Source organism: Exiguobacterium sp. ERU653, from assembly GCF_018617775.1.
GTDB lineage: Bacteria > Bacillota > Bacilli > Exiguobacteriales > Exiguobacteriaceae > Exiguobacterium > Exiguobacterium marinum.
Map to the genome: position 1 here is coordinate 1 of NZ_JACSKV010000001.1, position 230,686 is coordinate 230,686.

Genomic DNA, 230,686 nt, shown 5'->3' on the forward strand with positions numbered 1-230,686 from the left:
ATGAGATTTCCCTTTGAGCAATCAAGAAAGACCCCTCAGAGACGATGAGGTAGATAGGTCATGGGTGGAAGCGTGGTGACACGTGGAGCTGAATGATACTAATCGGTCGAGGCTTTGATCTAGTCTATGGTTTGTGTTGATGAATCCTCAGTTTTCAGGGAACAAGCCCTAAAACAATATTGACATGCGTATGACGCGGTGTTAATATTCATTTTGTCTGGTGGCGATAGCGAGACGGCCACACCCGTTCCCATGCCGAACACGGAAGTTAAGCGTCTCAGCGCCGAAAGTAGTTGGGGGATCTCCCCCTGTGAGGATAGGACGTTGCCAGGCAAGATCGTTCCGCAATAGCTCAGTGGTAGAGCAACCGGCTGTTAACCGGTAGGTCGTAGGTTCAAATCCTACTTGCGGAGCCACTTTCTCTTTTGGAGAGCTGTCCGAGTGGCCGAAGGAGCACGATTGGAATTCGTGTAGGCGGCAAAACCGTCTCAAGGGTTCGAATCCCTTGCTCTCCGCCAGTTTTTCAAATATGTAATGGCCCGTTGGTCAAGCGGTTAAGACACCGCCCTTTCACGGCGGTAACACGGGTTCGAATCCCGTACGGGTCACCATCTAATTTTATATCGTCGCGGGGTGGAGCAGTCTGGTAGCTCGTCGGGCTCATAACCCGAAGGTCGTTGGTTCAAATCCAGCCCCCGCAATTATTGTCCGGTCTCGTGGTGTAGGGGTTAACATGTCTGCCTGTCACGCAGAAGATCGCGGGTTCGAATCCCGTCGAGACCGCCATTTTTATTTTTAAATCAATCATACTACATATGGCTTTGTAGCTCAGTTGGTAGAGCAAAGGACTGAAAATCCTTGTGTCGGCGGTTCGATTCCGTCCAAAGCCACCATATATGTGGGGGGGTAGCGAAGTGGCTAAACGCGGCGGACTGTAAATCCGCTCCCTCGGGTTCGGCGGTTCGAATCCGCCCCCCCCCACCACTTAGGGGCATAGTTTAGCGGTAGAACTACGGTCTCCAAAACCGTCAGCGCGGGTTCGATTCCTGCTGCCCCTGTTTTAATTTCATCATGGCGATTGTGGCGAAGTGGTTAACGCACCGGATTGTGATTCCGGCATTCGAGGGTTCAATTCCCTTCAGTCGCCCCATTATTATTGGGCTGTAGCCAAGTGGTAAGGCATCGGATTTTGATTCCGACATGCGTAGGTTCGATCCCTTCCAGCCCAGCCATTTTGCGGAAGTAGTTCAGTGGTAGAATACGACCTTGCCAAGGTCGGGGTCGCGGGTTCGAATCCCGTCTTCCGCTCCAATGACTTTTGGCGCCATAGCCAAGTGGTAAGGCAGAGGACTGCAACTCCTCTATCGTCGGTTCGATTCCGACTGGCGCCTCCAACATAATATGCCGGTGTGGCGGAATTGGTAGACGCGCACGACTCAAAATCGTGTTCCTCTGGAGTGTCGGTTCGACTCCGACCACCGGTACTTTCTGCGGGTGTAGTTTAATGGTAAAACCTCAGCCTTCCAAGCTGATGACGAGAGTTCGATTCTCTTCACCCGCTTCATATCTCTCTGCCGAGTGGCGGAGAGATTTTTTGTATGCGAAAATATATAAAGGAGGTGAACGGAATGGACCCGTACACATTAAAACAACAAATCCTCGAGTACGCCGAGACTATCGGCATTGACGAGTTGAAAGTGACGACAGCTGATCCGTTCATCGTCATGAAACAACGACTTATTCGGCAACAAGAGAAAGGATTTGCCTCAGGATTCGAAGAACCGGATTTAGAGAAACGCACAAATCCTGAACTCCTGCTTGAAGAAGCTCAATCAATCATTGCGATCGCCATCGCCTATCCAAGTAAATTAAAGGATGCGCCCCGTAGTGTCGCCGGCGAGAGACGAGGATTGTTTGCTCGTGCTTCGTGGGGACTCGATTACCATCGGGCGGTCGGCGATCGGTTGGCAAAACTCCAAGCGTATATCGAAGAATTGGTTCCAGGCGTGCGGACGCGTTCGATGGTCGATACGGGTGAACTCGTAGACCGAGCTGTCGCAGAACGTGCGGGAATCGGGTTTAGTGGAAAAAACTGTTCCATCATCTCTCCTGAGAAGGGATCCTATCTTTATTTAGGTGAAATGATTTTAGATGCATACTTGCCGCCGGATGAAGCGATTGAAGACGGATGCGGAGATTGCGATAAATGCATGACGGCCTGCCCGACGACGGCCCTTGTGGAGCCGGGTGTCCTCGATGCAAAGCGCTGCATCGCCTATCTCACACAGATGAAGACGTTGATGCCGAGGGAGTTTCGGTCGAAACTTGGCGGTCGCCTATATGGATGTGACACGTGCCAGCAAGTCTGTCCGTACAATCGTAAAAAAGACTGGCGCCACCATGAAGAATTGTTACCGGAAGCTGAGATTGTCAAACCGCTCTTAGAGCCGCTTTTGGCATTAAGTAACCGGGAGTTCAAACAAAAGTTCGGACATTTGTCGGGCGCTTGGCGTGGGAAGAAACCGATTCAACGAAATGCGATTTTAGCACTCGCGCATTACCGGGAACCTTCTGCGATTCTAATCTTACGGGAATTCATCAAACAGGATGAACGAGAAGATATGCGCGCGACGGCGGTGTGGGCGATCGGTGCGATTCTCGGACCGGATGCCGATTCGATGTTTGAAGAGATTGAACAGAATGAAGCGTCTGACATGGTACATGAAGAGATTCGCATATATCGAGAGGAGTGGGCACATGAAGATCGTGTCGTCTAAATGGGGACCGTTAGCGTATGAATTAAACGCAGCAGGCAAGCTGACGGCTCTTGAGTTCACGACGCATGAACCGAAAGAAGAAGCACCTGAATGGTTGCGAGATCTCATGTTGCGAGTCGAGCAGACAGGGTTTCAAGAAGCAGATCGTGCCTACGTTGAAATGAACGGTACACCATTTCAACAGGACGTATGGGATGCTTTATTGACCATTCCGTATGGCGAGACACGAACATATAAACAAATTGCCGAGCAAATTGGGCGACCGAAAGCCGTTCGCGCCGTCGGTCAAGCACTCAATCGGAATCCATTGCCGATTCTCTTTCCATGTCACCGCGTTATCGGAAGCAGTGGAAAGCTTGTCGGTTTTGCGGGAGGGTTGTCCGAGAAACAACGTCTTCTAGAATTTGAAATGAAAAAGTGAGGGAAATCAATCATGGCGATTCATGTCGTAATGTTTCAACCAGAAATACCAGCAAATACTGGGAACGTCTCACGTACGTGTGCGGCGACGAACTCGGTCCTTCATCTGATTCGTCCGCTCGGCTTCTCGACGGACGATAAGATGCTAAAGCGCGCCGGTCTCGACTATTGGCAATTTGTCGATGTCCGTTATCACGACTCGTTAGAAGAACTGTGGGAGAAGCATCCGGATGGACAGTTCTTTTATATCACGAAGTACGGGGAACAATATCCGAGTGATTTAGACGTCTCTGATGTAGAAGGTGACTACTTCTTCGTCTTTGGTCGTGAAACGAAAGGCTTGCCGATGGAAGTCATCGAGAACAATTTAGATCGTTGCATCCGCCTGCCGCAATCGAATCTCGTCCGTTCATTGAATGTATCGAATACGGCGGCCATCATTGTATATGAAGCCCTTCGCCAACAAGGATACGCAGGGTTGAAATAAAAAAGAGCCGGATTCGTAAGAATCCCGGCTCTTATTCGTTACCCTCAGGTTTACGGTTATATCCAGCTGTCAAAATTGCTGAGAGGAAGACGACGCTGATTCCAACCATCAATAATAGGCCCATCCAAAAATCCCCCTTTTATTCTCCATAACTATGAATAGTATAATATACTTGTTAGTAGAATTGCACTGAATATAAGAAATTACTGTGAAATTGGAGAAGGAACATGAAAACGAATGTGTACTTACTGAGCTATGCCCCACTCATCGGAATTATTTTGTTTTCCACGTCACTTGCGATCGCGACATCCGAGTATGTGATCCAATGGCTGAATCAAATTGGCGTATATAGTGAAATCATCGAACTGTTATCCGTGCAAGAGACAAAAGTGCTTGTGCTCGTCGTATTCTTCACGATTTTCTTTATGTTGTTTAGCGCATTCAAGTTGGTTGCCGATACGTTCAATCAACTCGGTTTCGCCTTTTTTGCGCGGGAGACGAATGGGACGTCACTTCATCGGCTCAAACCTGGGGCCATCATCTTCCTCATCGGGTCTGGAATCAGCTTTCTCTTTTTGAACACGTTACTCGCCGTCATCGCCGTCCTCGTAGGAACGCTCTTGATGTATCTCTTTTACTATGTCTGGCAAGTAAGCCAATCGATGTCTGTCCCACGTGCCATCGGCTTATTGCTCATGCAGGCCGTTATGTGGGCGACGTTGATCAGTGGGTTAGGTTGGTCGGTCCTTCGCTTGTTTAATTCTGTCGGAGATATCATCTTATGAAAGAATGCTTTGAACCGACCTTTGATGTGATGGAAGCATGGTGTCATTCATTCGTACCTGAGGAAACATTGTATTGGATTGATTCCTCGTTCCTCGATGACTTACCGGTTTCCTGTCTTATTATCCCGAGACAAGAATTTGTCACTCATCCTATTTACCGAAGACCTGGAATTACGAATCCGTATGTGACATGGCAGATGGGTCAGGAGGTGACCCATATCATCCATGCGTTCTCTGGTTTTTTGGCGGAGTTGCAGGGTCATGTCAAAACACGTCTATTGGAATATCAAGTGATGACAAATCGCGGTCTCGTTTTGCCGATATCGGACGAGCAGATGAAACGTCTATCGAATGAGGCGATTGTAGAGAAGGACGGCACGCATGTAATCGTCTTGCATTCGCAAAATTGGAATGCTCTCGACATCGAGATGCGTCATTCTCTTCTGCTCGACTATGCGAAGGAGTGGGATCGTTGGGAAGGGGAACCCTGTGATGACTCGATTGCCTCGTATCTTGCGGACTATGCAAATCGGTTTCCAATCCAGGAGGGAAGTAACTGTCTCGCAGCGACGTTGTTTGCGGTCACAGGAAACGAACAAATCGTTCACCAATGGGTTCATCCGGAGACATTCCTTCAGACACTAAAGCGAAGTGGGTACGAAACCGTGAAGGATGATGCGCCAAGGTCGAATGACGTCCTGACGTTTTGGAACGACCAAGGGCAACTGATTCATGCGAGTTACTGTGTGAGAGATGGACTCTATTTCAACAAACATGGTCAAGTTCGTTTCAACCCTTGGAAACTGATCGATCACGACGAGTTGAAGGAACATTGGGGAGCATATCGACTTCAGATTGAACGTCGGAAATAGAACAAAAGGAGTCAGCCCACTTTTCAGCGGCTGACTCCTTTTTAATGCGACTCCGTCCAAACAATCGCTGGATACGCACGGTTGGCGAGTTCTGGGAACGGACGAGGTGTGTCGGCACCAAGCCAAATGGCGGTGATGGTGCGATCGGTCAGTCCGACGTACCACATGTCTTTATTGTCGTTTGTCGTTCCCGTCTTGCCTCCGAGATAATCGTAGTCGCCTTTCACTCGATTCGCATAGCGTCCCGTCCCGTACGTGGTGACGGTCGATAATGCTTTCTTCATCACGTCCATGGTATCCGTAGACCAAATGGCCTCTTTGGTCAAAATTGGCGTCAATGTCGGCTCCCCGGACTTGAATTTGATTTGTTTGATCGTATGTCCTGATGTATAGACACCTTTGTTTAAGAACGGTGTGTAGGCGGCTGCCAGTTCTCTCGGAGAGACTCCTTGTGTGAGTCCACCAAGAGCGCTAGCTAAGTTCTCATCCTGTTCATCCCATTGACTGAACATCATGTCTGCCGTCTTATACGCCCTCTCTTGATCAATCGCTGAGAAGGCGGCGAGAGCAGGTGTGTTATACGAGTAGGCGACCGCGTCCTTTAACAAGACATCACCTAACACGCGGTCGTGGCTATTCCCGGGACAATACGAACCGTAACAGGTCGGTCGTCCATCGAGTACTGTGTCAAGCGTCGCACCAGTGTCTTCGATAAATGGTGCGAACACGAGAATTGGTTTGATGGCTGATCCTGGTTGGCGATACGCCTGTGTCGCCCGGTTGAACTCACCGACTTGTGTCATTTCTGAATCGACCATTGCCACGATTCGTCCTTGAGGTGTCAGTTCCGTATAGCCTCCGTTCAGCCCGGGAGGAAGTTGACTCATCACCCGTTTTGCTTGTTTCTGTTTCCCTGTCGATAAGTAAGTCTCAATCGTTGCTTCATGGGTAGATAAATAATCTCTTGCTTCGGTATCGTCCAAGTCATAGCGCGTACGTACCAATTGAATCGCCTCGCGGACGGCTGTATCCATATAGTCCGGGTATTGGATTGTTTGACTGCGATATGATGCTTCTAGCTTCACGCCGTGATACTGATCGTAGGCACTCTTTGAGAGGATACTTGCTTCAAACAATTGTGTCAAAATCCGGTCCTTCCGTTCAAAATAAGCTTCTGTAGGATTGAGCGGGTCGTAAAGGGACGGATTATTCGGTACCGTCAACAGATAGGCCAGTTGATTCCAATTCAAATCAGCGAGCGGCCTTGAAAAGTATGTATCAGCCGCAGATTGAATCCCATATACGTTATGTCCAAAGAATATGACATTGCTATAAGCTGTTAAAATTTCTTTTTTGCTATAGTTTTTTTCAAGCGCTTGCGCGATTAACAATTCCTTCACTTTTCGTTCATATGTTCGCTCATGTGTGAGGTAGACGTTTCGTGCGAGCTGTTGTGTGATCGTGCTCCCACCTTGAACGGATGTCTCGTTCGCGTTATTGATAAACGCACGGGCGATTCCGCTCAAATCATAACCGGGATGAGCATTGAATTTACGGTCTTCAATAGTCATGATGGCTTCTTGAATGTGTTTAGGCAACGCCTTTGGAGTTACATCATTTCTACGGCCAGCCAAATAAATTTGTTGTTCCCCACCATTGTATGCGAGTGTGATGGCATGTTTCGACGAGAGTGGTTGCGCCGACACCAGTTCTTCTCCCCACGATAAAATCTCTTCAGTTTTATCAATCTCTTCTTTCAATGCGTTTGTGAGTGTTAAGGAAGTCGCTAAAAGTCCAGCGAAAAATAAAGTTCCAATCCAAGCTCTCATCCAATCACCTCTTTCTATTCATTATATCGTCAAATTTATAAAAAAATAAAAAATGTAAACGTTATCATATAATAATTCGAGAAGGAATACTTTAGGAAAGAGCGAAAAAGGGTAAAAGAGGTTGTATATTACGATTTTGAGGAGGCTTATTATTTATGAAGCAAGAAATGGTTGCGATGCTCCTTGCGGGAGGAGAAGGAAAACGATTAGGGCCTCTCACGCGAAAAACGGCGAAACCAGCCGTGAATTTCGGCGGAAAGTACCGAATTATCGATTTCCCATTGTCAAACTGCACGAACTCAGGAATCACAACAGTCGGGGTATTGACGCAATACGAGCCACTTGAATTGAATCGTTACTTAGGAATCGGGACAGCATGGGACTTAGATCGTCGCAATGGAGGATTGGCGATTCTTCCACCTTATCAAGCACAGTCGGGGAAAAATTGGTATGAAGGAACAGCTAATGCGATCTATCGTAACTTGAGCTACATCGACGCTTACGATCCGGATTACGTCTTGATCTTATCAGGAGATCACATTTACAAAATGGACTACGAGAAGATGCTCGAGGCCCACAAAGAAAAACAAGCCGATGTGACCATCTCTGTCATGGAAGTACCATGGGACGAAGCATCACGATTCGGTATTTTAAACACAGCGGATGACCTTCGAATCAATGAGTTTGATGAAAAGCCTGAAGACCCAAAGAGTAACTTGGCATCGATGGGCATCTACATCTTCAACTGGAAAGTCTTACGAGAGCATTTAATTAAAGATGCTGAAGATGAGACGTCGAGCTTTGACTTCGGGAAGAACATCATTCCAAATACGCTTCTCCAAGGGCTTGACGTCTTCGCCTACAAGTTCAAAGGATACTGGAAAGATGTTGGGACGATTCAATCACTTTGGGAAGCGAACATGGACCTCTTAGAGGAAGACCCTCCATTTGATTTGTATGACCCAGATTTTAAAATCTATTCGGTCAACCCGAATCAGACACCTCAGTATATTGGAAAAGATGCATGTGTCGAACAGTCTGTGATCAATGAAGGGTGTCATATCGAAGGAGAAGTGCAACACTCGGTTCTATTTTATGACGTCCGTGTCGAAGAGGGCTCACTCGTCAAAGACTCCGTGATTATGCCGGGGGCTAGAATTGGGAAGGATGTAACAATTCACAGAGCCATTGTCGCGAGCTGTGCAGTCATTGAAGATGGTGCGACAGTCGGTGAGCCAGGTGGTGAAATCGTTGTTATTGAACCACATGAAAACATCGAAAGCGGAACCGTCTTCAAACAACGGGTTTGAAACAAGTAAAGAGATACGCAAGGAGGCGTTACTGTTGACGAACGATTTATTAGGGGTCATTAACTTAGGAACGGAACAAGGATTGTTTCCAGAATTTACAGGACATCGCAATTTAGCAGCAGTCCCTTTTTCAGGACGATATCGCCTGATTGATTTCACGTTGACGAATATGATTACGCAAAATATTAGTCAAGTCGGGATTTTTACATTAGATAAGTATCGCTCCTTGATGGACCACCTCGGATCAGGAAAAGAGTGGGACTTAGATCGCTCTCAAGGTGGGCTTCACATCTTCCCTCCGGCATTAAAACCAGACGGTGAAGCGTATCTTGGGGATTTGGCAAACTTTTCGATACACCGTGAACATTTCATTCGCAGCAAGCAACCGTATGTAGTTATTACAGGGTCGAACGTGCTGACGACGATTGACTATAACGACATGCTCGAACATCACAAATCGATTGGTGCGGATATCACACTTGCTTATACAACACATGAGCAGAAATGTGGTTACTGTCGCCCGATTCGTCTCGGTGAGAACGATCGTGTCGTCGGCGTGTCAGAACGAGGATTTTCACCAGATGATGAGTATTCATATACAGAGACAATTATTATGTCAAAGAATCTCTTCATGCGGCTCGTTGACGAAGCGACGTCTAAAGGTGAATATGATTTATTAGATGGCGTCATTCGTCCACAACTCCACCGTTTACACGTTCACGGTTATCATTATGTCGGGAAAATGCAAGTCATTCATTCTGTACTTTCTTATTATAATGAAAGTATGCGATTGCTCCGTGGAGAAGGGATTATTTACGATTTCCCGCACATTTATACGAAAATCAAGCACGAACCACCTACTCGTTACTTGAAAGGTTCGAAAGTGAATGAAGCACTCGTGGCGAACGGATGTAAAATTCATGGGGAAGTTCAAAACAGTATTCTCTTCCGTGGTGTTCAAGTAAGTAAGCATGCTCGCGTCAAGAATTCTATCATTTCGTCGAAGTCGATCATTGAAGAAGGGGCTGTTGTCGAAAATGCGATCCTTGATAAAGAAGTGGTCGTAAAACGAGGACAGGTCATTCGGGGTACAATCGACGAACCGATTGTCATCGCAAAACGAACAGTGGTGTGAGGAGGATTTTATGAAAATTTGGTATGTTGCTTCAGAAGCGGCACCGTTCATGAAGACGGGGGGGCTAGCCGACGTCGTCGGTTCCCTCCCTCAAGCGGTGGCGGATTTAGGAGAAGAGGTTAGCGTCGTCATGCCGAAGTATGGATCGATTGCTGAAGAGTATGTGGACGAGATGGAGTATTTATTCGACCTAATCGTTCCGGTCGGTTGGCGCAAGCAGTTTGGTGCGGTCTTAAAATTAGAGCGGGATGGCATCAACTATTATTTCATTGATAGCGAGTATTACTTTAAACGTGATGGTGTTTTATATGGACACTTTGACGATGCAGAGCGATTCGCGTTCTTCTCGCGAGCTGTACTCGAGATGATTGGAAAGATAGAAGATGTGCCCGATGTCCTTCATTGCCATGATTGGCAGACAGGGATTTTACCAGCCTTTTTACGAATCCATTATCAACATATTGAAGCGTATCAACATATTCGCACCGTCTACACAATCCATAACTTGCAATATCAAGGAGTCTTCCCTGAAGAGATTTTGGGAGAGCTACTACAGTTCGGTCCTGAACATTTTACGGCTGAAGGTATTCAGCATAACGGTCTCGTCAATTACATGAAAGCAGGAATCGTCCACTCAGATCAAATCACAACCGTCAGTCCATCTTATCGCGATGAAATCATGGAGCCATATTACGGTGAAGGATTAGATGGAGCTCTGCGTCATCGCGCTGTCGATGTACGAGGAATTTTAAACGGCATTGATTTGTCGACGAATGACCCGAGTACGGATGCTCGTATTGCACAGACGTATGATTTGGATACGTATAAAAAAGGAAAAATCGCCAACAAACGAGCGTTACAAGAGCGTCTCGGTCTTGAGGTACGAGACGATGTCATGCTAATCGGTTTTGTCAGCCGACTCGTTGACCAAAAAGGACTAGATTTAATAAACGCTGTCCGTGAAGAACTCGGTCAATTGCCTTGTCAATTCGCATTTCTCGGTTCGGGACAACCGGAATATGAGGGAATCATTCACGAGATGACGGCAGCACATCCGGGAACGGTCGGTTCATATATCGGTTTTGATATCGAACTCGCGCACTTGATTTATGCTGGGGCGGATGCTTTTTTAATGCCGTCACGTTTCGAACCTTGTGGACTCAGTCAACTGATTTCCATGCGATACGGCACATTGCCCATCGTACGTGAGACGGGCGGACTGCGGGATACGGTGAAGCCGTATAACGAGTTCACGCAAGAAGGGACCGGATTTGGGTTCATGAACTATAATGCCCATGAGATGTTGGCGACAATCGAATACTCGATTCGTGTCTATTCCGAGAAAGAAAATTGGGATGCCCTCGTCCATCAGGCGATGACCGCGGACTATAGCTGGAAACAATCCGCCAAGCAATATCGTGAGTTATATCATTTATTCGCATGATTGGAAGGAGCTAATTTGATTTATGTTCACAGATAAACAGAGCTTTGTCGGCGCGTTTAAGGAACGATTTATCGCATTGAATGGAAAGTCGATTGAGGATGGGACAGAGCAGGAAGTGTATCAAACATTGGCAACGATGGTACGCGAACAGGCCATGCCGAAATGGATCCATACGCGAGACCGTCAAGAAGAAAAGCATAGTAAGCAAGTCATCTACTTCTCACTTGAATTTTTATTAGGCCGTTTCCTGTACAATAACTTGTTAAGCCTAGACGTATTAGAACTCGTCAAAGAAGGGCTTGAGGATCTCGGATACGATTTTACCGATATCTCAGAGTTGGAACCGGAACCTGGTCTCGGGAACGGGGGGCTCGGTCGTTTAGCAGCTTGCTTCCTTGATTCGTTGGCCGCACTCAGTTTACCCGGACACGGGAACGGGATTCGATATCGCTATGGTCTCTTCAAACAGAAGATTGTGGATGGATATCAGGTCGAGCTACCGGACAATTGGCTCCGTGATGGAAACATGTGGGAAACGAGACGTCAGGATAAGGCGGTCGACATTAACTTCGGTGGATGGATCGAGATGAAGCAAATCGGAGACCGATTGCGTGTCGTCCACCATCCGGATGAAGTTGTCAAAGCGGTCCCCTACGATATGCCAGTCATCGGTTATCAGAATGACGTTGTGAATACGTTGCGTCTTTGGAACGCTGAATCGCCCCTTGACGATGAGGCTTATTTAGAAAAAACGAAAGGGACGTATAAAGACTTGTTAAAACATAAACAGTCGATTGCGACCATTTCGGAATTCTTATATCCGGATGATACGACTTATGAAGGAAAAGTACTTCGTTTGAAACAACAGTATTTCTTCGTGTCGGCAGGAATCCAGTCGATGCTTGCTTCTTACTTAAAAGGTAATAAATCTCTCAAACAATTGGGCGATCATTATGCGATTCACATCAATGATACGCACCCGGTTGTTGCAATCCCTGAATTAATGCGAATTTTGATGGATGAGCATGGATACGGATGGGATGAAGCGTGGCGAATCACGAAGAGCGTCATGTCGTTTACGAACCACACGTTACTCGCAGAAGCACTTGAAAAATGGCCGGTTGAGATGTACCAGCGGCTATTGCCACGTGTCTATCAGATCATCGAAGAAATCAATCGACGTTTCTGTCGTGACGTCCTGGTCAACTATCCCCATCTCGAATCACATATGGGTGAAATCGCCATCGTATCGAATGAGCATATCAATATGGCCAACTTGGCCGTCGTCGGCTCTCATTCGACGAACGGGGTTGCACAAATCCATACCGATATTTTGAAACAGCGTGAGATGCGTTACTTATATGAGATTTTCCCACTGCGATTTAACAACAAGACGAACGGGATTACCCATCGTCGCTGGCTCTTAAAATCGAATCCACGGTTATCTGAGGTCATCACAGAAGCAATCGGTCCTTCGTGGATTGAGCATCCAAATGATTTGGAAAAGCTGATGGATTTCTCAAAAGATAAGAGTTTTCAAGAAAAAGTGATGGATGTGAAGCAACAAAATAAATTCGATTTGGCAGCTTACATTCAATCGGAGACCGGAGAAACGGTTGATCCGCATTCGATTTTTGATGTGCAAGTCAAGCGTCTACACGCCTATAAGCGACAGTTGCTAAACGCGCTTCATATCCACGCGCTCTACTTGAAGATTCAAGCAGATCCGACGTTCACGATGGTTCCACGAACGTTTATCTTTGGCGCAAAGGCGGCACCAGGATATCATTATGCGAAAGAAATTATTCGTTACATCAATGCGCTTGCGACATTAATCAACAAGGATAAGCGAGCAAGTCAATTCATCAAAGTCATCTTCCTTGAAAACTATCGTGTTTCAATGGCTGAACGGATTTTCCCGGGATCTGATTTGAGTGAACAAATTTCGACTGCAAGCTATGAGGCATCGGGTACCGGCAACATGAAGTTCATGATGAATGGTGCTTTAACGATTGGAACGTTAGACGGAGCCAATATTGAGATTCGTGATGCCGTCAGCGATGATCACATCTTCATTTTCGGATTATCTCCACAAGAAGTCATGAACTATAAAAAGTTCGGAGGGTATCATGCAGCGGAGATGTATCACGCACATCAAGAAATCAAGGATGTCGTCGATGGTCTCGTCAGTGGGACATTCGATAAGGTAGGCGAATATCAATTCCAGTCCATCTTCGATTCACTTCTCGTCTACAACGATGATTTCTTAGTCTTAAAAGACTTTATCTCTTACATGCGAGCACAGCGACGTGTCGACGAGATGTTCGGTGATCGTGCGCGTTGGGCAGAGAGCTCAATTGTCAATACGGCGAAATCGGGCATCTTCTCAAGTGACCGAACCATCACGGAGTATGCAAACGCAGTTTGGAATATCAAACCGACGAGTGTGAAATAAAAAATGATCCACCCGTTACGGGTGGACCTCGTTTTCTGGATAGCTGACCCAATCGGAATATGACCCTGGATAGAGCCGGACATCGTCCTTACCGAGAGCGTGTAGCGCTAAAATATTGACGCAGGCGGTCACACCGCTCCCACAATAAAAGATGGGGTTCTCGACAGGAAGAACATCTTTGTAAAGTTCTTTCAAATCGTGAAAGTCTTCTAATGTGCCGAGCTCTGTAATAGCTTCTGCATATGAGCAAAGCAATGCGTTCGGAATGTGTCCTGCTTTTTGGTCTATCGGTTCGTGTACGCCGTTATAGCGATCTTCTGATCTAGAATCGTAAAGTTTACCGTTTGTGGCGGCTCTTACTTCTTCGAGTGTGGCAATCATGTCATCTTGGAAGTCCGGCGTATAGTCACTCGACTTATAGTGTGGAATCTCCGTCGTGGTATCACCGCAATAGGTGATTCCCGACTGGATTCCGCCTTCTAGGACGACGACCCGCTCGTGACCGGCCCATTTAAAGAGCCACCATGCACGGGCTGCATACGGAAAACCGTCATCATAAATAACGACAAGATCATCTTTTTTCAAGCCGATGCGACGAAGCGTTGACGTCCATGCCTCTTTTGAAGGGAGCGGATGACGTCCACCATGTTCACCGAGTGGACCAGACAAGTCTTCCATCAAGTCGAGAAAGACTGCGTTCGGAAGATGTCCCTGTCCATAAACGTATTTACCGTAGGACGCGTCGTTTAACGAATATCGGCAATCGATGAAACGAATCGAGTTCGTATGCACGATTTGTTTTAATTCTTGGGCACGCATTGTTGGAAACATTAATATCACCTCGAGGTTTCATTACTCTCATCGTATACAAGATGGAAGCAATTGGCGAGTACTTCGATTGATTTTTTTAAGGTGAAAGGGGAATAAACCATGACATGGCAACAAACATATGAACGTTGGAGTCAATTTGATGGACTTGAACCGCATTTGCGTGCGGAACTTGAAGAACTCGCAAAAGATGAGTCAACGTTAGAAGACGCATTTTATAAGACGCTGGAGTTCGGGACAGGCGGGATGCGGGGAGAAATTGGACCGGGCGCAAATCGAATGAACATGTATACCATTCGAAAAGCGTCTCAAGGGTTTGCTGACTTTATCTCATCCTCAGGAGAAGAGGCGAAGCGTCACGGCGTCGTCATCGCCCATGACTCGCGTCATTTTTCTCCGGAGTTCGCGTTAGAGGCGGCGCGGACGCTCGCGTCAAACGGCATCAAAACGTACTTGTTCCCAAGTTTGCGCGCCACACCTGAGCTCTCATTTGCGGTACGTCATCTTGATGCATTCGGCGGGATCGTCATCACAGCTAGCCACAATCCCCCTGAGTATAACGGGTTCAAAGTATATGGGGCAGACGGTGGACAGCTTCCACCGGCGGAAGCGGATGAACTTGTCAGTTACGTCAATGCGATTGAAGATGAGCTGACGATTGAAATCAAAGATGAGGCAACGCTTCGTCAGACGGGTTTGCTCGTCACAGTCGACCGATCAGTCGATGAAGCGTATATGGAGGCGCTCCAGTCAATCCGTATTCATCGTGACGTACAGGACAGTTCCCTTCAAATCGTCTATTCGCCGCTTCACGGGACAGGGCGCCGTCCAGTCATGGAAGGGTTGAAGGCGTATGGATTTGACCATGTGACGATTGTAGAAGAACAAGCAGAGCCAGATGGCGCGTTCCCAACAGTCAGTTATCCGAACCCGGAAGAAAAGGCGGCGTTTAAATTAGCAATGGAATACGGGGATCGTGTCAGTGCTGATTTACTGATGGCGACCGATCCTGATGCCGACCGTGTCGGCTTGACCGTGCGCGGACAAGATGGTGATTGGTTCGTCTTGACGGGAAACCAGACAGGTGCGCTATTGATGGAATATATCCTCTCACAGAAGAGTGAAACGGGGACGCTTCCATCGAACGGGTTCGTCGCGAAGACGATTGTCACGTCCGAACTTGGTGCCGCCATTGCGAAAGCATACGGCGTGCATCTTGAAAACACGCTGACCGGATTCAAATTCATCGGTGAGAAAATTAAACAGTATGAAGAGTCTGGAGAATATGAGTTCCTGTTCGGCTATGAAGAAAGCTATGGCTACTTGATTGGGGATTTCTGCCGTGATAAGGATGCCGTTCAGGCTTGTTTACTCGCAGCGGAGATGGCGGCTTATCATAAACAACATGGTCGCACGCTTTATGATGCGTTGCAGTCGATTTACGAGAAGTATGGGTTCTATGAAGAATCGTTACAGTCGATGACGTTGAAAGGAAAGGCTGGTCTCGAACAAATCGGACGGATGATGGAAGCGTTCCGTGCCAATCCGCCAAAAGAAGTAGGGGGATACGAGGTCGTTCGCTTCGAAGACTATAAGAAGCAAGTGGCGACTGACTTGCAGACCGGTAAGTCTGAAGCCATCGAATTGCCATCATCGAACGTCTTAAAATTCATCTTTGCGGACGGGTCATGGTTCTGCCTTCGTCCGTCTGGAACAGAGCCGAAAATCAAGTTCTACTTCAGTGTACATGCGGATCGTGCCGACAAAACGACTGCAAAACGTGAAGCGATTGAAGCGGACGTCATGCAACAGGCGAAAGCGATTGATTGATACCGAACATCACTCTAGAAATAGGGTGATGTTTTTTGTTTGACATGAAGACACTCCGCCAGTATGATGAAGTTATTGTTTAAAACCGTGTAATCATATAAGGATTATAAGAAAGGCGGAATCATCATGAGAAAAACGTTAACTACAGTATTGACACTTGGAGCTTCAGTAGGGCTTCTCGCAGCTTGTGGCAATGAAACAGGAAGTGGAGCGGACGAAGCGGTCATTACTGTCGGGACAGAGGCGACTTATCCACCCTTCACATATAAAGACAAAGGTGAATTGATGGGATATGATATCGATGTCTTGAATGAGGCGGCAGAACGTGCCGGTTATAAAGTTGAATACGAGGCAATGGACTTTAAGGGACTCGTCCCGGCTCTCGATGCAGAACGCATTGATATGATTGCCAACCAAATGAGCATCACACCTGAGCGTGAAGAGAAATATGCATTTACTGATCCGTATGCCGTGTCGGGTGCACAAGTCATCGTCGCTTCGGACAACAATGATATTCAAGGAATTGACGACCTTGATGGCAAACTAGTCGGCTCGACACAAGGTTCTGCTTATGCCCAAATGGCTGAAGAAGCAGGTGCTGAAGTGAAATACTACAAAGGGGCAAACCAAGTACTTCAAGATCTCGAAGTCGGTCGCTTGGAAGCGGCACTTAATGACCGTCTCTTTATTTTGACAGAACTTGAAAAGACAGGTTATGACGTCAAAGCAGTCGGTGACATCTTCAATACAAGTGAAGCTGGATTCATGGCACGTCAGGATAGCGATGTTCTTAAGAAGTTGAACGATGCACTCGCGGAAATGAAAGAAGATGGCACAATGAAAGAAATCGGTGAGAAATACTTCGGTGAGGATATCAGTCAATGAATGAACTGATCACGACCGTCATAGATAACCGCTCGGTCTATCTTGAAGCCATCCAGCTCACGTTGATCGCCAGTGTCCTGTCGATTCTTCTCGCCTTGGCGCTCGGTCTGATCATCGCTTTACTTCATAGTAGTCCAATTAAAATTGTACGATTGTTAACACGGACATATATCTCGTTCTTCCGTGGAACACCGCTGTTGCTCCAGTTGTTGATTTTGTATGTCGGTCTCACTGGGTTCGTGCAACTCAGTGGGATGCAGGCGCTCATCTTCGGATTAGGGTTTCACTTTGCGGCCTATATCTCAGAAGCATTTCGGGCGGCAATTAACTCTGTCGACAAAGGACAAGTGGAAGCGAGTGTCGCGCTCGGCATTCCGAAAATGAAGCGTTTCAAAGACATCATTTTCCCGCAAGCGCTCTCTCGTGCCATCCCGCCTGTCTCGAACTCGGTCATCGACATTATCAAGTCGACATCGCTTGGTACGGTCATTGCGGTTCAGGAGTTGACGTACGTGTCTGACCAGATTGCGGCCACAACCTATCTGGTCATGCCGTTACTCTTGTTCTCGGCTTCAATCTATTGGATTTTGTCGACCATGATTCAAGCTGGGCAACATAAACTCGAACAGCGTTACGCGATTCGATGATAAAAAACCCTCGATTCAAACGAATCGAGGGTTTTTGTATGGCTTAACGGATGACTTGTTCTGTTTCTCCGTCGAAGAAGTGTGCTTTTGTCATATCGAGGGCGAGTTCAACATCGTCACCCATGTGGATGTTTGAGCGACCGTCGACACGTGCTGTGAACTGGTGTCCACCGAGTTCCGCATAGAGGTATGACTCTGATCCCATGAGCTCAGCGACATCGATGTGTGCTTTGAACGTATGCGTTGTTGGCGAGTCGATGTAGATTGGCTCATCATGGATTGATTCTGGACGAATCCCGAGGACAAGCTCTTTACCAACATAACCACGGTCACGAAGGGTCTTCATTTTTCCTTCTGGTACGTTGACTTCTTCCCCGTTCGTGATGAATTTGCCTTCTGCGAGTGTACCGCGGAAGAAGTTCATTGAAGGGGAACCGATGAAACCGGCGACGAAGATGTTGTCCGGGTAATCGTAAACTTCTTTTGGTGAGCCGACTTGTTGGATAAGGCCGTCTTTCAAGATGACAATACGTGTTGCGAGTGTCATCGCTTCAGTTTGGTCATGGGTAACATAAATCGTAGTTGTGTCCAAACGGTTGTGAAGTTGAATGATCTCTTTACGCATTTGTACACGAAGTTTTGCATCCAAGTTCGAGAGTGGTTCGTCCATTAAGAAGACTTTCGCATCACGAACGATGGCACGTCCGATGGCCACACGTTGACGTTGTCCACCTGAGAGTGCTTTTGGTTTACGCTCGAGGTATTCCTCCAAGCCGAGAATACGTGCAGCGTCTTTGACGCGACGATCAATCTCATCTTTCGGGAACTTACGGAGTTTCAACCCGAATGCCATGTTGTCAAAGACACTCATGTGTGGATAGAGTGCATAGTTTTGGAAGACCATGGCGATATCACGATCTTTAGGAGCGACATCGTTCATTCGTTTCCCATCAATGGTAAAGTCACCGTTTGAAATTTCTTCAAGGCCTGCGATCATACGAAGTGTCGTCGATTTTCCGCAACCAGACGGTCCGACAAATACAATGAATTCACGGTCTTTAATGTGTAAGTTAAAATCGCTGACGGCTTTGACGCCACCATCGTAAATTTTTTCAATATGTTCTAAACGAATTTCTGCCATGTCGTTAGCCTCCTAAAGGATCTGTTTGTTTATAATAGCGCTTACAAGAATGATTATATGATGAAACCGCTTGCATTGAATATAGACAAGTTGCACAAAAACCGTCAGTCGGATTTGTGCAACGTGACCATTAGTTGAAGGAGACTAGCGTCATAGAACTTTCGAGCGTCATAACCGGTCGTCTCGAACAAGCGATCGAGTCGATAGTTCAGCGTGTTTCGATGCATGAACAGCGCTTTGGCCGTATGTGAGACATTCAACGAGTGGCTGAACAATGATTCGAGCAATTCAATCGTTGACAGGTCGATCGGTTCAAGCAATGGTGCAATTCGGCGAATCCGTTCTTTTGAATCCTGCTCTTGTAGTAAATAATGGTATAATAATTGACTAGCAGGGTAAGTTTTAGTAGAGAGACGCGCGTATGGTATGAGTAGTTGATGTTGACGATACACGTGGGCTAGGTTGCCTTGTGGGCGTTCGCTATACACGGCATAAGCTTCTATAAAGCAATCGCTCGCAATGGCACGCAATACGTCCTCAAATTCTTGGAGATCGGCAAACGTGTCTTGCTCGATGAGTTCGAGATGTTTTTGGGTCATCATTATCATTTCAGCATGCGGCATGAAGTCGTGTACAATGCTGATGAATGAATCGAGTGATTCCTCTTCTGTTTCTTGAAGCGAAAGGGTAATCAGCCGAAACGGTTGTTCAAAGCGAAACGTATCATCCTGCAAACGCTCTTGCCACTTTCGCTGATGAGGGTCTGACTGAAGAATGGGAGTCGCCCACATGCGTAGAAGTTGCTGTTCACGTTCGGTTAATTCGAACGTTGGTAATCCAAATACGGTACCGTTTTGCGTCTCGAACCAGTCATGGTCACCAGATGCATCTTCCGACCGATGGACAGCGGCCGGAAATATCGATTTAATACGATCAAACGTATTCAATACTATCACCTCAACAACAATGTATCATATTTCAGATTGGAGGCTTGCAGTTTGGACGGGATATTGAAGATTTTACTCATGATTGTGATTGGAGCAACGATTGGGGGTGTGACGAACTTCCTCGCCATTAAAATGTTATTCCGACCACATGAACCGAAATATATTGGTTCGTTCCGGATTCCATTTACTCCGGGACTGATTCCGAAGCGACGGGATGAATTAGCATCCAGTTTAGGAAAGACCGTCGTCAAACACTTGTTGACACCAGAAGGTATGCGAAAGCGATTGCTAGATGATCAAGTGACGACACACATCACCCAATTTGCTCAGCAAGAAGTTCAAGCGATGTTGCGCTCGGATAAAACGGTTCGAGAACTCGTAGAACCCCTCTACCCGAACGCGGAGGCACGCATCCTCACGTTAGCGGATGACAAGTTACGTGACGAGTTAACGAGCGTCATGGCTGAAGTAAAAGAAAGAAAGTTGTTCGAGTTACTTGGGGAAGAAGGTATGGACCGCGTACGGGCGGTCATTCCTGAAATTGTTGATGCGCTTCTTGTTAAATCGGAAGAATATTTCTATTCTCCGGAAGGTGAGGCACAGCTTCGACATATGGTTGATTCGTTTGTTCAACGTCGACTCGGATTTATCGCAGGATTCATTCAAAACATGAACTTTGTCGAAATGGTTCGACCTGAAATCGTCAATATTTTAAGAGGTCAGTCAACGCGTGACGGAATGACGACGATGATTACGCGCGAATTTGAGCGTTTTAGTGAAAAATCAGTCGATACGCTAATGGACGAACGATTAGAAAAACGACTCATCGATGGCATTGTGCAACAGGTAGTCTCACGCTTACCAATAGCGCAATTGTTGGATCGCCCTGTATCGACATATACGGAGTCTGTTGAATCCCGTGTCGTCGACGAAATCGTCCCACAAGGCGTGACGCTTGTCATTGAGCGCTTCACGAATCAATTGGAGACGATTATGGATCGATTAAAGATTGATAAAATTGTTCAGGAACAAGTTCAATCTCTCGATACGTCTTACCTAGAAGAAATTGTATTATCCATTTCCAAACGGGAGTTTCGGGCAATAACATGGCTTGGCGCGCTATTAGGTGGTATGATTGGGTTGATTCAAGGGTTGATTGCCATCTTGTGATGGCGAAACCCTAATAGTATTTAGGAGGACGTTACATGTCACAAACAAACTTGTACGACCAAGCTTACCAATTGGAGAAAGCACTTCGCGATTCTGAAGAGTTCACAACACTCTCTTCTTTATACGATCGTGTCAATGCGGATGCGGAAGCGAACCAGTTGTTCGCTGACTTCCGTAACATCCAAATGACGCTTCAACAAAAGCAAATGCAAGGAGAGGAAATCTCTGAGCAGGAAATGATGGATGCGCAAACGAAAATGATGAGCGTTCAACAGAACGAATTGATCATGGAGCTCATGCAAGAAGAGCAACGCATGCACCAGCTCGTTACAGAAGTAACGAAAGTCATCATGAAACCACTTGAAGAGCTTTACGCTCCGATGGTGAATGAAAATGAAGTTCAATAAGACAATGATGAACGGGTAGCTTTCGGGCTATCCGTTTTTTTGTTGATGAGATTGTCACACCTGTTAAGTAAGCGCTTTCATAAACTGAATTATAATGAAGATGTGATAATGGGGAAAGGGTGAACTGTCATGGTTACTGTCCTTATACTTTTAGGGATGATTCTCTTTTTCATAATGGGATGGCTACGGGCAGATTTGGTTGCTGTGATTGGACTTCTCTGTCTCGTCTTAACAAATCAATTGACTCCGAGTGAGGCGGTATCCGGATTCTCAAATTCGGTTGTGTTGATGATTGCCGGACTATTCGTGGTCGGTGCGGGATTGTTTCATTCTGGCTTGGCAGAACGACTGGCTTCCTTATTGATTCCATACGCCAACGGGAGCGAGACGAGGTTATTCTATTTATTCATGTTGACCGTCACGTTCCTTTCAAGCGTCATGTCAAACACAGGCACGGTCGCATTACTCATTCCAGTCGTCATGGCGATGGCGCGCCAAATTAAAAGGTCTGCCAAAACATATCTCATGCCGCTCGCCTTCTTCTCAAGTATTGGTGGAACGATGACATTGATTGGGACACCACCAAATCTAGTTGCAGCAGAATCGTTACGTGGTCTTGCGGAAGTCCCGATCGGTTTCTTTTCGCTGCTTCCGATTGGCTTGGTCGTCATGGTCGTGGGATTGGTTTATTTCCGTCTGTTCGGAAATCGTTTACTCGATCAAGGTAGCTCGAATGAGTGGGCTAAAGAAGAAACAAAAGAACCACCAAGTCCGAGCGTGTATGTCATATCGATTGAGAAATCCCACCCTTTAATTGGGAAGCGGTTGAGTGACCTGAAGTGGTCACATAATGGGATTCTTGTTCTAAAAGAACGTATTCAAGGGATACGTCAACACTATGAAACAGCACGCGCCGACACCGTGATACGCGCAGGAAGTTTACTCGTTAGTGGGGACGAACAGCAAGTTCGTTCCCTCTCACATCAGGAACAAATCCCTTATAAAAAGGTTGAAGCAAGAGCTGTAAATGATAAAGCAGGGGGCATCGTGCTGTTCACGATTCCAGCATCGAGTCAACTCGTGGGGAAATGCATCGGCGAGAGTCGATTACGGAGTGAGTTCCATGTCAACGTCTTACAACTGATCCGTCCACAAGAAGAAATTGCGCAAGTGCGATTGAAAGATACCCCGCTAAAACAAGGTGACTTATTGATGGTGCAAGGAGAGTGGGATGACCTTGAACGAATTGAACAAGACACACATCTATTGCTCTCGAATGAACGGGTGACCGATGTGGCCAATCGAACCGTATCCAGTCATCATCAGCTTGCAGCAGGCATCATCTTGCTTATGATGGTGGTACTGTTTGTATTCGAGTGGGTCGACCCGACCGTTGCGGTTTGGTTAGCGGCACTTGCAATCATTTTGAGTGGGGCTGTGCGTCATATGGATGTCGCATATCAATCGATTCAATGGTCATCACTCGTCTTGATTGCAGCTATGATACCGGTAGGGACTGCGCTTGAGCACGCGGGAGTCATGGCATGGTTAGTTGAATGGATAGAGAGTTCTTTTGCCGGATATGGACCTGCCTGGGTGCTCGTTGTTCTTTTTATTGCGACAATCCTACTTAGTCAAATCATCTCGAACACAGCGACCGCTATCTTGTTTATACCACTTGCTATCGCACTTGCGGAATCGATGGCGGTTAGTCCGGTCCCGTTCGTCATCGCCGTCGCCATTTCGGCGTCACTTGCTTTTATGACCCCGTTCGGGTCTCCGACAAATGCGATGGTGTTTAGTGTGGGGGGGTATCGATTCGTAGATTTCATAAAAGTCGGTGTGCCACTGCAACTACTGACTGCATTCTTCGGTATACTCATGATTCTGTTCTTATTTCCATTTTGAGCAGGAGTTGAGAAGGGACGAAAAGAATAATCAGAGAATGGCTGAAGGAAGGGAATGATGATCATGAAAAAATGGACGATGCTCATCCTCTGTCTATTTCTCGTTGCATGCGGGGAAGAAGTGGAACCTGAACCCGAGATGACGGAGAACGGACGGGTGGCCGAACAGTATCTCGAGGAACAACAGTATCCAATCGTCTCTTTCGAAGGAGAGCATACGAGCACCTTAACCTTAGATGAGTTGAAAGAAGATCGTGCACGTAACACGTGGGGACTACAATCCGTGTCACCGGATGAATACGTAGGCAAGATCATATACTATGAAAACTTTACGGTGAAAGATCATCCGATAAGTAAGCAATCTCCCGCCGACCTGACTGGAGTGTCGGTGATGGTCGTGGATGGGAAGGTGATTGGAGGGACATCTTTCCCTGTAACCGACGGATCAGGCTTGGGGAACGGATATAGCCTGAGCGGAGAAACGCTAGAGGACATTCATCCTGATATTCAAGAATGGCAGGAAGCATGGGACGAGAAATACAGCGAATAAAAAAGTAGACCGAGAAAAATAACCTCGGTCTACTTTTATTAGGATGCCGTGCCTTTCAATTTCCCCGGTAATTTGCACCGTTCAAAATAGATGAGCTGCCCCTGGTGCACGATGCGTGCCCCTTTATGCTCGTGCCCGGCAGCGCGAAGCATGTCGAGTCCTTTTATTTTTGCGGACTGATCGTCACTCGCTTCAAACATTTCATTCAATACGAGCGTGCCGTCATTTTCGAAACCTGTCACCGTGTATGTTTCCATTCACATGACCCCCTTTTCTTTATTTTAATGAATGGTTATTCATTCTTCAAGAGAAGGTTTTGTCAATTCATCGAATGTCAGTTGCCGTGTCGATTCAGTTCGGGGAATCAAGTCGGATACGGTCAGTCCGATCAAACGGACGGGCTCGATGACGTTCATCTCATCGAAGAGACGTCGGGCCAATCGTCGAATCTCGTTGTGGTCATGAGTCGGATGGTTTAATTTGATTTGATGACTCCGAGCCTGAAACTCGCTCGTCTTTAATTTAATGGTGACCGTTTGACAGCTCAGCTCGCGGCGATCGAGCTGACGCAATACGTCCTCCATTTCAGGAATGACCCGTTCGAACACTTCTTCCGGGTCATCAATATCAATGGCGAACGTCGTCTCCGACCCGATCGACTTACGTTCCCGTGTGGCGACGACGGGGCGTGTGTCTCGTCCGTGTGCCAGTTCATATAATTGTTGTCCACGATCATGTCCGAAAATGGCTTTCAATTGTTCCGGGCGAGTTGTTTGCAAATCACCAATTGTATGATATCCGCTCTTATAAAGCGTTTGTGCGGTCACTTTTCCGACCCCGTGCATCGCTTCAATAGAAAGGGGAGCGAGAAAATCTGCCACTTCATGTGCCAGGACGACAGTGAGACCGTTGGGCTTCTCAAATCCCGAAGCGATTTTAGCGACGAATTTTGAAGGCGCGACCCCGGCGGATGCAGTTAGGCCGGTACGCCGTTTGATTTCACCTAAAATATACCGGGCGATAAAGGGTCCGGATGAGCTCAATAACGCATTCTCTGTCACGTCGAGATAAGCCTCATCGAGCGAGAGCGGTTCGACGAGCGGTGTAACTGACTTAAAAATCTCCATTACTTGCGCGCTGACTTCGCGATATGCTTGAAACCTTGGTTTGACAAACGTCGCATGCGGGCACAAGGCAAAAGCGCGACGTGATGACATCGCGCTGTGTACGCCATATTTCCTCGCCTCATAGGAACATGTCGCAACGACCCCACGGCTGTGAGGTGGGCCTCCGACGATGACGGGCTTCCCTCGTAAGTTAGGACGGTCTCGCTGTTCGACAGAGGCGTAAAATGCGTCCATGTCCACGTGAATGATGAGTCGTTCCATAACATCACCTTTCCTGGGCAAATCACTTTCCTTTCATTATAACGAACTTTTGTTCGTTTTTTTAGCATTTTGTTTTGTTCGGTGTTTCGTCGAAGTCGTCTGATTCGGAAACTGTAACAACGACCCAATCCAATTCTTCCGTTTCAACCACATTTGGATGATGAGCGTGAAGAGAAGAATCATGATCCAGGCGAATCCATACCCGAGCGGCCATTCCAGTTCAGGCATATGTTTAAAGTTCATCCCCCAAACGGCACCGAACGCAACGACTGGGGTCGTCAGCGCTGTGAAGACGGTGAGGGCCTTCATGATCTCGTTTCCTCGGAAGTTCGAGAGTGTGGAGGCGAGGTCTGTCATCGCTATCACGTCTTCTTGATAATGATTGATCAACGTCAGCAAGCGACTGACTCGATAATCAGCAAGTTGGTATGATTTCAACTGCTGTAAATCTTTATTTAAAAATGCCTCACGTCCTGCCATGACGAGTTCTTTGTAAGGGGTGACGGTGTCCGACCACCGTTCGATCTCACTGCGAAGACCAAAAATCTCATTCATGAACGTAGCAGGGACCTGTCCCGTCATTTCACGTTGAGCGGTCAACAACCGTTCTTCAAATTCATCGATGCCGTGAAAATAGTTGTTCATCCGCTCGGCAAGTAACTCGTAAAAAGCCTCAATCGGAGAGTCACATTGTTTAGCGAGAATCGACTCGTGATGAAGATCATCAAAACCGATCGTCCATAAAAAATCGGGTCCGATGAAGTAATGTCCAATTTTTTGCGGTTCTCGTTCTAACTGTTCATAGTCGAGCGTGAGTGAACCATACATAAAACCGTCCTCGACCAAAATTTTGGTGACGTTTGCGGTCGTCAGTTGTTCGAGCCAATACGTATAAGCTTGAACATATCGTTGATCTACATAAATATAGTCCTCAGGTCGTGTATACCAATCCCATTCCATCATCCATTCCCCCAATTCGCTACATTGATAGTATTCCCAAATTGTCAGGAATGTTGGCATCTGTCGCAAACTTTCGATAAGATGAAGGTACTGAACAAGAGAGAGGTGCTTTCATTGACGACAAAAATCGGTCAGCTCAAAGTGGGCGACACGCTAGACCAATATGTCATGATCAAACAATCCTATAAGGGACTTGCCGGGAACGGAAAACCTTATTTAACATTAATCCTTTGCGACGAGAGTGGCGAAATCGAGACGAAACTATGGGATAGTGCCGATACTGAGAAGTACGCGACGAAAAAAATCGTCCATGCGGCCGGTGAAGTGATGGACTATCGCGGGCGGACACAGTTGAAATTGAAGCAGATTTCAATCATCGAGCAGGAAGTGGATATCGCACCTTACGTACGATCGGCACCGATTCCGAAGTCGGAGCTTGAGACAACGATTCGTGGATTCATCACCTCACTTCAACACGATGAGATTCGCCGTCTTGTCGAGGAAGTCGTCAATCGTCACGAAGAGGCATATTTCACATATCCGGCTGCCGTTCGACATCATCATGCGGTCTATTCGGGACTGGCATTTCATGTGATGTCGATGTTGAAGCTCGCGGATACGATGTGTGAATTGTATCCATCCTTGAACCGGGACCTTTTGATTGCGGGTGTGATTCTACACGATTTGGCGAAAGTCATTGAGTTGTCCGATGCGATTACACCGGAGTATACGCTTGAAGGGAAGTTGCTCGGTCACTTGTCACTCATGGCATCGGAGCTTGAAGTCGTGTCACGTGAACTTGGGACAGACCGTGAAGTGACAACGTTGTTGCAACATCTCGTCTTAAGTCATCACGGTAAACCGGAGTGGGGTTCTGCGAATACGCCTCAACTTCCTGAGGCGGAGATGTTGTTCTTCATCGACAACATCGATGCGCGCATGAACATGTTCGAAAAAGCATATGAAGGCGTCGAACCGGGTGCGTTCACGGAACGTGTCATGGCTCTCGATAATCGAGCATTTTATCGTCCGAAATTATAATACGGCATCTGTTCACAAATAAGGGCACTCCAACGTTGGAGTGCCCTTTAAACTTATTGTTCAGTCGATTCTTCAGAAGATTCGTCTGCGTTTTTAATCGCTTCTTTGACAGCGTCAAATTGTTGCTCTGCTTTTGCATCTTTTACGTCAACGTTATATTTTTCAATCAACTCTGCGTAAATTTTGTTCGCGTCGACCGAAGCTGATTTTTCAGCTGCTAATTCTTCACGAATGCGGTCTTTCTCGTCTTCGAGTTTCAAGTCTTTCTCTTTACGGTCTGTCACTTTGATGACGTGGAAACCGAATTGCGATTGGACTGGTTCAGAAACTTTTCCGACCACATCTTCTTTAAACGCGTATTCTTCGAATTCAGGTACCATCGCACCGGCAGAGAAGTAACCGAGCTCTCCACCTTTTTCGCCAGAACCTGTATCCGTTGATTTCTCTTTCGCGAGTTCTGCGAAGTCCGCACCGTCGTTCAACTCTTTGATGATGTCTTGTGCTTCTTCTTCTGATTCAACGAGAATGTGACTAGCTTCCACTTCTACGTTCTCTTTTGCGAACTGTGCTTCGATGTCTTCATCGGTCACGTCGACAAGCTCAGATTTTGCTGCGTCAACAAGCATCTGCCCGCGAAGCGCTTCTTTGAACTCTTCCGTACCACTCATGCCGGCTTGTTGAATCGCTTGTTCAAATTCTTCTTCTGAGTTGAATTGTTCTTCTGTCTTGCTGAATTCTTCGTCTACTTTTTCTTGGTCGACTTGGTCACCGTATTCTTTTTCAAGAAGTGCATTCATCGTCTCTTGGAATGCGAGTTGTGGCACCATCCGGTCATAGCTCATATCCGCGATTTCACCGCGAGTGACCTCGCCGCCTTTATATGTGACGACTGCTGAATTATCTGATTCTCCGCCGCCCGCGTTCGTTGCCGCGTACGTACCGCCAGCACCGATGATGAGTGCGATTGCAGATGCACCAACGAGAGCGCCAGTTGAGAATTTTTTATCTTGCTTTTTTGGTTCATTCGTCATTCCGTTTGACATGTATTCCACCCCTAATAATTCTTAAAGTTTCTAAGTCCGACTATATCACATTTTCCTAATCATGACAGCTGTTCTCTTGTCTGTACAGTATCATAGCACACAATCCTGTCGTATAATGATGTAATAGAATGTGAAATGATGGGGTGAGGGCAGTGTCACTAGAAGAGAAGGTCGAGCATTTAGCGTATCAGATGAAGATCTTACTCGAGATTGTCGATTGGACGAACCGTCCGTTTGAATATGAAGTGATTCGAGCAAACTTGACGAAACAGGAAGTGGAGTCATTTTATCAATTGCTTGATGAAATTCGAGCGCGACAAAACGAGCAAGTGCGCTATGGATTTACGTCCATAGAGCCGTTGCTCGTTCATTTTGCAGGTATGTTAGATGCGAGGCTCGATGTGAAAACGATTCTTGAGGCATGCGTCCGTCAAGGAATCGAATTAGACGTCACAGAGCCACTCTATCGGCAGGTTAGGCTTCTTGAGTGAGATGATCATCCTCATCATCAGGGCGTCTGCCTGCCTCTTCTGTAATCATTTTTGATGTTTCTGCAAAGATATCCATGAAGTTGTCCCCATACAAGCGACGAACGATGGCCGTCATGTCTGTTAAATCGGGGAACTTGCCATAAAGTTCTTGCAAGGGAAGGGAAGCGCGGAAGACACCGTTACCTTCTGGGTCAAACGCATGAATCGTCTCGAGTAACAATGCTTCGCCTTTAGGTGTCAACTGGACATACGTATTTCGTTTGTCCGTCTCTTTTTTAGAAAACGTAAGTAATCCACGGTCCTCTAACTTCTTCGAGAAGTTGAAAGCAGTCGAGACGTGCATGACGCCATATTTTGCAATTTCAGAGATCGATGCACCGCCTAAAGCATGGGCAATCCATAAGATATGATGTTCGTTAATGTTCAAGTCGAACGGTTTAATCCAATTTTGCCAGTCTTTTTCGACGGTTTTCCATAAAGCCTTACTCAATTGAATAATTTTGTGGCTATAGAGCATGGCCTCAGGGCCAGTGAATTCTTTTTCGTGTTCCATCTCGATCCATCCTTTCCGGATAAAAAAATCAATTATAATCGACGGACGATGTCCCCAAACACTCACTGTGTCTGATCGACAGTTTTTTCAGTCATAGCAGACTGTAAGTTCGAGAGCTCCTGAAGGTTCTCTTGGATGCGATCGACTGAAGGCTGAATGTCTTGTTGATAGCGTTCGACTTCGACTTTCACTTGATCAGTCAATTCTTTTCCTTGTAGCTTACTTGCAGCGGCAACATGTGATGCATGTTGCGCAACATTTCCAAATTGTTCTTTTAGCGTAGTGATTGTGGATGCTCGATGTTGTTGCGCAGCGGCGTCATTTGCGGTTCCTCGCGCTAGTTTCTTAAACGTGGCGACCCCTAAAAATGCTAAAACAAAGCCGAAAGCAATCCAATCTCGACGTTGGCGACTCGACAATTCATTCCCCTCCTCAAGCACGGTTCATCAGAATTACATTCTTTTCATATTATTTTACCAAAAAAGAGTGATTAAAAACCTATATCGCAAATAAAATTTTTCAGAACATTCATTTTTGACCGAAAAATCATTTTATTTTAAAATACAGGTAAAGGAAGGTGATCCTCAGTGGAGAAAGCGAAGCGTTGGGTAGATGATATGCTTGACCTATATCTCGCCGCTAAGCGACTGGGAGATGACACTTGGGCCGAATCGATTATGAACACACTAGAGGCGGGATATGAAGCATCGAAACAATCAGAACAGGATCGTGAAGAATCCATTCGAGAAAAGCGTATCCTTGAAATAGATACCCGTCTAACTGAATTACGAAAAGAATTTGAACAAGCGACATCTGTCAAAAAGCGTCAACAACTTTATGAAGTGGCGATTAAGCTTCAGGTCGAGCGAGCGCAATTGGAAGAAGAGCAGAAGCGCCGTCGTGATTCTATCAATCAATCATAAAGGAGACCCGTCATCGACGGGTCTCTGTCTGTCTTATACGTGGGCATGGATATTCGATGCAAGGGTGGAGAGTTCTTCAGATGTGAAGGCGTCGTTTTGCGTAATCCATTTCGCACCAAACCCGTCCTCATGTCCAAAACGCGGAATTAAATGAATATGGAAGTGATACACCGTTTGCCCGGCTATTTCTTCTGCGTTCGATAAGACGTTCATTCCGATTGCACCCGTCTCGCGCTGAATCGCATTAGCGATTGTTGGGATTCGTTTAAATACATCCGCCGCGACATCTTCAGGCAATTCGTAAATGTTTCTCGTATGATGTTTCGGGATGACGAGCGTGTGACCTTTTGTCACTTGTGAGAGGTCGAGAAAAGCGACGACAGCCTCATCTTCATACACCCGATACGACGGGATTTCTTGCTGAGCGATTTTACAAAAGATACAGGTTGGATCGGTATGCATCTTCATTCCTCCATTCTAAAAGTCATTTCTGCTTCATCATACCATGGAATTTCGGGCGCAAGAATGATTGGATGGGGAATCGATTCCTTCTATAATAGAAGTATATGAAAGGAGACGAGTGAATGTCGTATACGAGAAGCAAAAAGAAAGAGAGCAACCCGAGAGTTCTTCTTTTATTATTTAGTTTGATCATTATAGTTGGAGCTATTGTTTTCTATTTATACGCATACAAGCCGGCGGCGGAACAAGATAAAATTCACGTTGCTTTCAAAGAGGCCTTATTAGAACAAGACCGTGCTTTTTTTGAAGAAAAGATGGAATATCAAGGAGAACCACTAACACGAGCGGAAGCGTTGCGATTTATGCGTTGGTTAAATGATGAAAAATCAATTCGAGGCGATGCCATCGCAGAGGTTGCGAAAGATCGCTCGGATCGAACGTCTAGTACGGAATCGGAAGGTTTGTTTCGTTTAATCGACACGGGTGAAGGACGATACGGCTTTTCTGACTATCGAATCGAGCTTCTCCCGCAACGAATCGATGTGACTTCGGACTTACAGTTGACGAATATTTGGATTGACGGTCAGCGCGTGGGACGAATCGATGAAGCAGGCGGGTTGCTAACGTTTGAAAAGATGCCAGGAAGTTATGATGTGAAGGCGGTCGCCGTCGCGAACGGTGAGACGGTATCCGAAACTGAGACAATTCAATTGACTTCGTCTGCATCCATTGATTATGCACTTATGCCGGAATCGAACGAATCGATTGCGGGACAGTTCGATTTAAAACGGGCTGAGCTGATTGAAATCGAAGTGGAAGCACAAACGGGACATGCGTTAGAAACGATTGATTCCTTGATTGGACAATCGGAGAAGAAGGTCTTAGAAACACTTGGCGAACCAACTGGAAAGCGTGAGGAGAAATGGGATTATGAACAGTTGACGGTCACATATGATGACGGGGACGTACAGTCGATTGTGGTCGATCTCGATAAGCGGCCGGATGATTTGATTGCCTTACTTGGTGAACCGAAAGAGAAACTAGAGCACCAACTCGGTACAGAGTGGGATTACGGTCAATCGTTCTTCGAATCGTTCTTTACATTCTTTGGCCTTGAGACCGAGAAGCAGTTTGTCGAAAAGAATGACGCGATGTATTTACTGATTGAATAAAAAAAGAGGGGCATTCCATAATGGAAGCCCCTCCGATACATAATCTTATTTTTTACGCATTGATTTCATAACGAATGATACGATTAAGATTAAGATAATCGCACCAATAAGCGCTGGGATAATTGCGATATCCGCAACTGTTGGTCCGAAGTCACCAAAGATAAGTCCACCTAACCATGCACCGATGATCCCCGCGATGATGTTACCAATGATTCCACCTGGTACGTCCTTACCTAAAATCAATCCTGCTAACCAACCGATGATACCCCCGATAATTAAATAAAGAATAAACCCCATAAACCATTCTCCTTCCTCTTTTTGCCCATTGTTCTTTACAACGATTTTGTGGAACAATGGAAGTATTGATGTTTTATTTTAAAATGCCTTACAGTTGTGATTATTCCCATGTGACAACATTTAAAACATATAGCACAAAAAAAAGTTGAAAATGAAAGGTGTGGTTTTCATGCTGCACGTCGATCGGTTGAACGGCGGATATCTCGGTAAACAAGTATTGCATGACGTTTCGTTTGAAGTGAAAAAAGGAGAGCTCGTTGGTTTGATAGGGCTAAATGGCGCTGGGAAATCAACAACAATCAAACACATTTTGGGGCTCTTGTCACCACTATCCGGACAAATAGAAATTGATGGTGAGACATTACAGTCTTCAGAAAAAAAGTATCGTAAAAAAGTAAGTTACATACCGGAGACGCCGATTTTATATGAGACATTGACATTACAAGAACATATCGAGTTAATGGGAAAAGCGTATGATGTCGATTCTAAGGATTTGACTATGCGTACAAACCGTTTGGCGAAAGAGATGCGAATGGAAAAGCAACTCGCATGGTTCCCATCGGTCTTTTCGAAAGGGATGCGTCAAAAAGCAATGATTTTATGTGCTCTCGTGACAAAGACTCCGCTCTTGATCGTTGATGAACCGTTTGTTGGTCTTGATCCATTGGCGATTCGACAGTTGCTCCAATTATTTGATGAGTATAAAGAAGACTGCGCGATTTTGATGTCGACCCACATCCTTGAAACGGCAGAACGGCATTGTGATCGATTCATCTTCCTTCATCAAGGTGTCGTCATCGCAACCGGCACGGCCGCGGAATTACGTGAAGTGTACCGATTATCACCGGATGCGACGCTTGATGACATATATGTCGAGGCGATTGCTTCGGAGGAACAGTCGTCATGAATCGATTTACTTCAAGACTCGGAAATTGGATGGAAGAGGTCGTCAAGTATAGTCGCTATGTCGCGAACGGGGGGCTACTGTTCACGCTCTACTTCACCTTGATTTACGGGGCGTTCGTCTATAACAATTTTTTAGAACGAATCGATGGGACGTTCCCGGGTGCATGGATTGCTGCGGCGATCCTGTTGATTATCCCGCTCGGTCATCGTCCACGAACATTCATCCAAGATGCAGATCAAGTGTTCTTACTACCGGAGCTGGGTGATATTCGATCCTATATGATTGGCGTTCGTCTGTTTAATGTCGCATTCGCCGTGCTGCGTGCATTGCTCGTCTTGCTCATTTTGTTACCACTTCTCGTGCGAACGGAAAATTATTCGAGTATGGAAGTGCTATCATTCGTCGTGACGATGGTTTTGCTGTCAGCTGCGGGACGTTTGGCTAGAGTAGAGGGGATTCGCGAATGGACGATCTTGCTGTTTGCGCTCGTGAGCGGTGTCTGTCTTCTTGTCGATTGGACACAGTGGGCGTGGATTCCGGCTTTTGCTCCGTTCATTCTATTACACGTTAAGCGACATGAGCGGATTCCTCTTCTCCATTGGTTGACTCTTGAAGAGAAGAGTCGGGCCCAATTTGAACGGGTGATCAGTTGGTTCGTCGACTTACCGACCTTGAGAGAAGAAGTCCGGGAGCGTAGACTGTTGACGAAATTGTTAGAACGGCGAGTACTCCAGCACGTGGACGCATCACGTTATGTGTACGGCCTTCGTATTATTCGGTCAAACGATTCGCTCGATTTGATTCTTCGTTTGACAGCAGTAGCGCTCATTGTCATGTGGATGTCAGGAGGGTGGTATGTGGGCTTTGTCACGCCACTCTTTGTGGGACTAACGGCATTACAGCTCGTTCCTTTATTTAAGCGGTTAGAGGCGGTTTCAATAGTCTCCTGGCTACCAATTACTCGTGACGAGCGGATCGAAGGGTATTCATGGTGGGCGATGCGGTTGCTTATCGTCCAGGCAATCGTTCTCGTACTTGTGTCCATCGCTTTTGGTGCGACATGGGACGCGGCGATTGGGTTTATCTTATCGATTGTGGTCATTCGCTATTACTTGAGCCGTTTGACATAAAAAAAGAAGGACATCCTTTTCGGGTGTCCTTCTCGCATGATTAGATTATTTTTTAGGAGACATGACCGATACGCTTGAACCGAGAATTTTCGGAAGGCGTCCTGGTTTCTCTGTCGACTCTTCGACTTCACCGTATGCTGACACACCATGTTCTGCGATATCGAGACCGACATCTTCTTGTTCTTCCGTGACACGGAGACCGATTGTGACGTCGAGTAGTTTTAAGAAAGCATAACTGCCGCCACCGGCGATGACCATGGCGATCAACACACCGAGTGTCTGTACGCCGAGTTGTGTCAATCCGCCACCATAGAACAGTCCGGCAGAACCGATACCCGTAATTTCGACAAGTCGGGGAGAAGCGAAGAAGCCAAGTGCGAGTGTTCCGATGATCCCAGCCACTCCGTGTACAGAGAAGGCGCAGAGTGGGTCATCCACATATTTCGCCATCAAGATGCTCGTTCCGTATGTCGCGATGGATGCGAGTGCACCAATGACGACGGCCGCCCACGGTTCGACGAACGCACATGCCGCCGTGATGGCGACGAGTGCACCGAGAACCCCGTTGACGATTGACGGGATATCTGCCGTTTTCCGATGGAGCATGACGATGGCAAGGGCACCGAGCGCACCAGCTGCTGTGGCGAGCATCGTCGTCAATGCAACGTATCCGAAGAATCCGTCAGCGACCGACATCGTCGAGCCGGCGTTGAATCCGAACCAGCAAAGCCAAAGGACGAGACCGCCAACAACGGTTAAGACGTGGTTATGACCAGCGAGTGATTCCGTCTTACGACGTGGTTTTAAGATGATGGTAGCCATGAGCGCCGCCATCCCACCTTGAAGGTGAACGACCGCTGAACCCGCGAAGTCTTGCATACCCATTGATCCAAGCATACCGCCAGCCCATACTGAGCGTGCGACGATTGGATAGAGGATAGCAACGAAGAAGATACCGAAGAGAACGTAGGCAGACAGCTTAGCCCGTTCCGCAAATCCACCCCAAGCGATGGCGAGTGAGACTGCAACAAATGATAACTGGAATAAGAATTTGATGTCGATTGAAACGTTCGCCCAATCGAGGCTTGAGAACGATCCACTCAAGAAGAAACCTTCTGTCCCGAACCAAGTCGTTCCATCTCCGAACGAGAGGCCGAACCCGACCGCCCAAAAAGCGAGTGCCGCCACAGAGAGGCTGATTATTTGTTTGACCGCGACGTGACCGGCGTTCTTGGCTCGGAGCGTCCCGGTCTCGAGTAATCCGAAACCTAATTGCATCGTCAATACGAGCAATGCAGCGATGAGTACATACAGCGTGTCCATATAATAGAGAATGTCTTCCATGTTCATGCCCTCCTTTTTCTTAGGTGCTTTCCAAAAGTTGACTTCAGTGTAAAATGAAAAAACGACGTTGGATTGCATTTTGTCAGATTATCTGACATAGTTTTTTAAATAGGGAGGGCGGGAGAGAATGGACTACAAATCGAAGAAGGTCATCGGAATGGGCGTCGTGACAGATTTGACGGGGCTTTCGGAGCGTCAAGTCCGCTACTATGAAGAAAAAGGTCTCGTCTTGCCTGAACGGACGAAAGGTGGGTCACGTAAATATTCTTTCCATGACGTGGAGCGTTTGATTGAAGTGGCGACCAAATTGGAGGATGGGTGGCGAATTCAGGATATTAAAGAGCGCGAACGTCGATTGTCGACGAAACAGCGCGATGATATGATTCGAGGTCAATTGAATTCAGCCTTCCGAACATTTCCGACAAAAAAATGACACAAAGAAAACACAATGAAAATGCTTCACATTAGCATAATTCTAATTAATTTCTGTATAATGTTTTTGAGTTCACAAACAAGAGAATAAATAGTGTAGGAGAAATTTAGAGGGGAATGACGCGACGTATGAACGATACAATTTTAAAAGCGTTTAAAGGAGAGGCGACGGACTATGTACCTGTATGGTATATGCGCCAAGCTGGACGCTATCAACCGGAATATCGAGAGATTAAAAAGACGAGGTCACTATTCGAGATCACACATGATCCTGAACTTTGTGCATATGTCACGGAACTTCCGGTGAAACAACTCGGAGTCGACGCGGCCATCCTATATAAAGACATCATGACACCACTTCCATCGATGGGAGTTGATGTCGAAATTAAGAGCGGAATCGGACCGGTCATCGATAATCCATATCGTACGATGGAGGATGTGGAACGACTTAAACCGTTAAACCCAGATGATATCTCATACGTCTTTGATACAATCCGTTTATTGCGGGAACGTCTAGAAGTCCCACTAATCGGCTTTTCAGGTGCACCGTTCACATTGGCGAGCTACATGATCGAAGGGGGCCCATCCCGTAACTATCATCGCACGAAAGCGCTCATGTATGCAGAACCGGATGTATGGAATGCGTTGATGGAGAAACTCGGTGATATGGTCATCACGTATGCGAAGGCGCAAGCGGATGCTGGCATTCAGGCGTTTCAATTGTTTGATTCGTGGGTCGGCACGCTTAGTCGTAAAGATTATGCGCGTTACATCAAACCGACGACGGAGCGAATTTTCAAGGAATTGCGTTCACTCGATATTCCGCTCATCATGCACGGTGTCGGAGCGAGCCATCAAATCGAAGAATGGCATGACCTTCCACTAGATGTGGTCGGTCTTGACTGGCGTTTGTCGGTAAAGGAAGCACGGGAACGTGGGATTACGAAAGCCGTTCAAGGAAACTTAGACCCGTCGTTCTTGTTAGCTCCATGGCCGGTCATCGAAGAGAAGGTTAAGGAGATTTTAGATGAAGGAATGAAACAACCTGGTTACGTCTTCAACCTGGGACATGGGGTGTTCCCTGAAGTCGATCCGGCTGTTCTCGTCAAATTGACGGCATTCATTCACGACTACTCACGCGAAAAAATGGGAGGCAACGAATCATGAAAACAGTAGGACTACTTGTCATGGCGTACGGCACACCGTACAAACCGGAAGATATTGAACGTTATTACACGCATATTCGTTATGGACGCAAGCCGTCACCGGAGGCACTCCAAGATTTGACGGAACGCTACGAGGCGATTGGTGGCGTATCTCCACTCGCGAAAATCACAATCGATCAAGCGGAGACGCTTCGTGACATCTTGAATGAGCGTCATGTAGGTGAAATCGAGTTCAAACTGTATATCGGATTGAAGCATATCGAACCGTTCGTAGAAGACGCGGTCGCGCAAATGGCGAACGATGGCATCAAAGAGGCGGTATCGGTCGTCTTAGCACCTCATTACTCGTCATATAGCGTCAAATCATACAACGGACGTGCTCATGAAGAAGCGGCGAAGTATGGCATCGACATTCGTTCGGTAGAGTCGTGGTATGATGAGCCGAAGTTTATCAAATGGTGGGCGAGTGCGATTAACGATACGTATGCGTCATTGCCTGTACCGGCTGAAAAGACATGTCTCATCGTTTCAGCGCATAGTCTCCCTGAGAAGATTTTGGCTGGAGGCGACCCGTATCCGGATCAATTGAAAGAAACGGCTGATAAAATTGCCATTGAAACGGGCGTCCCGCATTATGAGATTGGTTGGCAGTCAGAAGGGAACACGCCGGATCCATGGATTGGACCTGACGTACAGGATCTGACGGCTGAACTTTATGAAAAATATGGCTATGAGGCGTTCGTCTATACGCCGGTTGGTTTTGTTGCAGACCATCTCGAAGTATTATTCGATAACGACGTCGAGTGTAAAGTTGTCTGTGACCGCCTCGGTGTTCACTACGCACGTCCAGCTATGCCAAATGCAGAGCGAAGCTTCATCGAAGCCATCGCGGATCGAATGGAAAGCGTGATCGTGCATCATGCGTAAATTCACGATTGTCGGTGGTGGGATCACAGGTCTCACCGCCGCTTTTTATGCGGAGCGTTATTTGCCGGAAGACGTGACCATCACGTTGCTCGAGGCGACAGATCGCCTCGGTGGAAAGATTGATACGTATGAAACAGGAGAATTTGCGGTGGAACGTGGTCCGGATTCGTACGTCTTTCGAAAGACTGCGATGACGGAATTAATTGAAGACGTCGGCTTAGGGGATGAACTCGTTCGAAACGGTGTCGGACAGGCTTACGTCCTTCATCATGACGGACTCCATCCAATCCCGAAACAGACGGTAATGGGGATTCCGCTAGACGTCAACGCGTTTCGTGAGACGACGTTGCTCTCGGAGGAAGAGCACGAGGACTTGAAGCGGATGTTGCTGTCACCACCAAAAGTAGAGACGCCAGACTCGGACGTCTCACTCGGCCTCTACCTTCGTGAACGTGTCGGAGACCCGATCGTCGACCGATTGATTGAACCGTTACTCTCTGGTATCTATGCTGGAGATATCGATCAAATGAGTGCGATGTCGACGTTCCCGCAGTTCATCGAAGGAGAACAGAAATACGGGAACTTATACGAAGGGATGCGGCATTTACGTCCTGAACAGCGGGTAGCTGAAGTTGGTGCGAAGAAAGTCGGTCAGTTCGCCTCATTGCAGCGGGGGCTAAAATCGCTCACAGATCGACTCGCTGAACGATTGGAGCGGACCGAGGTCATTTTTAATTGCTCCGTCGAACAAGTGTCCGAGCGTGAAGAAGGATATCGATTGTTTACAACGCGTGGTGATATCGATACGGACCATCTCGTGTTGACGGTGCCGCCCCGTCTCATTCGTCAATTCCTCCCGAAAGTCGATAGTGACTTTTTGGCAGATATGAAGCCACATGCGACAGCGACCTGTTCTTTAGTCTTCAAAGAAGAAGACATCGAGCTTCCGTTTGTCGGAACCGGATTCGTCGCGAGTCAGGAAGCGGATGTAACGATTACAGCGTGTACGTTCATCGACCAGAAATGGCCACACGCTGTACCAGAAGGATATCACGTCCTCCGCGTCTTTTTAGGTCGCCCCGGAGCAGATGAAATCGTTGAAGCGTCTGATGAGGACATTATCGAGACGGCACTACACGACCTTCAAGGTCTCATGCGCATTCATCGTGAACCGGTTCAGACGGTTGTCAGTCGACTCCGTGATGGTTTGCCCCCGTATGCGGTCTTTCACGCTGACCGTGTCAAGGCGCTGCGTGCCGAGATAGGCCGTGTGTATCCAGGGGTCATTCTCGCTGGAATCGCCTATGACGGAATCGGAATGCCGGACTGTGTGAAGAGTGTAAGAGAACAAGTGAAGGCATTGGGCGAAAAGGTTGAGATTTGATGAAGGGAGGGTTCGGATTGTTCCGAATCCCTCTCTTTTTGTTATAGTTAGAAGCGAAAGAGAAAAAGGAGTGATGGAAGATGGCAACGTATAAACTTTTTGTATCAGACATGGACGGTACGATTTTGCACAACCACACCACTATCGCGAAGGAAACGGCTGAAATCGTTCGTGAGGCAGAAGCAGCGGGGATTCGGTTTGCGATTGCGACGGGGCGCAATTATGTGAATGCGAAACAAATCTTGGATGAGGTCGGACTTTCTTGCCCGATTGTCTCGTCGAATGGGGGACGTGTGCTCGACACGTCGGGAGAAATCCTTCATGAAATCGATTTAACGATTGAAGAGGCACTTCAAGTCATTGATGTTCTTCATCAAGATGACAAATATGCGGACGTTTTTTACGAGATCTACACGGAAGCTGGGCTTGTTGCGAGCCGTGGTGACTTGATTGAGGCGTCGATGAAGAACTTGAAAGCGAATGGTGACGACCGCTCGCTTGAGAGGTACGAATTCTTCAAAAACCGTTATTACGTCAATGAAGATGTGAAGATTGTTGATGATATCGAGAACTTTATTCGTAAAGAAGCGGGACGTGTCTATAAGTTCATTGCGTTCTCGAGTCATTTTGAGAAAATGTCAACTCTGTGGAAAGAAATCGAAGCTCAAGTCGGAGGTGTGTATGTCACGTCTTCGGGCAATGACAACATCGAAGTGATGGCACATGGTGCGGATAAAGGTAACGGTGTATCGAAGCTCGCTGAACATTACGGCATCGATCTATCTGAAGTCGTCGTCATCGGTGATAACTTGAACGATGTACCGATGTTTAAAGTTGCCGGCAAAGCGATTGCGATGGGTAACAGCCATGAAGAACTGATTGCCATCAGTGATCACGTCACAGAACGGCACAATGAATACGGGGTGGCCAACGCCTTGAAACGAGTCATGACAGGTGAGTGGAGCTAAAAGATTTGGCGAGGCGTCGTCTTGTTTCGTATAATACGAGTAGCGAACACCTGACTAGGAGGAAATAGACTGTGAAATTTATTTTTAATCCAGATATCCGCGATCCGAAGCTTAACTTGGCGGTTGAAGAGTATATCTTAAAACACTTGAACGTAGATCATGAAGATTATTTCCTGTTCTACATCAATGGACCCTCGATTATCATTGGGAAAAACCAAAACACATCGGAAGAAATCAACTTGAAGTATATCGAAGAGAACGGTATCGATGTCGTTCGACGTCTCTCTGGTGGGGGTGCCGTCTATCACGATGAAGGAAACTTGAACTTCAGCTTCATCACAAAAGACGATGGCAACTCGTTCAATAACTATAAGAAGTTTACACAACCCATCGTTGATGCGTTACGTAACCTAGGTGTCGAGGCAGAGCTGACGGGTCGTAACGATATTCAGGTCGGCGAGCGTAAAATCAGCGGAAACGCCCAATTTACGACGCGTGGACGCATGTTCAGTCATGGGACGCTCATGTTCAATTCGAACATTGAAGAAGTCGTCAACTCACTTAACGTCTCTGAAGAAAAGATGCGCTCAAAAGGAATCAAGTCTGTTCGCAGTCGTGTCGCGAACATCACTGAATTTTTAGAGCGCGAGATGGAGATGCAACACTTCGTCGAGGCGTTACTCCATTCGATTTATGATGGAGAGCAGCCGGAGCGTTACGTTCTACGTGATGAGGACTGGGAAATCGTTCATGATATCTCGAAAGAGCGCTATGCGAACTGGGACTGGAACTTTGGGAAATCTCCGAAGTTCGACGTCGAGTCAAAACGCCGTTTCCCAATCGGGACGATCGACGTCCGCTTGAACGTGAACAAAGGGACGATCACAGAAGCGAAGATTTATGGTGACTTCTTCGGTGTCGGTGACATCCAAGACGTCGAGCAAGCGCTCGTTGGGACTCGTTTCGAACGTGCTGCCATCCGTGAACAGTTAATGACGCTCGATTTAAAACATTACTTTGGAAATGTCGAGCTCGAGGAATTGGTTGATTTGATTAGTTAAGATGATCAGGGCGATCTCTACGGAGCTCGTCCTTTTTTGGCAGTTTCGTGAACGTTGGTCGAACGGATTGCGCCTCGACGGGAGAAGGCGTATCATAATTTGTGCAAGCGTTTTCGTAAAGGCTAATCGAAATAGGAGGAGTATGCATGTATCGGATGCTTAGTGAATGGATGGATGCGAGTCGTATGTGGGTGACGGAGCAAGCGACATTTGAACGAGCTGTCAAGGCGGTAGGTCTAGAGTTAGAACGAAAAGATATGGTCGATTCTTCATTTACACGGGTGATTCTCGATCAGGAGACGATTATTCCTTCCGGGGTGAGCGATGTCGCGATTCCGGTAGCTGTCATTGACGTGCCTCTCTCCATTTCAAAACGAGACGGCATTTCACTCCTTCACCTAATGAACCCGTGCGAAGTAAAGACGATCACCGGAGAAAAGATTCATGCAAAGGCCATTCTTTTGATTACGGCTACGAGTGAACCCCAAAAGCAGATGTATCATAAGTTGATTGATGATTTACTGATGGACGATGAGGCACTACAAGCGCTCGTTCATATCCAAAGTCGTGCCGGTATGTTTCATTTGCAGACGAACTTTTTGGAAGCGTTTTCTTATTGAAACATTTCATGTACAATAGAAGTAATTGAAAAGAGCGCGGACAACGTGCTCTTTTTTATGGCTCAAAAGTGAATCATCATTCATTTAAAGGGGGATTACCATGGCAAACTTAGTCAAGTCACTACAGGAAGTAGTGGACGCTCACCCGCAGAAAGCGGCGTATGTGTTTGGGGAAGACACGGTGAGTTACGGACAGTTTTATGGGCAAGTCAAGGCGATGGCGTCGACACTTGAACAAAAAGGAATCGGACAAGGGGATCATGTCGCTCTCGTCCTCGGCAATAGCCCTGCGTTCTTGATTACGTACTTCGCCGTGTTGTCACGTGGAGGGGTCGTCATTCCGATCAACCCTACATACACGCCGGATGAGATGGCTTACATTTTGCTCGATGGGGACGTAAAAGGGATTGTTGGGTTGTCGCCGCTCGTCGCACAGGCAGAAGCGACACTCTCGAAGTTGCCTGAATTGAAGATTGTCATCTCGGTGCCATATGCCGACGTTCCGGCATTGAAACGTGAAGGTGAGATTGAATTTATCCCATTTGCGGAATCGTTTGCTGCATCGGAAGGAACATTCGTCGAAGTGGATGAAGAGGAGGTCGCTGTCATTCTCTATACGAGTGGAACGACCGGAAAGCCGAAAGGGGCTCTTTTGACTCATCGAAATTTGTTCTCGAATGCGCATTCCATTGGAGAGTACTTGGACATCACGCCTGAAGATAAAGCGTTAGCGGCATTGCCGATGTTCCATGTCTTCTGTTTGACAGTTATCGTCAACGCGCCGCTTCTTCGTGGTGCGACGATTGTCATCTTACCGAAGTTCTCGCCACAAGACGTATTCGACTTAGTACCAAAGCACCGTGTGACATTATTTGCTGGCGTACCAACAATGTATAATTTCTTGCTGCAGACAGCGATGAAGGTACCAGCTTACACCTCTGCTCTAAAACATGTCCGCGTTTTCGTTTCAGGTGGAGCGAGTTTACCGGTTCAATTGCTCGAATCATTTGAGCAGATGTTCGAGTGTAAGATTCTAGAAGGGTATGGTCTGTCAGAGGCGTCACCGGTCACATGCTTCAATCCGCTCCACGGTGAACGAAAAGCTGGATCGATTGGACCTTCCATCGTTCATGTGGAAAACAAAGTCGTCGACGAGCTTGGGGAAGAAGTCGGCGTCGGTGAAGTCGGAGAATTGGTTGTACGAGGACCAAACGTCATGAAAGGATATTATAAGCTGCCGGAAGAGACGATGATGACGCTCCGAGATGGCTGGCTCTATACGGGAGACTTAGCGCGACGTGATGAGGATGGTTACTTCTATATCGTCGACCGTAAAAAGGATATGGTCATCGTCGGAGGCTATAACGTATACCCTCGAGAGGTAGAAGAAGTGTTGTATCAACATCCTGACATCGTTGAAGCGGCAGTGATTGGTGTGCCGGATGCCGAGCAAGGGGAAGCGGTGAAGGCGTTTGTCGTCACGAAACATGAAGGAGTGACGAAAGAAGATATTCGTGCTTACACCCAAACAAAATTGGCGAAATACAAACAACCGACTTACCTCGAAATCATTGAAGAACTTCCGCGAAATACGACCGGCAAGATTTTACGTACCGTCTTAAAGAGCGAAGCGTTTCAAAATAGTTGAGTAGAGAAGAGCGACCTAGTTCGCTCTTTTCTTATCTTCTCATTTGACACTATTACGGGGTAGGGGTATATTGGTGGTGAGGTGATCAACATGGATGAATTTTTGCATGACCAACCACTCGTTCCGCGTGATGACGCTGAACGTGAGGCACTCGGGAAACGTCTAAAACGAATTGAAGGACAAGTCCGGGGAATTCAAAAAATGGTGGAGAGCGATCGTTACTGTGTCGACATTTTGACACAGACATCCGCTATTCAAGCCGCTCTCAAGCAAGTCGAGATGCAACTGTTAGAGCGTCACATGCGCAAGTGTTTGGTTCACGCAAGCGAGACGGAAAACATGGAACCTTACATTGATGAATTGATGACGATTGTCAGCCGCATCAAAAAATAAGGAGGGATTTCATGAAAACCGTTGAGTTATCCATACAAGGTATGACTTGTGCGGCGTGTTCGGCTCGAATTGAAAAAGTGTTGAATAAGATGGACGGAGTCGAAGCGACGGTCAACCTTCCGCTTGAAACAGCCACGATTCGTGTCGATGAAGGGATTACGGAAGAAGAGCTGATTGCTCGAATCGAGAAGATTGGATACGGTGCTGAACCGAAAGTCGAGATGGCGCCCTCGCATGATTTACGTCCTTTACAACGTAAGGTCATCATCTCTGCGCTGTTGTCGGCACCACTTCTATTGGTGATGTTGACTCATATCCCGGGTCTCGGGTTCCAAGCCGACTGGTTGATGAGTCCCTGGTGGCAATTCGCCCTTGCGACACCTGTCCAGTTTTGGATTGGCGCACAGTTTTATCAAGGTGCGTATAAGAGTTTGAAGAGCGGATCGGCGAACATGGACGTGCTCGTCGCGACGGGGACGTCTGCCGCATACTTTTATTCCATCTTTGAAATGATTGTACACCCGATGAATCCACATCTTTATTTTGAAACAAGTGCAGTCCTCATCACGCTTGTCTTACTTGGGAAGTGGTTAGAAGGACGGGCGAAAGAGAAGACGACCGATGCGTTGAAATCACTCTTATCGCTTCAGGCGAAAGAGGCGATCCTCTTTGTCGATGGTGAAGAACGGTCTGTTGCCGTTGAACTCGTCAAAGTAGGAGACGTTCTCGTCGTGCGTCCGGGAGAGAAAATTCCGGTCGATGGACGAATCATTGATGGAGAGACAGTTATTGATGAATCGATGTTGACAGGAGAATCGATTCCAGCGGAGAAGACGGTCGACGCCGAAGTCGTCGGCGGGACGATCAATCAGTCCCATCGCATTCTCATGCGGGCGGAACGTGTCGGTAAAGAAACGATGCTCGCTCAAATTGTACGCGTCGTCGAGCAGGCGCAAACCGACAAGGCACCGATTCAACGGCAGGCCGACCGCATCTCCGGTGTGTTTGTGCCAGTCGTCGTAGCAATCAGTGTCGTCACGTTCGTAGTATGGGCGTTTCTCTTGAACGATATCGATACGGCGATTCGGGCGTCGATTGCTGTACTCGTCATTGCGTGTCCGTGTGCGCTCGGTTTGGCGACGCCGACATCCATCATGGTCGGGACGGGACGAGCGGCGGAACAAGGTGTCTTGTTTAAAGGTGGAGGGCAACTTGAATCGCTAAATGAAGCGAATATCGTTGTATTTGATAAGACTGGGACATTGACGAACGGAACGCCGGAAGTGGTCGAAACATTCGGAGACGAAGCGGTCCTCAAACGGGCTGTGATGGCAGAACGGCAATCGACGCATCCTTTGGCAGCTGCGATTGGTCGTGAAGCAGGCGATGGTGTCGTGACGAAAGTGGAAGAGTTAGCCGGACGAGGTGTCAAAGCGGTCGTTGATGGGATAGAACTCACCATCGGGTCTGTCCGAATGATGGAGGAACTCGGATACAAATTGCCGGATTGGTCGATGCGGGCGATGACCCCGGTCTATGTCGCGGATGAGAGCGGAATTGTCGCGGCGTTCGGACTACAAGATCAATTGAAGCCGAAAAGTCGTGATGTTGTGCAGGCACTCAGTCAAACCCGCAAGGTGTATGTTTTGACCGGAGACCGGAAAGAAGTCGCATATGCGATTGCCGACGAACTCGGCATACCGAATCGTCAAGTCATCGCCGAAGTACTTCCTGTCGAGAAGGCAGATCAGATCGAACAATTGAAGCAATCCGGTCGTGTGGCTATGGTAGGGGATGGCATGAACGATGCCCCTGCCCTTGCGGTGGCAGACGTCGGCATCGCATTCGGAAGTGGCACAGATGTCGCTCTCGAGGCGGCGGATGTTACAATTGTAGGGCAAGACATTGAAGGCGTGAGTCGGGCGATGAATATGAGCCGCTTGACGATGAAAAACATTCGTCAAAATCTGTTTTGGGCCCTCGCCTATAATAGTCTTGGCATACCGGTTGCGGCAGCTGGATTACTTGCCCCATGGATTGCCGGTGCAGCGATGGCGTTCAGTTCGGTATCTGTCGTCTTGAACGCATTAAGATTAAAAACTCAAGGAGGATCATCATGAAAGAAACAACTTTAACAGTAGAAGGAATGACATGTAATCACTGCAAAGCGGCAGTGGAGGGAGCATTGAATGAATTGAACGGTGTCGAATCAGCGACGGTATCGCTCCAAGAGCATCGGGTCGATGTGATTCACCAAGACTCTGTTTCACTTGAAGCGATGGTGGAAGCAGTCGAAGAACAAGGATATGACGTAAAAGCATAATCATGGTAAGTCCCGAGTGAAATCGGGACTTTTTTTGTGGTATTCAACGGATAAGATGTATGCTATATTTAAGTTGATAATGAGAATCGGTATCAACGGGAGGCGGATATCATGGAAATGATCATGATCAGTGGAGTATTGGCGTTGATTAGTGGGGGCGCAGCATTTTTGACGCAACAATTACGAACGAATTCAGTACGGTGAAGAAGGTGCGATTCCGTTGCCTTCTTTTTTCTTTGACTTCATTTCTTTCCCATCATTTCACGACAATTGTTTGATATGATGAGAAAAAACGTGTTGAGGTGACTTGAATGTATACAATCTACTTAGTCGACGATGAAGCAAACTTAAATAAAATGCTCGTCACGTATTTAGAACAGGAAGGATACAACGTGCGCTCGTTTGCGGACGGGATATCTGCACAAGAAGCGATTCCGGACCAACCGGATTTGTGGGTGCTTGATATCATGTTGCCGGACTTGGACGGGTTCCAATTGTTGAAACAAATCAAAGCTGTCAATGCGAATACGCCGACGATTTTCATCTCGGCGCGCGACGAGGATATCGACAAAATCATCGGACTCGAGATGGGTTCGGATGACTACATCGCCAAACCGTTCCTCCCGAGGGAGCTCGTCATTCGTGTCAAAAAATTGATTGACCGTGTCTACGGTTCGAAATCGAACGAGCATATCGAATACGGAGAATATACAATCTATCCGGATAAACGCCTTATCAAGCACGGAGACGAAGAGATTGATTTGACGTCAAAAGAGTTTGACTTACTTCTTTTATTCTTAGAATATCCCGGTTCGGCCTTGTCACGGGAACAGATTTTAGAAGGGGTTTGGGGGAATGACTATTTCGGGTCGGACCGCGTCGTCGATGACTTGGTGCGCCGTGTCCGGAAGAAATTACATCGTCTCGAGCTCGAAACACTTTACGGTATCGGTTACCGTCTCGTTAGACCATGATGGACGCGCTCAAGCCGAAGCGACTCATGTGGAAGATTTGGGTGCTCATCTTACTCATTATCGTGACGCTCGCGCTCATGATTTTGATTACGATCCGCTCATCTATCACTCAGTTTATCGATGAACAGGTATATGAGACGTTACGAGACGTGGACTACTATTTAGGCAATACGAACGAGTTAGAGAACTATCCCCAAAACCCGATCGAGTACGACCGGCGGCAACAGGAATCCCGTTCGGTCAACCAATTGATCTTTCTCCCGAACGGACGAATCATCTATGGGTCGGCGCCGCTTGAATTGACGAACCGCATGTACCAGGAAGCGTTGAATCAAAGTGGACAAGTCGAGCGGTATCAGACGACGATTGATGGGGAAGACGTCTATTACATCATTCGTCAAAATGAATATGATGGAACGATTGTGTATCAGGCCTCCTACGCCTGGGATGCCTATCGTCGGGAGCTGGTGTCGACGTTATATTGGCGAATATCGATTCTGATTGGCATCATCAGCCTGTTATCACTTATTCCGGCATTATGGATGTCACGTCAATTGACGAAACCGATTGTGGAGATGGAACGGGCCGTTGAGAAGATTTCAAATCGACAGTGGGAGACGGCTCTCCCGTTAGATCGTCAAGATGAGCTTGGCCAATTGGCCCATTCGATTGATGCCATGCGGAAAGAATTGAAAGAGCAAGACCTGGCACAACAGGCGTTGCTTCAAAACATATCACATGATTTAAAAACGCCAATTATGGTCATTCGTGGTTATGCCCAGTCAATTGGGGACGGCATCTATCCGACGGGGGACTTGAAAGGCTCTGCCGAGGTTATAGATGAGGAAGCATCTCGACTCGAAAAGAAAGTCGTCGATTTGTTATACGTCACGAAACTTGAATATTTCAAAGGGCAGGAGACAAAACTCGAACCAATCAATCTCGATAAGTTGATGGAACTACTTGTCGCGCGCTTTAAGCTAAGAGGTCAGCTCGACTGGGAAATCAATGGTGAAGGCGGCGAGATGCTTGGCGATGGTGAACAGATTCGGGTTGCGTTCGAGAACGTGCTCGACAATGCACTCCGCTATGCGGAATCATGCATCCGGATTGACCTACATCAAGATGATGTCGGTGTGGAAATCACCATCTTTAACGACGGACCACCGGTTGATGAGAGCTTGGATTTGTTCCATCAATTTTCTCGTGGGAAACAAGGGAAGTTCGGGCTAGGTTTGTTCATCGTGCAACGAATTGTGACACTTCACACAGGGGAGGTCTCCCTACGAAATACAGGAGACGGAACAGCAGTACGATTTTACTTTCCAAGACTCAAACCGAACCATCTTTTAAAATCTGACGTTTGATTTTCAAAACCAGCCAAGAAACGGCTGGTTTTTTCATGGGAAATAGACGAAAGCCGATTTGCGGGACGGACAAAATCCTGGTATGAATGACATGTAAGTCATTACATACGTTATGGGGGATGAAAAGATGAGTAGATTGACCAATGAAACGAGAGCTTTAATTCCTGTATTTAACGAGTTTGGAGAAGCGGAGACACTTGTGTATCAACCTGAAGGTGTGATGCGAGTGAAAGGGTCACCAATCGACAATCTTGAACATGCGTGTTTGTACTACGGATCGAGCATTCAAGGTCGGATTGAAGCAGCTCGACATGTGCTCGGCCCGCATCGAAAGACACCTGTCGTGATGGATTGGCACGCGGACGCGGTTTTCTTTCCGACGATTGCAAAGGAAAGTCCAGACTGTGCATGGATCAATTTTCAGCACGTGACGGCCATCAAGAAAGACGGAAAACAGACGCTCATTCAATTTCTGACGGGCGAGTCGGTTAAAGTTCAAGTTTCCGACCATACGGTGTCGAGACAGAAACAACGGTCAATCGAATTATCGTACGCGTTTCAAAAACGTTTCCATGACAGCACATTGCAGCACGCTTAAGGATTGAATTCAATGAAGAACCCCTCTATGATGAAGAAGAGATATCATATGTGTATTTGCACATCTTCCGAAAGCGAGGGGTTTTTATGTTTTTTGAAAAAATGATTGAGCGAGGGAAACTAGTCATCGTGTTTCTTCTCGTCGCAATCGTTGTAGGTGTGCTGACGTTCTTCCAGCTGCCTAAGCGAGAGATTCCAGAAACGGGAATCAATATCGTGCTCGTTCAAACGCCATATCCTGGTGCAACAGCAGAAGCAGTTGAACGAAATGTTACCGGTGTATTAGAGGAAGAACTGCGTAGTCTAGAGGGTGTAGAGAATGTGACGTCGATCTCGGCTTCAGAGTTCTCAAACATCACGGTCGAATATGCGGACGGGACCGACCAAGCAGAGTTTCAGGCGAACGTCCGACAAGCCTTGTCGGATGCGACACCTAAACTTCCTGAGAACGCGCTCGCACCAACGGTCAATGACTCGCTCGGTCAGTTGCCGGTCGCATCGTACTTATTGACAGCAGATGATCGTTCATCATTCGAGGATGTACGATCAGACATCGAACAATTAGAATCGAAACTTCTTCGAACAGATGGCGTGACAGGAGTCACCATCAAGGGGTTACCAGAGCAGGAATACGTTGTGTCACTCGACTCTGAAGAGCTGAGTTCACGTCAGCTTGCCTTCCCGGATGTCTTGACGGCCATCAACGAAGAATACAAAACGACACCGCTCGGTCGTCAATCGACCGATGAAGACATCTACCAACTAGCGATTGACAACTTGACGAATGTAGACGACATGGAGCAAGTGATCGTTGGGTCATTCAACGGAGAAGCGGTCTTACTAGAAGATGTCGGAACGGTCGAAGAGACAGCAGAAGGTGTAACCGATCTCGTTTCTGTAGACGGAAAGCCGGCTGTTTCGATTACAGTTCCGATTGAATCAGGGTTGGATATTCCGACGATGCAAGATCGTGTCAACGATGTGGTCGAGGATGGACTCGGTGATTTAGACGGGTTTGATCTCGTTCCATATTATGAGCAGGCGAAAGCGGTCGATGCAATCTTCTCTTCATTGACACGTGAATTCATTATCGCCATCATCGCCGTCATTGCCGTGACGACGATTGGTCTCACGTTCTCTGGCTCAATTATCGTCAGTCTGGCAATTCCGTTGTCATTTTTAATCGCCTTGATTCCATTACAGTTTACTGGGGTTGATTTAAACCAAATCTCGATTATCGGGGCAATCATCGCCTTGGGGATCTTGGTCGATGATGCGATTGTCGTCAACGACAATATTTTAAGGAGATATCGAAGCGGAGATTCTGCGATGGTCGGGGCGGTCCGTGGAACGAAAGAAGTATGGGGCTCGATTGTCACGTCAACACTTGCAGTTGTTTTCGCATTCCTCCCGCTCACTTTGCTGTCTGGAGCGAACGGAAACTTCATTCGTGCCTTACCGACTGTCCTTGCGCTCTCTGTTCTAGCATCGATGGTCATCAGTTTGACGCTCGTGCCGATTGCACAGTATCGCTTGAACCGTAAAGAAGTGAAAGTGTCGAAACGTGAACCGGGTTGGCTCGGTGGACCGCTCAACCGACTCAGTAATTTCTATGCCGACCGCCTCTTACCGAGTGTAGCGAAACGTCCATGGACGTTTGGGATTGTAGGATTTGTCATTACGACAGCTTTATATGGATTGATTTTACTCACGCCGTTCGAGTTCTTCCCGGCCGCAAACCGTCCAGAAGTCGTGACGAGTGTGACGTTCCCGGTACAAACGACTTTAGAAGAAACAGAAGCACGTCTTGAAGAAATCGAAGCGAGGTTCCAAGAGGAGGAAGGTGTCGTCGAGACATCCATCTTTGCGGGAGGTGGACTTCCTGGTCTATTCACGGGCGGACTCGATCAATCCGGTGAAAACTCAGGACAAGTCATCGTACGTGTCGATAATGATTCAATCGATGCTATCGAATTGATTGATCAATATACGAACGAGTTGCGTGAAGAATATCCTGATGCCGAAATCTTCTTAGACACGCAACAGCAAGGACCTCCTGCGTCGGCACCTGTCGAATTCACGATGCGAAGTGAAACGATTGATCAGCTCGTGGCTGCACGTGACCAAGTGAAGGCCGACTTGGAAGAAATTGATGGGGCGATTGTCCTCGATAATATTAAAGAACCGTTCCAAACACTCACATACGAATTGAATCGTGAGGAAATGGCACAGGCCGGCGTGACGGCCAAAACAATCAGTGACCAAATTCGTCTCGTCACAGACGGGGTTCCGATTGGTACATTCGATGACGGGGTGGAACAACGTGACGTGAAAATCGTCATCGATGCTGAGGCGAACCGCGAAGCACTCGCCCTTGACGAGATTTTAGTTCCTGTTGAAACAGAAGCAGGTCCACCCGTTGCTCCACTCAGCACGTTTGTGACGGAGACGACAACGGAACAAATTCAACAGATTCCTCGCGAGAACGGGGAACGTTCGGTCACACTCCAAATTTATGCGAGTGAGGGTATGGACGAGGATGCGTTCAAGCAAGATGTCGAGCAAGTGTTGGAAGATGCGAAGTCTGGGTTAGACGATGAAGGAATCACATTTGACCAGACCGGAGCGAGTGATACGCAAAATGAGTTCTTCTTAGAGCTTGCGACATTGTTTGTTGTCGTCCTGTTCTTGATTTACTTGATTATCGCATTCCAGTTCAACTCACTCTCACTACCATTACTCGTCTTGTTCACCATCTATCTCGCGATTGCTGGAGCGGTCGTCGGATTGTTCGTGACACAGACGCCATTCAGTTTCATGGCATCGATGGGGATGGTATCACTTGCGGGAATCGTTGTACGAAACGCGGTCGTCTTGTTCGAGTTTATCGAACAGCGTATTCGTGAAGGCTTACCGGTCACGACCGCTGTATACGAAGCAGGACGTGCTCGGATTCGTCCGATTCTCTTGACAGCGCTCACCGCAGTCGTCGCCCTTTTACCTGTCGCATTAGGTGACGATCCGCTCTTCAAACCGCTTGCGATCGGAATCGTGTCAGGGATTCTATTCTCGACTGTGTTAACCTTGGTGCTTGTCCCGGCTTATTACCTGATTTTGGCGAAACGTCGTCATAAGGACAAACCATTTACAGAATGATTTAGCTTGAAGATGTGATGCCGTATGGTGTCACATCTTTTTTTGAACCATTTGTCACATGTTTTGTGCGATGTTGTATGGGTATAATTAGAAGAGAGGTTTTGAACAGTATGGGAGGGAATTGAAGATGAACGATTCATATACTTGGCTCAATCGCCGCAAAGTACGACCAGCGTACAGTGTGACTGGGAGCCGCTCATGGTCAAGTGAGCGTGTCGTTAGACCCGATCGTGCACGTGGAAAGATGGTACGCGATGTAAAGCGAGTACGTCGTCCGTACGTGGACGAATACGGCAATCGGCGTTGGACGACGGGACGCGTGGTCGTGACGGATGCGTCTCGTAACGCTCGAGCGAACGGACACGGAGACACTGCCGTACAGTTAGAGTTCTCCACACCGACGCCATACGAACGTGTGAAAGAGATGATTCCTACGAAACGTGTACTCGTTCCGGTCGTTGCTGGACTCGCGGTCGTCGGTGGAATCGCCGGTGTCGCTTATGCGCTTCGTAAAAAGAAACGAAATAAGAAGAAATAAAAAAATCGCCGAAAATTCGGCGATTTTTTTATTTAAAGCGTTCAGCGAGGATGCGCTCGAGTTCACGTTGCCCGAGTTCACGCATTTCTTCTTCGTTCTCTTCATCGTATGCATCGTCCGAGAAGCGGCCGACAAATTCAACTTTGCCGTTTCCAAGTTCACGGAACACTAAGTTTTTGCGATCATTGTAAAAGACGACACGATATTCACGGCCATTTTCGTGGTCGTAGTTGAAGACGCCTTTGATGTGGTCCATGTTCTTCTCTTCCGGCTGTTTCTCATCATCGTCCTCATCCTCTTCAGCATCTGCTGCTTCGGCTGCTCCTTCAAGTGCATCGGCGAGGACTACCGTTTCTTCTTTTTCTTCCGTTTCCTCTTCTTCAGATGAAACGACTTCTTTTTTTTCTTCTTCTGTCATATGAAACGACCTCCTTTACTTACTTTCCTATCATACCCACTTTTTATAGTTGTGACTACTCAAAATGATGCGAGCAAACTCGAACAACATTCGAAGATGACATGATCAATCGTTGAAACAGCTGGCGCTTGATCGATTCCGGGGCATCTACGGTCTTGAGTGCTTGCTCCATGCAACCAAGCCAATGACCGGCGTGCGTCTCAGAAATCGGATGTTCATGATGAATCATAGCTAAATTCCCACCGCCACGGCGTTCTGAATATAATTTTGGACCACCGAGCAGCTGTGTTAAAAATTCAAATTGATGTTGTTTGACCCGGTCTTTGTCTTCAGGAAAGAGCGGCAGTAAAATCGGGTCGGCATAGACGAGGTCATAAAACGCGTCGACAAGTTGTTGAACACCGCGTTCGCCTCCAAATTGTTCATAAGCACTCACAGATATTCCCCCTCATACGTTCAGTCTAATCGATTTCGGACAAAAATGGGAATGATGAAGGTTATGACTTTTTTGACTAAGGTTCAAGGGAGGTTTCCCTCTACAAATGAGGAGAGATGGTTCATAATGAAGAAAAAAGGGAAGGAGTGTTCGCTAAAATGACAGTAACCTTTCACGTTGGTCGATCGGGAACGGGAAAAAGTGAGCAGATGATCGATGAGGTCATTCAGGAACTGAAGCAAAACCCGAGCGGACCGACGATTTATATGATCGTGCCGGATCAAATGTCGTTTGAAATGGAAAAGAAGATGGCAATGGTAGACGATCTTCGTGGTTCGACTCGTATTCAAGTTCTTTCGATGCGTCGTCTCGCTTTCTTGATGATGCGGGATGCCGGCGTCGCGACAGATCAATTTTTAGATCAAACCGGAACTCATTTGTTGTTGCGGAGGGTCGTCGAGATGAGCGAGGAACGATTGACCTTGTTCCGGCGTACGATGAATCAGTTCGGCTTTTACGAAGAATTGAATCAATTGATTTCCATGTTGAAGCGTGGGCTTGTGGAACCGGAGCACTTGTTGCGGTTAAGTGAACAGGCGCAGCACCGTGCTTTGAAGTTACAGGACCTTTCCATCATTTACGAAGGATTTTTAAAGATGACGGAAGGCAAGGCACTCCATGCGGAAGATTATTTCAACGTCATGTTGCAGATCCTGCCGGAAACGGATTTGACGGGTGTACGTGTCTATGTGGACGGGTTCAATGAATTTTCGGAGCAGGAATTGGCAGTTCTTGTCGCACTTGCGGAAAAAGTGAATGTCGATGTGTTGCTTACACTTGATCCTGTTTCGATGTATCGTCTCGATCCATTGTTTGGCCCGACACAACGGACGCTCATGCGTTTCAAAGAACTGTTGACAGAACGACAGATCCCTTCTCGAGACGAGCTGTATGATACCGTCTATCGTTACACGCATCCGAGTCTCCGTTATCTGGAGGCCACATTCGATCAATTGACTGCAGAACCTTACACTGGTTCAGAGAATCGGATTGATCTACATGCCGCAGTCGACCGGACCGTCGAGGTGGAGGCGGCCGTTCGGGAAGTCATTCGACTCACTCGTGAAGAAGGATATCGTTACCGAGACATCGCTCTTGTCTCACGTTCTCTCGAGGAATACGGAGATTTGGCAGCACAAGCGTTACAAAAGATGGGGCTGCCGTACTTCCTTGATGAACGGCAACCGATGCTTGACCATCCTCTCGTCGAGCTGTTAAAGGCGGCAATCGACATTGCTTTACGCGGCTATCGGGAGGAACCCGTCTTTCGGGCGCTGAAGACGGAACTCGTCGTCCTTGACCCGACACATCGCCGTACGTCCGTCGATCGTCTCGAAGCGTTCGTGATTGAGCGAGGAATCAAGCACTATCACTGGCATGACGAATGGCAATTGCGTCGTCGTATGGGCGAAGAGGCACGACTCACGAGCGAAGAGCTAGACGTCGAGGCAGACTTGAACCGTTACCGAGCACGAGTCATCGATACATTTGATCCATTGCTTTCAGAATTAAAGCAAGCGAAGACAATGCAAGCTTATACGCACGCCATGTTTGCCTTTTTAGAACGTGTCGGCGTATCGGACTGTCTGACCCATTGGCGCGATGAGGCGATTGAAGAAGCACAATTAATCGAGGCACGTGAACATACTCAAGTTTGGGACGCGGTGTTACATTTACTTGAGCAGTTAGAAGCAGCAGCTCCAGAAGAAACGTTGTCTACAGACCTGTTTCTTCAAATGATGGATACAGGTCTGGATAGTCTCCGCTATGCTCTCATCCCACCTTCGCTTGACCAATTGACTGTGACGGACTATGTTCGTGGGCGATTGATTGATAAAAAAGTTGTGTTCCTACTCGGAGCGAATGAAGATCAAATCCCTCTCGTCACGACACAGTCCAAGCTGTTGACCGACCATGACTTAGATTTCATGCATGAGAATGGACTACGTGCCGGGAAGGCGACGGAGCACTTATTCGATGATGAAACGTATTACTTATATAAAGCGGTGACGGTACCAAGTGAACGTCTCTATATTAGCTATGCTCTAGTTGACAGAACGGGTAAGGCCGTTCAACCGGCCCGCTTCATAGCAGATTTGAAAACGCGTCTGCAACAAAACGTCATTAAGACACATTTCGCTGAAGCTGGAGAACATCGGCCACAGGACCAATTCGCTTTCTTGACGAACGTGAATCAGACGGCAGCCGTCACGGCACTGGAGCTTCAGCGTTTAAGTCGTCATTATCCGATTCAAGATATGTGGTTTGGCGTCTATAACGAGCTGTTGAAGCACCCGGATGGACGTGAACGCTTGCAACTTTTGACGAGCGCCTTGTTCTATCAAAATATACCAAAATCGCTAGACGACCACGTCGCACAATCATTGTACACGCCATCGATTCGAGCGAGTGTTTCGCGACTGGAGACATTCCAAGCTTGTCCGTTCAAACATTTCGCGAGTTATGGGTTACGTTTGAAAGAGCGACGATTGTATCGACTCGAAGCACCGGATATCGGAAACCTCTATCACCGGACGATCGAACATATGTCGCAGACGGTGAAAATGGATGGAAAACAGTGGCGGGATGTCTCACCAGATGAGTGTATGAACCTAGCCGAGCAGGCGGTGGAACTCGTGACACCTGAGATTCAGCACGCCATTTTAATGAGTTCGAACCGATACGCGTATTTGAAGAAAAAATTGACAGACGTCGTCAGTAAGACGGCAGAAGTGTTGATTGAACAGTCGAAACGAGATGGCTTTGACCCACAAGCGTTTGAACTTGCATTCGGGAGCGGTCAGTTCCCACCCGTATCATTTACATTGTCAAATGGGGCAACGTGTGAACTAGTCGGTCGCATCGATCGTGTCGATACAGCGATGATCCATGACCAGCTTTACGTTCGAATCGTCGACTATAAGTCGAGTAAACGTGAAGTTGATTTCGCTGAAATATACTACGGTCTGGCGATGCAGATGCTCATCTATTTGAAGGTATTGATTGAACAGGCAGAGGCATGGACGAAAGAGAATGTAGCACCTGCTGCCGCCCTCTATTTCCATGTTCATCGACCACTCGTACCGCCCGCGAGTTCCGAAGAAGAGACACGTCAAAAGGTATTAGAGTCATATCAGATGCAAGGATTGCTCGTAGACGATCCACAAATCTTAGAGGTGATGGACCACTCTGCGAAGGGGTCGTCGAAAAAATCAATCGTTATCCCAGTCAAATATAAAAAAGATGGCACACCTGATGCCAATACGCTGAAGAAGATTGTCACGACGCCTCAACTCGAACAGTTGATGGATCATGCATTTGACGTCGTCAAAGCGAGTGCAGAGGAGATGTATGACGGCAAAATTGATGTAGAACCGTATGAGTATAAAGAGCGACGGCCCTGTCAGACATGTCCGTACCAAAGTGTTTGTCACTTTGACGAGGCACTCTCGAATGAGCCTCGTAAATTGAAGAAGCTCGAGAAAGAAGAAGTATTCCAGGAGTTAGGAGGCGATGACCGTGAAATGGACGAATGATCAGTTCGCCGCGATCGAAGCGAGGGGAAGCCATGTGCTCGTTTCGGCTGCGGCAGGTTCTGGTAAGACCGCGGTCCTTGTCGAGCGGTTATCTAGCCGATTGCTTGACGAGACGGATGAGCTCACGGCAGACCGGATGCTCGTCGTTACGTTTACGAATGCAGCGGCTGCAGAGATGAAACGACGCATCGCAAAGGCGCTTGAAGAGGCGTTACGCGAAGACCCGACGAATGAATACGTCCGGAAGCAACGGCAGATGTTGAACCGGGCGCTCATCACGACCATCCACTCATTTTGTTTAGAAGTGATTCGCGAGAATTACTATCTATTAGACTTAGACCCGGCGTTCAAGATTGCGGAAGAACGTGACCTCGTCCTGTTGCAGGACGACGTATTAGAAGAGGTGCTTGAAGAGGAGTACGGGAAACAAGATACCGATTTCTTTTCTCTTGTCGATGCGTATACGTCAGATCGCGGTGATAGCGAAATCGAGGACTTGATTCTCGGAATGTACCACTATGCGCGTACGCTCCCAAATCCAGACGCCTATTTAGATAATCTCGTATCTATGTATACGTTCGGAGATGACCCTGACGAAGAGGCGATTTTAATCGAATTTGGTCAGATGTTGTGGCAAGATATCGAAAAGGCGGTACGGGAACTTCGGAAGCTTGAAGCGGAGCTTCGGGTCGCCGGTTATGAACCACAATCGGACAATGTTCGTCAGGCGATTTTTCCGTTTGAACAACTTGAAGGGGAGACAATTGTCTGGAGTGAACTCGAGACGGCGGCTCGTGCGATGAAGTTTGGAACGATGAAGGCTGTTCCAAAAAAAGAGGAGCACCAGATTTACCACGAGGTCCTCAAACCAGCGTACGACCAGGCGAAGAAAAAATTGACGACAGTGGTCGAGCAGGCGCGTGTCAGTGGGGCGGACTTATTAGAGAGCGTCTCGATGCAACAACCTCTCGTTGAAACACTCGTTCGAACCGTCCGTACATTCGGTCAAGCATATGAGCAAGCAAAGCGTGAACGGGCTTTCGTTGACTTCAGTGACTTGGAACATTATGCGCTCGCCATTTTACGACAAGACGGGGGACCGTCCGATGTTGCTGCGCTTTATAAAGAACGATTCGCTGAGGTACTCGTTGATGAATACCAAGATACGAACGAGATTCAAGAAACAATCATCAATCTGGTCGCAAATGAACGAGAGGAAGTCGGGAACTTATTCATGGTGGGCGACATCAAACAATCGATTTATCGATTCCGCCATGCAGAACCGGGTCTTTTCATCGATAAGGCGACGCGCTTTAGACAAGCGGGTACAGGGAAACGAATCGACCTTTCTCAAAACTTCCGTAGTCGCAGAGAAGTCCTCCACGGGATTAATGACTTGTTCGTTCAGCTCATGGATGAAGAGGTCGGCGAAATCGCATATGACGAGGCAGCACAACTTGTACCGGGACGTGAGTATGAACCGATTCCAGCGGACCCAGAATTCATTTTGGTCGACGGGGAGAGTCGTGAGTTATCGAAGCAAGAGGTAGAAGGTCGGGCGATCGCAACCCGAATCTTAGAACTCGTATCGGGAGAAGAACCGTTCAAGGTGACGGATGAAGAGACCGGACAACTTCGAAACTGTGAGTATCGAGACATCGTGATTCTCGTGCGTTCGAAAAAAGAACGAGTCGAGCAGTTGATGGATATTTTGACACAGTACAACATCCCGGCTTACACCGATTCGGATGGTGGATATTTTCAAGCGACTGAGATCCGTATGATCCTTGCCCTCTTGAAAGTGATTGACAACCCGCTACAAGATATCCCTCTCGCAGGTGCGCTTCGTTCACCGATGTTCCGTTTCGATGACGGTGAGTTGGCACGAATCCGACTCGAATCCGACGATTCATTCTATGAGGCACTCAAAGCAAAGGCAGATGACGATGATGAGCTTGGGGTGAAATGTGGAGAGATGCTCGACCGACTATCCCGTTGGCGCACCTATGCGCGAAACCATAGTCTGTCTGAATTGATTCAACAGTTATTCAATGATACCGGGTTTTATGACTTTTCAGGTGGATTGCCTGGAGGAAAAGGACGGCAAGAAAACTTGAAGGCGCTCTATGACCGCGCCCTCTCCTATGAACGTAGTGGCTATCGTGGCCTTTATCGCTTCTTACGCGTGATGGACCGTCTGCAGGATACCGGTGAGGACTTGTCAGAGGCACGGTCACTTGGGGACGAGGAGAACGTCGTTCGCATCATGACCGTCCATAAATCGAAAGGTCTCGAGTTCCCGGTGACGATCGTCGCTCAGCTCGGAAAACAATTCAATAAACGTGATCAGATGCAACGTGTCATTTTCCACAAGCATTACGGGATTTCACTGGATGCAATCGATGTGGTGACGCGTACAAAGTCGGAAACATTTGTGAAAGAGATGATTCGAAGAGATTTAGACGCGACGATGAAAGCAGAAGAGATGCGTGTTCTTTACGTCGCTTTGACGCGGGCGAAAGAAAAACTGATCCTAGTCGGAACGGTAGGGGAACCGGTCAAACATCTCCAACAGTGGCTCCAGGTCGAACAATCCGGGGAGCTGTTGGCTAGTGAGGCGAGACGAGAGGCGAAAACGTACTTGGACTGGATTGCTCCGGCGCTCTTGCGATTGCCAAGCGCTTCGACCTTCATCGAGTCCTTCGGCTTCACAGTTCCCGCTTCATTTCATGAGTCGACCTCGTGGATGTACCGCATGATTGGTGTACCGGATCTTGCGGAGATTGCGACACTGCAAGAAATGATGGCTCAACTGCATCATGTCCAAAGATTTGAAGCAATCGATTTCCCGATTCAAAACGAAGAAGTGACGATACGTACCGTCCATCAGGCTTTGAACTACGCATACCCTTCTCAAGATGCGGTGCGCACGGCAGCGAAACAAACAGTGACCGAATTGAAACGGGCGATGCAACTTGAACAAGCCGCCTTTGAAGACCCGGTCCGACCGGTCGATACGCCTTACCGAGAACCAAAATGGCGTCAAGTCAAACAGACCGGTGCCGAACGAGGGACGACGTTACACTTGATTTTCCAATTAGCGGACCCAAGCCAACCGATTGTCGATCAAATCAATCGGTGGGAGATGCAAGGGATGCTTAGTCCAGTCGAGGCCGAGACGGCACGCCTCGCACTCCCTGATGTTGAGGCATTTTTCCAAACGGAAGTCGGGCAATCGCTCGCCGGTGCAATCGAGCGGGGAACCGCATGGCGAGAGTTGCCATTCACCTACACGGTACCGGCCGAGCGAGTCAATCCGAATGGACAGTTCACGGATGAACATGTATTGATTCAAGGGATTATCGACTGTCTGTATTTTGATGGGACCTCTTACGTCCTTTTGGACTATAAATCAGATGCCGTTGTCCATTTATCTGAGTCTCGTGAAGAGGCACATAATCGATTGCGGGATCGCTATGCAATTCAATTGCAACTGTATCGAGAGGCTATTGAAACGATTTGGGATATTCGTGTCGAGCGGACCTTGATTTATTCGCTTGATTTACAGGAAATCGTGACCGTGTCGACCAAATAAATGAGAATACATGGCGAGCGATGTCAGCTAGATGGCATCGCTCTTTTCTTATGTGCAAATTCACATTCAATTTCGTTGACAATCCAGCACGAGAGGAGTAATTTATTTTATATAAGTAATTGTTCCGAATAGAACAATTCGAAACGGAACGATAAAGGAGTGAACGAGTATGACCGAGACGAATACAACGCGGGCACGGGAAATGATGCAATCCTTTTGGCGTGTACAGCGTGTTTTAATTCGTTTGATGCATCAAACGGCACAACAAAATGACCTCACCCTACCTCAACTTCATGGACTGATGATGTTAAATGAACAGGGAGCGATTTCGCAAAAGGAACTAGTTCAACGGACAAAGATGCCAAAGAGCACGTTGAGTCAATCGCTCGATGGTCTCGTGGAGAAAGGACTGATTCGTCGGGACATCAATCCCGACAATCGTCGGGAGGTCGTGTTGACGATTGATACATCGGGCAAACGTTTGATTGAGGATATTGAGCAACAAGAAGAAGGGACCGAGCAACAATTGAATCAAATCTTATCTCGTCTAAATGAAGGTACGTATCATCATATGATTGAAGCCCATCAACAGATTGCAGATGGGTTAAATGAAGGGTTCACAGACTGTGAAGGAGGATGCCGTCATGATTAAGTTGTTGAAACGTCTCATTAGTTATAAGTGGGCCGTTCTGATGGTCTTGTTGTTTGTGTTCGCGCAATCGTTGGCAGATTTATTTTTACCAACGTTAATGGCAGACATCATTGATAATGGGGTCGTGACGGGTGAAACAGGATATATTTGGCAAATGGGAGGTATCATGCTAGGTGTGACGGGACTTGGAGCCATCGCAGCCGTCGTGGCCAGTTTTTATTCATCGAAAGCAGCGATGGGATTTGGTCGTGACTTACGGAGACGCGTCTTTAATCATGTTGAGCGATTCTCTCTTGAAGAGTTCGATCGCGTCGGAACGGCCTCATTGATCACTCGGACGACGAACGATATCACACAAGTACAACAAGTGATCATCATGATGCTTCGGATGGTTGTAAGTGCGCCAATCATGTTTGTCGGTGGATTAATTATGGCTACTTCAAAAGATGCGAAATTGTCCCTTGTGATTGTGGCAGCTATGCCAGTGCTCGTCATCTCAATTTTCTTGATTTTTTGGAAGGCCATGCCGCTATTTAAGAAAGTGCAGAAGCGATTGGATCGCTTAAATCTCGTCCTCCGAGAAAATCTAACGGGTATTCGTGTCATTCGGGCATTCAATCGTGAAAAAGAAGAGCAAGTCCGCATGACAGAAGCGAATGAACAATTGACAGATGTGTCAATCAAAGTAAACCAGATCATGGCGTTCCTTATGCCTATTATGATGCTTGTGATGAACTTGACGGTCGTCGGTGTCATATGGTTCGGTGGCATCCGGATTGACAATGGGGCCATGCAAATCGGGGATTTAATGGCGTTCATTCAATACGTGATGCAAATCATGTTTGCACTCGTCATGGCGTCTGTCATGTTTATTATGATTCCGCGTGCATCGGTGTCTGCGAACCGGATCAACGAAGTGCTCGAGATGAAACCGTCACTAGTTGATGACGGAACGATGACTGCGGACGTTGAACAAGGCACGCTCGTCTTTGACCATGTCACGTTCTTTTATCCGGGCGCTGAAGAACCAGCGCTATCCGATGTGAGTTTTTCAGCAAATCCGGGAGAAGTCACAGCGGTGATTGGTGGGACAGGGTCTGGGAAGTCGACGCTCGTCAACTTGATTCCACGGTTTTATGACGTGACGTCAGGTCATATCCTTGTGAACGGTGTGGATGTTCAATCCGTTTCCCAAGAAGACCTTCGCTCGAAAATCGGGTTCGTCCCACAAAAAGCGCTTCTGTTCACTGGAACGATTGCAGAGAACATTCGATACGGAAAAGCCGATGCGACAGCTGAAGAAGTCATACATGCGGCCTCGATTGCACAGGCGAGTGACTTTATCGAGAAGATGCCAGACCGTTATGAGTCGATGATTGAGCAAGGTGGGTCGAACGTGTCGGGTGGACAAAAACAACGCCTCTCGATTGCGCGTGCGCTCGTTCGAAAACCGGATTTATACGTATTCGATGACAGCTTTTCGGCACTTGACTACAAAACGGACGCCGCATTGCGAAAAGCATTGAAAGATGAAACAAGAACCGCGACAGTATTGATTGTCGCGCAACGCGTTAGCACAATCATAGATGCTGATCGGATTATTGTGCTAGAAGAAGGTAAAGTAGCCGGGATTGGGACACATGAAGAATTGTTTGCGAATAATGCGGTATATCAAGAAATCGTGAAGTCGCAATTGTCTGAGGAGGAGATCGCATGAGTGAGAAACAAGGAAATACACGACAAACTCATGGCGGACACGGCGGTCCTGGAGGTCCCGGCGGTGGGAACATGATGATGATGGGTGAAAAGCCGAAGGCGTTCAAAGTCACGTTCCATCGCCTTCTTGCTTATTTGAAACCACGTCGAAATACACTGATAGCTGTATTCATCGCTGCGATATTGAGTACGATTTTCATGATCGCCGGTCCGAAAATTATGGGGATCGCCATCACGGAACTGTTTGAGGGTGCCTATGCAAAATTCACGGGAGTACCTGATGCAGAGATTGACTTTACACGAATCGGACAAATTTTGTCCTTACTCGCTGGTCTCTATGTCATCAGCAGTCTGTTCAACTACGTTCAACAATATTTGATGTCTGGTGTGGCCCAAAAAACAGTGTATGATCTTAGGGAGGACGTCAATAAAAAACTAGAAAGACTGCCACTCAAATATTATGATGGACGCTCGAATGGGGAGACACTTAGTCGTGTCACGAACGATATTGACTTGATTGGGAGCACGCTTCAACAAAGTGTGACGTCATTTATTACATCGATTGTCACCATCATTGGGATTTTAATTATGATGTTGTCGATCAGTCCGCTTTTGACGGTCATCTCCCTTGTGTCCTTACCGCTCACTATCTTTGCGATTCGACCTATTTTAAAACGATCGCAACAATATTTTTCGGATCAACAGCGAAATCTTGGACGATTGAACGGTCATGTAGAGGAAATGTACACTGGACACGCCGTCGTCAAGGCGTTCGGTCGAGAAGAGACGGCTGTTCGTGAATTCGAAGAAGTGAATGAGGAACTCTATGATGCCGGACGAAAAGCGCAATTCATCTCCGGAATCATCATGCCGATGACGATGTTCATCGGGAACATCAGCTATGTGTTGATTAGTGTCGTTGGCGGGATTCTCGTGACACAACGCACTATCTCGATTGGGGATATCCAGGCGTTTATCACATATACGAGACAGTTCACTCAACCGATTACTCAAACGGCGAACATCGCAAATATCGTCCAGTCGACGGTCGCTGCTGCGGAACGCGTATTTGAACTATTGGATGAAGAGGAAGAAGTGAAGGATGTGACGACTTACCGCTTAGAACGCGCGGAAGGAAATGTTACGTTCCGTCATGTCGACTTCGGATATGGGGAGGACCTGCTCATTCAAGATATGAACCTCGATGTGTTGACGGGACAAACAGTGGCCATCGTCGGGCCGACGGGCGCCGGAAAAACGACGCTCATCAATCTACTCATGCGCTTCTATGAATTGAATGGAGGCGAAATATTAATCGATGGGAAAGATTCACGACAAATGTCGCGGCACGATTTGCGACATACGTTTGGCATGGTATTGCAAGACACGTGGCTCTTCAACGGGACAATCCGTGACAATATCGCTTACGGTAAAACGGGTGCGACAGAGATGGAAGTTGTGAATGCAGCGAAGACGGCACATGCCGATTCATTCATTCGGACGTTGCCGGATGGATATGACACAGTCTTAAATGAGGAAGCGAATAACATCTCACAAGGACAAAAACAATTACTGACCATCGCGCGAGCGGTACTTTCGAACCCACCTATTATGATTTTGGACGAAGCAACATCAAGTGTAGACACGCGCACCGAGATTTTGATTCAACAGGCGATGAAACGGTTGATGGACGGCCGAACGAGTTTTGTCATCGCACATCGGTTGTCGACGATTAAAGACGCTGATTTAATTTTGGTCATGGACCAAGGTCGTGTCATTGAACAAGGAACGCATGAGTCATTACTAGAAGCAGGCGGATTTTATGAAAATCTTTACAACAGTCAGTTTGCTGAAAAAGAGGTCGTATAAACAGAATATAGGTTTTACGGTCAGGTGATTCGGTAAAAGACGTACGAAGATATGTTTCGTACGTCTTTTTATTTTGTGTAACAATTACAAATCCGTTAAAATAGATAAATGGGATAAAAAATGGAGGAACGATTATGGTTAAAATCTTGCTTGCAGAAGACGAAGAAGTACTACGAATGCTCGTAATGGATACATTAGAAGATGAAGGGTATGAAATCGACGAGGCGCAGGATGGACTAGAAGCCTATCGATTGATTGAAAAAAATGAATATGATTTGGTCATTGTGGACCATATGATGCCCGGTATGACTGGGCTTGAAGTTATTGAAAAAGTAAGAAAGTTACCGGGGCGACAGCATACGAAAGTGATGATGTTGACAGCGAAAAGCCAACAATCTGACCGTGATTGCGCGAATGAGATTGGCGTCGACTACTTCATTTCAAAACCGTTCAGCCCACTTGAACTTGTCAAAATCATAGGAGGCATCGTGAATTGAAAAGGTGGTTTAAACAAAAACTCGGACGTGACATCATGGTCGTCCTCTATTCGTTCCTCGTTATCGCGTTGGTAGGTTCGGTGTTGACATATGTCTATATCGAGAACCGACTAGAGGCGAATGAGGCCAAACTGCGTCAGGTCGACGAGCGCGTCGACCGTCTGACGGTACTTTGGGACGAGTGGCAAGCCGATCAGTATGATACGCGTGGCTATCTCTTATTTGGTGATACTGAAACGCTCGAACGCGCGAGCGCGAACGAGGCGAAGTTCCAACAAGAAATCAATTGGTTCAAGACACAAGTGCAGAGTCGTCAGGGTCAACTGTTCGCAGAGGACCTTCAACAGTTCCATAACTTTTATTATGACGTCGTCATCCCAGTGACTTACGAATACGCACAAGCACAACAAGATGGTGAAATCACTGAAACGTTTATTGATGCAAAAACCATTGCCGAACTCCCGACGGCACAGCGTTTGATTGAGCAAGGACTCGTTCAATTTAATCCTGACCGAGGCATCGACATCTTAGGACCAATCGATGAAGTCGAATCGTCTCTTGAGAACTATCGAGACCTGATGGCATCTGAAAAAGAGACCGTCTATGCAGAATGGCATCAAAATAATAACATTCTTCAATTCTTGTGGATGATGAGCATCGCCTCATTTGCCGCATTGATTTTATTGTTTGTCCAACCGTTCCTCCGTCGTCAAACACGCTTAATTTCACGACTCTCAAACGCCTCAAACCGCTTGTTGAAGGGTGAAATTGTTGATTTAAGCGACCAAATGAAACGGGAAGATGAGATTGGTACGATGTCTCGTTCGTTCCATAAGATGGCCGAGACACTTCGTGACAATGAACGTCATTTGATTGAAAAGAACCACGAGTTACAAGCGCAACAGGAAGAGTTGATTGCGCAACAAGAAGAACTGCAGGCACAACAACAGGAGTTAGAAGAAATTTTAGAACAGACACAACAAAATGAACAACATCTTGCATATCGAAATGAGTTGACGGAGACGCTTGCGTCACGTGACTCGCTCACTGCTTATCCTGAGATTATCGAAAAACTTGTGACAATCACCGATTCAGAGGTTGGTGCGCTCGTCTTCGTTGATGAAGCTGAAAACTTTAAAGTGACGAGCCATGGCTTGAATGAGACGTTGACTCGCCAGTTGCTCGACAGCGAGAACTCGGTGCTGACACGTGCGATGAGCTTGAAGACGACGGTTCATTCGTCGAAACAAGTTGCAAGTGATCACCCACTGCCGTATCCGTATTACATGTTTGAGACTGCGGTACCCGTCAATGACCCTACTGACGATTCGATTATCGCGTTCATTTATCTTGTCCGCTATAAAGATCGGTTCACCCAAACACAGATGGGCGACATCATGTCATTCGCCCGTCAACTCTCGCTTTCGCTCTTACGGATGCGTCTATTTGAAGAGATGAAGCGCGAAAAAGGGAAGACGGAACGTATCCTTGACTCGATTCGGGAAGCGGTCGTCTATATCGAACATGCGACCGATGATGTATTCGTCAACCGACCACTTTATGAGATGTTCCCTGAATTAAGTGAGGTCAGTTCGCTCGACCTTGAGGAAGAATCATGGGAAGAATGGCGCCATCGTCTTGTCGAGACCGTCGACCAGGCAGAAGACTTTATGAAATATACAAACCGATTGTTTACTGAAGACTTCCCGCATGACAGTGTAAGCTTCTCGATTCGCAAAGGCGAAATGAACTTGCAAATGTATGCGGAAAGAATCATCGTCGGAGGGCTTTCGAAAGGGACCCTTCTCGTATTCCGGGATATTACGAGCGAGACAGAGGCCGAGCGATTGAAGAGTGAGTTTATCTCAACCATTTCTCATGAATTACGGACACCGCTCTCATCCATCTATGGATTCACGGAATTGATGGTGAAGAAGCAACTGCCAAATGAAAAGCAAGCAAAATACTTGGAAACCATCCATGCCGAGACGGAACGCCTGACGCATCTTGTCAACGACTTCCTCGATGTTCAACGTATGGAATCCGGTAGTCAAATGTATGACCGGGAGCAACTCGATATTGAGCCGGTCGTTCGAGACATGCTGACATTTTATGAAGCCTCTTCTCTGAAACATAAATTTGAGTTGATTGCTGATGATTTGCAGCCATATGAATTGTTTGTCGATTGTCAAAAATTTAAACAATTGATGAGTAACCTGTTGTCGAACGCCGTGAAGTATTCTCCGCGTGGAGGAAAGATCACAGTGGAGCTTGAGCATCATGAACAAATCGTGTCTATCAAAGTGATGGATGAAGGAATCGGAATTCCGAGCGACGCGCTCGACCGATTATTTGATAAGTTTTATCGTGTCGATAATTCCGACAGTCGGGAAATCGGCGGTACTGGACTTGGGTTACCAATTTGCCAGGAAATCGTTCGAGGCCATAACGGTCAAATCCATGTGGAATCGATTCAACATAAAGGCTCGACGTTCATCGTCGAAATTCCAAGTTATGAGTTTGCCGTCCAAGAGGCGGAGACGACACCAGTATAATGAAATGAGTCATCCTTTCGGAGGGGTGACTCATATTTTTGATTAAAGCGTTCGCTTGACCATTCATGAGATGATTCGTGTACAATGAAGACTGAACAAACATCATAAAGGGGGGCACTTGAATGCCACTAATTGCATTCTTGCACACGCACGTCACGAGCTGGATTTTGTTACTTATTTTGTTTGCCGTGGCCTACATCGGCTATAAGAACGGCAACAAGAGTGGAAAAATCGCACATATGGCGTTTCGACTCATGTTACTCATCGCGTTTGGAACAGGACTTTATCTTTACCTTCAATTGAACGGAGGCGGTACGTTCTATCATGTGAAAATCACGGTTGGATTACTGGCGTTGATTTTCGGTGAAATGACGCTCGTCAAAGTCAAAAAGAAAAAACCATCGAACGCTTTGTTCGGCGGATTTGTCGTGTTTGCACTCGCAACGATTTTTATCGGTTACGCGTTGCCATACGGACAATCATTCTTTAACAGTTTCATTCAATAAGACTTTCCCACTTCGCATACCGAAGTGGGAATTTTTTGTTTGTAGACAAATTATTAGGGGAAAATAAAAAAAATCAGTAATCATGACGATGAGGTGAAACGATGGATCAACAATTAATGGAATGGACACGTGTTTTACATGCTCGAAAATGGATGAAGCAAACGGAATCATTTTTACCACTCTGGCACGGTTACATCGGCTATAAGTTCGAATTATTCGATGCCCTGCAAGGTGGGGCGAGTATGGCTGAAATGAACCTGCGACTCAAACGCCCATTGACCCAACTTGCGTTAGAACGTTGGTTAGAGGTAGGGGTCGCCGTACGCCATTTGAAGAAAAAGGGATGGCGTTATTATCCGACCCGGGGATTAAAATATCAATTATCCGGTACCGATGAACGTAGCATCGGGTTTATGTTACAGGAGATGATGGAACTCCATATCCCAGCCTTGATTGCCTATCCTGATTTTTTAGAGTCAGGTAAACAGAAAACGTTCGATGGAGCCGAGCATGGTCAAGTTGTCGCGAAGACGTCGACGCTCGTCGAAACAGTCGCTTTCCCGATTGTGCAGCAGTTATTACGACAAGCGAATGTCCAATCAATGCTCGATATCGGTTGTGGTCACGGGGGCTATTTACGTAAATTACAATCCCTCGAACCGAGTTGGGAACTGACGGGGATTGATTTAGAGGAGGATGTTATTGAAGAGGCAAAATCGCGCGATGAGAGTGATGATATTCACTTCGAAGTTGCTGACTTCATGAATTGGAAAACTGAAGAGCAGTTCGATGCGGTCATGATGAACAATATGCTCTATTACTTTTCACCGGAAGAGCGGATTCAGTTGTTAGATCGACTAAGGGAGCGATTGGATCAAAATGGTGTCGCTGTCCTCGTGACACCACTTGCTGAGACGGCTCTTGGTGGTCGTTTCGCATCCGCGTTCAATGCGTTCATGACGCTTCATGACAATTTGTATCCTCTTCCGACAATCCCAAAATTGCGTCAACAGATGCAAGAAGTAGGGTTTGAACAGATTCGGTTTATCCCATTCATCCCAGAAGGATCTTGGTATATCGTTATCGCCGAGCGAGGAAGCGCAAATTTACTCAATCAACCGATTCAAAATTGAACTTGTCTCCAGTCATTTCTATAATGATAGAGAAGCATAAGAGACTATTCACATAGGGAGTTGTTGAGTGTGTCGAAACAAAGAGTTGCCGTTATTGGAGCAGGACCTGGTGGTTTGGCCGCTGCGATGCTACTAGCGCATCGTGGGGTCGATGTCACTGTATTTGAGAAGCAATCGTTTGTAGGTGGAAGAACATCGCGCCTTCAAGTAGGCGAGTTTACGTTTGACCGTGGACCTACTTTTTTAAATATGCCGTATATTTTAGAAGAGATATTCGAAGAAACTGGACGTGATTTACACGACTATGTCGAGATGAAACGACTTGAGCCGATGTATGATTTGTACTTCGACCGCGGGACGCGTCATCTCTCAATGACAACAGACCGCGATCAAATGCATCAAGCGATTGAAGAGCAGTTTCCTGGAAATGGGGAAGGATACGAACGTTTCATGAGCGAACAGGCGATTAAATTATCTAAGTTGATGCCTGTCTTGCAAACCGCTCACGACAAATTGACCGACTACGTATCGTTACGAGTGCTCAAGGCGCTTCCTTTTCTCTCCATTGGTAAATCACTTTATGATGTCCTGTCTGAATACTTTACGAGCGAAGAATTGAAATATGCGTTCACGTTTCAAGCGAAATATTTAGGTATGTCTGCTTGGGAATGCCCAGGTGGCTTTTCAATCTTATCTTACATGGAGCATGCGTATGGAGTTCATCATCCGATCGGAGGAGTGAATCAGCTTTGTCACGCGATGGCAAACGTGATTGAAGAAGAGGGTGGAGTCATTCGTTTAGGCGAACCGGTGGAACGTCTGCTCATCGACGACAAGAAAGTGACAGGTCTCGTGTCCGGAAGCGTCCATTATGCGTTCGACGAAGTAGTGATCGGTGCTGATTTTGCACATGCGATGACTTCTTTAGTTCCGGAAGGCAAGTTGTCGAAGTGGAGTCCGACTCAATTGAAGAAGAAACGTTACTCGTGCTCGACATTTATGCTTTATCTTGGAATCGATCACGTATATGAGGACGTAGCACACCATTCGATTCATTTTGCGGACGATTATGAAATGAACGTCAAAGAGATGACAAAAGAGTTGAAGTTGAGTGAGGATTTTTCGTTTTATGTACAGAATGCCTCACGTATCGACCCGACACTTGCACCTACAGGTAAATCCTCGCTCTACGTCCTCGTACCGGTACCGAACAACTTATCCGGTCTACCATGGAAAGAATTGCAAGCGACGATGACAGAACGTGTACTTGACGCTCTTGAAACGCGTTCGCCTTATCGTCATATTCGTCAGCACATCGAGGTGATGGAAACGCTGACCCCAGAGGATTGGGAAACGTTTGGAGTGTACGAAGGAGCAACGTTCAATCTAGGACATAATTTATCGCAAATGATGTATTTTCGCCCGCATAACCAATTCGAAGAGCTCGACAACGTGTGGCTTGTCGGGGGTGGAACTCACCCTGGAAGCGGACTTCCGACAATCTTTGAATCGGCACGAATCACGACGAATCTATTACGTGAGCGGGCAGGTGTCGGCCGATGAACATCAGTTTTGTGGGGGCCGGGGTTGGGTCACTCTACGCCGCTCTGTTGTTGACGAAACGAAATCCATCGCTTCATATCACGATTTACGAAAAAGAAGCGCGTGTCGGTGGACGACTGAATTACGTTGAATTTGAAAATGGGGCGAAAGTCGACGAAGGTCCGACGATCGTCTTGTTACCGAGTAAATTAAAGCAACAATTAATCGAAGCGGGTTTATCTGAGGATGAAGTGGAATTGCTTGAAGTCGACCCACTCTACCGTTTGCGCTATCAAGATGGTACGTCATTTTACAAGTATCGAGATATCGAGCGTCAGGCTGATGAAATCGAACGAACTTTCGGTGAGGGAGATGCGTTCCGTCGTTATATGTCTCAAAAGAAAGAAGAGTATCAAATTGGGTTCAATACGTTTTTAGATCGTAGCTACGCATCAAAAACAGAGTTGTTCGAACCTAAACTGTTACTCCTCCTCATGCGGTTAAAAGCATATGAGTCGGCCCATGGGAACATGAAACGTTTCTTTGAAGATGAACGCTTACGTGTCGCCTATAGCTTACAAACCCTTTATATCGGTGGGAACCCTTATGCGACTCCTTCTTTATATGGACTCATCCCTTATCGTGAACAGGAAGAAGGGGTCTGGTACGTAAAAGGAGGATATTTCTCGCTCGCAACGACAATGGAGAATGAATTAAAACGGCGAGGTGTCCGCTTCGTGATGAACGCTACTGTCAATCGTGTGCACGTCACGGACGGGGTGGCGAACGGCGTCACGGTCAATGACGAATATGTCCCTTATGATGCAGTCATCGTGAACGGTGACTTCCCGCTCATGGAGCGGCTCGTTGACGGGGTGACACCGAAAGCGTATGAACCATCAAGTGGTACGTTACTCCTCTACTTCACTGTCAAAGGTGAACTTGATTTGCCAATTCATCAATTTGATTTACCGAATGATTTCGAGGGATCGATGCGAACCATCTTTGAGGATGGTAAACTAAGTGAGTATCCGGCAATGTATACGTTCAATCCATCTCGCATGGATGAAACACTGGCTCCGGATGGAACGAGTGTGTTGTATGTCCTCGTCCCGGTTCCACGTAAATTAGAACGTGAAGATATTGAAGCCCAAGGAACAATCGATCATCTAGTAGGACGAATCGAAGTACTGTTGCCTGATTTTCGTGAACGAGTCATCGAGATGAAAGTTCGTACGCCAATGGATGCCGAGCGATTCGGTTTGTTTGAAGGAGGAAGCTTTGGGATTGCACCAAAGTTATCTCAGTCAGCCGCCTTCAAACCACAGGCGAGACCATTTTCGAAAATCGAGCGTCTCTATGCGGTGGGGGCATCCGTCCATCCGTGTGGCGGTGTACCGATTGTCATGATTGGGTCACAATTACTCGTGAAAAAAATGGAAGAAGAAATGGGGGCAATACATCGTGACGACACAAGAAGCGTATCGTCAATGTGAGGAAATCATGAAGAAGGGCTCGTTGACTTTTTATCGGGCCTTCTCTTTGCTCTCAAAACCAGATCGGCAGGCGGTCATGGCTGTTTACACATTCTGTCGGACACTCGACGATGCGGTCGATGAATCAGACCGTCCAGAAGAGAGTTTGGCAGCATTTTTGCATGATTTCGACCGTTTTTTAGCCGATTATGATCAAGATGAAGCGTTATGGGTCGCCCTTCGAGATGTATGGAAGCGCTATGAGATGGACGTCGACCCTTTCTTCGAGTTGGCAGAAGGCATGAAATGGGATTTACATAAGTCGCGGTATGAGACACTCGAAGAGACCGAACAATATAGTTATTATGCGGCCAGTACAGTCGGTCTGATGCTTCTCCCGATTCTTGTCCCGAATCAAGACGCTGAGACAAAACTTCAGTTAAGACAAGGCGCTATCGACCTTGGTATCGCGATGCAATTAACGAATATTTTACGAGATGTCGGAGAAGACTTGAATCGGGATCGAATCTATTTACCACGTACGATGATGCGACAATACGGTGTGAGTGAAGAGAAAATGCGCCAACATGAAGTGACGCCTTCCTTTATCGAATTATGGGAGGCGATGGCGACTCGAGCAGAGTCCTTGTATGAGCGAGCCCGAGCAACCCATCATCTGTATCCACTTGCGAGCCGAAAACCGGTGCAGGCGGCAGCTCTTCTCTATGAGGGGATTTTAGATGCAGCGCGGGCAAATCAATACGATGTCTTCACAAAACGGGCGTACGTATCAACTTTACAAAAAGGGAAATTATTAGCAAAACTATAAGATGTCAAGATAGCTGTAGGCGCTTCATGCGTCTACAGTTTTTTTTGCGCAAAAAAAACCACTTTTGGCGGGGGACCAAAAGTGGCGTAAGCGTTATGTGATTCATTCATCGGGGAAATGAATGAATCGATTTGTGATGAAGCCCTAAAGATGTGCCGGGATTCATGGGGAATGAATCATTGGGACATCTTCGCTGAAACAGGATGCTTGATGGACTAAGGGGGAACATCATACGCAAGCTGTTTCAACTACGGGATACGAGTGGGGAAACTCGCTCATCACTTTCTCGGGTGTGACAAGTTCAAAACGCGATTTGGCTCGGGGAAGCCATTCGATCGCTACAGGTGTAACAAACGTTACAAAACTGTTTGAACTCGAATATGATATTATCACGTCTCTCACTTGTCGACAAGTGTCGAAACTCACGTTCACAAAATGTTCATATTGTCAGAGGTATGTCCTCTAACATCGAGCGCGCAGCGAATTGTCCTGAAAGCGTGACCATCGGGCTACCGCCTCCTGGATGGGTCGAACCACCTGCGAACCAGATGTTCGACACGTCTGTCGACCGAGCAGCTGGTCGGAAAAAGGCTCCTTTTTTCGAGTTGGCCGATGTACCATAAAGTGCGCCATAGTACGCATAAAAATCACGGGTCAAGTCTTGGGGCGTCACTCTTTTATGATAGAGGACCTCCTCATCGTTCCAATCCACACCGAATTCACGCAAACGACGACGAATCAGATGTTCATACGTAACGGCATCGATTTCGGTCAGGTGGGCGGGGGCGTTGACGAGGATGAACAGATTGTCGCCCGCCTCGCCCATGGATGGATCGGTCGCGGACGAATTTGATATATAGATGGTCGGCTCATCTGCATATCGTGCTTCTTGAAAGAGTGCCCGAAATTCTCGTTCGTAGTCGTCAGCGAAATAGACGTTATGATGGGCAAGATTCAATCGCTTCGATAACCCGATCATCAAGACGAACGCAGAAATTGACGGTTCCACCGTGTCTCGTGTCGGGACCGGGAAGGAAGGGCGGTCTTTCGCGGCGACGAGTCGTGGATATTGAGTGAGCAACTCCCCGTTAAGAAGAACGGCGTCACAAGAGATGACTTCCTCATCATCGACGACGACCTCATGTGCTTTTCCATTCAACACCTCAATCTTCGTCACTTCATGTCCGAGACGGAATGTTACCCCGAGTTCACTCGCCCGCTTAGCGAAACCTTTTGCGATATTCCAGTTGCCACCTTTTGCGAAGTAGACGCCTTCATTCAACTCTAAATGTGAGATGAGAGCGAAGGTGCCGGGTGTCACGTATGGACTACTTCCGATATATGTTGCATAGCGATCAAGGGACTGGATGATTCGTGGGTCTTTAAAGTATTTCTTATGGAGGGCATGCAAGCTTTGGAGCGGGTGTACTTTGACCATGTCCGCCCAGAGACCAGGGTCTAATTTTGTCTCCATCCGCGTAAAGAAACGTTCATTCGCGATCCGGAACAGCTTCTCTGCCTCATCTAAGTAAGCGTGTATTTGATTTTGCTTCATTTGATCACCGGTCAATCGACGGACTTCTGCTTCAAGTTGTGCCCGGTCCGTACTAAAAGTGAACGATGAGCCATCTGAAAAATGATTGACGGTATGTTGCTCGAGTTTGATCAACTCAAAATAGTCATCCGGATTGGCTCCGCTGTTTCGGATGACTGAGCGAAATACATCCGGCATCGTAATCGTATTCGGGCCGAAGTCAAACCGGTGACCGTCAGTGATGACAGGCATGAGTTTTCCACCGACATGTTCATTTTTTTCAATAACTGTGACATCATAGCCACGGGCAGCAAGCGTGACGGCAGCGCTGAGTCCGCCTAGTCCGGCACCAACCACAATAATCTGTTTCATACATATGTCCCCCTTAAGACGTGTGTTTAAGAATAGTGACGACCTTTCCAAGTGATAGGCAACCGTCTCCATTTTCGGATGACGGCGTTTCCGAGTAAGATTAAATAAGCGATTAAACTGAGTGGATGTAACCATGAACCAGATCCATTTGACTTCACATCGACAGCGAGGCGCGCAAGGAGCACGAAGAGTGCCGCACTGACCGTTTGCCAACTTGGTGAAAATATCCATGCGAGCATGGCGGTCAACTGGATGCCATAATACGTCATAAAGTACAAGGCGAGTCCTACTGATTCATTCATTCCCTTGAATACGTTTTTTGAAAACCCGGTCCAGACTTCTTCGTTCGTCTCATACATGTCGCAGGAGATGAACGGGGAGACTTGGACGAGTGATGTGACTTTTTTATGCCGTTTGAACGTTCGGCACAAATCGATATCATCAATCAACGATGTTCGAATCGAAGCATGTCCGCCAACTGCTTCATAACTGATGCGTTCGACGAGTACGTTCATCCCATTTGCTGCCGCAAATGCCGGATGTTTCACTTTACGCCAAAACAAAGGCAGATGTTGGGCGATGAGAACATGTTGCATCGGAATCAACAATTTCCCCAGAAATGTCGACGTTGGAAATTGAGGGAATCCTGATAAAAAGACGGCCTGTTCGCGGGCGAGCGTAGCGTGCATACGTGCGATAAAGCTTGGATCGATCGTGACATCCGCATCTAAAAACAGAAGGTACGGTTCGGTCGTGCGCGTTCCTAGTTGATGGCAGGCATGTACCTTCCCGGACCAGTCACTAGGTAAGGGAACACCATGAATCATCGTGAAACGAGAATCGTCCGCAATGGCAAGAGTCAACTTTTCGAATGTATCGTCTTCGGAGCGATCTTCATATATGTAGACATGTGTCCCTTCCGGTATCGACTGCTTTAGATTGGAAATGAGTCGGTCGACATGTCGAGACTCGTTTCGCATCGGAATGCAGACAGCTGTCGCTGGTGTATGTCCTGGGTTTGCGAGCGGTCTTAAAAAAAGCAGGTTAATGACGGTGAAGATGAGCATCGAAAGGGTGGCGATCCATAAGATCATGAGCGTCCCCTCCCGAGTCGGAGCATCGCTTCTGTCCATTCGGCAAGGTTACGACGTGGTTGAAAGAGTGGCGTGTATGCTCCAGAACGGTTGATGACGTCTTGTCTCACATCGTCATAAAGCCCTTCAAGTGCTTGCGCGATTTCTTGTTTTTGTGATCGCCGCGACGTCGAGGTCACGGCGTACTTCCGAAAGCGGACGTACACAATCGGTTCAGCATGTTTTTCAAACGAATAATACATAGCACATAACTGAATGGGGCGGTCGTTCAGTAGCAGTGTCGCTCCGGATTCGATTTCAACGGGACGCTGCTCCTGTGGCATCTCTCGACCTTGAGGAAACATCCACACGGATTTTCCGGATGTGAGCAATTCGTTTGCATATGCAAGGGATGCTCGCACATCAGATAAACTGCCTTTTTTTACAGAGAAGGCACCGAGATGTCGAAAGAACGGGAAGCGGTGCAGTCCATCCTCGTCCATCAATACATGAATGTCGTGCCTTAAAAAATGTTCGTTAATCATATACATGATGAGACCGTCCCACCAGGCGCTATGTGTACTTAAAAATAACCCTGGAATCGGAACATCGTCTGTTCGGATGAAGATATTATGGAACGTCGGGCGAATCTGACGCTCTCGCACAAACGTCGAGAACAGATTATTGAACCATTTCTTTTTGTGTGACTCGATCATTGCGACTTCTCCTTTCAAGTAGCATTACCCCGGACGTGAAGACGCTGAGGATTCCAATCCCGTAAAGACCGGCGTTGACGGCTGTGACACCAAAGAGCGCATGGAGCATGACGAACAAATACACGCCGTGTTGGATAAACAACGAGTCGATTGCTCGTTCATGGCGCTGCAGCAACCATGAAAAGAGGAGAGATAATCCGAACCATCCAATAAAGTTTTGCGTTGGAATATCGTAATATAACCCGTCGTTTGCCCATTCCCAATAACCTTTCACGTTTGCAGCAACCGGGTCGATTGCCATATCAAGCCAAACCGCAAGAATCGGGACGAGCCATAATGTCTTGTTGCGGAATGTGAACAGACGTGCCACGGCAAAACTTGAACCGATGACGGCAAGCCATGCAGCACCGATGGTGACCGGAACGCCGAAAATGGTCGGACCGAACGCCTCGGCATACACGTATTCACTGAAGGGGAATCCGGTTTTTACACCGAGCGTCTCGACTGCGATTGACCCGAAAAAAATAAATGGGACAATCCAAACGCCTTGTCGGATCCCGTTGTATAGAATCGTGCCTCCAATTGCACCGGCGAGCCATAAAAAGACAGGGTTTGCCCACTCCAACCACGAAGGAAGGAGATCGAATCCGACTAAAACTAAACCTATGAAATACCAAACGATAAACCATTTCCAAATAAACGGATACACTTTCATTTCATCACCTCTTCTTTCATTCTAAAGGTCATCTCAGTCTAGGTCTAACAAATACATGTACGAAAAAAGAGCCTCAATGAATGAGACTCTTAATTTGCTACATTTTTCCGTTTTTTTACGAACGAAAAGGCGATAAATAAGATATAAAAAGGAACAGCGATAAACCAGAAAGTCGGCCATTCTTTCCACCTTGCGAACATCATGTATGTCACATAGATAAGGCTGATCGTGATAATGAACGAGTGACGTGGTAGTGGCACATCTTTAAAACTCGGGATGCGGACACGACTCACCATTAAAAGTGCAAGCCCCGTAAAGAAAATAGGTGTCAACAGTTCGCTGACCCGGTCCCCGAACGTCGTGATGACAGCAAGTAGTCCGCCAGCAGCCGTGATCGGGACACCTGAGAAGTAACTGGCCGAAACGTTTGTAGCGGATAAGTTGAAGCGAGCGAGTCGATAGGCGCCAAAGAGCGGGAAGAGTGCAGCAAAGAATAAACCATAATTACCATAGTCAATAAAGAAAGTGTAATAAGCGAGCATCGCCGGTGCAACTCCGAACGTGACGATGTCGGCGAGAGAGTCCAATTCTTTCCCGAAGTCCCCGGCCACCCCGAGCATACGGGCAAGTCGTCCGTCTAAACTGTCGAGCATCATCGCAATGATGATCAATAGCGTGGCGTTTGAGAAGTCACCACGAGCAGCATAGACGATTGCGACTACACCACAGAATAAGTTTCCGAACGTAAAGGAGTTTGGAATCCACGAACGGATGCGTTCTTTCCACATAATTTTTCCCCCAATAAGGTCATTGGCTGAACCAGTGACCGTTTGTAAATTGCAGTAAATCTTCAGGCGTTAACTCGATTTGGTAGCCGCGTTTCCCGGCAGAGATGGTGATTGTCTCTCTGTCTTTAGCTGCTTCGTGCAGATACATCGGAAACGTTTTTTTTGCCCCAATCGGCGAGACACCACCTCGAATATATCCCGTCAGCGCTTCGAGTTCTTTCATCGGGACTGGCGCTGCTTTCTTCGCCCCCCAAGCTTTTGCGGCTGCTTTTAAATCAATGTCACGTTCTCCAGAGATGAGAAAGAAAGCGTATTGCTTTTTCTCGTTCACGAGACAAATCGTTTTATACAGTTCATCAAGTGGTTTATTCAATGTCATCGCCACATGTTTGGCCGAGACATCGGTTTCATCAACTTCGTACGTATGATAAGTGAACGGAATCTTCTTCTGTTTCAATTGCCGAGCGGCGTTTGTCAGTTGCATCTGACTCATCCTTTCGTGACTGACTTCTTTTAGAATAGCAAATAGACCAACTTCCCGGCAATTGAACTTCAAAAAACTTTTCAGTAAAGGAAGGAGTTTGATGGAACGATGAAGAAATGAACAGTGATTCATTTTGAAGGGGGAATGAAAGTGGAGACGATTCAATTGACGACACATAATGGGGTAGGGTGGTTGAAACTGAACCGACCTGAAAAGCTGAACGCATTGAACGAGACGTTGCTTCGTGAAATGAAAACGGCAATCGACACATTTGATCAAGACGATGCGGTTCGCGTCATCGTCATTGTCGGCGAGGGACGGGCGTTCTCATCCGGACAAGATTTAACGATTGAGAGTGATGCGGATTATGGGGAATATTTAGAGGATGTGTATCATCCACTCGTACGTGCGCTTTTCTCATGCCGTAAACCGCTCATCGCAGGGATTCACGGCGTAGTAGCTGGAGCGGGACTCAGTTTGGCACTTGCGGCAGACGTTCGAATCGTCGCCAAATCGACGAAATTCAGCTCGGCGTTCATTAAAATCGGGTTAGTGGCGGATGCTGGTGGACCGTACCACTTACGTCGACTCATGCGCCACGATCTGGCGCTAGATTGGTTGTGGAATGGCAGTACGATTGACGCGGAGGTCGCGCATACATTCGGGCTCGTCACAGAGCTAGTGGAAGATGCGATGTATACGGAGCGATTAACGACCTATGCAGAGACGATCGCTGCAAAATCACCAATTGCCGTTCAAGGGATGAAGGCGCTCATGCGAGCCACTTCGTTTGAGGACGGATTGAATGAAGAAATCGAATGGCAGCGGAAGTGTGGGGACACGGACGTTCACCGCCAGGCGATGCAGGCTTTCTTGATGAAATGAAAAAAGCGGCCCTCGGCCGCTTTTTACGTGCTTGATTTTGCTTCGAACTGGAAGCCTTTTTGTTGCCACGTCCCGTATTTCCAACGACGGAATGCGAAGAAGCCACGGAACCACTCATCGAGGGAGAAGGCGAGCCAAATCCCAAGGATGCCGAGTCCCATTTGAAGACCGAACAAATAACTGAATGCGACGGCGACACCCCACATCGAGGCAATTCCAATCATGACTGGGAAACGCACGTCCCCGACAGACTTCAATGAACCCATCAAGACGATATTCATCGCACGACCCGGCTCTAAGATGAGCGTTGCCCATAAAATCGGTACCCCGACTGCGATGATGTCAGGGTTTGATGTGAAGAGACCGAGTAACGATTCGCTGAATACTGCCAAACCGAGAGAGGCGATGAACGAGGCGAACATGGCAATCTTCAACGTCTTGACGGCGCGATGATACGCCTCTTTGAATCGTTTCCCTCCAATGTCTCGTGCAATCAAAAGCTGTGTCCCTTGAGCGACAGCGACAGTGAACAAGAAGGCGAGCATCGACAAGTTCATCACGTATACACGAGCGGCAAGAGAAGCCTCACCCATCGTTGCGATGAAACCGGTGATGACGATTTGTGATGCTTGATACGATAAGTTCTCTCCGGCAGAAGGAATCCCGATTTGCAGAAGCGACTGGATATCGTCTTTCTTCGGACGAATGACTTCTTTTAACGGGAAGCGAATCATAAGTTTACGCTTGACGAGCCAAAACAAGAGAATCATTGCGGCGAACCGTGCGATTACGATGGCCCAAGCAACACCGGCAACACCGGTTACAGGAAGCCCGAACCAACCAGTGACGGCGAAGACGGCTCCGACTGCAGTAATAATGTCAATCAACAACGTCGCGAGCATGGCGTGCTTCGTCATGCCGTGACTCCGTAGAATCGAACTGAGCGCCATGATCAGCGCTTCGGTAAATAACGACAAGCCGACGATTTGAAGGAACAGCAGGCCGTGCGCGAACAGTTCGTCTGACAGCCCGAATAGGCGTAAGAACGTTTCGCCGAACAAGAAGATGACGACGACCATAATCGCACCGAGCCACATGTTCAAACTGACAGCGGAGCGGGCGAAGTCGCGACTTTTCTTCATGCGCTGTGCCCCGATGGCTTGACCGATCAAAATCGTAGCCCCGACAGACGTCACACTGAAGACAATCAAGAACACGTTTAAAATTTGGTTAGCGACCCCGACGGCCGAAGCGGCGGCATCCGAGTAGTGAGCAAGCATCAATGTGGCGATGATCCCGGTCCCCATATGGAGGGCAAGTTCGATAAAAATCGGCCACGACAGTTTGAACAAGGTGAGCTGTTCCGTTTGTTTCGTCTGCATGTAGTGTATTCTCCCTTTTCTCTATAATTCTTTCTGTTAACTATTTGTTTTGTAAAAATGTCAAAGGTCATCTTACTCCTTATGAAATGAAAAAGAAAGGGGTTTGCTGAATTATTTTCAACAAAAAAATCACCCGAATGAATCAGGTGATTTTCGAAATTATTTCAATTTCAGAATAGCGGCGCTGAATGGTGCGAGTTCGATTTCGAGTGAATCGAGATCACGATCTTGTAAGAGGTCATAGGCGGCGCCACTATAACCGAGTGGATTCAGTTTTGAAGTAGAGTCGGAGTTGTTGAAGTAGACCAAATATGTCTCATCTTTCGTGCATCGTTCGATGATGACGGCGTTGTTGGAATCATCGACTAGGTTGAAGCGATACGAGCCCGCGTTGGCGAGTACTGGATGCTCTTTCCGTAGCTGGATGAGCTTTTGAATGTAACGGAAGAGATTACGGTCTTCTTCGGCTTCATCCCATGGCATGCAGCGGCGGCATCCCGGATCTTGTTCACCTTCAAGCCCGATTTCGTCCCCGTAGTAGATACATGGACTCCCCGTGTACGTGAGCATCGAAGTCATCAATAGTCTGAATTTCCCTTTATGGCCATTAGCTCGTGTCAAGGCGCGTGGTGTGTCGTGCGAGTCAATCAAGTTGAACGTGACTTCGTTGACGTTCATCGTATTCATCATCTCGACGCGCGTCAATTCGTTTCGGAACTCGGAAGCGGTCGTCCGGTCGAGCGCAAAATAATTGAGACTCGCGTTCGTGAACGGATAGTTCATGACGGCATCGAACTGGTCACCTTGTAGCCAAGGTTGTGCGTCGTGCCAAATCTCTCCGAGAATATAGGCTTCCGGATTAGCTTGTTTGACTGCTTTGCGGAAGTCACGCCAGAACGCATGGTCAACTTCGTTGGCGACGTCGAGACGCCAGCCATCGATGCCGAACTCTTCGACCCAGTAACGGGCGACATCTAATAAGTAAGCTTTTAATTCTGGATGTTCGGTGTTGATCTTCGGCATGTTCTTCTCGAATGCGAACGTATCATAGTTTGGCTTCGGTTCCGTCGCAATCGGGAATTCACGAAGGTAGAACCAATCACGGTACTCAGAATCCGGACCGTTCTCCACGACATCTTTAAACCACGGATGATGATACCCGACGTGATTGAAGACGGCGTCGAGCATGACCTTAATGCCGTTCTCATGCAACAGGTCGACCATTTCTTTAAACTTCTCTTTCGTTCCGAACTGTGGATCAATCTCCATATAGTCGAGTGTGTCGTATTTATGGTTTGTCGTCGCTTTAAATATTGGGCAGAAATAGATTCCTGTGATGCCGAGTTCGACTAAATGATCAATATGGTCGATGACACCTTGGAAATCGCCACCGAAGAAGTTCGTCGTTGTCGGCTCTGTCGAGTTCCATGGGAGAGTTTCTTCTGGATTGAGTGAAGCATCTCCATTGGCGAAGCGATCCGGGAAGATTTGGTACCAAACCGTGTCCTTCACCCATGATGGTGCATGGAAAATGTCGATTGGATTAATGAATGGAACACAGAAGTAATAGCCCGTGTCATCAAGTGGTTTTTCCTCGAACCATCCTTTTTCAGTGTAGACGGCCGTCTCTTGCCCATCATTCAAACGGAAGCCGTAGCGAAGACGTCGGAATGGTGGTTTAATCGCGATGAACCAATAATCATAAGTATCATCGAAACCAATCTTCTCCATTGGAGTTTCGTATGTACGCCAATAGCTCGGCTTACTCGGATCAAAGTTCCACATCGCCGGGTCTTCAGCGTGCCAATCGTAAGGGTCATTCCAAATCAAATCAACCGATTCAATATCACCACGCTTCGTATGGAAACGAACATGGATTGTCTCACGGTCATATTTGTAGACGAATGGGGACATGGCACGATGATAAATCGCTTCTTTCATCATAAGGAAAACAGTCCTTTCTTTAATAGGGGATGACATCATTTTACAACACCGTGCATCAAAGAGAACAGGGGTTGTGAAAACGTTTGCTCAAGCAAAGGTTAATAAAGCGTTTACATTTTGTCAATTGCTGAAGCTTATAAAAATTGTATAAATGAGAACATTTTTTTAAAAATTACATAAATGGGTCAACAGTCGTAAAAAAAGTGTAAAAAAAGACTTGTAAAACGCTTTCACAACTGTATAATAAAAATTGAGGTGAGGATGCAAACGTTTTCACTACCATGTCAATTTCGTAGCGGAGTTTTAAAATTGACGTGGTCGTGCGATTGCGCAAATCTGACCATACTATTTCCTTGGGGAGGTTTTTCATCATGAAGATGAAAAAAATGGTAGCAGGACTTTCAACAGCAGTATTCGCATTCGGTGCACTAGCTGCATGTGGTGGCGGAACAGACAACGAATCTTCTAACGAAGGTGGTTCTTCAAGCGAGAACAAGCCTGAGAAGATCGTCATTTGGGAAGACATCGAAAAGTCTGAAACAACAAAAGAAGTTGCGAAAGCATTCGAAGAAGAGCATGGCGTAAAAGTTGAAGTCGTCGAAGTACAGATGACGGATCAAAAAGACAAGCTCGCGCTTGACGGTCCAGCTGGTAAAGGTCCGGACATCATTCTCGTCCCACACGACCAAATCGGTACAATCGCAGACCAAGGTCACTTGACTCCGATTGCTGACGAAGGTTCACTCGATGCGTTCACTGACGCTTCGAAATCAGCTGTCATGTTCGACGGTCAAGCTTACGGTTACCCGAAATCAGTTGAGACACCAGTTCTCATGTACAACAAAGACTTGATGTCTGAAGCGCCAACATCAATGGACGACCTTTACAAGTTGTCTAACGATGTAAAAGCTGACGGCGAATATGGATTCCTCTCACTTTGGGATAACTTCTACTTCGCTCACGGTGTTGTTGCAGGATTCGGCGGATACGTGTTCAAAGAAGACGGTGGCGCACTCGACCCAACGGATATCGGTTTGAACAATGAAGGTGCAGTTGAAGGATTCGAATACATCGGTAAATGGTACGAAGAAGGCCTCTTCCCTAAAGGGTTGATCGGTGAGTCTGGTGGCCAAGCGATGGACCAACTCTTCACTGAGAAGAAAGCTCATTCAGTCATGAACGGACCTTGGGCTGTAGCTGGTTACACAGATGCAGGCGTAAACCTTGGTGCGGCTCCAATGCCGACACTTCCAAACGGTGAGCCGATCAAGACGTTCATGGGTGTGAAAACATATGCCCTTTCAGCTTACACAGAAAACCAAGAGTGGGCTGAAATGTTCCTTCAAGAGTTAACAAATGAAGAAAACGCATTGGCAATGTTTGAATCGTACAACGAGATTCCACCAGTAGCAGCACTCGAGTCGAACGAGACAATCACATCGAACGAAGTTGCGAAAGCGGTATTTGATCAAGCGACAAACGCTATCCCAATGCCAAACATTCCTGAAATGGGACAAGTTTGGGAGCCAATGGCACAAGCACTTCAGCTCGTAGCGACTGGTAAACAAGATGCACAAAAATCTGCAGACGATGCAGTCAAAGTCATCGAACAACAAATCCAAGCGAATAACCAATAAGGAATTGAAATGACGGGGTACGCCGCTAGGCGTTCCCCATCATTTTCTAGCATTGAGCAAACGTTTGCTTGATTGATTTGCTCAAATCGAAAGGAGAAACTGAGGATGGCTGCAATTGCGAACCCTAAATCACCGGACCAACGCCCGGATAAGCCTACAAACCATGCTCGGAACGCGGGATTACTTTCCATCATTCCGGGATTCGGACAATTTTATAACAAACAATACGCGAAAGCGGTAGCGTTCTTTATCGTCGTCGTATCTTATTTTGCCGTAAACTATGATCTATTTTTCAAAGGGGCGGGCGCCGGACCAGGTGACCGTGGAGGACTTTGGGGATTGATCACGCTTGGTGAAGTGCCAGGACCTCGTAACGACCACTCCATCTTTTTGATGGTCGAGGGGATTGTCGCGTTAATTTTACTTTTCTTCGGAATCGCGTTCTATATTTGGAACATTCGTGACGCCTATCGTGTCGGTCGCGCTCGTGATCAGCATCTAAACCTTCCATCGTTCCAAATGCAACTTCGCAACTTGCGTGACCATGGATTCCCATACTTAATGTTGATCCCATCACTCATTTTGTTAGTGTTTACAGTTATTCTTCCATTAATCTTTACGTTCTTGATCGCCTTTACGAACTATCGCTACAACAATGCACCACCAGCGAAACTCGTAGAGTGGGTAGGGTTTGAGAACTTTACGCGCATTTTTGAAATCGATATTTTCCGAGACACGTTCGTCGGGGTTCTAGGTTGGACACTTGTCTGGACGGTTGCTTCTACAACTGGTGTCATCGCAATCGGTATTTTCCTTGCGGTGCTCTTGAACCAAGAAGGTCTTCGCTTCCGTCGCTTATTCCGCTCAATCTTGATTCTCTCTTGGGCAGTTCCAGCATTTATCACAATCTTGATTTTCCGTTCGATGTTCAACGAATCGTTTGGGGTGTTCAATACGACGATTCTGCCGGCACTCGGTCTTGATCCAATCAACTGGATGACCGATCCGACGGCTACCCGTTCGGCACTCGTTCTCATTCAATGGTGGCTCGGATTCCCGTTCATCATGACGCTCATGACAGGTGTGCTTCAATCAATTCCTGGTGATTTGTATGAAGCTGCGACGATTGACGGAGCGACGATTTTTGATAAGTTCCGTTTGATCACATTGCCGATGCTCTTGTTCGCGACAGCACCGATTTTGATCACACAGTTCACGTTCAACTTCAACAACTTCAATATCATTTATCTCTTTAATGGCGGTGGCCCTGCTGTACCTGGACAAACGGCCGGCGGTACCGACATCTTGATTTCTTGGATTTACAAATTGTCCCTCGGTGCCAACCCGCAATACGGACTTGCGGCTGCGATCACGCTCATTCTGTCATTCTTCATCATGACGCTTGCGGTCATCCAGTTCCGTCGGACAAAATCTTTCAAAGACGAGGATATGATCTGATATGAAAAAACAAAAACGAATCAATTTGGCGATCTCGTATGTTATCTTGACGCTTGCGTCGGTCATCATTCTCTATCCGATGCTTTGGGTTGTCGGTACATCGTTCAACCCGGGGCGTACGATTACGTCAACGATTATTCCTTCAAACCCGACATTTGTTCACTACAAAAACTTGTTTGATTTAACGATTTCGGATTATAGTTTATGGTATGTGAACACGTTAAAAATCGCTTTCATTACGATGGCACTCTCTGTCATCTTGGTAACGATTACTGGATACGTCTTCTCGCGCTACCGTTTCGTTGGACGGAAAAACTCGCTCGTCTTGTTCCTCGTCCTTCAAATGGTGCCACAGTTCGTTGCAATCATCGCGATTTATGTATTGCTCAACATGCTCGGTCTTCTTGACACACATACAGCGCTCATCTTGCTCTATGCAGGTGGTGCGATTCCGATGAACACGTACTTGGCGAAAGGGTACTTCGACACGATTCCGAAAGAACTTGACGAAGCTGCTCGAATGGATGGTGCCGGTCACCTCCGAATCTTTTGGCAAATCATCTTGCCGCTTGCGAAGCCGATTGTCGCAACGATTGCTCTCTTTAACTTCATGGGACCATTCAACGACTTTATTTTGGCATCGCTCGTCCTTCGTTCACCAGAGAAACAAACATTGGCAGTTGGTCTTTACAACATGATCTCGAAACAATTTGATAACAACTTCACGTTGTTCGCGGCAGGTGCTGTCCTTTCAGCCCTCCCGATCGTCATCTTGTTCTTCATGTTCCAACGCTACTTCGTTTCTGGCCTAACAGCGGGTGGTACGAAAGGATAATACTCGTAAAAGGAGGAAGCGATATGAGACGAGGCGTCGTGCTCGTGCTCCTGTCGCTTCTTTTGTTTCCGACTATCGTCGGAGCAAAGGAAGCTGCTACTTGGGAACAAGAACGCATGTATTTTATTATGGTCGACCGTTTTGTTGACGGGAACCCCGACAACAATGAACAGGTAGACAAAGACGATCCGAAAGCTTTTCATGGCGGGGACATCCGTGGAGTCATTGAAAAACTCGATTATATCGAGTCACTCGGGTTCACGTCGATTTGGTTAACACCCGTCTTTGAAAATATGCCGGACGGCTATCACGGGTACTGGATAAAAGATTTCTACAACATCGACCCGCAATTTGGGACGAAAGAGGATTTGCAAGAGCTCGTCGCTGAGGCGCACAAGCGAGACATGAAAGTCATCCTCGACTTCGTCGTCAACCACGTCGGTCCGAACCATCCATGGGTGGAAGAAAAGCCGGAATGGTTCCACGAGCAACTACCGATCGTATTTTGGAAAGACCAGGAGCAAGTCGAGACGCACTGGTTGTTCGACTTACCTGACTTCAAAACAGAGGATCCGGAAGTCAAGTCGTATTTGATTGACGCGGCGAAGTACTGGATCGAAGAGACGGACATCGACGGCTATCGCCTAGATACGGTTCGTCACGTCGACAAAGCATTTTGGAAAGACTTTGTCGAAGGTGTTCGTTCAATCGACCCTGACTTTTACTTACTCGCCGAAGTGTTCGACCCGGATCCGAAATATGTCGCACAATATGATAATCTTGGATTCAACAGCATCACAAACTTTACGTTTTATGATCGGGTGTCGAAAACGATGACGCAAAAACAGGCGAATGTCGACGAAATCGATGTTGCCGCAAGCTATGCAGAAACGTTCTTCAACGACCCGAATCAAATGGCGACGTTCCTCGATAACCATGATGTCGAACGTTTCATGCATATGGCAGAACTCGGCGACGTGAAGTCAGCAGAACGACGGTTACGCCTCGGGTTGTTCGCGCTTTATGCGTCACCTGGCATGCCGATCGTCTTCCAAGGAACAGAAAATGCACAGACCGGCGGAGCCGACCCGGCGAACCGTGTTATGACGGAATTCCCGGGAAATGAAGAATTGCATGAATACATGGCGACGATGAATCGCATGCGTGAAGAATACCCAGTATTTGCGACTGGTGAACAACGCATGATTGCATCCGAAGATGGGATGGCTGTCTTTGAGCGGAAAGATGGAGATGACATCGCGTTATATGCGATCAACATGAACAGCGAGGATCGAGAGATTGAAATCGATGTCAATGAAATCGGGGAAGATACGAGACTTCGCGGTCTATTATTCTCACAACTGGTCACAGATCGGCGCGGAACGTTTACAATTGAACTATCTGGTGAAAGTGCGAACGCTTACATTGTTGAGGAGTCATCGGTAAATCCATGGATGATGGGATTACTTGTCGTCACGATTCCGATTTTCTTGACAGGTTTGGTCATGTGGAAGCGCCGCAAATAAAGAAATGAAACGCCGTAAGGTATGAATTCACGGAAGCAGGGGGGAACACCATGCAAATTACAATCAAAGATGTTGCGAAGCATGCGAACGTCGCGCCGTCGACAGTATCTCGTGTCATCGCCAACAGCCCAAGAATCAGCCAAAAGACAAAAGAACGGGTTAGAAGTTCGATGGAAGAGCTAGGGTATCATCCAAACATTCATGCGAGAAGTCTCGCGAACCGCTCAACGCAGTCGATTGGTCTCGTCATGCCGAGTGCGGCGACAAAGACGCTCCAAAATCCATTTTTCCCTGAAGTGTTGCGAGGTATCAGCACGAAGGCGCACCAAAATGGATACTCTCTCTATATGACAACTGGAGTGACAGAGGAAGAAGTACTGTCCGGTGTCATTGAAATGGTACAAGGACGACGTGTCGACGGCGTGATCGTCCTCTATTCACGGGAAGACGACCAAGTCGTCCAATATTTACGTCAAACGAAGTTTCCGTTCGTCGTGGTCGGGAAGCCGTTCGGGGACGCTTCTTCGATCACATATGTCGATACGGACAACTATCTTGCCGGTCGTGAGGTGACGAAACATCTCTATAACCTGGGTCACCGTCGAATCGCCTTCATCGGTGGATCGGACAAACTTGCGGTGACACAAGACCGTCGGAACGGTTATGCGACCGCCCTCATGGAAGCGGGCATTCCGGTGTGTGAAGACTATATTGCACGTGCTGAATTTATGACGAAAGGCGGAGCGATGGCTGTCCGTGAGTTACTTCAGAACGAAGAACCACCAACGGCCGTCGTTGTCAGTGATGATATGATGGCGCTCGGTGTCATCAGCACACTCAGTGAGATGGGACTTAAAATTCCTGAAGACGTCGCCGTCGTCAGTTTCAACAATGTCTATATCGCAGAGCACTCCAATCCGCCACTCACGTCGGTTGAAATCAATATTTTCGGTCTTGGATTCGAAGCGACGAACTGTTTGATTGAACAGATTAGTGATAGTGCCCCACCTTATGGGAAACGCGTCATCGTGCCTCATTATCTGGTCGTACGTCAATCGTGCGGACAGAAGGATAGCAAGACGGTGGAGACACTTGAATCGAATTCTTGAATGATCTAAACGACTTCGCGTGAGCGAGGTCGTTTTTTGCATATCCTGGTGATTGAAGCTAAAAGAAGAAGGGAACATCTTTCAAGAATGAACTGAAATCGAAAGGAAGGATTAATATGAGTAAAAGACGATTTGTCGGAACATATGAAACAAAAGGGAATCTTCTCTCCAAAATCAATGAGCTGAAAGAAAATGGCTATGATGAAGGTGAATTATACGTTGTGACTGAGCAGGAAGACGAGGTTCGGGTCGTCAAGCGTGAGACAAACGTAAAAGTGGAAGAAGGCGATACGTCTTGGCTAGACAACATCCAAGGAGGAAAGAGTCAAGACGTGAAGCAAGTTCTTAGTGATTTAGGCATCTCAAATGATGAGGTGGATCATGCGCATTCACAAGTCAAGCAAGGTGGATACGCTCTCATCATCGACGAACCCGATACGGGATTCAATGATGGACGGAGCGATGTTTTTGAAGGACATGAAGCGAATGCCGCGTTCGGTGAAAATCAAGAAGACCATAAATGATGATTCATTTAGACTGCCTCGGCAAAAGGCAGTCTTTTTTTCTGAAAAAATGTGAAAAAAAAAGAAAGAAAAAGTTTTATGCAAACGATTGCATTCTGAGTTCAGTTGTGTAAAATGAAAGGTGAGATTAAATACAGCGCTTTCATAGACAAACGGTTGCACGAACTAGTTGTCTGTCGAAGGTAGCCTTGTAGAGAAAAAGGAGTGGCAGACAGATGAAACGATTGTTTGCAGTCGATGAATGGAAAGTAACAGAAGAAGGTCTTCATCCGAAAGAAAATCGCCTTGCTGAATCGATCACATCGCTCGGAAACGGGCATATGGGGATGCGGGGAAACTTTGAAGAGGATTACTCGAATGATACGCACCAAGGATTCTACGTGGCGGGTGTCTATTACCCGGACAAAACACGTGTCGGTTGGTGGAAGAACGGATATCCTGAGTACTTTGCCAAAGTGTTGAATGCGACAAACGTCATCGGTCTACGCGTCGCGATTAATGAAACACCAGTCGACTTGGCAAAATGGGAAGTAAATGACTTTACACGCGAGCTCGATATGCAGCGTGGTGTTTTGACACGGACGTTCACGTTGATGAACGGGACAGAAGAGACGAAAGTCGAAGTCGTCCGTTTCTTCTCAATCGTCGACAAAGAAATATTGGCGATTCGCTATAACATTACACCAGTCAACTATAAAGCTAAAATCGAGTTCACCCCATATTTAGACGGTGATGTCGTCAACGAAGACTCAAACTACGACGAGAAGTTCTGGCTTCCGGTCGAAAGTGGTGTCGAAGAGCGCTTTGGCTTCGTGACGACGAAGACGAAAAAACTCGATTGGCATGTCACGGCATCGATGATTGCAGACGTGGAAGGTGCGCGTTGTGAAGTGCTTGAAGCGACAGACTTGTTCGTGGCGAACAAATTCACCGTCCATACGGAAGCTGGCGAAACGGCGACTGCATATAAATACGTATCTGTCGTGACGAACCGTGACCATACGATTGACGAGTTGCAATCTGCAGGGATGACACGTGTCGAAGCAGCGTTTGAAAAAGGTTTTGAGACGCTTCTCGCTGATCAGACAGAAGCATGGCTTGCGCGTTGGGAAGATGCAGATGTCCGCATCGATGGAGACATCGAAGCGCAACAGGGCATCCGGTACAATATCTTCAACATGTATCAAACGTATACAGGTGAAGATTCACGCCTCAACATCGGTCCAAAAGGTTTCACGGGTGAGAAATATGGTGGTGCGACATATTGGGATACAGAAGCATACTGCCTCCACTTCTATTTGGCGACTACAAAACCGGAAGTCTCGTGGAACTTGCTCAAATATCGTCATAACCAATTACCACAGGCGAAAGAGAATTCTGTGAAGAATGTCGGCATGGAAGGTGCCCTTTATCCGATGGTCACGATGAACGGGGAAGAGTGCCACAATGAGTGGGAAATTACACACGAAGAGATTCACCGAAACGGTGCGATTGCCCACGCCATCTTCAATTATACGAACTTCACAGGCGATAAATCGTACCTTGGACAATACGGACTGGAAGTATTGGTCGAGATCTCGCGTTACTGGGCTAGCCGTGTCAACTTTGTGCCGCACAAAGACGTATATATGATTCTAGGCGTCACAGGTCCGAACGAATACGATAACAACGTCAACAACAACTGGTACACGAACCTGATTGCCGCGTGGACACTCGAATACACGCAAGAAGTGTACAACTATTTGAAAGAAGCAGAGCCTGCACGCCTCGATGAGCTCGTATCGACACTCGGCATCACGGACGCAGAACTCGCGAAGTGGGCGGACATTCAGGCGAAAATGTACTACCCGAAAGACGACCTCGTTCCAGACGTGTTCATGCAACAGGACGGCTTCATGGATAAAGAACAGATCTTAGTGAAAGACCTCGATCCGAAGCATCTTCCACTCAACCAAAACTGGTCGTGGGACAGAATCCTCCGTTCGAACTTCATCAAACAGGCGGACGTTCTCCAAGGACTCTACACGTTCGGTGACCGTTTCACAGTCGAGCAGAAACGAGCGAACTTTGATTTCTATGAGCCACGTACGGTTCACGAGTCGAGCTTGTCGCCATGTGTCTATTCGATCATCGCGGCAGAAGTCGGATATGAAGATAAAGCGGTCGAATTGTATCAACGTTCGGCACGTCTTGACCTCGATAACTACAACAACGACACAGAAGATGGCTTACACATCACATCGATGGTCGGCTCATGGATGTCAATCGTTCATGGATTTGCAGGAATGCGCATCAAAGAAGATAATCTCTCGTTCAGTCCGATGATTCCAAAAGGTTGGAACGGCTACTCGTTCAACATGCTCTGGCGTGGTCATCATTTGACGGTCACTTCATCACGTGAACAAGTGACGATCAAACAAACGGGCGGGTCAGATGTAACGATTCATGTGTACGGAAATGAGATAACGGTACCTGCTGATGATTCGATTACAATTGAAACAGTGAAAGCGTGATCAATTGCTTTATATGAACAAGTCGACTGAGGTCGGCTTGTTTTTGTGTATCAAACTTATGAGAATTCATGCATATTTGCTGTATGCAGTATGAATAATCTATGTTATCTTGATTCTTAGCTATTTTGAGAAAGGGGAGTTGAAGCTTGACGGAAGCCGTTAAAGAACATACACGAATCGGGGTTGTCTCGATTATCGGAGGATTGTTCGTTGCCTTATCTATGACATTATTTTTAATTCCAGCTGGCGTCTATTCGACGGGATTTACAGGTCTAGCCCAAATCTTGACGACATTGTTAGCGGGCACACCGTTTGAACTAGGGGAAGGGCTCTGGTTCTTTATTCTGAATGCACCACTACTCGTCGTCAGTTATTTTATGCTCGGCCGGAACATGATGATCCATACGCTCGTCAGTGTTGCCTCGGTCACGTTGTTCATCCGTATGCTTCCGCAATCGCAGCTTCTCTCGGACGACCCGTTACTAAACGCCGTATTCGGCGGTGTGCTCTTGGCAATTGGATCGGGAATTACGATTCGATATGGTGCCTCAACAGGGGGCTTTGATATCGTCGCTTTGATTTTGGCGAAATTTACAAACAACTCGGTCGGGGTTTATCTCTTCTTAATGAACATGATGATCGCGCTCGCTGCAGGGGCACTGTTCGGATGGCCGACGGCACTCTATACAATCGTCTTCTTGTACGTGACATCAAAAGTCATCGATGAGATTTATACGAACACACAGCGTCAGACGCTCTTTATCGTGACGAATCATCCGGATGAGGTGACAAAGGAACTACATCAACACGTGTTCCGTGGTATCACGCTCATGCCGGCAATCGGCACGTATTCGAAAGTCGAGAAAGCAACGCTCATGATGGTCGCGCAGCGACATGAGGTTCGTGAAATCACACGTATTTGTAAAGATGCCGACCCAACTGTTTGGATCAATATCTTGCCGACAGAGGACGTCGAAGGGACGTTCCGTCGCTAAAAAAGTATATGAATCATAAAAAGCACCGACTTTGCAGTCGGTGCTTTCATTATGCCTTGATGCCGAGTTTATCTTCTAGGAAGAGGGCGATTCCGTCATCCATATTCGAGGCGGTCACTTCGTTGGCCACATTTTTCAGTTGGTCGATGGCATTTCCCATTGCAACACCTGTGCCGACATAGTCGAGCATTTCAAGGTCGTTCTCCTCGTCACCGAATGCGATGATGTGCTTTCGGTCGATATTTAAATGCTTCGAGACTTCCTTTAGTCCGAGTGCTTTCGACGTGTTTTTACTCATCACTTCAATCATATGCTCTGGCATGCGCCATTGCCGATTCAGTACCGCTTCTGCATGAATATCATCGAGTTGTGAACGGACGTGCGCGACGTGATCTTTAGTCGCGTGAATCAGGAGTGACGTCGGTTCATCTTGTAGATGGGTCAACAGGTTGCCGGATGTGACACTGAGCGCACGTTCTGCGTACGGGCTATAAAACTCTTGCGGATCCTTTTGGAAATAAACGTGGTCGGTCACTTCGACGACGATGTTATGTGCTTTCGTATCCGCTACTTCCTCAATGATGTCGTGCGCGGTCTTGAGCGGGATTGGTCGGTGTGTGACCGCATAATTCGCATCTTTCGGGTGGTGCACGAGCGCGCCATTGAAGTTGACGAGCGGTGTCGTTAGTCCGAGTTGTTCATAGTACATGAGTGAGTGACGCTTCGGTCGCCCTGTCGCAATCATCACTTCATGTCCAGCTTCACGCGCCGCCTGTAAGGCACGGAGATTTCGTTCACTAATTGTTTTATCATCTCTTAACAACGTACCATCTAAATCAACTGCGATTAAATAACGTGACATTAGTCATCCTCTTTTCTTCACAATGATGTTTCTACGACCGTATCACATTTTTTGATTGGACGGAAAGAATATACAATCGAAGTCGCATATTCTATACGAACAATGCTATACTAATGTCGTATGAATTTTTACGAATCATCTGTGAGATGGAGGGGACGTTCAATGCGTTATTTAGTGACATTGATCTGGGCGATTGTGCTCTCAAATACGGCGGTATTTATCATTTCTGCTGTTGATGGTGTAGAGTACAACGCGATGCTCGCGACAGGATTTGGCGTGGCCATCACATTCTTCGTTGCAATTCTCGATGTCTTAAACCAAGACATGGGAATTAGCGACGTTGCACAAGAGAAGTAAGCCGTCTACAATCAAACTGACTCGTGCATGAGTCAGTCTTTTTTCTTTCATCATTATTAGAGGAGGGCCTAACATATGAAAAATCCTGAAAAACGTGCGAATTTCATGACGTTCGCCATCATCGGAGCGATTATCGTCATCGGAATCGCTTTGTTGTTTTTTTTGAACGGTGCTAATGAAGAAGAAGGTGCCAATGCCGTCACGGCAGATGAATTGCAGCAACAGTTAGATAAAGAGGGAGAGGTCGTCGCTTACTTTTGGCAAACTGGCTGTGAATATTGTGAGCAAGTGAAGCCTTATGTCGAACCTCTCATCGAAGAATACGATGCGGTTTCAATCAACTTGTCAGACCACAATGTTTGGGAAACATATGGCATCAATGGGACACCGACAATCATCCGTTTTGAGGATGGAAAAGAAATCGGTCGCATAGAAGGTGCGGTCTCGGAACAACAATACGAGACATTCTTTAAAAATGAGGAGGCCAAAGAGGAATGAAACGTCGTTTTTATCAAACGTTATTTGAGCTAAACGCCTCTCCTTGGATTGCCTCACGCCTCAAACGCTTCGCAGAATCAGGAGTGAGTCGTCATTTGATTCCGTCGTTCGCAAAAGTGTATCACATTGCGGTAGAGGAAGCGGAGCAACCGCTACAAGCTTATCCTTCACTGCATGCGTTCTTCACGCGTCATTTGAAGCCTGACGCACGGACGATTGATGAATCGACCGACACACTCGTATCACCTTGTGACGGGAAGTTATCGGTCATTGAGTTAATTTCGGAAGATAGCCGCTTTGAAGTGAAAGGACAATCGTATACGCTTGCGGAACTTCTCGGTTCACAACAAGAAGCGCGCCGTTACGCTGGCGGAACGGTCGTCGTCCTCTATCTTAGCCCGAGCGATTATCACCGTGTCCACACACCACTTGCCGGCCGCGTGCTCAGCCATTACGAGCTCGGTGACCGCTCGGCACCGGTTAATGAGATCGGATTGACCGAGACGGTGCGACCGCTCTCGCGCAACTACCGTCGTGTGACACGCTTTGACAGCCCGGTCGGAGCGTATGAACATATTATGGTGGGTGCCCTTAACGTGAACACGATTGAATGGACGCTCGAGGGGGACCAAGCCGATAAAGGGCAAGAAGTCGGATACTTCTCATTCGGTTCGACCGTCGTCCTCTGTTTTGAGAAAGATGCCGTTCAATTAGAACGTGAAAAAATGGGTCCGGTTCGACTCGGTGAAGTCATCGGGACATTCAAAACCAACTAATTTTACAATAATTTTCTTCCGACCGAACGATAGACTAGTCGTTTGGTCGGTTTTCGTTTACCATAGAAGGGATATCAATACTTGTATAAGTAGTTGAATCGTTTAGCTAATTGGAGGAATTTTACGTGTTTAATCGACTTTATCCGAAACAGTTCGTCGCGACTGTGTTTGACATCGACTTACAAGAATTGAAAGACCGTGGGGTACGTGTCATTTTGACGGACCTTGATAATACACTCGTCGCGTGGGATGTCCCGCATGCGCCAGAGCTTTTATTGATGTGGCTTGAAAAAGTAAAATCATACGGTTTCGATGTGATTGTCGTATCAAATAATAATGAGAATCGTGTACGAACGTTTACGGAGCCGCTCGGCCTTCATTATGTCGCTCGTGCTAGAAAGCCTTTGCCATCTGGGTTTAAAGAAGCGCTCTCGAAATATGGTTATTCGCCGAAAGAAGCTATTTTCTTAGGGGATCAGCTGTTTACAGACGTGCTCGGTGCCAATATGGCGGGCATTCATGTCATCCATGTGCAACCGGTCGTCAAAACGGACGGGCTCGTCACGAAATTCAACCGGATGCTTGAGAAGGTGGTCTTCGCGCACATGAAGCGTCGTGGGAAGTACGTATTGATCACGAAAAAAGTGGAAGAGCTTGCCGTTGACGCACAGCGTGCAAAAGTTGCTGTCGCTGAAAAAATCGGTGAGGCGATGCATCCACGTTCCGAAGATTCACATAAAAAAGATGAATAAGACCTCGAACGCACAGAAAGAAGGAGGCTGCCGATGTACGGCGACCAAGGCGTCGGAATTAACGCTTCAGGAGTAGCAGCGAGGTGCTACGGTGAATGAAGAAGGGGAAACCTAAACGGCAGTAAGTACAACTATGGAAGAAACTAAACGATATTGCGCTGGGTGCGGCGTAGCCATTCAAACGGAAGACCCGAACGGAGTCGGCTATGCACCAAAATCGGCACTTGACCGTGAGATTGTCATTTGCCAACGTTGCTTCAAATTGAAGCACTACAACCAAGTTCAAGACGTGGATTTATCAGATGATGATTTCTTACGTATCTTGAACGGCATCAGTTCAAAAGAAGCGCTCGTCATCAAAATTGTCGATATTTTTGACTTCAATGGCAGCTGGCTGCCGGGTCTACAACGTTCTGTCGGTTCGAACCCCGTACTGTTAGTCGGGAACAAGGTCGACTTGTTACCGAAGTCGGTCAACCCGAACCGGATGGCGAACTGGATGAAGGCAGAGGCAAAAGAGCTCGGATTGAACCCGATCGACGTTCATTTGATCAGTGCGAAAAAAGGGCACGGTATCGATGAGCTTGCTGAGAAAATTGAATATTACCGGAAAGGCAAAGACGTCTTCGTCGTCGGTTGTACAAATGTCGGAAAGTCGACACTCATCAACCAGGTGATCAAACGTTTCGGTGAAGAGGATGAAGCCATCATCACCGTCAGTCATTTCCCGGGTACGACGCTTGACTTGATCGACATCCCGCTCGATGATGATGCGAACCTGTACGATACACCAGGGATCATCAACCGTCATCAAATGGCACACTATGTCGACGCAAAAGATTTGAAGACGATCACGCCGAAGAAAGAAATCAAGCCGCACGTGTTCCAATTGAACCCGCAACAGACGCTTTACTTTGGCGGTTTGGCACGCTTGGATTACTTGGAAGGCAATAAACGGTCGTTCGTCATCTATATGTCGAACGAGTTGAAAGCACACCGTACGAAACTCGAACGCGCGGATGAGCTCTATGACCAACATATTGGGAAAATGCTCAACCCACCGAACGAGAAGACACTTGAAATGTTACCACCACTCGTCCGTCACGAATTCAGCTTACGAGATGGTGTGAAGACTGATATCGTGTTCAGCGGTCTCGGATGGGTCTCGATTCACGGTAAAGGCGGCCGTATTGCAGCGTGGGCTCCAAAAGGCGTCGCTGTCACACTCCGCGAGGCGCTCGTATGAATCTGGCCGTCATCGGTCACCCGATTGCTCATTCGCTCTCTCCAAAGCTGCACGAGCAGTGGTTGAGGGCGTCTGGGCTTTTCGGGCGTTATGAGGCGATTGACGCCGCACCGGACGAACTTTCTACCTTGATTGAAGCGATGCGAGACGGGGGATGGGACGGATTCAATGTGACGATTCCATACAAGGAAGCGGTCATTCGTCATCTTGACGAGCTCGATGATGCGGCAAAGTTAGCAGGTGCCGTCAATACGGTTTATAAACGAGACGGGCAACTCATCGGGACGAACACGGACGGTGCCGGTCTCGTCCAAGCGCTGATGCCATTCACAGACTTTACAGGACGTGTTCTCATCGTCGGTGCAGGAGGCGCCGCCCGCGGGATCGTACAAGCTCTCCCGACGCGCAACGTGACGATTGTCAATCGGACAGTCGAACGGGCAAAAGTGCTCGCCGACACGTTCGGAGTCGCGTACACGACGTTCGATGAGGTCGACATTTCTCGATATGATGTCGTCATTCAAACGACATCGGTCGGGATGGACAATCAATCCACACCACTTTCATTAGAAGGATTACGACAAAACACCGTCGTTTGTGATATCATATATCGTCCACTCATCACACCGATGATTCAAGAAGCGGAACATCGCGGGGCAGTCGTTGTGACAGGTGTGGGTATGTTCGTTGGGCAAGGCGCGCTCTCGTTCGAGAAATGGACGGGCGTGAAACCGGACGAAACCATCGGAAAGAAGTTAATCGAAAGATTATTGGAGGAATAATATACTATGCTATCAGGTAAACAAAAACGTTTTTTACGTGCAGAAGCGCACCATCTCTCACCGATTTATCAAGTCGGGAAAAATGGTGTAAGTGAAGCGATGTGTAAAGATATCTCGGACGCACTTGAGAAACGTGAGTTAATCAAAGTCCAAGTACTTCAAAATTGCATGGACACGCCGAAAGACGTGGCTGGCGAATTGTCAGAAGGTACAAAGGCTGAAGTCGTACAAGTCATTGGAAAAGTCATCGTCTTATACAAAGAGGCGACAGAGAAAGAAAATCGCCAAATCAAACTCCCATGAGCCGGATTGGTTTGATGGGGGGCACGTTCGACCCGCCGCATCTCGGTCATCTGTTAATCGCCGAACAAGCTCGCGAACAGCTTGTACTCGACGAAGTCTGGTTTTTGCCGGCTGCGATTCCACCACACAAAGTCGGGTTCAGCTCGGCTGACGACCGAATCGAGATGACCCGTCGTGCCATTCAAAATCAGTCAGACTTCAAGTTGAACCTGATTGAATTTGAACGGAGTGAGCCATCCTATACGGTGGAAACGATGAAGCGGTTGATTGAACAACATCCAGACGATACGTTCTATTTTTTAATTGGAGCGGATTCGCTTGTCTCGCTCGAATCGTGGCACGACTACGAAACGCTCATCCGTCTCGTCGCGTTCGGAGCGGTCGCTCGCCCTGGCACGCGCTATTTGATTCCAGAGAAGGCGGACGTACGCACGATTGACATGCCACAGCTTGAAATCTCGTCGACGGATATCCGTGAACGGGCGAAACGAGGCAAGTCCATCAAATATCTTGTCCCGACGTTAGTCGAGACGTATGTGAAGGAGCATAAGTTGTATGACGTTTGAAGAAGCACACGAGTTGATTAAACAGACGCTGCCAGAAAAACGCTATATCCATACGCTCGGCGTGGTCGAGACAGCGGAGCGCTTAGCGAATCAATATGGCGAAAATATTGAACAAGCGCGTCTTGCTGCGATGCTTCATGATTATGCGAAATACTTCGACACGGAAAAGATGCGCCAAGTCGTCATCGATGAGGGGCTTGATCCGAATCTCCTTCAATACGGGGACGAGTTATTGCATGCGCCGGTGGGAGCAGTGTTGCTGGCTCGACAGTATGACTTGGACCCGCATGTACTTTCTGCGATCCGGAACCATACAACAGGAGAACCCGGAATGTCTCGTCTCGACCAAATCCTGTTCGTGGCCGACGCCATCGAACCGAATCGGAACTATCCAGGTGTCGATCGCCTGCGGACAGAAGCGGAGCAGTCGCTCGAAGCGGCCGTTGTCGCGACACTGCGTCAAACGATTGAATTTTTATTAAAGAAGTCAGTGCGCATTTTTCCACTGACGATTGATACGTATAATGATTTTGTGAATACACCTTAGGAGGGTCTTTATGACTGCAAGAGAAGAATTAGAATTGATTGTAAAAGCGGCTGACGATAAACGTGCCGAAGAAATCGTCGTACTCGACATGGAAGGCATTTCACCGATTGCGGACTACTTCGTCATCTGTCACGGAAACTCGGAGAAACAAGTCGAAGCGATTGCGCGTGAAATTAAAGACATCGCTGGCGAAAACGACTTACCGCTCCACAAGTTCGAAGGAATGGATACGGCACGTTGGGTCCTTACTGACCTCGAGAACGTCGTCGTTCACATCTTCCATCGTGACGACCGTGATTACTACAACCTAGAGAAATTGTGGGCTGACGCGCCGCACGTCGAAGTGGAAGTCGGCTAATGGCATACGAAGGATTCGCCTATGTATACGACGAGTTGATGAAAGACGCGCCGTATGATGAGTGGGTCGCTTTCGTGCGTCGTCACGTCCAAGATGGCGCGACACTCGCGGATGTCGGATGCGGGACCGGGTCGGCCACGATTCGCCTCGCTGAACATTACGATGTCATGGGAATTGACTTATCGGAGTCGATGCTCGAAGTCGCACAAGAAAAGGCACTTGAAGCAGAAATCGAGTTGCCGCTTTGGGAACAGGATATGCGCGAGTTGGAACTGCCGAAGCCGGTCGATGCGGTGACGATTCTCTGCGACTCGCTCTGCTATCTTCAGGATGAGGCGGATGTAATCGATACGTTCGAATCCGTCTACAACCAACTCAAGCCAAATGGGCTGTTCATCTTTGATGTGCATGCCCCGAATAAGATGCAGACGCTCTTCAACCAAAAGACGTACGCGTCAAACGGAGAAGACTGCTCGTATATTTGGTTTGCCGACCCGGGAGAAGCACCGCTCTCGGTCATTCATGATTTGACGTTCTTCGTCGCGCTTGAAGACGGGACGTACGAACGGGTCGAGGAGACGCATGAGCAACGGACATATGAACCAGGGCAGTACATGCAATGGTTGATTGGTGCCGGGTTCCACGTCAAATCAGTTACATCTGATTTCACTGAACATGCACCAGGAACTGATGCTGAGCGTATTTTCTTCGTTGCACAGAAATAAGTAAATCCCCGATTCTTCAAGAATCAGGGATTTTTTCGTATCACGCACATCCATTGTCTTCCTCATCCGATACCCGCCGAAGGGAAATAGGAATCTGACGGAATCACGAATTTTTGTTCGTTATATCCATCACAGGGAGAATAGAATTTTGGACCAGGCGATCCATCTTCCACCTACGCTCGGCTGTGCCCCGAGACGCTTGGAGGTGGGAGAATTCGCGCTAAATTCAGTTAAATGAGCAGCTTGCGAATCAACAAATGTGTGTATAGGTTGAAGTCCATCGTGAGTTGGGAATAAACCATATAGAGAACATTATTGACGAAAGAAGGCGAAAAATTATGAAGCTCACGAAAGGGCGTATCCTTGAGTTTGGGTTCGTCTTGTTTATGGCGGTCATACTCGTGACAGCGATTATTGAAGAATCCTGGTTCGATGCGAGTGTGGCGGGAGCCGGGATCATCTCTGGTCTCATCCCGTTTTTCATTGAAAAGACGTTCAAAACAGAACTTGATGGCAAGATGAAAGTGGCGTATATCTTATTCTTGTTCGCGTCACAATATTTAGGGTCCATCGTCGGATTGTATGGGAACGGCTGGTGGGACACATTCCTTCATCTCTTGAGTGGCATCTTTCTCGCATTTTTAGGATTCGACTTTTTCTCCCGGCTCGATGACGATCTTCGTACGGAAATTCCGAAACGGTTTCTATTCGTGTATATCGTCGTCTTTTCAATGGCCGGGGCGGCGCTTTGGGAAATGTATGAATTCACATCCGATGTCTTCTTGAACACGACGATGCAGGGGAACGGAAACGATGATACGATGGTCGATATCATTGCCGGATCAATCGGGGGAGTGCTTGCTGCTTTCTTCGTCGTGTCGCTTCATCAACGTGAAAAAGCCAAGAAAAAACGAAGCATGAAAAAAAGTTCGTGATGCACGAGCTTTTTTATTTGTAATCATTATAATATTTTATTAATATCAAGATTGTAATGATTATAAATAAAGGGAGGCAATCAAATGGATCAACATCGTCAACTAACTACTAATCAAGGCGTACCAATCGGGGATAACGCCAACTCCATCACTGCGGGTCGTCGGGGCCCAACGCTTCTCGAAGACTATCAACTAATTGAGAAATTAGCACATTTCGACCGTGAACGTGTACCAGAACGTGTCGTTCATGCGAGAGGGGCAGGAGCACATGGTGTCTTCACCGTAAAAAATAGTATGAAACGCTATACGAAAGCGGCATTCTTGCAAGAAGAGGGGCAAGAGACGCCTATCTTTGCGCGTTTCTCGACCGTCATCCACGGCTTAGGTTCACCGGAAACGCTTCGTGACCCGCGTGGTTTCTCTGTCAAGTTTTACACAGAAGAAGGAAACTATGACTTCGTCGGAAACAACTTGCCGGTCTTCTTTATCCGTGATGCGATTAAATTCCCAGACGTGATTCACTCACTCAAACCGGACCCGCAAACGAACCTTCAAGACCCGGACCGCTTCTTCGACTTCATGTCACTCACACCAGAATCGACGAGTATGCTTCTTCATTTGTTCAGTGATGAGGGTATCCCGGCATCGTATCGTCATATGCGCGGGTCATCCGTCCACTCTTTCAAATGGGTGAATGAATTTGGAAACACGGTGTACATAAAGTTGCGCTGGGTACCGAAGCAAGGGATTCAAAACTTATCGATGGAAGAAGCTGCGAAAATTCAAGCAGAAGACTTCAACCATGCGACACGTGACTTGTTCAGCGCGATTGAAAACGGGGACTATCCGGAATGGGATTTATATGTACAAATTTTAGACCCGGCGGACATGGATAACTTCGACTTCGATCCGCTAGATGCGACGAAAGATTGGTTCGAGGACGTCATCCCGTACCAATTGGTCGGAACGATGACACTCAACAAAAACGTCGACAACTACTTCGCCGAGACCGAGTCTGTTGGTTTCAACCCGGGGGTCCTCGTCCCAGGGATTCAACCATCAGAAGACAAGATGCTTCAAGGACGACTCTTCTCGTACTCAGACACGCAACGTCACCGCATCGGACCGAACTATCTTCAGCTTCCAATCAACTGTCCATTCGCTCAAGTCGCAAACAACCAGCGTGACGGAGCGATGCCATTCAAGCAACAGACGAGCCCGGTCAACTACGAGCCGAACCGCTATGAAGACGCACCGAAGCCGAATGCGGATTACATCGAGACGCCACAGCCAATCACAGGTGTGACGGGACGTCAGAAGATTGAGAAGACGAACGACTTCGGCCAGGCCGGAGAAGTGTATCGCCGTTATTCTCAAGAAGAGAAGGACGCACTCATCCGTAACCTCGTCGCCCACATTAAAGAAGTTCGTCATGAGAAGACGACTCTTCTCCTAATCTGTAACTTCTATCGTGCGGACCGTGAGCTCGGAGAGCGTCTCTCGAACGAGTTGAACGTTGATCTCGCACCATTCTTGAATCAGATGTCGAACTAACAAGTTAGCCGCGGTCATGTACCGCGGTTTTTTTGTATGCAAAAAGACGTCTCTCCATTAGAGAAACGTCTCGTGAAACGCTGTTATTCACCGACCATCCCATCACCGTCTCGGTCGTCCATATATTGATACAACCAATGGTCACGCGTGATCGGCATCTCAAATCCGGCATTCTTTGCTTCTTTGATTGTCACTTGCCCGTTCCCATCAAGGTCAATATCAGATAATTCTCGCTCCTCGACTGGCTCCGTCGTCACGTCAGGCGGTGAGTCGTCCGTCAAATCCAGCGATTCATTCACTTCTTCCGGGTCCGCGTTATCATACGTATCGGTGACCGTGTTGCCTCGTACGGTATACGTGTATTGGTAGCGGGAAGGAATCTGTGTTGTCGTGTTCGGATAAGTGATGATGGCCTCGAAGTCTTTCGCCCCACCAGCTTTTCGGATGACATCTTCCATGAACGCCTGGTCACCGTAGCGGTTGAGTGCGCTGTTTTGTGGTGTGATGTTATAGGCGTTTGAAACACCGCCAAGCGAATCAGCGATAATATGGCCTTCATCGAGGTTTGGGTCTTCAACACCCGGAACTTTTGCCTCGTCTGAATAGTAACGTCCTGAAGAATTGACGTCTTCGGTCTCATCGTCCTGAAGAGTGATCTCATCGGCAATCACGCGAATGAGTTGACCATGTTCGTTCGTGAACGCCCAGTACTCACGGTCGCCAAAACCGATATCGACGACGACATTCGCTTCACGACTACCGGATTGATCGCCGCCATCAACCTCGATTTTCGTATAGCCTTCGAACAAATCTTCTTCCTGTTCAGGTGAAGGCGTCTCGGTTGTCTGTTCCTCTTGTGTCGTACTCTCTTCGGTCGACGTCGAGACGCTCACATCGGCATCCGTACATCCAGAGAGGAATAGAGCACCAAGAAGGTATGGAATGTAAAATGGCATTCTTTTCATATATATCGCTCCTTATTCGAAGTTACATGATTGTATTTACTATATAGCTTTTAATGATAGCATAAGAAAGCAAAATTCGGACATCATCCATTCAAAATGTGCCCAACGGATTCCTCTTATTTGTGGATTCACAAACCTTGTGCCAAGATTGAAAAAAAGGGGGAAGAACGTATGAACGAAGTGATTGAGACATTATTGAACCACCGTTCCGTCCGCGATTTTACGGACGAGAAATTGACAGATGAACAAATTCAGACAGTCGTCGAGAGCGCACAACGCGCATCAACGTCTAGCTTTATCCAGGCCTACTCCATCATCGGGGTGACCGATGAAGCGAAAAAGAAACGACTTGCCGAGATAGCGGGTGATCAGTCCTATGTGGTCGAGAATGGTCATTTCTTCGTCTTTTGTGCAGATTTGCATCGTCATGAAATGATTGGTGAGCTACAAGAGGCTGAGGTTTCTGCGACGCTTGAGACTGATGAGAAGTTGCTTGTCGCTGTGATCGACGCGGCGCTTGCCTCACAAAATGCGGCGGTGGCAGCGGAGTCGATGGGACTCGGGATCTGTTATATCGGCGGAATTCGGAACGACCTGTTTGCTGTGAAAGAAGTGCTCGAATTGCCAGAACGGGTCATTCCGCTCTTCGGGATGGCAGTCGGTGTACCGGCTACAGTCGAGGATCAAAAACCACGTCTACCGTTCCACCATGTCTACCATGAGAACACATACGAGGCGAATCCAGAACGGATCAAACAGTCACTTTCTGATTACGATGCGTTGATCCACGATTATTATATGGTCCGGGGCTCTAACCCGCGTAAAGATACGTGGACCGGACAGATGGGGCGCATGTTGTCGAAATCGACACGTCTTGACGTCAAAGACTTCTTGAAAGCACAAGGCTATTTGAAGCAATAAGATAAACCGCCGACAAGTCTCTGTCGGCGGTTTTGTCATGTTCACTATAATTGAGCATCGAGCCAGTCATGATCGATGGCGCCGAATTGCTTCGCAATGATTACTCCAGATTCATCAAGCACATACGTCGTCGGCATCGCTTGAATTCGGTACGCATCACCGACTTGGCCGTCACGGTCATAGACGACGGTAAAAGCGTCTTCGTACGGTTCGACAAACGAGACGGCATTGCTTGGATCGCGTTCGCTCGTCGTCGTGTTAACAGCAACGATGATCACATCTTCACGCTCTTTGGCGAACGCGGCCATATCTGGCATCTCTGCGCGACACGGAGGGCACCAAGACGCCCAAAAGTTGACGACGACGAGCTTACCGCGTAACGATTCTAAGTCGAATGCGCTCCCGTCGGTTCGTTTTAATTCGAACGAAGGTGGGATTTGCCCGATATTCAAACCGGTCGATGCCGTCTCGGTGGTGACGGTTTGCGACGCGCGTTCCGGTAGAGTAGCATTTACCACCGCTAGCACGACAAGAACACCGATACTGAATTGTACGGCTTTCCTTGAAGGGCGAGCGAGAAAGACGGTCAGTCCAAACAGGACGAGGGTGATGACGATCATCCACCATTGAATCTGTCCGACTGCGTATGATTCAAACAGCCAGATACTAGATGCACCAAGGACGGTCCAAAGGATGTTCCCGCGTGTCGGCTCATGCATCCATCGCCACGTCGTTACGAGTAGCAGAAGGATGAGGACGGCGCTCCATAGATGAATCGGCTGGTCGGAAAGGTTCAAAATCGTCCCGTATATCGGAACCGCGAGCGTCATCCCGAGCCAGATGAGGACCCCACTTAGCACCCAATATCCTAAAAGGTCTCGATCGAGTCGATAGACGAGCCAAAGTACGATTCCGCTTGCAATCAGTTGAGCCCAAATACCTCCAGTCGCATAGAGAGCGATTGAGATATCACGTGTCGTCAAGAGACCGATGACAATCGCACTTCCTTTCCAAGCGAGAAAACCATAGAACCATGTACCGATGACGGCTTCACGTTGTTTACTTGTCAACCCAAGGAAGCGGAAGATGCCATAAAGGACAACAAGACTCAGTAAGAAGATGAGTAAATCTAAACGAATGTTGAGTGGACCGATAGCGACCACGTCTTTCCCTCCTAAACAAAAGGCACCCCTCTCGAAGCGGGCGCCATATTCATAGTCAGTATAGCATTACTTGATTTGTTGAGCGTTCAAGACAGTCTTCATCGCACCGTAGCCACCAAGGACGTTGTGGATGTTTTTGTAGCCGAGCGATTGAAGGACACTTGCCGCCATGCGTGAGCGGACGCCTGAAGCACAATGAACCGCAATCGTTTGGTCTGTCGGAAGACCTTCATGGTCACGTGCGAGTTTTCCGAGCAAGATGCGCTCTGCCTTTTCGTAATGGCTTGCGTTCCATTCTGTCGCGTTTCGAACGTCGAGAACGAAGACGTCTCCTTTTTCAGCAGCTTCAATCGCTTGTTCTGCCGTCACGTCCGTATACGTTTCCGTCAAGAGCGATGCTTCGAGTTCTTCGACTGGAACGATGAAACGAAGACGGTCAAGGCCAATCGATTGAAGGTCCGTTTGCACTTGATCGATGTCCTCAGCACTTGCGATGAGTGTGATATCTTTGTCGAAGTTGACGAGCCACCCCGCCCACGAGACGAACTTGTTGTTGTACGGGATGTTAATCGTCCCTGGTACGTGTCCGTTCGCGAAGTCCTCACCTTTACGCGTGTCGACGACTTGCGTCTCTTCGACGAGTGTATCGAGACGATTCGATTCGACGACTTCAGGCCGAGTAATTTCAGTCGTGACTTGGATGCCTTCCTTGTTCACTTTTTTCATCATCGCGAAGTAGTTCGGTGGTTCGGGTTGATCGGTTGTCAACTCTTTGATGAAGGCATCTTTGTCCGTCATCTGTAGCGCCCAGTTCGTCGCTTTCTCGTAACCGACCGTTGACGTAGGAACCGCACCGAGCGCTTTCCCGCAAGCGCTACCTGCGCCGTGTCCAGGCCATACTTGAACGAAGTCTGGTAGAGCTACGAATTTTTTGAGCGAATCAAACATTTGTTCTGCGCCGATTGCCGTCGTTCCTTTTACACCTGCTGCTTCTTCGAGAAGGTCAGGGCGACCGATATCGCCGACAAAGACGAAGTCCCCTGTGAAGATTCCCATCGGTTGTGTTTGATTGCGGTCATACAATAAGAACGAGATATGCTCTGGTGTATGGCCAGGTGTGTGCATGACTTCGAGTGTCACGTTTCCGATTTTGAACGTCTCACCGTCTTTGACGAGTTGTGAATCGATGTCTTTCGCGAACGCATACTTCCATGAAGCATCTCCTTCATCAGATAGATATGCTTTTGAGCCTGTGCGTTTCGCGAGTTCGAGTGAACCGGACACAAAGTCTGCATGGATGTGAGTCTCTGCCGTTGCAACAATGTTCATGCCTTCTTTTTTAGCTTCCTGAAGGTATGGTTCGATGTTGCGGGCCGGGTCGATGACAATCGCTTCTCCCGTCATTTGGCAACCGACCATATATGAAGCTTGTGCTAATTTTTCATCATAAAAATAACGTAATAACATGTGAATTTCCCCCTATGACCTAAAGTAATGGTTTATTCGACTTCGCCTTGCCAGCTCATCATCCCGCCATCGACGTTCGTGACATCGAACCCGAGTGAGTCGAGATAAGCAGATGCATTCATGCTGCGTCCGCCAGCTGCGCAAATAACGTGAATCGGTTTAGAGCGATCGAGCTCATCGACTTTTGCCCCGAATTCAGAAAGTGGTACGTTTTTCGCTTGTTTGATGTGACCTCCAGCATATTCATCTGTCTCGCGAACATCGATTAAGTTGAGTGAATCGTCTGCTTGAAGTAACGCTTCTAATTCAGTAGTCGTAATCGTCTTCATAAGTCATTGATCTCCTTTTCATTTCCTAGTGATTTGGCAACGAGAATGTTTCGTTGGCTTTAATATACCCCCTAAGGTATAATGAGCGCAAGTGAAAAGAATTGGAGGAGAAAAGATGAAGAAAAATTCCTTATTTGTCGGAATTGTGGCTTTAATGGGTATTTTTATCTTTGTAATCACATCTGAAAAGGATGATATTGTGAAGATTGATACAAAAACTCTACAAAACAAATTGGAAAACGAGGAAATAACACTCCTTGACGTACGTGAAGTGTCTGAATACGAGGGGGGGCATATTGCAGGAGCGGTGAATGCACCACTTTCTTCATTAGATGCTACCCAATTATCGTATCCGAAAGACGAACCGATTTACGTTATTTGTCGGAGTGGTAACCGAAGTGCCCAAGCTGCCACACAGTTACAAGACGCCGGCTATACAGAAATTTATGACGTTTCAGGCGGTATGATTTCTTGGGAAGCGAATGAATAATCAGAGAACAATAAACTAAATGGAGGAGTCTATATGGAGTTCGGTTTTATCATTACAATTTTTTTAATAGGATTTATCGGATCATTTATTTCTGGAATGGTCGGAATTGGAGGATCCATCATCAAATATCCGATGTTGTTGTACATTCCACCACTTTTAGGATTTGCTGCATTCAGCGCACACGAAGTTTCAGGAATCAGTGCGATTCAAGTATTCTTTGCAACTATCGGTGGGATTTACGCTTATCGTAAAGGTGGATACTTAAACAAGCAATTGATTCTCTACATGGGTGTAGCAGTATTGATTGGTAGCTTTATTGGAGGGTATGGATCGACGATTCTTTCGGAGACGATGATTAATGTTGTTTACGCTGTACTCGCCACGATTGCAACGATTATGATGTTCTTGCCGAAACCGCAAGTGGATGATATGCCACTCGACCAAGTGCAGTTCAACAAAGTGATTGCGGCAAGTTCAGCGTTCGTCGTAGGAATCGCGGCTGGTATCGTCGGGGCGGCGGGTGCATTCATTCTCATGCCGATTATGCTCGTCGTCTTACGCATCCCGACAAAGATGGCGATTGCCAGTTCACTTGCCATCACGTTCATCTCGTCAATCGGTTCGACATTCGGAAAAATCATTACCGACCAAATCGTCTGGGAACCGGCTATCATCATGATCATCGCGAGTTTGATTGCCGCACCGATCGGAGCAAACGTCGGCAAAAACATGAATACGAAAGCACTTCAATGGATTTTGGCGCTACTTATTTTAGCGAGCACCATCAAAATTTGGAGCGACTTGATCGCATAAAAAAATCACGATGCCTAGCGTGTAGGCATCGTGATTTTTTCGATTATTTCGTAATGAAATAGTAAAGCAGACCGAGTCCGATGAACGAGACGGGGAGCAAGATGATGTAGAGCCAAGAAACCATCGACAAGCTTTTCTTTTGGCTGTACGTGGAACGGTCTTTCCCGAGCCCGACCATGATGGTGAAAATGAGCGCGATCAAACAGACGAGCAATGCTAAACCGATCGTGAGAGCCATATTGTCACATCCTTTTTTTTCAACCTATTACCTTCATCATATCGTATGCTTGCTAGAGACGTCTTCCAGAATATTGAGTTTATGTGACAAAAGGGAAAGAGAATCGTCACACATGCAGATTCAGACAACAAAAACCTCTATTGATTCGAACGTGTCGAATCAATAGAGGTTTTTTGTTTATTCCGCGAACGTTTTGCTACGGAACATGAACGCCGTGATGAGGTAAAATGCGACGATATGAAGGGCGACGTAGAAGATCGAGAAGCCGATCGTAGCATCCATCGCTTTCATAAACTCTGGGTTGACGTCATAGATTGAGAGGTCCGTATGCAAGAAGACGATCCATTTCGCAAGCTCAGGTTTCCATGCGACGAGAAGTCCGCCGATGATACTTGACGCGAAATTCGCGAGCACCGTGAAACCGATGACGACACCGACCGACTTGAAGACGACCGAGAACATGAGCGTCAAGAAGATGATGAAGATCGGTCCGCTCACACTGATGAGGATTGGTCGTACGACGTCCCATGTGACAGAACCGTCTAACGTGAGTGAGAACCCGAACGCGACGACTAAGATGAAGACGAATTGTAGCAACATGACGAGGACGGCCATGACGAGTTTAGATAACAAGATACGGTCACGAGAATAAGGACTCATCAAGAGATGCTTCAGCGTATCGAACTTCAGTTCGTTCCCGACCATCTCAGCCGTGAAGACGATTGTAAAAATACTCAGGAAGGCGATAGCGCCCATTGTTGAAAATTCAAAGAACGATGCCGCTTCCGGTGTACCGTCTCCGCTTGCCAATACAGCGTATACGATGAGGATGATCGCCGCGTATACACCTAAGGCGACATATGGTTTAATCGTACGACGCCATTTCATCCATTCATTGCTGAGTAATGAACGCATTGTTCGTACCTCCTTCTTTTTTCGTCAATTTCAAGAATTGTTCTTCGAGCGACTCGTGCTTCATACCGATTTGATAGACGGCGATGTCTCGCTCGATTAATTGTTTCAATAAGATTGGGATATCCGTCTCCTGACGCGGTACGATGAACGACTCGGCAGACTGCTGGACGATTTTCACGTCATCAAAGGCGAGTGCAGCGACGTCGAGTGCATCGTTCATCTGTTCTTTGGCAACTTTACAAAGGATGACACTCTCGGCTTTCGTTTGTCCATCTTCTACCGATTTGATTTGCCCTTGGTCAATAATGGCGAAGCGGTCCGTAATCAATTCCATCTCACTCAACAAATGACTTGAGATGAGGATGGCGATCCCGCGATGGTCAGCGAGGTGGCGTAAGTAATTCCGAAGGTCGGCGATTCCAGCTGGGTCGAGACCGTTCGTCGGCTCATCTAAAATGAGAACTTTTGGATTATGCAACAAAGCACGGGCAATCCCGAGACGTTGCTTCATCCCGAGCGAGTACTGTTTCACTTTCATCTCGAGTTTTCCGTCGAGACCGACGAGTGCGCCGAGCGCGTTCAAGTCGACTTTTTTCAAATTCGGGATCAAGTTCATGGCATGAATCAAGTTTTCTCGTCCTGTCATGTACGGGTAAAACGCCGGATTCTCGACGATGGCACCGATTCGGCTCAGCGCCTCTTGGCGACTGTTCGCGACGTCATATCCGTCGACGGTTACGGTCCCGTGAGTGGCCGGCATGAGACCTGTGATAATACGTATCGTTGTTGTCTTCCCCGCGCCGTTTGGGCCGAGAAAACCAAAAATCTCACCTGGAACGACATCAAAACTGACATTCGTCAAAACCGTCGCTTTTCCCATTTTCTTGTGAACATTCTGTACGGATAACATGTTGTCACCTAGCTTTCTTTTAAATGTGTTAGTGTGCTTCCTACATCCCCTTCTACGGGCTTGTTTGAAATAAGGTTTCATCTTTTTTTGAAATTTTTGAAACAAATGCTTCGTGACACAATTTATCGATAAGCAAAACTTATTGAAATAGTATGGACGAATTGTGAATTTGTAAGGGTCTTTCCGCCATGAAAGGTGTAGTATGAAGGTGAGCGTAAGAGGCAAGATTTTGTTTTGTTCACTAGGGTAAGAGATAAGTGAACGGCTTCGGGCTACATGTTAAAATGAAAGCGTTCACAGATAGAACGTTTAGGAATGGATAAGGGGGATTTATTCAATGGGAGAGTCGTCGAATGTCCACGAGAAATCGCAAGCATTTTATGGTCCTAACTTAGGCTACATCATTGAACTGTACGAGCAATATTTGGAAGACCCATCAACGGTCGATGAGGAGACTCGTCGTTACTTCGACGAGAATGGGGCGCCAGTAGCATCACCGGCAGAAGCATCGGTCTCGGGTCCATCGTTTGATTTGGAGAAGGTCGTCTCTGCGACACGCCTTGTCAATGATATCCGTGCTTTCGGTCACAAAGCGGCCGATATTTATCCACTGAAAGACCATCCGCGAGAGCAGGAATTGTTCGAACTGTCACGTTACGATTTGACAGAAGAAGATTTGTTGCAAATTCCAGCACGCCTTTTGTCAGACGATGCACCGAAACCAGATGCGAGTGCTCTCGAGTTATTCCGTCACTTACTTGACGTCTACACAGGGACGGTCGCCATCGAACTTCGTCACTTAGACGATATGGAAGAGAAGAAGTGGATTCGCCGCCAAGTCGAACAAGGCGCGTTGATGCAAAAATTCTCAAAAGAAGAAAAAGTAGAATTATTCACACGTCTTGCTGAGACAGAACTGTTTGAGTCATTCCTTCATAAAACATATGTCGGACAAAAACGCTTCTCCATCGAAGGATTGGATGCGATGGTGCCATTACTCGATGCCATGGTCGGAGGACTCATCTCGAGCGGTTCTGAACATATCAATATCGGAATGGCCCACCGTGGACGTTTGAATGTACTTGCCCACGTACTCGGTAAACCGTATGAGATGATTTTCGCGGAGTTCCAGCACGCACCGAACAAAGAATTGATTCCGTCTGAAGGGTCGATCGGCATCAACTTCGGCTGGACGGGCGACGTGAAGTATCACCTCGGTCTTGACCGTAAAGTGGTTGAACAACAAAAAGAAGTTCGACTCAACTTAGCGAACAACCCGAGTCACCTCGAATTTGTCGGCTCCGTTGTTGAAGGTTACACGCGTGCCGCGCAAGATGACCGTTCTGAGAAAGGATCGGCTGTTCAGCACGATGATTTGGCGGCTTCGATTTTGATTCACGGGGATGCGGCCTTCCCAGGACAAGGAATTGTCGCTGAGACGCTCAACATGACGAATTTGACGGGTTACCGTACAGGTGGGACGGTTCATGTCATCGCCAACAACACAATCGGTTTCACGACGGACCCGAACGATTCACGTTCGACACGTTACGCGAGTGATATCGCCAAAGGATATGAAATCCCAGTCTTACACGTGAATGCGGATGACCCGGAAGCGTGTGTCGCCGTCGCGAAGTTGATCAGTGAGTATCGTACCAAATTCCATAAAGATATCTTAGTCGATTTAATCGGATATCGCCGTTACGGTCACAACGAAATGGACGAACCGATGAACACGAACCCTGTTCTTTATAAAGCGATCAAGGGACATCAATCTGTCCGTCACGTCTATGCTGCACAGCTTGAAGCAGAAGGCGTTATGACGAAAGAAGAGAAAGCGCAAGTTGAACAAAACATCGAAGAGGCGCTCAAAGCAGCCCGCGATCTTGTTCCTCCTGAGGAAGTAGACGCGGACATCGTCTTGCCGGAAGCTGTCCATAAAGGATTCCCGAAAATCGACACGACTGTAGGGCACGATTTGCTCACTCAATTGAACGAAGAGTTGCTTGACTGGCCAGAAGGGTTTGGTGTCTTCCATAAGCTTCAAAAAGTACTCGACCGTCGCCGCGAGGCCTTCAACGAAGGTGGAAAAATCGACTGGGGTCACGCGGAAACGCTTGCCTTTGCTTCGATTCTTTCAGATGGTACGCCCGTACGCTTGAGCGGTCAAGATTCGGAACGTGGAACGTTCGCACAACGAAACATCATGTTGAACGATGTCGAGTCAGGGAAGAAGTTCTCGCCACTCCACCAATTGTCGACAGCGAAAGCGTCGTTCTCGGTCTATAACAGCCCACTTTCAGAAGGTTCGGTGCTCGGTTTTGAATATGGCTATAACGTATTTGCACAAGACACGCTCGTACTGTGGGAAGCACAATACGGTGACTTTGCGAATTCGGCTCAAGTCATGTTTGATCAGTTCATCTCAGCGGGACGTGCTAAATGGGGTCAAAAATCAGGCCTCGTCATGCTCTTACCACACGGATACGAAGGACAAGGACCGGAGCACTCGAGTGCTCGGATGGAGCGTTACTTGACACTAGCCGGAGAGAAAAACTGGACTGTCGCAAACCTTTCGTCAGCGGCACAGTACTTCCATATTCTCCGTCGCCAAGCCGAGATGCTCGGAAAAGAAGAGATTCGTCCGATGATTATCATGACGCCGAAGAGCCTGCTCCGTCATCCACTCGCCACATCACCAGTCGAGGCGTTCACGGAAGAGGGATTCAAACCGATCATTGAACAACCAGGTCTCGGTGAGAGCACCGAGCAGGTGGAACGTCTCGTCTTCTGCACAGGAAAGATGGCAATCGATCTCGCAGAAGCAGTCGGCAAGTCAGAGGAATCACTCGACTTTCTCCATATCATCCGTGTCGAAGAAATTTATCCGTTCCCGGTACGCGAGATTCGTGACGTTATCAGTCGCTATCCGAACGCGCGTGAAATCGTCTGGGTACAGGAAGAACCGAAAAATATGGGAGCTTGGTCATACATCGAGCCCCGCCTTGAAGCGGTCACAACGAATCGCCTCGACGTCCGTTACATCGGTCGTCGCCGTCGTTCAAGCCCGGCTGAAGGAAATCCGACAGCCCATAAACAAGAACAAGCACGCATCATCCGTGAAGCACTCGCTCGTGACGTCGTCTCGAGCGGTGCAGGCACGAGCACATATCAAAAAGATCGTAAATAAGTTAAGGGGGAACTCATTGTGATCGAAATCAAAGTACCGGAATTAGCAGAGTCCATTACGGAAGGAACGGTCGCGACATGGCTCAAACAGCCGGGCGACCAAGTCGAAAAAGGGGAAGCCATCGTTGAACTCGAGACAGATAAAGTCAATATCGAAGTCCCGGCTGACGAAGCGGGTGTGTTAGAAGAACAACTTGCCGGAGAAGGGGATACGGTTCAAGTCGGTGAAGTCATCGCACGTCTCGGTTCAGGTTCTGGCGGTGGAACGGCTGTCGCGACGAAGACGAAGACAGAAAACGCGGCAGAAACGAAAGCAGAAGCGCCGACTGAGAAAAAGACAGAGTCTGTCGAAGAAGGCAAGAAAGTCGAGAAGCGTGAAGAGCACGTCGCAAGCCCTGGTAAAGGACCGATCGCGACACCGGCTGCACGTAAGCTTGCTCGTGAGAAAGGCATCGACCTCTCAGCCGTTCAAACGAACGATCCAATTGGGCGCATCAACGTACACGATGTTTCGAAACATAAAGACAAACCAGCTGTGAAAGAACAAAAACCGGCAGCTGCAGCACCTGCACCACAACCTGCCGCAAGTGGCAAAGATGAAGAGCGCATCAAGATGACGCGTCGCCGTCAGACGATTGCGAACCGTCTCGTCGAAGTGCAACAGACGGCAGCGATGCTCACGACGTTCAATGAAATCGATATGTCGGCGGTCATGGCACTTCGTAAACGTCGCCAAGAGAAGTTCGTGAAAGACAACGATGTCAAACTCGGCTTCATGTCATTCTTCACGAAAGCAGCGGTAGCGGCGCTCAAACGGATGCCTTACTTGAACGCTGAAATCCAAGGTAACGAAATCGTCTTGAAGAAATATTACGATATCGGGATTGCCGTATCGGCTCCAGACGGTCTCGTCGTGCCGGTCGTCCGTGAGGCGGATCGTAAAAACTTCGGGGAAATCGAAAAAGACATCCTTCACCTCGCGGATAAAGCGCGTAACAACAAGCTCGGATTAAGTGATCTGACAGGTGGTACGTTCACGATCACAAACGGGGGCGTGTTCGGTTCACTTCTTTCAACGCCAATCTTGAACGGACCGCAAGTCGCCATCCTCGGGATGCACTCGATTCAACTCCGCCCAGTCGCCATCGATGCGGACACGATGGAAAACCGTCCGATGATGTACGTCGCGCTCTCGTATGACCATCGAATTGTTGATGGTCGTGAGGCTGTGACATTCCTCAAACACATTAAAGATATGATTGAAGATCCAGAACAGTTGTTGTTCGAAGCGTAAGAAGAGAAAGTACTCGCTCCTATCTCGGGGTGGGTACTTTTTTATGTGAGGTTATAATCAAACCCTTTTTATGGAATTTTTAGCAAGGTATATATGTTATCCTTGATAGAGCGAATCAATAAAAGGGCGTGAATGGTAAATGAAATGGAGAAAATGGTTTCCTTGGATGGGGCTTGTCTTAGTTGTCATTGTCGTTGCTACATATGCATTCTATCAGTATTGGATGGGGCCAAATCCAGCTGAACTCGACCGTGAACAGTTGACGGAAGAAGAATACACTCGTGCACTCGAGTTGATTGATACCATCAAAGAGGAAGACCCATTCGGACGGCGTCAAAACGTCACGCGCCGCATCAACCCGCAAGAAACGACGGGACTCGACTTTGACGACCCCAAAAAATTGAACAAAGGGAATCTCGTCGAAGCAATGCATCTGATGACCCATCAAAAAATATTGGCGACAGAAAAAGCGGGTGCAATCCCGATGACGCATAAAAATCTGAAAGAGGTTCGTGAATATTTGGAGTTGTTGCACGATCAAAATAAAATCAAAAGCGATGACTATCTTCAACTCGGAGGAATCATTGAACGGTGGGAAAAAGCCATGTTTGATGAGATTGACAAAGAACAGGACGTTTTGTTAGAGGAAATGTATGCCGCAATCGGATTTTCGAATGGACTGTCGACACGTGCAGAAGAAGAGTTGTTCATCTTGAATAACTTTGGGGAGGAATACGTGTATACGATGGATTTGGAGCCGATGCCAGAAGAGGAAAATGAGCAGCAGGATGACATGATAACGGAAACTGAAGAGTAAAAATGAAAAGGAGTTCAGCATGAACTCCTTTTCATATGGGCGCCCAAAATTATTCGAACAATTCGTGGAACGAAAGCTGTTGTTTCCCGTTCGCTTTTGACCGATACAAAGCGTCGTCCGCTTGTTCGATGGCGACATGTGGTGGTTCAGGTGGCGACCAAATCGATGCACCAATACTTGCCCCAACAGAGATGAAAGTAGTGTCAATCGTCACCGGTTGTGAGAGCGTGTCGATGACCGATTTACCGATTTGATGAATTTCTTCAACCGAACATTCACGTCTCGGGAACATGAGGAAAAATTCATCTCCGCTCAATCGGACCGGGTATAACTCATCGATTGTAAGTGTTCGGAGTCGTTGTGAAATTTCGACTAACAACGCATCCCCGACCGCATGGCCATATGTATCGTTCACCGCCTTGAACCCGTCGAGATCGATATAAAAGAAGACATGCGTCTCTTCTGAATTATATAGTCGATTCAACTGTTCCCGTAAAGCGACGCGGTTCGAGAGCCCGGTCAACGCATCGCGATTCGCAAGTTTCTCAAAGTGTACCCGTTCCGACTCTGATTCGGTGAGGGAAGTGACGAGTGATTCCAAGGCGAATGCGAGCGACTCAATCTCTTCGATTCCGGACTGATGTGGAAATTTATTGGCTTTCCCTTGTTCCATGAGCGAAGCCGTTTCGGTGATTCGCTTCAACGGTCTCGTCACGATAGAAGCGAGCAGCCAACCGAGGACAGCCGTCACAAGAGATGCGAACAAGCCAATCCACAGGATGCTCGTTTCAAGTGTCTCGACCGGTGCGAACGCGACTGCTGCCGGCTGACGGACGACGACACGCCAACCGAGTCCAGGATATTCATCATACCCTTCTCCGATGGACATACCCGTCAGATAGTCCTGACCATCTTCCCATTTTTTTACGGTGGCTCCTTCTGTAAACGATACGGGAAGTGGTTTTCCGACCATGTCGTCTGGGCCGAGGAGTATAACGTTGTCTCGCTCACTGACGACGAATAAATCCGTATCATCGACTTGTTCATGGAGCGTCCGATTGAAATGTTCGAGCACTTCTTTTCCCCAAGCCCAGCTCAAATGAGTGGCAAGCACCCCTTGAAACGTCCCGTCTTGAAATAACGGGACACTGATATCGACGAATTGGAGCGGTTCCCCCGTCGGATTCGGCAATAATTCAGCTAAGAGGACCGCCTCGTGAACGTCTCCGATAAAGGGGGCAACTTGCGCTTCGAGATAAACTGGTCGTTCGGCGATGGATGCCTCTTCTAATATGCCGTTCGTCGAGGCGACGACGGTTCCGTCCGCATCCGTTACACCCATCCATGAGAATGCCGGGATGTTCGATTGGACTTGATTGAGAAGTCGTCGTGTTTCCTCCGGCTCCTCTAAATCAAGTCCTTGCAAGAGTTGAACTTCTTGATAACGTGACCACATATAAAAGTCGAGTTTGTCCGCCAATTGATGCGAGGTCGTGGAGAGTCTTTCCCCGATTTCTTGTTCGAGCGAGTCAGACGCCCGGTGACTGATCAGAGATGTGAGTGCGATCGTCAGTAAAAAGACAAGCGTGGCAATGCTAAGCGCCAAAATGAGACCGAGGCGCATCGTAAAAGACTTGATCATGCGAGAAAAACCTCCTAAAGCTTGAAATGAAGAGAATTATGAAAAACGAGTCGAACACATGATAGGTGTAAGAGCTTCCGCTATAATGAAAGACGAGTCGAAAATAAATAGAGGTGAAGAGAATGAAAAAGAATCAATGGTTGGTCGTCATGACCATCGTCGCGGTCGCATTGATTGCAATCGTGTTCGTCTTGCTCAATCAAGATGAGTCGGCAACAGTCGATCGAGGCGATCATGTGTCCATCGAAGGGCAACCGACGCTTGGGGACCCAGAAGCGAAAGTCTCAATCGTCGAGTTCGGAGACTATAAATGCCCATCATGCAAACAGTGGGGCGACACAATTTACCCGCAACTGAAAGCGGATTATCTTGACAAGGAAGACGTCAGCTTCAGCTATATTAACGTCTTGTTCCATGGACAAGAATCAATTTTGGCATCACTCGCTTCCGAATCAGTATACGAGCAAGACCCTGAATCGTTCTGGAAGTTCCATAAAGCGCTCTACGACGCTCAACCGGCTTCTCAGCAACACGACAACGCATGGGTGACCGTCGAGAAGTTGAAGGAGATCGCGAGCGAGACGGCATCGGTCGACTTGGCAAAACTTGAGCAAGACCTTGGAGAAGAATCGACCGTACTCGAAAAAGTCAGCAAGGACGATGGTCTTGTGAAAGAGAACGGTGTGCAATTCACACCGTCAATCATGATCAATGGTGTGATGCTCGAAGACCCGTTCGATTATGAACAAATCCAACAGTTGATCGAGCAGGACCTATAAATGAAGTCATTTCACGAAAAATATGGCTTGTATCTCGCTTGGCTCGTCTCTTTGACGGCGACGCTCGGCAGTCTCTACTTCAGTGAGATCCGGGAATTCGTGCCATGTGAGCTATGTTGGATTCAACGTATTTTTATGTATCCGCTGACGATCATCCTAGGGATTGCCGTCTTCACGGACGATCGGACGGTGCGGAAATATGTGTTACCGCTTACTATCATAGGTGGTTTCGTTTCACTTTACCATTACTTGGTACAAAAAGTGCCGGGCTTTGCAGAAATTCAACCTTGTGCACAAGGGGTTCCGTGTAGCGGTCAATATATCAACTGGCTCGGGTTCATCACGATTCCGTTCCTCGCGTTGACAGCTTTCACGTTCATCACAATCTTGATGTGGAATGTCAAAAAGAGATAAGGAGTTGGAACGCGTGAAGAAATGGTGGATCGGTAGTTTGATGACGATGCTCATCGTCCTAGCCGGATGTGGACAAGAGATTGAGGACCCGCTCAATTGGCAAGTCGAATCGTTCGAATACATGAACCAAGAAGAAGAAATGGTCAGTCTCGAAGATTTAAAAGGCAAAGTATGGATGGTGGATTTTGTCTTCACGAGCTGTGAGACAGTCTGTCCGCCGATGACGTATAATATGACGAAGCTGAATGAAGCACTCGAGGAGGAGGGCGTCGAAGATGTGCAATTCGTCTCGTTCAGCGTCGACCCGACAGTGGATACTCCACAGAAGATGAAAGAGTTTATGAGTGGATACGACCTTGTGAACGCGGATTGGCAGTTCCTCTCAGGCTACTCGCAAGACGAAATCGAGACGTTCGCTCAAGAGAACTTCAAAGCGCTCGTCCGTAAGCCTGAAGAAGGCACACAAGTCGACCATGGCACGTATTTTTACTTGGTCGATCAGGAAGGTAAGATTATGAAGGCTTATCCCGGGTTCCAAAACGTCCCGACCGAAGACATCATCAACGACATTAAAATCTTGCAAAAGTCTTAACAAAAGACCTGTCTCACCAAAGCGGTGGGCAGGTCTTTTTGAATGGCGAAACCTGCTATACTTGAGGGAATAAATCGGTTTTCCTGAAAAGGAGTGAGTTGAGTGAAAGACGTCCTGATTCAATATATGAAGCGATTTACGGATATGAGTGACGAAGAGTGTGAACGGTTGACAGCCGATGTACCGATTACCACATTTCCGAAAGGTACGATTTTATTACATCAAGGAGACGTCCCGACTAAATGCTATTTCGTACTGAGTGGCTGCATTCGTCAATATAAGGTCGACGAAGAAGGGAACGAGCATACCGTCGATTTCATCACGGAAGAACAGAGCATCACCATATTGACGAAACATCAATCGGACGGACGGTCACCGTATTCATTATCGTGTCTGGAGGAATGTTGTCTCGTCGTCGGTGATCTTGCGACGGAGCAACAACAATACGAGATGAATCCTATCTTTGAGGCGATGACACGTGACATGATTGAAGAGGACATGGGGACGATGCGAGATGAGTTCGCTGAGTTCATGTCTTCTTCACCTGAAGAGAGATATCAGGCATTGATGGAGAAGAGACCTGACTTGGTTCATCGCGTCCCTCAATATCAACTCGCGAGTTACCTTGGCATCACCCCGGAATCACTTAGTCGAATCAAGAAGCGGGCGATGCGTCACCTTCGGATTGTCGAGTGAGGTCATGAATAGGAAGTGTTCTTCCTTTCACAATTAACCATACGGCAAAGGCCAACTCCCCGACGAACATTGGGAGCATGAGAAACAGTTCGAGCATTGCCGTCATGCCTTCAACTGCAGGGAATTGATAAAGGACATGGACGAGCGTATAGCTGAAGCCGGCAAGGAGGAGCAGGATCCCGATCATTCTCGGAATAAGCCGGGTCCGCACTGCCATCCATCCGATTGCGATAAGGTGAAGCCCGAACACAATCAAGCCGAATGACCAAATGCCTTCAAAGGAAGTGACCGTCTCATACATTTGTCTAGCTGAAGCGGATGTATCGAGGAGGCGTTCGGCTTCGACGAGTCGCAAAACGGCAAACGCGAGAATCAGTGTATAGACGAATCGAAGTGCTCCGATGAGTAGGGCGAATGTGACATGCAGCGGTTTGAAGACACGGTATAGTCCGTAGGCGACAATCAGGTCTAGCCCGACAATGATGCCCCAGCCGATGATCCCGAAACGAAACAACGTCGGATGACTCATTAAGTTTTGATACGTCGTCATCGGATCATTTTCGATTATGAGGGATTGGTAGACATATCCTTGCGCGAAAAAGGCGACGAGTGCCATGAGGACGAGGGCAATCCCGGACGAGAATGCGGCACGTCGCTGTGAACGTAAAGGTGAATGTGTCATGAGAAAAACTCCTTTCGATTAATCTTATCTCCATCATAAAAGGGTGGACGAGGGTTCACATTGACTTAAATCAAGAACACTCTATTTTTTTGAAAGATTAGTGAATCTGCATACTAATCGAGATGAGAATGAGGAATGCACGCTATAATCAATTCAACGAACTTGTAGAAAAGAGGATCTAAATGAAAAAGACGATGTTGCTCTCATTAGTCGGAATGGCGGCTGTCACTGGTACGATTCTGACGCAGTACAAACCACTCGGACGTAAACCAAAATCACTTCAATCCCCGAACCGGGTCAACGGAACGTTCCGTAATCAATACGAGACGCCGATGAACTTTTCCGCAGAGGACATGGTATCGATGGCGCGCGACTATCGTGATGTGACCTCACTGCGCAAGCCGACTGAACGTTTACCGATCGTGCCCATCGATTTCGAGGAGAAGACGGGCTCAAGCTTCACGAGAATCTACTGGCTCGGTCATTCGGCCCTCATGGTGCAAATGGATGGGAAGACGATGCTCGTCGACCCGATGTTTGGACGAAGCCCATCCCCGCTTCCGTTCGCGAAAAATGAACGCTTCAGCGAAGACTTGCCGTTCGACCTCGAGGATTTGCCTGAGATCGACGTCGTCTTATTGACGCATGACCATTACGACCATCTAGACTATGGAACGATCCTTGCCCTCAAAGACAAGGTCGCCTTGTTCATCGTGCCGCTCGGTGTAGGAAGTCATTTGAAACGATGGGGTGTCGGTGCAGAGAGAATCGTGGAGCGAGATTGGAACGAGTCTTACACGTTCGGGAATTGGACGTTTGTCTGCACACCTGCACGTCACTTCTCCGGTCGTTCGTTGACGGACCGAAACAGTACGCTCTGGGCATCATGGGTCGTTCTCGGCGAGGCGGACCGTCTCTTCTTCAGCGGAGACAGCGGCTATGCTCCTCACTTTAAACAGATTGGTGAACAGTACGGACCGTTTGATTTCGCCGCTCTCGAATGCGGACAATATGACGTGCGCTGGCCGGACGTCCATATGCAGCCAGAAGAGACGGCGCAAGCGTTTCATGATCTACGTGCCGACCAAATGATGCCGATCCATTGGGGTGCGTTCACACTGTCGTTCCACGATTGGTTCGACCCGGCAGAACAAATGGCATCGCTATTACCGAAAGAAGTCGTCCTCACTCCGAAGATTGGTGAGCGCATCACGCTCGACGGTCGAAATGATACGACGACGTGGTGGCGAGAGCTCCAAGACGCAAACAAGCGATGACCGATGTCATCGCTTGTTTTTATTAAGAAGAGATTTTCTCAACAGAGTCTTCTTCGATATGCAGTTTATGTTTTCGCGTATACACAAGAAATGCAGCCGTCATGGCGATGGAACTGATTCCGAACAAGACGACCATGAGCTGAAGTCCGATCAAATCGAGGAAGAACCCTGTCACGAGCAGGACGACTTGGAAGACAATCCGATCGAGCATGTTACGGAACGAGAAGAAGCGACCGTGATACTCTTTTGGCATCCGTGTCTGAAAAATCGTGACAGCCGTCGGGAAAAAGCAACCGACCGAGAAGCCGAAGAGGACGAACGCGGCAATCGACATGAACGGGATGTCCGCGAAATAAAGCATGAGTTGCGCGACGCCAATCAAAAACGAGAACGAGAATAAAATCGAGAACGCCGAGAATTTTTCTCCGATTCGCTTGATCATGAAGGCACCTGTCATAAAGGCGAGTCCCTCAGCCGTATAAATCCACCCTTTAATTGCCGTCGAGTCTTGCAGTTCACTGATGTTGATGACGAGCAAGTTGAACCCTCCGATAAAGAGGAGCGGGATGAGCGTCATGACGAGGGTCATGAAGATGACTGGGATCGATTTGATGATGGGGAAGACGTCCTTGAAACCGCTCGACGCTTTCGCATCCAGTTTCTTCGCCGACGGTGTCTTCGTTTCGTCTAGCTGTAAGAACAGCGTCGCAACCGCAAGCAACAGATAGGCGACGAGCGAGAGTGCATAGACGTTCCGAAGTGAGATGAGCGTCAACAACACACCGGCAATCGCCGTCCCGATGACGCGCGACAACGTCGAGACGTTCATATGGACGCCGTTCAAGGCGAGGAGTTCCCGTTCTTTCACGATGAGCGGAATCGCTGCCTGCAGAGCAGGGAAGTAAAAGGCGGCCGATCCTTGTAAGATAATTAAAAAGACGACCATCCACACGACCGAATTCGTTTCGATGGCAACGAACATGAAGAGCACACTAAACGCCCGAACGACGCTTGAGATGAGCATGATTTTTTTCTTAGAGCCTTGGTCGGTCAAGCGTCCCGCGAGCGGACCGATGGCGACCCCGGCGAGTAAGCCGATGGCGAGAATGACCGCCTTCACAAAGTCAGATGGGACACGGTCTTGCATAAATTCCAAGTTCCCGATGATGCCGAGCCATAGACCGAGACCGGCGACGAATTCGCCCGTCAGAATGATCCAGACGTTCCGATTTTTCCACATAGATGTAGTCCTCGATTCTTATATGCTAATCACTATTATCAAGTAGTGGGGTGAAGAATACCACAAAAAAGAAGCCGACGTTCGGCTTCTTCATGAATCAAATATCACAGTTGTCGTCCGTGCATGTCGCACCGTTCGAGAGGACTTGAATCGTCGGGTTGTTCTCAGACCAAACTTTTTCGAGTACTTGCGTGAACGCTTCTGTCGGTTGAGCACCGGATACCCCGTATTTATTGTCGAATACGAAGAAAGGTACACCTGTGATGCCGAGGTCGCTTGCTCGCTTCTCTTCGGCACGAACGTCATCCGTATATACGTCGGTCGTCAAGACATCACGTACCGCGTCACCGTCGAGTCCGACGCTTGTCGCGATGTCAAATAGGACATCGTGGTTCCCGATGTGTTTGGCATCGATAAAGTAAGCCTGAAGCAACGCTTCCGACAATTCTTTCTCTTTCCCGACCGTCTTCGCATAATGCGTCAAACGGTGCGAGTCGAGCGTACCTGTGACGACCATGTTCTCGAAATCATAGTCGAGACCGACTTCGCGAGCTTGAGCAGCAACTTGTGCCGTCGTGCCTTTCGCTTGTTCGATTGGCATGCCATACTTCGTCGCGAGCGCTTCATAGATGGTACGTGAATCATTTGTCGGAGCGTTCGGATCGAGCTCGAAACTCTTGAATTCGACTTCCACTTGGTCCGCCTGGGGGAACTGTTCGAGTGCTTCTTCTAAACGACGCTTCCCGATATAACAAAACGGACAGACATAATCTGACCATACTTCAATTTTCATAGTGAATCCCTCCTGTTCTTAGTGTAGAAAATCTTGAATTCAAAGTACAGGAAACGGCTCACAAAAAAAGCCCTCCACGCGGAGGACTTAAAAGACGTACCAGAAGACACAGACGAAGTGGGCGAAGCTTCCGAACAAGATGAACAAATGGAATACTTCATGGAAACCCCATCCCCGCCAGTTGACGAACTTCGGCTTGAACCCATAAATGAGTCCGCCAATCGTATACATGACACCTCCGAGCACGAGCCAGAAGATGCCGGCGTTCCCGATTACATCATGGAGCGGTCCGATGAAGAAGACCGACAACCAGCCCATCCCGATGTAGAGCGCGGTCGACAAGAAGCGCGGGGCATGGAACCAGACAAGTTTGAAGACGATTCCGAACAAGGCGAGTGCGTGTACCGTGCCGAAGAGGACCCATCGTGTCGGGCCTTCGAGCGCGAGTAGCGTCAGAGGCGCATATGTACCCGCAATCAATGCGTAAATCATCGCATGATCGATTCTCCGGAAGAAGGCAATGACGTTCGGTGAAGCGATGATGCTATGGTAAAGACCAGACGATAAATAAAGGAAGACGAGGCTGATGCCAAATAAAATTGCGGCCATAATCGCGAGTGGCGAACCTAGCAGTGAGGCTTTGACGACCATAGCGATGAGCGCAACGAAAGCGAGCAAGGCTCCAGCGAGATGCGTCAGCGCGTTGATTGGTTCCCGAAAAATTGAATTCATGTAAAACACTCCTTATCACATCATGTAGTATCGATAACTACATGATATACTGAATGAGACTAAACAGCAAGGTATACCTTTCGACAACGGGAAGAGTTCTTTATACTAAAGAGGAGAGGTGAAACAGATGAAATCAAAAAAAATTGCCGAAACAGAAGGGACGCTTCCTCGGGAAGTGTTACCAACAATCGACTTATACATGGACCAGGTCATCCAATTGTTCGAGCAGCATTATGGCAAAATGAAGCGGAATGAGGATGAGACGATTTTGACGAAGACGATGATCAACAACTATGCGAAGGGCAAGTTGTTCCATCCCGTCAAAAATAAGAAGTATACGAATGAACATCTCATGTTACTCAGTTTGATTTATGAGATGAAGGGCCTCTTATCGATTAGTGATATTAAGGAAACGCTCCGACCGTTGAATGAGTCGGACGAGACGTTCTCTCTTGAGGACTTTTACGAGGCGTATCAGGCACAAAAAATGAAGAATGTAGAAGCGTTCGAGGTTCAAGCAGACATGCTTTTGAATGCATCGCTCGAAAAAGAGGGTGGTGTGCAGCGGTCGCTCGCTATCGCGTCTGCCGTTCACATGAGCCACTTGTATCAACGATTGGCCGAGCAGTTGATCGACGAAACGTAAAAGAACTCCTCGTCAGGAAATCTTCCTGTGAGGAGTTCTTTTTCAGTTATTGATGTACTTCTCATACACCGAACCGAAATCTTTTCGATTCGACTCACGATAGTGACGTTGGAGCCAATCGAACGATTGCTCGTTCAACTCTTTAAACGTGTTCGGCACGTTCATGTCACCTTCGCGAAGTCCGCTCAAAATGGAGACCGAGTGTGTGAGTGATGTGTTCGCATATTCCATCATACGACGACCTTCTCGTTGAATCTCTTCAATCGCGAGGAGTGCCTTATATAAATCTTTCACGTGTTCGATTTGCTTCTTGTTGATATCAATCGAGTACGGTTTATCCCCGATTGTGAATTTTACCTCGACATCGAGGTCGACGGTGCCCGCTGTTTCGAACATGACGTGCTTGATTGGATAATGCGAATACGGATAACGATAGAGGACGCGCTTCGAACTGATGGCGCTCGTTCCATCGAGGTGGATCATCGACAAGTTGGTGAAACAATACTCATCTGATTTTGACTTGATCAAGAAATATATCTTCTCATTGTCCTCATGAAGGACGTAATCATCTGCATCCGCCTTATCGAAGTCAGATGGGTCAATCACCTCACCGATGTCGCTGAAGCCGGTCAAATCAGAAGCTAGTTTTTTGAACATGTCATTCACTCCTCAATAATGGATTTTGTGCATCTCTTTCGGGTCGGAGCCGGTGCGTTCATCACGGTTGAGCGCATCGATGGCCGCCATCTCTTCATTCGTCAACGTGAAGTCGAATACCTGTATGTTCTCTTTGATTCGACTCGGTGTAACCGATTTTGGAATGACGGCGACCCCGTTTTGTAAGTGCCAACGTAAGATAACTTGGGCTGGAGACTTGGCGTGACGGTTCGCGATTTCGACAATTGTGTCATCTTCGAGCGCTTCGCGTCCTTTCATGAGTGGGCTCCACGCTTGAATTTGAATGTCATATCGCTTACAGAATGCAATCAGGTCTTTTTGAGACAAATATGGATGAATCTCGACCTGATTCACCGCAGGAACAATCGAGCAGGATTGAATAATTTGTTCTAAATGCTCGATCTCAAAGTTCGAGACACCGATGGCACGGACTCGTCCTTCCTCATACAATTGCTCGAGTGCCTTGTACGTTTCGACAAACTTACCAAAACGCGGCATTGGCCAGTGGATGAGGAATAAGTCGACATACTCAAGACCGAGTCGGTCGAGACTATCCTGAAACGCTTGAAGTGCCTCGTCAAACCCATGGAACTCATTCCAAAGTTTCGTCGTCACAAAAACTTCTTCACGTGGGACACCTGCTTCACGCAGCGCTTGCCCGACGCTTTCTTCGTTCTGATAAATTGCGGCCGTATCGATCAATCGGTAATCTGCATCGAGCGCAGTTTTGACCGTGTCGACCGTCACCGCACCATCTTCGACCTTGTACACACCGAGTCCGAGCATCGGCATGTTGACAGTATTATTCAATGTCGTCCATTCCATAATAAATCCCTCCCTCTCGTCTCTAACGTTACCGAACTTTTGGGTGAAGGGAAAGTATAAACTATAAGCTATAAGCGGATGCTTTCTCCATGCGTCTTGATTGCGATTTGACCACGATCGATTTTTGCGGCCGCTACGAGACGGTGATACGGCTCATCGATTGGCTCGTACGACAGAACGAACGTGTCCCAATGCATGGGGAAGAAGCGCTTCGCTCCGCTCTCTTTGTACATCAACCAAGCCTGTTCAGGTGTGCAGTGCGCCTCTTGGAATGAATCCGGTTGATAGGCACCAATCGGGAAGAAGGCAAGGTCGATTGGTTCACGGTCGGCGAGCCCTTTGAAAGAATCGGTGTACGCCGTGTCTCCCGCAAACAGCATTCGAATTCCTTTGTATTTGAGCAAATAGCCGTTGTAGCCCATGTGCTTGTCCCACGGGAAACGGTTGCCCCAATGTTTGACGGGGATGGCTCGGACATCGAGTCCGTTCGCAAGCGTGACTTTGTCATGCGGATGCAGTTCAAGTGTTTGCATACTCGGATACCTTCGGAGCAGTCGACTCGTCCCTGGGGCCGAAACGACGATTGTATCGCGTGTGATGAGTCGCTTTAGACTTTTGTGGTCAAAGTGGTCCATATGGGCGTGACTGAGCAAGATGACGTCGACCGGTCCGACCTCCTCGATGGAGAGGGCTGGAGCCGTGTGACGTTTCATGCCAATCGTCAGCGGGCCTAAGTGGACACCGATTCGTTTGGAGAAGACCGGGTCCGTCAAAATCTTGAGCCCGTACCAATGAATGAGGACGGTCGAATGTCCAATCCATGTCGCCTGCACATGCGTCTTATCAATGGTTGTCAGTTCTGGACGTTCCGGCCATTTAAATCGCGGGCGGGGGAGCCGTTGTTTGAATCGTGTATAGATAAACGTTCCGACGCTCGCTAAGACGGCACTCGGAACGAGGATGCGTCGACGCATCATGCATCACCTCACTGTTCGAATATACTGTCATCATAACGCGGGGATGAATGAATCGCATCCGCCTAAAGGAGTAGAAAAAACGGGAGATTGTGGGGCGGGTTGTTGCGAATGCGCTTTCAATCTGATAAGGTGACAGTAACTTAGGAAAGGGAGGTACACCGTGCCATGAAAAAAACACATTCACTCCATCGATGAGACGAATCATCACTGTTCGCTTGAACAGTTACGGGTGAAGTGTGTCCATTTTTTCAAGTACGGGAAACGCTCGTTTTCCTCATTTGAACGGATTCCTTCACACCACCGCTTTGAAGCGGATGGTGTTTTTTGTTTCATCGCGTATCGGAAAAATAAGCGAGGTGAAACAGATGTTAGTTATGAAACAAGTCCGGTTTGATTATGACCGGAAACCATTATTTGAAGCGGTCTCTTTTGAGATCGTAGCCGGAGAACGAGCTGTATTGTTCGGATTGAACGGGAGTGGAAAGACGACGCTCTTCCGACTCGTGACAGGGGAATTGACCCCACAAGCCGGGACGATTGAATGTCACGGTGAAATCGGACTCGTCCGGCAGACGATTGAATCCGAGGACATGTCGCTCCTTGAGTGGGTGATGCGGAGCGATCCCGAACGATATGCCCTCTATGAAGATGTGTCTTCAGGCGATGAGGCGCGAGTCATGCGCTCCTATGAACGAGCACTAGCACTCGATGTATACAACTTGGAGCAAGAGGCGAAGAGGGCGTTGACTCGACTCGGGCTAGATGGTCAGCTCGACCGAAACATCAACTACTTGAGCGGGGGTGAGAAGACGCGGGCACAGCTTTCGACATTGACGATGAAGCGGGTCGACCTCGTCCTTCTCGACGAACCGACGAACCACTTGGACATCGAGTCGATCGACTGGCTCACACAGTGGCTGAACCGATTCAACGGGACAGTTCTTGTCATCTCACATGACCGTCAATTGATGGATGATGTCGCAACTGTAATCCTTGAACTGTCGGACGGACAAGTTACCCGTTACCCGGGAAATTATACGGCGTATAAGCGGCAAAAAGAGGAGGAACGTGTGCGTGACGAGCGAGTTCACGCCCGCTACGAGAGCCGGAAGATAGAACTTTTGGAGATGATTGCCCAATATAAAGGGTGGCACTTGAAGGCGAAAGCAACGGCTAGTGTCCGCAACCCAGGGGCGCAAAAAGGAGCAGCTAATCTCGCCGTCAAAATGAAAGCGAGAGAACAGAAGCTGAGACAGCTCGAAGACAATCGTCCGCGGAAGCCGAAAGAAGAGAAGACCATCTCCGTCCGTTTTGCTGCGAATGAGCTCGAAGCGAAGACGTGGCTGACGTGTGAACATATGACGTTTGGATACGGCGAGCCGTTTTATAACCCATTCTCCTTCTCGATTCAAAAAGGAGACCGCATCTCCATCATCGGACCGAACGGAAGCGGCAAGACGACATTATTGAACGTACTGATTGGTGAACGAGCTCCACTTTCGGGTGTCATCCAGCGACATCCCCGTCTGAAGATCGGGTATTTCTCGCAAACACTCGAACGTCTGCCGGAAACGGGAACGCTACTCGAGGCGTTGCTCGCCCATAGTGACATCGAGGAGACGGAAGCGCGGACGCTGCTCGCCCACTTCTTATTCCAGCGGGATGAAGTGAACCTTCCGATTGTCGAGGCGAGTATGGGTGAGAAGTGTCGGATTGCCTTTCTCATTCTCTATTTCTCCGACGCGCATCTCTTAGCACTCGACGAACCGACGAACTATTTGGATGTGGCAACACGCGAACAAATCGAGGCGGCCTTGTCCGTCTATCCGGGCGGGCTGTTGTTGATTTCCCACGACCGTTATTTCCATCGTCTGACTTCACGCACGATTGAATTAGGAGAACACATCGTCATACGTGAGAACGATGAGCGCGATGGACCGGTCGATGTTGAACAAATGGTCCGAACGATGGACGAATTGACAAAACATGACTTGAAATTTTTTGATGAGGCAGGAAACCTCCTACCATTTGACGAAACGAGTGGAATGAATCGAATCGAGTAGGAGTGAAGAACATGAATGGAGGAAGATTGTCGCGCGCGACGACCCGAAAGCGTAAACGCGTATTCCGAATCACGACGGCGGTGGCATTGATGCTCGCCTTAGTTGGCATCATTGCGTTTGCGGCATTGATTGACCAAAAGCAGAAGTCAGCTTTACCGGAATCAGATGAGATTGCAACGGAGATGGTCGATTCGGAGTCCGAACAACCAGAGGATGCCGAAACCGAATTAGCAGAAATGATTTATATCGAACAACCTTATACGAAAGTATATGCGGATGACCGAGTTGCGGTCGTTTACGAAGCCGATCTCGGCGATCGTTTTGAACGCTTGGAGACAGTAAGTGGGTTCGTGAAAGTTCAGTTGAACGAACGAATGACGGGTTGGGTTACGGAAGAGAGTGTCACGACGGATGCACCGGTCTTGTCTGACGATGAGGTGATCGCCGCATGGCAACAAGTCGTGCCGAACGCCTCGGAGACCGTCCTCAACTGGATTGGCAAAGACATAGCGACCGTTCGAGCTGAACTCGGAAATCCTTCTGCCGTTCAACGTGATCAAGTGAACGAGTATCATTTCTATGATGGGTTCTTCCTCATGGTACGAGACCAAAAAGTACGTGCCGTCGATTGGGACAAACAAGCAATCGCGACCCCTGACATCCAACCGACGAGCGAACAACCCGCTGGCGTCTGGTTCGAGGGAGAGGCGGTTCAGTTGAAGCTGTTTCCATACAGTGGCGTGATGCGTGTACGCCTAGAACAAAAGTGATGGGGGGCGGGAGATTCATTCTCCCGTTTTTTTAATGTTTTTCATTCAAATGAACGTTTGAATGTTTCGGTGAAATGGAATAATATAAGAGACAGAAGGAGGAATTAGTCATGGGACATCATCATGATCACGACCATCACCATCATCATTCCACGAACCAGCGTGCGCTATTCTTTGCTTTCATCCTGATTGCGACGTTCATGGTCGTTGAAGTCATCGGTGGTCTATGGACGAACAGTTTGGCGCTCTTGTCGGATGCAGGACATATGCTCGGAGATGCAGCGGCGTTAGGGCTAAGCTTCCTAGCTGTACGATTCGGGGCGAAAGCGGCGACGCCTAGCCGGACATTCGGGTATCGACGTTTTGAAATTTTAGCGGCATTCATAAATGGGCTGACGCTACTCGTTATCTCGATCTATATTCTTATAGAGGCATACCAACGGATAAGTGCTCCACCGGAAATTTTGAGTGGTGGTATGTTGATTGTTGCCATCATAGGGCTACTCGTCAATATCCTTGCCGCTTGGATTTTAATGCGCGGGGAGAAAGATAATTTGAACGTGAAGAGTGCTTTACTTCACGTGTTCGGCGATTTACTCGGATCGGTTGGAGCGATTACGGCCGCAATCCTCATCATGGTGTTCGGATGGACTTGGGCTGACCCGGTCGCGAGTGCGTTTGTAGCTGTCTTGATTTTGATTAGCGGCTATCGCGTGACACGTGAGGCAATTCATATTTTGATGGAAGGATCACCGGCACAAATCGATGTCCGAGCGATGCAAGAAGAGATTGCTAGTGTTGATGGGGTGAAAGAGGTGCACGACTTGCACGTCTGGTCGATCTCATCGAGTGAGCATGCCGCGACATGCCACGTATTAATCGGAGAAGAGGCAGATGATCAAGCCGTGTTACGACAAGTGACGGAGCGGATTCGTAAATACGGAAAGTTCGAGCGCTCAACGGTACAGGTCGAACGAGAGCGACAATGTTGTGAGGAACGGATCATCTGGTAAGACAACGGACACTTCCCTTGAGTGTCCGTTATTTCCCGTGCACATCAATCACCACAATCTCTGGTGGGTTATAGATCCTTGGCACGTTGAAACTATAGTTGAATCCTCGCCCAATCACATGGGTGAACGTCTCATGTTCATAAAGACCTCCTGCATATTTCGGGAAGAACCCTTGGTCAGGAGCGAATAAACCGTTCAATAGATAAGGAATTCTTACTTGTCCACCATGGGCGTGTCCAGATAAGACGAGATCGAAAGGCAAGTCGGCATATGTGTCCACTTCCTCAGCGCGATGGGAGAGGAGAACGTTGAACGTGTCGTTCGATTCGACGTTTTGCATGGATGATGCGGCATCCGTTTCCCAACTTCCATAAATGTTTTCGGTATACGTTCGTAACGGATCCTCTAATCCACCGATGACGAGTTCGATTTCATTGATTGTAATCGGTTCCCATTCGTTTTCAAGGACGGTCACCCCGTGAGAACGGAAGACGTTTTTGACATTATGGCGTACGTAATCTTCAGAGTCATCGATTTCATGATTGCCTGTAACGAAATACATCGGCGCGATGCCCGCAAGTCCCTCGATGAGTTCGAAAGCGGGTTCCGGGGAACGATAACGGTCGAGCAGGTCACCCGGTAAGGCGATGAGGTCCGGTTCCTGAGCACGGACTTGATCGATTAAAATCGATTGTTTATGACCGTAAGAGGCGCTATGTAGGTCAGAAAGGAGTACGATGCGGAGCGATTCATCCACTGACAATTTTTCTGAGGTCACGTTGTACGTCCGAACGGTCAGCGCGTTATAGGTCGCCGTGAACAACAAGATACCGAGCACAACAAAAAGAAGAGTCGATTTTCGTTTTGTCATCAGAATCCTCTCCTTTCACCTCTTGCTTCTATCTTACCCCTGACACGCAGGATGAAGCAAAAAAATCCCGCTCCTGAAGAGCGGGATGAACGATTATGCTGCTTTTGCTGTCAGTTTGACATCGACGTTGCCACGAGTCGCTTTCGAGTAAGGGCACACTTGGTGTGCTTCTTCAACGAGGCGTTCCGCTGTCGCTTGGTCGACGCCTTTGATTTCGACTTCAAGCTCGACTGAAATGAAGAAGCCTTCATCGTTTTGGTTCAATGTGACGTGACCTGTGACGCTCGAACCGTCTGTCTTCACACGTTCTTTCCCGATGATGAGGTTGAGGGCACTACCGAAGCAAGCCGCATAGCCAGCTGCGAAAAGCTGTTCCGGGTTCGTCGCACCGTCGACGTGTTTCGCGCCAGGCATTGAAACGTTCATGTCGATGACGCCGTCTGTTGATTTCACGTGACCTTCGCGGCCACCGATTGCGGTTGCTGATGCTGTGAATAGTGATTTCATGATTAAATTCCTCCATTTCATTTTTAACAATTAAGTTGTGCACAATTTAAATTATAGAGCAGTCAAAAAGTTTCGCAAATGATATGCTTGGCTAAAGAAGAGTACGGAGGATTAGGCATGGAACAATCATTAAAGTTAGAAAATCAAATCTGTTTTCAGTTGTATACCGCTTCAAAAGAGCTTACCCGTCTATATCGCCCGATTTTAGCACCGCTAAACCTGACATACAGCCAATACCTGGTGATGCTCGTTTTATGGGAAGAAGATGGAATCGATTTGCGTCAGCTTGGAGAGAGGCTGACATTAGACTCAGGTACCTTGTCACCGCTCGTCAAACGATTAATCCAAATCGGATATGTCGAAAAGAGTCGTGCAATGTACGATGAACGAAAAATTGTTGTCCGTCTGACAGCAACCGGTAGCGCGTTGCGTGAGCAGGCAGTCAACGTGCCTTTACAAGTAAGTGGTATGCTGAATATAGACGAAGCGACGTATGTCGCGTATATGGAGATGCTCACTGATATTAAAGGTAGATTACACGATTTTGGAGAGCGTCAGCGGGAGCAGTAAGGGAGGAGGAGCCATGTTTCGAAAATTGATCATCTTATTGATGGCGATCGGACTCTATATGGCTTGGCAATATGAGATGCCGAACGTATCAGCTCCGACGAGTGTGCAAGTTCAGTCAGAAGTGGCGAACGAACGCGTGTCGGACGCGCCAAAATTTGCAAGTCAGTATGCCGGGCATGACTGGTATTTGGTCGATCGCGGCGGCAATCGCGGACTTGAATTGATTGACGAGGACGGTGCGAAGAAAGGGTTTTATCAGTTCGAGACAGGCAGTACGTATCGCAGTCTCGTCTTGAACGAAACAACACGTGACCAAGTCGAGGACATCGGCTTTGAAGATGTGACATCTTATAATAAAGGGTTGAATCGATACTTGATTCCAGATGATCCAGCTTTTTCAGTTTTCGCGATTGATGGACAGTACGTCACCTTCTTTTTCGATCAGCATGACGATGACCTGTTGAAAGGTATTTTATCGGTCGAGCGTCGTGTCGAAGAGGCGAGTGAGGGATACTATGGCGATTTATCGAAAGAAGGAACTGTCGCCAATGAGCAGTTGATGCGTATCCTCATGAATTGGGACCGGGAGAAGTTTGATTTGAACGCCTTGTCTGACTACGAACCCCTTTATCCAGTCGTTCGAGCCCACAGTCAGAACATGGCGCAGAACGATTTCTTTAGTCACACCGACCCAGAAGGACGTGATCCGTTCGACCGGATGGATGAGGCAGGACTTTCCTACTCGATAGCTGGTGAGAATTTGGCGATGGGACAGATGAGCGTATTTCATGCACATTGGGGACTCATGAATTCGAAAGGTCACCGTGAGAACATCTTGCAACCCCGATTCACGCATGCAGCCGTCGGCCTCGCCTATAATGATGAGAGCAGTCCATTCTATACAATCAACTTCATTACACCACGATGAAAGGATGACTCCTCGGAGCCATCCTTTTTTGGTCAGATCAATTTTTTAATCGCATCTTCAATCTCATCCGGTGTCGTCTGTGGCGAGAAGCGCTCGATGACGTTTCCATCACGGTCGACTAAAAACTTCGTGAAGTTCCATTTGATTGTCTTTGACCCGAGGAGTCCGGGAGCTTCTTTCGAGAGATACGTAAAGAGCGGATGAGCGTCCTTGCCGTTCACATCGACTTTTGCGAACATCGGGAACGATACCCCGTAATTCAGTTGACAGAATTCTTGAATCTCTTCGTTTGAACCTGGGTCCTGATGTCCGAACTGATTGCACGGGAAGCCTAAGATTTGTAACCCTTGACCTTTATACGTATTGTATAACGACTCGAGTCCGTCGAGCTGCGGCGTGAAACCACATTTGCTCGCTGTGTTGACGATGAGTAGGACATCGCCTTTATATGTAGCTAACGGTTGTAGCTGTCCTTTCATGTTCATTGCTTCAAAATCATAAATCATGTTGATTCCCCCTTTTCGTTAGTATATCAAGGGAGTAACGGGGTGACGACTTTGAACACGTTATGTGCAATCAAATTGTTATGAAATCATGATGTCGCTGTTACATCTTTCTCACAGAAGAATCCGTATAATGAAAAACGTTGTAGAAAGGAACGGTGTTATGCGATTTTTAAAAAATGAATTTATATGGATTGCGCTTATCTTAATCGGCTTGTTCTTATCAAGTGCGACTCCTTACTCGGATCAGTCCATTGTGTCGCCGCTAGAGCGATTCAATTGGGAGTGGATCGAACCTACGCTAGCGAACGTGCAGTTCGACTACGCCGGAAAGGAAATCTCACTTGAGACGTTAGGAACAGCAGGACTGATTGAATTCTTTATGAGGAAAACGGCACATGTCGTTACATTTTTTGCACTCGGTGCATTATTTGTGAAAGCCATCTCGAGAACGAACCTGCATGCCGGACTGAACTTATTGTTCGCTTGGACGCTTGCCAATTCGGTCGCGATCTTTGATGAATATCATCAAAGCTTGACTCCTGAGAGAACTGCGTTATTAGAAGATGTTCTCTTAGATAGTAGCGGTGCTGCTGCAGGGGTTATCCTGATTGGTGGGTTCTTGTTACTTCTTTTGAAACGGAGAAACGGGAAACGAGCTGGATATGTGGCATTGAGGTAAACAAAAAATGATATAGGTTACTATGTGAAAAGCGCTTTCTTTGAGTGCTTTTTTTCTTTTTAAAACTATTTTGTGACAACAAATCAAATAAAAAACTGTTTATACCCACGTTTTTTAAGCGATAAAACCTAAATCAGGTCAATGTCATACGAATGAAATATAAGTGTAAAATAACTTTTGGTTTAGATTGCTATAATGAGTCACAGAGCGAATGAAATATCGCGACTCATCTTAATAAAAAATACTTGAATGATAATAGATAAAAAATACACGGAAATCAGCGGAGGGAAGCACATTGGGTAACTTGAAGAAATTTGCAGCGACGGTCACTTTAGGCGCACTTTTGATTGGCGGAACGTCACCGACTTATGCGGCCTCACTTACAGAGAAGCAGAAGAAAGTTCAGGAACAACAACAAAAGAATAGCAGTGAACAATCGAAAGCAAATTCTTCGATCCAATCACGTGAGCAAGCCATCAGCAAAGAACAACAAGAAATCAACAAGTTAGATGCTGAACTCCAGGACGTCATCAATGATGTCGCTCAGAAAAAAGCTGAGATTCGTGCAACTGAAGAAAAAATCAAAAAACTTCAAGAGCAAATCAAAAAATACGAAGCAAAAATGAAAGCACAAGAAGAACTTATGAAAGATCGTATGGCGACGATGCAAAAAAACGGTGGCTCGTCAGTCAACTGGGCAGAATTCATCTTCGGATCAAAAAACTTCAGCGATTTGATTACACGCATGATCACAGCTGGTACGATTCAAGAGAATGACCAACAGATCTTTGAAGAGTACGAAGCAACGAAAGAAAAACTCGCGAAAGCGCAAGCTGAACTTAAGGCAGAACGTGATTCACTCGTGAAGCAAAAAGAAGAACTTGAGAAACGCCAGAAAGAGCTTGATCAAAAAATGAAAGAGCGCGCTGCGAAAATCAAGAAACTTGAAGCTGAAAAAGTGAAATTCGAATCGAAACTCATGAGCTTGCAAGAGATGGAAGACACGCTCAAAGCTCAAGAAAAAGCGATTCAATCAGAAATCGAAGCACAACGTCGTGCTGAAGAAGAAGCACGTCGTGCAGCCGCAGCGGCAGCTGCCGCTGCTAAAAAGCAGCAAGGTTCGAGCTCGAACAGTGGTTCTACTAGTGCAGCAACAACAACACCTGTTGCATCTGCACCGGCAAGCGGCGGTATGTTCCAACGTCCTGCAAGCGGTCGCCTTACGCAAGGATGGGGTCCAGCAAGCGGCGTGAACGGCTACACATTCCACAACGGTCTTGATATCGCAGCGTCAGTTGGTACACCAATCTACGCAGCGGCTACTGGAACGGTCACACGAGCTGGATGGGGTGGCGCATACGGGAATCATGTCATGATTACTCACGTCATCAATGGTCAAGTTTGGACGACAGTTTACGCACACATGAGCTCAGTCTCAGTCAAAGCGGGTCAACGCGTGTCACAAGGCCAAAACCTCGGAGGCATGGGTAGCACAGGGAACTCGACAGGTTCACACCTTCACTTCGAGATTCACCGTGGCGGTTACTCATGGTCATCATCAAGCGCGGGTGGGACAGTCAACCCAGCATCATTCTTCTAAACACAAATATAGTGATCGACGAACGCGTCGATCACTTTTTTGATGTCTGATACACAATGAACGTCAGGAGCGCGGCACCGATGACACTGAGCCAGAGCGTATCGATGTTCGGGTTATCGAGAACGCTCTGTCCCCCGACGATCAACATATAGAGAAGGAGCGCCACACCGAGTGCACGTAAAATAAAACGGAATCTAACCATGAAAAATCGCCTCCACCTATTAGTATAGGGGAGGCGATGCGTTTCATCTAGCGAGTCGGACCCAAGCGGAGTGCATAATCTGCTCGTAGCCGACTTCCTGATAGATTTTGTTTGATGTCGGATTCGTCAAGTCCGTATAAAGGACACAAAATGATTTTGTCTCGAGGAGCTGACGGCTGAGATCGGCGACGAGACTTCGTGCATACCCTCTTCCTCGTGCGTCAGGTGACGTATAGACGAACGAGACGGTGATGCCGTTCTCGGTCGGACGTGCTCGTTTCGCACACGAGACGACTTGTCCATCGACTTCCCAAAAGACAGCTTCTTCTCTCTCGAGCATCGTTTGGACGGCCTTTGTCACTTTCTCTGGCGGAGATGAACGGAGACCTGACTCGGCTTCAAAGGCACTATACCAAGCCTCGAGCTGTCCTTGGTCGTCGGTCGTCGCTTCTCGCATCCTTCCTGTCGCCATGTCGATGTCTTTCACACTGTCGAGGCGATAGAGCCCTTGGGACATGTTTATCTCGCTCGTCCCAGATGTGATCTCCTGCCAGCTCTTCGCGAACCGTTCGGCTTGTTTGCGTTCTGAGACGACCTCGGTGAAGGGGATCTCGTTTTCGAGAAGGTGCGGGATGATGAAGGACGGGAGTTCGTCCGAGCGTCCTGAATCCACGACGATGTAATGGAGTGGATGTGGCGGTGTCACTTGCAGGATGGCGAGCAGTTCACCGTCCGCTTCGACGGTGAATTGATGAAACGTCTCATAGACGCCTTGTATCACGTTATTCAATACGCCGATCATGAGGCTGTTCTTCGCTTCGTCTTTCGACAATGCGTCCATGACGCGGTCAGAGAAGTGATTCGGGTCTTTCCATTCAATCCATTCCATATGTATTGCTCCTTTTCAATGAAGACAAAAACGGACAAACCTGTTGGCTTGCCCGTTTATGATTTTTGTTTTATGCGATATCTTCTTGTTTCGAGGCTGTGTTGTCGAGAAGTTTCGTATTGTGCTTGAAGTAATGGACAATCTTCGCGATGGCGCCATCACCCGTGACGTTTGTAGCTGTCCCGAAGCTATCCTGTGCCAAGTAGAGTGCGATGACCAAGCTTTGCATCGTCGCGTCGAATCCGAGGATTGAACCGAACAATCCAAGTGATGCCATAACGGCTCCACCCGGTACACCAGGTGCTGCGATCATCGTTACACCTAGTGCAAGGATGAATGGGAGGACGATCGCGTAAGACATCGGCATGCCGTTCAAGTACATGAGCGCGACACCGACCGACGTGAGTGTGATCGTCGAACCTGACAAGTGGATTGTTGCCGAGAGTGGGATGACGAAGTTGGCGACACCCTCGTCCGTGTTGTTCAACTTCGCTTGGCGAAGCGTGACTGGAATCGTCGCAGCCGATGATTGCGTCCCGATCGCTGTGAAGTAAGCCGGCATCATCGTCTTGAGCAACTTGAACGGATTCTCTTTGTTGAGACCACCTGCGATTGAATATTGAATCATGAGCATCGTTAAATGTAGGACGATGATTGTGACGAAGACGAGTGAGAATACCGAGAGGATCTCAGCGACCTGACCCGCGTACGTCATGTTCATGAAAATTCCGGCGATGTGAATTGGTAGTAATGGAATAATGACTTTACTGATTAAGAGCTCGATGATATCGCGGAAATCCATGGCGAGGTCAAGTGACCGTTTGCTTTCGATGGCGGCAATCCCGATGCCGATGACGAAAGCTAAAATGAGAGCGGTCATGACACCGAATACAGGTGGAATTTCAAATTCCATGAATCCTTTCAATAAGGCTTCCTCTGGATTTTCGGCTCCTACTGTAGAACGTGATAAAATTTGCGGGAACAAGTTGCTTGTTGCGAAATAGGCGAGCGTTCCTGCGACAACGGTTGATGCATAAGCGATGAGTGCTGTGAGTCCGACTAACTTTCCTGCTCCTTTTCCAAGTTCCCCGATTCCTGGGATGATGAACGCAAGAATGATCAATGGGATGGCGAAGCCTAAGAACTGCCCGAAGACTGTGTTGAACGTCACAAACGTCCGAACAATCCAGTTCTGACTTTCTGGTACGATGCTCCCGAGCAAAATCCCGAAAGCAATCGCGATGATGATGCGACCTAAGAGGCCAATGCGTAGTTTCAAATCAATCATCCTTTCTGTTTGTTTGAATAGTTGATATTTTCGCACATTTCACAACATGTTGCCACCATTCCTTTTATTTTTTCTAAAGAAAGACGTTTGACAACTGTAAAGAAGGGTAATAGAAAATGTTGTACATATCAATGGAAGGGGCTTCTCCTTTTCCTAATATAAAAACGATGTTATGATTAATGCTGACAGACGTAAAGGAGGGGTGCGCGTGCAGTTACAACGAACAACGATTCACATTGCGGGTCAAGACTATACGATCGTAAGCGAAGAACCCGCTGATCATGTGAGGGAAGTAGGCTTTTTGGTCGATAGTAAGATCCGCGAGATTCGTGATCAATCCCCTCATCTAGATGCTCGTCAGGCAGCGGTCCTTGCTGCGATTCAAATCGCGAGCGATCACGTCAAAACTAAACGAAATATGGGAGAATAATTCAATCCATGGTTACGCTACTTATACTGTTTTTCTTATTTATCGGAATCGTCAATGGCTTTCGTCGTGGTGCGATTTTACAGCTCGGCCATTGGGTCGCGCTCATTATCAGTTTCCTTGTCGCTAACACGTACTATAAAGATTTAGCTGAAGCTTTCAAGCTATGGATCCCGTATCCGTCTCAGCTTGATGGAACGCTACCTGGCGGCGTCTTGGACCTCAACTCTCTTTCAGGGATTGAGATGACGTTTTATAACGTCTTTTGGTTCGTCGTCTTGTTCCTCATCACGAAACTCGTCTTGCATCTCATCTTGGCGATGCTCGACTTCTTGACGGACTTGCCGATTTTACGCCAATTAAAAGGTGTGATCGGAGCTGTCCTCGGATTCTTTGAGGCGTATGTTATCACGTTCTTCATCCTTTGGGTAATCGCGTTCGTGCCGATGGCGGGCGTTCAAAATGCTGTCGACAATTCGTCACTCGCGACAACGATCATTCAAGACACACCATATCTATCGGATTGGTTTTCAAATAAGATGTTGTGACACGACAGGCCGGAATGCAAGCTAGTGCTTGTGTCTCGGTCTTTTCTGTGTGAATAGGGGGGAACCGTATGAATAAAGTAGAAGCGATGATGTTGCTCGAGAAGATCGCGCAATATATGGAAATCAAAGGGGAGAACCCGTTTAAAATCAATGCGTTCCGTAAGGCTGCGACAGCGCTCGAGAACATGGACCTTGAACTCGAGGACATCGAGGATTTGACCTCAGTCTCAGGAATCGGAAAAGGAACGGCCGCCGTCCTTGAGGAGTATCGAGACACAGGACGTAGTGAAGTACTCGAAGCTCTGCAGGAAGAGATTCCGTTCGGATTAATGAAACTCTTAAAGATTCAAGGCCTCGGCGGGAAGAAACTCGCGAAACTTCGAGAGGTCGGCGTCGTCGACTTGGAGTCGCTCATCCGTGTACTCGAAGACGGGACAGCGGCATCACTACCCGGGTTCGGTGCGAAGAGTGTCGAGAAGCTGCTCGCCGCAGCGAAGAACCTTGAGTCACGTCCAGAACGATTGGCGTACGCAGTCATGCGACCAATCGTTGAAGAAATCAATGAGGTGTTGGAGAAGGAATCGCTCGTCTTGCGTCACTCAGTCGGAGGAAGCTTCCGCCGTGCCGAGGAGACATGTAAAGACCTTGACTTCATCATTGCGACCGAGGAGCCGATTGCGCTGCGTGAGAAGCTACTCGCCTTGCCGTTCATCAACGAAGTGATTGCGGCAGGCGAGACGAAAGTCTCGCTCGTCCTCGAACGCGAGGAGATGGTGTCGGTCGATTTCCGTATGGTCGAGCCGGGCGCGTTCGCTGCGACACTTCACCATTTCACAGGCTCAAAAGACCACAACGTCCGTATGCGCCAACTTGCCAAGGCAAAAGGAGAGTCCATTTCCGAATATGGGGTCGAGACGGCAGATGGGTTGTGGCAACCAAAAACAGAAGAAGAACTGTTCGAACGGTACGGTCTCCCATTCATCCCGCCTGAACTTCGGGAAGGACATGCTGAGTTCGAACACGACTTATCGAAGCTCGTCACGCTCAAGGACATCAAGGCTGACGCGCACATGCACACGGTCTGGTCGGACGGGAAGTTGACCGTCGACGAGATTGTCGTGGCGATGAAAGGGCGCGGCTATGAATGGATGGCCATCACCGACCACGGGAAGTATTTGACGTTCGTCAACGGCTTGACGGAGGAACGACTCGAGGCACAAGGGGAAGAGATCCGGGAAGCCGCGAAGACGCACGACATGAACGTGTTGCGAGGCGTCGAGATGGACATCCGTCCTGACGGGACGCTCGACTATGAACCCGAGTTTTTAGAGACGCTCGACTACGTCGTCGCTTCCATCCATTCGAAGATGGACCAATCGGTCGACGAGATCATGGCACGTCTCGAGAACGCCTGCCGTTCCCCGTACGTCAACGTGATTGCCCATCCGACAGGTCGACTCATCGGTCGACGCTACGGCTATCCGATTGACGAGGACAAGTTGATCGCACTCGCCAAAGAGACGGGGACGGCGCTCGAGTTGAACGCCAACCCGAACCGCCTCGACCTGACCGCATCTACGCTTAAGAATGCGAAAGCTGCGGGAGTCAAAGTGATGATCAATACCGACACGCACCACCCAGATATGATGGAAGACATGGCACTCGGTGTGTTGCACGCACGGAAAGCCTATCTCGAACCATCGGATATTATCAACTGCTTCACGTTTGAGGACGCCAAGGCGTTCTTTGCGGCGAAGCGATAGAAAGGAACATGCTAGATGGACCACGCGTTACGCGTACTAGAATATGAAAAATTACGCCAACAGCTTGCCGGTCACGCGGCGAGCTCGCTTGGGAAAGACTTGGCGCTGAAGATGCAACCCGACTACTCATACGATCGGGTGCTCTCGAATTTGAACGTGACGAAAGAGGCGACCGAGGTCGTTCGTCTTCGTGACCGTCTGCCGCTCGGTGGGCTAACGGACGTCCGCGCGGAAGTGAAACGGGCCGCGATCGGCTCGGTCCTCTCGACGAGCGAACTGCTCGCCGTCGCTGCCGTCATGTATGGCGGTCGCCAAGTGAAGAACTTCTTCGAGAAGCTTCACGAGGACAATGAGGAGATTCGAATCCCGCGCCTTGATGAGTATGTGGACAAATTGACGAAACTCATTGAAGTCGAACAATCGATTCGCCATGCAATCGATGACCAAGGGACGGTCCAAGATTCGGCGAGCTCACAACTCCGTGGGCTCCGTACACAGCTACGAAGCTTTGAAGGGAGCGTCCGTTCACGAATCGACAACATCCTTCGCAATAACGCGAAGATGCTCTCGGACGCCATCGTCACGATTCGAAACGACCGTTATGTCGTACCGGTCAAACAAGAGTACCGTCAAGCGTTCGGTGGGATCGTCCATGACCAGTCGGCTTCCGGTCAGACGCTCTTCATCGAACCGCAAGCGATCGTCTCCATCAACAACGAGATTCAAGAAGTTCGTCTGAAAGAACGTGCGGAGATCGATCGAATTTTGAGCGCGCTCTCGAACGAGGTCGGTGGGGTCCATGATGCGGTCATGATGAACCTCGACGTATTGGCCGAACTCGACTTTATCTTTGCAAAAGTCGCCTACGGTCAAGAGATGAGAGCGACCGAGCCGAAGTTAAACGACAATCGAGAGATCAAGTTGAAACAGGCACGTCATCCGTTCATCCCGAAAGATGAGGTCGTGCCGATCACGGTCGAGCTCGGGGAAGACTACACGTCCCTCGTCATCACAGGGCCGAACACCGGCGGGAAGACCGTCACGTTGAAGACGATCGGACTCCTTCAATTGATGGTACAGTCAGGTCTTTACGTCCCGGCAGAGTTCGGGACAGAGCTTTCCGTGTTTGACGCCGTCTATGCCGACATCGGGGATGAGCAATCGATCGAGCAGAGTCTCTCGACGTTCAGTTCACACATGACGAACATCGTCGGCATGCTCGACAAGATCGACTTCATGTCACTCGTCCTCTTCGATGAGCTCGGTGCTGGGACGGACCCGCAAGAAGGGGCAGCCCTCGCCATCGCGATTCTAGATGAAGTGAAACGGCGCGGGGCACGTGTCGCGGCGACAACGCACTACTCGGAACTGAAGGCATACGCGTATAACCGCGAAGGCGTCATGAACGCCTCGATGGAGTTTGATATCGAATCGCTCAGCCCGACATACCGTCTCCTGATTGGCGTACCGGGGCGCTCGAACGCCTTCGAGATCAGCCGTCGTCTCGGACTGTCCGAGCAGGTCATCGACAACGCACGAAGCCATGTCGGCAGTGATGCCGAGTCGGTCGAATCGATGATCAACGAGCTCGAAGCGGCGAAACAACGCGCCGAGCAGCTCGAGCAAGAACTCATCGTCAAACGCCATGACTTCGAAGAAGAGCAGGCAACGTTTGAAGAGAAGATGACCGAATTTGAGCGCGAACGCGACAACTTGTACAGTGCGGCTGAGGCGAAAGCCGAGAAGGCCGTCGAGCAGGCGAAGCGTCAGGCGAACGAAGTCATCGACCGTTTGAAGAAGCTCAGGGAGCAGGGCATCGTCAAAGAGCACGAGATTATCGCAGCGAAGAAAGAACTCGAGTCGGCCAAACCGACGCTTCAAGAGAAAAAGATCCAAAAAGTGAAACAAAAAGCCCAACAGAAACGTACGTTCAGTAAAGGCGAAGAAGTGAAAGTGACGACGTTCAACCAAAAAGGCTACATCGTGAAACAAATCAATGACAATGAGTACAACGTCCAAGTCGGCATCATGAAAGTGAACGTCAAAGCGGATGACCTTCAGAAGATCGGTCCATCGAAAGAGAAGTCGCTTCAGTCGAAAGGGAGCTCGCTCAAACGTCAGAGCTCGACGAAGTCCGAGCTCGACCTTCGTGGCGTCCGTGTCGAAGAGGGACTCATGCGTCTTGATAAGTATATCGATGAAGCACTCGTGTCGGGCTATGACAACGTCCGCATCATCCACGGACTTGGTACCGGGGCGATGCGTCAGGCGACACAAGAATTCTTAAAAGGACATCGTCACGTGAAGAGCCAACGCCCGGGTGGAATGGGTGAAGGTGGACTCGGTGTCACGGTCGTCGAACTGAAGTAAGGGGAGTCGGGAATGGGCACGTTAATGTTTGCCGTCATGCTGGAATCGTTCGGTCTCTATTCGATGGCAGGACTGATGATTATCGTCGGTCTGGCCATCTTCGAGGTGACGACGCCGTACAGCAACTGGCGCGAGATTCAAAAAGGAAATATCGCCGTCGCCCTCGCGACAGGCGGAAAGATTGTCGGTCTCGCCAACATCTTCCGTGTCGTCGAGAGCTATTATGAGAGCACGATTGACATCTTCGTCGGGGGTGGGTTCGGATTCGCTCTTCTTCTCGCGACCTACTGGTTGTTTGAATTTTTGACACCGACACTGAAGGTGAACGATGAGATTCAAAAAGGAAATATCGCCGTCGGATTGTTGGCATTCTTGCTGTCGATCGGGGTCTCCCTCGTCGTCGGCGCGGCATTGGTGAGGTGAAGACATGGTATACGAACGATTGGCAAAAATCTTGTTTATCGGGGCCGGGCTGTTCTTAGTGGCAGCGGCACTATGGTATATCTTTTATTGAAGAAAGTGGGAGGATCCGTTTGGATGCTCCCTTTTTGATTTCGTGAACTTTAAATATAAAATATATAGGTAATTAGGAAGGTGTTTTACAATTCATGTGGGGAACCGTATATACTGAAACTAGATTTTGGAACGAGATACATAAGAAGGACGAGGTGTAGGTCATGGCGAACGGGTCAGAAGTGTTTGAAGTCTTGATGACGAATGCAGTGAAATTACCTGGGGTGAAAGTAGACCGCAGAGAGTTTTTAGCTCAAAGTTTCAGTAAGTACGTGCCAGCGAATCAGTTGGCAGAAGTTGTAGAGAAGGGACCGCTTGAGGCGAATGTCCCGCTTTCAGTCATCAAAAAGGTGGCGAAACGAAACATTGCCAATCAGACGATGAAGAGTTCGAGCGCCTCGTTTGCGGCCGGTCTACCTGGTGGCATAGGTCTTGCCGCTACGATACCGGCCGATACGGCGCAATTCTTCGGTTTCGCACTCCGTTTGGCGCAAGAAATCGGGTATTTATATGGGTACGATGACTTTTGGGAAGACGGGGAACTAGATGTCGAACGTGTGAATGGAGAGTTGATTCTCTTTTTAGGTGTCATGTTCGGAGTGGGTGGCGCGACGGCTACCATCAAGGCATTGTCCGCGCAATTGTCAAAAGAGGCGTTGAAAAAGATCCCGAACAAAGCGTTGATGAAAACGGTGTACTATCCGATTATTAAGAAAATGTCAGCGATGATTGGGGTGAAGATGACAAAAGATACGTTCGCCAAAGGGATCTCGAAGATGATTCCACTCGCAGGAGGTGTCATCTCAGGAGGAATCACGTACTCGTCCATGACGAAGATGGGCAATCGTCTCATGAATACGCTTGAAGAAGGCGTAAACATGACGGAAGCAGAGTTTGTTGAAAGTGTGGAAGAAGTGAAACGAGAGAACCTTGAGATTATCGAAGGGGAATTCATAGAAATTGAAGAGATTTTACGTCAAGAAGGGGAAATCTTATAACAAGATGTTGTGTTTTCTAGGAGGAGATCATTCATGAAACTAGATTTACACTACTTGATGTCGACTGAGCGCTACGTACTCGACATGGAATCGTTTCAAATGAAGGATGAAGCGTATTACCCGTTAGAATGGACGTTCTATGGGGCGGAGAATCCGACAATGCTCCTCACATGGGACGCGGAGCGCGACCGCATCCGGATTCGTTTCGAGCAGTATGCCGTCTTTTTAGGGACACTAGAAGAGCACGGAATGAAAGAAGACGGATTATGGAACGAGCATCCGATTGTGAAACTGTCTGAGTCACGCCTGGTGTCATACGCTAGTGAACAGACGGCGATTGATCGGGTGAACCGTAACCGTGGCGCGCTCGCACATTACGTCATCCGTACGATCGAGCAGGAGTTTCATGTGTTAGCGTATGAAGACCCGACCGTAGAAAACCTAGGAAAAGTTGGGGATACGGGAGTAACTGTGACGGAAGTATCTGATGTGCAGGAATAATAAGAAAATCGATAAAGAAGGGGTGAGGGTAGGGTGAAATCATACGAAATCGAGTTCCACTTGGTCAATGGAGAAGAACTGACTTATATGATAGAGGCAGATTCGCGGCATGGGGCACTGGAATCGGTTTACCAAGCGTTTCGACATGCGAGTGACGGATTCGTTCAATTTGAGGATGAGTTGATTGTGATGTTGGATCATGTGGCGTATGTGAAGGCGTTTGAGGTGGATTGAATTGAATATTTTATCGGAAAATATTCAATTATGATAAAGTGGAAATATACTATTTTACAATTAGATAGACAAACTAGGAAGGAAGGTTCGCTATGAAAATTAATCCGGAATCTAAACCGATTAGTGAAATATTTTCTATCGAAGGAAGAACAATTTACAACATACCTATATATCAAAGAAATTATTCTTGGCACGAAAATAATATAGAGGCTCTATATAATGATGTTATTAATGAAGATGACGGCTACTACTTGGGGAATCTTTTAGTAACTTCAACTGAGAATCCAGTAGAATACAACGTAGTAGATGGGCAACAAAGACTTACAACCATTGCCCTATTATTTTTAGCGATTTATGAAGCATTGAAAGATATTAATACTCCTGATCTTGATCACACAGATCTTAAATCGTTTTTCTCACTTCAGAGAGACATTGAAAGAAAGTTAATAACTGCTTACGGTAGTAGATTGAGATTATTAGAATCTGATCAAGAAATTTTTGAAAGCTACTTAAAAGTTTTTGAAGATCAAGAGAAAGGAAAGTATGGGCATAGAACCTTCGGGAAAAGATATAAATTCATACAAGAGTTAATAGGCGAAAAAGATGATGAAGGTAAATTAATACATAATTTCAAAACTCTTGAATATTTATACAATAAATTAAATAATGTTGAGTTATTAAGAATCACTGTCAATGATTTAACAGATGCATATTCAGTATTTACATCACTAAATGCTAAGGGTCTACCATTGACACTGATTGATCTATTAAAATCATATTATTTAAGTGAGGCAGTAAAGGAGTTCTCAGAAAAGAAAGCTCTTGAAAGATGGAAAGATCTTATATCTATGTTCATGGTTAATGAGGAACCTAATGCTACAGCAGTAACACAGTTCTTACAAAATAATTATGATGCATTTGAGGGTGAGGGTAATACATCGATCACAAAGAAATCTTCACTTAGAAAATACGAACAACTTTTTAAAATTAAAGGTCATTATTACATGGATGTTCTCATACAGAATGCAGAGTTATTTTCTATGATGGTACCTAGATTAAGAACTAATACTTCAATCTCTTACTCTACAAAACTGATATCTATTCTTGACAAGCTTTCAAAATTAGACGCATCGGCTGTATACCCTTTAGTACTGAAATTGTTGAAGTCCTTTAGTGAAAGTAAAATCAACGAAGAAAATTTGATTATAATACTAAATTATTTAATAAATTATTATGTAAGAAGAAATATTGTGCTAAAACCAAAATCATCAAATATTCGGGCAAAAGCGATTCAATCTGTCAGAATTTTAAATGGAGTAAATAATTTAAATGAAACTGGTATAAACGTTGTTAAAGAAAATTTAAATCAAATTAGTGTTTCAGATGAAGAATTCAATACTTCTTTGAATGGTTCAATTTATGATACATCTCCACAGACAGTTAGGTTTATGTTAATTGAAATTGAGAGAAAATATGGGAAATTCTTTAGCAAACAAATTTCCGATAACCTGGACGATGTAAATCAGAATGGGCAATATATTTGGACACTTGAACATATACTTCCACAAAGCCCAAATTTAACAGATGATTGGAAAAAGATGATTTCACCAGAAAATGTTGATTACGCCGAAATTTTGCAAAAAGAAAATATGCACAAGCTAGGCAATCTAACTTTAACTGGTTATAATTCCGAACTTAGCAATCGGGATTTTGTTTTTAAAAGGGACTACGGACAAAGTAATGGAACTTCTTACTTAGGCTTGCGAACAAACTTGTTCATAAACGAATCTATATTTAATGAATCATCATTTGAAACGAAAAATACTTGGACAGTAGAAGATATTAATAATAGAACTGCTTTATTAGCAAGACTCATCGTTGAAGAATTTTCAATTGATTAATACTTTCATTATAAATAATTATGATTCTAACTAGATTGAAAAGGGGGATTATTTTGCCTATATACAATAAATTAATCCGCGACCGCATTCCTGAAATCATTCACGAATCAGGAAAAATCCCGATTGTGAAGCAACTTACTCAAGCCGAACACTTCGAGCAAGCACGCTTGAAACTCTATGAAGAAATCAAAGAGTATGAAGAGACAAACATTGATGAAGAGTCTCTGCAAGAGTTAGCTGACATTTTGGAGTTGGTTTATACACTTGGAAATATGCATGGGGCAGACTTCGATGAATTGAACCGCATACGTGAAGAGAAACGCAAAATACGTGGCGGTTTTGAAATGGGTCTATTTTTAGAAGAGGTCCTCGATCATGAGTGATTTACAACTCCATACGAGCAATCTAGGCATCCCTTTACAAGAACACATAGACGCGGCGACTGAAATTTATATGGTCGTCGCGTTTGCTCAAGTGTCGGGAGTGAAGGAATTATCGGCTTCTTTAAGAAAAGCGAGTGAACGTGGCGCTCAAATCAGAATCTTGGTAGGAGACTATCTGTACCTCACCGATCCTGATGCATTGGATATGCTATTACAAATACCGAATGTTGAGCTCCGGCTATACCGCTCAAAAGGGAGGTCGTTCCATCCAAAGGCGTATTTGTTCCGTACAATAGAAAGCGGTACGTTTTTTGTAGGTTCCTCGAATTTGTCGCATAGTGCGTTAAATCATGGTGTGGAATGGAATGTTGAAATTCCTTCGAATGTATCAGAGGAAGTGTTTGAAGAGTCAGTCGCTGCGTTCCATGAATTATTTTATAGTGAATATGCGCAAATGATGAATCCAGTCTCGTTACAGCCTTATCGCGAAGAGTATGAAGCGCGAAAGGATCGAATGAAAGAATTGGAGGTCGCTGAACATTCTCCCGTCTACATAGAAGATGATTCGATTACCCCGACGTCTGTCCAAGACGCAGCGTTATTGGCACTCCGTGAAACGATGGCGGAAGGTCGAAAAAAAGCGATGCTCGTCTTAGCGACTGGATTAGGGAAAACGTATTTAAGTGCGTTTTTTGCACGACAATTCAAACGCGTTCTTTTCGTTGCGCATCAAAAAGAACTTTTGTTACAGGCAGAAAAGTCATTCCTCAATGTAGCAACGGATTGGAAGACAGGATTACTACTCGGTGGTGAATCAAGAAATCAAGATACTGCTGACGTCGTGTTCGCCTCGATTCAAACGTTAGCTTCGAAACAAAGAATGGAGCAATATGACCCGGAGCAATTCGATTTGATAATTGTGGATGAGTTCCATCATTCGGCTGCTCCTTCCTACCGTCGGGTGCTAGATTATTTTCAACCGAAGTTCTTACTCGGTTTGACTGCAACGCCTGACCGTTTAGACGGAGGAGACGTATATGCACTTTGTGATGATAACGTTGCTTTCCAGATGCACTTTACGGAAGCGATTGAAGAATCGTTTTTAACCCCGTTTCATTACGTTGGAATCTATGATGAAATCGACTACTCTCAGATTCGTCTGATTAATGGACGTCGTTATGATCAAGAAGAGTTATTGGCAGAACAGTTAAAAGAAAGTGTTGCCGAGAAGATTTATAGAGCTTGGTCAGAGCATCATCAATCGAGAGCACTCGGCTTTTGTTCTTCTGTTATACAAGCTGAATATTTGTCTGATTATTTCAGGAGGCAAGGAGTACAAGCGGTAGCACTTCATAGTCAGACCGAGTATGATCGAACGGAAGTAATTGCCCGACTAAAGCAAGGACAATTGGACATCATTTTTGCAGTGAATCTATTTAATGAAGGTGTCGATATTCCTGAAATCGATACGCTATTGTTCTGTCGTCCGACAGAATCATTGACAGTGTTCACCCAGCAAATCGGACGAGGACTACGTCTATCAAAAGGAAAGACACATTGTACGATTATCGATTTGATTGGGAACTATAAAAACATTGATAAGAAACTGGCTTTGTTGACGACTAGCCGACAAGATACAGTAAGTTCCTTACCAACTACGATTGATCTACCTTCGTCATGTACAATTGAGTTTGATTTACAAACTGTTGACTTACTGAAGAAAATGGTGACACGTTCCTCAACGCGTCAGCAATTACTTGAACAAAATTATTTCATGGTGAAAGAAGAAATGGGTAGGCGCCCGAGCTACATGGAATTAATCCAACGAGGAGAGTACTCTATAGACGCTTATCGTTCCGAATGGAGAAAGCTTGGTGGGTTCTTCGGATTCTTGCATAAACTGGGAGAACTAAGTGAGGAAGAAGCGAGAATATACAATGATGTAAAGTCGCTTCTTGTCGAGGTGGAGTACACGAGCATGACCAAAAGCTATAAAATGATTGTACTTTCAATTATGCTAAAACGAAGAGAAGAGAACTGGTACAAGCCACTTAAAGCATCTGAAGCCGCTCTTCCTTTTTATGATTACATTAAAAAAGAACCATATCGTCAGCAGATTGATGGAAAGACAAAAGACTTTCAGCAACCATTCCATCAACAAAGAATTGAAAAATTATTGTTACGTATGCCATTCGATAAAATTGCCAAAGGACCGTTTTATGTAGAAGATGAAACTCTGCATATTGAATTCAATGAATCGTTCCGCAATCTAACCGTTTATGAATGGGTTAAACAGATTGTAGATGTTCGATTGCATTACTACTTTAGTCGGAAAGCGAAAGGATGAGCATGCCGAACGATAAAATAACTATCAACTCTTCAGAGATTGCTATACAGTCTTTTTGTAACTTTATTGATGGTTTTGCGCGTCAAGGTACATATAAAATGAATGTTATACAAGTCATGCTCAACAGAGGATATGAAGATTGGTTTCACCCATTATCAGCCGATGTAATCGCAAAAGAGTACTACGATTTGGTAAGAAAGCAAAGTGAAGAACATTCATTAAATGGCATCGCTAAAATATTTCAAGAATCATTTTCACAGAAGGAAATAGAGAGACATCTAAATTCGCTACCGTTTAAAGCCTTGACAACTGAATCACTAAGAACAGGTAAATCACCATTTGAGAATGCGAATGGGAAACTCATTGTCAGAGAAGAGTATTGCATTCCGACTAAACAAGCGCATGCTGCTATTCAATTAGCGGTTGAAAACAAATTAGAAGACTACTTTGAAATGAAGCAAAAGTAGAAAGGTGGGGTAATGTGAAACGCCTGTTACTACGCAAAATCCAATTCGCCCTCCAATACCACGGTGGGACGGCGTCCTTGAAAGACATTTATGCATATGTCGAAAAATCGTATTATCAACTCGAACTCGATCGATACAAAGATTGGAAAGGGCACGTCAATAAACAGATTCGTGCGCATTCCAGTGATTCGGCGAGCTTTAACGGGAAAGAGGACCTCTTTTATTCCGCTGGAAATAAAGGCATTTGGGGTCTCAGACAATCCAATAACTAACGAAAGCGGGACCAATTTCACTTGGTTCCGCTTTCAATGTTTACAAAACATCACACCCTATTGTCACACAATGTTCATTCCTGTACACTTCGATATTGTGTGCTAAAAATTATGTTAGGGGTTAGTCAATGGAACTTGTACAGCAATTATCTCAAATGCAACTGATCAACCAATTCTGGTTGCTTATGGCCTTCATCATCCCGATGGTCATTTTATCTCGTATGGTCGTGGCTGGGACGCGCTTCTCGCCGATCCTCGTTATCGTCATCTTCGGTCTCGGTCTTGGATTTGGTATGGTCGAGCTCGGTATCGCGACACCAGGTCTTCCTGAATTCCCGCTCGTCGACTTCTTGTCACGGACGACAATCATCGCGTTAGTCGTTTCGTTCTTCGTCGGTGGACAAGAACTTCGTAAAATTTTAAGCAAACAAGAGCTCGACATGGAGGACATCGTCGTTCCTTCTAAAGAAGAGATGTTCCTTGGGACAGGACGTACGCAGTTCATCTTCATCCTTCGTTCGTTCTTCTTGCTCGTCGGATTGGAAGGGTTCTTCCGTATGGCAATCGAGCCAGGTACCGCAGAAGGGATTGCGCTTTACTACCCAATCCTCGCACTCCTCGGTCTTGCTGTGTCGTTCTTACTCATCGACCATAAAGCACAGATTCAGGACAAGAAAGTATACATGCAAAAAGGTGTCATCGAGACAGTCCTCTTGCTTGTCATCTTGTTCGTCTCGTTCTTGATTGCGACAGCGGTTCAGCCGATTATCGCACTTCCGCAAATCTTCTTTGCGATGTTGATCTCGTCGGCGCTCGGTGCTATCTTCCAAAACTGGACGTATGGACCGACTATCCGCGCGCTTCTCTTCGCAGGGATCCCGGTCGTCTTGGCTGCCAACTTCATGGTCGGTGGGTCACGAATCGGTGACGCGTTCGCGATCGAAGGCATGAACTCGATTCTCGTGTACGGTTTCTTCGGTCAGTTGTTCTGGATGTTCGGTGGAATCGCGCTCATCATGTGGTTCGCTCGTACGGGTCACATCCGTAACCTTGCGCCAGGTATGGCGGGGTCACTTTCGCACAGTGGTCTCACAGGTGCATGTACAGCCGGGGACTTCGGTCAAGTGGCGGCAAAACGTGCGCCAATCATGATCAACATCCCGTTCTTCGGACACATCTTCGTCTTCTCGATTCTTGCAGTCAGTGCCGACAACGGCGCGCTCTGGATCTGGCCGACAGCTATCATTGTTTTGATTGGTCTCGCGCTCACGGCGCTTGCGTTGAAAAACTTACGTGCGGCGAACGGGGAAGACTTTAAAGAAGTCAAAGCGCTCATGCAGTTCTCGTTCGGATGGCAGATGATGGCCGTCTTCGGTGGTCTCGTCATTTTGACGTTCAGCACGATTCCGTTTGATTACACGACGATGGCACAATCGTCAGCAATCTCGCACTTCGGCTTATTCGCAGCTGTCCAAGGCGGTATGTTCGGGACGGAAGCATCGCTTCTCATCCCGCTCATCTTCTCGATGCCGTTCCTCGTGCACCCGATCGTCTTCTATATGTTCGGGAAAGCACTCGACAACAATGGTGAAATGCCACGTGTACCGGTATATGCGATGGCGCTCGTCGGTGTCGTCGGTGTATCTGCAGCGATTTTCGTTTTGTAACAGGACTCCGCTCTGACTTCGGTCAGGGCGGTTTTTTTGATGAAATGGATATGGTAGAGTTTGAAGGAAAGTAGAAAAAATTAGAGCAACATCTTATCGGATTTTAAAGGGGATATGAACTAATCCTTTTCAGGGTATGATTGATAAACGATAAATGATTTCGATACGACATAAAAAGCAGGAAATAGTTATTTGAATAATGGAAGTTGGATTCGGCGAGCATAAAGAAGCCAGAGTCATCTCCATCAACCATTATTTCGCTTATAAAAAAATTTAAAAAGTGAATGAGGTAAGGGGAAATGAATGAGAACGAAATCAAAATGAATGAGTCTTTAGAATTCTTGGTCAACGGTTGGGAAATTGCAAAGTTAGATATCGATTACTTCAATGAGACGATTACACTCTTGGTAGAAAGTGTAAAACAGCAATCTATACTGAGAACACGAGTTTCTTTCAAAGAGGTTCTTTCATACTGTGTTTATCAAGAAGAAGTCGTTTATAATGAAGATCCTTATGAAACATACAGACTTAACAATCGTGAGAAAGATGATAGTTCTTTCGTCAGCGAGATTGGTTATCACCCAAATGGATTTGCACACATAAAAATTAAGAGCTTAGATTCTGAATTAACAGCGATTGAAGAAATAACATCAAAAACTAACTTATATTTTCAAGTGAACAACAAAGATCATTTCTTTATCGAATGCAATGTCATTGAAATCAATGACGAGACTTTTGAAGACTTGATTCAAACGAGCGATAGTTTAAGAATTACTTAATACTTTTCCAGTCATACAAGGAACGGATGTCTACTAATGATGGCTATCTACCTTTTCTTGAAGAAATACCTGTCGAAACTGTTGTTATCAAGAATCTTTACATTGTACTGGAACGATGACACTCAATAAAAAAGCGTCCGACCATTTCTCAGGTCGGACGCTTTTTCTGTCATAAGATCACCATCGAGATCAACGTCAAGATGGCGAGCCCACCTTGTGTCAGGATAATCTTCTTGTCACTCGTGATACTGCCATATAGGGCAACGAGGATGATATAGGTCAGAATCATGGTGACAATCTCGACCGGATTAGGGGAGACGTATAGCCCGTATAAGAGCCCGACCCCAATCAATCCGTTATAGACGCCTTGATTTTTGAACAAAACCGATACGGAGTCTCTCGTCAGCTCGTCTTTCGACATGTGGAAGATACGTGACGTCGAGGAAGATGCCGTCGCAATCGTCTCTATATAGAAAATATAGAAGAACTCGATCGCGACGAGCGTCCCGAGCACAAGGGTGAGCGTCGACAAATTAGTTGACCGCTGCTACTTGCACGACCGGTTTCGCTGACACGTAGTTCGCGACGTTTTGTGCGAAGTTGATGAGGACCGGGTTTTGGTTATGCTGCTCGAGAGCGGCTTGGTCTTCCCAGTTCTCGATCATGACGAAACGGTTCTCGACAGACGTTGACTCGTATAGGTCATATCCGACGCAACCCGCTTCTTGTTTTGATGAGTCGATTAAGACTTGGATGTCACGCAAGAAGTTCTCGCGCTGTGATGCTTGGATATCGAATGTGGCGTTTACTAAGATCATGGGTAATTCCTCCGATTGTGTGATAGATTATTTGAACGAAGTGACCGTTTGAGCGTCAAGACGTACAGATTTATAACCTTCTTCTGCAGCTTTTCCGACAGACAAGATCATGACGGGTACGTAGCGATCTTTATCGAGACCGAACGCTTCTGCGAGTTGGTCTTTTTCGAATCCACCGATTGGGTTCGTGTCATAGCCGTGTGCACGTGCTGTGAGCATGAATTGCATCGCTGCGAGACTTGCATCGATTTTCACGATGTCGTTCATCTCTTGTTTCGAGAGGTTTTTGTAGTAAGGGATGATCGCGCCGAGTTGTTGGTCGCGAACTTCTTGTGGCATTTTGCCTGCTGCGACCGCTTGATCGTAGATTTGTTCGCCGTACTCGTAGCACTCCATGTCTCCGAAGATGAGGAGCATTGCAGAAGACGTGTCGTTTTGACGTGTGTTGAAACGGATGAGTGGCTTGAGCGTCTCTTTCGCTTCTGGGCTCTCAACGACGACGAAGCGCCATGGTTGCATGTTGACGGATGATGGAGCCGTTGTTGCTTCTTGGATCATTTCGAGCATCTCTTCTTGTGAGATTTTAACGTTCTCATCATACACACGGATTGATTTGCGGTCGAACATGATATCTGTAAATGTGTTGTTTTCGAATGTAGTTGCCATTGGTGAATTCCTTCTTTCTCTGTTTAGGCGTGGCTGTTCAATTTTTGAAGCAACCCGGATAAGTGGTGAATCTCTTCATCGGACAAGGCTTGTAAGACGAGGTGGTTTGCCCGTTCGTCTCGCTCGCAATGACCGAGATCTTGCTCTGCTTTCTCTGTCACGCGGACGAACATCTCGCGATGGTTCTCCGCGTTCCGCTCTCTGACGACATATCCTTTCTCTTCAAGGATTTTTAAATGTCGGGTGATCGCGGCATTGTCGATTTTCATCTCTTCTTTAATCACGCGTTGCGAACAGACGCCTCGTTCTTTGACGATTTGTAGCATCTCGTAGCGGGTCAGGCTGAAGCCCGTCTCCCGTTCGAACGACGATGCGACGTTTTGTTCCGCCAACTTGATTTGGTAAAGTAATCGGCTGATTTCACGTAGGTCCATTGCGTCCCACCTTTCTCAATTGACTTATCAATCGTTGACTTGTCAAACGATACAACGTTTCGGATTGTCTGTAAAGTCAAACGCTCAAAAAAGACGACACCAAAATTATCGTGTCGTCTCGTCTTCGATGGGAGTGCCATCAAAATGATATTCTGTCGTGAATGTCGTCTCGTCGAATCCGTATAGACGATCGTATTCGTTCAAGTCCTCAATCGTTCGCACATCGAGGAAGGACGGGTCGATATCAGACGCTTTGCGCGTGAACATCATGTACCGTTCTGTGTAGTCGTCGTTGCCTCCTGGTTTTCCGTCGAACGAGAAGTGAACCGAATAGACGTCGGACTCCACTGCACGGATGACGTCGAGAATCCGTTGTTTCTGTTCGTCCGTATTGTTCCAGTCTTCATGAAACATGATCGAGACGTCGAGATACGTCTTCGGATTCGTTTTATAGATAGACGTCGGGGTCGGAGAGATTTTTGCTTGCGCATCATCGGACACTCCGAGCGGTACTTCCGCGCGGACGGTCTCTTCTTCTTTTAAGATTCTTTGCGACACGAGTCTCTCGTGAATCGTCCGCTCTGCCTCGCGTTCCCAATACGTCTCGAGCACGTTGTCATGGATGGAGCCGTCACTATATGTCTCGAGGAAATAGGTGCCGGCGAACGGTTCTTTCGTCAAAGTCATTTCCCCGGTAAATCCTCCCATATGCCAGTCGCGAGATAGCTCGATGTCGGGTTGTTCCTGATACGTTTCTTTCACATAAGCACTGTATGCATCCCGTGCCTCTGACTTTTCATGCGTCGTATATACGAAGAGCCCGCCAGCAAGAAGCCCACCGGTCATACTTGCTACGATTCGTTTTCTAATCATTTCGTCACCTCTCGTTCAATCTACCTGATATTGAACGAGAATACCTCGGTCCAAAGTCTTATTCAAATCATTTCCATTTCCCTGTAAACTAAAAGTGCCCTCAAAGAACTATTGTAATTGCGTGTACTAATACATATAATACACTTAAAGAGTGACATTGATTATGAGAGGGTGTGACCCATGTTATACAAAATCGATATGAAAAGTTCAGAACCGCTATACGAGCAAATCGTCAATCAAACGAAAGAACTCGTTATCCGGGGGATTTTACGACCGGGAGACAAGGTGATGTCCGTGCGCGAACTCGCCACCGACCTCGTCATCAATCCGAATACGGTCAGTAAGGCGTACCAGGAGTTAGAGCGACTCGGGCTACTCGAGATGCGACGTGGACGTGGGACGTTCGTTTCCGAGGACTGGGTGGACGATGATGCGGCGAGAGGTCCGGTCATCACGTCGATTAAAAAAATTGCGATTGATTGCCATTATGCGAACGTGCCGTTAGACGAAGCCATCGACGTATTGCGGACGGAATATGAGAAAGTAGGGGAAGCCAATGCTGAAAGTTGAACAGTTAACTAAAAAAATTGACCGTCAGACGATTCTCGACGGCATCGACTTTACGGTCGAATCAGGAGAAATCATCGCGCTCGTCGGACGTAACGGTGCCGGTAAGACGACGCTTCTCCGGACGATGGTCGGCATCATCCGCCCAGATATGGGAGACGTATTATATGGAACGAAAAGTATCTTCAAAGACGCGGGATTGAAACGGGACGTCATCTTCGTGCCGGATTCTGCAGATGCGCTCAAACATTACACAGTGAACGAGGCGACGGACTTGTATGAGTCAATCTATCCATCGTTCAATCGTTCTGCATTCCGTGAAACATTGACGCGTTACAACATCGATAACAAAAAAATTCGCCAACTTTCAAAAGGACAGAAGGCGCTCGTCACGTTATCGCTCGCCTTCGCCGTCCAAGCGAAATACTATCTTTTGGACGAACCGACGGACGGTTTAGACGTCGTCGCCAAGTCAGACGTATTGAAACTGATGATCTCCCAAGTCGAGAAACGGAACTGTTCGATTATCGTCTCGAGTCACCAGTTACATGAACTTGAACGAATCGCCGACCGTATCATCATGATCGAGAGCGGACGTGTCAAAGCGATCATGTCACTCGAAGAGGCGCGTGCTCTCAGTATCAAGTGGCAAGTCGTCTTTAACGACCATGTCCCGGTCGAGTTGCTCGAACGAAAAGATATCGAAATCATCAGCGTGACAGGGCGGGTCGTGCTGTTCATGGCGAAAGAACGGACGGAAGAGCTCGAGGCGTTCGTCGATTCATACAATCCGATGCTCATCGAAGAGATCCCAATGTCTCTCGAGGACGTCTTCCGTATCCAGTTAGGAGGAGAAGCTCATGCCGTCTAAAGTGTTGTTGAAGAAAGATTGGAAACAAGTGTCGCTTCTTTGGATTTTGCTCGTCTTCTTAGGTGTCGTTGCCTTCACGGTGCCAGTGTGGACAGAAATGCAAGTATATGAAGAACAGATTAGCGACATGCAAGAAAATCCAAGTCAGTATTCGGATGTTTTACAGGGAAATGTAGAAACAATGAATACCGAGGATTTTTTCAATAGTAATTCTGACTATGGTTATCTTGGTGGACTTGAATCACTCATTCCGATGGGGGTCGTCATTTTCTTATTTGTCGTCTTCGGTGCGCTCATGGCGTCTGTCTTGATTGGAAGTGAACGAAACAGTCAAATGTCGGACTTTTCGATGTCACTACCATACACCCGCACCCAGCTTTACATATCAAAGTGGGTGATTGGCGTGACGGGTATCGTTGCAGCGACATTGGTTGGTGGAACGTTGATGTTCCTCATCATCCGTCTTTCTGTCTACTCCTTCTTGCTCGAAGGCAATGAATTCAAAGTGTTTGGGTTGATTCTTTTCTTACTATTATCGGGAATCTCATTTTTCTCTGTCTCGCTATGGATGGGGTCGTTTGGAGGAGAGTCAATTTCACAAGTCGTATGGACGTTCGTCGCCCTTGTCTTTCCGATGGGGATCTTACTCCTCATTCAAGGGTCACTTTTTGCCTTATCTCCAAATGCTTCCTATACATTTTTTGAAGATGCGTTTGAAAGTGTGCCGATGCGAATCCTGTCACCTTTGAATAACATCGTCAATACGGACATGTATTTACTCTTTGATTCTCGAGCGGAGTGGACTGAGTTTCTCACAATAGGACTGTTCAGTCCTATTGTCTTCATCGTTCTCACATTTGGTCTAGGGCTGTGGATGTTCAAGGAAGCACCTCAAGAGAACAATGGTCGCTTCTTCATGTTTTCGAACTGGTTGTGGCTCATCCATATCGTCATCGTCATTTGTTTCGCGATGTTAGGCGGCGTGTTCTTCTCGGGTGTTTTTTACCCGCAAAGCGTGATGTTGTATCTCGTCGGCTTTGTAATTGGTGCATTTCTAGCGCACTTACTCGCCAAGCGCCTGCTCTACCGATTCAACTTGAAACTAAAATCGTAAGGAGGTACATCCATGAAACGCTTCTATCTGTTGCTCGTACTCGTCATCTCATTATCAGGTTGCGCGAATCCGGAACCGAACGCCTTTGAATTTAGAGGTTCGAAAGTCGGAGACAATGCCGCCGTCGTCGGTATTGCCGAAGGTTTGCCGCTACATGAGTGTTATCGATCCGTCGAACTGCAGACGAAGAAGCGTCCTTATGGGTTGACCGTCCGTTACGAAGACCCGGGAATGGAGCGGGCGGAGCAAGAGCGTCTGGCGATTCGGAATGCGGCTGCATATTTCACGCTCATTCCGAACGCAGAGATCGTCCGTTTCGCCTTCCCGAACCGGACGTATGCCTTTTCCCGACCAGAGATGGAGGCTTGGTTCGGAACAGATTTTTCGAACATTCATCATGAAGGAGAGTTGAATAAAGTGATGAATCAAAAGCTTGAAAAACTGGATGCGACAGATTCCTATTTCAGGCGAGTTTGACAGCGATTGGATGACAAATCCGATCGCTTTTTTGATATATTCTGAAAATTATCGGGTAAAGGGTAGATGAAAGCGTTTTCTTAGCATTATAATGGAGTTAACTGAATGAGTATTCATTCTCAAGGAGGAACAGCGATGAACAAACCGTGGTTACAAGATTATCCAGAAGGTATGCCCCAGTCGATTGATTACGAGGTAAAGCCACTCTATGAGGCATTGTCTCGCGCAGCAAAGGATTATCCGGATCGTACGGCCGTTTCCTTTATCGGGAAAGAGTGGACGTTCGCTGAGATTGATGACGCCGCACGTCGACTTGGCACGATGCTCCAAGCGAAAGGTTTGGAAAAAGGGGACCGTGTCAGCCTCATGCTCCCGAACTGTCCTCAATATGTGATCTCGTTCTATGCCGTGCTCTATGCAGGTGGGACGGTCGTTCAGACGAATCCGCTCTACACGGAACGTGAGCTCGATAACCTCGTCACAGATGCGGGCGTCAAAATCGTCATCACCCTCGACCTGTTATATCCGAAAACGCTTCGTGTCAGTGAGAAGACGGAGATTCAAACCGTAATTACAACGAGTATCGCTGACTACCTACCTTTCCCGAAAAACAAACTGTATCCGATCAAAGTGAAACGTGAGAACAATATCGTCATCGATACGACCGGATCGACGCCGTTCAAAGATTATAAGGACTTTAACCCAATCACACCGCTCGAAATCGATCCGAAAGAAGATGTCGCTGTTCTTCAATATACAGGCGGAACGACCGGTCTTCCGAAAGGCGTCATGTTGACCCACTTCAATTTGACGGCGAACGCGGATCAAATCACGAACTTATTCTATAAGTATAATCGTGGGGATGAGAAGCGCGTTCTTTGTGTCGTACCTTTCTTCCACGTCTACGGGATGTCGTGTTGTCTAAACTTCGGTGTCACGAACGGCTATGAGCTCGTGCTCGTGCCTCGTTTTGAAGTAACGGATGTCCTGAAGACGATTCAGAAAAAGAAACCACACTTCTTCCCAGGTGCGCCGACGATGTATGTTGGGATTCTGAACGACCCGAAATTGAAGAAGTACGATTTGTCTTCGATCGAAGCATGTATCTCTGGGTCGGCACCACTTCCGATTGAAGTGCAAGAAGAGTTTGAGAAAATCACAGGAGGTCGTATTGTTGAAGGATACGGATTGTCTGAGACGTCTCCAGTCACACATGCGAACTTCTTATGGGATAAACGCATCGTCGGATCAATCGGTGCCCCGCTATCAGATACTTCTGCTAAAATAGTAAAAGCGGACGGAGAGACCGAGGCGGACATTGGTGAGATTGGAGAGATCATGCTGAGTGGTCCGCAGGTCATGAAAGGATACTGGCAGAAGCCGGAGGAGACAGCAGCCGTTTTGAAGGATGGCTGGCTCGCGACCGGAGACCTCGGATATATGGGTGAGGACGGGTTCTTCTATATCGTCGATCGGAAGAAGGACATGATTATCGCAGGTGGTTTCAACGTCTATCCGCGTGAAATCGAAGAAGTACTCTATGAACACCCAGCCGTCAAGGAAGCGGTCTGTATCGGTGTCCCTGACCCGTATCGCGGTGAGACCGTCAAGGCGTTCATCGTCCTCCGTGACAACACAAACGTGACGGAAGAAGAGTTCGACAAACATTGTCGTGAAAAGCTAGCAGCCTATAAAGTACCGAAGTTGTATGAGTTCCGTGATGAGTTGCCGAAGACGTTCGTCGGTAAAATTTTACGTCGCGTTCTCGTCGACGAAGAGAAGGCGAAGCAAGTGAAACAAAGCAGTTGACACCAAGCGTATGCATGATAGAATAATAAATGAATGAACCATCATTCATTTTTTCTGCAGCGGTAAGGAGCTTGGGGTTTATGACAAATAACATTTCAAAAAGTGACCGAATCATTGATGCGGCGGTCAAAGTGATTGCAAATCATGGCTATCACGGTGCAAAGGTGACAGCTATCGCCAAAGAGGCGGGTGTCGCGGACGGTACAATCTACTTGTACTTCAAAAACAAGGAGCATCTCTTGATCGAGTTGTTCCAAACGAAGATGGGGCTGTTCATCGACTACTCGAAGCAACAAATCGAGAATGAGGCGACAGCTAGTAATAAGCTATATCAGTTGATAGAATCTCATTTAAAGCAACTGTCGGCCGATTACGACCTCGCTGTCGTGACACAAATCGAACTGAGACAATCGAATCTGGTACTTCGCCAAAAAATTGGAGAAGTGCTCAAACCGTACTTGAATTTAATTGATTCTGTCGTCAAACATGGAATCGAGACAGGAGAGTTCGACACCGATTTAGACTATCGACTCGCCCGTCAAATGATTTTCGGCACAATCGATGAGGTTGTGACGAGCTGGATGGCGAGTGGCTTCAAGTACGATCTATTGTCGACACTTACGAACGTGCACCATATGTTAAAAAAGGGGCTTACTTAACAGTGAGCCCTATCACTAGCTCAAAAAATGAATGCTGATTCATGAATGATGGGAAGAATTGACTAAAGGGGGATCAACCATGAATATTTTTGTTTTGCTGAAACGTACGTTTGATACAGAGGAAGCGATTCAGCTCGAGAATGGGGAAATTCAAGAAGACGGTGCTGAGTTCATCATCAACCCGTATGACGAATATGCAGTCGAAGAAGCGATTCAAAAACGTGACGCACTCGGGGGAGAGGTCACGGTCATCACGGTAGGACCAGAAGATGCAGATAAGGAACTTCGTACAGCGCTCGCGATGGGAGCGGACAAAGCCGTTCGCATCTCAATCGAAGACGATGTCGAGGATGCGGATCACGTCACGATTTCAAAAGTCATTGCGACGTATTTGAAAGAACAAGACGCAGACCTCATTTTCGCAGGAAATGTCGCAATCGACGGTGGTAGCGGACAAGTCGCACCGCGTGTCGCTGAACTTCTCGACATGAACTACGTGACGACGATCACCGGTCTTGAAATCGATGGTACGACGGCAACGGTCACACGCGATGTGGAAGGGGACACGGAAGTCATCGAAGTCGCACTCCCACTCCTCGTGACGGCACAACAAGGATTGAACGAGCCACGTTACCCGAGCTTGCCAGGAATCATGAAGGCGAAGAAAAAGCCGCTCGAAGAACTCGAACTCATGGACATCGAACTCGATGAGGATGAAATCGAGGCGAAAATCGAGACGATCGAACGATTCTTACCAGAGGAGAAGAAAGCCGGGCGCATCCTTGAAGGCGATTTGTCGACACAAGTGAATGAGCTCGTACAACTTCTTCGCACGGAAGCGAAAGTCATTTAAGGGGGAGATCATAGATGAAAGCTTTAGTACTCGCAGAAGCGCGTGAAGGCGCGTTACGTAACGTATCATTTGAAGCCATCGCTGCGGCGAAACAATTAACAGACGATGTGACGGCAGTCGTGATTGGGGATCACGTGCAATCACTCGCCCAAGAACTCGGAGAACATGGCGCAAGCCGCGTCCTCGTCGTCGAAGACGAGCGTCTCAAACACTATACGCCAGACGGTTATGGACAGGTGCTCCGTCAGTTGATCGAGCAAGAAAAACCGGAAATGATTGTTCTTGGACACACGGCTCTAGGGAAAGACATCGCACCGAAACTTGCGGCACGTCTCGATGCCGGACTCATTAGTGACGTTGTTTCCATCGAAGGGACAGGTCGCGATGCAGAATTCGTTCGCCCAATCTACTCAGGGAAGGCGTTCGAAAAAGTGAAGTTCAAAGATTCGGTCATGTTCTTCACAATCCGCCCGAACAACATCGATGCGCTTCCTCGTCAAGCAGGCGCAAGCGTCTCTGTTGAAACGCCAGCAGTCGAATTGAAAGACCTCGCGATGATCGTCAAAGAAGTCGTGCGCAAGGCGACAGGAAAAGTCGACTTGGCGGAAGCGAAAGTCATCGTCGCAGGCGGACGTGGTGTGAAGAGCGAAGATGGATTCAAACCGCTTGAAGAGTTGGCCGAACTGCTCGGAGGAGCGGTCGGTGCTTCACGTGGAGCATGTGACGCCGACTACTGCGATTACGCGCTTCAAATCGGACAGACGGGTAAAGTCGTCACGCCGGATCTTTATATCGCATGCGGGATCTCTGGAGCGATTCAACACTTGGCAGGGATGAGTAACGCGAAAGTGATCGTCGCCATCAACAAAGACCCAGAAGCGAACATCTTCAGCGTAGCGGATTATGGAATCGTCGGTGACTTGTTCGATGTCGTCCCGATGTTGACGGAAGAATTCCGCAAACACCTCGTCAATAGCTAATAAGCAAAACGTTTTGGGGTTGTTACCCTCCGTGGTATACTCTGAACATGAATTGCATGAGAGTTCTAAATCAGGACTCTCTCATCTTATTGGGGAGGTTTTTATAAATGGCTATTAAACACGCAACGACTCAATCGTTTGAACAAGATGTTAAAGAGGGCGTAGTCCTCGTTGATTTTTGGGCAACTTGGTGTGGACCATGTCGCATGATCGCGCCAGTTCTTGAAGAACTTGATCAAGAAATGAGTGACCAAGTCCAAATCGTGAAACTCGACGTAGACGAAAATCCTGAAGTCGCGGGTGCTTTCCAAATTCAAAGCATTCCAACACTCATGATGTTCAAAGACGGTCAGCCTGTTTCTAAAACAATGGGATTCCAACCGAAAGAAGCATTAAAAGAGTTTATCGCGACAGCACAATAATTGCGTAGCAGCCGATGGTTTATCGGCTGCTTTTTTGTTTTGTCGACTGTAAAAGAAGGAAAAGAACAGGCAAGTAGGGAATAGAATGAGTTATTCCGTAGGGTATCACTCGGGTCATTTTCCGATACATAACGTCTGATTTCTAATTTTTTTTATAAGATTTCCGTCGGCTTCCTTCATATTTAACAGACAGAAAAAAATAACTAGGAAGCGTTTGAACTGGAAGCTTTTATCATGGAAACAGACTGAAAATTTACGCTATACTCATGAGGAAGACATGATGGAGTCAAGTGACCTTACTTTACGGCTCTATTAAGTGTACGACTCTGTTCGAAGGAGGAATTTTCTTGTCGGTGTTACATTTAGCTATTTTGTTGCCGCTCCTCGCGGCACCGTTCATCCCGTTTTTGTTTCGGGGGATGAAGCAAATTCATACAGGTTGGTTCGTCCTGATCGTTCCGGTCGTCCTCGTCACCTACTTCGCCGGATTCATTCCGATTACGAGTGCAGGGGACGTCGTGACAGCGACGATTTCGTGGATGCCGTCTCTCGGGATTAACTTCACGGCATACGTCGACGGACTCAGTCTGTTATTCGCCCTCCTCATTACGGGGATCGGGGCGCTCGTCGTCCTCTATTCGATTTATTATTTGAATAAGGATAAGGAATCGTTAGGACATTTTTATGTGTATCTCTTGATGTTCATGAGCGCCATGCTCGGGGTCGTTCTTTCGGACAACATGATTGTCATGTATATGTTCTGGGAACTCACATCGATTTCATCGTTTCTGTTGATCGGATACTGGTATGAAAAAGAGCGTTCTCGTTACGGTGCTCAAAAATCAATGCTTCTCACTGTATTCGGTGGATTATCGATGCTCGGGGGGATTGTCTTACTCGAGTCGATGATCGGCTCGTACAGCATTCGTGACATGGTCGCGAACTCAGGTGTCATCGCCGAGAGTCCGTTCTTCCTTGTTGCGATGATTCTCATCTTGCTCGGGGCCTTCACGAAATCTGCGCAGTTCCCGTTCCACATTTGGTTACCTGATGCGATGGAGGCACCGACTCCGGTCAGTGCGTACCTCCACTCAGCAACGATGGTCAAGGCGGGTCTCTATCTTGTGGCCCGTATGAGTCCGGTGTTTCAGGAGTCATCAGTATGGCTATGGACGATTGCAGGGGTCGGGATGTTCACGATGTTCTGGGGGTCGTTCAACGCTGTTAAGCAGACCGACCTGAAGGGGATCTTGGCGTTCTCTACGGTCAGTCAGCTTGGATTGATCATGTCACTTCTTGGTCTCGGGGCAGCTGCCCTTCATTATGACGGAATGGATGACAATATCTTTATGGTAGCGACAATCGCCGCTATCTTCCATTTGATTAACCACGCGACGTTCAAAGGTTCGCTCTTCATGATGGCTGGGATTGTCGACCATGAGACGGGCACGCGTGATATTCGAAAACTCGGTGGTCTGATGACCGTCATGCCGATCACGTTCACGATTGCCATCATCGGTTCGTTGTCGATGGCAGGTCTTCCGCCATTTAACGGTTTCTTGAGTAAAGAGATGTTCTTGAAGGCGACGACGAAAGTCTTCTCAGCCGACTTCTTTGCGCTCGATACGATCGGGATTTTACTCCCGGTCATTGCCTTCATCGGTAGTGTGTTTACGTTCATTTACAGCATCATGCTGTTCGCACGGACGTTCATGGGCAAAGCGAAGTTCGATCAGTTACCGAAACAACCGCATGAGGCACCAATCGGCATGTTGATTTCGCCGGTCATCCTAGCGCTTCTCGTTGTCGGTCTCGGGTTCTTCCCGAACGTGTTGTCGAACTCGCTCATTAAGCCAGCCGTCGAGTCGATTTATCCGACACTCGTCGCACAAGGCCAGGAAGTCGATGTCCACATCTACTTCTGGCACGGACTCACGCCTGAACTATATATGACTATCGGGGTCGTCCTCCTCGGTTCCTTACTGTTTTGGCAGATGGGCAAATGGATGGGGATTTACAATCGCATCCCACACCGTTTGACGCTTAACGGAGTGTACGATGGTACGCTCGTTTGGTCGAATAAGGCAGCGTATCGCTTTAAAGACAACTATATGACTGGTTTCATCCGGTCGTATTTGATTTATATTTTCGTCTTCCTTTCAGGAATGATGCTCTTTAGCATTTGGTGGTTCGACATGTACAAGTTCTCATTCGAGAACTTGGCTGAGATTGCGCCGTATGAATATGTTCTCGGAGCTGTTGTCATGCTCGGTGCGCTCGCGATTCTATTCATGAAGTCGCGTCTCCCGTCCATCATCTTACTTGGAGTCGTTGGTTACGGCGTAGCCCTTTTCTTCGTCTTCTTCGGTGCACCTGACTTGGCGCTCACCCAGCTCGTCATCGAGACGGTCTCTGTGGCACTGTTCTTGCTCGTCTTCTATCACATGCCAGAGATCAGCAAGAAGGAAGTACGCATGCGCTTCAAAGTAGGGAATGCCATCGTGGCCATTCTTGTAGGAACGACCGTGACGCTTCTCAGTTTCATGGCGCTCACGAATAAATCGCTCACGTCGATCTCGGAATTTTATAAAGAGAACGTATATGAGCTCGCAGCAGGGAAGAACATGGTTAACGTCGTCCTCGTCGACTTCCGTGGATTTGATACCTTGTTTGAAATCGTCGTTCTCGGACTTGCGGCACTCGGGATTTACACGATGATTAAATTTAGAACATCACGACGTACGAAAGGAGAAGGTGCACATGAAGCAAAATAGCAAACCCGTCAATGATGTCATTTTGCAGACGGCTGCGATTATCATCTTCTTCATCATCGTCATCTTCTCAATCGATTTGTTCTTTGCCGGTCACTATTCACCAGGTGGAGGCTTCATCGGTGGGTTGATGACATCCGCGGCACTCGTCTTACTGCTACTTGCATTTGATTCGAAGACGCTCGCGAACGTGCTCCCAATCGACTATCGTCTCATGACAGCGACGGGGTTATTGATTGCGCTCGCGACAGGTCTTCACTCAATTTTCTTTGATCGTCCGTTCTTAACGCACGCCTACGGAAAGTTTGATTTGCCACTTCTCGGTGAGCAGACACTCCATACGGCGATTGCGTTCGATTTAGGGGTCTATCTCGTTGTCATCGGTGTCACCATGACGATCATTCAAACGATTGGAGAGAGTGAATAATGGAAATCTTCGTTAGCATCATCATCGGTGTTCTGACGATGTGTGCGGTCTATCTTGTTCTCTCAAGAAGTTTGTTGCGCATCATCATCGGCACGGCACTATTTAGCCACGCGGCACACTTGCTCGTCTTGACGACGGCAGGTTTGAAGACAGGGGATGCCCCTGTCCTTGTGGACGGCGTGACTGAATTTACGGATCCGTTACCACAAGCGCTCGTCTTGACGGCGATTGTTATCAGTTTCGGTGTAACGGCGTTCTTCCTCGTACTTGCATACCGCACATACCAGGAGCTCAGCACGGACAATATGGAAGAAATGAAAGGAACAGAATCGTATGATTAACTTACCGGTCTTTCCAATCGTCATTCCTGCGCTTGCGGCCATCATTATGATGTTCATGCCAAAACGGGTCCAACTGCAGCGCGGGATGGCTCTTGGAGCTTTAGTCATTACTTCGATCGTGTCACTCTTTCTCGTACACACGGTCTCCGTTGAGGGAATTCAAACCCTCAACCTCGGGAACTGGCAAGCACCTTTCGGGATCAGTCTCGTATCGGATATGCTGTCAGCCCTACTCGTGACGACGTCGACACTACTCACACTATTTGTCGTATGGTTCGCCGTCCATTATTTTTCAGATTCGTATGAAGGGAACTACTTGTACATCGCGATGTTGTTCTTGCTCGTCGGGGTGAACGGTGCCTTTACTACGGGTGATATTTTTAACTTGTTCGTCTTCTTTGAAGTCTTCTTGATGTCTTCATACGTGTTGATCGTACTCGGTGGACGTGGTGTCCAATTACGGGAGTCAATCAAGTACTTGCTCGTGAACATCATCGCCTCGGCGCTCTTCGTCATGTCGGTCGCTCTGCTTTATGGCGTGACAGGCACGCTCAACTTGGCGGACTTGGCGATGAAAATCCCGCTCGTCGATAACCCGGACGTCATCACCGTCATCGGTGTACTCTTCGTCATCGTCTTCGGGATGAAAGGGGCACTCGTGCCACTTCACTACTGGCTCCCGGGAGCATATGTGGTCGCACCGACCCCGATTCTCGCGATGTTCGGGGCACTCTTGACGAAAGTAGGGGTGTACTCGATTTTACGGACGTACACGTTACTCTTTGATGGGAACGGTGAGTTTTTACAGACGTTCCTCATGGTGCTCGCTGTCCTCACGATCTTCATCGGGATGACAGGGGCAATCGCCTATAACGATGTGAAGTTGATCATCATCTACAACATTATGATTGCGGTCGGGGTCATTTTGTACGGAATCTCGGTCAATACGCAAACGTCTCTTGAAGGGTCGCTTTACTATTTGATTCACGATATGATCATCAAGGCGGTTCTCTTCATGCTCGTCGGGATGATGATTGGCATCACCAAATCTGGTCAACTCCGTGATATGGGAGGACTCATCACCCGTTTCCCGCTGTTCGGATGGACGTTCTTCGTCGCAGCTCTCTCGCTCGCGGGAATCCCGCCACTCAGTGGATTCTTCGGGAAACTATTAATTGTGTCAGGTGGTATGGATGAAGGGCAGTTGTTCGGTCCGTTGCTCGTCCTCTTATCGAGTCTCTTTGTCCTCTATTCGGTCATGAAGATCTTCTTGAACGGATTTTGGGGAGAGGCGAAGCGTGAGTATGATGGACCGCTCGTCCCATATACGAAACGTTTAATTGTCCCTGCCTTCTTGCTGCTCGTCATTGCGGTCGGTTACGGATTCGGGGCAGAAGCCATCCATCCGTACATCACGCAAGCAATCGAGCCGCTCGTCAATCCAGAAATCTATATCGATGCCGTGATAAAGGAGTGAAATACAGATGGCATATCAACTATTGATTAACTTTTTCCTGGCGTTCATCTGGATGTTCCTCACGGGATCGTTCACATCGAGCGGATTCTTTATCGGGTATATACTCGGGTTACTCATCTTGTTCATGATGCGCCGATTCTTCAAATCGGGTGGAGGTAGTTTCTATTTTGCGCGTGTTTGGCGGTTATTTAAACTACTCTTGATTTTCATCCGTGAACTGTTCCTTGCGAACTTCGAGGTGTTACGTCTCGTCCTCAGTCCGAAACTGAAGATTCAACCAGGAATCTTCCGCTATGAGACGTCACTCGACAAGGGATGGAAAATCAGCTTGCTGTCGATGCTGATCACACTCACACCAGGGACGCTCGTCGTTCAAGTGTCAAAAGACAATTCTGTGCTCTATATCCACGCACTCAATATGCCGGATAAAGAAGCGTTACGAAAAGACATTTATGATAACTTTGAATCAAGCATTAAGGAGGCGACAGAGTGATGGATTTACTAGATATTCTCATCTACATCTCGCTCGCCATTCTCTTGCTTGCGATGTTGATGATGTTGTATCGCGTCGTCAAGGGACCGACGACAGCGGACCGAGTCATCGCGCTCGATTCAATCGGGATTGCGCTCATCTCGGTCGTTGCCCTGCTGTCGATCCTGCTCGATACGACCCTTTATTTTGAAGTCATCTTGCTACTCAGTATTCTAGCTTTCATCGGAACGGTGGCATTCTCGAAATTCTTAGAGAGGGGAGAGATTATTCAACATGACCGCGACAATGATCTTTGATCTCATTACCGGCATCTTCACAATCATCGGCGTCTTCTTCACTGTCGTCGCCGCGATCGGTCTCATCCGTCTCCCAGATATTTATTCGAGAACACACGCTGCCTCAAAGAGTGCGACACTCGGTGTCATGTTCGTCCTCTTTGCGGCCGTCCTTCACGTATATGTCGATGAACGGGTATTTGACGCAAGACTCTTGCTCGGTCTCTTCTTCGTCCTCTTGACGGCTCCCGTTGGCGGGCACCTCATTTCGCGTGCGGCGCACGCGAAAGGCGTCCCGCTTTGGGAGAAGTCGTTACAAGACGCACTGAAAGAAGATAAAGATAAAGGAATCGAATGAGAAAAAGACGGGATTCGCCACGAGGCGAGTCCCGTCTTTTGTTTAGATGAGATAGGTGAGGTCGGAAGCGGCGGTCGGATAGGCGACCTCTAAGTGTTTGACGTGTTGATGCGACAGTTTGTTCTGTATAATGAAAGAGAACAGATTGATGAGTTCCGGCGCATGGTGTCCGATTACATGTGCCCCGATTACGTAATCGTCTGCACTCAATAATACTTTCGTATAGGCGGTCGCGTCATTGATGCGCGAGTAGGTGAGGAAGTGCGACATATCAGTCTCTTTCACCTCAAAGTCAATCCCCTCAGCTTCCGCTTCCTCAACGGTCAGTCCGACCTTGGCAATTGGTGGCGTTGTAAAGACGATTGTCGGTGCCGGACGTTCCGGGAGTGCCCGTGTATTCCCATGAAGCATATTCAATGCGGCGAGGCGTCCTTCCTGACCAGCAAACGGTGTGAGCGCCGGGTTCGGACTGCTGGCGACGTCGCCAGCTGCATAAATATTTGGATTGCTCGTCTGAAGATAACCGTTCACATGTACACCGTCGTGGTCTGTTTCGACTCCAGCCGTATCGAGGTGGAGTCGCTCGATGCTCGGGATTCGTCCGGTGGCGTTAAGGACCACTCCTTCAAGGGTAGAGTCATCTGATAACGTTAAGATGTTCCCATCGATTCTAGTTGGCTCAACGTCATGTCGGACGGTAATGCCGATATGCTTCGATTCCTCGACGAGTCGGTGGACGACGTTCGGGTCGAATGCTTTCAATGCACGTGAACGTATGAGGAGTGTCACTTCGCTTCCGAAACGTCGGAAAATATGAGCGAATTCAAAGGCGATATAACCGGCCCCGACAATGTGAATCGATTTTGGTAACGATTCGAGGTCGAACACATCATCACTCGTGATGGCATGTTCGCCCCCTGGGATATCAAGAGGACGGGGCGTTTGACCTGTCGCAATCAAAAATTGAGGGGCAGAAAGTTCGTGACCATCGATGACGATTGAGTCTTTATCGATAAAGTGAGGTTCTCCTTGATATAAATCGATGTTCATCTCGTTCCAATGTTGCGTCTTAGACGTAGGAATCGAGAAGCGGTATTCATCAATCCGCTTTTTGAAGGATGACCAATCGAGTGAGAGGCTGCCTTCTACGCCAAGTTCGCGCATACGCTCGGCACGGGCGAGTAGTTCGGCCCCTTCGGCAAGCATTTTTTTCGGGTCACACCCGCGTTGAGGACACGTTCCCCCGAACGTCCAATTTTCAATAATGGCGATCTCTTTACCGGCATCGCGTAAAATCGTGGCGGCTTGGCTCGCGGCAGACCCGCTCCCAATAATAATGACATCGTATCGTTTCATAATATAAAATCCTCCTCTGACGAGATATCACACTCTTTTTCCCGTCTAGGAGGAAGCTAAACTGAGGTGAATGGAATTGAGTCATAGCGACCACATAAAACATAAATTAGCGCTACTTCCGGATGAACCGGGATGCTATCTGCATAAAAATGAATACGGCGAGGTCATTTATGTCGGTAAAGCGAAAAACTTGAAGAATCGGGTCCGCTCTTATTTCACGGGCGCCCACGACATCAAGACGATGCGCCTCGTCGCCGAGATTCGTGACTTTGAATACATCGTGACGGCGAGCGAGCTCGAGGCCCTCCTGCTTGAGATGACACTCATCAAAAAGCACGACCCGAAGTACAATATCCGTTTGAAAGATGATAAAACGTACCCGTATATCAAGATCACGAATGAACCGTATCCGCGGCTCTTGACGACACGGAACTTGAAGAAAGACGGCGGACATTATTTTGGACCGTATCCGAACGCCTATGCGGCGAATGAAACGAAACGTCTCCTCGATAAACTGTATCCGCTCCGGAAGTGTCAGCCGATGCCAAAGAAACTCTGTCTGTATTATCACATCGGCCAATGCCTAGGACCATGTGAACTAGCGATTGACACGGATTCGCAAAAAGAGATCGTCAGTGAAATCCGGCGCTTCTTGAACGGCGAGACGAGTGAGACGCTCAAGAAGCTGAACGTCGAGATGGGACATGCCGCTGAAGAGATGCAATTCGAGCGGGCAGCTGAACTGCGCGACCAGATTCGAGCGGTCGAATCGATCATGAACAAACAGAATATGATTACGGCCGACCCGACAGCGCGTGACGTCTTCGGCTATACGCTCGACCGAGGCTGGATGTGCGTCCAAGTGTTCTATATGCGTGGCGGCAAGATGATTGAGCGAGATGTCTCGCTCTTCCCGATGCACGGAGAACCTTCGGAAGAACTCGAAAGTTTCATCGTGCAGTTTTATGAACAAAACGTCGTCCCGAAAGAGATTCTTGTTCCGGAGACGGTTCGGCTCGATCTTCTAAACGAAGCGCTTGGTACGAAAGTGATGCAACCGAAACGTGGGGCAAAGAAACAGTTGCTTGATTTGGCGACGAAGAATGCGACGATTGCGTTGAACGAGAAGTTCGAGTTACTTGCCCGTGACGAAGAGCGCACGTTACTCGCGATGCGAGAACTCGGAGAAGCCATCGGCATACCGAACTTGTCACGCGTAGATATCATCGATAACGCGAACATTCAAGGGGCGGACGCCGTGTCAGCACTCGTCGTCTTCGAGGACGGGAAGCCACTTAAGAAAGAATATCGGAAGTATAAGATTCGAACCGTCCAAGGGCCGGATGACTACGAGACGATGCGTGAAGTCGTCCGTCGACGGTTCCGCCGCTTGTTGACGGAAGAGAAGCGACTGCCAGATCTTCTGTTGATCGACGGGGGGATCGGGCAATTGAATGCGGCGCTCGACGTCATCCAAAACGAGTTCGGGCTCGACTTACCGGTCGGCTCGCTCAAAAAGGATGACCGACATCGGACGAGCCAACTGTTGTTCGGAGAAAGTGGTGCTGTCGTCGAGCTCCATCCACGGTCGAGTGCGTTTTATCTGTTGCAGCGGATGCAAGATGAGGTCCACCGTTTCGCCATCACCTTCCACCGTAGCTTGCGGACGAAGAAGATGACGAAATCGATACTAGACGAGATTCCGGGTGTCGGTCCGAAACGTCGTCAACAGCTCATCCGACATTTCGGTTCGATGAAGCAAATCCGTCTGGCATCGCTTGAACAACTGAAGGAAGCAGGATTGCCTGAAAAATTAGCGGAGACCGTGCTTCAATATGTACATGAGGAGACGGATGAATGAGGAAATTTCCAAAGGATGTGGAAACAAAGATTTCTTCCTTTTTAGAGGCGATTGATGAATTCCTGCCAACTATTCATCATGTATACATCCATGGGTCACTAGCGATGGGTGGCTTTCATCCAAAACAAAGTGATGTAGATTTATTGCTTGTTGTGGCTGACGCGTTGACTCGTGAGGAACGGCAAAAGCTGATTGACTGCTGTCTTCTATACTCGAATGAACCATATCCGCTCGAACTGAGTATACTGACAACGGCGCAGCTAGAAGACTGGTGTCATCCGAGTCCTTTCGAGTTTCATTATAGTGAAGGGTGGCGCTCGCGTTTCGAAGAGACAAGTAGGGAAGAGCGTACCGAGTTGCAACGAGGATTTACCGATCCTGATTTGGCGGCTCACGTACTAGTGATTTTAGAGCGAGGTATAACTTGGCGAGGGCAACCGCTTCATGAATTGCTCTGCGGATTTGATTCAGCTCATTTTTCTGATTCGATTCGAATAGATGCACTCGATTGCCTCAAAACGATTGAAAAAAATCCAATCTATAGCGTGTTGAACTTGATACGCGGCCTGGCTTATGAACGAGAACATGTCCTTCTTTCAAAACAGGAAACGCTCGGTTGGTTGTTAGAGAACGGACATTTCCCAGAAAATATCGTCGATGTCATACGTAAGGCGACTCAAGGATATGAAGGAGAGGTCGTGACGTTTCATCCACAAGAACTTGATGAATTTCGTCGATATATACGTCGACAACTTCAGCAGAAACAAAAATAAGAGTCGATGCGGAGGGCACCGACTCTTATTTGTAATCGTCTTTCCGGTCTAGTTGGACGGTGATTTGGACGGCTTTTCGAGCGGGATCGGCGTAGCCTTCTGCAACACACTGGAAACGACCTGCAATCTGTTCGGCTAAAAATCCGGCTTCTAGTTGATAGTAGCCTGTCGCTTTAGCTTGAGTCGCAGGTGGTGGGGTCAATTCATATGTGAATTTACTCCCTCGTTCCTTCTTGAGTGTTAACTCGCCCCAACCTGCCTCTGCGAAGAAAGCAATCAGTTCATCGTCAGACATCGTCGGGAATTTACGGGCGACCCGTTTCCCTGACCAATAGATGACTTGGGCGTAATCTTCACCTAGCAAGTCCGTCAACACATAGTCGCGAAGAAGTTCAATCGCGAAAATCGGTTGGCTCATCGTTTCCATTATATCCCATCACTCCAATCTCTCTATATTATTATAACGACCAATCGGAATTTGGTCATCCTGAATTTTTGAAAAGAATGTGGCACAAATCGGCTAGGTTGTCTTGTCATACAAATTTCACAAGAGTAGAATAAAAGACAGAAAGCTATATCTGCATTTGAAAACGCTTTTATTGACAAAACGAGCCAATGCTCGTGAAAAGGGGGAACTAGAATGGCAGCGCATCGTGACTATTTTAGTCGTAAAGTCCATTCGCTACTTGGGGTCATTCCAATCGGTTTGTTTTTGATCGTTCACTTGTCGGTCAACTACTACATCGTCGATGGAGTGGAGTCATTCAACAAAGCAGCAAAATTTATGGAGAACTTACCGTATCTGTACTTCCTTGAAGTGACGATTATCGCATTGCCGATGATTTTCCATGGAGTGTACGGCGTGTACTATGCGTTTCTTGGATCGATCAACTCGAACCGCTATTCATACGCACGCAACTGGATGTACATCTTACAACGCTTCACAGGAGTCTTCCTCGTGATCTTCATCTCATGGCACGTTTGGGAAACGCGCCTTGCGAAGTTACGTGGCGTTGAAGTCAATGCGGAGATGATGCAAAACATCGTCGACAACCCGCTCATGCTCATTTTTTACATAGTCGGAATCCTTTCGGCTACGTTCCACTTCGCAAACGGTCTTTGGTCGTTCTCGATCACATGGGGAATCACACAGTCACCTCGTTCGCAACGTCTCATGAGCTACGTATCAGGTGTCGTGTTCTTGGCACTATCTTTTGTCGGCATCCGTTCAATTTTGACGTTTGCAGGCATCTTGTAATTAGGGGGAATTTTACATGGCAAATCAAAGTTTGATCGTCATCGGAGGCGGTCTAGCTGGACTCATGGCGACAATCAAGTCGGCAGAGATGGGTGTTCCGGTAAAACTATTCTCGCTTGTACCGGTCAAGCGTTCACATTCAGTCTGTGCCCAAGGTGGCATCAACGGAGCCGTCAATACGAAAGGAGAAGGCGATTCTCCTTGGCAACATTTTGACGACACGGTTTACGGAGGCGACTTCCTCGCCAACCAACCGCCAGTTCAAAAGATGGCGGACAATGCTCCGAAAATCATTCACATGTTCGACCGGATGGGTGTTATGTTCAACCGTACGCCTGAGGGGCTCTTAGACTTCCGACGTTTCGGAGGAACACTTCACCACCGTACGGCCTATGCAGGAGCAACAACAGGGCAACAACTTCTCTACGCGCTTGATGAGCAGGTTCGCCGATACGAGGCACAAGGTCTTGTCGAGAAATATGAAGGTTGGGAATTCCTTCGTGCAATCGTGGATGAAGAAGGAATCTGCCGCGGTGCGGTCTGTCAGGATTTGCGCTCGATGGAAATTAAAGCGTTCCCATCAGACGCGGTCATCTTGGCGACAGGTGGTCCAGGGGTCATCTTCGGGAAGTCGACAAACTCGGTCATCAACACAGGACAAGCAGCGGCAGCGGTTTACCGCCAAGGCGCGGTCTATGCGAACGGGGAGTTTATTCAAATTCACCCGACAGCGATTCCTGGTGATGACAAGCTTCGTCTCATGAGTGAATCGGCTCGTGGGGAAGGTGGACGTGTCTGGACATACAAAGACGGGAAGCCATGGTACTTCCTCGAAGAGAAATATCCCGCTTACGGAAACCTCGTACCGCGTGACATCGCGACGCGTGAAATCTTCGACGTTTGTGTCAATCAAAAACTTGGAGTCAACGGCGAGAACATGGTTTACCTCGACTTGTCTCATAAAGACTCGAAAGAGCTCGATATCAAACTTGGTGGGATTCTCGAGATTTACGAGAAGTTCGTAGGAGATGACCCACGTAAAGTACCGATGAAGATTTTCCCTGCCGTTCACTACTCAATGGGCGGACTATGGGTCGACTACGACCAAATGACAAATATACCAGGACTCTTCGCAGCCGGTGAATGTGACTATTCGATGCACGGAGCGAACCGTCTCGGCGCAAACTCTCTTCTTTCAGCCGTTCATGGTGGAATGGAGGCCGGTCCTGCGGCGGTCAACTATATGCGTGGTCTCGATCAAGCGACAGAAAGCGTATCGGACGCACTCTTTAACTTCAACGAACGTGAAGAAATCGAGCGCTTCAATGAGATCCTCGCGATGGATGGTACAGAGAATGCGTATCAAATCCACCGTGAACTCGGTGAACTCATGACGGACAACGTCACGGTCGTTCGCTACAATGACAAGCTTGAAGCGACCGACAAGAAAATCCAAGAATTGCGTGAACGTTTCCATAACATCTCGGCTACGGATACGGCACGTTGGAGCAACCAAGGGGCATCGTTCATTCGACAACTCGACCACATGCTCGACCTCGCACGCGTCATCACACTCGGCGCCCTCAAGCGAGACGAGAGTCGTGGTGCTCATTACAAGCCGGAATTCCCGGAACGTAATGATGAGCAGTTCATGAAGACGACGATGGCACGTTACAAAGATGGGGAAGTCGATATCTCTTATGAAGAAATCGACGTTTCGTTAATCCCGCCACGTAAGCGGGATTACTCGAAGAAAGGGGCGAAGACGAAATGACGACGCCAATGCAATCTGAACAAAAAGACATCCGTTTCATCATCGAACGCCAAGATGGACCGGACCAAGCGACGTATACTGAAGAATTCACGGTTCCGTACCGTCCGAACATGAACGTCATCTCGGCATTGATGGAAATCCGCCGTAACCCGGTCAACGCGAACGGGGACAAGACGACACCGATCAACTGGGATATGAACTGTCTCGAGGAAGTGTGTGGTGCCTGTTCGATGATCATCAACGGGAAGCCACGCCAATCGTGTACAGCACTTGTCGATAAACTTGAGCAACCGATTCGTCTTGCACCGATGAAGACGTTCCCGGTCATCCGTGACCTTCAAGTCGACCGTCAACGTATGTTCGACGCGTTGAAAAAAGTGAAGGCATGGGTCCCAATCGATGGCACATACGACCTCGGTCCAGGACCGCGTATGCCGGAGAACAAACGCCAATGGGCGTATGAACTATCGAAATGTATGACTTGTGGGGTTTGTCTTGAAGCGTGTCCGAACGTGAACGACAAATCGGACTTCATCGGTCCAGCGGCTATTTCGCAAGTTCGACTCTTCAACTCACACCCAACAGGTGCCTTCCACGCGGAAGATCGCCTCGAGGCACTCATGGAAGACGGAGGCATCATGCAGTGCGGAAACGCACAAAACTGTGTCGAAGTTTGTCCAAAAGGCATCCCGCTCACGACGTCGATCGCTTCGATGAACCGTCAAACGACGCTTCACTCGTTCAAACAGTTCTTCGGTAGTGACAAAGGTCGCACCGGTTCTGCGGTCGAGGCATAAGCGAGCCGATGACCAAGTACTTTCGAGAGCCGGGTTGGGAAACAAGTGTCAAAGCAGGGATCGCGCTCGATGTGAAAGTTCGATTTTCTGAATGCGATCCATATGGTCACATGAATAACACAATTCCGTTCATCTATTTTGAAGATGCGAGAATCGAGTTGTTAGAGGCGACAGGTTTCTCCTTGAAGGATGGATTTGTCGTCGTCGCCGATGCGCAATGTGACTATGTTCGACAAGTCATGCCACGTCAACAGCTGACCGTGCATGCCAATATCTTGACGGTCGGAAATACTTCATGTGATATTCATTACGGGGCGTATGACGGAGACCGACTTTTATTCGCAGGACGGACAAGCCTTGTTCATTTGTCGAAAGAAGGTCGTCCTATGGAATGGGCTCCGGAATATAAAAATCGCTTGCAGAATTTTTGCGAATCCGCTATCATTTGATAATGAGTTCACAAACAAAAAATATTCTGCCGGTTCGCCTGTGGAATTGAATTTTGAAGGGAGACCATCATTTCATGGAAAAAACGTTCACAGTCGTTGCTGATTCAGGAATTCACGCTCGTCCAGCTACTCAGCTTGTTAACACAGCATCTAAGTTCCAATCAGACATCAACCTCGAGTACAATGGCAAAACAGTTAACTTGAAATCGATCATGGGTGTACTTTCACTCGGAATCGCAAAAGATTCTACAATCAAGATCACTGCTGAAGGTGAAGATGCAGGAGAAGCGATCAAAACGCTTTCTGACATGCTCACTAGCGAAGGTCTTGCTCAGTAATTTGGGTAAGGGACGAGGCGCCATTGGCGACCTCGTCTTTTTTTGTCATGGGAACGTTTCTTTTTCCGTCCGATGTTTTTTGATAAGATAGGTGAGAATGGAAGTGATACAAATGAAACGAGCGATTGGAGTCCTCGATTCAGGAGTCGGCGGATTGACAGTAGTCAAAGAATTGATGCGTCAACTCCCTAAAGAGGAAATCATCTATATCGGGGATACGGAACGCTGTCCGTACGGGCCGCGTCCGCACGATGAGATTGAAGCATACACATGGGAACTCATTGAGTTTTTATTAAAGAGAGATGTCAAAATGATTGTCATCGCCTGTAACACGGCGACGGCCGTCGTTTTGAAAGAGGCGAGGAAACGTCTCGATATCCCGGTCATTGGAGTCATCGATCCGGGTGCCCGTGCGGCCGTCAAAGGGACGCGCAACAAACATATCGGTGTCATCGGTACGAAGATGACGATCGAGAGCGGCTCGTATGAGAAGGCGCTCCGTCACGTCGCTGGTGAGGTAGACGTATATTCGCTCGCCTGTCCGCCGTTTGTTCCGCTCGTAGAGGCAGGGGAAGTGTGTGGGGACCGTGTCTATCAAGTAGTGGAAGAGACACTACGTCCACTCCAAACATCCGAGATGGACACGCTCATCCTCGGTTGCACGCATTACCCACTCCTTGCCCCAGTCATTCAAGATGTGGTCGGACCGGACGTCCACCTCATCTCATCTGGTGACGAGACGGCGCTTGAGGTTGCGGCAATCCTTGATTATCAAGAACTCGAGAATGGATTAGATACAGTCCCGACGCATGCTTTTTATGCGACCGGCGACATTGAACTGTTTGACCGACTTGCGAGCGAATGGCTCGGACGTCCGGTCCATGCGGAGAAAGTGGAGGTGACGGGCATTGCGTGACACTAGACGATACGACGAACTGCGCACGGTTGAAATCGTGCCTCATGTAAATAAACATGCGGAAGGGTCTGTCCTTATTTCAATTGGCGATACGAAAGTGATTTGTACAGCGACTGTCGAAGAACGTGTCCCAAACTTCCTACGTGGGAAGCGACAAGGTTGGATCAATGCCGAGTACGCGATGCTACCACGAGCAACCGGGGACCGGACAGTCCGGGAATCGGTACGCGGGAAACAGTCGGGACGAACGATGGAGATTCAACGTTTGATTGCTCGTTCACTTCGGTCGGTCGTTGATTTAGAACGGCTTGGAGAACGAACAATCTGGATTGACTGCGATGTCATTCAAGCAGATGGCGGTACACGTACGGCATCCATCACTGGTGGATTCTGTGCGCTCGTCTTGGCTGTCGATCGGTTGATACGTCAAGGGAAACTCGAGGACACACCAATTAAAGAAGGTGTAGCCGCAATCTCTGTCGGACGGACAGACGAACTCGTGCTCGATTTAAATTATTTGGAAGACGCTGCGGCAGAGGTTGATATGAACGTCGTCATGACAGCGAGTGGTCGTTTCGTCGAAGTACAGGGTACTGGAGAAGAGGCGACGTTTACGCTTCAAGAGATGAGCGAGATGCTCGGTCTCGCCGAGCGAGGAATCGAATCATTATTCAAGGCGGCTGAAGAAGCACTCGGTGCTTCGTGGTGGTACGTCGGAGAACGTTCGGAGGAGACTTTATGAAGTTGATTATTGCGACACACAATCCGGGAAAAGTGAAGGAACTCGAAGGGATGTTGACCCCGCTCGGGTTCGAGGTCGAGTCATTACTCGACTATCCGAATGCACCGGAAACTGATGAGACTGGTACGACATTCGAAGAAAATGCTGCATTAAAAGCGACAGAGGCGGCTACTTATTTCGGACACGCCGTACTCGCGGACGACTCAGGTCTTGAAGTCGATGCGCTCGACGGGGCGCCAGGTGTGTACTCGGCCCGCTTCGCCGGCCCAGAAAAGTCGGATGAGGCGAACAATGCCCTTCTTCTTGAAAAATTGAACGGGGAAACGAATCGTACGGCCCGTTTTGTTTGTGCGCTCTGTCTGGCGAAACCGACTGGAGAAACGTTGACCGTTCGCGGAACGATTGAAGGGACAATCGGCTACTCGCCACGAGGCGAGAATGGTTTCGGATACGACCCGCTCTTTATCGTCCCATCGCTCCATAAGACAGCGGCAGAACTTGAACGCGAAGAGAAGGCGGTTGTCAGCCATCGTGGACAAGCACTACGGAAGTTGGAGGCAGAAATCACACCATTCATGAAAGGATGAAGCTTATGCGTTTTCTAATAGTGAGTGATAGTCATGGTCTGACCGAAGAACTGACAACGATTTTTGAACGACATGAAGCAGAAATCGATGATGCGTTTCATTGTGGGGACTCACAACTCGCTTTGGTCGATGAACATTTGTTACCGTATCGGACAGTCCGTGGGAATTGTGATTTTGGGGGAGACCTTCCACTCGAGCGAATCGAGACGACAGATGCCGGTACGATTCTGATCGTCCATGGGCACCATCACGACGTCAAATTCGATTTGAATCGTTTGCGATATCGGGCTGAAGAAGTCGGCGCGAACGTCGTCTTGTTCGGTCACTCGCATGTGGCGGGTGCTTTGATCGAGGATGGTGTCATCTACATCAACCCGGGTTCGATACGAATGCCGCGAGGAAGAACGGACAAAACGTATGCGTTACTTGACCTAGAAAAAGGGGAAGCTGCAGTGCGTTTCTATCGCTCGGAGGACGGTTCGCACGTCGAAGATTTAGACATCGTAGGAAAACTATGAGTTTCATATAGGAAATCGATTGACAGGAAACCATTTTTCTATTATAGTTTTCATGTCAATGTCCCAATAGCTCAGCAGGATAGAGCAACGGCCTTCAAGACAAATAGGAGCCTTTATAGGGAAACAGAAACCTATAAAGTGGACGACACTATATCGGTGAAGCCTTAACAGATGATGCTGATGGTAATACCGAGGAAACTCATTCCCGTATAATCGGGTCGAGTTGATTCGAATGACTACGAACGTAGAGGTAGAATCAATGGAGGGGCATCATGCTCGTGAGGTTCCGTAGAGACTACACGTGTCGCACCTGAAATGGTGAAGATATAGTCCAGACTACAAACAACGCAATGTTGGTGACGAAAGTCATGGTGGTAAGCTAAGCCGTCGGTCGGGGGTTCGAATCCCTCTTGGGACGCTTCCATTTAAAATAGAGATGGTCTCTACGGAGATCATCTCTTTTTTCATTTTCCGGGAAATCGATTGACAAGGAATTGCGTCCTAAAGGAAGATGAAAGAGTATGGAAGAGAGGGTGAGGGAAGATGGAGAAGGAAAAGGACCAAGACTATCCGTTCCCTGGGAATTGGTCGCGTCTGCATAAGATGATTCAAGAGGCGGATGCTTCTGGGGAACGACAGCGGATCGAACCGATTTTATGGGATTGGTATCAGGTGATTCCGGGTGACCCATTTATTTTCATGGAAATCTTCCAATGTGCGATGGAACGACCGGATGATCCGGAAACACTCGAAAAACTACAGGAACTTGTCGCGATTCAGATGACGGAAGCAGAGGAACCGGCCTCTGGTGGGCTTCAGATTGCGCAGTATTACATTATGCGTGACCAACCGTTTGAAGCGGCGCATTGGATTAACCAGTATCTTGAATGGCAAAAAGATAAAGATACGGTCAACACACAGGCGCATCAGGTACTTCAAGTTTTAAAGATGACTGAGTTTCCGGCGGCGATTGCCAAGTTGAAACGGACGTTGACGCGAGGGAGTACAGGGGAGCAAATTGAAGCGTTACAACATGTCCATTTTAATATCGATTCGGTGCTCGACAATGTGCTTCACGAATTGCTCGAGTCGGAGCGACCAAAGCTCATCAAACTGATTGTATTAGAAAAAGCGTTTACCGAGCTTGCGAACATCAAATGGACGGATGGAGAATCGATGAACGAGATGTCGCAAGTAGAGGCGACGGCGCACATTGAGAAGTGGGAGAAGACTGTATTGTCACTTCAAAAATCAGTGGAAGGTGATGAGATCGGAACCCAGTTGTTGATGAATTACATGTACACGCATTATCCGTATGTGCCGGTTCCAACAGAGGATATCGAAGAGTCACTCGCACAAGCGAAACAAGCGATTTTGCATGACAAGGCGGTCGATGGTTTGGCAGCTGCGATTTTAGAGGCGGATCTGCGCTTCACACAGGCGTTATTAGACTAAATCCTTGTGTGCACATAGAGGATTTATGCTATAATACGGATTGTTGTACATTTTTGTACGGTATAAACGAATTGTTGGAGGGACTTAGCATGACAGCAAAATGGGAAAAAACATCAGGTAGCCAAGGCGTACTCACGTACGAAGCTCCTGCAGAAGCTTTTGATAAAGCAGTTGACGCCGCATTTAAAACAGTCGTCAAAGACTTGAACGTGCCTGGCTTCCGTAAAGGTAAATTGCCACGCCCAATGTTCAACAAAATGTATGGAGAAGAAGCACTCTATCAAGATGCACTCGACATTCTCTACCGCGATACAATCCAAGGTGCGGTTGAAGAAGCTGGTTTCGAACCAATCGCGCTCGAAAACATCGATGTAGACGGCACGCTCGAGAAAGGCAAACCAGTCGCGTTCAAAGTGACATTCGTGGTTGAGCCAGAAGCTGAGCTTGGCGAATACAAAGGTCTTGAGTACGAAGCTGTTGCTACAGAAGTAACAGAAGACGAAGTGACAGCAGAACTTGAATCACTTCAACAGCAAGGCGCAGAACTCGCTGTTAAAGAAGGTGCAATCGAAAACGGCGATACAGCTGTCTTTGATTTCGCAGGTTTCGCTGACGGTGAGCAGTTCGAAGGCGGCACAGCTGAGAACTACACACTCGAAATCGGTTCTGGTCAATTCATCCCAGGATTCGAAGAGCAAATGATCGGCTTGACTGCTGGTGAAGAAAAAGACGTTGAAGTAACATTCCCTGAAGAGTACCACGCTGAAAACTTAGCGGGTAAACCAGCGACATTCAAAGTCAAACTTCATGAAGTAAAAGCAAAACAAGTTCCTGAACTCGACGACGAGTTTGCAAAAGACATCGACGAGTCTGTTTCTACACTCGACGAGTTGAAAGCAAGCATTCGTGAGCGTTTAGAAGCTGGCAAGAAACAAGAAGCTGAAGGTACGATGCGCGATCAACTCGTTGAGCAGGCAACTGCGAACGCGACAATCGACGTACCACAAGTTCTCGTTGACCAAGAAGTAGACCGCATGGTACAAGAGTTCGGTTCACGTGTATCTTCACAAGGAATCGACCTTAACATGTACTTCGAACTCACTGGTACTTCTGAAGAAGCAATGCGTGAAGAGATGAAAGAGCAAGCTGAAGAGCGTGTTAAAGCTCGTCTCGTCTTGAAAGCAATTGCTGACAAAGAAGAAATCGAAGTATCTGACGAAGATGCTGAGAAAGAACTTGAAGAAATGTCTAAACTTTACAACATCGCACCAGACCAACTCCGTACGATGCTCGCTCCACAAGGCGGTCTTGAGACACTTAAAGGTGACCTCAAATTCCGTAAAGCGATTGACATCCTCGTTGAAAACGGTAAAGCAAAGTAAGTTGATATTCGAAGGGACGACTGCCTAGCGGTCGTCCTTTTTTCTGTCACAACACATTGCATGTGTAATTCTTTGAAGTCGGAATATGTTCATGCTACAATTATTTCAACGCAGAGATGTAAAATGTCTTTTCGCGGTGCATCGCACCAGAAAATACAAATCGCGATTTATCGCACTTACATCCATTTTCACCACAGAAGGGGTGTATCGAATGTTTAAATTTAACGAGGAAAAGGGGCAACTCAAGTGCTCGTTTTGCGGGAAATCGCAAGAACAAGTCCGTAAACTAGTCGCCGGTCCTGGCGTATACATTTGCGATGAATGTATCGAACTTTGCAATGAAATCGTTGAGGAAGAGCTCGGTGTCGAGGAAGAAGTCGAATTCAAAGACATTCCGAAACCACAAGAAATCCGCAATGTGCTAGATGAATATGTCATTGGACAAGATCGTGCGAAACGTTCACTCGCCGTCGCTGTCTATAACCACTATAAACGCATCAATGCAGGTGGACGTGCAGATGACGTCGAACTTGCGAAGTCGAACATCGTCATGATTGGACCAACAGGTAGCGGGAAGACGCTCCTCGCCCAAACGATGGCACGCATCTTGAACGTCCCGTTCGCAATCGCGGATGCGACGAGTTTGACAGAAGCGGGTTACGTCGGTGAAGACGTCGAGAACATCTTGCTCAAGTTGATTCAAGCAGCTGACTATGATGTCGAGAAAGCCGAAAAAGGAATCATCTATATCGATGAGATTGATAAGATTGCCCGTAAGTCTGAAAACCCATCGATTACGCGTGACGTATCCGGAGAAGGGGTTCAGCAAGCACTTCTTAAAATTCTTGAAGGTACGACAGCAAGCGTTCCGCCACAAGGTGGACGTAAGCATCCGCATCAAGAATTCATCCAAATCGATACAACGAATATTCTCTTCATCGTCGGCGGTGCATTCGCCGGTATTGAATCGGTCGTTAAACGACGCGTCGGGAAAAAAGTGATCGGGTTTGGGAATGATCAAGAAAACCGCGAGTTGACGCAAGAAGACTTGCTCGCCCGCGCACTCCCTGAAGACCTTCAAAAATTCGGTTTGATTCCAGAGTTCATCGGTCGTCTGCCAGTTATGGCTACGCTCACGACACTCGATGAGGAAGCACTCGTCGAAATCTTGACGAAACCGAAAAATGCACTCGTTCGTCAGTACGTGAAGATGCTAGAACTTGACGATGTCGAACTTTCGTTCACAGAAGAGGCGTTGATCGAGATTGCCAAACTTGCGATCAAACGTAAGACTGGTGCTCGCGGTCTCCGCTCGATTATCGAAGAAATGATGCTCGATGTGATGTTTACCGTCCCATCGCGTGACGATATCGAGAAAGTCGTCATCACGGATGAAACGATTACGGGTCTTGCCGGTCCGAAATACGTCCTTCGTGATGGTACTGTCGAACAGACAGGGGATAACAAAGAGACAGCATAATTCTTTTAAGAAAGAAGGCTCAAACACTCGGCATATCCGAGTTTTGGGCCTTTTTGCACAGGAGGCGTAGTAGATGGAAAAATTACCAATCCTTCCTTTGCGAGGAGTCGTCGTATATCCGCTCATCGGTGTGACCATTGATGTCGGACGCCCGTTATCGCTTCGGGCGCTCCTTGCCGCAAAGGAGCATGAGACAGATTTAATTGTCGTTACCCAAAAAGAAACAGGGAACGAGTCCCCAGAACCGGAGGACCTATATGCAATTGGAACGCGTGTCCATATCGCGAAGATGAGCGAATTGTCGAATGAGACACTTCGGGTGCGCATCGTCGGGAAAGAGCGCGTTCGCGTCGATTCAATCGAATCGACGGATGAAGGTTGGTTTGCCAACATTGAACCTGTTGAACTTACAGAAGGGGAAGAGGTCGAACGAACGGCACTTGTCCGTCTGCTAAAAGAACAGTTCGGAAAACTAGTTGCGAACATTAAAGGAATGTCACCCGATGAGCGTCGTCGCTTTGAAATGTATGAACGGCTCGAATCACTCACGGACTATATCACGTCAAAACTCGATGTCGATGTCGAACTTCGCCAGGCGATGCTCGAAGAAGCGGATGCGGTCAAGCGCGGACTCGAACTACTTGAAATCATTGCCCATGAAGTCGAAGTGATCGAACTTGAGCAAGAGATGCGTGAGCGGACGAAGAAGTCGATTGAGCAGGCGCAGCGCGAATATTACTTACGAGAACAAATGAAGACGATTCAACAAGAGCTCGGCGACCAAACGCAAGAGTCTGAGCCGAATCGGCTTCGGGAGAAGTTAGAGGCGCTCGACTTGCCAGAAACGACACGGAAGAATGTCATGCGTGAAGCGGAACGATTGAACGTCGTACCGCAAACATCTCCAGAGTACGCGGTCATTCGTAACTATCTCGACTGGTTCGTGTCACTACCGTGGGGCATTGAGACGGAAGATAAGCTTGACGTGAAACACGCGGCGGATGTTCTCGATGACGACCATTATGGCTTGGAGTCGGTAAAAGACCGAATCCTCGAGTACTTGGCCGTCCGACAATTGACGAATTCGCTCCGAGGACCAATCCTCTGTCTCGCGGGGCCTCCGGGAGTCGGGAAGACGTCGCTTGCCCGCTCGATTGCATCAGCTCTTGAACGTCACTTCGTTCGCGTCTCCCTTGGTGGAGTACGCGATGAAGCGGAAATTCGAGGACATCGTCGTACGTATATCGGCGCGATGCCAGGGCGGGTCATTCGTGGGTTAAAGCAAGCGGAAAGTAAGAACCCGGTCTTCTTGCTTGATGAGATCGACAAGATGGCTTCTGACTTTAGAGGCGACCCGGCGTCAGCGATGCTCGAAGTGCTCGACCCGGAACAGAACGTCTCGTTCTCGGACCATTATATCGAAGAACCGTTTGACTTATCGAACGTCCTTTTCATCGCGACGGCGAATGATGTTTCACAAATTCCGGCACCGCTCCTTGACCGGATGGAGCTCATCCAAATCGGAGGCTACACAGAGCACGAAAAAGTGGAAATTGCGAAACGCCATCTCGTGCCGAAACAGCTGAAAGAACATGGGTTGAAGAAAAGTCAACTGACCATCAAAGAAGATGCGCTTTATGAGGCCGTGCGCCGCTACACACGTGAAGCTGGTGTGCGTAACTTGGAACGCGTCATCGGATCACTCTGCCGAAAAGCGGCGAAACAAATCGCTATCGGTGAGAAAAAACGCGTCACGATTTCGAAAAAAGCAATCATCACGTATCTCGGAAAACCGAAGTATCGTTACGGAAAAGGTGAGACAGAGGATTCGATTGGTGCAGTGACGGGTCTTGCGTATACTGCCTTCGGTGGAGACACGCTCACCATCGAAGTGGCGCTCGCCCCAGGGAAAGGTAAGCTCCAGTTGACCGGTAAACTCGGCGACGTCATGCAGGAGTCAGCGCAGACAGCGTATAGCTATGTCCGTGCAAATGCAGAACGGTTCGAGATTGATCCGACGTTCTATGAGCGACAAGATATCCACATTCACGTCCCTGAAGGCGCCGTGCCGAAAGATGGACCGTCGGCCGGGATTACAATCGCGACGGCACTGATTTCCGCACTGACCGGTAAAAAAGTTCATCGCGACGTCGGTATGACAGGCGAAATCACGCTCCGTGGACGCGTCTTGCCGATTGGTGGGTTAAAAGAAAAAGCGCTCGCCGCTCATCGGGCCGGATTGACGACAATCGTCATTCCGAAAGATAATGAGCGAGACATCGATGACATTCAAGAGACGGTACGTGAGAAATTGACGTTCGTTCCAGTGACGACACTCGATGAAGTACTAGATGTAGCATTTGGAGGAAATTAAATGAAAATCAACAAAGCAGAGTTTGTGACGAGTGCCGTCGCGCCAGACCATTATCCGGTCCATGAATTGCCGGAAGTGGCACTTGCCGGCCGGTCGAACGTCGGGAAGTCGTCGTTCATCAATAAGATTTGTCAACGAAAGGCGCTTGCGCGCACGTCTTCGAAACCAGGAAAGACACAAACACTCAACTTCTTCAACATCAATGATGAAATCATGTTCGTTGACGTTCCAGGTTACGGATACGCGAAAGTATCAAAGACGGAGCGAGAGAAGTGGGGCGTTATGATGGAACAATATTTGACGAGCCAAGAGGCGCTTCGTGGCGTTGTCCTACTCGTCGATATCCGTCATGAGCCGACCGGTGATGATGTGACGATGTACAACTTCTTGAAACACTATGAGATTCCGGTCATCGTCGTTGCGACGAAGCTTGATAAAATCAAGAAGGGTCAACGTCAAAAACACGAAGCGGCAGTGAAACGCAAGCTTCAATTTGACCCATCAGATCGTTTTGTCGCCTTTTCAGCTGAAACGGCGGAAGGGAAAGACGAGGCGTGGAAAGCGATTTATGCACTCATCACAGATGGTGAATAAGAGAAAGGGCGAAGGGATTCCTTCGTCTTTTTGTTTTTCTAATCCCCCAAGCGGGTAATTATCGTATAATCATAGTTAGTACATAGTCATAATTGCAAATGAGGTGGAGAGATGCAACGCATGTTTGAAAGCAAATGGTACCGCGCCCTCTTTTGGACGCTGACCATCTTTTTAGTTATTTGGGTCGGAACACAGATTTCATTTGTGTTTGAGCCGGTCCAAGTTATTTTGGCACTAGTTACCGTACCGCTCATTGTGGCAGGACTCTTCTTTTATTTCTTGGTCGGCATCGTCGATTTTTTAGAGAAGCGTTTAAAAGGAAAACGACCATTAGCGGTCGCGATTACATTGATCGGTCTCGTCCTCATCTTTACGATCGTCTTTAGTAGTTTAGGTCCTGTATTAGGGGAACAGATCACATCTTTAGTCAATGCAATGCCAAGCATCGCAAAAGAACTTCAGCAACAGGCTTTCGCTGTTCGTGATACATTGATGCAAAACGAATTCTTATCGCGCTTCATGGCGCAAAACGATGAGGTGTTCCGCAACCTGACGACAAACATTACCTCGTACTTAGGAGATTTGTTCGGAAATATCGCATCGTCACTCGGTCAAGTGGTTGGGTTTGTGACGTCAGCCGTCATCACAATCGTCGTCATCCCGTTCATGCTTCTCTATATGTTGCTTGACGGTAAACGTCTGCCCGATGCGATTGTCAAACTGCTCCCGTCGAATTATGAAAAAGAAACACGCCATATCTTGCACGATATGCACGAAACGGTCCGAAACTATGTGAATGCACAATTACTCGTCGCGTTCTTCGTCGGGATCACCTCGTTCATCGGTCTTTTGATTATCGACGTAGATTACGCCATCTTACTTGCACTTTTCATGATGGTGACGAACATCATCCCGTATCTCGGACCGTTTTTAGGTGCCGTTCCGGCGGTCATTGTGGCGTTCATTCAAGATCCGATTAAAGTTCTTTGGGTCATCGTCGTCATTATCATCGTTCAGCAAATCGAGTCAAACGTCATCTCGCCACTCATTCAAGGGAAGTCCTTGAAAGTGCACCCACTGACGATTATCATCGTCTTGCTTGTGGCCGGGAATTTGGCAGGTATTATCGGGATGCTCATTGCTGTACCGTTTTATGCGGTTGCTAAAACAGTTGTTCAGAATATCGTTCGCATCTATAAATTGAGGGAACGCGAACAATACTTAGAAAGTGAAGAGACGGAAAGTACGATAATTACGGAGCCAAACGCGCCAAATTCATAAGAAAGAGTGTAGAAATGGAGTTTCTCCATTTCTACTTCTTTTTGTCACAAAAAGTTCTTATTTTATTTCAGGAAAATCAAACAGAAGATTATAGTTCCTAGATAAAAATTGCTATAATGTACCGTAGAGATTGAAAAAGAAGAGACAACCGTCGGTGGATTTTAGATGAGGGGAAGAGATACATGCATATTGTCGTCGTTGGACTAAATAACAAGACAGCCCCTGTCGCGATTCGAGAGCAGTTCTCGTTTGGGGAGCAAGAAATCGTGGATGCGATGATTGCACTTCGCGAAGAGAAGAGCATTTTCGAGTCAGTTATTTTGTCTACGTGTAACCGGACGGAGTTGTACGTCGTGACAGATCAACTCCATACGGGACGTTATTACACGAAACGTTTCTTGGCGAACTGGTTCAATTTAGAGATGGAGCAGTTCACACCTTACTTGTCGATTCGAGAAGGGGAAGAGGCGATTCGTCACCTGTTCCGTGTCACATCGGGCCTAGACTCGATGATCATCGGGGAAACACAAATTTTAGGTCAGGTGAAGACAAGTTTCTTCCGTGCCCAAGAGTATGGAACGACGGGAACCGTCTTCAACAAATTGTTTAAAGAAGCGGTCACACTCGCCAAGCGCGCCCATACGGACACACAAATTGGGGAAATGTCTGTATCGGTCAGCTCAGCTGCCGTGACGCTCGCACAAGAGATGTACCAACAGCTCGAGGATAAGCAAGTTGTCGTTGTCGGAGCCGGAGAAACGGGTGAACTCACGACACTCAACTTGTTCGAAGCGGGTGCCAAACAAATCGCCGTCTTCAACCGAACAGAGAGTAAGGCGAAAGCCGTCGCAGACAAATTTAAAGGTCGTGCGCATTCCATTCGTGAAATCGCGTGTGGATTACTTGATGCCGATATTTTAATCAGTTCGACCGGAGCGAAAGATGCCGTCATTGGATATGACGATGTGGCGGCGGCACAACTGTTACGCCGTGAACGTCCACTTCTTCTCATTGACATCGCTGTGCCGCGAGATATCGATCCAGCGGTCGCGACACTTCCGGGTGTTCATTTGTTTGATGTCGATGATTTGAATGGAATCGTCAACAAAAATCTTGAGGCACGTCTCATCGAAGCTGAGAAAATTGAGATGAAAATTGATGAAGCGATTCAAGAGTTCCAAACATGGCTCGTCACACTTGGAGTCGTGCCGATCATGAACGAGTTACGTGCCCGCGCCCTTGATATTCAAGAAGACACGATGACAAGTCTAGAGCGTAAGCTCGACCACTTGTCTGCGCGAGACAAAAAAGTCATCGGGAAGCATATGAAGTCAATCATTAACCAAATGCTTCGTGACCCGATCGACTATATTAAAGACGCTGCGGCTCAGCCGGATGCAAACGTTCGGATTGCCCAGTTTGTCGAAACATTCGACCTCGATGTCGAGTTACCAAAGCAATCAATAGAAGAAGTGGAAGAAACAGATGCTACTTCTGCCAAAGCACCACTTCGCGCATTGATGCGCTAACAAGACAAAAAGGCGACATGTGTCGCCTTTTTCTATGAAGGAGAGACTCAACATGCGGAAAATTATTGTCGGCTCACGCCGTTCCCAACTCGCCATGACCCAAACGAAATGGGTCATCGAGCAATTGAAGAAAGCTGGAGCAAAAAACGAATTTGAAATTAAAGAAATTGTGACGAAAGGAGACCAAATCGTCGACGTCCAACTTTCGAAAGTCGGTGGGAAAGGTCTGTTCGTCAAAGAGATTCAACAACAGATGATTGATGGGGACATCGATTTCGCCGTACACAGTATGAAAGATGTTCCGGCTGAGCTTCCGGAAGAACTCTATATCAGCTGTATGCCGAAACGTGTTGACGCTCGTGACGTTCTCATCTGTGAGAATGGCTATACGTTCGAGACACTTCCGAAAGGAGCAATCGTCGGAACGAGCTCTCTCCGTCGTGGGGCACAGATTTTGGCGGCACGTCCGGACCTTGAAATTCAATGGATTCGAGGAAACATCGATACTCGTCTGAAAAAATTGGATTCGGAGAACTATAACGCCATCCTGCTCGCGAAAGCAGGGCTTGAACGGATGGGATGGATGGATCGTGTCGACTTTGAAGCGCTCGACCCAGATTTGATGGTACCTGCAGTAGGACAAGGTGTGCTTGCCATCGAGAGCCGTAAGGACGATGCAGAAGTGACGGCAGTGCTTCAACTCTTGCATGATGATGTGACAGCGAAAGCTGCGACAGCGGAACGTACTTTCTTGAAAGCGATTGAAGGAAGTTGTCACGTACCGGTCGGTGGCTTTGCAACAGTCAATGGCGACGAAGTCACGCTCACAGGTCTCATCGCATCAGTGGACGGAAAAGAAGTGCTTCGTACGACAAAAACATCAACGGACGGGATTGCACTCGGAATGGACGTCGCAGAAGAATTGCTTGAACGTGGCGGACGCGAAATCCTCGCCTCGGTCAATGAGTGACCTCTGGTACACGGGAACGAAACGAATGACCGCTTCGCAACGGGCGCTGCTCGAGGCGAGCGGTCTTTCCGTTCATCATGTCCCGCTTATTCAAACGAGAGAAACGCATGTACCACCACCCTTAGAACGATTCGACTGGCTCGTCGTCACGAGTCAAAACGCGGTACCTGCACTTCGAGATTTGACGCGGGACGTGAAAGTCGCCGCTGTAGGAGAGAAGACGAAACGAGCACTTGAAGCAGAAGGCTATACTGTCACGCTCATGCCGGAAACATTTACCGGTGAGGCACTCTTTCAGCAGTTGCGTGACGTCGCCTCAAAGGATGACATCGTTTTGTTCGCGCGCGGCAATTTGGCGAATACGTCCCATATGACAATGTTGCCTCATGTATATGACTGGGTCGTCTACGAGACAATCCCTGTCCAACTGAAACCGGTGCAACAACATCAACTCGAGACGGTGAAGGCGCTGCTCGTCTTGAGCCCGTCGGCCGTCGATGCGCTCACGCCACATCTGTCCCACTTTAACGGGACATGGTACGCCATTGGCGAAGTGACCGAGCGTGCCGTACGACAAGTGTCGACATTACCGGTCCGAGTGCCAGAATGTTATACTATGGATGCATTAATACAGTGTGTAGGGGAGGATTTTTCATGAACCAGTTTGACCGTCACCGTCGTCTTCGCTCATCGAAGTCGATGCGTGCCCTCGTACGTGAAAATCATGTTCGAAAAGAAGATTTGATTTACCCGCTCTTCATCATTGAAGGGACTAACATTAAACGTGAAGTCAGCTCGATGCCTGGCGTCTTCAATTATTCACTTGACCGACTCGAAGAAGAAATTAAAGAAATCGTCGACCTCGGTCTTCAATCCGTGCTCTTGTTCGGTGTACCAGAACATAAAGACCCGGAAGGCAGTGAAGCGTATCACGACCACGGCATCGTCCAAGAAGCAATCCGTAAAGTGAAAGAGTGGGCGCCACAGCTCACGGTCATCGCCGATACGTGCCTCTGTGAGTACACGTCGACAGGTCACTGTGGCCTCGTGAAGGACGGGGACGTCGATAACGACGCGTCACTTCCACTTCACGTCCAGACAGCAATCACACAAGCGCAGGCGGGTGCCGATATCATCGCACCAAGTTCGATGATGGACGGATTCGTTGCAGCCATCCGTGAAGGTCTCGACCAAAACGGATTCAGCCATATCCCGATCATGAGCTATGGCGTCAAATATGCGTCTGCGTATTACGGACCGTTCCGTGACGCAGCCCAATCGGCTCCAGGTGAAGGCGATCGTAAAGGCTATCAGATGGACCCGGCGAACCGTCGCGAGGCGTTCCGCGAGTCGCAATCGGACGTGGAGCAAGGTGCCGACTTCATGATCGTCAAACCGGCTCTCGCGTTCATGGATATCATCCGTGACATGCGCGACTCACTCGATATGCCAATCGTGGCGTATAACGTGAGTGGAGAGTATGCGATGATTAAAGCTGCATCACTGAACGACTGGGTCGACGAAGAACGCATCGTCATGGAGACAATGGTCGGATTCAAACGTGCCGGTGCCGACCTCATCGTCACGTATTTCGCAAAAGACGTCTGTCGCTATTTGGAAGGAGACTACGCATGACATATAACCAAACGCGCTCACAAGAAGCGTTCGAACAAGCCCGTCCACTCATGCCAGGCGGTGTCAACAGTCCGGTCCGTGCCTACAAATCGGTCGGCATGACGCCGATTTTCGCTGAACGCGGTGAAGGTTCACGCGTTTATGACATCGACGGTAACGAGTATATCGATTACGTCCTCTCATGGGGGCCACTCATCCTCGGTCACCGTGACCCGGTCGTCACGAAAGCGATTCAAGAACAAGCTGAAAAAGGCTGGACGTTCGGGACGCCGACCGAGCTTGAGACGAAGATGGCAGAACTCGTCATCGACCGCGTCCCATCGATCGAGATGGTCCGCATGGTCAACTCGGGTACGGAAGCGACGATGGCGGCGCTTCGTCTCGCACGCGGCTATACAGGAAAGACAAAGATTTTGAAGTTCGAAGGATGCTACCACGGACACGGTGATTCACTTCTCATTAAAGCAGGGTCTGGTGTCGCGACACTTGGTCTCCCGGACTCACCGGGTGTACCGAAAGAACTCGCAAGCCATACACTCACCGTTCCTTACAATGACTTGGACGCAGTCCGCGTCGTCTTTGAGAAGTACGGTGACGATCTCGCCGGTGTCATCGTTGAACCCGCAGCAGGGAACATGGGCTTCGTGCCACCACAACCAGGGTTCCTCGAAGGACTCCGTGAAATCACGGAACAAAACGGCGCGCTCCTCATCTTTGACGAGGTCATGACAGGCTTCCGAGTCGGATATAATTGTGCCCAAGGCTACTTTGGCGTCACACCGGACCTCACATGTCTCGGTAAGGTCATCGGCGGCGGACTTCCGGTCGGTGCTTACGGCGGAAAACGTGAAATCATGGAACAGATTGCACCGCAAGGTCCGATCTATCAAGCGGGTACGCTCTCGGGTAACCCACTCGCGATGATTGCCGGTTATACGACACTCTCGCAACTGAAACCTGAGCATTACGCCGAGTTCGAGCGTAAGGCAGACCGTCTCGCCGAAGGATTCACGCAGGCTGGTGAAACATACAACATCCCGCACGATACGAACCGTGCCGGCTCGATGTTTGGTTTCTTCTTCACGAACGAGAAAGTGACGAACTTCGAAAAAGCGAAATCGGCGAATCTTGAGATGTTCCGCTCGTACTATCAGAAGATGGCAGCACGTGGCGTATTCTTGCCACCGTCACAGTTCGAGGGCTTATTCCTCTCGACTGCTCATACGGATGAGGATATCGAGAAGACGATCGCAGCGGTCGAAGCGACATTCAAGGAGCTTCAAGAAGAGTTTTCACTCTAATCTTGACTGCTGACGTTTCTGTCGCTACAATTATTTAACAGATACGATGAATTGCTTTGATGAGGAGTAGTACGCATCATTCATTCCTTTTAGAGACGTGACCGCTTGGTGAAAGGTTGCGAGGGATGGACGCGGAAGTCGCCTCGGAGCTGACTTTCTGAATGGAGTAGGAAAGTTCGGTCCATCGACCGTTATTCGATTTTGAGTGCGCCACTTTGTTGGCGAACTAAGGTGGTACCGCGGAAGGTTCGGCTTCTTTCGTCCTTAGCGTATAGGACGAGAGAAGCCGTTTTTTGTGTTCACCAATAAGATAGAGGAGGCGCTACACATGGCCCATGAGACAAATGAAATCACCATGCCGACGAAGTACGACCCAAGTGCGACGGAGTCGAAATGGTACGATTACTGGTTAGAGAACGATGTATTTAAAGCAGACGAGGACGATTCGAAACAACCGTACACGATCGTCATCCCGCCACCGAACGTTACGGGGAAACTTCACCTCGGTCACGCTTGGGACACGACGCTTCAAGACTTGTTGACGCGCCTCAAGCGTATGCAAGGTTATGACGTGCTCTGGCTCCCAGGGATGGACCATGCCGGGATCGCGACACAAGCGAAAGTCGAGCAAAAGCTCCGTGAAGAAGGCGTCATGCGTTACGACCTCGGACGTGAAAAGTTCCTCGAGAAGACGTGGGAGTGGAAAGACGAGTACGCGAAGACGATTCGCGACCAATGGTCAAAACTTGGACTCGGCCTCGACTACTCGCGTGAACGTTTCACACTCGACGAAGGGCTCTCAAAAGCCGTTCAAGAAGTATTCGTCCGTCTTTATGAAAAAGGTTTGATCTACCGTGGCGAATACATCGTCAACTGGGACCCGGCTCAAAAGACGGCCGTTTCGGATATCGAGGTTATTTACCAAGAAGTCGAGGGTGCGTTCTATCACATGAAGTATCCACTCGCTGACGGCTCAGGCCATATCGAGATCGCGACGACGCGTCCTGAGACGATGCTCGGGGATACAGCGGTTGCCGTGAACCCGAAAGATGAGCGTTACACACACCTCATCGGTAAGACGATCATGCTTCCGGTCATGAACCGTGAGATCCCGATCGTTGCGGACGACTACGTCGACATGGAGTTCGGTACAGGTTGCGTGAAAATCACACCAGCCCACGACCCGAACGACTTTGAAATCGGAAACCGTCACGAGCTTCCACGCATCCTCGTCATGGATGAAGGCGGGAAGATGAATGAGAACGCAGGCATTTATGAAGGGCTTGACCGCTTCGAATGCCGGAAGCAACTCGTCAAAGACCTAGAGGCGGACGGTACACTCGTGAAAATTGAGCCACACACACACTCAGTCGGTCACTCAGAGCGTTCAGGCGCGGTCATCGAGCCATACCTTTCGAAACAATGGTTCGTTGATATGGAGCCACTCTCAAAAGCAGCACTCGAAGCACAAGGAAACGACGATACGAAAGTCAACTTCGTCCCAGAACGCTTCGAAGGCACGTACCTTCGTTGGATGGAGAACATCCGCGACTGGTGTATCAGCCGTCAACTTTGGTGGGGCCACCGCATCCCGGCTTGGTACCATAACGAAACGGGCGAAGTGTATGTAGGGAAAGAAGCGCCAGCGGACAGTGAGAACTGGACACAAGACGAAGACGTCCTCGACACATGGTTCTCGTCAGCACTTTGGCCGTTCTCAACGATGGGCTGGCCGGACACGGACGCACCAGACTTCAACCGTTACTTCCCGACGAGCGCACTCGTCACGGGATACGACATCATCTTCTTCTGGGTATCACGTATGATCTTCCAATCACTCGAGTTCACAGGGAAGCAACCGTTCAACGATGTCCTCATCCACGGTCTCATCCGTGACTCGGAAGGGCGCAAAATGTCGAAATCACTCGGAAACGGCGTTGATCCGATGGAAGTCATCGACCAGTACGGAGCGGATTCACTTCGCTGGTTCCTCCTCACAGGTTCGACACCAGGGAACGACCTTCGTTTCTATTGGGAGAAGATCGAGTCGACGTGGAACTTCTCGAACAAGATTTGGAACGCAAGCCGTTTCGCCCTCATGAACATGGACGGACTCAAAGTGGAAGACATCGACCTCACGGGCGAGAAGACGCTTGCCGACAAGTGGATTTTGACTCGTTTGAACGACACGATTGATCAAGTGACACGCCTCGTCGACAAGTACGAGTTTGGTGAAGCCGGTCGTTACCTGTACAACTTCATCTGGGAAGAGTTCTGTAACTGGTACATCGAGATGGCGAAACTCACGCTCTATGGTGAGGACGAAGCAGCGAAGCACACGACACGTTCGGTCCTCGCGCATACGCTCGATTCGATCATGCGTCTCATGCACCCGTTCATGCCGTTCCTCACAGAGGAAATCTGGCAGCACTTGCCGCACGAAGGCGATTCAATCGTTCGTGCAAGCTACCCGACACGTCGTGACGACCTTCACTTTGCGGATTCGGTTCCAGCGTTTGAAGCTGTGATGAACGTCATCCGTTCGGTTCGTAACATCCGTGCCGAAGTGAACGCACCGATGTCGAAAACGATTCAGCTCTTCATCTCGACGAGCGACGATACGACACAAGGTTACTTGAGCGCGAACGAAATGACGATCGGCAAGTTCACGAACGCGACAGAGCTTGAAATCGGACGTGGCCTCACGGCTCCGGATAAGTCGATGTCAGCGATCATGACAGGAGCGGAGCTCTTCATCCCGCTCGCAGACTTGATCAACTTCGAAGAAGAAATCGCCCGTCTTGAAAAAGAAGTGGCGAAGTATGAGAAAGAAGTGGAGCGCGTGCAGAAGAAACTCGGAAACCAAGGCTTCATCGCCAAGGCACCGGCTCACGTCATCGACGAAGAAAAAGCAAAAGAAAAAGATTACCTCGACAAGCGTGACGCGGTCCGCGCCCGTTTGGAAGAGTTGCGTAAGTAAGATATGGACCTTCTTTGGAGATTAATTCTCTGAAGAAGGTTTTTTTGTGTTTTGGTAGAATTTGGAGAGGTGGATATAGAAAAGGGGATATGAGATGAGACGGATCGGGATAATAGGTGTTCTTGTATTGGGGCTGACTGGATGTACGTCACCAGAAGAGATGGAGTTTGTCGAGACAGGTGGAGAGGAAATTGAAACGAGTGAATGGATAGGGACGCTAGTTGAAGACGTACCAAAAGGGACCGAATCATTGTCAGATGCGGTGGTACATCAAATCACGCTGCAATATAAGGATGGATCAGAAAGACGCCTTGCAACAAAGGATGTCATCTATGAGGCAAAAGTTGGAGACATCGGATTGATCGCGATTGGTCATCCGAACCAAATGCCTTCCTTTGGGGTATATCACTATTCACGTGACGGGGAATGGATCATGCGTGGAATGAAGCACTTTGGAATAGTTGGAGTTTCTGAAAAAACACAACATGGTTTGGCGCTCCCACAAGATTCGATGTACATAATCGATAGTGAAATTGATGATAGTGAACGACCTGTAAAACTGTGGACTTTGTATGATGAGACGCAACTGGTCACCATTTTGATGACCGACGCATTCAGTGTAGGGGATGGGGAGCCGATCAATCAGAATGCCGATGGGGCGGAGCGGTATCGATTGAACCAACCAAGTGGGAATGGATTATACTACATCAGCCAAGACAAACTGATTCTTGTGACGGGAAATGTCTCGGAAGAAGAGTTGTGGACACTCGTTGACTCTCTACCGGATCCTTCGTCCGAATCATTCCCGTTCCATAATTCGAAATAAAGAGCAGCCCGAGCGTCAAGAGTGACGTTCGGGTCTTTATCAAAAATTTATTCTTCACTCGAGGTCATCTTCCCGTTCGATCACTCTTTTTCATTGAATCGGTCCACGACAATAAAGCGTTCACAGACAAGCTTCATACTTGGCGAAAAAGATAATTGATACGAACCGAGTAATTCGATAAAGAATCGCTCATGGATGTCCCACCAGTCTGCATACGTCACTTCCCCTTCAGCCAAGGCGAACTCTTCGGATACCTCATTCATCGGCTGAATTGTGACGTCAGTCGTTTGAATGATGGCAACCGGTCGTTCCGCTGCATCAAGAACGATGGCGTACTGACCGACGTAGGGAAGCAGTTCCTTCTCTATCTCATAAAGTATATGGGCGGAACATGTTGCGGTTTTCTTTCCAGAGACGACCAGTTCGGCTAGCGTATCGGCATCATCTCCGAATTGAAACGCTTCGACTTCAGTCGGCGGATGCTCTTCACTATCTTTCCAATATTCATTCCAATAAGCGAGTGTCATTTCATTCATCATGATCATTTCCTTTCGAATTAAGAGCACTCCATATTACGTAAGAAATAAAAAGAAGTTTCAAAAAAACCATCTCGCGAATGCGAAATGGTTCACGTGCCACAAAAAGTTTGATACGGATACGTTCGTGGTGGACCTGCCGACACATATTCAGACGGATGGTCGTAGTTATACGGGTCACGCAAAATCGTGAGTAGCGACTCGGTCGGACCGAAGTTACCTCGTTCTGCTGCTTGAATCGCTTTTTCAACATGATGATTTCGGGGAATGATGGCCGGATTATATTGGCGCATGATTCGACTGACGTCCTCGTCCGGGAGACCTTGTTCACTCAAACGTTTCTGCCAAGCATCAATCCACGCCTTCCCGTCTTCAAGAGTTGCGAATGGGAGCGATTCACTCTCACCGAGCGTCAACGAGCGGAACGTATTCGTATAATCTGACTCCGTCTCTACCATCAACCGAAGCAGTTCATCCGTTAGCGCATCGTCACCGTCTTTTCGGACGAATAGGCCAATCTTATGCGCGAGTCCGGTAAAGTACGCTTCTTTATACAACTCGGTATAACGGGTGAGCTGTTTGTTCGCCACATCGACCGCTTCTTCTTTCGTTTCCCCGAGGAGCGGCAGCAATGTCTCCGCGAGTCGGGCGAGGTTCCAAGACCCGATGTACGGTTGATTCGCATAAGCGTACCGTCCGTCTCGGTCAATCGAACTGAAGACCGTCTCCGGGTGGTACGTATCCATGAATGCGCATGGTCCGTAATCGAGACCCTCACCACTGATGAACATATTGTCCGTATTCATCACCCCATGAATGAACCCGACGAGTTGCCAGTTGGCGATCAGTCTCGCCTGTCTTTCGACGACGCGTCCGAGAAACTGTTCGTAGCGATCGGGTGCATCCATCAAGTCTGGGTCGTGTCGTTTGATTGCAAACTCCGCTAGTGAAATAACGTCATCAATGGAGCCGGCACCTGCCGCGAATTGGAACGTCCCGACACGCAAGTGACTCGAGGCGACCCGGGTCAGGATGGCTCCGTGTTTTGGACCTTGTCGCATGAGGGCTTCTCCTGTCTGAACGACGGCGAGCGCCCGGTTCGTCGGAATGCCGAGCGCATGCATCGCCTCGCTGATGATGAACTCTCGTACCATTGGACCGAGTGCGGCCCGTCCGTCGCCACCTCTAGAGTACTCCGTCGGTCCTGAGCCCTTCAATTGCACATCGACACGCTTCCCGTTCGGAGTCACGTGTTCGCCGAGCATGAGGGCCCTTCCGTCCCCGAGCATCGTCAAGTTCCCGAACTGGTGTCCGGCGTATGCTTGAGAGAACGACGTCTCGGTTTGACGGTTGCCGGCGAGTAAGTCGATATCTTGTTTGACTGTATGCGCATCAAGCCCGAGTGAAGCGGCTAATGGATCGTTAAACAAGACGAGTGTTGGGTTGTCGACCGGATGGATGGGACCACGGTCGTAAAAGATGTCACGTAGTTCGAGGTACGTCGCCTCGAAGTTCCAGTCAGTTGTCATGGCGCATGCCTCCTTCTTCGCTTCGAGTATAGCACAGACTGTTTTCCATAACGGCTGTCGTAAATTTTGATAAGATGAAACAGAAGTGTAAATAGTAGGAGTGTGAAAGATGGAGACGAGACAAGACGTATTCGATTGGTTGAGTGGACAGCTTCGCTTCGGGATCAAACCAGGTCTTGAACGGATGAGCTGGATGATTGAGCAGTTAGGGTTAGAAGAACGCCCATCCATCCATGTGGCCGGGACGAATGGAAAAGGGTCGACCGTCGCGTTTTTACGGGCGATGGCGATGGAGAACGGCTTATCCGTCGGCACATTTACGTCCCCTTATATCATTCAGTTCGAGGAGCGGATCATGTTGAACGGGGAACCGATTCCGGAAGACGCGCTCGTCGACGTGGCGAACCGTGTCAAAGCCTGTGCGAACGAGGCGCCAGAGACGTTGACGGAATTCGAGCTATTGACGATGATGGCATGGTGCTATTTTGATGACACACGTCCTGATGTGATCATTTGGGAAGTCGGTCTTGGGGGACGACTCGATTCGACCAATGTGTTGACACATCCACTTGCGACCGTCGTGACGTCGATTGGACATGATCATCAAGGCATTCTCGGCGATACGCTTGAAGAGATTGCGATGGAGAAGTACGGCATTATGAAACGCGGTGTGCCGATGTTCCATAGTATCGAGAAGGATCAGTTGATTGAGTTGTTGCATCAAAAAGGGGAGGCCTTAGATGCACAAATTCATGACGCACGTGCGCTCGTGACTAAGATTGAAGACGGGGCAGAGACAGTCGTGACATATCAAGCCATGCCACCTGTCGTGCTCGGATTGACAGGGCATCATCAGACCTATAACGGGGCGTGCGCCGTGGCGGTGGCACGTCACCTCGGTTGGAAGGAAGAAGCCATTCAATCGGGTCTCGAGCGAGCGCAACACCCGGGACGATATGAGCTCGTATCAAAACGACCGCGTATTATTTTAGATGGGGCACATAATCAGGAAGGCATCGAGGCATTAGTTTTACAAGCTAAACAAGAGACAGACGTGACCGTACTGACCGCCATTTTAGAGGATAAGGACCGCGACACGATGGTTCGTTCCCTTCAGCAAATCGGGGATGTGTATGAGACGACGTTCGACTTTCCGCGTGCTAGAACGAAAGCGCAACTAGAGAAAGATGGGGCGCGCTTTATCGAATGGCAACAGTGGCTTCACGATTGGATCGAGACGCCGACAAGCGAGACGCTGATTGTGACCGGGTCTCTTTATTTCATCAGTGAAGTGAGACGCTTCTTAAGCGAAAACATTTACCTGATGTCAAAGAAATAGATGTATATTTTTTCAAGTGGGTGGGATAATTAGTAGTGAAGACTAAAAATAGGGAGGACTATACATTGCGTAAACTCATGCATGTTGCCATAATCTTCATTTTACTACTTTCGTTCGTCCCTCAAAGCAAGTTTGTAGAGGCGCAGGAATTACCGAAATATAAAGTACTATATTTAAGAGATGCGTATACAGCAAGCAATGTATTGACTCAAGATGCTTTAGAAACGGCGATTGACTCGTATAAAAAGACATTAGTAAACGATTTGAATACATTGAATAAGTTAGAGATCGATTTTTTAACGGTTAAACAATTCAATGCGACTCGTTTCCCGATGGATGGAGCTTACGATGCGATTGTATTGGCAAGTAGCCCACTTGGTGAAAATGAAAAGTATCAAGAAGCACTTAATAAAGTGAATAAAATAAAAAGTACATCGAATCGTAATACTGAACATAATACGACGACGATTTTAAATGATTTAACAGATTTAAAGTTCGATGAGATTACAGAATTTTACGTAAAAACAGGGTTACCGGTATACCTTCATAAAGATTTGTTGCTCGGTGGAGAAAATGTAAAAAAAATAGCCGCATTCAAAGAGTATGCCAACGTCAAACAGTTTGATACGGACGGGGCGCTGATCAATCAATTAGTCAATCAATCGAGCATTCGTCCCTTGTTGTCGAATGTTGACGTGACGTATAATCAACAACCGCTTGTGAATCAAACGGTACAAATCAAAAACAATGATCGAAAGCCGTTTCAGTTCAACTATCAATTTGTAAACCCACCAACTTCAAGCACGATTGTAGAATTATACATTGATTTTAATCACAACGATCGCTTTGATGCTGAAGATAAGGTGAGAGAAGTAGTCGCAAATTCAACGAATCAACTCGAGTTTCTATTATCTCGACCTACGTATACCGGTCCGAAGAATTGGATGATTGTTGCTAAAGATACAGTAACCGGGCGTAAAGATTATAAAAAGGGGACGTTCCTCTATATCGATCAAAAAGTAGAAGCAAACATCTTACAACTAACTGCAGGAACAGCGAGTAAAGGAAAAATTTCTGACTACTTGTCAAATATGCTGACAGACAGTAACGGTCAATATCAATTCACGTTAAATAATGGAACAACCAGTGATTTTCAACTAGGTAAGTTCGATCAAGGTTTGAATAATAATACGTATGATATGTTGATTTTTGGTTTTCAGGATTCTTATAACACACAAGGTAGCATGAACGTTGCGGCTACTTCCAAAGTAAAAACGTTCTCAGAAACGGGACAAGGAGTCATGTTGACCCATGATACAATTTTCCGTTCCGGTGGTGGGAACTCTGCCACTTCAGAGTGGGAACGTCAGTTTATCAATTCAGACTCCACAAAGAATATTTCAGGACAAAAAATCTATACGAATATGGGTTATGGTGCACCGCAAGTTACTCAGGTGATTGAAAAAGTGCAGGATGGAATTTTCACTTCATATCCATATGCTTTGAATGATGAGCCTAAAAAGATCTCAAAAACGCACAACCAATATTTCACCCTTGATTTGAATGACCCTGAAGTTACACCTTGGTACAACTTGTCTTCGGATAATTCTAGTAAGGAACGGTCATATGGAGATGCGAGTAACCATTACTACACATACACGAAAAATAACTTCACCTATTCGGGCGCGGGTCACACGAATCAGTTTTCAGTTCAAGATGAGAAAAAAATCTTTATCAACACGATGTATCGCGCTTTTATCGGGGCGAACCACAAACCTTATAATGTGATCGAATCAGTCAGCGATTCTACGAACTCATACACTTCTTCCGACATAGAAGCTGGAGTAGTTGAAGTGACTGCTGGCAAAGATGTCAAGTTGATGTGGCGTCCGAGTGACTATGACTTCCAAGACTTATTTTTGAATTCAACAATCACATACAACGGAAAGTCGGTAGCATTTGAAGAATTGCGAAACTATGAAGTCAAAGAGTTCACGATTCCTGCAGCGGACGTTGTCGCAAACCGACCGATTGAAGTGAAAATCGAGACGTCCGATCAACGGAATGCCAAAGTGATTGATACGTTCACGATTAACGTAAAACGTGCGGAGAATGTATCGGACTTGATTCAAGTGTCTCGTTCGATTGATCCTTCGACCATCAACTTGTTTGAGACGGGAACGATTCGATACCAAGTTCAATATCCAGAACAATTTGATCGATCGAAAGACCAAAAGGGTGACAAGTTCCTGCGGATTGATTCGACGACCTTCACAGAGAAGTTGCCAAAACAACTTGAAATCGTTGCGATTCGTGATGGAAATGGAACAGACTATCCGGTCACGAATCTAAATGAAATCAATCTAGAGTTAAAACCGAATCTGTATTACGAGCGACACGGGAACTCGAACGTATTTCTCCCGAACGAGAGTGGTGACCGGACTGTGACGTTTGAAGTAGTTGTCCGTGCCATCGAGTCTTCTTCCTCGCTCATTCAACTGAAAAAAGCGGATAACCAGTTGACGACATTGATTGAGTATGCGAAGAAGCAAGGTCATAATTTAGATAAGCACAACGACTGGGATAAGGAGCAGATCGTTCACTCTTCGTTCCCTGATTTATTGATCAATATTGGGGCACCGTATGCGTACGGTGCGAAGATCCCGAACGTCACACTGCAAATTGGTGCACAACAGATTGTCAGTCCGACCATCACCGATGCAAAAGGGGATCCTTATTCAAACCCGAAATGGAAAAGCTTGAAATGGGAAATCATCGATGCGAACGGTGTCGCCAAACTTGTTTCACAAGGAAACAATGCGATTGTGACCGGACTGAAGACAGGAACTGCCACGTTACGGTTGACGATTGATCCAGGTGATGGGAAACCACGTGTCGTAGCGGAGTCGAACGTAAAGGTCATCAGCCCGCCTGAACAGCTTACCGTTCAGTCAAAAGAACTGTATGTCGGTCAAGCGACTACCGTGACACCAAAAGTCATGCCGGAAACGGCACAGTACAAGTCGGTTCGTTATGTCGTTGAATCCGGTGACAGTGTCCGCTTCGAACAGGACGGGAACAACTTGAAAATCGTTGGATTAAAACCAGGTATGACTCAATTCAAGGCGACTGTTGACGTCGGTGACTTTTTCAGTGGGTTAAATATCGCTGCACCTAGTACTGTCTTTACAATCAATGTCACGGCACCATCCTTGAGCCAAACACCGAGCCAACTCGACTTGTGGGTATGGGATAGTGTGGACGAAGAAAAACGAGTGAATGAAGTCGCGACGATTCAAGTGACCTCATCACCAAGTGTAACCATCCCGCTTGAACGAATCGGGACCACCCCGTCGGCTTTGACGGTCACCGAAAGTGCGACCGGATACCAATTACGTGCCAATCATGGATATGGAAATAACGGGATCGTTACGGACATTCCGATTCAGACAACATTTAATGACAATGCCTTACGGAACATTCGTTCAAACATTTCAATCGTCCGTGTCAACGAATATCCGAACCAATTGATGTCAAAAGACATGACGATTAATATCGGTGAAGGAATGGCACCACGGCCACCGCTCCTCGAGTACTGGCCGACGACCTCGACTTGGCGTGATTATCGGATGGAGATTGTGTCTGGTGAAGAATTTGTTCAAGTCAGTGCGTCAGGAAAAGAGTTGATTCCAGTGAAACCGGGTGTGGCCAAAGTGGAAGTATATACAACTCTCCCGGCAGGAAAACCGTTTGAAGCGGTGAAAGATACCTTTTATGTACGCATCATCCAAACGAATGCCTCAGGACAGGATGATGACCGTTATTAAGTGAATGGCAGAAAGTTGGCGAATGATGAATCGCAAGCGAATGATGATTGGAATCACCGGATTGCTTCTCGTTTGTGGATTGGGAGGACTTCTTTATTGGAGCCAATCCCAACCGGAGCTCTCACAATTGTCTGGTGATGCTTTAATAAAAGAAGTAAACCAACGTTCTTCAGTTTCAAAAGAAGAGTTGACTGATTTACAAACACGGGAGGAATGGGAGGCCGTCCGACTCATTCTGAAGGATAAAAAAATCCTTCCGACATCCGAGCAGTTTGCGACGGCGGTGACTACTGCACCGATGGACGTGATTGAAGCGTATTTCGAGCAAGGGCTCGACCCGTTTGAAGAAGTGGAAGGGATGCCGATCATCACGCCTTTGTTCAGCGCGAACGGCAGTCCCGAGCAATGGGAGCTCGCCATACGTTATGTCGAGGATGAGCGACTTCTCAGGATTGCTGTCGACTCGTTGAATCTTGAGGCAGTCAAACATCTCCTCGATCAGGGCTATCCGATTCAAGATGACGAATCGGTGTTATTGCAGCCGGTCCGTCATAACCAGGTCGAGTTGACTCGACTGCTGCTCGACAACGGTGCGAAGTGGACCAATGCCATGGAACAGACGGCCAAAGACTACAATTCAGACCTCATCTTAAAGATGGAGAACTAAAAAATCGGCTTCTTCTCATATCGAGAGGAAGCCGATTTTTTTGAGCTTATTTTAATTGAACAGGATGGCTGACGAAAAACTGGAGTTGATTCGTGACCGGTAATGTTTCGAGTTGATTAAACACGGAATCGTTATAGGTCAGTTTTAAGCGGGACTGATCGGGCGCATGAGCCGGAACTTGGAGGTTGAAGTTCTCAGCTGGGCTTAAGCCGTTCCCGCCTCCGAACGTTCCGCGGAAGACGTTCACCTCAAGTGGGCCCTTACTGTAAAGTCCTCCGTTGACTTCTAGGATTGATCCGACCGCATAGACGTAAGTTGGTTCGTTCGAATCACTATACATGAACGCCTGAAGCGTCGTCGGTGTATCATCGAATTCGTTGATTCGGTTCAATAAGATCTTTCCTTTTGACAAGAGGATGAGGGAGTTCCCTTTCTCTGCATCGATTGGAAGGATATTGGCACGGTCGATGAAGGTGTCGCCGAGCGTGTAGACAGTTGAACTGAATGACACATTGCCTTTAATGGTCAAATTTCCCCGCACGATCAATGGGCGCGCAATCGTCAGTTTGTTAAGTGATTCAATCACGACATCTCCATCGAATAGGAGCGGGGCGTTCGATTCGGTAATGGACTCGGTGACATACATGGCACGATCAGAAATGGTAGTAGGCAATGTCAAAATGGTCGGATCCGTTAAAGCGTTATAGGCATCCGCCCGTAAATATGAAGTCGGTCGTTCGATGATTGAAGAGCCGTCTTCCGACAATACCCGTTCGAGCTCGAAAACTCGATTCGTCGAGGCAATCAGCCCTTCTTCAAAGATTTTCGAGTTGACGTTGTTCGTGAAGGTGAGGGGCGTGTCAAGTCGACGATTCAAAAATTCAATGATCGAATAGTCATATTGGAACGGGGAGAAGCGACTTGGGGACACCCCAACGTCTGCTTTTTCACCAGCCTGTTCCGTACCTGCCGTGAAATAGTTTTCTTGTTGACAACTTAAGCAGTCGTTCAACTGCAACAAATCAATTCGACCGTCTAAATGAAGCCGGCTTGTATCCACATTATCGATTTGCTTGGCCACGCCATCTAATTGAAAGTTAGCCTTACGCATGAAGGAAAGCGGACCGCCTGAATAGATATTTCCTTGAACCGTCGGCATACCATTCACGTTTAACTGTTGGTCGGACCCGAGGACGTAGTATAAAAAGGACGGGAGCGCCGTCAAATATAGATCTTGCGTGTATTCGACCGCGAGCACGGGCTGTTCCGGGTTCACTTGTCGGGATGCCGTCACGTTCACTTGTAAAATTGTCGTGAACGGCGCCGTCTGAATGGCTGTATTTGTCGCATCTTTCTTCAGTTCGATCGAGTAGCGGACCTCGCTATCTGTCGTCAAAGCTGTAAACGGTTCGTCATTGATAATGAGAGACTGTATCTTGTTATTGAATGCAGTTTCGGACTCCATATGGATAGGGACTTCCGCTTCACCGTGGAGCGGGAACTGGGTCCGGACCTCGTCGGCGATGAGACGGAGCGCGCTTTTCGCATCTTCATTCAATTGGGTATCTTCCGTCCGGATGACTGTCAGTTTGTTCGTCGATAAATTCACTTGCATAGCAGCGAGCGACAAGACGGCGAGAGCCGCCATCGTCACGAGGACGAGCACGAGGACGTATCCGTCTTCACGTTTTTGCATCGGGATGCCTCCTTTCTTAAAATGGGATTGAGCTTTCAAATGTGGTCACTGAATCGGAATCGTTCGTCTGGGTCAAATCCATCTCGATTTCAATCAGACCTCCCGTCATATATGTGGGGCGTCGGGGATCGAATACCGGATCTTTCAATTGAATCGTCAACCGTTCAACTGTGATTTGCGGATTGGATGGGGTGAACGAGTCCTCTGAGAGCACCAAATCGGTCGGAACGTATCCCGCCTCCCGGTAAATCATTCCGGCCTCTGAGATGCCTGGTGCAGATAACCGATAAAATTGGAACGTGCCGCCCACTTCCGTCACGGCATCGAATTCGGTCCGGTTCACGTCGGAGAGGACCGAGGCGATCAAATAATCCGCCTCACTGCGGAGTTCGCTCGTTTCGTTCGTCATTTGAAAACCGAGCGTGCCCGTGATGAAAGCCGTAATGATGACTCCGCTTAAGATCGAAGCGACGACGACGGTGACGAGCAACTCGACGAGTGTGAAGCCGTCTTCTCGTTTCTTCATCTCAGTCAGTTGTCGGGACAGCCGTTTCAGGGAACGGTTCGCGCAATGTCGCATTCGATATGACTCCTTTCAAGGTGACGGGTGTTTGTAATCGGTCGGTCGTCACCGAGATTTCGACCTCGATCGTGTGTCCGGGTGCGGTGGATAGCGATTGAATCGTTGCGACGTACGTATCCCCATGAATCCGCGTATCTTCGCAGAAGTCGCATGTGAGGCTGATGCCGTCCCGATTCAATAATTGACGTAGCTCGAGCGGTTGATCGACGGAAGCCGCTCGCCGATTCAACGTATGTAGTGTGTTTTGCGCCACTTGGTTCGCAATCGTTTGATTGAGACTATCGTGGGTCGTCTTCAAGCTTTGACTAAAAATGGTAAGTAGAGAAAATGAGACAATTGATAGAACGACGATGGAGACGAGTACTTCTACGAGCGTAAAACCTTTTTCGGAATGCGACAAGACATTGACCTCCTATTCAAAAAAAGTAAAACATTCGGTAAATAACGTATGAAATACTGAATTAAATGTTATTTTTTGTACAATACATATTATACTAAAGTTATACGCTAAACGGATACATAGAATAGAAGTCGGATCAGACACGGGGGGAATTTTACATGAAGCGGTATGGGATGCATCTAGTCATTTTGATTGGACTCGTCGTACTCGTGACATTGCCGACGATCGGACTCGTCAATTATTTAGACGCGTCTGCTGAGTCGAGTGCTACATATATCGAGACGACGGTCGCAGGCATCGACGTGTCAGGGATGACGAAGGAAGAAGCGAACGTTCGTCTTGACAATGCGATCAAAGATTTTAATACGTTGCCATTTTCGGTCAATTTGGTGGATGGAACGATCATGGAGATTGGGAAAGAAATCGTGACGTTCGATGTATCGAATACGCTTGACTCCATCGAGGACACGGGCGCTTATCCACTTTTAACGTCTGTTGACGAAGCAAAGGTCGAACCTTATCTTGAAGGGCAACCTGTGACGATGACGATGATTGTACCGACATTGATGGAAGCTGCATCTATGCTTGAATCAACTGTGACGTTAGAGCAAGTCGCGGCTGAAAGTGAAGTCGTCGCCTCATTCACCGTGAGCCCGACACCGGCGATGCAGTCGGCACTCGATCGGATGAACGGATTCGAGATGGCCGCCGGGGATATCTTTAGTCTCAAATCGTTCGGGGAAGACTATGAAGCCCTCACGACGCTCGGCTCTTCGCTCTATCGAATGTTCGCCGCGACACCGTTTGCGATTCTTGAACGGGTCCCGCATGAAACGCTTCCGCCTGGTGTGGAGCTAGGTTATGACACGAAAGTGGACGATCGTTCGAACTTTGCAGTCCAAAATCGTGAGGATTCATCTTACGCAATCCTAGTCTTAAATGAAGGAGGCACGGTGACAGTTCAGTTATTAGGTCAGCCGTTTGAAGCTGCCTTTGAGGCAAGGGTGGAGGAAGTGAAGACGGTCCCGCATCAAAAAGTCGTCCGTTTCTCATCGTCGCTCCCGTCTGGCAGTTCATCTGTCACGCAGTCTGGTCAAGATGGACAATCAGGTAAGCTCTACCGTGTCACAGTGACAGAAGAAGGGGAAAAAATGGAATTGCTCGGGTTTGACTTTTATGCCCCGACACCGGAAATCGTGACGAAGAGCTCAGTTCCACTCCCGCTACCTGACCCGGTCGAACCGGTGATTCCGACATTCCCGGATGAGAATGAAGAAGATCCGTTCACAGAGGATTCGAACGGAAATCCGTTTGAGGCAGAACCACCCGTATTGGAAGAGGTCCCTACAGAGGAGGAAGCTGTCGGATGATTGGCTATTTGATTTTACTTGGATTTTGGGTACTCGCCACACTGACGTTGTTCGCCTTGTCCGTCCCGATGATGCGCAAGCGTGAAACGAAGCTCGTCATCAGTCTATGGACGGCCCTCATGTCTGGTGGCATCTATTTGATGGTACAAGAAGCGTTCGTACAAACGTGGTGGGCATGGCTCATTCTTGTTGTTGCATTGATTGGAGGGGTAGCTGTGAGTGTCTTTATCGAAGAACGTGAAGACAAAGACAAGCAAGAGGAGGCTCCTCAAAGGATGGTGAAGTAACGTGAGACGAACGAAACGTAGATTAGGCGAGATGCTGATTGAGGCGGGACTCATTACGACAAGTCAGCTCGATGAGGCACTCGAACAAAAGCGTCCCGGAGAAAAGCTAGGAGACGCACTGATTCGACTGAACCATATTACGGAAACGCAGTTGATTCAAATGGTTCATGAACAGTTGCAAGTTCCGATTATTGAATTGTATTCCTATGATATCAACGTGACGGTCACGAAACTCGTGCCGAAAGCGTTGGCGCAAAAGCATGACATCATGCCATTTGAGGTGAATGGAAATACGCTTCATGTCGTGACAGCTGATCCACTTGATCTCATTGCGATCGATGACGTCCGGTTACAGACCGGCATGAACATCGAGATTGGGATTGCGACAAGAGAGCAAATTCGAAAGACGATCAGTCGCTACTACGAGATGGACCATTCGCTCATCGAAATTTTGAAAGAGGATGCTCCAGAAATCGAGCGGCAAGAGACTGCTAGTCGAGATGATGCCCCGATTATCCGACTTGTGAACCAACTGTTCTTAAGTGCGATCGATCAACGTGCATCGGATATTCATTTTGATCCGCACGAGAAACAACTTCATGTGCGTTTTCGGATTGACGGGGACTTACGGACAGAAACGGTCTACCCGAAGAAAATTCAAAGCGTCATGCTGACGCGTCTCAAAGTCATGAGTAACCTTGACATTACGGAGAGTCGTCTGCCGCAAGATGGTCGGATCAAGTATACGTTGCGCAACCGGGCCTATGACTTCCGGGTGTCGACGCTCCCGACGATGTATGGGGAAAAGATTGTTATTCGGGTCCTTGATTCATCACAAGGACTGACCGATTTGACGAAACTCGGATTCGGTGAACGAAACGAACAGTCGTACCGCGACATGTTGAAACGTCCGAATGGCATTATCCTGATTACCGGTCCGACCGGTTCAGGGAAGTCCTCGACACTATACGCATCGTTGAAAGAATTGAATGATGAGACGAAGAACATCATCACGGTTGAAGACCCGGTCGAATACCAACTTGATGGCATCAACCAGGTCCAGGTCAATTCAAAAGTCGGGTTGACGTTTGCGTCAGGTCTTCGCTCAATTTTGCGACAAGACCCGAACATCGTCATGGTCGGGGAGATACGTGACACCGAGACGGCTGAGATTGCCATTCGTGCCTCGCTCACCGGTCACCTCGTCTTATCAACGTTACATACGAATTCAGCAATCAGTTCCATCACGCGTCTCGTCGATATGGGCGTCGAGCCATTTCTTGTCGCCGCTTCGACGACCGGGCTCGTCGCGCAACGTCTCGTTCGACGCGTCTGTCGTGACTGTGGGCATGCCGAACCAGTCTCGAAAAGTGAACAGAGCCTGTTTGAAGCGGAAAGGGTTCACATCGAACAAGTCGTTCGTGGAAAAGGATGCACCTCATGTAACTTCACGGGTTATCGGGGTCGTCTTGCCATTCATGAAGTCATTCCGATTGATGAAGGTTTGCGTCGGATGATTATGAACCAAGCGACCGAGTCCGAGATGGTCGATTACGCCAAGTCGCAAGGCGCAACGTTCCTGCTTGCAGATGGATTAGAAAAAGTCGCCGCCGGTTTGACGACGACAGAAGAAATATTACGAACGGTCATTACGGAGAATGCTTATGATTAATCAATCGATTGAAGTCATCTTGACGAATGCGGTCGAGAAACGTGCCTCAGACATTCATCTGACGGCAGGCTCACCTCCGATCATTCGAGTAGATGGGAGTCTCATCACGATGGGCGAGGAGAAGGTATTGCCTCATCATCTCGAAGGATATTTAAAAGAAATTATGACGGAGGACATGCGGGAACGTTTAGAGCGAGACCGGGATCTTGACTTCTCGTTCGGTGTTCCACGTGTTTCGCGTTTTCGAGTCAATGCTTACTATCAACGGGGTACGATTGCCATCGCATTCCGTTCCATTTCCGGGGAAATCCCGACATTGAATGAGCTGAACCTTCCGACGGTGTTGAAGCGCTTGATTGAAAAGCCGCACGGTCTCATCCTTGTGACGGGTCCGACCGGTTCAGGAAAATCAACGACGCTTGCGGCGATGATTCATGAGATCAACCGGACGCAGCGAAAACGGATCATCACGTTAGAAGATCCGATCGAATATTTGCATTCCCATGACCAAAGCATCGTCGACCAACGGGAGATCGGCTCCGATGTCATGAAGTTCGTGAGCGGGTTGCGGGCTGCTTTACGTCAAGATCCGGACGTCATTTTGCTCGGGGAGATGCGTGACTTAGAGACGATCTCGACGGCGATGACGGCGGCAGAGACGGGTCACCTCGTCATGGCGACGCTCCATACATCGAGTGCGATGTCGACCGTGAGCCGAATCATCGATGCGTTCCCAGCTGAGCAACAAGACCAAATCCGGACGCAACTCGCCAACGTCCTTCTCGGGGTCGTCAGTCAGCGGTTATTTCCTCGGATCGATGTGCCTAAAGGCCGTGTCGCCGCCATGGAAATCATGTTAGGGAATCCGGCTGTCGCCAATTTGATTCGAAATGAAAAAGAATTCCAATTGCCGACCGTCATCCAGACGAGTCGCCAAAATGGGATGCAATCGATGGATGCTGCCATCGAGCAATTGGTACGGCAAGGAATCATCAATCCAAACGCCGTCCCGACAGAAGAGATGAGGTGATGAGTGATGGCGATATTCCAGTATGAAGGGAAACTATTGAACGGGAAACGCAAGAAAGGGCGCATCACGGCCGTCTCACTTCGGGAGGCGAAAGATAAATTGCGTCAAGAATCGATTCTCGTGACAGACCTATCCGAGCTCGAGTCGACCGGACTGAATATGGAAGTGAATTTACTTCCGGAACGTGTGAAGATTGAACACCTGATCATGTACGTTCGACAGTTTGCGACGCTCATCCGGGCAGGTGTCCCAATCGTTCGGGCGACCTCGATTTTACGGGTACAGACTGAATCGAAAGTGTTGAAGAAAGCACTTAGTCAAATCGAGGATGATTTAAAAGAAGGGATTGCCTATTCCGTCGCGATTCAAAAACATCCGCGCGTCTTCTCGAACTTCTTTAGTTCGATGGCACTCGCCGGGGAGACGAGCGGTAACTTAGAGGAAGCGCTCGATCAAATCGGGCTTCAACTCCAAAAGCAATATGATATAAAGCGGAAAGTCATCTCCGCTCTCACCTATCCGTTGGTCGTCTCGATTGTCGCCATCGGTGTGGTCGCCTTTTTAATGGTGAACGTCGTCCCGACGTTCGCGAGTATCTTCGGTCAACTCGGTGGTGAGCTACCGCTTATTACAAAAATCGTCGTCGCGGTCTCTGACTTCATCGCTGCCTACTGGTGGCTGTTGCTCGGACTCGCGATTCTCGGAGTCCTCACCTTCACTTGGATGTTGAAGCGGGATCGGGAACGGTTCGTTATCGATGGGTTGCTACTAAAGATGCCGATTTTCGGGACGATCGTGATGAAGTCTCAGATTGCGTTATTGACACGAAGTTTAGCTGTTCTCTTACAGGCGGCCGTCCCGATTTTGACGGCGATTGAAATCACCGAGCGCATCGTATCAAACCGCGTCATCCGAAAAGGACTGATGGAGGCTCGTGACATGATGGCGCAAGGGGTGCCGCTCCATGAACCGCTTATGCGTAACTCGAACTTTCCGGCACTTATGACCCAGATGATTGCGGTCGGGGAAGAGAGTGGGGATTTAGATTCGATGTTGAACGAAGTGGCGGAGTTTTATGAGACCGAGGTCGAGACGACAACCGACCGATTGAAGTCCATCATCGAACCGCTTCTGATCGTTGTATTGGCAAGTGTCGTCGGAGTCATCGTCATCTCGATTGTCGTCCCGATGTTCCAAATTTATGGGGATATACAGAATCAGTAGAAAGAATATGCAGGCTTTTGAAAATATACCTTTTCAATACTATATTTTGAAGGTATAGTAAAATTGTTCTACTTCTATATTAGGTCTTTAGTAATTCATCTAGTTTATTCACAGCACATTACACAAAAGGGGAGAATGAATCATGGTAGAAAAGTTGAAAATGATTTGGCAAGATGCCAAACAGTTAAAAGATGAGCGTGGACTCACACTCGTCGAGTTACTCGTCGTCGTCGTTATTTTAGGGATTATCGCAGCCATCGCAGTCGTTGCGATTGGTGGGATCATTGAGAACTCGAAGAAAGATGCAATGGTTGCTGATGCGAGGCAAATGGTGAGTGCGGCGAAGTTGTATACTGCTTCGAATCCAATAGATAGTGAAGCTGTACTCGAGTTTACTCCGTTAGCTGAAAGTTCAACAAATGTTGATATGTCTTCTTATGTGAGTGATTTAAAAGATCCATTGAATTCGGGTGCTGCATACGATGATGCAATAGTGTTTGTATCTCAAAGTGCTGGTCAGTATGAATACCGTGTATTTTTAGATGGTAAGAAAGTAATTGGTGGAAATACAAAAGCCACAGCCATTCTTGAAAACAATTTATCAAAAGATGAAATAGAATAATTTTACTCCGGCTGGCGCTGGGCACTCGCTCAGCCTAGCCGGTTTTCTATTTTTGGCATATACTGACAAAAGGAGGATCCTTCCTTGATTGAATTGATTGGATTCCTATATAGCATCGTCCTTGGGGCGGTCATCACGTCGTTCACGAACGTCGTCGGGCTCCGCGTGCCACGCCAGCAATCGATCGTGACGCCGCGGTCACATTGTCCGTCTTGCGGTCACGAATTGTCACCGTGGGAACTCATCCCGATTTTCGGCTATGTTGCCCTTCGAGGCAGATGTCACGGGTGTGGCGAGCGGATCGCGCCGACGTATCCAATATTTGAACTGCTCGGAGCCATCGGATATGGCTATAGCTTTTCACTCTACGGATTCAGTGTGACGACGCTTCTCGCGTTCGCTTTCTTGTCGACGCTCCTGGCGCTGGCGGTGTCTGATTTATCGACAATGCTCGTGCCGAACGTTATTTTGCGATTCACAGCACCGGTGCTACTCGTCCTTACATACATTACTGGAGCATCCTGGTGGACACCACTTGCGGGAGCGCTCCTCGGATTTTCGCTCCTTGCGACCGTCTTTTTCTTGTCAAAAGGGGGACTTGGGGCAGGCGACGTCAAATTGTTTACTATGATCGGTCTTGTGCTCGGTCCGCGTGACGTGCTCGTCGCCTTATTTCTATCGAGCTTGATTGGTGCGGTCGTCGGTATTGGATTGATGATGACAAAGAAAATTGGACGAAAACAGCCGATTCCGTTCGTGCCATCTATCGCGCTCGGGACGATGTTGACGTTTTGGTTTAGTGAAAGCTTTTTTGATTGGTATTTTGAGTTGATGTAGGGGGAAACGATCATGAGTCGTGGGATAGAGAAAGGGACGGTCGCGTATTTTTCGTTTGATGCGCTCAGCATTCACGGGGCCGTTATCAAACAAGGGGTGTTCAAACGAAGCGCCTCGGTTCAGTTAGCAAAAGATACATACGGAGAAGGAAAGATTCTCGATGAGACGGCGTTCACGCTCGCCTTCGATGAACTCTGTCGCAAGTTGAAAGTACGACGCGGGATGACGTGTGCGGTCGCGTTAGACGAGACCGAGGTGTTGTCACGGAAAGTCGAGATTCCTTCCTCGATTCCGAAGGACGAGATTCGCGGTTATCTCTTCATGGAAATCGGGAGCTCGATCATCTTGCCGTTCGATGACGTGTCGTTCGACTATGAAGTGTTAGGAGAAGATGGGGTCAAGACGGACGTCATGTTACATGCCGTCTCTATTGAATTGACGAAGTCGCTCCGTTCTTATATGAAAAAACGTGGTCTCGCCTTGAAGAAGATCACACCACGTTCCGTCGCGGTCGCCAACGGGGTCATGCGCTTGTCGGAGATCGACCCGTTCCAGTCGACGCTTCTTTGGCATATCACGCCATTTTCGCATCAGTTGCTCGTGCTCGAAGAAGGACAAATTCGTTTCATTCGTTCCATTGAATTGGATCTTCCGTATCAGGTAGGGACGAAAGACGGGGTCGTGACGTATACATATGATGGTTCAGGCGAGATGAAGGCGAATCAACTGGATGACTGGCTGAACGAACTCGCCCGTTTCCTCGACTTCTATCGTTATTCGCTACGGACAGATGGACGGGCCATCGATGAATTATACGTTTCCGGTACCGTCCCTGAGGTAGATGACCTCGTCCGTATGATTCAGTCAGAGTCACTCGTCTCAGTGACGCGTATCGAGCAACCGCTCGCCATCGTGCATGCGACACCGTTATCGCATCAAATGCTCCCACTCCTCGGGATGGCGACGCTTCAGAGGGATCGGGATACGAACTTCATCAACTCGACCGATGTGACGCTCCGCTGGCCGATCGTGACGGGACTCGTCGCGCTTCTTCTCGGAGGTGGGGCGGCCGGGTACTTGTACTATGAGGTTGACCAGTTGGAAGCAGAACAGATGCGAATCGAAGAAGAGTTACAGCTCGTTCAAATTTATCAAACCGAACAGGTGAATTCGAAAGCGCAGCAAGTGGTCTCGCTCGACCAAACCGTGACGGCGTTGACCGACATGGAGAAGGACGCGGTGCCGGCACTGCGCGCGTTGACCGAACAATTGCCGCCGACGGGTTACGTCTTGACGTATAACTACGCAGACGGTTCCATCATGAGCGTACGGACTCAGTTCGAGACGTTAGAGAATTTAAATGAATTCCAACGCTCGCTCATGACCGACGAGCGCTTCCTCGACGTCAATCTCCTCGGTGTGACGACGGAGTTGAAAGCGGATGTAGATGTAGAAGAACCGAACTCGCTCGAAGAGGACCCGCTCCCACGCTATATCGGCGAGTTCACGTTCATGTTCGAGGACGTAGAGGAAGAATTGACGGAAGAAGAGGACACGAATGAGGAGGTGGTGAGTCAATGAAACGTTCGACAATCTATGCGTTATTTGCGATTTGCCTCCTCGTCGCAATCATCGCACCGGCTTACTTCGGATATACGTATTACGTCAAACAAGGTGAGGTCGAAGCGCTTGAACGCGACCTCTCGCTCGAGCAGACAAAACTGGAGTTGTTGCGTCAAGAAGGGAAGGCCGTTGACGTAGCGGACTCTCAGACGCTTCAGACACGCGTTCCGACGATGCCTGCTCTCGACACGGTCGTCGAAGCGTTGTCACAGGCAAGTCTTCTTGCGGGTGTCAACGTGACGAGCATCGCATTCGCGGATGGCGTGGTAGCCGAGTCAGAAGTACCAGAAACGGTCGAGCCGTTCAATCCGGCTGATGTGAGTGCGACGAACGAACCGGCTGAACCGACGGATGTTGCCCCGGTCAACGCATCTACGGTCCGTTCGACGGTCAACCTGCAAGCAGAGACGTATGAAGCGCTCGTCTCGTTCCTCGAGTCAATCGAGTCGATGAATCGGATTCACGTGTTGCGGACGGTCCAATTCACCGGACCCGCTGAGACGGGACCGAATACGATTGAAGAAGTGCAGTCGCTCGAGTTTACAGTCGAGCTCGATGCCTTCTATCGTCCGGACCTCGATCAGCTCGTTCCAGATCGCTACATTCCGGAACCGGCGTTCGAGCAAAAGGATATCCCGGTATACGACTATACGACACCATGAGTCGCCACGTCCCTTCTCAATTGAGGGGACGTTTTTTTCGCCACGGATGATTGTGTTCAAGAGGCACGTTGCCTACAATCAACAGAGAAGAATGAAACGGGAAGGAACCCCGTTTTAGAAGAAGAGAAGGAGTCGATACAATGAATTCAACACAGAAGCGTGTCATTCTCGCGTCGATGTCACCACGACGCACCGAGCTATTGACGAAAGCAGGAATCGAACATGAGGTCATCCCATCAACCGTGACGGAAGGGACGGACGGTCGGGAGACACCGGATGATTATGTAGCTCGTCTCGCTCGAGAGAAAGCGATGGATGTGGCGAGGCATCACCGGGATGCCATCGTCATCGGTGCAGATACGGTCGTCGTTTTGAATGGCGTCATTTTAGAGAAACCGACAGACCGGGAGGATGCGAAACGGATGCTTGAACGATTATCCGGTTCGACCCATGAAGTGCTGACGGGTGTGAGCATCATCGGTGCGACTCAAGATTTATTCGTCACGACGACGCATGTGACGTTCGCCGAGATTCCTGAAACATGGCTAGAAGATTATCTGGATTCGACAGAGCCCTACGATAAGGCTGGCGCGTATGGCATCCAAGGGTCGGGTGGTCTCTTCGTCGAAGGAATCGAAGGGGATTTTTATAATGTCGTCGGCTTACCGATCCATCCGCTCGTCAAGACGCTCGAACGGCATGGGGTGACGCCTCGCTTCCTGTGAACTTGAAAGTAGGTGAAGGAATGACCATGGTGCTTGATCGTAGTGTAGAGACCGCCATCGCCAGATTGCTTCAAATCGGGGGACGGGGACCTGATCCGATGGAGACGGCACGCCGCATCTCAGACGTGTACCCGACGTTACGGGCGTTATCGCAAGCGTCCGTCCACGATTTGTGCAAAATCGAAGGGATGACGAAGAAGAAAGCGGAGCAACTCCTGGCCGCGTTTACGATTGGGATTCGGTACGTCGAGGAACCGAAAGTGAGTATGCCGACGATTCGTTCACCGCAAGACGCGTATGAGTTGTTGCGGGATGAATTGAGACTGTTGAATCAAGAACATTTCGTCTGTCTGTATTTGAACACAAAAAATCAGCTCATCGCGAGGAAGACGTTGTTCGTCGGTGGGCTCAACTCGTCCATCGTGCACCCGCGCGATGTGTTCCGCGAGGCGCTCAAGTTGTCGGCGGCGTGCTTTATCGCCGTTCACAATCATCCGAGCGGGGACGCGACCCCGAGTCGGGAAGACATCGAGGTGTCTGAACGGTTGGTCGAAGCGGGCAATATCGTCGGCATCGCCTGTCTCGACCATGTCATCATCGGGGAGGACCATTATATCAGTATGAAGCAGCGGGGATATATGAATGGATGAGGAGTAGAGAGCAGGCATCGTGATGTCTGCTTTTTAATTTGTACGGTTTTACAATTTGTTTTTCCCTGAAGTTGATGTTTTGTAGCTGCACAAAATCTCCTTTGGTCAAAGTTCGTTCTTAAGCACCTTTTAGACTTCATCGTTCAATTTTATAGCCACCATAATGAATTATGTTTATGAAATAGTCTAGGAGAGATGAAATCTGCCAATTATATGATTTTCGCAGCTTGAAGGACATATTTTACATATACATCAATAGTTGATGGAAGCTGTTACACTCTTTAACCTTATGTGCTTTTAGTTTTACGACCTCAATCTCGTCTGGATTTACTTCCAGGCGTTTTTGATTGTTCTTTCTGAAGCCATACGGAGCGGGAGCGGACCATTCACCTTGTCTTGCTTTTTCAATCTGCCCGAGTCTTACTCGCTCACCTAAGTTCGCGGATTCCCATTCGGCTATAGCAGCTACGATGGTAATGAACATTCTGCCCATAGCTGTCGAGGTATCATAGACTTCTGTTGCTGAACGGAATTGACAGTTGTGTTTCTCAAGGAAATCCAAAATGTCGTGTAAATCACGAACACTTCTAGTAAGTCGATCAAGTCGATACACTAGTAGTACATCAATTAACCCATCCTCGATGTCTTTCATCATTTTCTTTAGTGCTAGGCGCTCTGTGGAACGTCCAGAGATCCCTTCATCCACATAAAATTTAATCGTTTCCTAACTCTGTGCGACACAAAATGCTTTTAAGCGTTCACGCTGACCTGAAATAGAGTAGCCTTCAACAGCTTGTTCTTCTGTCGAAACTCTAATATAGAGTCCTATTCGTTTTTCACTCATCCCGAAACCTCCTTTAAAATATTATATAAAATTTACTACTCATTTGAATTTAGTTTTCAAGAATTAGGTATAAATGATATATGTTATATTAAGGGAAAAATATATTGGAAAATGGTTATTAAATGTAATCGATAACTTAAATTGTACTAATCATAAATTTGTAGTACCCTTGTTTTATTAATAAACGATAATAAATAATTAATGACGTAAAAATAATTAATTTTAATATATAGACTAGGATTATGATTATCTAAATGAGAGGGTTTTCTTATGAAATTAGTTTTCTGTGATGAAAGCTGTCATATTCAAAATGATGGGTTTGACTCAATGGTTTTAGGAGCAATTCAATGTCAAGAGGATAATAAAACTCTGCACTATTCTAATATTCGTTCTATAAAGTCTAAGCATGGAGTCTCATCGTGGTCGGAAATTAAATGGGTGAAAGTTTCTCCAAGTAAGATTGAAATGTATAAGGAATTAGTGGATTATTTTTTTCAACACGAGGATTTATATCTAAGGGTTGTAATTGCTAATGGAAAAAAAGAATTAGATCATGAAAAATTTAATGATAGCGATCATGATACTTGGTTTTATAAAATGTATTATTTGTTATTAAATAATTTAATGGAAGATAAACATGAATATAGATTTTTTCTGGATATTAAGGATACTCATGGCGGAGAAAAATTAAATACATTAAATAAAATTATTAAAAATAATCCACGTTATTTTACTTCCACATATAAAATCAAGGATATGGTACAAATTAGGTCGAACGAAAGTGAACTTTTGCAGTTGTGCGATTTATTTATAGGCGCGTGTAGTTACAAATCTAGAAAAATGAAAACTAGCGATGCTAAACAAGAACTCATCTCATATATCGAAAGTTATATTTCTACTTCTTTAATCACAACAACATCGATTAGGGAGAAGAAATTTAATCGTTTTGTTTGGACTCCGAGAGGAACGGTGGTAAAGGAATGAGTAATTTTGAAATTATTCCTGTCTCAAGCACTGATTTTCATCAAAATTTTGACCGCATATACGAATATTTTCGGAGTTTAAAAAGTAAAGGATTAATTTTTAACGGGAAAAAAGTCATTTTAAGACACGAACATTTAATACTAGGAAGAGAAAGTGAATTTTGGCATTTGGTCTCGCTTGGACTAGGTGAAACATTTAAAGTGTTACCTTGTACAAGATGTGAATCAAAAAGAATATGTCCCACAAACTGTGATACTGAGGCCTTTAAAGTAGATTTAAAAGGAGGATTAGGAGAAAGGAAGTTATGTACTTACAGAGCCCATAGAATAAATTTTACAGAAGCTATTCTATCACTTTGTAATACTGGTGATCCAAGGGTTATGCAATTTAAGAAAAAAATAAAAAATAAAAGAAGTAACAAATGGGAGACCAGAGAGTTCATTCGTTTTGTAGATCATGAGCTTGACATTGATTACATTATCATTTTACGTTTTAACTCAAAAAGTGATAATTATATACTTGTTGCAGCATATCCTGTATTTTACGTTGACTCAGCTAAACAGTTTGACAAAGATTATGTTAAATTTAAGAAATCACCTTTTTAAATTCACAAAAAAAAGGCCGCCCTTCGATATTCGATGAGCGGTGTCTCCTTATACAACTTGGTATATGAGCACCTTAAATATAGATTATTTCTGTGGATAAAGTCAACAGTTTAAAATAATAGGAAATGGGTAAAAATAAAATTTTTTAAAGTAAAATTAAATATGCAACTATTGATGCACAAAAACCACCCATTAAAAGGTGGTTTTTGTTTGCTTTTATTTAAGTGATTTAGATTAATTTCATCTTTCTTATTACGGTCTGCTTTTTTGTAATCATGAGTACTCTATCAGAATATATGCAGAGAAAGTCAGACGGGTTTGTAGAAATTTACTGAATAGTAGATGTTGCTGTTTCAGAATTAGTTCAGATTTAGAGTGTTAATTATATAATCAGAAGTATTGTTTCGAATTTTCATTCTATATGAAGTTTCTTCTTTTTCACTATCAGGCGACAAAACTAAAAAAACTTCATGTAAAAAAATCTTCTCTATTTTTTCCATGCTTTTAATAAATTCTCTCAAAGAATGTTCCTTATATTCTAAGCGTTTAGTAAGATCATAATAGTCAGTAGGAACAGAATCTGTATGATGAACCTTTTGAGAATAGTCGTTATATAAATTATTTAACGACTCGAATCTACTGATTTCAATAGTTCCTTCCAATATTTTTTTCATTTTTTCACGAGATTCTTTACGAATAGTTCGTTCAATTTTTTTGTCTTTTAATATTCCAAAAAGAATCCTGTAAATTTTTTCGATTATTATCCTCAAAATGTTTTCAATCAAAAATTTATCGTTTATTGCAACTGTCGTTAGTAACCGCGCATAAAACTCTCTATACTCAATAATAAGGTTAAAGTAGTTGTTACTTTTATCAACTTTATTATGTTCGATAAGTAAATCACATAAAACAAATGTGTTATTTACATACGAATAAAAGTCATATAAATCTTCTTCTATTGAATTGAATTTCGGAAAATATTCATTCAAAAAATTCTGGTAACTTTCAAAATCTTTTCGAATTCGTCGATCTCTATTCATCTATACTATCCTTATTTCTACTGTATTTATCCATCATTTTAAGTATTTTTTCTTCTGCTTTATTCTTATTTTTCCTTGAAACATTTCGATTAGACTGCTCACTTATATTATTTATCTTGGAATTATTATAAGCTTTAAAGATTTGAATGTTTTCTTTTAATTGAATTTCATTAAAATCTTCTATTTCCCTAACTATACGACCTGCTACTTGAGTTCTACTCGCAAATAAGTAATCTTTCATTTCTTCTTTTAGTTTTAATCGGTTAGTAAAATCTTTGATTTCATTATTCCTACTAAAATTATCAGTAGATAATAAAAAAGGGATCATTGTACTGTATAAATCCATTTTTAATTGAATTTCATCTTTGTCAGTAGAAAGTTTTTGTATCTTCTTATCGAGATAATTATTCACTTTAATCGTCTCCTTCCAATGTAGGATTGTTAAAGCTATCAATTCTTGCTAAAAAATCATCGCATATGTTGTCCATCATTTTTTGTAAACGTTGATCTTCAGTGTCAGATACTAACTTTCCAAGTTCAAATGTAGACAATTTATTAGATTCTTTAAAATGCTCAGGGAAAATGTATAGATTCTTTGCTTTAGCAAGAGGAGATGACTTAAGAGCATTCATGTAATTTTCTTGTTTTGGCTTTTCTTTCACATTCACTCTGGTAAAAATTACTCCGATATTTTGTGGTACCTTTTCCTTAAATATGGAGTTTTTATTGTTTAAAATAATGTCGGAAACTACACGTTCTAGCAAATCCACACCTAACAATGAATATTTATCAGGAATTACCGGTATAAAATAGTAGTCACTAACGAAAAAAGCCATCTCGGTATAAATTGAGTATGTAGGTGGGCAATCTACAATTATTAAATCGTATGATTCTTTTATTTTGTAATCCAGAATAAAATCCATTAGTTTTTGACTAGTTGAATTTCCACTTGCTCTCTCTAAAAATACTGTTTCCAACTCACCTGGAATCAAATCCAAGTTTTCGTTAGGTAGACTTACAATTATATCTTCTGGCTTGAATCCCATTGGCTTTTTATTAAAAAGAAGTTCAATAGATTTCGTAGGAATATCCTCATCGGCAGGATAAAAATGTTCATTTATAGCTTGAGTTAAATTAGCCTGTGGATCAATATCAATTAATAATATCTTATAGTTTGATCCATCTGATTTTTGTCTATTAGATATTTGATCGGCTAGTTCGATACATAATGTTGTTTTTCCAACTCCGCCTTTCATATTTATAAACGAAATAACTTTTCCATCTCTGTTCATTATTTTTCCCCCAATGAAGTAGAATATGCAGCACTATATTATGAAATAGAGTGGAACCTCTCTAAGAGCTATAATACCAAATAAAATGTTCACATTTGCGTATTGTTCAACAAATAGGTTAATACAATGTGGATTGTGCTCAAGATTGTTCAATTCATTAAATCGAAGTCAAAAAATATTGGAAACCCATTATAGAGGGCATCCAACACTTTTTGACTCTGCTTAATATTTAAATTTTCTAGAATCATTACTTTTTATAATAGTGCTCAAAACTTAAAGTCCGGCGGCGACATAACGGCCACCAACTTGCCGATCACTTTAATTTCCTTTTTATCAATCGCTCGTAATCGCCTACGCAAAAGCAATCTATAAGGACGGAACACGCCGTTTCCCTGAAATCCGTCAAGAGTACGTTTCACACGTCAAGAAGTACGCCGGAGAGAACTATTCGGACACGGACATTCTTAGCGCTTGAACTGACGTACATCACGACGCAAGAGTTTGACGAGACGATGACTTACAAAAAATTGCTGATTGAAGAACAAATTTAACTTCACGTAGCTAAATGGTATTTTTTCATCCAGAGGCTAGTCATCTTATTAAATAAGTGTCATGTTGCAGATGCTTTTTTTGATTCGGTTAAACAAAAATCGATGAAGTCTTTACCGTATGAGTTGACTTCAACATCTCCATCTAATTCTTTATTAGTTGTGCCGAAAGTCATTCCTTTTGAAGATGTAGTCACAAAACCGTAATGTTTCAAACGGTTTAATGAACCAGTGAGTTTATATTGTGATATTCCATCAATGTTCAAATCATATGAACTTACTGGTTCTTTGAATTCATTTAAATGAAGCACGGCTCTACAATCCATTAGATTCATGTTTTCAAGACACTGCAAAAAATATCTTCTTTCATCATAATTTGTATCTGTTGGAGTAAGTAACATGTTGAAAAAGTATAATTTAAAAAAATGTAGCTTTTCTTTAAGAGGTTCTTTACTAACTTTTTCAAAGAGGTCTTCTAACAGCGCGGCTAATTTATCTTCATCATGAAGAGAAAAATCAACAAATTGGATTTTTACTTGATTGATTTCTGCTGAAATTTGATGAAGGAAATCCTCTAGGCGTCTAGCTTGAATGTCGCGAAGACTCCCGAAGACCAGTGTTGCTATGGGACCACCAACGATAGGTATCATTTGAACTGCCGATTCTAAAATATTATTCGAGATATCATTATCGAGTCTGTGTAAGTTTGCTTTATTAAATTTCATTAAAACATCTCCTCCTAATATGGACTGGCCATACATCAAAGTTTATTCATTAATGATTATTATGAGGGGATCACATAGAGGATACAATCTTTCACGACTCCGAAAAGGAGGCGCATCATGCGTACACAACAAACAACATAAGGAGCCGTCGTCATCTCTCGATTAGCGGGATGGGATGTGGCGATTAAACTACTCGTCATCATAGATTATATGACAGGGCTTCTCACCGCAGCCAACCATAAAATACTAAATAGAGATGTCATGTTTGAGGGCGGCATCCATAAAGATATCGTCTTTTTTGTAATCA

Annotated in this window: 226 protein-coding genes, 14 tRNA genes, 2 rRNA genes and 1 other annotated feature (1 of these 243 cut by a window edge); of the genes, 179 read left to right on the top strand and 63 right to left on the bottom strand. The window is 47.4% G+C overall.

Going from position 1 to position 230,686, the window contains the following annotated elements:
• From KNO95_RS00005 to KNO95_RS00105, 21 genes are all read left to right on the top strand, one after another.
• A 23S ribosomal RNA gene (locus KNO95_RS00005) occupies positions 1-122 on the top strand; the annotation flags it as partial.
• Positions 123-216: 94 nt separating this feature from the next.
• Positions 217-333 (top strand): 5S ribosomal RNA (gene rrf / locus KNO95_RS00010).
• A gap of 8 nt (positions 334-341) precedes the next feature.
• A tRNA-Asn gene (locus KNO95_RS00015) sits at positions 342-416 on the top strand.
• Between the two features lie 11 nt (positions 417-427).
• A tRNA-Ser gene (locus KNO95_RS00020) sits at positions 428-518 on the top strand.
• Between the two features lie 18 nt (positions 519-536).
• A tRNA-Glu gene (locus tag KNO95_RS00025) sits at positions 537-611 on the top strand.
• Between the two features lie 16 nt (positions 612-627).
• Positions 628-701, top strand: a tRNA-Met gene (locus KNO95_RS00030).
• Between the two features lie 9 nt (positions 702-710).
• Positions 711-786 (top strand) — tRNA-Asp (locus KNO95_RS00035).
• Positions 787-817: 31 nt separating this feature from the next.
• Positions 818-893 (top strand) — tRNA-Phe (locus KNO95_RS00040).
• Positions 894-900: 7 nt separating this feature from the next.
• A tRNA-Tyr gene (locus KNO95_RS00045) sits at positions 901-984 on the top strand.
• Positions 985-987: 3 nt separating this feature from the next.
• A tRNA-Trp gene (locus tag KNO95_RS00050) sits at positions 988-1,058 on the top strand.
• 16 nt (positions 1,059-1,074) lie between these two features.
• A tRNA-His gene (locus KNO95_RS00055) sits at positions 1,075-1,150 on the top strand.
• Positions 1,151-1,157: 7 nt separating this feature from the next.
• Positions 1,158-1,232, top strand: a tRNA-Gln gene (locus tag KNO95_RS00060).
• Between the two features lie 4 nt (positions 1,233-1,236).
• Positions 1,237-1,311, top strand: a tRNA-Gly gene (locus KNO95_RS00065).
• A 9-nt stretch (positions 1,312-1,320) separates the two neighbouring features.
• Positions 1,321-1,394 (top strand) — tRNA-Cys (locus KNO95_RS00070).
• Positions 1,395-1,403: 9 nt separating this feature from the next.
• Positions 1,404-1,484 (top strand) — tRNA-Leu (locus KNO95_RS00075).
• A 6-nt stretch (positions 1,485-1,490) separates the two neighbouring features.
• A tRNA-Gly gene (locus tag KNO95_RS00080) sits at positions 1,491-1,561 on the top strand.
• Positions 1,562-1,628: 67 nt separating this feature from the next.
• Entirely contained in the window at positions 1,629-2,777 is a 1,149-nt protein-coding gene (queG, locus tag KNO95_RS00085) for a tRNA epoxyqueuosine(34) reductase QueG (protein WP_214878102.1), read from the top strand.
• Positions 2,758-3,198, top strand: coding sequence for a methylated-DNA--[protein]-cysteine S-methyltransferase (locus KNO95_RS00090; RefSeq protein WP_051545997.1), 441 nt, complete (start codon positions 2,758-2,760; stop codon positions 3,196-3,198). The genes queG and KNO95_RS00090 overlap by 20 nt, the downstream gene beginning before the upstream one ends.
• A gap of 12 nt (positions 3,199-3,210) precedes the next feature.
• Positions 3,211-3,684 (top strand): tRNA (uridine(34)/cytosine(34)/5-carboxymethylaminomethyluridine(34)-2'-O)-methyltransferase TrmL, encoded by a 474-nt coding sequence (trmL, locus tag KNO95_RS00095; protein WP_026826698.1) that lies wholly within the window; start codon positions 3,211-3,213, stop codon positions 3,682-3,684.
• 227 nt (positions 3,685-3,911) lie between these two features.
• On the top strand, positions 3,912-4,469 hold the full coding sequence (locus tag KNO95_RS00100) for a DUF5366 family protein (RefSeq protein WP_026826697.1): 558 nt from the start codon (positions 3,912-3,914) through the stop codon (positions 4,467-4,469).
• Positions 4,466-5,341: a hypothetical protein gene (locus KNO95_RS00105; protein WP_026826696.1), complete on the top strand. Its 876-nt coding sequence runs from the start codon at positions 4,466-4,468 to the stop codon at positions 5,339-5,341. The genes KNO95_RS00100 and KNO95_RS00105 overlap by 4 nt, the downstream gene beginning before the upstream one ends.
• A 41-nt stretch (positions 5,342-5,382) precedes the next feature.
• Here the strand turns inward: KNO95_RS00105 and KNO95_RS00110 are convergent, their stop codons facing one another.
• Complete coding sequence (locus KNO95_RS00110) at positions 5,383-7,170, bottom strand: transglycosylase domain-containing protein (RefSeq protein WP_026826695.1); 1,788 nt, start codon at positions 7,168-7,170, stop codon at positions 5,383-5,385.
• A gap of 155 nt (positions 7,171-7,325) precedes the next feature.
• On the opposite strand from KNO95_RS00110, the gene KNO95_RS00115 reads away from it, so the two are divergent.
• The 4 genes from KNO95_RS00115 to KNO95_RS00130 are packed head-to-tail and all read left to right on the top strand — an operon-like array spanning position 7,326 to position 13,514.
• Positions 7,326-8,480 carry a glucose-1-phosphate adenylyltransferase gene (locus tag KNO95_RS00115; protein ID WP_026826694.1) on the top strand — a complete coding sequence of 385 codons (1,155 nt, stop codon included), beginning with the start codon at positions 7,326-7,328 and terminating at the stop codon, positions 8,478-8,480.
• Positions 8,422-9,615 (top strand): glucose-1-phosphate adenylyltransferase subunit GlgD, encoded by a 1,194-nt coding sequence (glgD, locus tag KNO95_RS00120; RefSeq protein WP_235181864.1) that lies wholly within the window; start codon positions 8,422-8,424, stop codon positions 9,613-9,615. The genes KNO95_RS00115 and glgD overlap by 59 nt, the downstream gene beginning before the upstream one ends.
• Positions 9,616-9,625: 10 nt before the next feature.
• Positions 9,626-11,059: a glycogen synthase GlgA gene (gene glgA, locus KNO95_RS00125; protein ID WP_026826692.1), complete on the top strand. Its 1,434-nt coding sequence runs from the start codon at positions 9,626-9,628 to the stop codon at positions 11,057-11,059.
• A 22-nt stretch (positions 11,060-11,081) separates the two neighbouring features.
• Positions 11,082-13,514, top strand: a complete 2,433-nt coding sequence (locus KNO95_RS00130) for a glycogen/starch/alpha-glucan phosphorylase (RefSeq protein ID WP_026826691.1) — start codon at positions 11,082-11,084, stop codon at positions 13,512-13,514.
• Positions 13,515-13,529: 15 nt separating this feature from the next.
• Here the strand turns inward: KNO95_RS00130 and KNO95_RS00135 are convergent, their stop codons facing one another.
• Positions 13,530-14,345, bottom strand: a complete 816-nt coding sequence (locus KNO95_RS00135) for a sulfurtransferase (RefSeq protein WP_034771210.1) — start codon at positions 14,343-14,345, stop codon at positions 13,530-13,532.
• A 99-nt stretch (positions 14,346-14,444) separates the two neighbouring features.
• Between KNO95_RS00135 and KNO95_RS00140 the strand changes: the two genes are divergently transcribed.
• The 3 genes from KNO95_RS00140 (at position 14,445) to KNO95_RS00150 (ending at position 17,704) form a co-directional block, all read left to right on the top strand.
• Positions 14,445-16,172: a phospho-sugar mutase gene (locus KNO95_RS00140; protein ID WP_026826689.1), complete on the top strand. Its 1,728-nt coding sequence runs from the start codon at positions 14,445-14,447 to the stop codon at positions 16,170-16,172.
• Between the two features lie 126 nt (positions 16,173-16,298).
• Positions 16,299-17,057 (top strand): transporter substrate-binding domain-containing protein, encoded by a 759-nt coding sequence (locus tag KNO95_RS00145; protein WP_026826688.1) that lies wholly within the window; start codon positions 16,299-16,301, stop codon positions 17,055-17,057.
• Positions 17,054-17,704, top strand: coding sequence for an amino acid ABC transporter permease (locus KNO95_RS00150; protein WP_026826687.1), 651 nt, complete (start codon positions 17,054-17,056; stop codon positions 17,702-17,704). The genes KNO95_RS00145 and KNO95_RS00150 overlap by 4 nt, the downstream gene beginning before the upstream one ends.
• A gap of 43 nt (positions 17,705-17,747) precedes the next feature.
• Here KNO95_RS00150 and KNO95_RS00155 read toward each other — a convergent pair whose 3' ends face one another.
• Both KNO95_RS00155 and KNO95_RS00160 read right to left on the bottom strand, forming a co-directional pair.
• A complete protein-coding gene (locus KNO95_RS00155; protein ID WP_026826686.1) occupies positions 17,748-18,845 on the bottom strand; it encodes an ABC transporter ATP-binding protein in 1,098 nt (365 codons plus the stop codon).
• 104 nt (positions 18,846-18,949) lie between these two features.
• Positions 18,950-19,801: a PucR family transcriptional regulator gene (locus tag KNO95_RS00160; RefSeq protein ID WP_235181863.1), complete on the bottom strand. Its 852-nt coding sequence runs from the start codon at positions 19,799-19,801 to the stop codon at positions 18,950-18,952.
• A gap of 69 nt (positions 19,802-19,870) precedes the next feature.
• Between KNO95_RS00160 and KNO95_RS00165 the strand changes: the two genes are divergently transcribed.
• The 4 genes from KNO95_RS00165 (at position 19,871) to KNO95_RS00180 (ending at position 23,826) form a co-directional block, all read left to right on the top strand.
• Positions 19,871-20,962: a DUF445 domain-containing protein gene (locus tag KNO95_RS00165; protein WP_051546028.1), complete on the top strand. Its 1,092-nt coding sequence runs from the start codon at positions 19,871-19,873 to the stop codon at positions 20,960-20,962.
• A 35-nt stretch (positions 20,963-20,997) separates the two neighbouring features.
• Entirely contained in the window at positions 20,998-21,369 is a 372-nt protein-coding gene (locus tag KNO95_RS00170) for a YlbF family regulator (RefSeq protein ID WP_026826683.1), read from the top strand.
• 129 nt (positions 21,370-21,498) lie between these two features.
• A complete protein-coding gene (locus tag KNO95_RS00175; RefSeq protein WP_214878103.1) occupies positions 21,499-23,277 on the top strand; it encodes an SLC13 family permease in 1,779 nt (592 codons plus the stop codon).
• Between the two features lie 57 nt (positions 23,278-23,334).
• Positions 23,335-23,826, top strand: a complete 492-nt coding sequence (locus KNO95_RS00180; RefSeq protein WP_051545996.1) for a hypothetical protein — start codon at positions 23,335-23,337, stop codon at positions 23,824-23,826.
• Positions 23,827-23,864: 38 nt separating this feature from the next.
• Here the strand turns inward: KNO95_RS00180 and KNO95_RS00185 are convergent, their stop codons facing one another.
• Genes KNO95_RS00185 through KNO95_RS00195 form a run of 3 tightly spaced genes read right to left on the bottom strand, consistent with a single transcriptional unit; the run spans position 23,865 to position 26,174 of the window.
• On the bottom strand, positions 23,865-24,083 hold the full coding sequence (locus tag KNO95_RS00185) for a YhzD family protein (protein ID WP_026826680.1): 219 nt from the start codon (positions 24,081-24,083) through the stop codon (positions 23,865-23,867).
• 39 nt (positions 24,084-24,122) lie between these two features.
• Positions 24,123-25,214 (bottom strand): DNA polymerase IV, encoded by a 1,092-nt coding sequence (gene dinB / locus KNO95_RS00190; RefSeq protein WP_026826679.1) that lies wholly within the window; start codon positions 25,212-25,214, stop codon positions 24,123-24,125.
• Between the two features lie 36 nt (positions 25,215-25,250).
• Complete coding sequence (locus KNO95_RS00195; protein ID WP_051545995.1) at positions 25,251-26,174, bottom strand: magnesium transporter CorA family protein; 924 nt, start codon at positions 26,172-26,174, stop codon at positions 25,251-25,253.
• Between the two features lie 81 nt (positions 26,175-26,255).
• Between KNO95_RS00195 and KNO95_RS00200 the strand changes: the two genes are divergently transcribed.
• The gene (locus KNO95_RS00200) at positions 26,256-27,215 is read left to right on the top strand and encodes an HD domain-containing protein (RefSeq protein ID WP_051545994.1); all 960 of its coding nucleotides are present in this window, start codon (positions 26,256-26,258) and stop codon (positions 27,213-27,215) included.
• Between the two features lie 53 nt (positions 27,216-27,268).
• Here the strand turns inward: KNO95_RS00200 and KNO95_RS00205 are convergent, their stop codons facing one another.
• Positions 27,269-28,258: a peptidylprolyl isomerase gene (locus tag KNO95_RS00205; RefSeq protein ID WP_026826677.1), complete on the bottom strand. Its 990-nt coding sequence runs from the start codon at positions 28,256-28,258 to the stop codon at positions 27,269-27,271.
• Between the two features lie 152 nt (positions 28,259-28,410).
• On the opposite strand from KNO95_RS00205, the gene KNO95_RS00210 reads away from it, so the two are divergent.
• Positions 28,411-28,749, top strand: coding sequence for a DUF1878 family protein (locus tag KNO95_RS00210; protein WP_235181862.1), 339 nt, complete (start codon positions 28,411-28,413; stop codon positions 28,747-28,749).
• Here KNO95_RS00210 and KNO95_RS00215 read toward each other — a convergent pair.
• Both KNO95_RS00215 and KNO95_RS00220 read right to left on the bottom strand, forming a co-directional pair.
• Positions 28,733-29,302, bottom strand: coding sequence for an HTH-type transcriptional regulator Hpr (locus KNO95_RS00215; RefSeq protein WP_026826675.1), 570 nt, complete (start codon positions 29,300-29,302; stop codon positions 28,733-28,735). The two genes, KNO95_RS00210 and KNO95_RS00215, sit on opposite strands and share 17 nt — an antisense overlap.
• Positions 29,303-29,364: 62 nt before the next feature.
• Positions 29,365-29,721, bottom strand: a complete 357-nt coding sequence (locus tag KNO95_RS00220) for a hypothetical protein (protein ID WP_026826674.1) — start codon at positions 29,719-29,721, stop codon at positions 29,365-29,367.
• 168 nt (positions 29,722-29,889) lie between these two features.
• Here KNO95_RS00220 and KNO95_RS00225 point away from each other — a divergent pair, with 168 nt between their 5' ends.
• On the top strand, positions 29,890-30,225 hold the full coding sequence (locus tag KNO95_RS00225; protein ID WP_026826673.1) for a hypothetical protein: 336 nt from the start codon (positions 29,890-29,892) through the stop codon (positions 30,223-30,225).
• A gap of 33 nt (positions 30,226-30,258) precedes the next feature.
• Here the strand turns inward: KNO95_RS00225 and KNO95_RS00230 are convergent, their stop codons facing one another.
• Positions 30,259-30,687, bottom strand: a complete 429-nt coding sequence (locus KNO95_RS00230; RefSeq protein ID WP_026826672.1) for an HIT family protein — start codon at positions 30,685-30,687, stop codon at positions 30,259-30,261.
• Positions 30,688-30,809: 122 nt separating this feature from the next.
• On the opposite strand from KNO95_RS00230, the gene KNO95_RS00235 reads away from it, so the two are divergent.
• Positions 30,810-31,859 carry a hypothetical protein gene (locus tag KNO95_RS00235; RefSeq protein ID WP_026826671.1) on the top strand — a complete coding sequence of 350 codons (1,050 nt, stop codon included), beginning with the start codon at positions 30,810-30,812 and terminating at the stop codon, positions 31,857-31,859.
• 45 nt (positions 31,860-31,904) lie between these two features.
• Here the strand turns inward: KNO95_RS00235 and KNO95_RS00240 are convergent, their stop codons facing one another.
• Positions 31,905-32,156 carry a GlsB/YeaQ/YmgE family stress response membrane protein gene (locus KNO95_RS00240; RefSeq protein ID WP_026826670.1) on the bottom strand — a complete coding sequence of 84 codons (252 nt, stop codon included), beginning with the start codon at positions 32,154-32,156 and terminating at the stop codon, positions 31,905-31,907.
• A gap of 169 nt (positions 32,157-32,325) precedes the next feature.
• Between KNO95_RS00240 and KNO95_RS00245 the strand changes: the two genes are divergently transcribed.
• Positions 32,326-33,063 (top strand): ABC transporter ATP-binding protein, encoded by a 738-nt coding sequence (locus tag KNO95_RS00245; RefSeq protein ID WP_026826669.1) that lies wholly within the window; start codon positions 32,326-32,328, stop codon positions 33,061-33,063.
• Positions 33,060-34,193: an ABC transporter permease gene (locus KNO95_RS00250; RefSeq protein WP_026826668.1), complete on the top strand. Its 1,134-nt coding sequence runs from the start codon at positions 33,060-33,062 to the stop codon at positions 34,191-34,193. The genes KNO95_RS00245 and KNO95_RS00250 overlap by 4 nt, the downstream gene beginning before the upstream one ends.
• A 45-nt stretch (positions 34,194-34,238) precedes the next feature.
• Here KNO95_RS00250 and KNO95_RS00255 read toward each other — a convergent pair whose 3' ends face one another.
• A complete protein-coding gene (locus tag KNO95_RS00255; protein ID WP_235181861.1) occupies positions 34,239-35,543 on the bottom strand; it encodes an ammonium transporter in 1,305 nt (434 codons plus the stop codon).
• A 121-nt stretch (positions 35,544-35,664) separates the two neighbouring features.
• On the opposite strand from KNO95_RS00255, the gene KNO95_RS00260 reads away from it, so the two are divergent.
• The 16 genes from KNO95_RS00260 (at position 35,665) to KNO95_RS00335 (ending at position 53,091) form a co-directional block, all read left to right on the top strand.
• Positions 35,665-35,970, top strand: coding sequence for a MerR family transcriptional regulator (locus KNO95_RS00260; protein WP_026826667.1), 306 nt, complete (start codon positions 35,665-35,667; stop codon positions 35,968-35,970).
• Between the two features lie 116 nt (positions 35,971-36,086).
• Positions 36,087-37,136, top strand: coding sequence for a uroporphyrinogen decarboxylase (hemE, locus tag KNO95_RS00265; RefSeq protein ID WP_026826666.1), 1,050 nt, complete (start codon positions 36,087-36,089; stop codon positions 37,134-37,136).
• Entirely contained in the window at positions 37,133-38,062 is a 930-nt protein-coding gene (hemH, locus tag KNO95_RS00270) for a ferrochelatase (protein WP_026826665.1), read from the top strand. The genes hemE and hemH overlap by 4 nt, the downstream gene beginning before the upstream one ends.
• Positions 38,055-39,446, top strand: a complete 1,392-nt coding sequence (gene hemG, locus KNO95_RS00275; RefSeq protein WP_026826664.1) for a protoporphyrinogen oxidase — start codon at positions 38,055-38,057, stop codon at positions 39,444-39,446. The genes hemH and hemG overlap by 8 nt, the downstream gene beginning before the upstream one ends.
• An 80-nt stretch (positions 39,447-39,526) precedes the next feature.
• On the top strand, positions 39,527-40,414 hold the full coding sequence (locus KNO95_RS00280; protein ID WP_026826663.1) for an HAD family hydrolase: 888 nt from the start codon (positions 39,527-39,529) through the stop codon (positions 40,412-40,414).
• A 71-nt stretch (positions 40,415-40,485) separates the two neighbouring features.
• Entirely contained in the window at positions 40,486-41,475 is a 990-nt protein-coding gene (gene lplA / locus KNO95_RS00285) for a lipoate--protein ligase (RefSeq protein ID WP_026826662.1), read from the top strand.
• 146 nt (positions 41,476-41,621) lie between these two features.
• Positions 41,622-42,095 (top strand): PTS sugar transporter subunit IIA, encoded by a 474-nt coding sequence (locus KNO95_RS00290; RefSeq protein WP_026826661.1) that lies wholly within the window; start codon positions 41,622-41,624, stop codon positions 42,093-42,095.
• 100 nt (positions 42,096-42,195) lie between these two features.
• Entirely contained in the window at positions 42,196-43,743 is a 1,548-nt protein-coding gene (locus tag KNO95_RS00295; RefSeq protein ID WP_026826660.1) for a long-chain-fatty-acid--CoA ligase, read from the top strand.
• A 90-nt stretch (positions 43,744-43,833) separates the two neighbouring features.
• A complete protein-coding gene (locus tag KNO95_RS00300; protein WP_026826659.1) occupies positions 43,834-44,136 on the top strand; it encodes a metal-sensitive transcriptional regulator in 303 nt (100 codons plus the stop codon).
• Between the two features lie 11 nt (positions 44,137-44,147).
• On the top strand, positions 44,148-46,256 hold the full coding sequence (locus KNO95_RS00305; protein ID WP_026826658.1) for a heavy metal translocating P-type ATPase: 2,109 nt from the start codon (positions 44,148-44,150) through the stop codon (positions 46,254-46,256).
• Positions 46,253-46,459, top strand: a complete 207-nt coding sequence (copZ, locus tag KNO95_RS00310) for a copper chaperone CopZ (RefSeq protein ID WP_015880952.1) — start codon at positions 46,253-46,255, stop codon at positions 46,457-46,459. The genes KNO95_RS00305 and copZ overlap by 4 nt, the downstream gene beginning before the upstream one ends.
• A gap of 311 nt (positions 46,460-46,770) precedes the next feature.
• Positions 46,771-47,433 (top strand): response regulator transcription factor, encoded by a 663-nt coding sequence (locus KNO95_RS00315; protein WP_026826657.1) that lies wholly within the window; start codon positions 46,771-46,773, stop codon positions 47,431-47,433.
• A gap of 26 nt (positions 47,434-47,459) precedes the next feature.
• On the top strand, positions 47,460-48,800 hold the full coding sequence (locus KNO95_RS00320) for a sensor histidine kinase (RefSeq protein WP_235181860.1): 1,341 nt from the start codon (positions 47,460-47,462) through the stop codon (positions 48,798-48,800).
• A 127-nt stretch (positions 48,801-48,927) separates the two neighbouring features.
• Positions 48,928-49,398 (top strand): competence protein ComK, encoded by a 471-nt coding sequence (locus KNO95_RS00325; protein WP_026826655.1) that lies wholly within the window; start codon positions 48,928-48,930, stop codon positions 49,396-49,398.
• A gap of 86 nt (positions 49,399-49,484) precedes the next feature.
• Positions 49,485-52,553 (top strand): efflux RND transporter permease subunit, encoded by a 3,069-nt coding sequence (locus KNO95_RS00330; protein ID WP_214878104.1) that lies wholly within the window; start codon positions 49,485-49,487, stop codon positions 52,551-52,553.
• 127 nt (positions 52,554-52,680) lie between these two features.
• Entirely contained in the window at positions 52,681-53,091 is a 411-nt protein-coding gene (locus KNO95_RS00335) for a hypothetical protein (RefSeq protein ID WP_026826653.1), read from the top strand.
• Between the two features lie 28 nt (positions 53,092-53,119).
• On the opposite strand, the gene KNO95_RS00340 is transcribed toward KNO95_RS00335, so the two are convergent.
• Both KNO95_RS00340 and KNO95_RS00345 read right to left on the bottom strand, forming a co-directional pair.
• Positions 53,120-53,509 carry a hypothetical protein gene (locus tag KNO95_RS00340; RefSeq protein WP_026826652.1) on the bottom strand — a complete coding sequence of 130 codons (390 nt, stop codon included), beginning with the start codon at positions 53,507-53,509 and terminating at the stop codon, positions 53,120-53,122.
• 55 nt (positions 53,510-53,564) lie between these two features.
• Positions 53,565-53,945, bottom strand: a complete 381-nt coding sequence (locus KNO95_RS00345; RefSeq protein WP_051545992.1) for a truncated hemoglobin — start codon at positions 53,943-53,945, stop codon at positions 53,565-53,567.
• Between the two features lie 158 nt (positions 53,946-54,103).
• Here KNO95_RS00345 and addB point away from each other — a divergent pair, with 158 nt between their 5' ends.
• The 12 genes from addB to KNO95_RS00405 all read left to right on the top strand — a co-directional run bounded on the left by addB (position 54,104) and on the right by KNO95_RS00405 (position 73,910).
• The gene (gene addB / locus KNO95_RS00350) at positions 54,104-57,541 is read left to right on the top strand and encodes a helicase-exonuclease AddAB subunit AddB (protein WP_026826650.1); all 3,438 of its coding nucleotides are present in this window, start codon (positions 54,104-54,106) and stop codon (positions 57,539-57,541) included.
• On the top strand, positions 57,519-61,136 hold the full coding sequence (gene addA, locus KNO95_RS00355; RefSeq protein ID WP_026826649.1) for a helicase-exonuclease AddAB subunit AddA: 3,618 nt from the start codon (positions 57,519-57,521) through the stop codon (positions 61,134-61,136). The genes addB and addA overlap by 23 nt, the downstream gene beginning before the upstream one ends.
• A gap of 169 nt (positions 61,137-61,305) precedes the next feature.
• Entirely contained in the window at positions 61,306-61,788 is a 483-nt protein-coding gene (locus KNO95_RS00360) for a MarR family winged helix-turn-helix transcriptional regulator (protein ID WP_026826648.1), read from the top strand.
• On the top strand, positions 61,781-63,505 hold the full coding sequence (locus KNO95_RS00365) for an ABC transporter ATP-binding protein (RefSeq protein WP_026826647.1): 1,725 nt from the start codon (positions 61,781-61,783) through the stop codon (positions 63,503-63,505). Before KNO95_RS00360 ends, KNO95_RS00365 begins: the two co-directional genes overlap by 8 nt.
• Positions 63,502-65,373 (top strand): ABC transporter ATP-binding protein, encoded by a 1,872-nt coding sequence (locus tag KNO95_RS00370; protein ID WP_026826646.1) that lies wholly within the window; start codon positions 63,502-63,504, stop codon positions 65,371-65,373. Before KNO95_RS00365 ends, KNO95_RS00370 begins: the two co-directional genes overlap by 4 nt.
• A gap of 134 nt (positions 65,374-65,507) precedes the next feature.
• Positions 65,508-65,870 carry a response regulator gene (locus KNO95_RS00375; RefSeq protein WP_026826645.1) on the top strand — a complete coding sequence of 121 codons (363 nt, stop codon included), beginning with the start codon at positions 65,508-65,510 and terminating at the stop codon, positions 65,868-65,870.
• Positions 65,867-68,425, top strand: a complete 2,559-nt coding sequence (locus KNO95_RS00380) for a sensor histidine kinase (protein WP_026826644.1) — start codon at positions 65,867-65,869, stop codon at positions 68,423-68,425. The genes KNO95_RS00375 and KNO95_RS00380 overlap by 4 nt, the downstream gene beginning before the upstream one ends.
• A gap of 122 nt (positions 68,426-68,547) precedes the next feature.
• Positions 68,548-68,931 (top strand): YisL family protein, encoded by a 384-nt coding sequence (locus tag KNO95_RS00385; protein ID WP_026826643.1) that lies wholly within the window; start codon positions 68,548-68,550, stop codon positions 68,929-68,931.
• Positions 68,932-69,032: 101 nt separating this feature from the next.
• Positions 69,033-70,064 (top strand): class I SAM-dependent methyltransferase, encoded by a 1,032-nt coding sequence (locus tag KNO95_RS00390; RefSeq protein ID WP_026826642.1) that lies wholly within the window; start codon positions 69,033-69,035, stop codon positions 70,062-70,064.
• 69 nt (positions 70,065-70,133) lie between these two features.
• Positions 70,134-71,627 (top strand): phytoene desaturase family protein, encoded by a 1,494-nt coding sequence (locus KNO95_RS00395; RefSeq protein WP_026826641.1) that lies wholly within the window; start codon positions 70,134-70,136, stop codon positions 71,625-71,627.
• Positions 71,624-73,102 (top strand): phytoene desaturase family protein, encoded by a 1,479-nt coding sequence (locus tag KNO95_RS00400; protein ID WP_026826640.1) that lies wholly within the window; start codon positions 71,624-71,626, stop codon positions 73,100-73,102. The genes KNO95_RS00395 and KNO95_RS00400 overlap by 4 nt, the downstream gene beginning before the upstream one ends.
• A complete protein-coding gene (locus tag KNO95_RS00405) occupies positions 73,071-73,910 on the top strand; it encodes a phytoene/squalene synthase family protein (protein WP_084483612.1) in 840 nt (279 codons plus the stop codon). The genes KNO95_RS00400 and KNO95_RS00405 overlap by 32 nt, the downstream gene beginning before the upstream one ends.
• A 439-nt stretch (positions 73,911-74,349) precedes the next feature.
• Here KNO95_RS00405 and KNO95_RS00410 read toward each other — a convergent pair whose 3' ends face one another.
• The 6 genes from KNO95_RS00410 to ybaK form a co-directional block, all read right to left on the bottom strand.
• The gene (locus KNO95_RS00410) at positions 74,350-75,816 is read right to left on the bottom strand and encodes a phytoene desaturase family protein (RefSeq protein ID WP_026826638.1); all 1,467 of its coding nucleotides are present in this window, start codon (positions 75,814-75,816) and stop codon (positions 74,350-74,352) included.
• Positions 75,817-75,842: 26 nt separating this feature from the next.
• A complete protein-coding gene (locus KNO95_RS00415) occupies positions 75,843-76,910 on the bottom strand; it encodes a glycosyltransferase family 2 protein (protein ID WP_026826637.1) in 1,068 nt (355 codons plus the stop codon).
• Complete coding sequence (locus KNO95_RS00420; protein ID WP_026826636.1) at positions 76,907-77,605, bottom strand: lysophospholipid acyltransferase family protein; 699 nt, start codon at positions 77,603-77,605, stop codon at positions 76,907-76,909. The genes KNO95_RS00415 and KNO95_RS00420 overlap by 4 nt, the downstream gene beginning before the upstream one ends.
• Positions 77,571-78,320 carry a carotenoid biosynthesis protein gene (locus KNO95_RS00425; protein WP_026826635.1) on the bottom strand — a complete coding sequence of 250 codons (750 nt, stop codon included), beginning with the start codon at positions 78,318-78,320 and terminating at the stop codon, positions 77,571-77,573. Before KNO95_RS00425 ends, KNO95_RS00420 begins: the two co-directional genes overlap by 35 nt.
• 89 nt (positions 78,321-78,409) lie before the next feature.
• The gene (gene pssA / locus KNO95_RS00430) at positions 78,410-79,108 is read right to left on the bottom strand and encodes a CDP-diacylglycerol--serine O-phosphatidyltransferase (protein WP_026826634.1); all 699 of its coding nucleotides are present in this window, start codon (positions 79,106-79,108) and stop codon (positions 78,410-78,412) included.
• A gap of 19 nt (positions 79,109-79,127) precedes the next feature.
• Positions 79,128-79,592, bottom strand: a complete 465-nt coding sequence (ybaK, locus tag KNO95_RS00435) for a Cys-tRNA(Pro) deacylase (RefSeq protein ID WP_026826633.1) — start codon at positions 79,590-79,592, stop codon at positions 79,128-79,130.
• A gap of 144 nt (positions 79,593-79,736) precedes the next feature.
• Between ybaK and KNO95_RS00440 the strand changes: the two genes are divergently transcribed.
• Complete coding sequence (locus KNO95_RS00440) at positions 79,737-80,477, top strand: enoyl-CoA hydratase/isomerase family protein (protein WP_034771553.1); 741 nt, start codon at positions 79,737-79,739, stop codon at positions 80,475-80,477.
• Between the two features lie 23 nt (positions 80,478-80,500).
• On the opposite strand, the gene KNO95_RS00445 is transcribed toward KNO95_RS00440, so the two are convergent.
• Positions 80,501-81,859: an MATE family efflux transporter gene (locus tag KNO95_RS00445; RefSeq protein ID WP_026826631.1), complete on the bottom strand. Its 1,359-nt coding sequence runs from the start codon at positions 81,857-81,859 to the stop codon at positions 80,501-80,503.
• 159 nt (positions 81,860-82,018) lie between these two features.
• Positions 82,019-83,803, bottom strand: coding sequence for a glycoside hydrolase family 13 protein (locus KNO95_RS00450; RefSeq protein WP_026826630.1), 1,785 nt, complete (start codon positions 83,801-83,803; stop codon positions 82,019-82,021).
• 371 nt (positions 83,804-84,174) lie between these two features.
• Here KNO95_RS00450 and KNO95_RS00455 point away from each other — a divergent pair, with 371 nt between their 5' ends.
• The 8 genes from KNO95_RS00455 to KNO95_RS00490 all read left to right on the top strand — a co-directional run bounded on the left by KNO95_RS00455 (position 84,175) and on the right by KNO95_RS00490 (position 94,400).
• A complete protein-coding gene (locus KNO95_RS00455) occupies positions 84,175-85,440 on the top strand; it encodes an extracellular solute-binding protein (RefSeq protein WP_084483611.1) in 1,266 nt (421 codons plus the stop codon).
• 105 nt (positions 85,441-85,545) lie between these two features.
• Complete coding sequence (locus KNO95_RS00460; RefSeq protein WP_026826628.1) at positions 85,546-86,898, top strand: carbohydrate ABC transporter permease; 1,353 nt, start codon at positions 85,546-85,548, stop codon at positions 86,896-86,898.
• A gap of 1 nt (position 86,899) precedes the next feature.
• Positions 86,900-87,733 (top strand): sugar ABC transporter permease, encoded by an 834-nt coding sequence (locus tag KNO95_RS00465; protein ID WP_026826627.1) that lies wholly within the window; start codon positions 86,900-86,902, stop codon positions 87,731-87,733.
• 23 nt (positions 87,734-87,756) lie between these two features.
• Positions 87,757-89,259 (top strand): alpha-amylase family glycosyl hydrolase, encoded by a 1,503-nt coding sequence (locus KNO95_RS00470; protein ID WP_026826626.1) that lies wholly within the window; start codon positions 87,757-87,759, stop codon positions 89,257-89,259.
• A 50-nt stretch (positions 89,260-89,309) separates the two neighbouring features.
• Entirely contained in the window at positions 89,310-90,368 is a 1,059-nt protein-coding gene (locus KNO95_RS00475) for a LacI family DNA-binding transcriptional regulator (protein ID WP_026826625.1), read from the top strand.
• A gap of 116 nt (positions 90,369-90,484) precedes the next feature.
• Positions 90,485-90,892 carry a YflT domain-containing protein gene (locus KNO95_RS00480; protein ID WP_026826624.1) on the top strand — a complete coding sequence of 136 codons (408 nt, stop codon included), beginning with the start codon at positions 90,485-90,487 and terminating at the stop codon, positions 90,890-90,892.
• Between the two features lie 215 nt (positions 90,893-91,107).
• Complete coding sequence (locus KNO95_RS00485; RefSeq protein ID WP_214878105.1) at positions 91,108-93,405, top strand: glycoside hydrolase family 65 protein; 2,298 nt, start codon at positions 91,108-91,110, stop codon at positions 93,403-93,405.
• A gap of 146 nt (positions 93,406-93,551) precedes the next feature.
• On the top strand, positions 93,552-94,400 hold the full coding sequence (locus tag KNO95_RS00490) for a YitT family protein (RefSeq protein WP_026826622.1): 849 nt from the start codon (positions 93,552-93,554) through the stop codon (positions 94,398-94,400).
• A 49-nt stretch (positions 94,401-94,449) separates the two neighbouring features.
• Here the strand turns inward: KNO95_RS00490 and KNO95_RS00495 are convergent, their stop codons facing one another.
• The gene (locus tag KNO95_RS00495; RefSeq protein ID WP_214878106.1) at positions 94,450-95,262 is read right to left on the bottom strand and encodes a Cof-type HAD-IIB family hydrolase; all 813 of its coding nucleotides are present in this window, start codon (positions 95,260-95,262) and stop codon (positions 94,450-94,452) included.
• A 162-nt stretch (positions 95,263-95,424) separates the two neighbouring features.
• On the opposite strand from KNO95_RS00495, the gene KNO95_RS00500 reads away from it, so the two are divergent.
• From KNO95_RS00500 to KNO95_RS00560, 13 genes are all read left to right on the top strand, one after another.
• The gene (locus KNO95_RS00500) at positions 95,425-95,619 is read left to right on the top strand and encodes a YjzD family protein (RefSeq protein ID WP_026826620.1); all 195 of its coding nucleotides are present in this window, start codon (positions 95,425-95,427) and stop codon (positions 95,617-95,619) included.
• Positions 95,620-95,694: 75 nt separating this feature from the next.
• On the top strand, positions 95,695-96,117 hold the full coding sequence (locus tag KNO95_RS00505) for a thioredoxin family protein (RefSeq protein ID WP_214702612.1): 423 nt from the start codon (positions 95,695-95,697) through the stop codon (positions 96,115-96,117).
• Entirely contained in the window at positions 96,114-96,893 is a 780-nt protein-coding gene (locus KNO95_RS00510; protein ID WP_214798566.1) for a phosphatidylserine decarboxylase, read from the top strand. The genes KNO95_RS00505 and KNO95_RS00510 overlap by 4 nt, the downstream gene beginning before the upstream one ends.
• A gap of 125 nt (positions 96,894-97,018) precedes the next feature.
• On the top strand, positions 97,019-97,645 hold the full coding sequence (locus tag KNO95_RS00515; protein ID WP_026826617.1) for a YqeG family HAD IIIA-type phosphatase: 627 nt from the start codon (positions 97,019-97,021) through the stop codon (positions 97,643-97,645).
• 133 nt (positions 97,646-97,778) lie between these two features.
• Complete coding sequence (yqeH, locus tag KNO95_RS00520) at positions 97,779-98,891, top strand: ribosome biogenesis GTPase YqeH (RefSeq protein ID WP_026826616.1); 1,113 nt, start codon at positions 97,779-97,781, stop codon at positions 98,889-98,891.
• Positions 98,888-99,673 (top strand): shikimate dehydrogenase, encoded by a 786-nt coding sequence (gene aroE, locus KNO95_RS00525; RefSeq protein WP_214878108.1) that lies wholly within the window; start codon positions 98,888-98,890, stop codon positions 99,671-99,673. The genes yqeH and aroE overlap by 4 nt, the downstream gene beginning before the upstream one ends.
• A gap of 6 nt (positions 99,674-99,679) precedes the next feature.
• On the top strand, positions 99,680-99,976 hold the full coding sequence (gene yhbY, locus KNO95_RS00530; RefSeq protein ID WP_026826614.1) for a ribosome assembly RNA-binding protein YhbY: 297 nt from the start codon (positions 99,680-99,682) through the stop codon (positions 99,974-99,976).
• Positions 99,973-100,542 (top strand): nicotinate-nucleotide adenylyltransferase, encoded by a 570-nt coding sequence (locus tag KNO95_RS00535; protein WP_026826613.1) that lies wholly within the window; start codon positions 99,973-99,975, stop codon positions 100,540-100,542. The genes yhbY and KNO95_RS00535 overlap by 4 nt, the downstream gene beginning before the upstream one ends.
• A complete protein-coding gene (yqeK, locus tag KNO95_RS00540; protein ID WP_026826612.1) occupies positions 100,532-101,089 on the top strand; it encodes a bis(5'-nucleosyl)-tetraphosphatase (symmetrical) YqeK in 558 nt (185 codons plus the stop codon). Before KNO95_RS00535 ends, yqeK begins: the two co-directional genes overlap by 11 nt.
• Before the next feature lie 10 nt (positions 101,090-101,099).
• Positions 101,100-101,447, top strand: a complete 348-nt coding sequence (gene rsfS, locus KNO95_RS00545) for a ribosome silencing factor (protein ID WP_214878110.1) — start codon at positions 101,100-101,102, stop codon at positions 101,445-101,447.
• Positions 101,447-102,172 carry a class I SAM-dependent DNA methyltransferase gene (locus KNO95_RS00550; RefSeq protein ID WP_214878112.1) on the top strand — a complete coding sequence of 242 codons (726 nt, stop codon included), beginning with the start codon at positions 101,447-101,449 and terminating at the stop codon, positions 102,170-102,172. Before rsfS ends, KNO95_RS00550 begins: the two co-directional genes overlap by 1 nt.
• A 338-nt stretch (positions 102,173-102,510) precedes the next feature.
• Entirely contained in the window at positions 102,511-103,107 is a 597-nt protein-coding gene (locus tag KNO95_RS00555; protein WP_214700552.1) for a DUF2238 domain-containing protein, read from the top strand.
• 84 nt (positions 103,108-103,191) lie between these two features.
• The gene (locus tag KNO95_RS00560) at positions 103,192-104,661 is read left to right on the top strand and encodes a catalase (protein ID WP_214878114.1); all 1,470 of its coding nucleotides are present in this window, start codon (positions 103,192-103,194) and stop codon (positions 104,659-104,661) included.
• An 83-nt stretch (positions 104,662-104,744) separates the two neighbouring features.
• Here KNO95_RS00560 and KNO95_RS00565 read toward each other — a convergent pair whose 3' ends face one another.
• Positions 104,745-105,626 (bottom strand): DNA/RNA non-specific endonuclease, encoded by an 882-nt coding sequence (locus tag KNO95_RS00565; RefSeq protein ID WP_214878116.1) that lies wholly within the window; start codon positions 105,624-105,626, stop codon positions 104,745-104,747.
• A gap of 171 nt (positions 105,627-105,797) precedes the next feature.
• Here KNO95_RS00565 and nfsA point away from each other — a divergent pair, with 171 nt between their 5' ends.
• Positions 105,798-106,547, top strand: coding sequence for an oxygen-insensitive NADPH nitroreductase (nfsA, locus tag KNO95_RS00570; RefSeq protein ID WP_214700555.1), 750 nt, complete (start codon positions 105,798-105,800; stop codon positions 106,545-106,547).
• A 44-nt stretch (positions 106,548-106,591) separates the two neighbouring features.
• Here nfsA and KNO95_RS00575 read toward each other — a convergent pair whose 3' ends face one another.
• The 3 genes from KNO95_RS00575 to KNO95_RS00585 form a co-directional block, all read right to left on the bottom strand.
• Positions 106,592-107,710 (bottom strand): TlpA family protein disulfide reductase, encoded by a 1,119-nt coding sequence (locus KNO95_RS00575; RefSeq protein ID WP_214702584.1) that lies wholly within the window; start codon positions 107,708-107,710, stop codon positions 106,592-106,594.
• 66 nt (positions 107,711-107,776) lie between these two features.
• A complete protein-coding gene (locus KNO95_RS00580) occupies positions 107,777-109,177 on the bottom strand; it encodes an MBL fold metallo-hydrolase (RefSeq protein ID WP_214700557.1) in 1,401 nt (466 codons plus the stop codon).
• A 32-nt stretch (positions 109,178-109,209) separates the two neighbouring features.
• A complete protein-coding gene (locus tag KNO95_RS00585) occupies positions 109,210-109,506 on the bottom strand; it encodes a rhodanese-like domain-containing protein (RefSeq protein WP_214700558.1) in 297 nt (98 codons plus the stop codon).
• Positions 109,507-109,621: 115 nt separating this feature from the next.
• Here KNO95_RS00585 and KNO95_RS00590 point away from each other — a divergent pair, with 115 nt between their 5' ends.
• Complete coding sequence (locus KNO95_RS00590) at positions 109,622-109,996, top strand: rhodanese-like domain-containing protein (RefSeq protein ID WP_251129212.1); 375 nt, start codon at positions 109,622-109,624, stop codon at positions 109,994-109,996.
• A 33-nt stretch (positions 109,997-110,029) separates the two neighbouring features.
• A complete protein-coding gene (locus KNO95_RS00595) occupies positions 110,030-110,809 on the top strand; it encodes a sulfite exporter TauE/SafE family protein (protein WP_026826601.1) in 780 nt (259 codons plus the stop codon).
• Positions 110,810-110,852: 43 nt separating this feature from the next.
• On the opposite strand, the gene KNO95_RS00600 is transcribed toward KNO95_RS00595, so the two are convergent.
• The 3 genes from KNO95_RS00600 to KNO95_RS00610 all read right to left on the bottom strand — a co-directional run bounded on the left by KNO95_RS00600 (position 110,853) and on the right by KNO95_RS00610 (position 112,872).
• Positions 110,853-111,047, bottom strand: a complete 195-nt coding sequence (locus KNO95_RS00600; protein ID WP_026826600.1) for a hypothetical protein — start codon at positions 111,045-111,047, stop codon at positions 110,853-110,855.
• Between the two features lie 177 nt (positions 111,048-111,224).
• The gene (locus KNO95_RS00605; protein WP_214878117.1) at positions 111,225-111,962 is read right to left on the bottom strand and encodes an ABC transporter permease; all 738 of its coding nucleotides are present in this window, start codon (positions 111,960-111,962) and stop codon (positions 111,225-111,227) included.
• Positions 111,940-112,872: an ABC transporter ATP-binding protein gene (locus KNO95_RS00610; protein ID WP_026826598.1), complete on the bottom strand. Its 933-nt coding sequence runs from the start codon at positions 112,870-112,872 to the stop codon at positions 111,940-111,942. The genes KNO95_RS00605 and KNO95_RS00610 overlap by 23 nt, the downstream gene beginning before the upstream one ends.
• 337 nt (positions 112,873-113,209) lie before the next feature.
• On the opposite strand from KNO95_RS00610, the gene KNO95_RS00615 reads away from it, so the two are divergent.
• The 3 genes from KNO95_RS00615 to KNO95_RS00625 all read left to right on the top strand — a co-directional run bounded on the left by KNO95_RS00615 (position 113,210) and on the right by KNO95_RS00625 (position 118,172).
• On the top strand, positions 113,210-116,062 hold the full coding sequence (locus KNO95_RS00615; protein WP_214878119.1) for a 2-oxoglutarate dehydrogenase E1 component: 2,853 nt from the start codon (positions 113,210-113,212) through the stop codon (positions 116,060-116,062).
• A gap of 18 nt (positions 116,063-116,080) precedes the next feature.
• Positions 116,081-117,355, top strand: a complete 1,275-nt coding sequence (gene odhB / locus KNO95_RS00620) for a 2-oxoglutarate dehydrogenase complex dihydrolipoyllysine-residue succinyltransferase (RefSeq protein WP_214878121.1) — start codon at positions 116,081-116,083, stop codon at positions 117,353-117,355.
• A gap of 139 nt (positions 117,356-117,494) precedes the next feature.
• Positions 117,495-118,172 (top strand): DUF6241 domain-containing protein, encoded by a 678-nt coding sequence (locus KNO95_RS00625; RefSeq protein ID WP_152538893.1) that lies wholly within the window; start codon positions 117,495-117,497, stop codon positions 118,170-118,172.
• Positions 118,173-118,221: 49 nt separating this feature from the next.
• On the opposite strand, the gene KNO95_RS14430 is transcribed toward KNO95_RS00625, so the two are convergent.
• Positions 118,222-119,814: a diguanylate cyclase domain-containing protein gene (locus KNO95_RS14430; protein ID WP_214878123.1), complete on the bottom strand. Its 1,593-nt coding sequence runs from the start codon at positions 119,812-119,814 to the stop codon at positions 118,222-118,224.
• Between the two features lie 122 nt (positions 119,815-119,936).
• On the opposite strand from KNO95_RS14430, the gene KNO95_RS00635 reads away from it, so the two are divergent.
• From KNO95_RS00635 to KNO95_RS00650, 4 genes are all read left to right on the top strand, one after another.
• Positions 119,937-120,593: a DsbA family protein gene (locus KNO95_RS00635; RefSeq protein ID WP_026826593.1), complete on the top strand. Its 657-nt coding sequence runs from the start codon at positions 119,937-119,939 to the stop codon at positions 120,591-120,593.
• The gene (locus tag KNO95_RS00640; RefSeq protein ID WP_026826592.1) at positions 120,594-121,007 is read left to right on the top strand and encodes a disulfide oxidoreductase; all 414 of its coding nucleotides are present in this window, start codon (positions 120,594-120,596) and stop codon (positions 121,005-121,007) included.
• A gap of 4 nt (positions 121,008-121,011) precedes the next feature.
• On the top strand, positions 121,012-121,599 hold the full coding sequence (locus tag KNO95_RS00645; protein ID WP_274357262.1) for an SCO family protein: 588 nt from the start codon (positions 121,012-121,014) through the stop codon (positions 121,597-121,599).
• A 102-nt stretch (positions 121,600-121,701) separates the two neighbouring features.
• Entirely contained in the window at positions 121,702-122,295 is a 594-nt protein-coding gene (locus KNO95_RS00650) for a Crp/Fnr family transcriptional regulator (RefSeq protein WP_026826590.1), read from the top strand.
• Here KNO95_RS00650 and KNO95_RS00655 read toward each other — a convergent pair.
• Entirely contained in the window at positions 122,255-122,977 is a 723-nt protein-coding gene (locus tag KNO95_RS00655; RefSeq protein WP_214878125.1) for a DUF4386 domain-containing protein, read from the bottom strand. The genes KNO95_RS00650 and KNO95_RS00655 overlap by 41 nt on opposite strands.
• 182 nt (positions 122,978-123,159) lie before the next feature.
• Between KNO95_RS00655 and KNO95_RS00660 the strand changes: the two genes are divergently transcribed.
• Positions 123,160-124,254 carry an MBL fold metallo-hydrolase gene (locus KNO95_RS00660; protein ID WP_214700572.1) on the top strand — a complete coding sequence of 365 codons (1,095 nt, stop codon included), beginning with the start codon at positions 123,160-123,162 and terminating at the stop codon, positions 124,252-124,254.
• 22 nt (positions 124,255-124,276) lie between these two features.
• Here the strand turns inward: KNO95_RS00660 and KNO95_RS00665 are convergent, their stop codons facing one another.
• The 3 genes from KNO95_RS00665 to trhA form a co-directional block, all read right to left on the bottom strand.
• Positions 124,277-125,494 (bottom strand): MFS transporter, encoded by a 1,218-nt coding sequence (locus tag KNO95_RS00665; protein ID WP_214878127.1) that lies wholly within the window; start codon positions 125,492-125,494, stop codon positions 124,277-124,279.
• Positions 125,495-125,591: 97 nt separating this feature from the next.
• Positions 125,592-126,287: a DsbA family oxidoreductase gene (locus KNO95_RS00670; protein WP_026826587.1), complete on the bottom strand. Its 696-nt coding sequence runs from the start codon at positions 126,285-126,287 to the stop codon at positions 125,592-125,594.
• A gap of 87 nt (positions 126,288-126,374) precedes the next feature.
• Positions 126,375-127,019, bottom strand: coding sequence for a PAQR family membrane homeostasis protein TrhA (gene trhA, locus KNO95_RS00675; RefSeq protein ID WP_026826586.1), 645 nt, complete (start codon positions 127,017-127,019; stop codon positions 126,375-126,377).
• A 127-nt stretch (positions 127,020-127,146) separates the two neighbouring features.
• On the opposite strand from trhA, the gene KNO95_RS00680 reads away from it, so the two are divergent.
• A complete protein-coding gene (locus tag KNO95_RS00680) occupies positions 127,147-127,665 on the top strand; it encodes a DUF1836 domain-containing protein (RefSeq protein ID WP_214702532.1) in 519 nt (172 codons plus the stop codon).
• A 42-nt stretch (positions 127,666-127,707) separates the two neighbouring features.
• On the opposite strand, the gene KNO95_RS00685 is transcribed toward KNO95_RS00680, so the two are convergent.
• From KNO95_RS00685 to KNO95_RS00695, 3 genes are all read right to left on the bottom strand, one after another.
• Positions 127,708-128,322, bottom strand: a complete 615-nt coding sequence (locus KNO95_RS00685; protein WP_026826584.1) for a PH domain-containing protein — start codon at positions 128,320-128,322, stop codon at positions 127,708-127,710.
• A 12-nt stretch (positions 128,323-128,334) separates the two neighbouring features.
• Positions 128,335-129,168, bottom strand: a complete 834-nt coding sequence (locus tag KNO95_RS00690; protein ID WP_026826583.1) for an aldo/keto reductase — start codon at positions 129,166-129,168, stop codon at positions 128,335-128,337.
• A 68-nt stretch (positions 129,169-129,236) separates the two neighbouring features.
• A complete protein-coding gene (locus KNO95_RS00695; protein ID WP_235181859.1) occupies positions 129,237-130,142 on the bottom strand; it encodes an MBL fold metallo-hydrolase in 906 nt (301 codons plus the stop codon).
• Between the two features lie 368 nt (positions 130,143-130,510).
• On the opposite strand from KNO95_RS00695, the gene abc-f reads away from it, so the two are divergent.
• The 3 genes from abc-f (at position 130,511) to KNO95_RS00710 (ending at position 133,991) form a co-directional block, all read left to right on the top strand.
• On the top strand, positions 130,511-132,208 hold the full coding sequence (gene abc-f, locus KNO95_RS00700) for a ribosomal protection-like ABC-F family protein (RefSeq protein ID WP_214878129.1): 1,698 nt from the start codon (positions 130,511-130,513) through the stop codon (positions 132,206-132,208).
• Between the two features lie 11 nt (positions 132,209-132,219).
• The gene (locus tag KNO95_RS00705; RefSeq protein ID WP_214702524.1) at positions 132,220-132,978 is read left to right on the top strand and encodes a hypothetical protein; all 759 of its coding nucleotides are present in this window, start codon (positions 132,220-132,222) and stop codon (positions 132,976-132,978) included.
• A gap of 110 nt (positions 132,979-133,088) precedes the next feature.
• Positions 133,089-133,991 carry a cation diffusion facilitator family transporter gene (locus KNO95_RS00710; RefSeq protein WP_026826579.1) on the top strand — a complete coding sequence of 301 codons (903 nt, stop codon included), beginning with the start codon at positions 133,089-133,091 and terminating at the stop codon, positions 133,989-133,991.
• A 28-nt stretch (positions 133,992-134,019) separates the two neighbouring features.
• Here KNO95_RS00710 and KNO95_RS00715 read toward each other — a convergent pair whose 3' ends face one another.
• Positions 134,020-134,862 carry a metallophosphoesterase gene (locus tag KNO95_RS00715; protein ID WP_214878131.1) on the bottom strand — a complete coding sequence of 281 codons (843 nt, stop codon included), beginning with the start codon at positions 134,860-134,862 and terminating at the stop codon, positions 134,020-134,022.
• A gap of 93 nt (positions 134,863-134,955) precedes the next feature.
• Entirely contained in the window at positions 134,956-135,369 is a 414-nt protein-coding gene (locus KNO95_RS00720) for an organic hydroperoxide resistance protein (RefSeq protein ID WP_015881037.1), read from the bottom strand.
• A gap of 117 nt (positions 135,370-135,486) precedes the next feature.
• Here KNO95_RS00720 and KNO95_RS00725 point away from each other — a divergent pair, with 117 nt between their 5' ends.
• On the top strand, positions 135,487-135,939 hold the full coding sequence (locus tag KNO95_RS00725) for a MarR family winged helix-turn-helix transcriptional regulator (protein ID WP_214700581.1): 453 nt from the start codon (positions 135,487-135,489) through the stop codon (positions 135,937-135,939).
• A gap of 13 nt (positions 135,940-135,952) precedes the next feature.
• Positions 135,953-136,867, top strand: coding sequence for a CAP domain-containing protein (locus KNO95_RS00730; RefSeq protein ID WP_026826576.1), 915 nt, complete (start codon positions 135,953-135,955; stop codon positions 136,865-136,867).
• 32 nt (positions 136,868-136,899) lie between these two features.
• On the opposite strand, the gene KNO95_RS00735 is transcribed toward KNO95_RS00730, so the two are convergent.
• Positions 136,900-137,373 (bottom strand): glutathione peroxidase, encoded by a 474-nt coding sequence (locus tag KNO95_RS00735; protein WP_026826575.1) that lies wholly within the window; start codon positions 137,371-137,373, stop codon positions 136,900-136,902.
• Positions 137,374-137,533: 160 nt separating this feature from the next.
• On the opposite strand from KNO95_RS00735, the gene KNO95_RS00740 reads away from it, so the two are divergent.
• Together KNO95_RS00740 and KNO95_RS00745 are read left to right on the top strand one after the other, a co-directional pair.
• Positions 137,534-138,052, top strand: a complete 519-nt coding sequence (locus KNO95_RS00740; protein WP_214878133.1) for a VanZ family protein — start codon at positions 137,534-137,536, stop codon at positions 138,050-138,052.
• Between the two features lie 295 nt (positions 138,053-138,347).
• Positions 138,348-139,652, top strand: coding sequence for a murein hydrolase activator EnvC family protein (locus KNO95_RS00745; protein WP_026826573.1), 1,305 nt, complete (start codon positions 138,348-138,350; stop codon positions 139,650-139,652).
• Between the two features lie 31 nt (positions 139,653-139,683).
• Here KNO95_RS00745 and KNO95_RS00750 read toward each other — a convergent pair whose 3' ends face one another.
• From KNO95_RS00750 to KNO95_RS00760, 3 genes are all read right to left on the bottom strand, one after another.
• On the bottom strand, positions 139,684-139,854 hold the full coding sequence (locus KNO95_RS00750; protein ID WP_167330582.1) for a hypothetical protein: 171 nt from the start codon (positions 139,852-139,854) through the stop codon (positions 139,684-139,686).
• Between the two features lie 43 nt (positions 139,855-139,897).
• Positions 139,898-140,743: a GNAT family N-acetyltransferase gene (locus tag KNO95_RS00755; protein WP_214878135.1), complete on the bottom strand. Its 846-nt coding sequence runs from the start codon at positions 140,741-140,743 to the stop codon at positions 139,898-139,900.
• Positions 140,744-140,813: 70 nt separating this feature from the next.
• Positions 140,814-142,031, bottom strand: a complete 1,218-nt coding sequence (locus KNO95_RS00760) for a dicarboxylate/amino acid:cation symporter (protein ID WP_214878882.1) — start codon at positions 142,029-142,031, stop codon at positions 140,814-140,816.
• A 208-nt stretch (positions 142,032-142,239) separates the two neighbouring features.
• Here KNO95_RS00760 and KNO95_RS00765 point away from each other — a divergent pair, with 208 nt between their 5' ends.
• The 15 genes from KNO95_RS00765 (at position 142,240) to KNO95_RS00835 (ending at position 157,201) form a co-directional block, all read left to right on the top strand.
• On the top strand, positions 142,240-142,461 hold the full coding sequence (locus KNO95_RS00765) for a cell division protein ZapA (protein ID WP_026826570.1): 222 nt from the start codon (positions 142,240-142,242) through the stop codon (positions 142,459-142,461).
• Positions 142,462-142,469: 8 nt separating this feature from the next.
• The gene (locus KNO95_RS00770) at positions 142,470-143,006 is read left to right on the top strand and encodes a CvpA family protein (RefSeq protein ID WP_026826569.1); all 537 of its coding nucleotides are present in this window, start codon (positions 142,470-142,472) and stop codon (positions 143,004-143,006) included.
• 68 nt (positions 143,007-143,074) lie between these two features.
• Entirely contained in the window at positions 143,075-144,769 is a 1,695-nt protein-coding gene (polX, locus tag KNO95_RS00775) for a DNA polymerase/3'-5' exonuclease PolX (protein ID WP_214878137.1), read from the top strand.
• Between the two features lie 15 nt (positions 144,770-144,784).
• Positions 144,785-147,139, top strand: a complete 2,355-nt coding sequence (locus KNO95_RS00780) for an endonuclease MutS2 (RefSeq protein WP_214878139.1) — start codon at positions 144,785-144,787, stop codon at positions 147,137-147,139.
• 12 nt (positions 147,140-147,151) lie between these two features.
• Positions 147,152-147,562, top strand: coding sequence for a DUF350 domain-containing protein (locus tag KNO95_RS00785; protein WP_026826566.1), 411 nt, complete (start codon positions 147,152-147,154; stop codon positions 147,560-147,562).
• Positions 147,563-147,816: 254 nt separating this feature from the next.
• Entirely contained in the window at positions 147,817-148,650 is an 834-nt protein-coding gene (locus tag KNO95_RS00790; RefSeq protein WP_034771186.1) for an EcsC family protein, read from the top strand.
• Positions 148,651-148,683: 33 nt separating this feature from the next.
• Positions 148,684-149,151, top strand: a complete 468-nt coding sequence (locus tag KNO95_RS00795) for a hypothetical protein (protein ID WP_214878141.1) — start codon at positions 148,684-148,686, stop codon at positions 149,149-149,151.
• Positions 149,152-149,184: 33 nt separating this feature from the next.
• Positions 149,185-149,385, top strand: a complete 201-nt coding sequence (locus KNO95_RS00800; protein ID WP_214878143.1) for a hypothetical protein — start codon at positions 149,185-149,187, stop codon at positions 149,383-149,385.
• Positions 149,386-149,477: 92 nt separating this feature from the next.
• Complete coding sequence (locus KNO95_RS00805) at positions 149,478-151,286, top strand: DUF262 domain-containing protein (protein ID WP_214878145.1); 1,809 nt, start codon at positions 149,478-149,480, stop codon at positions 151,284-151,286.
• A gap of 53 nt (positions 151,287-151,339) precedes the next feature.
• Positions 151,340-151,669 carry a nucleoside triphosphate pyrophosphohydrolase gene (locus KNO95_RS00810; RefSeq protein WP_214878147.1) on the top strand — a complete coding sequence of 110 codons (330 nt, stop codon included), beginning with the start codon at positions 151,340-151,342 and terminating at the stop codon, positions 151,667-151,669.
• Positions 151,662-154,016, top strand: a complete 2,355-nt coding sequence (locus KNO95_RS00815) for a DEAD/DEAH box helicase family protein (RefSeq protein WP_251129213.1) — start codon at positions 151,662-151,664, stop codon at positions 154,014-154,016. The genes KNO95_RS00810 and KNO95_RS00815 overlap by 8 nt, the downstream gene beginning before the upstream one ends.
• Positions 154,017-154,018: 2 nt before the next feature.
• Positions 154,019-154,483 carry a hypothetical protein gene (locus tag KNO95_RS00820; protein ID WP_214878149.1) on the top strand — a complete coding sequence of 155 codons (465 nt, stop codon included), beginning with the start codon at positions 154,019-154,021 and terminating at the stop codon, positions 154,481-154,483.
• Positions 154,484-154,497: 14 nt separating this feature from the next.
• Positions 154,498-154,755: a hypothetical protein gene (locus KNO95_RS00825; RefSeq protein WP_214878151.1), complete on the top strand. Its 258-nt coding sequence runs from the start codon at positions 154,498-154,500 to the stop codon at positions 154,753-154,755.
• A gap of 128 nt (positions 154,756-154,883) precedes the next feature.
• A complete protein-coding gene (locus tag KNO95_RS00830) occupies positions 154,884-156,422 on the top strand; it encodes a hypothetical protein (protein WP_214878153.1) in 1,539 nt (512 codons plus the stop codon).
• A gap of 299 nt (positions 156,423-156,721) precedes the next feature.
• Positions 156,722-157,201, top strand: coding sequence for a YxiG family protein (locus KNO95_RS00835; protein ID WP_214878155.1), 480 nt, complete (start codon positions 156,722-156,724; stop codon positions 157,199-157,201).
• Between the two features lie 169 nt (positions 157,202-157,370).
• Here KNO95_RS00835 and KNO95_RS00840 read toward each other — a convergent pair whose 3' ends face one another.
• From KNO95_RS00840 to KNO95_RS00860, 5 genes are all read right to left on the bottom strand, one after another.
• Positions 157,371-157,733, bottom strand: a complete 363-nt coding sequence (locus tag KNO95_RS00840; protein ID WP_214878157.1) for a DUF1304 domain-containing protein — start codon at positions 157,731-157,733, stop codon at positions 157,371-157,373.
• A gap of 1 nt (position 157,734) precedes the next feature.
• Positions 157,735-158,019 carry a putative quinol monooxygenase gene (locus tag KNO95_RS00845; RefSeq protein WP_026826548.1) on the bottom strand — a complete coding sequence of 95 codons (285 nt, stop codon included), beginning with the start codon at positions 158,017-158,019 and terminating at the stop codon, positions 157,735-157,737.
• 27 nt (positions 158,020-158,046) lie between these two features.
• Complete coding sequence (locus KNO95_RS00850) at positions 158,047-158,685, bottom strand: nitroreductase family protein (RefSeq protein WP_026826547.1); 639 nt, start codon at positions 158,683-158,685, stop codon at positions 158,047-158,049.
• Between the two features lie 23 nt (positions 158,686-158,708).
• Positions 158,709-159,119: a MarR family winged helix-turn-helix transcriptional regulator gene (locus KNO95_RS00855; protein ID WP_214878159.1), complete on the bottom strand. Its 411-nt coding sequence runs from the start codon at positions 159,117-159,119 to the stop codon at positions 158,709-158,711.
• A gap of 105 nt (positions 159,120-159,224) precedes the next feature.
• Entirely contained in the window at positions 159,225-159,992 is a 768-nt protein-coding gene (locus KNO95_RS00860) for a hypothetical protein (protein WP_214878160.1), read from the bottom strand.
• Between the two features lie 180 nt (positions 159,993-160,172).
• Here KNO95_RS00860 and KNO95_RS00865 point away from each other — a divergent pair, with 180 nt between their 5' ends.
• The 16 genes from KNO95_RS00865 (at position 160,173) to mnhG (ending at position 173,886) form a co-directional block, all read left to right on the top strand.
• A complete protein-coding gene (locus KNO95_RS00865; protein ID WP_214878162.1) occupies positions 160,173-160,562 on the top strand; it encodes a GntR family transcriptional regulator in 390 nt (129 codons plus the stop codon).
• Positions 160,549-161,430 (top strand): ABC transporter ATP-binding protein, encoded by an 882-nt coding sequence (locus KNO95_RS00870; protein ID WP_214878164.1) that lies wholly within the window; start codon positions 160,549-160,551, stop codon positions 161,428-161,430. The genes KNO95_RS00865 and KNO95_RS00870 overlap by 14 nt, the downstream gene beginning before the upstream one ends.
• Positions 161,420-162,544, top strand: a complete 1,125-nt coding sequence (locus KNO95_RS00875) for an ABC transporter permease subunit (RefSeq protein WP_214878166.1) — start codon at positions 161,420-161,422, stop codon at positions 162,542-162,544. Before KNO95_RS00870 ends, KNO95_RS00875 begins: the two co-directional genes overlap by 11 nt.
• A gap of 12 nt (positions 162,545-162,556) precedes the next feature.
• Positions 162,557-163,021, top strand: a complete 465-nt coding sequence (locus KNO95_RS00880) for a DUF4825 domain-containing protein (RefSeq protein ID WP_214878168.1) — start codon at positions 162,557-162,559, stop codon at positions 163,019-163,021.
• Positions 163,022-163,156: 135 nt separating this feature from the next.
• A complete protein-coding gene (locus tag KNO95_RS00885) occupies positions 163,157-164,830 on the top strand; it encodes an AMP-binding protein (protein ID WP_026826540.1) in 1,674 nt (557 codons plus the stop codon).
• Between the two features lie 80 nt (positions 164,831-164,910).
• The gene (locus KNO95_RS00890) at positions 164,911-165,489 is read left to right on the top strand and encodes a fatty acid metabolism transcriptional regulator FadR (protein WP_214878170.1); all 579 of its coding nucleotides are present in this window, start codon (positions 164,911-164,913) and stop codon (positions 165,487-165,489) included.
• 79 nt (positions 165,490-165,568) lie between these two features.
• The gene (locus tag KNO95_RS00895) at positions 165,569-166,342 is read left to right on the top strand and encodes an electron transfer flavoprotein subunit beta/FixA family protein (protein WP_026826538.1); all 774 of its coding nucleotides are present in this window, start codon (positions 165,569-165,571) and stop codon (positions 166,340-166,342) included.
• A gap of 14 nt (positions 166,343-166,356) precedes the next feature.
• Positions 166,357-167,322, top strand: coding sequence for an electron transfer flavoprotein subunit alpha/FixB family protein (locus KNO95_RS00900; protein ID WP_026826537.1), 966 nt, complete (start codon positions 166,357-166,359; stop codon positions 167,320-167,322).
• A gap of 107 nt (positions 167,323-167,429) precedes the next feature.
• A complete protein-coding gene (trxA, locus tag KNO95_RS00905; protein ID WP_026826536.1) occupies positions 167,430-167,744 on the top strand; it encodes a thioredoxin in 315 nt (104 codons plus the stop codon).
• Between the two features lie 347 nt (positions 167,745-168,091).
• Positions 168,092-170,518: a Na+/H+ antiporter subunit A gene (locus KNO95_RS00910; protein WP_214878172.1), complete on the top strand. Its 2,427-nt coding sequence runs from the start codon at positions 168,092-168,094 to the stop codon at positions 170,516-170,518.
• On the top strand, positions 170,505-170,942 hold the full coding sequence (locus KNO95_RS00915) for a Na(+)/H(+) antiporter subunit B (protein ID WP_026826534.1): 438 nt from the start codon (positions 170,505-170,507) through the stop codon (positions 170,940-170,942). The genes KNO95_RS00910 and KNO95_RS00915 overlap by 14 nt, the downstream gene beginning before the upstream one ends.
• Positions 170,942-171,283, top strand: a complete 342-nt coding sequence (locus KNO95_RS00920; RefSeq protein ID WP_026826533.1) for a Na(+)/H(+) antiporter subunit C — start codon at positions 170,942-170,944, stop codon at positions 171,281-171,283. Before KNO95_RS00915 ends, KNO95_RS00920 begins: the two co-directional genes overlap by 1 nt.
• Complete coding sequence (locus KNO95_RS00925) at positions 171,276-172,760, top strand: Na+/H+ antiporter subunit D (protein WP_026826532.1); 1,485 nt, start codon at positions 171,276-171,278, stop codon at positions 172,758-172,760. The genes KNO95_RS00920 and KNO95_RS00925 overlap by 8 nt, the downstream gene beginning before the upstream one ends.
• Before the next feature lie 7 nt (positions 172,761-172,767).
• On the top strand, positions 172,768-173,253 hold the full coding sequence (locus KNO95_RS00930) for a Na+/H+ antiporter subunit E (protein WP_026826531.1): 486 nt from the start codon (positions 172,768-172,770) through the stop codon (positions 173,251-173,253).
• Entirely contained in the window at positions 173,253-173,549 is a 297-nt protein-coding gene (locus KNO95_RS00935) for a Na(+)/H(+) antiporter subunit F1 (RefSeq protein WP_026826530.1), read from the top strand. Before KNO95_RS00930 ends, KNO95_RS00935 begins: the two co-directional genes overlap by 1 nt.
• The gene (gene mnhG / locus KNO95_RS00940) at positions 173,527-173,886 is read left to right on the top strand and encodes a monovalent cation/H(+) antiporter subunit G (RefSeq protein WP_015881097.1); all 360 of its coding nucleotides are present in this window, start codon (positions 173,527-173,529) and stop codon (positions 173,884-173,886) included. Before KNO95_RS00935 ends, mnhG begins: the two co-directional genes overlap by 23 nt.
• 42 nt (positions 173,887-173,928) lie before the next feature.
• Here mnhG and KNO95_RS00945 read toward each other — a convergent pair whose 3' ends face one another.
• Positions 173,929-175,242: a dihydrolipoyl dehydrogenase family protein gene (locus KNO95_RS00945; RefSeq protein WP_214702486.1), complete on the bottom strand. Its 1,314-nt coding sequence runs from the start codon at positions 175,240-175,242 to the stop codon at positions 173,929-173,931.
• 70 nt (positions 175,243-175,312) lie between these two features.
• Between KNO95_RS00945 and uvrC the strand changes: the two genes are divergently transcribed.
• Positions 175,313-177,103, top strand: coding sequence for an excinuclease ABC subunit UvrC (gene uvrC, locus KNO95_RS00950; protein ID WP_214702478.1), 1,791 nt, complete (start codon positions 175,313-175,315; stop codon positions 177,101-177,103).
• A complete protein-coding gene (locus tag KNO95_RS00955) occupies positions 177,100-177,876 on the top strand; it encodes an aminoglycoside adenylyltransferase domain-containing protein (protein WP_214702476.1) in 777 nt (258 codons plus the stop codon). The genes uvrC and KNO95_RS00955 overlap by 4 nt, the downstream gene beginning before the upstream one ends.
• A 25-nt stretch (positions 177,877-177,901) precedes the next feature.
• On the opposite strand, the gene KNO95_RS00960 is transcribed toward KNO95_RS00955, so the two are convergent.
• A complete protein-coding gene (locus KNO95_RS00960) occupies positions 177,902-178,303 on the bottom strand; it encodes a YslB family protein (RefSeq protein WP_214700624.1) in 402 nt (133 codons plus the stop codon).
• A gap of 213 nt (positions 178,304-178,516) precedes the next feature.
• Here KNO95_RS00960 and KNO95_RS00965 point away from each other — a divergent pair, with 213 nt between their 5' ends.
• The 22 genes from KNO95_RS00965 (at position 178,517) to KNO95_RS01070 (ending at position 203,062) form a co-directional block, all read left to right on the top strand.
• Positions 178,517-179,134 (top strand): succinate dehydrogenase cytochrome b558 subunit, encoded by a 618-nt coding sequence (locus KNO95_RS00965; RefSeq protein ID WP_026826526.1) that lies wholly within the window; start codon positions 178,517-178,519, stop codon positions 179,132-179,134.
• 16 nt (positions 179,135-179,150) lie between these two features.
• Positions 179,151-180,908 (top strand): succinate dehydrogenase flavoprotein subunit, encoded by a 1,758-nt coding sequence (gene sdhA / locus KNO95_RS00970; RefSeq protein WP_026826525.1) that lies wholly within the window; start codon positions 179,151-179,153, stop codon positions 180,906-180,908.
• Positions 180,909-180,916: 8 nt separating this feature from the next.
• Positions 180,917-181,705: a succinate dehydrogenase iron-sulfur subunit gene (sdhB, locus tag KNO95_RS00975; protein WP_193343274.1), complete on the top strand. Its 789-nt coding sequence runs from the start codon at positions 180,917-180,919 to the stop codon at positions 181,703-181,705.
• 8 nt (positions 181,706-181,713) lie between these two features.
• On the top strand, positions 181,714-182,154 hold the full coding sequence (locus tag KNO95_RS00980; RefSeq protein WP_214700626.1) for an acyl-CoA thioesterase: 441 nt from the start codon (positions 181,714-181,716) through the stop codon (positions 182,152-182,154).
• Between the two features lie 74 nt (positions 182,155-182,228).
• Entirely contained in the window at positions 182,229-182,492 is a 264-nt protein-coding gene (locus KNO95_RS00985; protein WP_026826523.1) for a phosphocarrier protein HPr, read from the top strand.
• Positions 182,493-182,604: 112 nt separating this feature from the next.
• The gene (gene racE, locus KNO95_RS00990) at positions 182,605-183,408 is read left to right on the top strand and encodes a glutamate racemase (protein ID WP_251129215.1); all 804 of its coding nucleotides are present in this window, start codon (positions 182,605-182,607) and stop codon (positions 183,406-183,408) included.
• Positions 183,401-184,150 carry a ribonuclease PH gene (rph, locus tag KNO95_RS00995; RefSeq protein WP_214702473.1) on the top strand — a complete coding sequence of 250 codons (750 nt, stop codon included), beginning with the start codon at positions 183,401-183,403 and terminating at the stop codon, positions 184,148-184,150. The genes racE and rph overlap by 8 nt, the downstream gene beginning before the upstream one ends.
• Positions 184,147-184,737, top strand: a complete 591-nt coding sequence (locus KNO95_RS01000; RefSeq protein WP_026826520.1) for an XTP/dITP diphosphatase — start codon at positions 184,147-184,149, stop codon at positions 184,735-184,737. Before rph ends, KNO95_RS01000 begins: the two co-directional genes overlap by 4 nt.
• 5 nt (positions 184,738-184,742) lie before the next feature.
• Positions 184,743-185,255, top strand: a complete 513-nt coding sequence (locus tag KNO95_RS01005) for a metallophosphoesterase family protein (RefSeq protein ID WP_214702472.1) — start codon at positions 184,743-184,745, stop codon at positions 185,253-185,255.
• Between the two features lie 543 nt (positions 185,256-185,798).
• Positions 185,799-186,710 carry a hypothetical protein gene (locus KNO95_RS01010; RefSeq protein WP_026826518.1) on the top strand — a complete coding sequence of 304 codons (912 nt, stop codon included), beginning with the start codon at positions 185,799-185,801 and terminating at the stop codon, positions 186,708-186,710.
• An 89-nt stretch (positions 186,711-186,799) separates the two neighbouring features.
• Entirely contained in the window at positions 186,800-188,092 is a 1,293-nt protein-coding gene (gene tig / locus KNO95_RS01015) for a trigger factor (protein WP_214878174.1), read from the top strand.
• A 211-nt stretch (positions 188,093-188,303) separates the two neighbouring features.
• On the top strand, positions 188,304-189,572 hold the full coding sequence (gene clpX, locus KNO95_RS01020) for an ATP-dependent protease ATP-binding subunit ClpX (protein WP_214878175.1): 1,269 nt from the start codon (positions 188,304-188,306) through the stop codon (positions 189,570-189,572).
• A gap of 73 nt (positions 189,573-189,645) precedes the next feature.
• Positions 189,646-191,946 (top strand): endopeptidase La, encoded by a 2,301-nt coding sequence (gene lon / locus KNO95_RS01025; RefSeq protein WP_214700633.1) that lies wholly within the window; start codon positions 189,646-189,648, stop codon positions 191,944-191,946.
• Positions 191,947-192,540 (top strand): ribosome biogenesis GTP-binding protein YihA/YsxC, encoded by a 594-nt coding sequence (gene yihA, locus KNO95_RS01030; protein WP_214700635.1) that lies wholly within the window; start codon positions 191,947-191,949, stop codon positions 192,538-192,540.
• 111 nt (positions 192,541-192,651) lie between these two features.
• A complete protein-coding gene (locus tag KNO95_RS01035; RefSeq protein WP_214702463.1) occupies positions 192,652-193,821 on the top strand; it encodes an AI-2E family transporter in 1,170 nt (389 codons plus the stop codon).
• 182 nt (positions 193,822-194,003) lie between these two features.
• Positions 194,004-195,350 carry a glutamyl-tRNA reductase gene (gene hemA / locus KNO95_RS01040; protein WP_026826512.1) on the top strand — a complete coding sequence of 449 codons (1,347 nt, stop codon included), beginning with the start codon at positions 194,004-194,006 and terminating at the stop codon, positions 195,348-195,350.
• A 52-nt stretch (positions 195,351-195,402) separates the two neighbouring features.
• Positions 195,403-196,320, top strand: a complete 918-nt coding sequence (gene hemC / locus KNO95_RS01045) for a hydroxymethylbilane synthase (protein ID WP_214878177.1) — start codon at positions 195,403-195,405, stop codon at positions 196,318-196,320.
• A gap of 25 nt (positions 196,321-196,345) precedes the next feature.
• Positions 196,346-196,978, top strand: coding sequence for a uroporphyrinogen-III synthase (locus KNO95_RS01050; RefSeq protein ID WP_214702459.1), 633 nt, complete (start codon positions 196,346-196,348; stop codon positions 196,976-196,978).
• Entirely contained in the window at positions 196,975-197,955 is a 981-nt protein-coding gene (hemB, locus tag KNO95_RS01055) for a porphobilinogen synthase (protein WP_015881120.1), read from the top strand. Before KNO95_RS01050 ends, hemB begins: the two co-directional genes overlap by 4 nt.
• On the top strand, positions 197,952-199,256 hold the full coding sequence (hemL, locus tag KNO95_RS01060; RefSeq protein WP_026826509.1) for a glutamate-1-semialdehyde 2,1-aminomutase: 1,305 nt from the start codon (positions 197,952-197,954) through the stop codon (positions 199,254-199,256). Before hemB ends, hemL begins: the two co-directional genes overlap by 4 nt.
• Before the next feature lie 47 nt (positions 199,257-199,303).
• Positions 199,304-199,525: a binding site (T-box leader), on the top strand.
• A gap of 59 nt (positions 199,526-199,584) precedes the next feature.
• Complete coding sequence (locus tag KNO95_RS01065) at positions 199,585-202,236, top strand: valine--tRNA ligase (RefSeq protein ID WP_026826508.1); 2,652 nt, start codon at positions 199,585-199,587, stop codon at positions 202,234-202,236.
• Between the two features lie 94 nt (positions 202,237-202,330).
• The gene (locus KNO95_RS01070; RefSeq protein ID WP_214878179.1) at positions 202,331-203,062 is read left to right on the top strand and encodes a hypothetical protein; all 732 of its coding nucleotides are present in this window, start codon (positions 202,331-202,333) and stop codon (positions 203,060-203,062) included.
• Positions 203,063-203,142: 80 nt separating this feature from the next.
• Here KNO95_RS01070 and KNO95_RS01075 read toward each other — a convergent pair whose 3' ends face one another.
• Both KNO95_RS01075 and KNO95_RS01080 read right to left on the bottom strand, forming a co-directional pair.
• Positions 203,143-203,598 (bottom strand): ASCH domain-containing protein, encoded by a 456-nt coding sequence (locus KNO95_RS01075; protein ID WP_214878181.1) that lies wholly within the window; start codon positions 203,596-203,598, stop codon positions 203,143-203,145.
• A gap of 92 nt (positions 203,599-203,690) precedes the next feature.
• Positions 203,691-205,127, bottom strand: coding sequence for a protein adenylyltransferase SelO (locus tag KNO95_RS01080; RefSeq protein WP_214878183.1), 1,437 nt, complete (start codon positions 205,125-205,127; stop codon positions 203,691-203,693).
• A 109-nt stretch (positions 205,128-205,236) separates the two neighbouring features.
• Here KNO95_RS01080 and KNO95_RS01085 point away from each other — a divergent pair, with 109 nt between their 5' ends.
• From KNO95_RS01085 to KNO95_RS01095, 3 genes are all read left to right on the top strand, one after another.
• Complete coding sequence (locus KNO95_RS01085; RefSeq protein ID WP_214702449.1) at positions 205,237-206,466, top strand: bifunctional folylpolyglutamate synthase/dihydrofolate synthase; 1,230 nt, start codon at positions 205,237-205,239, stop codon at positions 206,464-206,466.
• A 65-nt stretch (positions 206,467-206,531) separates the two neighbouring features.
• Positions 206,532-210,293 carry a DUF5057 domain-containing protein gene (locus KNO95_RS01090; RefSeq protein WP_026826503.1) on the top strand — a complete coding sequence of 1,254 codons (3,762 nt, stop codon included), beginning with the start codon at positions 206,532-206,534 and terminating at the stop codon, positions 210,291-210,293.
• A gap of 22 nt (positions 210,294-210,315) precedes the next feature.
• The gene (locus KNO95_RS01095) at positions 210,316-210,960 is read left to right on the top strand and encodes a hypothetical protein (protein ID WP_026826502.1); all 645 of its coding nucleotides are present in this window, start codon (positions 210,316-210,318) and stop codon (positions 210,958-210,960) included.
• Positions 210,961-211,006: 46 nt separating this feature from the next.
• On the opposite strand, the gene KNO95_RS01100 is transcribed toward KNO95_RS01095, so the two are convergent.
• Genes KNO95_RS01100 through KNO95_RS01110 form a run of 3 tightly spaced genes read right to left on the bottom strand, consistent with a single transcriptional unit; the run spans position 211,007 to position 213,639 of the window.
• Entirely contained in the window at positions 211,007-212,656 is a 1,650-nt protein-coding gene (locus KNO95_RS01100; protein WP_026826501.1) for a hypothetical protein, read from the bottom strand.
• A gap of 16 nt (positions 212,657-212,672) precedes the next feature.
• On the bottom strand, positions 212,673-213,236 hold the full coding sequence (locus tag KNO95_RS01105) for a prepilin-type N-terminal cleavage/methylation domain-containing protein (protein WP_235181857.1): 564 nt from the start codon (positions 213,234-213,236) through the stop codon (positions 212,673-212,675).
• On the bottom strand, positions 213,184-213,639 hold the full coding sequence (locus tag KNO95_RS01110; RefSeq protein WP_026826499.1) for a type IV pilus modification PilV family protein: 456 nt from the start codon (positions 213,637-213,639) through the stop codon (positions 213,184-213,186). Before KNO95_RS01110 ends, KNO95_RS01105 begins: the two co-directional genes overlap by 53 nt.
• A 158-nt stretch (positions 213,640-213,797) precedes the next feature.
• Here KNO95_RS01110 and KNO95_RS01115 point away from each other — a divergent pair, with 158 nt between their 5' ends.
• From KNO95_RS01115 to radC, 11 genes are all read left to right on the top strand, one after another.
• A complete protein-coding gene (locus KNO95_RS01115; RefSeq protein ID WP_026826498.1) occupies positions 213,798-215,009 on the top strand; it encodes a G5 domain-containing protein in 1,212 nt (403 codons plus the stop codon).
• The gene (locus KNO95_RS01120) at positions 215,006-215,296 is read left to right on the top strand and encodes a hypothetical protein (protein ID WP_026826497.1); all 291 of its coding nucleotides are present in this window, start codon (positions 215,006-215,008) and stop codon (positions 215,294-215,296) included. The genes KNO95_RS01115 and KNO95_RS01120 overlap by 4 nt, the downstream gene beginning before the upstream one ends.
• Position 215,297: 1 nt before the next feature.
• Positions 215,298-216,968, top strand: a complete 1,671-nt coding sequence (locus tag KNO95_RS01125; RefSeq protein ID WP_026826496.1) for a GspE/PulE family protein — start codon at positions 215,298-215,300, stop codon at positions 216,966-216,968.
• Positions 216,961-217,998, top strand: coding sequence for a type IV pilus twitching motility protein PilT (locus tag KNO95_RS01130; RefSeq protein WP_034771165.1), 1,038 nt, complete (start codon positions 216,961-216,963; stop codon positions 217,996-217,998). Before KNO95_RS01125 ends, KNO95_RS01130 begins: the two co-directional genes overlap by 8 nt.
• Before the next feature lie 6 nt (positions 217,999-218,004).
• On the top strand, positions 218,005-219,222 hold the full coding sequence (locus tag KNO95_RS01135) for a type II secretion system F family protein (RefSeq protein WP_026826494.1): 1,218 nt from the start codon (positions 218,005-218,007) through the stop codon (positions 219,220-219,222).
• A gap of 142 nt (positions 219,223-219,364) precedes the next feature.
• Entirely contained in the window at positions 219,365-219,844 is a 480-nt protein-coding gene (locus KNO95_RS01140) for a prepilin-type N-terminal cleavage/methylation domain-containing protein (protein ID WP_026826493.1), read from the top strand.
• An 84-nt stretch (positions 219,845-219,928) separates the two neighbouring features.
• Positions 219,929-220,681: a prepilin peptidase gene (locus KNO95_RS01145; RefSeq protein WP_026826492.1), complete on the top strand. Its 753-nt coding sequence runs from the start codon at positions 219,929-219,931 to the stop codon at positions 220,679-220,681.
• A 12-nt stretch (positions 220,682-220,693) separates the two neighbouring features.
• Positions 220,694-222,262 carry a pilus assembly protein PilM gene (pilM, locus tag KNO95_RS01150; RefSeq protein ID WP_026826491.1) on the top strand — a complete coding sequence of 523 codons (1,569 nt, stop codon included), beginning with the start codon at positions 220,694-220,696 and terminating at the stop codon, positions 222,260-222,262.
• The gene (locus KNO95_RS01155; RefSeq protein ID WP_026826490.1) at positions 222,259-222,966 is read left to right on the top strand and encodes a hypothetical protein; all 708 of its coding nucleotides are present in this window, start codon (positions 222,259-222,261) and stop codon (positions 222,964-222,966) included. Before pilM ends, KNO95_RS01155 begins: the two co-directional genes overlap by 4 nt.
• 140 nt (positions 222,967-223,106) lie before the next feature.
• Complete coding sequence (locus tag KNO95_RS01160; RefSeq protein WP_026826489.1) at positions 223,107-223,691, top strand: Maf family protein; 585 nt, start codon at positions 223,107-223,109, stop codon at positions 223,689-223,691.
• 26 nt (positions 223,692-223,717) lie between these two features.
• Entirely contained in the window at positions 223,718-224,341 is a 624-nt protein-coding gene (radC, locus tag KNO95_RS01165; protein ID WP_235181856.1) for a RadC family protein, read from the top strand.
• Between the two features lie 241 nt (positions 224,342-224,582).
• On the opposite strand, the gene KNO95_RS01170 is transcribed toward radC, so the two are convergent.
• Positions 224,583-225,047, bottom strand: coding sequence for a recombinase family protein (locus KNO95_RS01170; protein WP_026826487.1), 465 nt, complete (start codon positions 225,045-225,047; stop codon positions 224,583-224,585).
• 18 nt (positions 225,048-225,065) lie between these two features.
• Complete coding sequence (locus tag KNO95_RS14375; protein ID WP_235181855.1) at positions 225,066-225,185, bottom strand: recombinase family protein; 120 nt, start codon at positions 225,183-225,185, stop codon at positions 225,066-225,068.
• A 270-nt stretch (positions 225,186-225,455) separates the two neighbouring features.
• On the opposite strand from KNO95_RS14375, the gene KNO95_RS01175 reads away from it, so the two are divergent.
• Both KNO95_RS01175 and KNO95_RS01180 read left to right on the top strand, forming a co-directional pair.
• Positions 225,456-226,169: a DUF3800 domain-containing protein gene (locus KNO95_RS01175; RefSeq protein ID WP_026826486.1), complete on the top strand. Its 714-nt coding sequence runs from the start codon at positions 225,456-225,458 to the stop codon at positions 226,167-226,169.
• On the top strand, positions 226,166-226,774 hold the full coding sequence (locus KNO95_RS01180; protein ID WP_026826485.1) for a hypothetical protein: 609 nt from the start codon (positions 226,166-226,168) through the stop codon (positions 226,772-226,774). The genes KNO95_RS01175 and KNO95_RS01180 overlap by 4 nt, the downstream gene beginning before the upstream one ends.
• A 359-nt stretch (positions 226,775-227,133) precedes the next feature.
• Here KNO95_RS01180 and KNO95_RS01185 read toward each other — a convergent pair whose 3' ends face one another.
• From KNO95_RS01185 to KNO95_RS01200, 4 genes are all read right to left on the bottom strand, one after another.
• Positions 227,134-227,814, bottom strand: a complete 681-nt coding sequence (locus KNO95_RS01185) for a hypothetical protein (protein WP_026826484.1) — start codon at positions 227,812-227,814, stop codon at positions 227,134-227,136.
• Positions 227,807-228,226, bottom strand: a complete 420-nt coding sequence (locus KNO95_RS01190) for a hypothetical protein (RefSeq protein WP_026826483.1) — start codon at positions 228,224-228,226, stop codon at positions 227,807-227,809. Before KNO95_RS01190 ends, KNO95_RS01185 begins: the two co-directional genes overlap by 8 nt.
• 1 nt (position 228,227) lies before the next feature.
• On the bottom strand, positions 228,228-229,106 hold the full coding sequence (locus tag KNO95_RS01195; protein ID WP_034771162.1) for a ParA family protein: 879 nt from the start codon (positions 229,104-229,106) through the stop codon (positions 228,228-228,230).
• 610 nt (positions 229,107-229,716) lie between these two features.
• On the bottom strand, positions 229,717-230,379 hold the full coding sequence (locus KNO95_RS01200) for a hypothetical protein (protein WP_026826481.1): 663 nt from the start codon (positions 230,377-230,379) through the stop codon (positions 229,717-229,719).
• Between the two features lie 177 nt (positions 230,380-230,556).
• Here KNO95_RS01200 and KNO95_RS01205 point away from each other — a divergent pair, with 177 nt between their 5' ends.
• On the top strand, positions 230,557-230,686 hold the 5' end (the start) of the coding sequence (locus KNO95_RS01205; RefSeq protein ID WP_051545988.1) for a phage holin family protein. Its footprint extends 143 nt past the window's final position; the window shows 130 of its 273 coding nt (coding positions 1-130); it begins with the start codon at positions 230,557-230,559; its stop codon lies off the right edge, out of view.

Bases quoted from the DNA above. Each gene is read 5' to 3' on its own strand.
- queG (WP_214878102.1), top strand. From the start codon at position 1,629: ATGGACCCGTACACATTAAAACAACAAATCCTCGAGTACGCCGAGACT.
- KNO95_RS00090 (WP_051545997.1), top strand. From the start codon at position 2,758: ATGAAGATCGTGTCGTCTAAATGGGGACCGTTAGCGTATGAATTAAAC.
- trmL (WP_026826698.1), top strand. From the start codon at position 3,211: ATGGCGATTCATGTCGTAATGTTTCAACCAGAAATACCAGCAAATACT.
- KNO95_RS00100 (WP_026826697.1), top strand. From the start codon at position 3,912: ATGAAAACGAATGTGTACTTACTGAGCTATGCCCCACTCATCGGAATT.
- KNO95_RS00105 (WP_026826696.1), top strand. From the start codon at position 4,466: ATGAAAGAATGCTTTGAACCGACCTTTGATGTGATGGAAGCATGGTGT.
- KNO95_RS00110 (WP_026826695.1), bottom strand. From the start codon at position 7,170: ATGAGAGCTTGGATTGGAACTTTATTTTTCGCTGGACTTTTAGCGACT.
- KNO95_RS00115 (WP_026826694.1), top strand. From the start codon at position 7,326: ATGAAGCAAGAAATGGTTGCGATGCTCCTTGCGGGAGGAGAAGGAAAA.
- glgA (WP_026826692.1), top strand. From the start codon at position 9,626: ATGAAAATTTGGTATGTTGCTTCAGAAGCGGCACCGTTCATGAAGACG.
- KNO95_RS00130 (WP_026826691.1), top strand. From the start codon at position 11,082: ATGTTCACAGATAAACAGAGCTTTGTCGGCGCGTTTAAGGAACGATTT.
- KNO95_RS00135 (WP_034771210.1), bottom strand. From the start codon at position 14,345: ATGTTTCCAACAATGCGTGCCCAAGAATTAAAACAAATCGTGCATACG.
- KNO95_RS00140 (WP_026826689.1), top strand. From the start codon at position 14,445: ATGACATGGCAACAAACATATGAACGTTGGAGTCAATTTGATGGACTT.
- KNO95_RS00145 (WP_026826688.1), top strand. From the start codon at position 16,299: ATGAGAAAAACGTTAACTACAGTATTGACACTTGGAGCTTCAGTAGGG.
- KNO95_RS00150 (WP_026826687.1), top strand. From the start codon at position 17,054: ATGAATGAACTGATCACGACCGTCATAGATAACCGCTCGGTCTATCTT.
- KNO95_RS00155 (WP_026826686.1), bottom strand. From the start codon at position 18,845: ATGGCAGAAATTCGTTTAGAACATATTGAAAAAATTTACGATGGTGGC.
- KNO95_RS00165 (WP_051546028.1), top strand. From the start codon at position 19,871: ATGATTGTGATTGGAGCAACGATTGGGGGTGTGACGAACTTCCTCGCC.
- KNO95_RS00170 (WP_026826683.1), top strand. From the start codon at position 20,998: ATGTCACAAACAAACTTGTACGACCAAGCTTACCAATTGGAGAAAGCA.
- KNO95_RS00175 (WP_214878103.1), top strand. From the start codon at position 21,499: ATGGTTACTGTCCTTATACTTTTAGGGATGATTCTCTTTTTCATAATG.
- KNO95_RS00180 (WP_051545996.1), top strand. From the start codon at position 23,335: ATGATCATGAAAAAATGGACGATGCTCATCCTCTGTCTATTTCTCGTT.
- KNO95_RS00185 (WP_026826680.1), bottom strand. From the start codon at position 24,083: ATGGAAACATACACGGTGACAGGTTTCGAAAATGACGGCACGCTCGTA.
- dinB (WP_026826679.1), bottom strand. From the start codon at position 25,214: ATGGAACGACTCATCATTCACGTGGACATGGACGCATTTTACGCCTCT.
- KNO95_RS00195 (WP_051545995.1), bottom strand. From the start codon at position 26,174: ATGGAATGGGATTGGTATACACGACCTGAGGACTATATTTATGTAGAT.
- KNO95_RS00200 (WP_051545994.1), top strand. From the start codon at position 26,256: ATGAAGGTACTGAACAAGAGAGAGGTGCTTTCATTGACGACAAAAATC.
- KNO95_RS00205 (WP_026826677.1), bottom strand. From the start codon at position 28,258: ATGTCAAACGGAATGACGAATGAACCAAAAAAGCAAGATAAAAAATTC.
- KNO95_RS00215 (WP_026826675.1), bottom strand. From the start codon at position 29,302: ATGGAACACGAAAAAGAATTCACTGGCCCTGAGGCCATGCTCTATAGC.
- KNO95_RS00230 (WP_026826672.1), bottom strand. From the start codon at position 30,687: ATGCATACCGATCCAACCTGTATCTTTTGTAAAATCGCTCAGCAAGAA.
- KNO95_RS00235 (WP_026826671.1), top strand. From the start codon at position 30,810: ATGTCGTATACGAGAAGCAAAAAGAAAGAGAGCAACCCGAGAGTTCTT.
- KNO95_RS00240 (WP_026826670.1), bottom strand. From the start codon at position 32,156: ATGGGGTTTATTCTTTATTTAATTATCGGGGGTATCATCGGTTGGTTA.
- KNO95_RS00245 (WP_026826669.1), top strand. From the start codon at position 32,326: ATGCTGCACGTCGATCGGTTGAACGGCGGATATCTCGGTAAACAAGTA.
- KNO95_RS00250 (WP_026826668.1), top strand. From the start codon at position 33,060: ATGAATCGATTTACTTCAAGACTCGGAAATTGGATGGAAGAGGTCGTC.
- KNO95_RS00255 (WP_235181861.1), bottom strand. From the start codon at position 35,543: ATGAACATGGAAGACATTCTCTATTATATGGACACGCTGTATGTACTC.
- KNO95_RS00260 (WP_026826667.1), top strand. From the start codon at position 35,665: ATGGACTACAAATCGAAGAAGGTCATCGGAATGGGCGTCGTGACAGAT.
- hemE (WP_026826666.1), top strand. From the start codon at position 36,087: ATGACGCGACGTATGAACGATACAATTTTAAAAGCGTTTAAAGGAGAG.
- hemH (WP_026826665.1), top strand. From the start codon at position 37,133: ATGAAAACAGTAGGACTACTTGTCATGGCGTACGGCACACCGTACAAA.
- hemG (WP_026826664.1), top strand. From the start codon at position 38,055: ATGCGTAAATTCACGATTGTCGGTGGTGGGATCACAGGTCTCACCGCC.
- KNO95_RS00280 (WP_026826663.1), top strand. From the start codon at position 39,527: ATGGCAACGTATAAACTTTTTGTATCAGACATGGACGGTACGATTTTG.
- KNO95_RS00290 (WP_026826661.1), top strand. From the start codon at position 41,622: ATGTATCGGATGCTTAGTGAATGGATGGATGCGAGTCGTATGTGGGTG.
- KNO95_RS00295 (WP_026826660.1), top strand. From the start codon at position 42,196: ATGGCAAACTTAGTCAAGTCACTACAGGAAGTAGTGGACGCTCACCCG.
- KNO95_RS00300 (WP_026826659.1), top strand. From the start codon at position 43,834: ATGGATGAATTTTTGCATGACCAACCACTCGTTCCGCGTGATGACGCT.
- KNO95_RS00305 (WP_026826658.1), top strand. From the start codon at position 44,148: ATGAAAACCGTTGAGTTATCCATACAAGGTATGACTTGTGCGGCGTGT.
- copZ (WP_015880952.1), top strand. From the start codon at position 46,253: ATGAAAGAAACAACTTTAACAGTAGAAGGAATGACATGTAATCACTGC.
- KNO95_RS00315 (WP_026826657.1), top strand. From the start codon at position 46,771: ATGTATACAATCTACTTAGTCGACGATGAAGCAAACTTAAATAAAATG.
- KNO95_RS00320 (WP_235181860.1), top strand. From the start codon at position 47,460: ATGTGGAAGATTTGGGTGCTCATCTTACTCATTATCGTGACGCTCGCG.
- KNO95_RS00325 (WP_026826655.1), top strand. From the start codon at position 48,928: ATGAGTAGATTGACCAATGAAACGAGAGCTTTAATTCCTGTATTTAAC.
- KNO95_RS00330 (WP_214878104.1), top strand. From the start codon at position 49,485: ATGTTTTTTGAAAAAATGATTGAGCGAGGGAAACTAGTCATCGTGTTT.
- KNO95_RS00335 (WP_026826653.1), top strand. From the start codon at position 52,681: ATGAACGATTCATATACTTGGCTCAATCGCCGCAAAGTACGACCAGCG.
- KNO95_RS00340 (WP_026826652.1), bottom strand. From the start codon at position 53,509: ATGACAGAAGAAGAAAAAAAAGAAGTCGTTTCATCTGAAGAAGAGGAA.
- addB (WP_026826650.1), top strand. From the start codon at position 54,104: ATGACAGTAACCTTTCACGTTGGTCGATCGGGAACGGGAAAAAGTGAG.
- addA (WP_026826649.1), top strand. From the start codon at position 57,519: ATGACCGTGAAATGGACGAATGATCAGTTCGCCGCGATCGAAGCGAGG.
- KNO95_RS00360 (WP_026826648.1), top strand. From the start codon at position 61,306: ATGACCGAGACGAATACAACGCGGGCACGGGAAATGATGCAATCCTTT.
- KNO95_RS00365 (WP_026826647.1), top strand. From the start codon at position 61,781: ATGATTAAGTTGTTGAAACGTCTCATTAGTTATAAGTGGGCCGTTCTG.
- KNO95_RS00370 (WP_026826646.1), top strand. From the start codon at position 63,502: ATGAGTGAGAAACAAGGAAATACACGACAAACTCATGGCGGACACGGC.
- KNO95_RS00375 (WP_026826645.1), top strand. From the start codon at position 65,508: ATGGTTAAAATCTTGCTTGCAGAAGACGAAGAAGTACTACGAATGCTC.
- KNO95_RS00385 (WP_026826643.1), top strand. From the start codon at position 68,548: ATGCCACTAATTGCATTCTTGCACACGCACGTCACGAGCTGGATTTTG.
- KNO95_RS00390 (WP_026826642.1), top strand. From the start codon at position 69,033: ATGGATCAACAATTAATGGAATGGACACGTGTTTTACATGCTCGAAAA.
- KNO95_RS00400 (WP_026826640.1), top strand. From the start codon at position 71,624: ATGAACATCAGTTTTGTGGGGGCCGGGGTTGGGTCACTCTACGCCGCT.
- KNO95_RS00410 (WP_026826638.1), bottom strand. From the start codon at position 75,816: ATGAAACAGATTATTGTGGTTGGTGCCGGACTAGGCGGACTCAGCGCT.
- KNO95_RS00415 (WP_026826637.1), bottom strand. From the start codon at position 76,910: ATGATCTTATGGATCGCCACCCTTTCGATGCTCATCTTCACCGTCATT.
- KNO95_RS00420 (WP_026826636.1), bottom strand. From the start codon at position 77,605: ATGATCGAGTCACACAAAAAGAAATGGTTCAATAATCTGTTCTCGACG.
- KNO95_RS00425 (WP_026826635.1), bottom strand. From the start codon at position 78,320: ATGAAAGTGTATCCGTTTATTTGGAAATGGTTTATCGTTTGGTATTTC.
- pssA (WP_026826634.1), bottom strand. From the start codon at position 79,108: ATGTGGAAAGAACGCATCCGTTCGTGGATTCCAAACTCCTTTACGTTC.
- ybaK (WP_026826633.1), bottom strand. From the start codon at position 79,592: ATGCAACTGACAAACGCCGCTCGGCAATTGAAACAGAAGAAGATTCCG.
- KNO95_RS00440 (WP_034771553.1), top strand. From the start codon at position 79,737: ATGAAAGTGGAGACGATTCAATTGACGACACATAATGGGGTAGGGTGG.
- KNO95_RS00445 (WP_026826631.1), bottom strand. From the start codon at position 81,859: ATGCAGACGAAACAAACGGAACAGCTCACCTTGTTCAAACTGTCGTGG.
- KNO95_RS00450 (WP_026826630.1), bottom strand. From the start codon at position 83,803: ATGATGAAAGAAGCGATTTATCATCGTGCCATGTCCCCATTCGTCTAC.
- KNO95_RS00455 (WP_084483611.1), top strand. From the start codon at position 84,175: ATGAAGATGAAAAAAATGGTAGCAGGACTTTCAACAGCAGTATTCGCA.
- KNO95_RS00460 (WP_026826628.1), top strand. From the start codon at position 85,546: ATGGCTGCAATTGCGAACCCTAAATCACCGGACCAACGCCCGGATAAG.
- KNO95_RS00465 (WP_026826627.1), top strand. From the start codon at position 86,900: ATGAAAAAACAAAAACGAATCAATTTGGCGATCTCGTATGTTATCTTG.
- KNO95_RS00470 (WP_026826626.1), top strand. From the start codon at position 87,757: ATGAGACGAGGCGTCGTGCTCGTGCTCCTGTCGCTTCTTTTGTTTCCG.
- KNO95_RS00475 (WP_026826625.1), top strand. From the start codon at position 89,310: ATGCAAATTACAATCAAAGATGTTGCGAAGCATGCGAACGTCGCGCCG.
- KNO95_RS00480 (WP_026826624.1), top strand. From the start codon at position 90,485: ATGAGTAAAAGACGATTTGTCGGAACATATGAAACAAAAGGGAATCTT.
- KNO95_RS00485 (WP_214878105.1), top strand. From the start codon at position 91,108: ATGAAACGATTGTTTGCAGTCGATGAATGGAAAGTAACAGAAGAAGGT.
- KNO95_RS00495 (WP_214878106.1), bottom strand. From the start codon at position 95,262: ATGTCACGTTATTTAATCGCAGTTGATTTAGATGGTACGTTGTTAAGA.
- KNO95_RS00500 (WP_026826620.1), top strand. From the start codon at position 95,425: ATGCGTTATTTAGTGACATTGATCTGGGCGATTGTGCTCTCAAATACG.
- KNO95_RS00505 (WP_214702612.1), top strand. From the start codon at position 95,695: ATGAAAAATCCTGAAAAACGTGCGAATTTCATGACGTTCGCCATCATC.
- KNO95_RS00510 (WP_214798566.1), top strand. From the start codon at position 96,114: ATGAAACGTCGTTTTTATCAAACGTTATTTGAGCTAAACGCCTCTCCT.
- yqeH (WP_026826616.1), top strand. From the start codon at position 97,779: ATGGAAGAAACTAAACGATATTGCGCTGGGTGCGGCGTAGCCATTCAA.
- aroE (WP_214878108.1), top strand. From the start codon at position 98,888: ATGAATCTGGCCGTCATCGGTCACCCGATTGCTCATTCGCTCTCTCCA.
- yhbY (WP_026826614.1), top strand. From the start codon at position 99,680: ATGCTATCAGGTAAACAAAAACGTTTTTTACGTGCAGAAGCGCACCAT.
- KNO95_RS00535 (WP_026826613.1), top strand. From the start codon at position 99,973: ATGAGCCGGATTGGTTTGATGGGGGGCACGTTCGACCCGCCGCATCTC.
- yqeK (WP_026826612.1), top strand. From the start codon at position 100,532: ATGACGTTTGAAGAAGCACACGAGTTGATTAAACAGACGCTGCCAGAA.
- rsfS (WP_214878110.1), top strand. From the start codon at position 101,100: ATGACTGCAAGAGAAGAATTAGAATTGATTGTAAAAGCGGCTGACGAT.
- KNO95_RS00550 (WP_214878112.1), top strand. From the start codon at position 101,447: ATGGCATACGAAGGATTCGCCTATGTATACGACGAGTTGATGAAAGAC.
- KNO95_RS00555 (WP_214700552.1), top strand. From the start codon at position 102,511: ATGAAGCTCACGAAAGGGCGTATCCTTGAGTTTGGGTTCGTCTTGTTT.
- KNO95_RS00560 (WP_214878114.1), top strand. From the start codon at position 103,192: ATGGATCAACATCGTCAACTAACTACTAATCAAGGCGTACCAATCGGG.
- KNO95_RS00565 (WP_214878116.1), bottom strand. From the start codon at position 105,626: ATGAAAAGAATGCCATTTTACATTCCATACCTTCTTGGTGCTCTATTC.
- nfsA (WP_214700555.1), top strand. From the start codon at position 105,798: ATGAACGAAGTGATTGAGACATTATTGAACCACCGTTCCGTCCGCGAT.
- KNO95_RS00580 (WP_214700557.1), bottom strand. From the start codon at position 109,177: ATGTTATTACGTTATTTTTATGATGAAAAATTAGCACAAGCTTCATAT.
- KNO95_RS00585 (WP_214700558.1), bottom strand. From the start codon at position 109,506: ATGAAGACGATTACGACTACTGAATTAGAAGCGTTACTTCAAGCAGAC.
- KNO95_RS00590 (WP_251129212.1), top strand. From the start codon at position 109,622: ATGAAGAAAAATTCCTTATTTGTCGGAATTGTGGCTTTAATGGGTATT.
- KNO95_RS00595 (WP_026826601.1), top strand. From the start codon at position 110,030: ATGGAGTTCGGTTTTATCATTACAATTTTTTTAATAGGATTTATCGGA.
- KNO95_RS00600 (WP_026826600.1), bottom strand. From the start codon at position 111,047: ATGGCTCTCACGATCGGTTTAGCATTGCTCGTCTGTTTGATCGCGCTC.
- KNO95_RS00605 (WP_214878117.1), bottom strand. From the start codon at position 111,962: ATGCGTTCATTACTCAGCAATGAATGGATGAAATGGCGTCGTACGATT.
- KNO95_RS00610 (WP_026826598.1), bottom strand. From the start codon at position 112,872: ATGTTATCCGTACAGAATGTTCACAAGAAAATGGGAAAAGCGACGGTT.
- KNO95_RS00615 (WP_214878119.1), top strand. From the start codon at position 113,210: ATGGGAGAGTCGTCGAATGTCCACGAGAAATCGCAAGCATTTTATGGT.
- KNO95_RS00625 (WP_152538893.1), top strand. From the start codon at position 117,495: ATGAAATGGAGAAAATGGTTTCCTTGGATGGGGCTTGTCTTAGTTGTC.
- KNO95_RS14430 (WP_214878123.1), bottom strand. From the start codon at position 119,814: ATGATCAAGTCTTTTACGATGCGCCTCGGTCTCATTTTGGCGCTTAGC.
- KNO95_RS00635 (WP_026826593.1), top strand. From the start codon at position 119,937: ATGAAAAAGAATCAATGGTTGGTCGTCATGACCATCGTCGCGGTCGCA.
- KNO95_RS00640 (WP_026826592.1), top strand. From the start codon at position 120,594: ATGAAGTCATTTCACGAAAAATATGGCTTGTATCTCGCTTGGCTCGTC.
- KNO95_RS00655 (WP_214878125.1), bottom strand. From the start codon at position 122,977: ATGACACATTCACCTTTACGTTCACAGCGACGTGCCGCATTCTCGTCC.
- KNO95_RS00660 (WP_214700572.1), top strand. From the start codon at position 123,160: ATGAAAAAGACGATGTTGCTCTCATTAGTCGGAATGGCGGCTGTCACT.
- KNO95_RS00665 (WP_214878127.1), bottom strand. From the start codon at position 125,494: ATGTGGAAAAATCGGAACGTCTGGATCATTCTGACGGGCGAATTCGTC.
- KNO95_RS00670 (WP_026826587.1), bottom strand. From the start codon at position 126,287: ATGAAAATTGAAGTATGGTCAGATTATGTCTGTCCGTTTTGTTATATC.
- trhA (WP_026826586.1), bottom strand. From the start codon at position 127,019: ATGAATTCAATTTTTCGGGAACCAATCAACGCGCTGACGCATCTCGCT.
- KNO95_RS00680 (WP_214702532.1), top strand. From the start codon at position 127,147: ATGAAATCAAAAAAAATTGCCGAAACAGAAGGGACGCTTCCTCGGGAA.
- KNO95_RS00685 (WP_026826584.1), bottom strand. From the start codon at position 128,322: ATGTTCAAAAAACTAGCTTCTGATTTGACCGGCTTCAGCGACATCGGT.
- KNO95_RS00690 (WP_026826583.1), bottom strand. From the start codon at position 129,168: ATGGAATGGACGACATTGAATAATACTGTCAACATGCCGATGCTCGGA.
- KNO95_RS00695 (WP_235181859.1), bottom strand. From the start codon at position 130,142: ATGCGTCGACGCATCCTCGTTCCGAGTGCCGTCTTAGCGAGCGTCGGA.
- abc-f (WP_214878129.1), top strand. From the start codon at position 130,511: ATGTTAGTTATGAAACAAGTCCGGTTTGATTATGACCGGAAACCATTA.
- KNO95_RS00705 (WP_214702524.1), top strand. From the start codon at position 132,220: ATGAATGGAGGAAGATTGTCGCGCGCGACGACCCGAAAGCGTAAACGC.
- KNO95_RS00710 (WP_026826579.1), top strand. From the start codon at position 133,089: ATGGGACATCATCATGATCACGACCATCACCATCATCATTCCACGAAC.
- KNO95_RS00715 (WP_214878131.1), bottom strand. From the start codon at position 134,862: ATGACAAAACGAAAATCGACTCTTCTTTTTGTTGTGCTCGGTATCTTG.
- KNO95_RS00720 (WP_015881037.1), bottom strand. From the start codon at position 135,369: ATGAAATCACTATTCACAGCATCAGCAACCGCAATCGGTGGCCGCGAA.
- KNO95_RS00725 (WP_214700581.1), top strand. From the start codon at position 135,487: ATGGAACAATCATTAAAGTTAGAAAATCAAATCTGTTTTCAGTTGTAT.
- KNO95_RS00730 (WP_026826576.1), top strand. From the start codon at position 135,953: ATGTTTCGAAAATTGATCATCTTATTGATGGCGATCGGACTCTATATG.
- KNO95_RS00735 (WP_026826575.1), bottom strand. From the start codon at position 137,373: ATGATTTATGATTTTGAAGCAATGAACATGAAAGGACAGCTACAACCG.
- KNO95_RS00740 (WP_214878133.1), top strand. From the start codon at position 137,534: ATGCGATTTTTAAAAAATGAATTTATATGGATTGCGCTTATCTTAATC.
- KNO95_RS00750 (WP_167330582.1), bottom strand. From the start codon at position 139,854: ATGGTTAGATTCCGTTTTATTTTACGTGCACTCGGTGTGGCGCTCCTT.
- KNO95_RS00755 (WP_214878135.1), bottom strand. From the start codon at position 140,743: ATGGAATGGATTGAATGGAAAGACCCGAATCACTTCTCTGACCGCGTC.
- KNO95_RS00760 (WP_214878882.1), bottom strand. From the start codon at position 142,031: ATGATTGATTTGAAACTACGCATTGGCCTCTTAGGTCGCATCATCATC.
- KNO95_RS00770 (WP_026826569.1), top strand. From the start codon at position 142,470: ATGGTTACGCTACTTATACTGTTTTTCTTATTTATCGGAATCGTCAAT.
- polX (WP_214878137.1), top strand. From the start codon at position 143,075: ATGAATAAAGTAGAAGCGATGATGTTGCTCGAGAAGATCGCGCAATAT.
- KNO95_RS00780 (WP_214878139.1), top strand. From the start codon at position 144,785: ATGGACCACGCGTTACGCGTACTAGAATATGAAAAATTACGCCAACAG.
- KNO95_RS00785 (WP_026826566.1), top strand. From the start codon at position 147,152: ATGGGCACGTTAATGTTTGCCGTCATGCTGGAATCGTTCGGTCTCTAT.
- KNO95_RS00790 (WP_034771186.1), top strand. From the start codon at position 147,817: ATGGCGAACGGGTCAGAAGTGTTTGAAGTCTTGATGACGAATGCAGTG.
- KNO95_RS00795 (WP_214878141.1), top strand. From the start codon at position 148,684: ATGAAACTAGATTTACACTACTTGATGTCGACTGAGCGCTACGTACTC.
- KNO95_RS00805 (WP_214878145.1), top strand. From the start codon at position 149,478: ATGAAAATTAATCCGGAATCTAAACCGATTAGTGAAATATTTTCTATC.
- KNO95_RS00815 (WP_251129213.1), top strand. From the start codon at position 151,662: ATGAGTGATTTACAACTCCATACGAGCAATCTAGGCATCCCTTTACAA.
- KNO95_RS00820 (WP_214878149.1), top strand. From the start codon at position 154,019: ATGCCGAACGATAAAATAACTATCAACTCTTCAGAGATTGCTATACAG.
- KNO95_RS00830 (WP_214878153.1), top strand. From the start codon at position 154,884: ATGGAACTTGTACAGCAATTATCTCAAATGCAACTGATCAACCAATTC.
- KNO95_RS00835 (WP_214878155.1), top strand. From the start codon at position 156,722: ATGAATGAGAACGAAATCAAAATGAATGAGTCTTTAGAATTCTTGGTC.
- KNO95_RS00845 (WP_026826548.1), bottom strand. From the start codon at position 158,019: ATGATCTTAGTAAACGCCACATTCGATATCCAAGCATCACAGCGCGAG.
- KNO95_RS00850 (WP_026826547.1), bottom strand. From the start codon at position 158,685: ATGGCAACTACATTCGAAAACAACACATTTACAGATATCATGTTCGAC.
- KNO95_RS00855 (WP_214878159.1), bottom strand. From the start codon at position 159,119: ATGGACCTACGTGAAATCAGCCGATTACTTTACCAAATCAAGTTGGCG.
- KNO95_RS00860 (WP_214878160.1), bottom strand. From the start codon at position 159,992: ATGATTAGAAAACGAATCGTAGCAAGTATGACCGGTGGGCTTCTTGCT.
- KNO95_RS00865 (WP_214878162.1), top strand. From the start codon at position 160,173: ATGTTATACAAAATCGATATGAAAAGTTCAGAACCGCTATACGAGCAA.
- KNO95_RS00870 (WP_214878164.1), top strand. From the start codon at position 160,549: ATGCTGAAAGTTGAACAGTTAACTAAAAAAATTGACCGTCAGACGATT.
- KNO95_RS00875 (WP_214878166.1), top strand. From the start codon at position 161,420: ATGCCGTCTAAAGTGTTGTTGAAGAAAGATTGGAAACAAGTGTCGCTT.
- KNO95_RS00880 (WP_214878168.1), top strand. From the start codon at position 162,557: ATGAAACGCTTCTATCTGTTGCTCGTACTCGTCATCTCATTATCAGGT.
- KNO95_RS00885 (WP_026826540.1), top strand. From the start codon at position 163,157: ATGAACAAACCGTGGTTACAAGATTATCCAGAAGGTATGCCCCAGTCG.
- KNO95_RS00890 (WP_214878170.1), top strand. From the start codon at position 164,911: ATGACAAATAACATTTCAAAAAGTGACCGAATCATTGATGCGGCGGTC.
- KNO95_RS00895 (WP_026826538.1), top strand. From the start codon at position 165,569: ATGAATATTTTTGTTTTGCTGAAACGTACGTTTGATACAGAGGAAGCG.
- KNO95_RS00900 (WP_026826537.1), top strand. From the start codon at position 166,357: ATGAAAGCTTTAGTACTCGCAGAAGCGCGTGAAGGCGCGTTACGTAAC.
- trxA (WP_026826536.1), top strand. From the start codon at position 167,430: ATGGCTATTAAACACGCAACGACTCAATCGTTTGAACAAGATGTTAAA.
- KNO95_RS00915 (WP_026826534.1), top strand. From the start codon at position 170,505: ATGAAGCAAAATAGCAAACCCGTCAATGATGTCATTTTGCAGACGGCT.
- KNO95_RS00920 (WP_026826533.1), top strand. From the start codon at position 170,942: ATGGAAATCTTCGTTAGCATCATCATCGGTGTTCTGACGATGTGTGCG.
- KNO95_RS00925 (WP_026826532.1), top strand. From the start codon at position 171,276: ATGATTAACTTACCGGTCTTTCCAATCGTCATTCCTGCGCTTGCGGCC.
- KNO95_RS00930 (WP_026826531.1), top strand. From the start codon at position 172,768: ATGGCATATCAACTATTGATTAACTTTTTCCTGGCGTTCATCTGGATG.
- KNO95_RS00935 (WP_026826530.1), top strand. From the start codon at position 173,253: ATGGATTTACTAGATATTCTCATCTACATCTCGCTCGCCATTCTCTTG.
- mnhG (WP_015881097.1), top strand. From the start codon at position 173,527: ATGACCGCGACAATGATCTTTGATCTCATTACCGGCATCTTCACAATC.
- KNO95_RS00945 (WP_214702486.1), bottom strand. From the start codon at position 175,242: ATGAAACGATACGATGTCATTATTATTGGGAGCGGGTCTGCCGCGAGC.
- uvrC (WP_214702478.1), top strand. From the start codon at position 175,313: ATGGAATTGAGTCATAGCGACCACATAAAACATAAATTAGCGCTACTT.
- KNO95_RS00955 (WP_214702476.1), top strand. From the start codon at position 177,100: ATGAGGAAATTTCCAAAGGATGTGGAAACAAAGATTTCTTCCTTTTTA.
- KNO95_RS00960 (WP_214700624.1), bottom strand. From the start codon at position 178,303: ATGGAAACGATGAGCCAACCGATTTTCGCGATTGAACTTCTTCGCGAC.
- KNO95_RS00965 (WP_026826526.1), top strand. From the start codon at position 178,517: ATGGCAGCGCATCGTGACTATTTTAGTCGTAAAGTCCATTCGCTACTT.
- sdhA (WP_026826525.1), top strand. From the start codon at position 179,151: ATGGCAAATCAAAGTTTGATCGTCATCGGAGGCGGTCTAGCTGGACTC.
- sdhB (WP_193343274.1), top strand. From the start codon at position 180,917: ATGCAATCTGAACAAAAAGACATCCGTTTCATCATCGAACGCCAAGAT.
- KNO95_RS00980 (WP_214700626.1), top strand. From the start codon at position 181,714: ATGACCAAGTACTTTCGAGAGCCGGGTTGGGAAACAAGTGTCAAAGCA.
- KNO95_RS00985 (WP_026826523.1), top strand. From the start codon at position 182,229: ATGGAAAAAACGTTCACAGTCGTTGCTGATTCAGGAATTCACGCTCGT.
- racE (WP_251129215.1), top strand. From the start codon at position 182,605: ATGAAACGAGCGATTGGAGTCCTCGATTCAGGAGTCGGCGGATTGACA.
- KNO95_RS01000 (WP_026826520.1), top strand. From the start codon at position 184,147: ATGAAGTTGATTATTGCGACACACAATCCGGGAAAAGTGAAGGAACTC.
- KNO95_RS01005 (WP_214702472.1), top strand. From the start codon at position 184,743: ATGCGTTTTCTAATAGTGAGTGATAGTCATGGTCTGACCGAAGAACTG.
- KNO95_RS01010 (WP_026826518.1), top strand. From the start codon at position 185,799: ATGGAGAAGGAAAAGGACCAAGACTATCCGTTCCCTGGGAATTGGTCG.
- tig (WP_214878174.1), top strand. From the start codon at position 186,800: ATGACAGCAAAATGGGAAAAAACATCAGGTAGCCAAGGCGTACTCACG.
- clpX (WP_214878175.1), top strand. From the start codon at position 188,304: ATGTTTAAATTTAACGAGGAAAAGGGGCAACTCAAGTGCTCGTTTTGC.
- lon (WP_214700633.1), top strand. From the start codon at position 189,646: ATGGAAAAATTACCAATCCTTCCTTTGCGAGGAGTCGTCGTATATCCG.
- yihA (WP_214700635.1), top strand. From the start codon at position 191,947: ATGAAAATCAACAAAGCAGAGTTTGTGACGAGTGCCGTCGCGCCAGAC.
- KNO95_RS01035 (WP_214702463.1), top strand. From the start codon at position 192,652: ATGCAACGCATGTTTGAAAGCAAATGGTACCGCGCCCTCTTTTGGACG.
- hemA (WP_026826512.1), top strand. From the start codon at position 194,004: ATGCATATTGTCGTCGTTGGACTAAATAACAAGACAGCCCCTGTCGCG.
- hemC (WP_214878177.1), top strand. From the start codon at position 195,403: ATGCGGAAAATTATTGTCGGCTCACGCCGTTCCCAACTCGCCATGACC.
- KNO95_RS01050 (WP_214702459.1), top strand. From the start codon at position 196,346: ATGACCGCTTCGCAACGGGCGCTGCTCGAGGCGAGCGGTCTTTCCGTT.
- hemB (WP_015881120.1), top strand. From the start codon at position 196,975: ATGAACCAGTTTGACCGTCACCGTCGTCTTCGCTCATCGAAGTCGATG.
- hemL (WP_026826509.1), top strand. From the start codon at position 197,952: ATGACATATAACCAAACGCGCTCACAAGAAGCGTTCGAACAAGCCCGT.
- KNO95_RS01065 (WP_026826508.1), top strand. From the start codon at position 199,585: ATGGCCCATGAGACAAATGAAATCACCATGCCGACGAAGTACGACCCA.
- KNO95_RS01070 (WP_214878179.1), top strand. From the start codon at position 202,331: ATGAGACGGATCGGGATAATAGGTGTTCTTGTATTGGGGCTGACTGGA.
- KNO95_RS01075 (WP_214878181.1), bottom strand. From the start codon at position 203,598: ATGAATGAAATGACACTCGCTTATTGGAATGAATATTGGAAAGATAGT.
- KNO95_RS01080 (WP_214878183.1), bottom strand. From the start codon at position 205,127: ATGACAACTGACTGGAACTTCGAGGCGACGTACCTCGAACTACGTGAC.
- KNO95_RS01085 (WP_214702449.1), top strand. From the start codon at position 205,237: ATGGAGACGAGACAAGACGTATTCGATTGGTTGAGTGGACAGCTTCGC.
- KNO95_RS01095 (WP_026826502.1), top strand. From the start codon at position 210,316: ATGATGAATCGCAAGCGAATGATGATTGGAATCACCGGATTGCTTCTC.
- KNO95_RS01100 (WP_026826501.1), bottom strand. From the start codon at position 212,656: ATGCAAAAACGTGAAGACGGATACGTCCTCGTGCTCGTCCTCGTGACG.
- KNO95_RS01105 (WP_235181857.1), bottom strand. From the start codon at position 213,236: ATGCGACATTGCGCGAACCGTTCCCTGAAACGGCTGTCCCGACAACTG.
- KNO95_RS01115 (WP_026826498.1), top strand. From the start codon at position 213,798: ATGAAGCGGTATGGGATGCATCTAGTCATTTTGATTGGACTCGTCGTA.
- KNO95_RS01120 (WP_026826497.1), top strand. From the start codon at position 215,006: ATGATTGGCTATTTGATTTTACTTGGATTTTGGGTACTCGCCACACTG.
- KNO95_RS01130 (WP_034771165.1), top strand. From the start codon at position 216,961: ATGATTAATCAATCGATTGAAGTCATCTTGACGAATGCGGTCGAGAAA.
- KNO95_RS01135 (WP_026826494.1), top strand. From the start codon at position 218,005: ATGGCGATATTCCAGTATGAAGGGAAACTATTGAACGGGAAACGCAAG.
- KNO95_RS01140 (WP_026826493.1), top strand. From the start codon at position 219,365: ATGGTAGAAAAGTTGAAAATGATTTGGCAAGATGCCAAACAGTTAAAA.
- pilM (WP_026826491.1), top strand. From the start codon at position 220,694: ATGAGTCGTGGGATAGAGAAAGGGACGGTCGCGTATTTTTCGTTTGAT.
- KNO95_RS01155 (WP_026826490.1), top strand. From the start codon at position 222,259: ATGAAACGTTCGACAATCTATGCGTTATTTGCGATTTGCCTCCTCGTC.
- KNO95_RS01160 (WP_026826489.1), top strand. From the start codon at position 223,107: ATGAATTCAACACAGAAGCGTGTCATTCTCGCGTCGATGTCACCACGA.
- radC (WP_235181856.1), top strand. From the start codon at position 223,718: ATGGTGCTTGATCGTAGTGTAGAGACCGCCATCGCCAGATTGCTTCAA.
- KNO95_RS14375 (WP_235181855.1), bottom strand. From the start codon at position 225,185: ATGAGTGAAAAACGAATAGGACTCTATATTAGAGTTTCGACAGAAGAA.
- KNO95_RS01175 (WP_026826486.1), top strand. From the start codon at position 225,456: ATGAAATTAGTTTTCTGTGATGAAAGCTGTCATATTCAAAATGATGGG.
- KNO95_RS01180 (WP_026826485.1), top strand. From the start codon at position 226,166: ATGAGTAATTTTGAAATTATTCCTGTCTCAAGCACTGATTTTCATCAA.
- KNO95_RS01185 (WP_026826484.1), bottom strand. From the start codon at position 227,814: ATGAATAGAGATCGACGAATTCGAAAAGATTTTGAAAGTTACCAGAAT.
- KNO95_RS01195 (WP_034771162.1), bottom strand. From the start codon at position 229,106: ATGAACAGAGATGGAAAAGTTATTTCGTTTATAAATATGAAAGGCGGA.
- KNO95_RS01200 (WP_026826481.1), bottom strand. From the start codon at position 230,379: ATGAAATTTAATAAAGCAAACTTACACAGACTCGATAATGATATCTCG.